We start from the raw sequence: 230,686 nt of genomic DNA, 5'->3' as shown, positions 1-230,686 counted from the left end.
AAGCGTTTCAGTAATCACGAATCGTTTACCGACATCATGAAAGCTTGCCTTGATGCAGACTTACTCATCTGGGATGACTTCTTAAGTAGTCAAAAATTCTCCCCTGAAGAAAAAGACTGGGTCTTCCAGATCGTCAATGGACGTGAACGAGCCAACCGTCCAATTTGGATGACATCAAACCTATCCCCAAAAGAATTTGAAGATCCACGAACCGCTTACCGACTAGATGAAAAAGGCAGAACCTGGTGGCGCCTCATCGTCAACATGAATTGCATGTACAATAGAGCCACAAACTACAGAGCTGTTATGGCAATGGAACGAATGAAAGAGATGAACCATCCCCAAAATGGAAAGGAAAATGAACATGACTCAAACGAATTATCAACTTAGCCACACCACTATGGCAATCCTCCCAGTTTCCGATGAAGTCTATCGAGCAAAAATTTTAGATAGTGAGCAAGGAGAGATTTACGTAAAGGAAAAACCACTAACGATCATTGAAAATGGTTGTTTAGAAGGTGGAGCCACATACACAGGTAGGCGCCAAGCTATGGTAAAACAACTAGGATTCAACCAAAAATCTCCTATCCCTATCCTCCCCCACCTAAATCTATTCGCTTTTCCTACTGTTTCACCTTCTCAATTTTCATGCATTTGGATTTTTCCTAAACATATCAAATCAAAGAAGGCCCACGGTAAACATGTGCAGGTTGCCTTTTATAATAACGAAAAACTTATGTTACCTATCTCGACTTATACATTGATTCGTCAAGTTAACCGTACTTCACATTGTATGACACGGTTTTCACCTTGGGTGGATGATATATTGGTACGCATGTGAAACTGACCAGACTAATTTACATTTCTTTATCCGTGATGTGTATATTAACAAGGAATTTTCTATCTGTTTATCTAATTAAAGTATTAGGGAGGGAATTAATATGGAGATTGCTGTAGATTTTGACAATGAGTTGTTAGAAGAGATGAATGTTGAAACTGTTATGACAAGTCCGATCAATAGTGAGATAGGTGTTGCCATACTATCGTCTGAATCAACAGATCAAAATAAAATAGTAAAAGTATATTCCCTAAGGTTACAACATGATGTACAAAAGTATAAAATCGATAATGAGTTACAAGCTTTTTCTTTTAGCGACCATGATTTTGCAAGACAGTTCATTGAACGCCTACCTGAGATGTCCGCTATTGAATTGATGTTTGCAATGGGTTCTTAAACAAACACACATAGCAATAAATCTCCCTCTCAATAATAGGGGGGAGATTTATGCTTCATTAAGCTGAGTACATCTAATTTATGAAACATTATGCCTTCTCTCCTCTAAATAATATGTAATCTATCATAAATTTCACTAAAAGTATTTTTGAATATAAGTATATTAAATTGATACTTAATTATTTACAATAATGGTATATAAATTATTTAAAAGGAGGTAATACCATGGATATGGACAGTTTTTTAGAGGATGTCTTTAAGAAAAGTAAACCTCAAAACAAAGTTTCACCACAAATGAATCAAGAATACAAATCAAATACATATTCTACAGCTGTTACACCTACAATTGATAAAATAATCACTCTATTAAATAATAACTATAATAATAGTAATTCAATTAATGATGTTTGTTCAGCTCTCTCTCTATCGAAAGATAAAGTCATCCAACTGTTAAAAGAAAACAATTATTCCTATAAAGAATTAATCGATCAATGGACAAAACAAAGCGAAGAAGAATTACTAACATCTTTAGTTGAAGAACTAAATAGAGGTAATACTTTATATGATTTATCATTTAACTATTTTACTAACAAGAAAAAAAGGTTAAACTTTGTCACAAATCTAGAGCAACTTCTAAAAAAAGAAGGATATAATTACTTTAAAAACTTAAATAAATGGGAGAAAACAAGAATTGTATTAGAAAGTTATTTGAGAGATCTTGAATATATGCCTCTAATGGAAGTAGCTAAAAAATATAACACAAGTGATATGGAAGTTAGAAAATTCTTAAAACAAAATAAGTATAGATACGACAGCTTCTTTGATACATGGACTAATCAATCTCAACATGAGAAACTGTCTAAATTAAAAAGAGATATTAAATTTAATAAAATAGATTTACGAGGTTTTCTAGCTTTTATTAAAAAAAATCCTGAGCAATTATTAAGTAAGTTTAAGGAATATAATTTAGACACCGATCATAGTGTAAACCTTATAATCAGTTCTTTAGAGAAATCATCAAACAAAAAAGAAAATACTAGTAATAATGTTAACTCTAATCAAAATGTTTTCTCTCAAGAGGAAATTAAAAAATTACGAACTATAATCACTATGTTTGAATTTAATGAGAGTAAAGTAGATAATAGTAAGTCTGAAATCACCTTATTACTAGATAATGGAATGATCGAGGATGTTGAAAAATTAGCTGACCAAAAAGAAGTAAGTAGATCCAAGTTTATCCAAAATATAATCGAAGATTACATCTCTAACCATAATTAATACAAAATAAATAAAATGCCCTAAAATAGGGCATTTTATTTATTGTCTCGCTAATTCTAGTATATCAATCTCTTCTTTAGTATTTTCATTATTGAATTCCTGTATAAAAGAAAATAACTCATTTAAGTAGTCCTCTTCATCATATGATTCTTCTACCAGTTTCTCATATAATTTTTCAATACCTCCCAGTGTATAAGAATGAAAAACTTCCATATTTTCTTTTACCTGGTGCTCACTAGAATCGAATGCAGCTTTAACTTTTTCTTTACTGCTTCCTTCATGATGTAGTATCATAACTGTTTGATAAATAAATTCAAGCTTTAGTTTCTCCCTAATCACTGTATCCGCAAAAATCTTCGTATTAGTATTTATGCTATTGTCTTCTTCACCTTTATGATTATAATAAAATCCAACAAATGGAGCTAATAAATAAACGTCCATATTCCTCTTAAATAAATTAGCACTTTTTTCATTTCTAAGATAATCAACATAATTTGCGTGCTTTCCTTTGATCACCACTTCTGTTTCAAACATATTACTTATCCCTCCTTTATTATAGTATTTGTTTCAGATTCCTTATTAAGCTCATATCTATTAGCAATACGATCACCTAAAACTTCTTCAGCATAATTCCAGTCTTTGTGCATCACAAATATCACCACTTGGTTAGCAATGCTCGGCATTAATTGAGCTATATTCTCAACGTGTTTTTCATCAGCATTAGAAAAAGGACCGTCCATGACTAAAGGATATGATTCAGAGCTTATTTGATCCTGAAAAACTCCTAAATGTTCACGAGCTAATTTTACAATGCCACATATAAATGAAAAACTAGTAACAACTTCTAAACCTTTTGATTCATCGGCTTTTGTGGAGTATTCTTTATGAATATCAGGAGTATTAAGTCTATATACATATTTATCATTTATACTAATTGACCTTTCCCCATGATACATTTCCTGAAAAATATCATTTACATTCTTTTCAAGTTGAGATTTAATATTATCTTCTTCACCTTTATATTTCTCATTAAGAAGAAAATACATTTCGTTGGCATATTTGATGTATCTCACAATGTTATTATTTCTTTCACTTGTTGTGGAAAGTTCATCAATTTTCTTTTTTATATCTTCTATTTGCTTTTCTATATTTTCAATTTCATTACTAGTGGCAGCTACTTCATATGTTATTTCTTTTATTTTTTGATTTACTTGTGTTAGTTCTTCCTCAATTTTACCAATGTCTTTTTCAGTTGTAATTTCATTGCTTATTGTTACATTTCTTTCTTCATATTTAGATATATCTCTTAAATTTTTTCTAATAGTCCTGTAGTCATTCTCAATATCTTCATATAAACCATCACTACTCGAAATAAAGTAGGTCGCATTCTTTTGATAAGTCTGAATAATGGTACCAAGGGACTGTGGTGGTAAAAATTCTTGTTCTTTCTTTATATGATCATATGCCTCATCCCTATTATTCAAAGGAGTTCCACATAAACAATAACCTCTTTCAATAAGAAAATTTATAGAATCACCATGCATATGTGGTATTCCTTTATCAAAAGACTCATCTTCTTTTAAAGTTTTCCCTGCTCTATTAATAAGACTTTTCCCGATGAAATAAGGAGCTTTTTCATTAAACTGCTTTTTAATGCTATCAAAGGAACTCTTATTCTCCTTTGTTAATTGTTTTATCGACGCTTCATTTTGTTTCCTTTCTAATTGTAAATGCTTCGCATCCTGATCTTCTTTAAGAATTTCTTCTAATTTAGTCTTTCTATTTTCGTAGTACTCTTCTGAATTATGTAGTTCTTTTTTTATTTTCACCTTCTCTTCAAACTCTTTAGTTTTAGTTTCAAGTCGATCCTTTGCTTCTCTTAATTCATGGTTACCTTCTTCATCTAAGCTTTCACGGTACTGTCCAATAACACTATTTTTATTTCCACCGCCTAAATGCTTAATTGTTTTTTCGATGGCATCTAATCCTAGTACTGTTTTCACTGCATTAGCCAAATCCTCCTTACCATTCTTTTCATTTCTACCCAAGTTCTCAATTCTCTCGCCATCAAAAAAGAAATATGACATTAATTCTTTAGGCATAATTTTTCTAATTGTATCCTCTTGATAATCTAGATCATTAATAAATTTTGTTTGCCCATTTTCATTAATATATGAAATTTCTAAATTAGCATTACCAGGTTGAACTCTATTATTTCGGTTAAAACTATAAAGCTGTTTTCTTTCAATAATGTAATCAATATCGTCATGACTGAGCTCAAGTTTTACCGAGACTTCATACTGATTATGTATATTACTATTTTCATCTATCAACTCAAGATTCAAGAGAAAGTCTTTAGTTTTAAAATTTGCTTCGCCATAGAGAACCCAATTAAAGGCTTGTAGCAAGGTTGTTTTACCACTTGTATTGGTCCCTAATATAACAGTTACATTTTTATTTTTATCTGATGAATCTAATTTTATTTCATGTATTCCCTTATATTGCCTAAAGTTGTTCATAGTTAATTTTTTTAAATGCATTTTTTATCCTCCTCCTCTATAATCTTTTGGATTTTCTTAATCATCTCTGAATCCCTAAAACGTTTAGTACGAATGTTTTCTTTTTCAGCTTCAATAACTCTATACAACATATTTTGTAGCCTTGTTTTATTTATATCATTTGTCATATTAAATCAGTCACCTCATCTGTTATACTATAAACTTTTTTAATTTCATCTATTAATCCCAATCCTTCATACGGATTTAAAGATAGTTCAGCAAATTCTCTTATTCTCACAATCTCTTTTAATACTAATGAGTAATCTGAATTCAATTGTGAAAGCGGGATATTCCTAACTGTATCTAATGACCTAGGTAATGTAATAAAATCATAAATAACGGCTGTATGTTTATTAGGAGCTTTTCTTAGAATTCTCCCTCGTCGTTGAACATATTCTTTTGGATTACTACTACTGGATAAAATGTATGCCTTATCAATTTCAGGAATATTAACACCTTCATCTAAGCACTTTATCGCAACAAGTGTTTGAATATCATGCCCTTCACTAAACTTAGTTAACAGTTTTTTTCTTTCACTCATGTCTTCTTCAGCAGTAATCTTTGCAGCCTTTATTCCCAACTCATGTCCTAAAAGCGACATAACTGCCTCTATCTGTTTTACTTGTTCATTACTATCTTCGTTTGAGTCAAAATCATAGAGGGTAGTTGCGCCACAGTACACAAGAGCATGTTTAAGTTCTTCAAAAGGTTGCTCATTTTTCAATAACAACTCTTTAAGGATTTCTATTTTATTTATTGCACCAGCTACCAACCTAGACCTCTCTAAAGCAACTTTCTTACCTCTAGTATTCAATTCTTTTTTCCCATTACCTTTATCTATCATATTTCTTCCAATTTCTTTAGAAAGAGTTATATAATTTTCAAGTTCAGTTTCATTAAGTGTAGTAACAATAGGCTTATAATAATATTTAACTAATTTGTTATCATTTATGGCTTCTTTCAACCCGTAATCTATACACTTTTCTCCAAAATAATCATATAACTTATTCGTACCTTCTTCATCTTGATGTCTCTCTAAAGTAGCAGAAAGCGCAAGTCTATATTTTATGCTAGGTAGCAAAAATTCACTTAAAGAAGCAGCTCCAAAATTATGTGCCTCGTCAACTACTAATACAACTTCACCTTTTACTTTACTTAATTGTTTTTGTATGAAGTCAGTCATATAAGTTGCGTTAGTTGAAATTAATGTTACAACTTTACTCAGACCTAAATTAAAGTCTATAACAGCATCTCTTAACTTCCTCCTCCAGTTTCTTTGAGAAGATGAAGAATACGCTATTATAGGATCAAAATTAAATACTTGCACTTCATCAGACCATTGTTCTGCTAAATGTTGATAAGGTACTACTATTACAATGAAAATATTATAGTTGAGATGCCTAGATAACCGAACTAAACCACCTAAGCTTGTAAAAGTCTTTCCTGACCCTGTTGCCATATTAAATATTCCTTGAAAATTCTGTTCCTCCCACACCTGTATGGCCTTTTCTTGATAATCATACAACTTTACCTCATGTGGAATAAAAGGTAAGTCCTGGTTATCCTCAGTAGCTTTATTTAGTTTATACAATTCCTTTTCTTCAGCTAATGTATCCTTTTTGAAATTCATAAGTTCTTGCCTACATAAGTGAGGAAAGTCTATTATCTCTATATTCTTTGTTTCATTGTTCCATAACTTTTCAAAATCACTTTCCTTATTATTTACTCTATTAATGTCATTACCATTCCAGGAAAAAAATACGTCAATAGATTCAAAGTTATTGATGAATGCGGAGTGAGTTTCATTTAATGAACCATTAAAGGCAATTCTATTCCCTTCATGATCATATACTATTCCGATCTTCTCATGATACAAACCTATATTTTTATTCTCACCATTGTTTAGAAAAGCTATCTTAATATCCAATTGTTGATTAGAAATTAAATGCGCTATGTAATTTAACCTTTCTTTCTCGTAATAGCTCTTTTCACTTTTCAATTCCTTTATGATTTTGTTTTCTATTAACTTTTCTCTTTCTGAATAACCTTTGTGAATTGCTTCTATATCTTCTTTATCTAAATTTGGCGAGGCAATGAGTTGAATTTTACCGTTATTCCTCAATAACCCTGAAATTCCTTTAGAAATATCAATAAGAGCTGAAGAGGAAAAGTATCCTACAGCCCTGCGATATAATACCGCCCCCTGTAGAATAGGTAAATAAAAATTTTCAATCACATTATCTTCAGAAGACCTATAGCTTTCTTTTAAATTAATATGTAAAAAGCTCATAAATGCATCTCCTAAATTTTAATTTTTATTGTATTCAAATTACAGTTTTGTTTAATAATTATACCAAATATATGAATTTCCATAAATACACATGATATTTGTAAATATAGGAATGCGTAATTAAATTTTAAAAACCCGAATCCTAAATTAGGATTCGGGTTTTTGACTATGAAAACGAACAAACACAAGGCACTGTATTATCCTGAACCTTAAGGAATTTGTCGACTCCTTCTCTATCCATTTGTTCACGATATTCTTTGAGAGTATATGGTTTACCATCCTTCTTTAAAATAGAAACGTTTTTCTCAAAGTGCTTACGGAAGTTTTCTTCCATTTCTTCCTGTTCTTTATAGCGGTCGGGCCAGATACTATATAATTGAGCATAGTGTTGGAAACCTCCACGCACACATCTGCCACCGCAATTTGCGTGACTAAAACCTAATTCGTACATTCTAGGTAGTTTAATTTTCCACTCATTCTCAATGATAGATTTCACATCAAGATCTTCTCTGAAGGTTTCAATCATAGGAAAACGAGTTTCAATCGGCTCTAATGGATTATGCTCATAAAAGCTTTTAAGATTATCAGCACGATGGCTCTCATGAGGTCCGATACCAAAATAAAGAATAGGTTCTAAATTATGGTTATCTCTCAAATCTTCTAAAAATGTTATTGTTTTATAAACTTTTAACTCTTCAGAGCATTTTGCAAGCCTAGAGTTTCCTAAGAATTTATAATCATAGAACACTTCTTCTGGAGTTCTACCATCTACTACCTCAGTGATTTCAACACCAATCATGTCAGCAACTTCATCCATGAATCGGTAATTATCTTCATCTTCCCATAAGGTATTAGTAAAGAACAGAATAGAATTTTCTTTACCATGTGTTTGCACCATATGGTTTGCAACATAAGCACTTGCAGCTCCTCCACTGAACATAGCTACGTGCACTTTCTTTCTCATAAAAACACCCCGTTATTCTACAAATTCCGTTAATAATTTGTAGACGATATACTCTACTTCTTCTTTAGGCACTGTTCTACCAGCATTATTCACCATTCTATGAACATTGTTATAGATGGTTTTAGACTTTGTTGAAAGTTCTACGTCTGTTTGTATAGTAACATTTCTTCCATCAATTTGTAATTGTTGTGCATTCGTATTATCTGAATCTTTGCTATTAAGCATTTCTATATCTCTCTCTAACTGCTTAATAAACATTTCATACGTTCTATCAGACCAATCTTGTATTCTAAGCCCTATATATTCCTCTACAAAATCCGACACCCAATTATCACTCGTACTAACATTCAAAATGTTATATACTGTTGCATTTTTCTTTTGAGCAAAGCCGCTTTGATTATTAGCCCAGTTTATCAATTCTTTATATGAGCTTGTTTCCGTATAGTAAAAAATATTTTCTTTAATATTTTCGATTTGATGATCACAGAAGTTTTCTATATTTACTTTCATAGATATTAAGGAATCAAAATCATTTTGATAATTCTCAAATAAACTTTGAATTGTGGCAGACGGATCTACCTCACTTCTTTTTACCGTTTCCTTAAATTGATTTACTTCAGGGGATAAGTTAGAAGTGATTTGCGTGTATTTAGGTAAAGATCTTAACCACCCTAAAACAGCACTGCTCATTTGTATAATAGCTGGTTTACCATCTACGTACTCACTTTTATATTCCCCAAATACAGAGTCAATTTCATTTAGAAATGGTGTAAGCTGTTTATTGAAGTCATAAACAATATATTCATATTGATCTGCTTCTTCTATCATTTTGTAGATCTTGTCTCCATCTACTGCAGGCACATACATATCATTTCTATAGAACATCGTATGATCCCATACATCTCGTAATAAGGAAATAATATAAATAGGAATTAAAGGTTTTCGAATCCCGTAAGGACTTCTCTCCAAGATACTTACTAATTCGTTGAGATTCCCTTTCTTATTGTTTTTCACAAAGTTTATTAAATCATCTCTCATTAATTGAAACTCTTTAGAGCTAATATTATTTAGATCATCTATTAAGAATCCGTTATTTTTAAATATAGTAGCATAGATTAAATAATCTGGTCCTTTACCTTCAATGTTAAACTGCTCAGAATAAGGAAACTCAATTATATGATCAACTACAGTTTTAGCTGCCTTCAACTGTACATTATTAATCTTCTTTCGGTTAATGGATTCGTTTCTAACTTCTGGTGTATAAGGATATATATCATACATTATCTCGGAAAGTTTGTTTTCTAAAACAATTCGATTTTGAATCTTTATCTCTTCTCCGTTATGAATCCATGTAGCATGACCACTAAAATCTGTCCAAACTCTAATATACTCTTTAATTGAAAAGAGTAGGTCTTCCTTTTTAATTAAGAGTTCATCTTTGATATTGATATCTTGCTTTAGTAACTCAACATCTTCTATCATTTGATTAACGATTATTAACTGATCAATTACTTCATAAATATAAGTAATTGGGTAATGAGAAACACCAAAAATACTTTGTTTAAATGAAAAGTTGTCTTTAAGTTGTTGAATAATGTCTTCTCTGTCTTCACTCTTTTCAAGTATCACAAGATAAATACTTGCATCGGAATTTTGATCATAGTCGAATTTGCCTTCCTCTACAATATCAGAGCTGAATGTAACGTTTGTAGTAGCAAATCTTGTCATACTCTTTTCATCATTGTAAGAAGTCGCCAAATAGAATTTGTTATCTAATGCATTTTCAATAACCTCTTTTCTTCTATTTTGGTTAATTGAAGTTTCTTCTAATCTTGATTGGATTTCCTCTTCGATGTTTATAGAGCTTCCTTGGAATAATTCCCAATACCCCATTATTCTATTAAAACGGACAGCTTTATAGCTGTTTAATTGATCTAAGGCTTTATTTACGTTCTCTATTTCTTCATTTAAAGCTAATGAAAGTAACTCGTTGGTTATCTTATGCATGGACTGAAGCCCTGTTAACTCCCAAAGCGTAATGAATTTTAATATTCTTTGCTCTAACCCGTTTGATGGAGTTGGTATTTTTTTAATCAGCTGTTTATATAGGCGTACACTATCTTTTATATCTTCACTAATAAAATGGTCTCCAGAAAAGAAGTAATCAAATAATTGATCCGCTAAATAATATCCATCATCTTTAGCTAAGTGATTTAAAAGTCCTCCAGTCTCAGTACTCTCTAAGAAAGTAAATAATGTTCTCTCGTTCTGTCCAAATACGTTTGATAAATGTGGTAATAAATATAACGTGATTGGATGGATTGGATAACAACCACTAACTACTAACTCCTCTAACTCTACTTGATTAAGAGTGGGAAAGAAGGTGTATTTTCTTAACGTATTAATGACACTCTCTTCATAATCTTTCGAAAGTGTATTTTTAATATCTAAATCATTTATAATGTTTTGAGCTAAGCGAACAAATGTAGACTGATCACTTTCAATATAATAGGTTTTAAATCTTCTTTCGATTCGCTGAAATTCGTCTTTATGTTCATCTTTTAAAACATTGAAATATTGTCTTAAGTTTTTGTGAGTAATAAGCAATATATGAAATGAGTCTGTATAGTGATCTGCCAATTCAGCAATATCTTGTATGTCTTGCATTGTCTCGTGAATTAGTGTTGTATCTAATGTTTGCAAGAACCTTCCGAATTCATCATAGGTAACAAAAAGACCTAAATCTAATTTATCAAGTTCATCAAGAATATATTTGATTTGCTCTACAAAATCATATTGATAGTCGACAATAAATTCGGTTCCTGATGTAAGGTAAGGAAATATTGACTGAAACCATTCAATTTCTTGTGAATTATGGCTGAGAACTTCGATTCTCCACAATTCATATTCCTTACCTGCTTCTTTTAAATAGTTTAAGAAAGCTTCAAAAGTTTGTGGATAATCTTGTTCCCAGGTTTCAATTGTGGATATAACCTTATTTACTACACCAGGTACTGTTACATGTATATCGTTTTGTTCTAATGTTTTCATAATAGAAGATATAATTGCTGTTCTAAATCTTCCTTCATTACCACTAAGAACAATGGGTAAATAAGTTTTATCGCATGACTGTATTTTGTTTAACTCATTGTATATATCATCGTCTACTTTTTCGAACTTTTGTTTCAGTTCTTGTACAGTATCATTAGAAACATTATTTGATGTAATACTACTTAAAATTGTTCCGATTAATGATTTCCCTGTTCCGTATGGTCCCATTATAATATGTGACTTGGATGAAGACTTCTCATTAAAACCTTTAAGTAAACCAATAAAAGCTTCTGCATGTGAAGGCGTAGGTAAATATCTATTAAAAAAGTTCTCATTTCCTAAATCAAACTTTATATTAATACTAGATTTAAAAGAAACGTTGTTTGCACTCATGATTGCACGTACACCTTTCTACTATATTCATCCTTTAAGTATTCTAAAGGATCAACCTTTGGAACTCTGACTGTGTCTAAATTATTTGTTCTAGTAAAGGTTATAGGATGTAGAGGATGATTGGTTAATTGGTGTAAAGCTTGTATGATTAAATTACGATTCATATTAAACACATTCCCCCATAGGCCATCTTGATAAATGATTTCATCTACTGAAACCATTTCAACACTATTTTTAGAACAATAATCTAACAACGAAAAGTACAAGGCTGATAAACCTATTTCCTCAATACTATTAGGTGTCTTTTTAAAGATCATTCCATTTTTCTCAGACATCACATTCAATTTATTTAAGGGGCTTTGAATAACCTCTTCTGGGTCATTAGCTGTTTGACCGGCTGTATATAATTTAATTAAACAATCAATATCTCTTTTTAAAGATTTTTCAGAGACACGCTTTTCCTCATTTTGAACCACCCATTTAGAAAATAACCTAAATAGGTCCTCTTTACTAACTGTTGTCTCATCCAAAATATTAAAGAACCAGAACCAAACTGTAGAAGGTTCAAAATTACTACTTAATTGATAATGTAATAAAGATGCTGTATCTACAAATTGAATATGTCGATCATATTCATCTATAAGATCACCAAATTTTGTGAGTAAATGTACTTTTTTTCTCTCATCATTTGTTTGCTCTTCAGCGAGGTTTGTTGCAACAACCCAAAACCTTAGAGATTGAACCATATTCTTACCTAATCCAATCTTTTCAAAAGCTTCTTTATCATAGAAGAAGCGACTATCTTTCTTTAATTGTTTGATTGCTTTACTTAGCCATCTGTCTCTTAAATAGAAACTTTGATGTTGTCCGTATGCCATAAGCTAAGTTACATCCTTTCCTCAGATTTACTGGACAAGTTGTTCCAGTAATCATATAACTCAAAATAATACATCTAGATAAAGATCTAGATGTATTATTTAATTATTTTTTACCTGAAAAGTATTTTAGTAATGCTCTTTTAACTTTAGGCGTAAGAAATGGACTCTTACCACGAGTAACTTTTTGACTACTTGTTTTAGCAAGGAAGTCACCTTTACCACCTAAGTTTTCAGCGCCACTATCTCCTAGTATAACAGTAGATGCAGTAGAATCTGTAGCTCTTAATGCAAGTCTAGCACCTAAATTGTTTCTGATATTTGTATTGATAATGTCAGATTTTGGATTTTGTGTACATATAATCAGATGCAATCCTGCAGCTCTTGCTTTTTGGCCAAGTTTTAATATTGCATTTTCAACTTTCTGTGCAATCTCTTTATCTTGGCTCATAAAGTCTGCAAATTCATCAAATACAATTACAATACGAGGTAGACGCTTTCCTGTAAGTTCTACATATTCATCAAGATTACTAACGAATTCTTGAGCAAATAGCTTATATCGTTCTTCCATTTCTTGAACTAGTATATCTAATGTGCTTACAGCCTCGTTAATATCTGTTACTACATCTCTTGTATGAGGCAATCCTTTATAAACTGTAAACTCAACCTGTTTTGGATCAATAAATACAAATTGAAGTTTACTTGGATCATATAAGCACATACTACCTAGAATGATAGAGTTCAGTGTTACACTTTTACCGCTTCCTGTTGTTCCACCGGTTAATAAGTGTGGAGTAGATGGATCAGAAAAATCAATGTTAATTACATTATTCAAAGGGTCAAATCCAAGTGGTGATATCAAGTTTGTATCCTTAATATCATCACTTAGTTGTTCTCTCGATATTTTCATGAAATCTTCAAAGAAGATTGTATCAGGGTTGTCCCTGGCAATATCAATGTTAATGCCGTTTTTGTCAATAAACATATGAGGTTCTTGATCTAAGCCTAACCATAGCTGGATATCTTGCCTTCTACGCATTACTTTATCAGAATTTAATGAAGAAGGAATATCCAATATTAAACGCACAACACTTGATCCTACTACAGCATTCTTAACTTTGACATTTAATTTATTTCGATTAAAGTGTGTTTCTAGATTATTTATATATTGTTTCTTCAAATCACTTTGATCTTCATTAACATTCTCATTAGGCTCCATGTCCTTAAGAGCAACTACTTCAGGATTTTCTCCATTTACAAGGTTAGATCCTTCTTGATCAGCATCCTCTTTATCTGGCTTAACGGTTGGAATAGAAGTAGGTTCATGCTCAATCTCACTTTTACTATCACCAAGATCTGAAGTGGGAATATCTGTGTCTTCACCTTCATTCTCACTTCCTGCTTCAGTTTCTTGTTCACCCTCTTCAGGCTCATTATCTGTAGCATCTTTACCGTTATCATTCGCGCTAGAAATAGTTTCTCTTGCCTCTAGTTCTTTTTCAAATGTCTCATCATTACTTTCAATTTCAGCATAGTCTGGAGCGATTTCTTCAGAGGCACCAAGATGATTTAGGATATAAGATCTTGAGAATACATAATTATCATATTCTCCCTCTAATTTCTGATAATAAGCACCATTAGATATACTTTCGAAATCATGCTCATGTAGGTTTGAAGTATAACAATATACATCTATTGAAGAATTTATATTTACGTTAATATTTGAAATTGGTGTGTGCTGTAATGCCTTTAATATATGCGCTTCTTCAGGACTATACGATCCTCTTTCGATAAAGTAATGAACTAATTCTTCTCGCCAGAATTCAGAATCAGTTTTATTTTCATCGAAAGAGAAGAGATTTTCATACACATTCATACCTGCATCTACTTGTTTGATTGCATCATATCGTTCTCTTTCAAATATTGAATAGCTAACAAACTTTAATTCTACAATATTGAAGTCAACTTGTAATGTACCATCAACTTCTTTTATTGTTGTAATCGCCAAATCAGGACGTCGTTTATTATTTGAGAACCATGGAAGCTCATCGCAAACAGACCATACCTGCAACACATTGTCATTAGCATTCTCTCTGAACTTCTTACTTAAATAGGTTGCTACCATTTCGTGAGAGTATTTACCTGGACCTATTGCTTTCAATACTAGTGCTCCAGATATCTTTTTAACTTCCTGTATAGAATCGACTACTTTTTTCCTATCAATCTGTGGGTTCTTCAGAATTAAACTTAACTTCTTCCCAAGTCGATCATAGTATTCATCTTCTTGTTGATTATTAAGTTTACGAATATATTCAGAAGAAGAAACAATAAGTTTATAGTTATTGTTAGAACCAGCTTTAGACTTGTATTGAATGATTTGTGCATTAGTTGATGTTTGTTCTAGTAGAGATTTATCTAAGTATCTATCCATAAACATAATCCAATTAAAATTAGAATGTAGAAAATCAATTAAATCATTATTTTGGTTAGATAAAGCTACTTTATTTTTTAGAACATATACTTCGTCCTCTTCAAGAATCTCTTTCTTCTGAGATATATACTGAAGCTGATAGAAAGATTTTAATATCGGTGGCATAGATTCACTTACATAAGACATACGTTTAACTACTTCAGTATTTAATAAGGGTTCTTTATATACAACTTCAAACCAGTTATCCGATTTTTCGTAGTTAATCTTATCAAACTCATACTTAATTTGACTGCTTTGAGCAAAATAGTCAGCTAATACCACTAAATCAGCATCGATCATATGGTTGTTTATTTGTTTAGATATCTCATTTACATCTAGACCAGAAATCACTTTAATCTCAACTTTAGGGAACTTACTAGTCCCATCTGGATGGATGTATTCTTCTCTTTGTTTTACCCATTGATTTAATCTTCTGTGGATAGGAGCTGCATGTGTACTATGAACTGTAATTTTAAGCTTGTTTAAATTTTTCACTTTCTTAAACAATTCATCTATTGATTTCGTAATAACATCAGCACTTTGACAATATAAGAACAAGATATCCATACCATCTTTAGCGAAAGGATACACTTCAAAATAGTTTTTTACACTTGTAAGTAATTCCTTTGATAGATCATTTGCTAAGTGATCCATCTTATCTGAACGTTCAGTATTTAGAACAAAGTGACCTTCACCTAGTGTCTCACTAACCTCAATAAGAAATGAATCATCGCCATCACTAGTGAAGTATCTTGGTCCCAAGTCTATCGTTTCATCTACAACATGATTCATATAATCTTCAAGCTTCGTTACGTCTAAGTTATCTTTGCGAGCATTGTTTATCCAGTTTTCCACCTTATGATTTATTTCCTGATATCTATGCTTCAAGCTAACTAGCCGTATTGGGTTAATAACTGTTAAAATTCTTTCTTTACTATATCCTCTCTGACCTAGTTTGACAGGTAAATTGTCAATTGATCCGATATAGTTTAGATATTTATATATGGTGTTTGTAATGGTGGCATTAGTGGTTACACCTTTTAATAAAGTTTCTAAATTCGCCTCTAGCTCATAAAAGTCAATTCCAAACAACCCTTTTTCAGTCACACTGGATAAGGCCTCTATAAAGTACTTTTGAAAACTAACAAACGAATCATAATGTTCATTAAATCCTTCTTCATTCAGAGAGAGGTATGCACTAACTTCTTCCTGGACTAGCGCACCTACATCTAATGTTTCAACTTGTTCATCATCATATATCTTCATATATGGTAATGAACCTTCTTGAACAAGGTCTAAAATACTTAATAGTTCCAGATTCTCAAAACCTATTAATTTAAAGTTTTCTTTCCCTAGGTATTGATCTCCTACTTTCAGCTTTAAGTTAAATGTTACTTCTGTATCACTAATAGAAGTATCAACTTCAGCGTCATTTAAAGATTCACTATCGAATTTAAATAGAGGTGCTACTGACTCTAAATTTTCTAAATAAATAGTTACTAATTTCTTCGTTTCCTCATTTAACTTATTGTTCACTACTGTCAGTTCGAACGTAGTATTATATTCATCAAGTTCTTCGATATTATCCTCAATGAGTGTAAATGAATAATATAAAATTGCCTCATTTAAGTCTTTATAATCTTCAGGGTGTCGCGCTTTCTCTATTTTTCTAGTGATTTTTTTTACTAAGTCTGGTTTTTGTGAAAGTTCTCCTTCATGTTCTTCTAAGAAGTGCTGCATTTCATCAGGATCATCACCTTTTTCGATTGAAGCAATCCCGTCTTCTGCATGTTGTTTTTCTTCTTTTGTATATTCTTCTAAACTCAGATGATTTCTTATCTGATCATATAAAGTTGTTTTATCTTTAAAGCTAAACAGTGATTGGATATCTTTAAATTGATATTCTAATAACTCTAAACTTTTCTGATTAATGAAATTTAAAGCTTCTTGTTCAAATTGTTCAGGATTTGTTTGTTGCCATAAATCACTTGGAAAATTATTTTGTTCTTCTTTGTTTAAAAACTTATATAAGTTGTCTTGTAATTTTTCCGGGTCAAGATCTCCATTACTTTTTTGTAAATTGGCTAGTAAGAAGTTTGCTTTTAACTTTTTTTCACCTTTTGGAATCATAAGTTCATTATCTTTAAATAAATTAAGTTCAGGTAAGCTATCTTGAATTAATTGGACAATAGAAGGAGAGTTTGATGAAATAACTTCTGAAATAAACCTTAAGATAAACCTAAGCTGTGGATCCGTTAGCTTGCGATACATATTAAGGAATAATTGAATAGTTTCAATTTCTTCTCCGGCCATATTATACTCATCTGATAGAACAGTAAATAAGGATTGGAATCCTTTTTCAGAAAGCAAGTAAGACTCATCAATAGCAAAAATATTCTCTAAGCTCTGCCCTTCAGGTGTATTCTCATTGATGATCATTAAGAGCGCTTGGTTTACTTGAGTATAGTTTCTTAGTTTAGTTGATGTTTCTGTACCTTGAAAGCTATATTCAGGGTATCCTTCGACCGGTTTTATAGTTCTAATAATAGGATCATAATAATTTTTAAGAAGTGCACTATTATTTCGTATTTCGCTTAACACAGCCTTCACATTATCATGAGTTAGTCCATTTACCTTAATAAATAATTTATCAGCGTTTTCGTTTTTTTGATGATAAAAGTGATTCTTTAGCACATAAAATATCCATTTACCAAGCAACTCATTATGTTTCATCATTCTACCACCTGCATTTCTACTTCTTCATATGGATTTTTTATCATTGCAGTCGCATCTGAATATTCTACTAATAATCCATTATGTCTGAGTTTCTCCCTTAAAGCATACTCATTTCTCTGGAAATAGCTAATATTTATTCTAGAAGTTTCATATATACCATCTTTTCGAGCTTCGACTTCACCAATAATAAACCCAAACTTTTCATATAAAGTCTTTAAAAAGTCATGGTATTCCATAGAGCTTTTTGGCTTAACAATACTATAAACCAACACCTGTAGGAAACTATCTGTCATAAAGTATCTATACTTACTTCCTACACGATAACCTCCGAAACCACCATCACGTGTTAAACCACGTACAATGTTTAATTGGTGTTTCTTTAGCTGATCAGATACAATATCTTTCACAACGTTAAACAGATTAGTAGAAATATCAGTGTGATTTTGGCACGTATTCAATACTTTAATCACTTTATTTTTTCTAGCAGTAGAAAGCTTTTTTAAGCCTAAATAGTCCATAAACTCTTCTGGATTGTCTTTCCAATTTTGAAGATTCTCTTGTACATACTCTTCGCTTGGGATCTTCTCATTGAAAATCTCCATAAAATAAGATTCAAACTTATTTTTTATTAACAGCTCATTATCGCTAAACGATCTTGCTGAAAGCCGTTTAATAGGATTCAATTGTCCATCTAAACAATCAAAAAAGTACGTAACTTTTGCATCCTCCTGGTCTTTAGCTCTATTCAACATGTACCTTGATAACTGGAAAGTTATTAGACTTGTCATGAGTTCAAACATTTCATAAATATCAATGTTTAAAGAGATTAATTGATAGAACTCTTTAGCAAACTCATGATACATAGGATCATCCGTCACAGGAAGATATGGATACTCTTTATTTTCACCCTCCACCTCTGTTAGAGGAAAGTACTCATTATTTTTCGGTTGAGAACCTTTATCTAAGCTCTCTGTGATTTTGTTTACAATATTCTCTATCGCTCTATTCTTTTGTAGCAATTGTTGTAAGCGATTTTCTATTTTTTCTCGAAGAGCAAGATCATCAGCTGTACCGTAAGCAAGCATTAAGAAGTATAGCTCTCCCCCACGTGCAAAAAAGTTACGTTCATAAGCAATATCTCCACTTTTCGTTCTGACTTCAAAGAAAAGTAAGGATTCATGTAATGGATATAGCGTTTTAGCATACCAAGAACGGTTAGCTGTTTTGCCTCTACCATCATGCAATGGTACTTCTAGATTTTTGAAGAATTCTCGAATAACATCCACTTGTTCCTTGCTAGAAGCCATTTGATATAAAGTTTCTTTATCTTCTTCAGGTAAGGAAACTACTTTTCCTTTTGCCCCTTCTTTATCTCCCTCGAAAATAAACCTTCTTAATCCCAGAGATTTATTTCGTTGATATTGACAAGCATCAAATTTATATTCTGTACCATATAGAACATTTAAAAATTCTAGTACATACTCTGGTCCTTTTTGACCATCCATAAAACGGTGTCCCCATATTTGTGCTGATAACTGGGAAGAAAATCTCTCTACTCCACTTTTAGACATGGTGAACCTCCATTCTTAATCTAAAGTAATTTCGTCTTCTATAAATAAACCTTCATCTGAGTCATACCTTAAGATGTTTAATATATAATCATCGGCGTCACTAATTCTTATCAATTCATTCTTAAAAGTGTCTACTAAAATTTCTGCATCTTGTTGAAGTATATTATGTGTTCCTCCACCACTAGCTCTCATCAGATATTCAAAAATCGCTAAGTTTAACGGCAACTCTACTTCGTCGTCCACCCATAAAGTGAACGTAGAAGGTTTTCTATCTAGGTCATACCTTTCACTTTCTTCAATGAGTTTGACATCTTTATTTTGTTTAAAAGTGTCGTAAACCATTAAGTTCTTATTTGTTGCATATAGATGCTTGGTTTCTTTAGTAAGTCTTCCAGAGAAGACCCGATTTAACCCACCTATTAATACCTTTTTGGTTGCCTTTTGGTTCTTAATATCATCAAACATAGATTTATAGTCACTTAGGTATTCATAAGGTAAAAGCTGGTTAGGCTTGAAGATATGATTATCTTCTAACTCATAAAAGAACTTTCTCCTCAATTTTGGTATCCATTCATCAATCAGAGATTGATCACTACCTATGTTATAGTCACGATATAATGCTAATTTCTTTTGGAAGTAGCCTAACTCTAGATCAAGTGTTTTTCCAAAAAGATTCTCGTAAATCTTTTCAAGGTCCTCATCTCCGTTAATATCTCCATTAATAATGAAATCATCTATAGATGAATGGGAGTAATTCCCCGGATCAAGTGTTTTAAATAATCTTAAAGCTTTCATCTCAGAAAATGCATTTTCACTTAATTCTTGACCATAAAAGTTTTGGTAGTAAGGACGTTTTATTTGTTCTTTCAAATCAGTGTAATCCGCTTCTAATACATCTTCACATGTGTAACCACCTGTTAACATAAAGCTGATGTGAATCAACATTTCTCTCAGTGTAATGTGAGTATCTAGATAATCTAACATTTGATACTGTTCAACAATTTTTTGTTGAATGTGATCATTAGAAGTTCTCTCATGATTCATGTAAATGATACACCGATCTTGTTTCGGGCATGATTGGCATGGATGCCAATTTTCATCTTTATTCCAATCTTCTAAGACTCTATTAACATAGACAGAGGAAGTAACATCTAGAAGATTAAAGATACTAAATTGATTTGAATTATGTTCATGAGACTCAAAACGTTTTAGAACCTCTTTATTTAATAGACTTAATACTTCGTTGTGCTGTGATAAAAACTTTGTTAATTTTCCTTCGTTAGCAGCAATTAAATAATAAGTTTTATTTGTATGCTGTGTTTGAATGTTATCTTGTAACAATGATAACTCTCTCAAGATCACATCTTCTTTTAATTCAGATAAGTCTTTAACAATTCTTATTTTTCCATTTTTAAAAGGAAATTCTATTATTCCTTCTTCCGGCCATGTAGTTAACTCATTATGTTCGTTAAAGTGATTATGTATCATTCTACATAAGCGTGTTTTGCCGTCCCCTGCATTACCCGTCAAAATTACACTCTGTGGCTTACTTTCAAAAAGATTAACTAACGTGTCTTCAATTTGAGTATGAACATTAAAATGGTAATTAATTCCACTATTTTCATCATGTGTGTACTCGTCATAGATCTTTGCATGGTTAGGTGACAATACATTGTATTGGTCTAAATAATAAACAAAAGGATTACCTTCCAATACTTACCCTCCTCGAATTAGTATTTCATTTGTTTTTCAACTTTTAATTACTTTTATTTACATATGGTTTCCAAATAAATTCTATCATAAATATATGAGCTATTCACACAACTACAGAGTGACTTCATTACTACTTTGTTTAAAGTCTTTTCCTTATGTAATTTGTTGTAAATTTGTTGAAAATTAATAATCTGATAAATTGTAAATGAATTCCTTGTTAATTTTAGCATAAATGTCCCCCATAAGAGCATAGGGTTGCACAATCATTCTAATGGTAATTTTTGAATATAATAATATATAGTTAGTGTTTATTTCGTAGTATAATTTCACATTTAACAGTCATAAAGTACCACTACGCCTACATGTATATTTCAAAAACAAAAAGAAAGAGTAGATTCATCCGTGACTCTACTCTTTCTTTTTGTTTTATTACTCAATAATTCAACTTATATCACATAGTCTAGCTTTTCGATCATTTTATAAGCAAGTCTTATGGGTTTTCTTTACAGTAGGAGAAATAAACTCAATCAATAGCAACTACTTCTCGACACTTCGGAAAATTACTACAACCGTAAAAGGCCTTACCTTTTCTTTCACCACTTTTGGCAATTCTTCTTGTCATTGAGCTTCCACACTTTTTACATGTAGGTTCATTTGTATCCTGGTTCGAATTCACTTGTGTTTCAAACTCTTTTGAAGTATCGGCTTCTTTTTGTAGAAAAGGATAGATCCTTTCTTTTATTTCAGATACAGTATAGCTTCGCTTATTCGCAATGCGTACTAAAGGAAGGCCAGCGTCAGAAAATAGCTTATTAACGAATTCATCTCGCTTTATACGGTCCTGTCTAGAGTGAGATGAATCGTCTAACTCTACGCCTACAACAGGTTTCATTGTAGCTGTGTCACATATAAGGAAATCGATGTGCTTTCTATTAATCTTGTTTAAATAGGTTGTGTGTTTACTTTTGTCTTTAGCTTTCACAAAAAAGATATCTCCAAGTGAAACTTTAGGGCAGATCACGCCGCTACTATCTACTACTTGGTTCAGCACTTGATAAAAGGATAATTCTGCTGGTGATAAAAAGTCATCCCTTATTGCATATGGTAGTTTCATCTCTGTATGTTCATCTGAGGTTGTACCTTTCTCGATTCCAATGAGTTTTAATAATGATCCTAAACAACCTGGGTTTTGATTAGACATAAAATAACTCCTTCAAATTAAATACGATATGATCCTATTTTCGGCATTTTGATAGAGTTTTAAAGGGGAGAGATCGTGAATATGAGATGTTATTTTAAGGAGATTTGAGAAGTAAAGTGTCTGACACCAGCACCTTCACGCGTTAACGTAGTAGGGGTCAGGCACCTTTAGGGGATACGAAGAGATGATACACCTGTACCTTGTCGCCTGCTACAAAAAGATATGTATTTTGTTCAAGCAATTCTGTACAGTTTGCGAATCAGCATATCCTTTTAGTTGGATATTACGTACCGTCCAATCTAACTTCTTAATTTGATCCGTTAAGATCACGCCTTCAAAAACTAATCCATCGGGTAAAGGTTCTTCAAACCCCCACCCTCTAGCTGTATTCGTTATCGGACATACAGAAGCCAAACCTGTTACGTTGTTAAATGAATACGGAGATAATACAATAACTGGGCGTCGGCCTGCTTGTTCATGCTCAGCCTGCGGATTGAAGTCTAAATAAACCAATGCCCCTTGTTCTGGTGCTGACATTACAACAATTCCTTTCCTTTGTTCCCGGAGTCAATTTCTTCATGACGATTTTCGGGTTTACATTGTGCTAGTAATTCTTCTAATGTTGGTTTTTTGTTTTTCGGTTGAATCGTAAGCTTTTGATCACTAACATACATTTCGACTTCTGTTCCTTCACCAATCTCAATGCTTTTAGCAAAAACGTTAGGAATACGAACTCCCAAGCTATTGCCCCATTTTTGGACTTTGGTTGAATAAAATAAGCTTCCTACCTGACGATCTTTATCACTTTCTTGTCCCATATCGCACCATCTCCTCCTCATTTTGTATATACATTGTGCCTGACCCCAGGGGAGATACAGACACTATGATATTCTATTTCAAATACGACCTTGCCTGATTTACTCCAGTTCTCTTTTCACAATTTTCTTTTCCCAGGAATTTTTGAAGAACATTTCTTTAGTTTCTGGGTTATAAATTGATTTTCTAACTCTCTTATCATAAGTAAAATAAGTAACAGCATATTCAAGATTTTTCAGCTTATACTCGATAACTATATTGCCATAGCTAAGCTTTCCAAATGAGGTTACTTTCGCTTGTTCTGGAATAAACTTTACAGCATCAGTACCTCTTAATTCATGTATTCCATTCCCCAGATCTTCAACTACCTTTGCTTCCTTAGCTTGCTTAAATACATCCTCATATTTCTTCAGCTCCTCTTCCACACTTAGGTCCTTCTCTATATAGGCGGGAATATCCCATGTATTCGGGACTTGCACCATAACAAAGTTTCCAGTCCACATTTCTGTCTCTGCTATCAGTCTTTTATCGTTCTTTTCAAAAATATAGCCACTTCCCATTTGTTCTTTAAACTTCCATCCTTTTTTACTTATCATTTCCTTTAAATTCTCACGAGCTTTTCCTTGTTCCATGCGTGTAATAAACCACTCATATCCATTTTCTTCTGCAACCTTCACCATATCCTTTGAAGATTGAGTTATAGATTCAACTACTTCTTTTTTGCTCACAGAATCAAATGGTAGTTTTGGATAATAGAATTTGCTATTGAAAGCAATTACCCCTAATGGTAGAACGCACAAAGCAATGGTGATCAACCACTTTTTCATAGAACCCTCCAAAAATTAATGACATCACTTCCTTATTAGCTTACTATATTTCAGATTTTAACATAAATATCCAAAACGGTGCCTGACCCCCGGCGCGTTAATTCGTTAACGCACCGGGGGTCAGGCACCACTTTCTTTAAGATATAAAGTAATTAGTTTAAGGAGAGATCGTTGACTGTCAGCCTGCATATAGGGAGATTGATCTTTGCAATGATTAAATTGTGCTTACAAAAAAGTTGTTCATAAAGAAGGAATTATAAGATATTTATCGTAATAAGCATTCAGTCATTTATTGATGAAAGGAACTAAACAAATGAAAAGAACAAATTTCTTTATTGGTATAACCATCATATGCGTACTTACTACTATTGTAATAGTAGAACATTTTAGTGATAAAAAAAAGCTACGTTCAGTCTGTTGATTCATTCCATTTGAATATGAAGCAAACAAACGATTATTTGCTGGAAGCTATTCATGCTTTTGAAAATGATGATAAAGATGAGTATGAAGAAAGCATTGTTTTAGCAGCTATTTGGCTAGGAAAAACACAAGAATCTCTATCTTATCTACGATCACAAGCGCAAGATAACCTGTTCTTTGATTCTTCAGTGTTATACCCACTAGATACTCACTTATCAGGAATAATTAAATCAATAAACGCAGAGAAATCAAACGATTCTTTAGATGTTAATCACCTTACATTTATTCAAAAAAATATTAATTGGCTTTTAAGTAACCATAAAAACACTTTATTTAAAGCCTTAAAAGACTCAGACAGTGAAAATGTAGATGACTTGCTTAACCAATGGGACCGCTATAGATTGCGGGACAATAGGGACAGGTGCATCGTCCCTTCGCAACATGAAATAAATCAATATTTCTTTATGTCCATACTTTAAGTAATAAATAAGTAGCTTCAGTAAATAAATCAAAAAAGAAGCTAATCTTCAAAAAGTACTAGATTAGCTTCTTTTCACGTATCATTAACTTTTTTCAATACTTCGATACTTGAGAGGACGAGGCACCTTTCATCCACCTTATGCCTAAACTGTACGAGATGATTGAGAATCAAGAATTCGATCCAACTGATATTATTACCCACAAACTACCTCCAGAAGAAGCAGCAAAAGGATATGATTTTTGCGATAAGAAAGAAGATGAAAAGATTAAAGTAGTTTTAAAATCATAACAAATGTGGTGCCTCCCCCGACGTTAACGCAGTGGGGTCAGGCACTTTTATTCTCAGGTACATATCAAAGAGTCTATGTCCCTTGGGTAATAAGTTAACATCTCCATTCCATCCTCTGTTACTAAAATAGTATCTGAGTGACGGAATCCCCCTACTTCTGGCACATAGATTCCTGGTTCCACTGTAAAAACCATTCCAGGTTGCATAATCGTTTCATCACCCAGGTCAAAAAATGGTGATTCATGGAATAATAAGCCGATAGCATGACCAGTATGGTGACGTGTTAAGTGCTCAATGTTATTCTCTTTATAATAATCTTGTACAGCTCTTTCTACTGAAGATAGTGGATTGCCAGGTTTGATATGATCAAATGCTACTTCTTGGCTTTGATACATATATTCGAAGTATTTTCTCTGGTCCTTATTTGCTTCATTAACAAACATCGTCCTTTCCAATTCGCTTCTATAACCCCAAATGGCTGCAGAAGAAGCTGTAACCAGATTATCACCTTTTTTTAGGTGAGCATTTTGAGATACCGAATGTGGAAATGCAGATACTTTACCTACCTGCCCTCTAAATAACGCAAACGCTGTTTCTCCATGCGGTTTATAATCTTTGCCTAACGTTTCAATCATTGCCATTGTTGCTTCTGCACTTGCTTTATTTTCAATTTCCAACTCACTAATCCCAACTGCAGAATACTTCTGAAGTAATCGGTGAGCAAGGTTCCCCCATCTGCATGACTCTTTAATTAGCTCTATTTCATTCTGGGACTTGATAGCCCTCATTTCTGGAACAATATCTTGGACTGATATGAAACTTTTAGCATTGATAAGTCTATCTATTTTCGGCCCACGATACCCAGCTGGTGATCCGTATCCTGGTGAATCAAAGCCGACTTGTTTATTCTCAAATCCAATATCCTTTAGCAGTTGTTTCAAATACTCCATTGGATGTTTAATTCCAGGATACTCCGGATAAGAAGAAACCTTATCGACTAATGCATGTTCTTCTGCATGATCAACTTCTAAATAAGGTACAAATAAATAAGATTTGCCATTCGGGTCAACTATAAGTGCAATGGGCCGCTCCGTTGGTGAAAAAAAGAAATTTGTTAAATAAAAAATATCGACCGGTGAAAATAGAACCACCGCATCAACACCATTTTCATTTAACCTATCATTGAATACCTTTTGTCTCTCATATACTTCACTCTCAGGAATACTTAGCAACATAATTTTTATTCCTTTCCTAATACTAGTATAAATGACAAGCAGTATATTGCCCTTCAAAAGTTTCCTTAAACTTTGGTGTTTCTTCTTTACAAATATCCATAGCTTTTGGACATCTCGTATGAAATGGGCACCCTTTTGGTGGATTAGCTGGACTTGGTACATCACCACTTAAGATAATTCGTTCTTTTTTGTTTTCTGTTTCCACTTCAGGTGCAGCGGAAATTAATGCTTCCGTATATGGGTGAAGAGGATTGTTAAATAACTTTTCCTTATCTGCTAACTCCACAATCTTACCAAGATACATAACAGCAACACGATCCGCAATATGTTCAACAACTGATAAATCATGTGTTATAAAGAGATAGGTTAAGTCATACTCTTCTTGTAAATCTTGTAACAAATTAATCACTTGAGACTGTACAGATATATCTAATGCAGAAACTGGTTCATCAGCAATAATTAACTTAGGATTAAGAACAAGAGCTCTGGCAATTCCGATTCTTTGGCGTTGTCCTCCACTAAATTCATGGGGATGTCGGTATGCATAACTTTCATCTAGACCTACTTTGTTTAACAAATCGTAGACCTTTTCCTCTCTATCCCTTTGTTTACCAATACCGTACACTTTCATAGGTTCTAATAAAGTCCGTCTTACAGTCCAGCGAGGGTTTAGGGACGCAAAAGGATCTTGAAAAACCATTTGGATATCTTTTCGAATCGCTCTTAATTTTTTACCATTAATTTCACTAATTTCTTGTCCCTCTAACCTTATGGATCCCTCCGAAGATTCAATTAAACGGATGATCATTCGGGCAGCAGTTGACTTCCCACACCCAGACTCCCCTACAATTCCTAGCGTCTCACCCTTGTTAATTGTAAAAGACAAACCATCGACTGCTTTTACAGCACCTACTTCTTTTGAAAAAATCCCTTTTGTAATAGGAAAGTGTTTTTTAAGATTATTCACTTCTAGCAATGGTTGCTTGATCAACTTTTCCTCTTTCATTAGCAAAACTTGATCCCCCCTTCTCTTCACAAAGCCAACATGCTGATTGTTGTTCCGAGCTAACATCTAATAATGGAGGAATCTTTTCTAGACATTTATCCATTACATAAGTGCATCGGTCTGCAAATCGACATCCTTTGCCCCAATTTAAGGGTGATGGTACTTGACCAGGGATATAATTAAGTCTTCCATTGTTTTGCCCTTTTTTGGGCAATGAGGCTATTAAACCTTTCGTATAAGGATGTTGGGGATGATTTAATATATTTTCCACTTTTCCTGTTTCTACGATTTTACCAGCATACATTACCACAACACGGTCACATACTTCAGAAACAACTCCTAAGTCATGGGTGATTAACATCATCGACATCCCCCTGCTCTCCTGAAGCTCCTTCATCAGTTCTAGTATCTGAGCTTGAATTGTTACATCCAATGCTGTAGTAGGTTCATCAGCAATAAGTAAATCAGGATTACAAGCCATCGCAATAGCAATCATAACCCTTTGCCTCATACCCCCGGAAAGTTGATGTGGATAATAGCGATACACTTCTTTTGGACGAGGAATTCCCACCATTTCTAATAAATCTATCACTCTATTTTTTAACTTAGAGCTTCTTACCTTCTCATGAATACGAATTGATTCAGCTATCTGCTCACCTACACGATAAACAGGATTTAGAGAAGTCATTGGCTCTTGAAAAATCATGGAAATTCGATTACCTCTAATTTTTCTCATTTTCTCTTTATTTAGCTTTAATAGATTGTTATCTTGAAATGATATTTTATCAGCATTAACTTCCCCAGGTCGTTTTATTAAGCCCATGATTGATAAGGAGGTAACACTTTTTCCACACCCAGACTCGCCTACAACGCCGATCGTTTCTCCTTCATTTATATGAAAAGAAACTCCATCTACTGCGTTAAAAGTCTTTTTGTTAGAAATGAATGATGTCCTGAGATTTTCTACTTCTAGAACTTTATTTTCCATTTCCAACTACACCCACCTTTGTTATAGAGTTTTTGCCTCTACTACTTTGGCTAAACTATTATCCATAGCCGTAATTAGTTCTTTAATATGGTTATCCTTATGTGCCAGAGATATTGCATGATGAAGAAGGTAGTTTGGTGAACAAAAAACTCCTTGATTAAACAGTTCTTCTGTAAAACGTATATATAATTCCTTGTTTGACTGAGCAGCATCTCGATAATCATATAACTCTTGATCTGTGAAATACCAGTGAAAATGTCCACCTTCACCTTGCATCCGCCCTACAATATTATGCTTTGTAACCAATTTATCAAATTCTTTAATTAATGTGTCCGTTCTATCCTTCAATGTTTGATCTACGCCTTTTTCCTCATAAATCTCCATAAAGGCCATCGAGGCAGCGAGTGAACTCTGATGACCATTGTAGGTTCCAACAAATGAACACGTTCCTACTCCAGGCGTTACTGTATCAAATATCTCAGCTTTTCCTGCTACTGCGCTCAGCATATAACCATTACTAATTGCTTTACCAAAAGTAGAGAGGTCAGGTGTTACATTGTAAAGACCTTGCGCTCCTCCAGGTGAAACACGAAAACCTGTTAAAAGTTCATCAAATATTAAAACGATATTCAGCCTGTCACAAATATCTCTTAATCCTTTTAAATACTCTTTCTTAGCTGGAATATAACCAATATCAATCATAATAGGCTCTAAAATTAGTGCGGCAATTCGGTTTTTATTTTCTGTTAACAGCCTTTCAGCGATTTCTAAATCGTTAAACGGTAGAACTAAGGTGCTATCCACCACATCTTTCCTTAAACCTGATGAACCTGGCAGCGAATTTGGTGATGTTTTATCTCCTGCTTTGGTGATATCAGGCCAAGTACTTACTAATACCGAATCATTCCAACCATTAAATGCACCTTCTATTACAGCTATGTCACTTTTTCCTGTATGGGTTCTTGCCATATGCAATGCATGCATAACTGCTTCAGTTCCTGTATTAGCAAAACGTACCATTTCTGCAGTTGGTAAAAAGGACAAAAACTTCTCAGCTACTTTAACGCTAAGCTCTGTTTCCAAACCTGTAAGAATTCCAGTGCGACTATAATCAGCTATTTTCTCTTTGAAATCCGGATCATCGTGTCCTAAAATTACAGCACCATTTCCCATAATACAGTCCAAGTAATAATTATCATCCACATCCACAATCCAAGGCCCTTCTGCCTTCTTAAAATAAAGTGGATGAGGTTTACGAAAACGAGAGTTAGAATTCACTCCGCCCGGTAGAGAAGAAGATGCTCTTTCATATAACGCCTTTGAATTTGTATGTTTCATCGATTCACACTCCTAAATAAATTGTTTAATGGTATCAGCCGAATGCATATTTTGATATAAGTAATTATAAAAAGCTTGCTTTCGGTCCGATGATACACGATTAAACACTTGATTAACCGCTTCATTTCCTCTCCAATATCCATAAATAAATGGTGCACGAAGGGGATGGTTAAAAAAGCGTAACCTAGAATCGATCCAATTATCATTACCAAATGCAAATGTTTTCAAAAATTCTCTTACTTCTTCCTCACTTTTCTTTTCAGCATGGAGCATGTGCGCAGCATTTAACCCCGAAATCGAGCGAATTCTTTGATAAATAAAATAAATTTCATCGTCTATTGAATCAACCCAATCAATAAATAATGCACCATTATCGCCGATTCCTTCAAACACTGAGCTGCTAGCAGTATTCGTTATAACAAGTCCTGCATCAAGAGGGGATTGCCCTGAATTTGTCATTAATTCACGAATCTTCATATGTGTGGTATGCCCAGGGAATGATTCATGGGTTACCAGGTGTTTTAGTGCAGGAAGGGTATATGGCAAATCTCCATTAATGTACATACTTTGATTTACATAATCACAATAAGCACTATATGGTACCCCATAAACAACTTTTGGGGTAACCTGAACATCCTCAACAGCTTTAAACATCTTGCTTACGACTTGATCTTTAGCTTTTGCCAACAAATCCTCTAAGACGCCACTCATCTCTCTTGCGGGTACATGCTGTTCCTCTTCCCATTTACTTACTTTATTAAATAGTGATCCTGTAAAGCCTTTTTTGGTAAGTAAATGGTCTAATTTAACATGTAACGCCTCCCTTTCATTTCGGCCAAGAGGGTTTTCATTGACATATAACACCCCTCTTACGAGCTCCCTAAAAGGTTGTTCTGCACCACCCTTACACCACTTTGCAAGGAAGATTAATGAGCCTATTTGCTGCTGCATGTAATTCACTCTTACTTCATTTTCTACTCTTAAATACTTAGATCGAAGAATCATTAACTCTTCGATTACCTCATTCCAACTTGCATATTTTCTAGGGAGTTCATCTGTAAGATTAATAGGTACTAACCCTTCTTTATCTAAAGCTGCTTCACCAGTTTTCTTTTTTGTTTCTCTATAGTATTGATCCATTCCAAGTACAACTTGGACATACTCTTGTGACAATTTCATATCTAGGGTAGATACGGAGATTTCACTAGTATTTTTCATATTAGTCCAACTCTCTCGTATCCATGTTCCCAAGCATAAAGCCGTAATCACCAGGGTTTACTTTTTGGAATGCTCCTCTTGTTAAGATAACTAAACTTCTTTCAAATGGTGTTTTAATTACTTCTACTTCTTCAAATGTACGAGGATTATAAGTACGGGATAATACTTGTTCTCCTTCAATTACAGTTCCGACAGCATTATAGTCGAACTCTGGTACAAGAAGCCCTCCATGTTGTGGTCGAATAATCTTAATTTCAGTCATTACCTTTTGTTCAGGTGGTGGTACAACCTCTCCTGATAACATATTTAATTTACGCATACAGTTAAATATACCTTCTACACCTCTTTCAATATCTTTTTCAAAGTTTGGTCCTCCACCGACTTCAACAGTTACACTTGGGATTCCCTTTTCAACCGTATGTGTTACAGTAGTGCCTTGATATTTATCAGCCGGTCTGTATAAAACAGGGAAATTAAATGCACGAGATAGTTCTTCATCATTTTGTATATATACATAATCAACTACGGGTTGAGCACCACCTGAATGGATATCAATGTAAACTTCAAGTTCATCTAAAAATTTAGTGGACATTTGATGGGCAATTTGTTCAGTCACCCAACCATCTGGTTTACCAGGATATAGTCTATTCATATTATTCATATCAAGCGGTGTATTTCTTGTCATTGAATCAAATGCAAGTGGATTAGAAATAGGGAGTAATTTCACTGTTCCCGCTAAGTCAGACTCATCTATACGGGCATATACTCTACGTAATATCTCAGCACCTATAATTTCATCGCCATGCACTAATGCAGATAAACCTAAAACCGGCCCATCTTTTTCACCTGTAATTGTATGAACAGGTAAAGACACCTGACTTCCATTAGATAGATGAGTAACAAAAATCTCTTCAAATTTACGGGTTGATAATTTTACCATTTTTACATTCCTCCTATTTTCTCTTTAACTTTGAATCTGTGAGGTCACGAACTCCATCACCTAATAGATTAAAACCAAGAACCGTGATCATAATTGCTAATCCGGGATATATGGAGAGGTGAGGAGCATCACGAATAAATTTCATACCAAAAGCTAAAGTCCAACCCCAACTTGATTCTGGTGGCTGAATACCCAGACCTAAGAAACTTAATGTTGCTTCAGCAACAATAGCAATTCCTATACCTAAAGTTCCTACAACTATGATGGGGGCTAAACAATTAGGCAAAATATTAAAAAATATGATCCTAAAGTCATTAGAACCAATAGTTCTAGCTGCTTGAATAAACTCTTCCTCTTTTAATGACATCACATTAGCACGTACTATCCTGGCATAATTCGTCCAGTACACAAGACCTAAGGCTATAATAACGTTTTCAATACCAGGACCTAGGGCAGCTACCAATGCAATGGCTAATAGTAAGACTGGAAAGGATAACACGATATCAACAATTCTCATGATTATGCTATCTAACCAGCCTCCATAGTAACCTGCAACAAGTCCTAAGATTACACCTATTAATAGAGAGAGGCTAACCGAAACCATTCCTACTTTTAAAGATACTCTTGCTCCATAAACAATCCGAGAGAAAAGATCCCTACCATAATGATCAGTACCAAGCAAATGCCCTTTTTCCATAGGTTCTAACAGTCGATCAGACATTTGCATTTCATAAGGGTCATGCGTTGAGATTACTGGAGCAAAAAGGGCACAAATAATAATGATTAGCACAATTACTCCACCTATTAGCACAGATTTACTGTTACTAATAAAGGAAAAGAACTTTCTAACTCTTCCTGGCTCCTTTTTATTAACAATCTCTATTTCCGTTTGATTTATGATTTCTGTGTTATACTCCAACTTTGCATTCCTCCTCAATTGCTTTTAATTTTCGGATTAATTACAGCGTAAAGAATATCAACAATTAGATTAATAAATGCAAACAGGAGAGCAATTGCTAAAACACACCCTTGAACCACTGGAAAATCTCGTTGACTTATAGCTGTTATAATTAACCGTCCAATTCCTGGCCAACCAAAAACTGTTTCAGTTACAATCGCACCACCCATAAGGTTTCCAAATTGTAATCCAACAATTGTAATAACAGGTATCAAAGCGTTACGGAATGCATGTTTCATAATGATCCAAAAAGACCGAACACCTTTGGCCTCAGCTGTTCTCACATAATCCTCATTTAATATTTCTAGCATTGATGAACGAACCATTCTAGTTATTATGGCAGCGCTCATTACACCTAATGTTAATGCTGGCAAGATTAAATGCTTCAAGCTATCAATGATATAAAATAAGTTCCCTGACTGGATTGTCATTAGTATAGATTCTACTAATGGTTCACCTCTTCCAAATGAAGGAAAAATATTCAAATTTACTGAAAAGCCAATAATTAGTAATACACCAAGCCAGAAGACTGGCATCGATACACCTAGCTGAGCAAAGAACATGCTTACATAATCAACCCAAGAAAATTGTTTTACTGCAGATACGATGCCTAATGGTATAGCAATAAGTAAAGCGATAAGAAGTGCTAACGTAGCTAATTCTAAAGTTGCGGGAAGGTGGGTTAAAATTAGAGAAAGTACAGAAACATCCTGAAAGATGGAAGTCCCCAAATCACCTAGTGCTAAGTTCTTGAGAAAAACCAATAATTGAATATAAAGTGGTTCATTTAGGCCTAATACCTCTCTAAGCCTATTTATTTCTTCAGGTGTTGCTTCCTGTCCTAGTAGCGTCATTGCCGGATCCCCTGGAATTAAATGAAGTAGAAAAAATACTAAAATAGAAATTCCTAAAAGAACGGGGATTAAATGTAATATTCTTTTTCCAACAAAAGTCATCATAAATTAAACACTCCCGATCTTTATACAAATGGAGGGGCTAAGCCCCCCTCCCAATTATTTCGTTATTTTTGCATCTTTCAGACCATATAAGCTTCCTGTTGGATGAATATCAAATCCTTGTAAATCTTTGTTATACATAGCAATGTAGCCTTGATATAAAAGAACGTCATATGCGACTTCTTCCGTAACAATTTGAGCAGCTTCTTGATAAATTTCAGTTCTCTTACTTTGATCAAGTACTCTTCTTCCTTCTTCTAGTAGTTCATCTACGCGAGCATTATCATATCCTCCATAGTTACTTCCACTCTCTGAATGGAATTGGTTATACATAGACCGGTCTGGACCAACTAGATTTAACCATCCCACTAGACCAATATCAAAGTTTCCTTCCATTAAAGATGTGCTGAAAGTTGGCCATTCATTAGTTAAAACTTCTGTTTCAATCCCATTATTCGTAAATACATTTTGTAAATACTCTACTATTTGGATTCTGTTTGGATCTTCACTATGTGTTGATAAGGTGATAGATAAATTCTTTCCATTCTTATCTAAAACACCATCATTATTCGTGTCAGTCCAACCAGCATCTGCAAATAACTTCTTAGCTTTTTCTTTATCAAATTCAAACCCTGTAATTTCATCTGAATAAGCCCAAGATGCTGGGATAAGTGGAGACTTACCTGGTTTATCCATATTTTGATAAATATCTTCAGAAATTACTTCTTTATTGATTAAATGAGCTATACCTTGACGAACTTTAACATCAGAAAGGATTTCATGTTCTGTATTAAAATTTAAATAAGTAAATCCAAGGCCTTGAGTCTCTACAACTTTGAAATCTTTATTTGCTTTTATTCTACTAATATCTTGTGGGGACAAAGGTGAATGAACAAAGTCAATATCACCTGATTCTAACGCGGCTACACGTGTGGTGTTATCAGGTATAATGTTATACACAATTTTTCCTGTAGTTGGTTCCCCTCCCCAATATTCTTTATTTGCTTCAAATGTTATTTTGCTATTTTTCTTCCACTCGATCATTTTGTAAGGACCTGTACCAATAGGATTACTAGAAAGAGAATCACCCTTTTCAGCTACATGCTTTGGTATGATTCCAACATCTAAATAGGTTAGTAGAGGAGCGTAGGGCTCTTTTAGATTAAACTGCACATGTGTTTCATCAATCACTTCAACACTATCGATAGGTTTATATAGACTTGCATAAGGCGCTTTAAAATCAGGGTCTAAAATAGTATCAAATGTATATTTCACATCTTCTGCAGTAAAAGGTTCCCCATCATGGAATGTAACCCCTTCTCTTAGAGTAAAGATCCAAGTTGTAGCATCAGGGTTCTCCCAATCTGTAGCCAATGATGGTTGTGGTTCTAAATTTGCATTCAGACGAATTAAACCATCGTAAACTATCTCTACTACCCTCTTAGCGGATGTATCACGAGACAGACGCGGATCCATCGTTCCAGCATCTACGTCTAACCCTACATTAATTTTATTTGCTACAGAGTTAGAGCTAGATTTTGAATTAGATGTACTATTATCACTTCCAGCCTCTTCCCCTTCATTTTGATCCGAATTTGATCCCGCACTTTCAGATTCGGGATCTTCATAAGAGCATCCAGCTACCACTATTAACACCAATAAACCTAAACACAATAACCATTTTGAAAATATATTACGCTTCTTCAAAGTACCCCACCCCTTTTTATTAAATAGTTAATAGATTTAAATATTGAAGCTCTTTAGAAGATAAATTTAAGCATTCACAGCCTTCTTCATGTACTACGATCGTATCCTCAATTCTCACTCCAAACTTATTTGGAATATAAACCCCCGGCTCAATAGTAAAAACCATCCCCTCCTCTACTGTGTCTAAATTATTTTCATGAATGAATGGACCTTCATGTAGCTCTAAACCTATGCCATGACCTGTTCTATGAATAAAATATTTTTCATAATTCCATTTGTTTAACTCTTTTCTAATGAAGCAATCTATTTCTGAAAAACGGATACCTGGTTTCACCATCTCAATAGCCTGCTTTTGGACATCTTGAACAATTTTATAAACCTCTTCAAATTCACTATTCTTACTTCCAAAGTAATTCATTCTTGTAATATCAGAATAATAACCTTCGTGTACACCTCCCATATCAATTAAAATTGGTTGGTTCAGTGAACTATTTTTATTACTAATGGAGTGATGAGGACTTGCACTATTTTCACCAAAACCTATGATGGGTTTAAATGCGAGTTCATCAACACCATGTTCCCCAAAAAAATCCTCAATGTTTTTAGCCAAATCTTTTTCTGTAGCTGGAAAAATTTGAAGTTGTGTAATTTGATGCATCACTGCATCCGCGATTCTAGATGATTTGCGAATCGCACGAACCTCACTTGGTTCTTTTTTTTCTCTCATCTTTTCTACGATATAGTTAGTATGGAATTCTAATTCACCATACGCTTTCATTAGCTTAATTAAAAAATGGCTAGGCAAATCCTTATCTACTCCGACACTGTGTTTAAAGTTCGAGAATAGTAGATCTACGGGACTTACAGAATCTACGTATGGAATGATTTCGATTTCTAAATCATCTAGTTTTAATTTCTCTCGAAACATTTCATGAATAAATAGTTTTGGGGACTCGTTGGGATTAAGTAATAATGCAGTTAACCTTTCACCTGTATCAAGTTCAACTCCAAGCAGATATCGCAAATTAGGTTTAGAAGAAACCAGTAAGCAATTAAATGAACTACCTTCAATTTGTTTTGTACAATTTAACAACCTCTCTCTATATGAATGCAATTTTATCTCTCCTCTTCATTTTTAATTGACCTTTTCCTACAACAAAAAACCAAGCCACCGTAAAATCACCCTAGGATATAGGGGTTTTCGGTCAGCTTGGTTTTTAAATTCGACTATAAACAGGGGCTGCCTGTTCACAGAATTTAATGCAAACTGAAAATTATATTTAAAGTGTTCTGATATTTTAGAAAATTCAAATTATTAATTTAAATTTTACACAATCATTCTATAAAGTCAAGTCCTTTTTACTTTTTTCTCCCTCATTCAAACCGAGGATTTATATATAGAGTATTGGTTATAAGCGTCCCTTATTGCTGATACTATTGCTTTTTTCCCTAATCCAAAATACCTTCTCTCAAACAGCTCAACAGGTGTATCAATTCCTTTTTTAAGATCATGTCCTTCAAAAATACTTTGTATAAAATCTGTACACATCGAAGTTATAAAGGTTGATGATGCATTTAAAACTTTATCAGTCTTAGGATCAATTTCTAATCCGACTCCCATCACACCATATAAATTTTTTGCTGCCATACCGTCAGGCAATCTTGAATATCCAGTGCAAATAATAGTATCATTTTTATCCATTTTTTACTCCTTCCCTATGTAGTCCCATTAACTAGTTTTATAAATTTATATACTTCTATTATACGATAAATTACACAAAAATTAATTGATTTTTCAGAAAGTTTTTACAACAAAGTTCGACATAACTTGTAAACTAGAGATATACACAAGTAAATTGGGGAGTTTCCATAGATCCTTTAGTCAATTTAAGAACCGAACCCTTCAATCTAGTTATCTGAAATTTTCATATAATCTCAAAACCATAAGATATACCACCAACTAAAGAAAGTGTTTTTAATGTACAAGAAGTGGTGTACAGAAATTTGTACACCCTTGTCAAAAATTATAATAATGTAAATTGGAAATCACCTGTTTCATTCCACTCATCCCCTACTCCCACAAAAAAGGGGCCAACAATTCTTCTATCTGTCTTTCAGTTGTCTCATAATGAACAGACAACCGAATCCCCCCAACACCCTCAATCGACCTCAAACTAGCTTTAATCCCAGCCTCTTGTAACCGTCTCATAATCTCTTTTTCTTTCTGTATTCCATCCTGATGCGTCACCGTCACAATCCCCGACCAATCATTACTTCGATCACTACCTAATACAGAACATGAACGGATCCCTTCAAACCAATCCCTTATCCTCTGCTGCTTTTCAATAATAGCTGAAGAAGCCTTCTCGATTCCAAACGTATTCCATTTACTAAAGCTCTGCCCCAACATTAAAGCCCCAAACGCATTAATCATCCCACCAGGCTCAAGATTAGAAGCATGTACATTCGTCGTAAAAGAATCCTGAAGACTTCTCTCTCTAGACTCTAAATAATCCACCCAGCCTATCTCAGGTTCGTTTAAATTAAAGTAACCATAATAGGCTGGGGAGATTTTATTTAACAATCGATCACTTACATACATAAAGCCAATCCCAAACGGACAGGAGAGCCATTTGTGGCCTCCTACAATGTATGCGTCAATTTGATCTTTTACTAGGTTCCTGTGAAAGATCCCAGCTTCTTGTATTCCATCTATAATCCAATATTCGTCATCTCTTTTTTCTCTCTTTTTTAATAGATCTTGAAAGGATATGCGATATCCACTTACTTCTTGTACAGAGCTTAAGCATAGAACATTTGTATGCTCTTTCATCTGGTTCACGATTGCGGTTGGGGAAACACATCCCCATGCTGATTTCACATATTCAATAGAGTCTGAATTCTGCTTCCAAACAAGGGAACTCGAAATAAAATCAATGTCTGGGACTAGGACATGCACTTTTTCTAAGGATTGATAGAGGGCATTCGCGATGATTCCTAACCCTTCCGTTGTATTTTGTATAAAGGCAATATTCCGCTTGGGTACTTGATAGGTGTCTGCAATTTTCTGTCTGGTTTCTTCGTATAGGCCAAGGAGGCGGAGGGTATAATCTCCCCCACCTTGCTCAATTTCTTCAGGTAGTTTTTCTAAAAAACGTTTTCCTTCTTGCATGATGGTAGGATCGGGGACTCCCACGGATGCATAATCAAAATAAGCCATTTCACAACCAACCTTGTGATTATAGTGAACTCGCATGATTTTGTGCGTTATCGTCGTTTGCATGTTCGTAGAGTTCAGCTGATTCAGCTTCATAATCCTCTTGCGTCATTTCTTCAAAACCCCATCCTGTGAAAGCAGCAAACACGATCACCACAACCAGAGCAATACAATAGAAGACAAACGGAATAACGCCTACAGGTGTGAAGTTCGGATGCTGACTCATATCGACCATACTTCCAACAAAGGCAAATGGAATCAGAACAGCTACACTATACGGTAAAAAGCCGATAATGGAAGTTGAGCACGCATCTAGTAAGTTACCACGGCGCCACGGAGCAATTTTGAACTTATGACCAAGTCTACGGACAAAGTCTCCTAACATCACCATCGTTGGCGTTCCGGCCGTTGTTAAAGCGTTTACAAAAAGGGCTACAAAAACAATCGAAACCTCAGCTCTTCTTCTGGAAGTCGCAATAGCTTCTGCCTTTTCTATTAACCAATCTAGGAAACCACCGCGGTGAAGGGTTCCGATCATGCCCATCAAGAACACGGTGAATACGGCTACACCAATCATCCCCATAATTCCATCGATGATGATGCCTCCTGCAGTGAATTGTTCTCGGTTTACGGATAAAATATCGCCAAATCCAATAAGTCCTGTAATAAGTCCGAGAAATAGACCAAAAACGTTTGAATATAAAAGTCCTTCTACCAAATCATGTCCTCGAATCATTAAAAACAGTAATAGTGCGGGAACCAAAATCATAATTAACCCAAGTGGATTGATGTCCTCTGGAGGTGTTACCGTAGAACTTCCTGCATTCACTACGGCAAAGATGATATAAAAAGCAATCGTGATGGCTCCTGCAGCTAATGCATAGCGAATCCTGCTTTTTACAACCTTATCAATCGTCGTTCCTTGTGAATAGGCGGACACAATGGTTGTATCAGAAATCGGAGCTAAGTTATCCCCTACAAAGGATCCGCCGATGATGGCTCCTACAATTAATAGTGGATCTCCTCCAAGTGTATAACCCACTGGGAAAAGAATCGGGCTAATGGCAATCAGTGTTCCAACAGCTGTCCCAGTTGACATTGACATTAAGGCTGCAATAATAAACGTGATTAATGGAAACCAATTAATTGCAACGCCTATTTCGAGGAACCCCCATACTAATCCTTCTACTAAACCAGTAGCAGCCAGGACTTTTGCCATGATCCCTGCTAAAAACCATGCCAATAACATAATCGCGAGCATCTTTTGACTAATCCCTTGTATCAGGGCATCGACATACACTTTTTTGTTCTTAGCTAACAGCAACCCAATAAATAACCCGATTAGAATCATCGGCCAAAACGCTTTAGGTAATGCCGCTCCTGTAAAACCAAGCCACAGGATCCCAATAAACATCGCTGCAAAAGGGACTAAAAGTATAGGTACTCCTCCATAAAACTCTAACTTTTCTTCCTTTTCATTGGTCTTTACGTTTGCCACTTCAGTTCCTCCCCTTCATTCATTTCATGAGTTTTGAAAGTTCTTGAACTGCAGAACGAACATCCGCTTCTGTGTTGTAAAAGTGAGGAGCAATACGGATGACATCATTTCTCGCAGATACAATGTAGCCTCTTTGTGCCATTTGTTGTTCTACTTCAGAAGCATTTTCTGCGTAGATCGCTGTATTGGACCCTTTCAGCGATACATCTCTTGGACTTTTGATCGTTAATCCATAGTGATCGGCCTCCTCCATTGTGGCTTTTGAAAGATGCTGAAGATGTTCTTCAATCTCTTCCATGTTGTATTGATTTAATATCGTAAGCCCAGCTTCAGCAGCAAATCCATTAATCATTGGGAATGTCCCAGAATCAAACCGCTTTGCCCCTTCTGCATACGTGATATTTTTGATATCAAAAGCAAAAGGATTATCCTGTCCAAACCAACCTGTTACTTTCGGGGTTAGTTGTTCTGCGATGTCCTTTTTCACATATAAAAAGGCGATACCTGGAGCTCCAAGTGCATATTTCTGTAGCCCTGATGCCAGGAAATCAACATTCATTTCTTTTACATCAATCGGCGTTTGTCCCAGGGATTGATAAGCATCTACGAAAAAGTAAGCGCCTTTTTGATGAACTTCTTTTGCAATTTCCTTTAGGTTTTGCTTAAAGCCGTTATAAAACGAAATATGAGAGGTATTCACAACAAGGGTCTGTTCATCAATGTTTTGCTTGTAGTCTTCTAGATTAAGCGTTCCATCTTGATGGGAGTCTAGGAATTGAATTTGATATTGATCCATGAACGATTGCCACACATGGCCAACTGTCGGAAAGTCAAAGTCCGTAATGAGCACTTTATTTCGATCTGTTGGATCTAAACTTGCTGCGATACTGGATACAGCATGAGAAACACTGGATACAATCGCTACTTCATCGACTTCGGCATTGATCATTTCCGCAAATTCTTTACGTGCATGTTCACACGCTTGCATCCAGCCGCCCCAGTCCATTCCTTTTGTTTTCCATGCATCTAAATAGGTATTCACGGCTTCTTCAATATCTTTATGCATCGCACTCTGCGAACAGCTGGATAGCTGTATTTTTTCTTGTAAAATCGGGAAATTCTGTCTGATTTTTGTCATCTCATTCATCGACATGTCCATTCCTTTCTGTATAATAATAATAGGTTCGTAGATTGGAGTGTCTAGGTTATGAATATTGGTTTTGAGAGTATATCCCCTTGGCTTGATCAACTTGAATACGATTGGTCCTTACTTGAACATCTGGGAGAAGTGGAGACTTATAACCTTCATGATCCCATTTACCATAGCGGGGATCATGCTCAATACATTTACATTGTTAAATCCGGGCGTGTTCAGCTTTTCTTAACGACAGAGAGCGGTAAAGAAAAATCCGTCGCTATTGTTGGAAAAAACGGGTTAATCGGGGAAAACTACATTTCCGAAGATACCACTTACTTAGAAAACACGATCGCCGTTTCTTCTTTAACGTTAATTCGAGTGCCCAGAAAACTCTTTGAGCAAGAAGTGTTACATAATCCAGCCCTCTCCAAGCAATGGGTTGATATTTTAAACAGAAAACTCCGCTTATTAGCCATTTCAAATCTGCAATTATCGTTCGGCAGTTCCTATAGCTTGATCTGTAATGCCCTTTATCACCTTGCTGTAACCTACGGTGAAAGCAACGACGAAGGGATAACAATCGGCATCACATTTACGCACCAAGAATTGGCGAATCTAATCGGAACAAGCAGAGTCACTGTAGCCAACACCATGAACAACATGCTGCAAAATAACATCCTCAGCAAAAAGGGAAGGTTTTACCACATCCACTCCCTAGATCAATTGACGGATATTTAGTTGTTAGTTTTATTTTGGAATAAAGTCCTAGGCTTTGTCTGTAAAGCACTTTACAATTTGATTGATTATTTTGAATATTGTAATTATAAAAGTGCCTAATTATAAAAGTGCCTGACCCCCGATGCGTTAAAGCATTAAAGGTCAGGCACTTTTTTTATTCCATTAAGTCATGAATGGATACACTTTGCTTTTTTTCTGGTTGATAAAGCGGGTGAACTGTAGCTTTACCAGCTTCTTGATCCACATGTTCAAGGTAAACCTTTTCGCCATTATAAGTAACATTCTTCATTTCATGAGAAGAAGCAATCTCTTGTGCTTTTTTCGCATCCATTGGTTCGTAACCTCCTTATAGTAAGCGATGACATTATTTTCTTCTAAATGTAGTATGTTATGCACATACACGGGACGCCTAGAAATCGCTTACATTTTTTCTGGCTTCGATATCTAAAATTAGGTTATAATAAAAAATATGGTAATATCACCAGTTTGAAAGGAGTTTTAACCTATGTCACAGAAGCGTCCTATTACAATTGCTAGAGGGGACGGCATTGGACCAGAAATCATGGATGCTACGATCAAAATATTGGAACACGCAGGTGCCATGATTGAACCAGAGTATATTGAAATAGGTAAAGAAGCATACTTAGCAGGTCATTCTTCAGGGATTCCAGAAGAAGCATGGGACTCACTAAGAAAAACAAAATTATTCCTTAAAGGACCTATTACTACGCCACAAGGGGAAGGCTATAAAAGCTTAAATGTAACGATTCGGAAGACACTTGGCTTATATGCAAACGTAAGACCGAACGTCAGCTATGCCCCTTTACTTCAAACAAGACACGATGATATGGATATGGTAGTAGTACGTGAAAACGAAGAAGACTTGTACGCAGGTATTGAGCACCAACAAACGCCAGAAGTAACACAGTGCCTAAAATTAATCACACGACCAGGAACGGAAAAGATTGTCCGTTATGCGTTTGAATATGCACGGAAACACAACCGTAAGAAAGTAACGTGCTTTACAAAGGATAACATCATGAAGTTAACCGATGGCCTTTTTCACAAGGTATTTGATGAGATTGCACAAGAATACCCTGATATTGAAAATGAACATTGGATTATTGACATTGGCATGGCTAAAATCGCTGACACACCAGAAGACTTTGATGTCGTTGTTATGCCAAACCTTTATGGGGACATCGCATCTGACGTAGCAGCTCAAATCACAGGAAGTGTTGGTTTAGGTGGTTCCGCTAACATCGGAGACCAATGTGCCATGTTTGAAGCTGTACATGGTAGTGCGCCAGATATAGCTGGTAAGGGAATTGCGAACCCTTCAGGCCTGCTTCATGGAGCTATTATGATGCTCGTCCATATTGGACAACCTGAAGTAGCAGGTAGGATACATAACGCTTGGTTAAAAACTTTGGAAGATGGCGTGTACACGGGGGATATTGCGAAAGGAGAACCCCATGTCGGTACAACGGAATTCGCTGAAGCTGTAATCGAAAGGTTGGACCAAAAACCAACAACCTTTACGCCAGTAGAATACACCCATACGGAGCCACAAGAAGAAACAACTTATGAACTTGATCCTTTAGTCAAAGATCGACCTAAACCAAATGTTAACCGTACTTTAGATGGCGTCGATGTATTCCTGTTCAATAATGAGCTCACAGCGGATGAGATCGGTCAAAAACTAGAAGAACTTGCAGGTCCAGAATTCTCATTAGCTGTTATTACCAATCGCGGCGTAAAAGTGTATCCAAACGGTTTCCCTGAAACGTTTACAACGGACCACTGGAGATGCCGTTTTGAAGCAAATGAAGGACAGAAACCAATAACGAACGTTGCTATCCTAAATCTTCTCAATCGCATCCAACAAGCCGAATTGGATTTCATTAAAACAGAACATTTATACCGATTTAATAACGAGCGAGGATACTCTTTAGGTCAAGGTCAATAAAATAGCACGGAGACAGTTCGAGACTAGTGAAGAAGTATTCGTTTTATTAAAAAAGTGCCTAAGAAAGTGCCTGACCCCCGATGCGTTAAAGCATTGAAGGTCAGGCACTTTTTTTGCACTTTTCCATTAGGGAAGTGCCTGTCACTCCCCGAAATTTGTCGTTTTCCATCTTCCTATTCGACAAAAACCGGGTGGTGACAGGCACCAAAGATTCGTTAATTACTTATTTTATCTTGTAACATCGGTAGGCGAGCACTCTTTAATATCGAGTACTAGGATCTCCCATCCAACCATGAGCAGGAGGGATCTCATCATATAGATTGGCATCCACATCTTCAATTGAACCATCTGCTAGTTTACTTAGAATATCATAGATTGGGGTTTTAACCGTTTGCTTCAGCATACCATTTTGCTTTTGGCCTAATGTCTGGGTTTGTCCTTTAACCTCTATCAACATTGTGGCCGTTCCATTTAATTGAATCGCTCCAAGTCCTGATCCAGGATAGTTTACTTGAGGGTATTGCTGAATGGCTCCAAATGATGAGAAGCCTCTTTGCAAGGATTGATAACCTGCAACAGTAATTTGTTTGCTAAGCTTCTCCACATCCTCTTCAATTTCATATTTTTCACCTGTGAAAGGGTCGGTATATGGCTGTGTAGTAAACATGCCTAAAACAGAAATGGCGACGGAACGGTTATCTTCTTCTGAAAGATAGTTAAATCCTCTATGGTGAACATCAATCGCAACATCTGGGTTAAACTCCTTCACAACGTTCGTAATGGCTTTTGCTTCAGGAGAGACTACATAACCAGTATTATAACGGTTATTCTTCGATTCATCATTTAATACTTCTGCAAGTTTTTCTTTATCTACTTCATTGATATCAAAATTATAATTTGGACTAAAGTCACGATTTAAATCATATCCAGGAATCCCATAATAAAACCGTTCATTAGTTGCTTGTTCCCTTTCATATCCCAGAGTGTAATACCATGGAGCTTCAGTTTCAGCTGGAAGGTCATATTCTTCAGGATTCCAGGTCTGATGATTATACCGAACTGGATTCCAATCCCCTTCAATTTGTGTCATAGTTCCATCAGGATTTAATCGAGGCATAATCCACACGGAAACTTCCTCAAGCATTTCGTCTATGTCTTTATCACCACTATTAAACTTTTGCATCATTTCCATAGCTGCTTCCGTACCTAGAACTTCATTTCCGTGGATCTGGGTGTAAATTAATACACGTTTCTTTTCCGGCTCATTTTCTCCATATTTAGCAAGATATAATGGAGTGCCTTCATTAGAGTACCCGGCCACATCTAACTGCATTTTTCCTTGAGATGACTCTTCAATTTTTTGGAGCTTTTTCTCCAACTCTTCGTTAGTCATTACACTTGATAGAGATAAATTTTGCTCCACTTCTACATAAGGTCCATTTGGTTTAGACTGAGTGTCAGCGAGTGTAGTCTGAGAGGATATTAAAGCAATACCTAGAGAAGCTGCTACAATAGATGCTCTTTTTTTCATATTCTCCCTCCAAAATTATTATTTAGCGTCTCGAAATAACGCTTGTCCCTATATTAATAGGTTAAGGAATAGGAAGTTGTAGAAATATAGCGGATTTTTTGACTTCTTTTGTTATATAGCATTGAATTATAAATTATTTTGTAGTTGGTACCTGTTCACAGTGTATTAACGCAATAGACACACTCACTGTTTCCCATTTTTTTCATAGACTCCCTAATCAATTCCCACCCCAAATCCTCAAAATCTAGTTACCTGACAGTTTTCATATAATTTCAGAATCATACGATATACCACCGGCTGATGAAAGGAGGTTTCCTTATGACACAGCCGAATCAGCCTGAGTTAAGTCCTCCACAGGTAACGTATTTTAATCAGTTAAAATATTCAATCGGGAACGATCCGTTTTTAACGGTTATCGATCTATATGAGCTTCCAAAAAACGCCGGATATTTGATTCCTATATGGATCAGAAATGAGGAAAAAGCTAGAGCTTTGGCTACGATTTTAGAAACGCAAAGAGAAATTGGGAATATCCCGATCTATGTTGTTGTTCTATTTGATGGAAATATTGCGGAACCGTATGATGTTTCTAAATTTAATGCTCGAGACATTTCAAAATTAGTTGAAGATGCATTAGAAACAAACCGCTATTTCCTATTCTCAAAAGTGGCTTTTGTCGTGCCTGGTACTGTTGCGGTATACCCAGTTTTCACGAAGAGTGTAACACAGTTTTATAACGAAGATTTATCAGACTTGTATCGAAACTATAATGAAGTAGCTGCTGAGGTGTTCAAAGAGGTTTTCCAAGAGAAGATTAATGGGATTGACCTTGATCCATCTACAGAAGAATAAAACGGGGTATTCGCTTCATCTACAAAGGCTGTCCTGCTATTATACGGGACAGCCCTTGCACTTAAAACCTCATGTTCCCTTACTTAACTCCCCCACCGGATACTGAATAACCTGATCTAACAGAAAACCAATTTGCTTTAGCTTCTCCTCTATCTCAAAAATGTCGTTTTTTGCATTCTCTAGCATCCGTTCCTTTTCAAGATCTGCTTCTACCTGGGCATCATGAAGAAAGGAGTCGATATCTTCATAATGTAACCCTTCCTCATCATAAAAGTCCGAGTGAAACTCTTCTTTACATTGGGCTAAATCATACAAATCCCCACCAACCTCTGTTTTGTCTATGATATCTTGGCTAATCAATGAGATAGTATCTCTCCAATGGGTTAAGCGTTGATAACTCTCAAATACGTTCAATTCATCTTGGATTTCATAGGCTAGTGATTGAATCGTTTCCAGGTCTTGTTTTTTAATATCCCCTTTTACTAGTTCACCATGGTAGGCTCTGTGTTCCGTTATGAGTTCAAAGCAGGCATCGTGAAACTGTTTTCGTGCAGATTCACATTTCCTTTTCAGATTGATTAGCTTTTTCATCCTTTTCACTCCCTATAACAGATCTACTTTTTACTAGTAGATGCTAGAAGAGCCATTGATAGAACAAGTTTAATTCGACAGGTGCCTGTCACGCCCCGGAATTTGTCGTTTTTGTCGTAGAGGGTGGTGCCTGACCCCCACCGCTTTACTGCGTTAATGAGGTGGGGGTGGCACTTAAAAAGAGGCAACCTTTTTTATAAAGATTGCCTCTCATGCCTTGAGTGATATTAGTGATATTCAAATTTGTGAAACACCATGTGAGGAATATTGGAGCCTTCTACTTTCCTCTGTTTCATCGTGTACAGGCCTTGCTCAGTCCGAAAGAAGCTGTCTGGCTTTTCTCTTAAGTAGTATCGATCCTGTAGCATCATAGTCTTTTCATCAAAAGCGATAATTTGGTCTTCCTGTGAAATAAAGAATTGGTTTTGACTTGGATCAAGACGGATCTCATCAAAAGGTTCAATAGTTGTCACAGGTTCTAGGTTCCGTTCCTGATGAGTAGATGTCGTAAACACTTGTCCAGAAGCATTGATGAGATACGTCCCATCAGATGTGAGAACCATCTTTTCATCTAAATTAAAATCCTTGTCATGATGCGGTTTACGGTAGTTATCTTCAAAGCTACCATTGTTATATGGGTAGGCTTTCATAGTCGGTGAAATATCCCAATCAATCGCATAAATTTGCTGTAATGCTTCATCGATTTCAAGGAAATGATACTGATAGATGTCTGTTCGATCCACTTCCTTGTATCCATTTGAACGATTATAGCTAACCATGCTGGTGTGTTGGCCAGATCCGCTGCTTATATACACATGATCTTCCGTAGCCACTAAATCAAAAGGATCTAACGCAATGTCCACTTTTTGCTTGATGGTAAATGATTCAGGTTCGACCACGGCAAAAGCTCCTTTTTGATCTTCCTCCCACCACATTGCATCGTGCTCTTCTTTTAAAAGCGTCACGTACAATTCATCATTAGCAAAATAGAGACGTTCAGGGGTATGATCAACAGACAGCGTTTGCACCTCTTCTGTTTCTAAATTTACTTTGATGATCTCATTTTCCACACCAACTCCATATACAACAGGCTCTGTTGGGTGTTGGATGACATTCGTCATTATATCAGGAATCGAAAACGTTGAAACGATGGGCTCAGGTGTTTCATCCACCTTGTTCCCTGTAGGTTGTTGTTCATCAATATATTTATCAGATGTCAGGTCGACATCCAAAACTTCGATTTCATCAAGCTCATAGCGTGAGTTGGTTCGCTCCCAGAGTTTTGCAAATCCACTTGTCGCCACAGCAAAATTGAGATTACCAGTTTGATAGCCTGAAGTCGTTACACCGATCACCTTTCCATACTGATTGAAGAGAGGTCCTCCAGAGCTTCCGGAAGAAATCGGTGTTGTCGTCTGAATGATATTGATGATATCGAAAAGAGACGTATCAACCTGTTGATAACGCAGACCACTTACAATCCCTTCTGATACCGTATTCATCAACCCTTGAGGACTCCCAATGGCATACACCTTCTCTCCCACTTCAACTTCTTCAAAATTCCCTAGATGTAACTGTGGAAGGTTCAGATTTTCCTCAGGTTTTAATAAGGCTAGATCGAATTCTTCAGCCATCGAAACAATGCCTTCAATTGGAACCACTTTCCCTGATTGCGTTTGAATTTTGACTGATTTCGTACCTCGCACTACATGAAAATTCGTTAAAATGAGTCCATTGGCTATTGAAAAACCGCTTCCTTGTTTGATGTATTCACCATGCTCATTATAGCCCTTTACGATGACAACCCCTTCACTAGATTGGTCCATCAACTGCTGAATCGCAATTTTTTCAGGCTCTACATGAAACGTGAAGCTTACAGGATCTTTAATGGCTTTCCCCTTACGACTCCCCTTCACCTTTTCATTGATGATTAGTTCATAGTCTCCTTTTATGTATCCCCCTTTTGGCGCAGAGATATATCCTTTCATGCGATCATCAGAGAGACTAAGCTTTGTGCCAATCACACGTTTCCCATCACTGTTATAAACGAACACATTCTCTGATGTAAAACTAGAGGGGGCAATGGGAGCTGAAAATTGAATGGTCCATTTTTTATAAGCTGGCACAACCTCTTTTTGCTCCATGTCTTTCCATTCTATTGTTTCCGCATCAACTGTTCCGGCAGTCCCCAAAATCAGTGGTACAAGAAAAATAATGGAGAGTATTATGTATAGATTTCTCATGCTGTTCCTCCATTGTAAAATTTTTGACATTGTACATGGTAACATGAAAACTATTACAACCTTGTCGGTAATATATTCCAAGATTTCGGGAGGTGCCTGTCACGACCCGGAATTTGTCGTTTTCTGTCGTGGTGCCTGACCCCCGGTGCGTTAATGCGTTAATGTATTTTTGCAGTTGCATGGTGCTTTTGAAAACGATTTAAAAGCAAAATATGATATCCTACCTCTAAATAGATTATGAGGAGGATTCCAATGGCAGACAAAACAATCGGATTTATCGGCTCAGGCGTGATGGGGAAAAGCATGGCTATTAATCTCATGAAGGCGGGCTTTACCCTGAATATGTTTACAAGAACAAAAGAAAAAGCGCAAGAGGTTCTTGATCAAGGTGGGACGTGGAAGGATTCTGTGGCAGATCTCGCTAAGGATTCGGATATCATTATTACAATTGTCGGCTATCCAAGCGATGTCGAAGCTGTGTATTTTGGTAAGGATGGCGTTATTGAGAATGCAAAGGCTGGTACATATACGATTGATATGACGACTTCATCTCCTAAACTAGCTCAGGAGATTTACTCAAAGGCGAAGGCTGCTGGCATTCATGCTTTTGATGCACCAGTATCAGGTGGTGATGTTGGAGCTCGAAATGGTAACCTTGCCATTATGGTTGGTGGTGCTAAAGAGCAGTTCGAGATCATTCGTCCTGCTTTAGAGGCTATGGGAAGTAATATTGTCCTGCAAGGTGAGGCTGGTTCTGGACAACACACGAAAATGTGTAACCAGATTGCGATTGCGTCTGGCATGCTTGGGGTTTGTGAAGCAATTATCTATGCGGAACACGCTGGCCTTGATCCAAAAACCGTTTTAGAAAGCATCTCCTATGGTGCAGCGGGTAGTTGGTCCTTATCCAACCTGGCCCCTCGTATGATTGATCAGGATTTTGAACCTGGATTTTATGTGAAGCATTTTATTAAGGATATGAAGATCGCGATTGATGCTGCTGATGACATGGATGTTCCTGTTCCTGGGCTGAAACTGGCGAAGGAGTTATATGATAAACTCAGTGAAGCTGGTGGAGACAATAATGGGACGCAGGCGTTGTATAAGTATTATCAGATGATGAAATAGGAAGTGCCTGACCCCCGCTCCGCTAACGCGGTAAAGCGGTGGGGGTCAGGCACTTCCTTTAGGCACTTTCTTTAGGTACTTACTCTGTAATTCTTTAATTTATTTATTTCGCACTTCTATTTCAATTTGCTTTACTTTTTCAAAGGAAAGCCCAGTTGCATTTGCTACATCTTCTACACTCATTGAATCATTTTGTTTAAGCAAGTTTTCAGCAATTTCTTCTGCTTTTTCTCTTTTTGCCCCTTTTATATTTGATTTTAAATCAGCTATTTGCTTCTCTCTCAGTTGATACATTCTACGTGTTTCTTCATCTTCACTTAACCTTTTCAACTTACTATCTGCTTTTTTAATCACTTGATCCATCTCTATGACCTCCTTTAAAGTCTGTTCAGATACATCCTCTTGCAAGAAGAGTAACCAACGATGGAGTTCATTATTCTTATCATGAGACAATTTTCTAAACTTAGGGTATTCAATAAAATGGATTTCAAGTAAGTTCGTTAAAGATACATTTTCCGTCGTTTCTTGTATTTGATATATTGAATGAAATCTCTGAGTGGGTAAAGTATCATAATTTAGAATATTTATAGTAATTGTTTTGTCTAGTCTTGAATAGTCTTGGCCTTTTTTGAAGTTCTCAGTGTATAACTTTGACCAGTAAAAAACTGTTCTCTCTATCATATTGTGTTGATTAACTAGTTGAACTTCGATATTAATTTTTTCATTTGAATTAACTACATAAGCCTTGATATCAAGAATACCTTGTTTACCATCGATTTTATCGACCGTTAACTTTTCTCCAACTATTTCTATATTGGTTACTTTGAATTCAAGAATAGATGAAAGTAAACTTTCCAAGCACTCTACACTATCCTCTTCCCCAAATAATTTTTTAAAAACAACATCATTTAGTGGCTTTAACCTCTCTGACACAACTACTCCCCCTATATAGATAAATGGGTGATTTATTTAATGTTAGTCTTTGATGATGTTATAAAATTATAATGCATGCTTTTACTTTATTATACTACAGATGATGCCTCATATCTAATTGATATGATAAGAGATGTAACTAAAAAAGGTGCCTAAAAAAAGTGCCTGACCCCCGCTCCGCTAACGCGGTAAAGCGGTGGGGGTCAGGCACTTCTTTTATACTCTCAATTCGCCAAGCTTCCCTTCAACTTTCTCCAATATGGTCCCTTCTCGCACCAAGCTAATCGCCTGATCCATTTCTTTATAAAGCACGCGATCTTCCTCTAACTTCGGTACATACTGGCGCAGTTGATCGTAGGCAACTTGAGTGCCGGCACCAAGTTTGTTTTCTTTTAATAGGTCGATTCCTTGTGCTCCATTCAATAACTCAATCCCAACAATTTTCTCCGTTTTGTAGATGGTTTGAAGAGCCTTCAGTGCAGCTGAGGTTCCCATGCTGACGTGGTCTTCTTGGCCACCTGTGGTTGTGATCGAATCGACTGAATTTGGGTGGGCATCGACTTTATTGTTTGAAACGAGTGATGCTGCTACATATTGAGGAATCATGTACCCGGAATGGAGGCCATTTTTTTCAATTAAATTAGATGGCAAATCGCTCATTTCCGAGGTGATTAAACGATACGTTCTTCGTTCTGAGATGTTTCCGATTTCGGCGACGGCAATCGCAAGAAAGTCCATCGCCATCGAAACCGCTTCGCCATGACAGTTCGATGAGGAGATCGCTACACCGCCATCGTCTTCTTCAAAAAGTAATGGGTTATCTGTTGCGGCATTCATCTCCCGTTCAACGACGGTTTTGGCATAGTCGACTGCATCTTTACTTGCTCCATGAACTTGTGGGATGGACCTGATACTTAAGGCATCCTGTGTTCTGTAGTCCTTATATTTCTCAGCGATCTCACTACCACGAATGATCTCATGAATATTGTCGGTAGTTTTTTTCTGACCTGGGTGTGGCTTCACCTTATTCAGTCGAGGATCATAAGCATATTTGGTCCCTTTTACCGCTTCAAACGATAGCATCGATACGACATCAGCCGTTTTTAATAGATTCATCGTTCGATCAATCGCTATAGCTCCGAGTGCGGTCATATCAACGGTTCCGTTTATGAGAGAAAGCCCTTCTTTTTCATACAATTCGATCGGCTCAATTCCTGCTTGCTTAAGGGCTTCATCTCCATCGATCCGTTCGCCGTTCACGATCGCTTCTCCCATACCTAATAGCACTAAGCTAATATGAGATTGATAGATGAGATAGCCAAGCGACCCTTCACTTGGAACAACTGGAGTGACATTGTAATTCAAAAGTTCAATCAGCTTTTCGACGGTTTCTAAACGAACTCCTGAATGCCCATGGGATAAGTTTTTCACCATCATCAGCATAATCGCTCGGACTTGTTCTTGGTCTAGTAAATCACCTACGCCGCAAGCGTGGCTCATGATTAGGTTCTTTTGCAGTTGTTTCGAATCCGCTGTGGAGATTTTGATTTTCGAATTTTCCCCGACACCTGTCGTGATGCCGTAAACGACACGCTCTTCCTCGACAAATTGCTGGACCATTTCGCGCCCTTTTTGAATCAGTTCCTTTGCTTCGTCTGAGAGTTGGACATGTCGGGAAGCTTTTGCCACATTGACTAATTCATCAATGGTTAGATCTTGGTCTGAAATAAGAACTGGAGATTGATGCATCGATACACCTCTTCTTTCTTTGCTCTAAAAAAATTTACGCATTCTTACGTTGGCTATACCCGGTTAAAAAGGATAGCATGACATGAACGCCTGTCTTCACCGTCATTTGCGCCACATCTTTAACGGGATCCAGACAAACCAGGTCCATCGCTTTCACGCTTGGATGTTGTCCGGCAAGATGGACTGCTTCAAACAGCTCGCTTGTCCATAATCCACCTGGTGTTGAAGCCGGTACGCCCGGTGCTCCAGACATATCGAGGACGTCCATATCAACGGTTAAATAAATGACATCTACTTTCTTTGATAACTGATCGAGCGCATCTTTAACAATTGAGTCGATGCCTTCTTTTCTGACGTCTCGTACCGTTTTATAGTGAAGGCCCACATGATCTGCATAGTCTTTAAGGGACTTACTGTTAAAAAATCCGTGCAGTCCAATGTTATGAACATTCGACCCTTGAACCGTACCGCTTTCGATTAGGTTACGGATGGGTGTTCCATTCGCAGGTCCGAACTCTTCAAGACTTCGTAAATCAAAATGCGTATCGAGTTGCAAAATGCCCACTTCTTGATCTGGGTGAACCTCTTTCCACCCCTTAACGAGCATGGCTGTAATGGAATGGTCGCCCCCAATGGTTAGGGGGAAAACATTTGGATGATGCGTCTGTTGCGCAGCCATAGCATCCGTGATGTTTTGATGGCATTGAGCAATGTCAGTCACATGCTGACGCACATCACCCAAATCCACTACATTTAATTCCGTTAGATCCACATCATGCTCCAGGTTATAAGGGTAAAACGACTTCCAAGCTCTGCGAATCGCATCCGGATTTTCACTGGCTGACGACGCGCTAATCGAAGACCTTGAGAGCGGGATTCCCATAATCGCTACGTCAAAATGATCCCAATCAATAGCGCCCTGCTGATGACTTAAATCTTGAATCCACTCATGTACCTTTGGATTTGGATTGTTCTCATCTTTCGTCCAAACAAAAGGTGGTGGGTTTAATAATGGATAAGGGTATTGCATTATACGATCTGCCCTCCTTCTACAACAACTTTTCCGTTTTTCACAACCGTATGGGTATGGTTCATGCCATAGTGGTACTGCAATTTCATATAGTTCGGTACATCAAAAAGGACGAGATCTGCTTGTTTGCCTTTTTCGATACTTCCTACCTCTTGTCCGCGGTTAATGGCGTGAGCTGCATTAATCGTAACGGCACTCAGCACTTCTTCCATGGTCATTCCCATTTTGAGAGCGCCTAAATTCATGATAAATGGCTGTGAAACCGTTGGAGAAGACCCTGGATTACAGTCTGTTGCTAAGGCGACCGGAACTCCCTGGTCGATCATTTTTCTTCCATTCGCTGATTCAGCCATGAGGAAAAAGGCGGTTCCTGGTAATAAAACACCGACAACACCTTGTTCAGCCATCCTTTTCACACCTTCGTCAGATGCTTTTAATAAATGGTCAGCGGAGACTGCGCCTACTTCAGCTGCTAACTCAGCTCCAGCATAAGGCTCGATTTCATCAGCATGGATTTTCGGTTTTAGCCCATATTCTTTCCCGGCTTCTAAAATTCGGCGGGATTGCTCAGGGGTGAAAACGCCTTTTTCACAAAATACATCATTAAACTCAGCTAACTCCTCTTTTGCCACTTCTGGAATCATCTCGTTAATGACGTGATCCACAAAAACTTCTGGTGTTTCCTTCAAGTCCATTGGTACTGCATGAGCCCCCATAAACGTGCTAACCACATCCATTGCGTGATCCTCGTTAAGTCGTTTGGCAACACGGAGCTGTTTTAACTCATGCTCGAGAGATAGACCATAACCACTTTTCGCTTCAACTGTTGTGACGCCATGTAGGAAAAACTGATCTAGTCGGCTTTTACTCTCTTCATACAATTGCTCTTCATCTGTATCCTGTGTTGCTCGAGTCGTTGCATGGATTCCGCCGCCTGCGTTCATAATCTCCATGTAAGACTTGCCGTTGAGGCGCATCTGGAATTCTTCCTCCCGACTTCCTCCATAAACCACATGTGTGTGCGGATCTACAAGGCCCGGGGACAATACTTTTCCTGTAGCGTCGATCTCTTCAGCCTCCGTCAACTTTTCTCTGTAGCGACCGGCTAGTTCTTCATCGGATCCGATATCTTGAATCTTGCCGTCCTCAACCCACACGCTTCCTCCTTCGATCACGTATGGCTTACCCATTTTTTCCTTCGTTAAAGGTGCTTGAGAACTTCCTTGAAACGTTAAAATTTGATTGGCATTTCGTATAAAAAGTGGCTTACTCATTGTCAAAACCTCCTTAGTCTAGCATTGGGATATTCATTCCGTGTTTTTTGGCTGTATCTTTCGCAAGGTCATATCCTGCGTCAACGTGACGGACAACGCCCATGCCTGGGTCTGTCGTTAACACGCGCTCGAGACGCTGTTCGGCATCTTTTGTTCCGTCTGCCACAATGACCATTCCAGCGTGCAAGGAGTATCCCATGCCGACGCCTCCGCCATGGTGGATCGATACCCAGCTTGCTCCACCTACACCATTAATCATCGCATTCAGCAGTGGCCAATCCGCTACAGCGTCACTTCCATCTTTCATACCTTCTGTCTCGCGGTTTGGTGACGCTACTGAACCTGAGTCGAGATGGTCACGGCCAATGACAACTGGTGCTTTGAGATCTCCTCTTGCAACGGCATCGTTAATGATTTTTCCGAAACGAGCACGCTCTCCGTAACCTAACCAGCAAATGCGAGAAGGCAGGCCTTGGAATTGAATTTTTTCCTGTGCCATCTTGATCCACTTGCATAAGTGTTCGTTATCACTGAACTCTTGCAGGATAAGTTCATCCGTTTTATAAATGTCCTCTGGATCACCTGATAGAGCTACCCAACGGAAAGGACCTTTTCCTTCACAAAATTGTGGACGAATGTACGCTGGAACGAAGCCTGGAAAATCAAATGCATTGTCTACGCCTTCGTCTTGAGCAACCTGGCGAATGTTGTTTCCATAGTCAAACGTGATGGCGCCAAGCTTTTGCATCTGTAGCATTGCTTTTACGTGTGTTGCCATGCTTTGCTTGGATAGCTTCACATAGGTTTCAGGATCGTTTTGACGCAAATCAGCCGCATCCTCAAGGGAATAGCCTTCTGGTACATAGCCATATAATGGGTCGTGAGCTGAAGTCTGATCGGTTAATACGTCTGGATTGAATCCTTTTTCGATCATCGCTGGTAAAAGTTCAGCTGCATTTCCCAGTAATCCAATGGAAAGTGCTTCCCCATTTTGCTTCGCTTCTAGAGCCATGTGTATTGCTTCATCAAGGGTGTTGGCTTGGGTATCTAAGTATCTTGTATCGAGTCGACGTTGGATACGAGTTTGGTCGACGTCGATGGCAATGCATACGCCGTCGTTTAACGTTACGGCTAAAGGTTGCGCACCACCCATACCTCCTAGTCCGGCTGTTAAGGAGATCGTGCCTTTTAAAGAACCGTCAAAATGCTGGCGAGCTAGTTCGCCGAATGTCTCGTAGGTTCCTTGGACAATGCCTTGGCTCCCAATGTAGATCCAGCTTCCTGCCGTCATTTGGCCATACATCATTAAGCCTTTTTGATCCAGTTCATTGAAGTGGTCCCAGTTCGCCCAGGCAGGTACGAGATTGGAGTTGGCCATCAACACTTTTGGTGCATCCTTATGAGATTTGAAAACAGCTACGGGCTTTCCGGATTGGATTAGCATCGTCTCATCCTCTTCCAGTTCAAGCAGCGTCTTCACAATGGCATCATAAGACTCTTGGTTTCGAGCAGCCTTTCCAATTCCGCCGTAAACCACAAGATCTTCAGGGCGCTCAGCCACATCCGGATGGAGATTGTTTTGTAACATCCTTAGGGCTGCCTCTTGAATCCATCCTTTTGCATGTAATTGAGTCCCTGTGTACGTGTCCTTCGAATTTGTATGATTTGTCATGTTCATCACCCATCTCTTTGAAATTTTCTGATAATTCCATTGTAAAGATGAGCGTGGTTTGAGAATAGGACGTTGAATTTTGATTTCCTTTTCTTTTTTTAGATATTTATCGGTATAAATGAAAATCATGGAACTATGAATGATAATTTCCGCATGATATCTTTCATTATTTTAGACTGGCAGAAAAAACTGTACCTTTTCGTTAGTTCATCTGTTGGCGAAATAACCTCGGGCTCACACCTGTATGGTCCTTGAAAATCCGGCTAAAGTAGTTTGCATTATGAAAGCCCGATTTTTCAGCGATACTTTGTATTGGAAAGTCCGTTTGAAGCAGTAGTCGTTTGGCCTCTTTTACTCTGATATCACGAAGCAACTCTCGAAATGACTTTCCATGTTTTTTACCCAGAAGGTGACTCATATAGGCTGGGCTGCGATCAACAGATAAGGCCACCATGTTTAAATCGAGATCGGTTAAATGAAAGTTTTCTTCTATATAACGAAGTGCTTGCTCGGTAATATCCAAGCGGGAGCGCTCCTGTTGTTTTGCGACACCATCAATCACGTCATAAACAAACAGAAGAAGCTCTTGCACAATTCTATACAGGACAGGGTTATAAAGGATGGTTTCAAATACGCGATGATAGCTCGTCTCATAGGAACCCGTGTCCAAGTAATGGTTTTTCATAAACCGGCGGATCTGGGCTAATATGCTCGTGAGTCGCGTTCGGACAAGTCCAGGGTCTGGATAAGGTTGATCCATTTGCAAAAATTCACGATACATCCAATTTTTCAGCTGTTCTTTATCTCCTTCTGAGAGCATGTCTACCCATTCGCGTTGTTCGGCAGAGCTTAAAAAGGGATCAATAACCTGCCATTGTTCCTCTAGATTGGAGGGGATAATCTGGCGGTATCCTGTATAAAACGTTAATCCAACAGCATTTCTGGCATCCTGATATTTTCTATAGATGGATTGGGTCTCTTTCTCATCACAGTCATGCACGATCACAAGAGGCTCATCATATTGGGCCTCCCAAGCTTTTAATAAGTGTTGGGCGTCTTGAATCATTTGTTCGATCGATGTATTCATCACAACAGCGATCACATCTGTTACCGGAAACTGAAACCATGGGTGTTGGATGTGATACTGTTTGAGGAAGTAGCGCAAATCTTTTAAACGGTTAGGACTCTCGGTTTGTAATAAAAGAAGGTGATACTCCTCCCCGATCTTTTCATCGTTTAAAAACAAGGCATGATACGAGATTTCCGTCTCTTGCTGGAGACTTACACTATTGGTGGCGTAGGGTTGGCGTTGTACCTTTTGAACACAATGATCCACGGCATGCTTGATTGTATCCGGAGTATTCGGCTTCACCAACAGCTCTTCAGCCTTCACTTCTATTGCTTGCATGGCTCGTGCAAACGTTGATTCTGTCGTCGTTAAGATTATAAATTTTACATAGCTATCCACACACCGCTTAAAATCGTTCCAACCATCTTTCGAAATCATATCAAGTTCAACACAAATAATCTCAGGTTGTTTATTTTCAATATTCGTTATGAGTTCATCATAAGAATCAACCAGAATCGTTTCTTCAATCGGAATCGAATAAGCTTGGATCATCCAATTGATTCCGACTCGTTCATTATTGTCTCGATCTGCAATAAGAAGCTTCATCGTTTGTCCCCTCATACTTTGTCGAATTTTCTGAATATATGGCATTTTACCATGAGTAAGTGGATGTGAGCGAGATAAAAAGTGCCTGACCCCCACCTCGCTAATACGGTAAAGCGGTGGGGGTCAGGCACTCTATCAGGCACTATCACTCTTCTATTTTATCTACAAAGAACATTTTGATGGCTGAGGCTACTTGAAGCACGAAGACGAATAGGACGCTGGATCCTCCGAGTGCTGCCAAGTATTTTACTCCATCAACACCTTGGGCTCCTCCTGCGAAAGCAACCATAATGTAGGCGATGATCGCAATGGAGAACGCCCAAATCAACATCTTCCATTTTGCTGGTTCTTCATCGTAACGAATTTTCTTAGTAGACAGCATAGCAATCGCTCGTACCATTGAATCGGCTGCTGTTGCGAAAGAAAGAATCAAGGCAATCATGACAACCGGAATGATGATCGCTGCTAATGGCATATTCGCTAAGAAGGTCCATAAACCAGCAACGGCGCCATTTTCTTTAATAATGGATACTAAGTCAACCACACCATTTTGTTGCCAATGCAGGGCTGTTCCACCAAAAATACCGAACCAAAGAACACTGAAGAAAGCCGGTAAAATCCAATTGATCAGCATAAACTGGCGTATCGTACGTCCATATGAGATAACAGCCAAGAAAATCCCCATTAATGGTGCATAAGCAATCCAAATCGCCCAGTCATATAATGTCCACCATGTAACGAGTGCTTCTCCACCAATAATGCCTGGATCAAGACCCCACTCCCAAAAGTTTTGGAACCAATATCCAAGTCCGGCAGTGGAAGATTGTAAGATATATAGAGTCGGACCAATGATTAGAAGTACGACTAAAAGAACATAAAACACGTTCGCATTTAGTGTTGCTACGCGGCGAATCCCTTTATCCAAACCTTTCAGAGCAGATAGGGTGAATATCCCAGTAATCAGGAATGCCACAAACAGCCAAACCATTGGTCCTTGTGGAATTCCATAAGTCGCTTCAATTCCTGATCCGATTAGGGCTAATCCCGCTCCTAATGAAGAAGCTAAACCAAGTGCTATAGCTAAAACAGCAAGCGTATCAATAATAGCCGGCCATATTCCCTTTGTTATTTTTTTACCGAATAACGGGGTCAGAGAGCCTGATACAGATAGATTTTGCTTTCGATTAAAATACACATAAGCAATAACCAATCCACTTAATGAATACATGGCGTAAGGAATAAAGCTCCAGTTGTACAATGAACGTCCCATTGCAAAAATGGCTGCCATATTCGTTCCAGGTTCTACACCTGTTTTTGCCATTTCCCCATAAATATTCCCAAAATAAATAATGGGCTCGTTCACACCATAGGTAATAACTCCCGTGGCAATTCCGCCTGTTAAAGCCATGGCAAACCAAGAACGAAATGGGTGTTTCGGTTTTGCGTCTGCGCCCCCTAAGCGAATGTTCCCAAGCTTTGAAAACGTAACAATCCCAACTAGAATAAGGGCAACGATTGATATAATTTGATAAAGCCATCCAAGCCCTTGTAAAGAACCATGAAATCCATTCTTAGAGATCTCGGCTAACAATTCATTGTTAACAATCCCTAGCAGAGCTCCTCCTCCGACGATAAAAAATGCCGGAATAAATACTCCTTTACGCGTGTTCTTGTCCACATTTTGCTGGAGCTCCGTATTACTATTCCGCTCTGGTTCTGCTGACATCTTCCTTTTCCCCTTTCTCCTATGTGATTAAGATAAAGAAGCCGCTTATTATAATAGCGCTTTCATTCGTTTTGATCCCAAATAGCTTCCTTATTGAAAATGTACTGAAATTATATAATATTCTGATATTTTTAAAAAAGGTAGATATCTTTTAATCTTCAATAAATCCTTTTGATTGTTTAGATAGATTTAGTTTTCACTTCCACCAAAACCTATAATTTTTTTATATTTGTTTGATTATTTTAGAAAAAAAGTGCCTGAAAAAAAGTGCCTGACCCCCGCTCCGCTAACGCGGTAAAGCGGTGGGGGTCAGGCACTTTCTATACATGCAACTCTGCCTTTTTCACATGACTTTCTTCCGTAGATTCATAGATATCTTTACTCATATATACTCCTAAGAGTGCAAAAATGAGGATTCCGGATAGGATGAGCAGCGCCATCGAAGCTCCTATTGTAGGAATGAATAGTGTAAATCCAGCAATCAATAGAACTCGTATGCCAACGCCCGTGGCTCGAATAAAGCTCTGAACTCTTCCCATTAGTGTGGTCGGAATCAGGTTCATCTGGAGCGTCTTCATATTAATCCGCGTTCCAGCATTCCCCCATCCCATGAGCACGGCCATGAACAAGAATAGTCCGACTGACGGGATTTGCGAAACACTCAAGACAGCTAATGCAAACAGCGTAATGGTCATGTAGATCGATAGGACGGGCGTCAATTTTTTCACCAACATATTCACGGTAAACCCTGCTAACACCGCTCCTCCTGCAAAAACCATTTCAAACGAAGCGTAAACTGACGCCTCGGCCTTTAATGAATTGGCAATGTAAATAGGTAAAACATAGTTCAGGCCCATCACTGCAATGAACGGCATCGAAGCCGAAAGGAAAAACACTAGCATCTTAGGCTTCTCCTTCAGAAATTGCCACCCTTCAATGAAATCCGCCACCATGGTTGGCTGCTCGACGTTTTTATCCCGCTTCACCGTAGGTTGATAGTTGATGAAGCCAAAAAGGATAAATGCGATCAGAAAGGTGATCCCATCCAGAATTAAGATGGTTTTCAGTCCAAATGCCGTAATCAAAATCGTCCCCACAGCACCGGCTAGCATGGTACCCGCCTGCCCTTGCACTTCCATAACACTATTAATCTTCCCAAAGTTTTTCTTAGAGAATATCTCCTGGCTGATCGCAAAAATCGTGGGGTAGTGAAACATGTTATATAAAATACTAACGAGAAAGATGACCATTAGCAGTAAGCTTGAGTATTCTTCAATGTACCATCCCGCAATCCCAAGCCCCGTCAAAAGAAAGAACCCTGCCAAATCATACCCTCGGTGTAGACTCACTCGATGAAATCGATCAATTAACACTCCGGCATAAGGGGATATGAAAAATCCGAGAATCGTTGTGATGAGTGTGATGACACCTAGTAACTGCTCTCCCCCATCCTGATTGACCAAAAACCAAGGCACTCCGATCATGGTTAACCCTGTACCAATGTGAGAAACCAGATTTGCTGTAAAAAACCATTTAAAATTTGGATTATCTCGTAATCGTCCCATACAAACGTCTCCTTACTTTTCATATCGTACATTTCATTATACAGACTCCTTGGCATTCCCGCTTTGTACGAAGGTATGGACTTTTTCTCATTCAAAAGGCTGAGAAAAGAAGTGCCGAAAAAAGTGCCTGACCCCCATTCCGCTAACGTGGTAAAGCGGTGGGGGTCAGGCAACTTTAGTATTAATCGGTGTCAAACAAGCTTGTGATTAAACCGGATCATCTTCCACCTTGCCCTCCTCTTCATACATCCTTTTTGCCCATAAACAATAAAACACAGTTAATGCTCCGACCACCATAAAAGTTATACTTAATATGTAGGGTGTCCAGCCAACGATATCATTTAGTACAATTACTAGCTTACCAGGAGGGTCACTCCACCCTCTTAAGTGAGGTATATACAGCGCAATCGCTAGATGCATGAACCCAAATAATACAGTGCCAGATAAAAACAAAACAAAGCCGACTTTTTGCATACTATTAATCATCTAATCCCCCTTGAAAACCATCTCATACATTGTAAGATTATGGATTTAGTATAGTGTATCATGGGAGATGAAAATCATAAAAGAAGGGTCTGTCACTCTTCGACAAATTCCGGGTGGTGACAGGCACCTTGACGAAAGTGACAAACGTGTCATAATAATCATAGTAAGTAAAAGATCTGCATCGTTTCCATCTTTTAAAGAAAAGGTGATTTAATCAATGAAACTAAAATGGAATGAAGAAAACGTTTCGCTTGAAGAGGTTCGAGGATGGATACAAAAAGCAACTAATTCTCCTCATGTTACAGGACCGACTGAGATATATCGCTCGAATGATTGGGGAATAACAGCAATGTTCCAAGGGGATCAAGATTATGTCTGTAAGATTGCATTTTTGCCTTTATTTCAAACATCCCCTGGTATATATACGTTCCTTAACTCCTTAGAATCCCCTCATGTACCTCACACTGTAAAAGCAGAAAATATCAATGGGCAGACTTGGCTTTTATTTACTCCTTTTGAAGGAAAAGTGGACAACAAAACTTATACAATCAATGATATTGTAAAGACCGCTAGAACCCTTGCACTTTTACAAAATCAAGCCGCTCAAAAAGATGAGCATGACATCCCGGTGAACTCCGTTGAAGATGTAGAAGCTGAGTGTTTACATTTCATATCTGAAGTACAGGAACGATATCAAAATGAATACAAACAAAACAGCCAGCTGATCTCTAAAAACATGAACGTGGAACAGATAGAATTGGAATGGTTAGCTCAAGATGAAACCTATACATACCTTAAGGAAAGAATAAAAGAGGCTTGTAGGGTCTTAGCTCAATATCCACTTCCCCTATCCCTCTACCACCTTGATCTACACATAGGAAATGTAGCTACACTCGATAATGGAGAAAGACTTATTTTTGACTGGGAGGAAGCTGTCATCACCATTCCTTTCTTTTCAATCCATAAGTTATTACAAAATGCTAAGAAAACGAACTTGGATCGTGATGAAACAGGTGAGACAGGTGAGTATTTAAGATGGACTGAGAATGAAAGCTTAGTTATTCAAGCTTATCTTCAAGCGTTGAATCTACCTCTCTCTTATGAAGAAGCACACAAGCTATTGAATATCTCTATGAGCATTGTCCCTATCTTCTATGCTGCAATGAGTTTTCAATTCATCAAACAAGTTGGTTGGGAAAATAATGCTGCTGGCATGCTCGCAGAAGATATTTTGCTTGCATTTCATCGACTCAAGCAAATTTAAGTGCCTGACCCCCACCTCGCTAATACGGTAAAGCAGTGGGGGTCAGGCACCTTCATTAGGCACCTTCATTAGAAGTAAGGTTCTTTATCATAACTCTCATAAATGTTCTCTTCATCTTCTCGTGTGATTGTTTGATCAGGGTCAAAGTATGGTCCGTTTTTCACTTTTTCTTTAGTTAGATTAACAGCTACCCGCTGTTCTCTCCAGTTAATATCCTCAATCCAATCTGTGGATATGACCACAAAATTACCTGGAAGCCAATTTCTCGTTTCCACCATCAAGTAGCGGATCTTCCAATTTTCATCATCAATAATGAAATCGGAGACATGTCCAATCTCACCATCTCTGGCTTGAATGTGATAGCCATTAAAGTCCCCTTTAATTTCATTTGCACTGCGCAACTTCTGATCTTCCTCATCCGGTTCAGGGACAGTTTGGTGATCAGGTTCTGCATTCATTAGTTCTATTGGCGTATCATACATTCCCCATACTTGAAAGTTCTCATTTGCACCTGACCAATAGGTAGGCCAACCAAAGTGACCGTGTAATTGTTTCTCTTGTCTGCGAGATACCGGCTGGTGAACATCAATATCTGGTGAATCTTTCACTTTGTCTTTTGTTTCCATTACATTTAATTTACGATTGTCGAAATCAACCTTGTCAAATGTAACCGGTGAAACAAGTACCTTGCGACCTGGCAGCCATTTTTGAGTGTCCACCACTAAATAACGTACAACCAATTGATCTTCATCAAAATAAACGTCCTTCACCTTGCCTAATTCTCCATCCGTCGCATTAACATTCATGTCTTCTATACGTCTTGAAAAAACTAGCATGGTGTAGACCTCCTTTATGGAATCTTACATTTGTAATCCCTTCTTATTTGTTCATTTTACGTTTAGTAGAGTGATTAAACGTACAAAAAAGGTGCCTGACCCCCAGTCCGCTAACGCAGTAAAGCGGTGGGGGTCAGGAACTTCATTTTTTGTCATCTATTTAGACATATACCCAAACAATTTTCAGGTCATTGAATACAGTGTTAGGGAACTGTCCCTAGATTCTCTTACCAAAAGAAGACCGAAGCTAGTGCAATCCCTGTAATGGCACCAAGAGCAAATGGAATTCCGAAACCTCCAAAACCAAATCCAAAGCCATAGCCTAGCCCTCTTGGACCTCCGACGGGTCTAATCCACACATGGGATCTCGTTACGCGCGTCACTCTTCCAACATGTACGCGGCCACGGCAATTAAGCCTTACGATACTCCCACGATAACGACAACATCTACGATACATCGCGTCGTATGCCATACATATCCTCCTTTAAAAAACATGATTTATTACTGATATGTATCCATAGCATATGCACCGCCTTCTCCTATGGACTAGACATATGAGGAGGTTTACGAAGATTAGGTGAATGTCTGCTTATGACAAATTTTAAGAGAAGGGTGATTTTTTGAGTGTAATCGATACTAAAGCTTGGTTATTGTCTTATTTTAAGAAGTGTCAATCAGCTTCCCGTCATTCGCTTTATGAACTTCAATCAAAAACGTTAGTGGAGCCAATAGAATCGTATGTACCTGACATGTACGCCGAAGAGCTCCTCTATCACCTTCATCAAAATGGACTTTTTCAACCCGGAGAATGGAGACGGATAGAAGCTGTTGTGAAGGATATGGATAAAGGGAAAGTATGGGAGATCATCAAGAAAGAGTTTCAACGGTTAAAAAACGAATGGAATGGTCCAGATATTCCGGTTTTTATTTTTCCGATCAAGCATGGAGATAAGCCATTACAACAAAGGACAATCAAAAAGAACGGATTAGCATTAAAACAAGGGATTTTCTTATTTATTTCCTCAGATCACCCTGCCACAGAGCTCAAAGCCATATTCGCTCATGAGTATCATCACGCTTGTCGTATGCATGCACTCGACCTTGATGATCAAACATTGGCTTTAAAAGATTTGCTTGTACTGGAAGGATTAGCTGAGTGCGCAGTCAAAGATCACTATGGAGAAAAGTGGTTGGCACCTTGGACTTCCCTTTACACCTATGAAGAGGTTGAATCCGTTTGGCAAAAGCAGTTTAAATCTGCGCTATCTAATACGGATCCCGACCATCAATACCGACTCATGTATGGCAAAAAATTAAGCCGCTTCCCCAAATGGATCGGCTACAATATCGGGTATCAGATTGTTCAGGACTACCTAGACCAACAAAATCACAGCGATCACCGCAAGCTACTGAAAGAACCCGCGGATACCATTATCAAAGAATCTAAATTCGACGAGGGTGCCTGACCCCCACCGCTTTAAAGCGATGGGGGTCAGGCACTTTTTCTAAAGCGGGCTATAGCGTTTACCATTTCCAAATGCCCCATTTACTGTGCAAGTGATTGCAGCTTTTTGAGCCCCTGTCTCTAGTGCTTTTGTCATTTGATTATGATCTAGGTAATCCTTTAAAAACCCAGCAATAAAGGAATCTCCTGCCCCTAGTGAATCTACGACATCGACTGGTTCGATATCTTGATAATAGGTTGTCCCTTTTAAAGATGCATTGGCTCCCTTATCACCTCTTGTTATGACGACAACATTCGTTCCATAACCATGTATGAGGTTTATCGTTTCCTCTATTTCATGTTCACTCAAATGACTACCAGATATAAATGCAAAAGAAACATAAGGGCAGATTCTTTCAAGGTGATCATATGTATAGTGGTTCGAAAAATCATAAGAGATAGGAATATGTTTACTTAACAAAGATATGTGATCATCACTATTACTATAAAGACTTGTGTGAAGGATATCGTGTTCTTCTATGAGATCTAAATCCTTTTCATTTATTTTTAAGGACAGATCATTTTGAATTCCACCTCTATTGTTATCAACGAAGATACGATCATTATGACTATTCAGATTAACAAACGCTTGACCACTTTCCCCATACGCTCTTCTTACTCGCGATATATTCACATCCTGATTTTGTAAAGTTTGTAACATGTAATCCCCAATATCATCACTTCCGATAATACCAATATAAGAAGATTTCTTGGCACCATACATTTTTGACATTACAGCCACATTTAACGCGTTTCCACCCGGGTACATGGTTTTTTGATCAAGGTATACATCTGCTATGTTATTTCCAATTGTGACCATTTTCATGAAGTTCTACCTCCTTTTATTTATCTTATTTCTTGATGTGAATTCAACAAAAAGAATTTCTGTAGGAACAATAATATCATGACTGGTTAAAAAAGTGCCTGTCACGCCCCGGAATTTGTCGATCACTTCGCTCCGTTCGACAAATATCGAGTGGTAACAGGCACCTTTATTATTCCTTCACATAAGGAATCGTCAACGGTCCAAGTGGCATAACCGCAATGCGTGCATCTTGTCCATACTTCTCTTTTAACGCTTCAATCGTCTCTGTGATATTGTTTGTTGGTTTTAACATCGCATTCTCCACATCCTCTGAACTAAGTTGAGAATACACGTAACAATCTGCCCATACTTGAATCATGGCTTGCTTTTGGGCTTGCCATTGGTCAAATAGGGAAAAGCTTGGATCATTCACTTTATCTAGCAATTCTTGCGGAGATCCAAACATTTTCAGGATCTTCGCGTAGTTCCCGTGGCTCGGTAACCCATCACTACATTCCGCTGCACAAATGATCGATCCATTTTCTTTAACGACCTTGTGGGCAGCACTCATCCCTTTAACGGCCTGATATAAGTTTTGATCAAGTGGATAACCGCTGTTGGTTGTAACGACGATATCATAAGGTTCTTCACAAGGTACCATGGCATGCTCTTTTACATAGGCACAGCCTTCTCGATGTGCTTCAATCACATCTCCTGTGAAAAAGTTTGTAATTTCCTTATCACCATTAAGTGTCACATTTAACATGAAGTCTGGTTTAGCCATTAATGTGATATCGGTTGCTTCTCCTTGGACAGGATTATCCTTCATAATTCCCCACGTACTTTTTTCATGTGCAATCATTTTCGCACTGTGAAAATGCATGATCGTATCGATTCCAGCGATCCCCGGCATGATTCCTTTTGGTCCACCACTAAATCCTGCAAAAAAGTGCGGTTCTATAAATCCGGTCACAATCTTAAAATCACTGTTGATGTATTCACTGTTTAAATAGGCTTCTCCTCCATAAGAGCTTGTGCCTAAATACGTCTGGGTATCTTTATCAAAAGCGTTATTGTTAATCACTTTTACTGAGTTCACAACATCCTCACCGAGCATTTCAATAAACTCTTCCCTCGTGTTGTCTTTGTGGCTTCCTGTACCGTTAATGATGATAAAGTTTTCTTTAGGTACATGACTAAGCTCCTCAATTAACCAAGGCACGAGCTTATGATTCGGCGTTGGACGCGTGCTGTCACTAATGACAATCGAGACCGTGTCTGTGGATTTCACCATTTCTTTTAAAGGTGGCGTACCCACTGGATTGCGCATAGCTTCAAAAGCCTTCTCTTTTTCACTTTCAATCTTAGGGATATAACGGGGTTCAATAATATCTGAGTGATCAGGTACTTCAACTTGTAACCCCTTTTTTCCATAGGCTAAATCTACGAGCATCTTCTATCCCACACTTTCTATCGTTTAAGTTTCATAAATTAGTGAATCTCTGGAGAGCGAACTCCCCAGAGATAGTGGATTAGGCATTCGCCTCTTGATTGACTTGATAGCTTTGATGGCTCTTTGTTAGTTGCTCATCTGGAAGGGATCCATCAATCCCCTTTTTCTTCTGATGTTTATCCCAAAGTATAACAAATATTGGGCAAAGAACGGCTGTTGTAAGGGTTGATATGGAAACTTGTGCTGTTGCTAAAGACGCGATATCTTGGAATTGTTGTGCTTTAGCAGCTGTCATTGATCCTGTAGAAGCTGCTACACCTGCTGCTGCAGCAATGGCTGCTGGAGTAGCGGCAGCATTTCCTGCAGTGGATGCTTCTGCTACGCCACCGATTTGGCTCTTTTCACGGAATAGTTTCAATGCAGCGATTCCTGCAAAACCAGTGAGAATCGTCGTCATCAATCCTAATACAAGTCCTGCTCCAACCACTTCAGGATTGAAGAAGTTCATAAAGTTCATCCCTGCTCCTAAAGCAAAAGCAAAAAATGGAATCGTTAACGTCTCACCTGGTGCTAAGAAACTCTTAATATCCTCATCTAAATTACCGAGCAGCATTCCTAGTCCAATTGGTAATAGTACAGAAAGGAAAGCAATAAACGGGAAGCTTGTCCCCATCATGCCCAACGCTAGCATCGTAAAGAATGGTCCGTCATTCAATGAAAGAATCGCTACCGCTCCGACATCCGAACGGTTTCCGTATTCTCCAGTTAATGCTGCGTACATGCCTCCATTACTGTTGGTCATCGCAGCTACAATCGCCATCGTTGATAATCCAAGCAGTCCACTCATTGGGTCAAAGAACACGCTAAATAGTAAACCAACCGATAAACCTGTCAGATACTTAGCTGTCGTAATGATGGCCCCTTTCTTAAGGGCTTTTCCACCAACCCGAAGATCCATTTGACTCCCTGCACAAAATAGGAATAAGGCAATAAGTGTTAAGGCACCAGTTTTGAATAAAGCTTCAGAAAATCCTCCAATGTACAAGAAGGAATAATGGCCATCTTCACCTGCTGATTGACCTAACGCCTTCAAAATGGCTTCGATAAAAGGTAAATGTGCCTGATCAATCGTGTTCAATAAAGCCCCAAACATCAATGGGACTACCATTAATCCACCTGGAACTTTTTCTATGGTCTTCTTGATTTTCATAAATAAACGCTCCCCTTTTCTTAAAAAATATAATCATAATAAGAACAAAACGAGTTACTGTGAGGGTCTGTCTATTTCTCAGAAGTTTGTAGCTACCTTTATGTAACACCTCCTAAAAGAGTTGATCATACGTGGCTCCCCTATCCAGTCACAGTGGAAAGGTTCATCCGAGCACCCGCTAACAGTAGTTGGTAAACCTGCTCACTTGAATGTTCAAGTAGTTGTCTTGTATTTTGCATGGCCCCTTCAAGACTCATTGGACCAGTGGTAATGCTAAAGGCAGAGGTTACAGATAGTTCATTACCCAGGAAATCTTCCGCTTCGATTTCACCACAAAGGGCAATCACAGGGATCTCTTTGGGTTTCGCTAATTTGGTAATGCCTGCTACCACTTTGCCGAATCGGGTTTGATAATCAAGCTTCCCCTCTCCTGTAATGACAAAGTCGATGTCACCTTTTTGGATAAGTTCAGGTAACCCAATGGTTTCCATAACCAAATCTACGCCTGGTCGCAGTTCAGCGTTCAGACATGAAATCATACCTCCAGCTGTTCCGCCGGCCGCACCAGCTCCTTCCACATCGTGTAATCGCTTACCTTTTTGCTTAGCAATTACGTTTGCAAAAACCTCAAGCGCATGATCTAGATGTTTCACCTCTTCTGGTGTAGCACCTTTTTGTGGACCAAAAATATGGGAAGCTCCATTTAGACCAATAAATGGATTATTCACATCACACGCGATTTGGAACTTCGCTTCTTTCACCTTCTGACTCACATGATGATCATCGATATAGGCTAGATCTTGTAAGGCTAAACCACCTTGTGGAAGTTCGTTTCCATGGTGATCGAGAAACCTATACCCCAATGCTTTCAAGATCCCCGTTCCTGCATCATTTGTGGAACTTCCTCCTACGCAGATAATAAAAGAGGTGATGCCCCGGTCTATGGCATGTCGAATTAACTGACCTGTTCCATATGTGGTTGTGACTTTGGGATCTAATTCGTCAGGATCTAGTAAAGGCAATCCAGATGCAATCGCTAGTTCAATAACAGCTGTTTGCTCATCTCCCATAATTCCGTAATGACCTGTGATTTCTCTTCCCAGAGGATCCAAAACTTGAGTCTCGACATATTCTCCATCTGTAGCACTGACTAGAGATTCTAATGTTCCCTCTCCTCCATCCGCCATCGGAATGGGCAAGGTCTCTGTATGTAGGTCTGTTCGTTTGATTCCTGTCTCAATGGACTTTGCGACATCCATTCCAGATAAACTGCCTTTAAAAGAATCAGGTGCAATTAGAACTTTCATCGATTAACCTCCATTGAATTAAACTTGTTGCAACCGCTTTCAAAAACCATTATAAACGTCGTAATTTTCTGATAATATGGTTAATACAAACAAAAAACCATAGGAATTTCCCATGGTTTTTTGTACAAAATGTATATTAGTCTCAGATCCATTGAGAGATTTGTAAGATCACCGCATCCTGAAAACTTCTAGGATTGTACCCAGTCAGTTCTTGTACTTTTTTCAATCGATACAAAAGTGTATTCCTATGAATAAACATTGCCTCAGCGGTGGCTTGGACATTCAAATCATGCTCGAATAATACGCTTAATGTTTCTTTTAATTCTTGAGTCAAATTGAGTTCTATCCTGCTTTTCACTTGCTGTCTTTTCTCTTCCTGAACATTTTTTAACAGGAGTTGAATTTCAACATCTTTAATATGAATTCTTCGCTTATCCGTTAGTTGTAGGGCAGTTCTTAGCTGATTGAATAATTCAGGTATTTCTTCTATTCGTTCTATTCGATATCCGCTCGCGCTTGATACATGCTTGAATTGAGTGGAGAAGTATCGCTCTAGCATGTCATAAATGGTATCCTTGTATTTAACCGAAAAAGCGCTCACAAGAATGCAGAAGGTTTCCGTGTCTTGAAAAGCATACATACAAGTATAGGCGCTTAACTGTTTTTCAATTTCTCTATACATGTTGGATAATAAGGGGTCATTCTTTCGCTTGTCTTGTGTGAAAGAAAACACGATTGGGAAATAGGGTGGTGATAATCGGTTCGCATTCAAAACCGCTAATTTTTGATTAATTTTCGTTAAATCCGGCTGTTCGGATAACAATTCATCCATAATGGTTTCCCGCGTTCGAAATTTCCACTCAACTTCTTTGGAGAGGAGATTTTGGTTGATCAATAATTCTGTCATAAGAACGACTAATGAACCAAAATCTTGTACTTCTTCAGGAACCCCTGAGATCCCTACTACTCCAATAATACTTCCTTTTTGTCTAATAGGCAGGTTAATGCCTGGCTTTACTCCCCGCAATATGTTTACGTCACTATTTTTGATCACGATTGGTTTTTGCGTTTTGACCACTTGGAGGGCACCTTCATGAAAGGTATCCACGCGACTTTTTTCACCAGAACTTAAGATAATCCCATTGTGATCAAAAATGTTTATGTTTCGACCTAACCTTTTCATCGTTTCCTTCACAACAACATCAGCTATGTCTTTTGTAAGCATTGGATCTCCCCATTTTATAGCTTTTGATCCTATCTATTAAAAGTAATACTTCTCAAAAGTAAATATTCACCACATAAACACATTATATTAGCAAGGGAGGAACTTGGATGTTTCCTATTTTTCACCCCAACAACTGCCAAATCCTATTATAAACTTCCTTCAATGGAACATCATATTGCTCAGCAATTTGTTTACATTCATCGTACTCCGGGGACCTTTGCATCACTTCTCCATTATGTAGACCTTCTTTGATTTGAACTTCTCCCCAAGGGGTCGTAAGTGACTGGAACCTTCTTTCAAGCCTATGAACAGATAGTGGGTAATAGCGTAACCCAAGGGTTGTCGTCTCTTTGAAAAGGACATCCTTCAAAGAATCCAGCTTCGATTGATCACATAAAAGTTGCAAAAGAATACCTGGACGGTTTTTCTTCATAAAGATTGGAATGTAATACACATCATTTGCCCCAAGTTCAAACAGCTTATCCATCACATAACCTAACCACTCTGGTGGTGTATCATCTAAATTCACTTCAACTTTCATCATGTTGGCATCCTCATGTTCATCATAATGAGAGAAACGTTGACTCATGGGTTCACTTCCTTATCACATTCTTCTATTTTTACAAAGTTAACCGTCCACAGTTCCTTCTGTCAATCTATTATGCAAAAGCCGTTTCAAGTAACGCTTCAAATGAGTTTTGAGATGGCACTCTCGGGTTGTTTCGAATTAAACGATCGATCTGAAGAGCTTTTGATGCTATTTCAGGGATCTGCTCTTCTTGCACGCCAATTTCAGAAAGCGTTTGAGGTAAATTGATCTGGCCTAATAGATTTAAGACGGCCTCATATCCTAGTTCAGCCGCTTCATGGTTATTCAAACCTGAAAGATCATAGTGGAAAGCCTTTGCAATCTCAGCCATTTTCTCCGGCGCTACGGTTGCATTATGCTTCATCACATACGGAAGCAATAAACCCGTTACTTCGCCATGCGGAGATTTTGTAACTCCACCAATTGGATAGGCTAGCGCATGAGCAGCCGCTGTACCAGCATTTGAAAACGCCATGCCTGCAAATAGGCTGGCAAGTAGCATGTTCTCTCGTGCTTCCACATTACTTCCCTGATGTACAGCTACAATTAGATTGTCTGCAATAAGTTGGATCGCTTTTAATGCATAGACATCACTAATTGGGTTGGATCCTTGAAAGAGTAAATTCCCTTCTGCTTCAATATATTTATAGTCTTTTGCAGTATAAGCTTCAATGGCATGAGACAATGCATCGATCCCGGAACATGCTGTTACGTATGGTGGTAGTCCGACTGTTAGTTCTGGATCCAACAATGCAACAGATGGTCTTAAAAAGTTGTCTGAGATCCCAACTTTCATCTGATTTTCTGTATCGGTTAAAACGGTTACCGAGGTAACTTCAGACCCTGTACCAGCTGTCGTCGGAATTGCGATCATTGGTTTCACAGGACCAGGGACGAGATTCTCTCCTCCAAAATAATCTCTTGGCTCTCCGCCATATTCAAGGAGTAGCCCAACAACCTTAGCGAGGTCAATACTACTTCCTCCACCAAGACCAATAATGACGTCTGTCTGCATCTCAGACTGCGCGTATGCCAAGCATTCCATTGCTGATTTAATAGGAGGTTCAGGTACAGCTTTATCATATACTAAATAATGATATCCATATTTCTCTAGTTCATCCGTTACTTTCTCGAGGATTCCCGCTGATTTGATACCCTGATCAGTTACTAATAAGACGTTTTTAGCGCCAAAACGGGAGAGGACTTTATCCAACTTTTGAATAGCCCCATTCCCAAAAACGATATTCTCACTTGAGAAAAATTCCCATGTATTTCTCATATTCTCTACTCCCCTTATCAAACGGTTTATGAATCTATGACAACTAATCGTTCATCCGTTAACTCTTCAATGGCATACTTAGGCCCTTCTTTTCCAAGACCACTATCTTTCACACCGCCATAAGGCATGATGTCTGCTCTAAATGTGGATACATTGTTGATAATAACCCCACCAAATTCAAGCTTCTTCGTTGCTTTCATGGCTAGATCTAAATCTGCCGTGAAGACGCCCACTTGGAGTCCGAAGTCAGAAGCATTGGCTTCCTTGAATGCTTCATCAATGTCAGAGTACTTCACAATGTTCATAATAGGAGCAAATACTTCTTCACACATGACCTTCATGTCAGCGGTTACATCTGTCAGAATCGTAGGATGATAGAGTGAACCATCACGTTTTCCTCCAGTCACTACATTTGCCCCCTGACTTTCTGCTTCTTGAACCCAAGCTTCAACACGTTTTGCAGCATCCTCTGAAATAAGAGGACCGATGTTTGTCGCTTCATTGGAAGGATCACCTACGACAAATCTTTCTACGCGATTTTTCGCCTTCTCAACAAATTCATCATAACGGTCTTCATGAACAAAGATTCGCTGGACAGAAATACAAGCTTGACCTGCATTGGCTATGGCACGTGTTGTGCACAGCTCTACAGCACGGTCTAGATCTTTCACGTCATGGTGTACAATATTCGGTGAATTATTCCCCAATTCAAGGGTTACTTTTCGGATACCCGTTACGGCTTTAATATGTTTCCCAACACCAGCACTTCCGGTAAATGTGTATTTCGCTATTCGGCTATCCTCTAACAGATATTGTCCAGTATCTTTCCCATAACCATTTACGACCTGTAAATATCCTTTAGGGAGACCAGCTTCCTCCAAAATTTCTGTGATCTTCATCGCAATAACAGGAGTGACTTCAGCAGGTTTTAACACAACGGTATTCCCTGCCGCTAATGCTGGACCAAGTTTATGAATCGTTAAGTTAAACGGAAAGTTAAATGGTGTGATGGCACCGACAACACCGACAGGCACTCTCATCGTATAAGAAATCTTTCCTTCGTTCCCTTGTTCACCCTGAATCGGGATGCCTGTACCGTAAATGCGTTTTGCTTCTTCAGCAGATACCACTAACGTATTTATTCCTCGATCAACTTCTGTTCGGGCGTCTGTTATCGTTTTTCCTACCTCTGCAACCATAACTTGCGCAAGCTCTTCTTTACGCTCCTTCATAATATCCGCTGCTTTAGAGAGGATATGGTAACGGTCAGTAGGGGATAACGTGTCTTTTTCAAACGTTTCCTTTGCACTTGTCACAGCTTCAGTCACTTGGTCTCGAGATGTTTGATATACAAAAGCATAGGTGTCTCCTGTAAATTTATTCGTTACTGGGATGGTACCTTCACCTTCTACCCAAGATCCTGCAATATAATTTTTATACGAAATCGGTTGTTCACTCATCATACATCCTCCCCCTCTTTTACCTTTTACATTGGATAAAAATAACCCGCTTCATCAAACTCCATATCCTTTGGTTCTTCTAACACTTCAATACGTTCTTGATCCTTAATCTCATTAAAAATAACTTCAGATACATATAACTCCCCAATGTGAAGCGTGTTTGGAATTCGTACGATCCGAGCATTTTCATCGTCAACTCCCCAATTAGCTCGTAATGCTGCTTGTAAAGCTTTCTGATCATTATCTAAGACAATTGGAATCTTTGCCCGGTCTAAAAAGGTGCTTGTAATCACATTTTCATTCATCGCTTGAAAATGGATCTTTTCAAACAAACGTTTTGTCGTGAGATCGGCTAATCCAATACCTAGCGCATTCCCATGACTCGCTTCACTCAGGTCTGAAGCAATGAGATATTTAACAGAAGGGAGTTCAGGCTCTTCAACACCTAGCACACGAATTCGCCCTATAATATTGGTATCCATTCCTGTCCCACTGTAGTTTTTGCCAATCTCATCAACAACTAAAATGTCCATCTCATTTACGGGTATGCTTGGCATAAGTTCAATGGATTCAGTTAATAATTTTGGTTCACGATCATCAATATCCTGAGGCAAAATGGCTTCCAATATAGTGGTTTCTTCGTGGGCATTCTCTACAATGGCAAACCCAAAAAGTGTATTTGTATTGGAAATAGCGACGCGACCCACATCGGGCATCATGTCACGAATCCCTTTGATGCCGTAAGTATGTAGGGCAAGTGCCTGCTTATGTTTTCCCATCCCTATGGAAGCCATTTTCAAAATACCGCTTTCGAATGTACTTTTAAAATCGGTATGAGCTTTTACACGGCCCATCACGATAATTCCATCAGCGTTATAGGCGTGTTGATCTGTATAAACAGGTACACCATCATCCGTTTGCCCTACTTCAACCACATCCATAGAAGAACGGATTTCACATCCTGTTGCTTCTTCTGTTACCCCTAAGCCTTCTAGGACCTCTATTTGTCCTTCTGCTGTTGCACCTCCATGACTTCCCATGGCCGGTATAATGAATGGGGTCGCGCCGCGTTTTTTCACTTCTTCTCCAGCATACTTTACAATTAGGGGAATGTTTGCAATCCCTCGACTCCCGACTGTAATAGCCACTTCCATACCAGGTTTGATGGAATCATCTGCTCCAACTTTAGCGAATTGTTCAGCCACTACCTTTTGAATATTTTGTATGGGGTTGGTCTGAAATTTTTGTTTGATTTTAGCCATCTTTGGAAATGTCACGAAAAACTTCCTCTCATGTTTATTATTTTCAGAATGTATCCAATAAAAAACAGCAAGAAAGCAAGAGACCACTACGATCTCTTGCCCTCTCTCATTTACTCTTGAAGAGCTTTATCACGTGGAGCTAAGTCAATCGCAATACGAAGGGCTTCTTTTAGTGATAACTCATCTGCAATATTTTTACCAGCAATATCAAAAGCTGTGCCATGGTCAACACTTGTGCGAATAATCGGTAGACCTACTGTTATATTAACCCCAGCCTCTAATCCTAATACCTTGATCGGACCATGTCCTTGGTCATGATACTGGGCTACAACGATATCAAAGTCTCCTCTTTTCGCTCGGAAGAATAGGGTGTCGGCTGGTAAAGGACCAACAACATTAATACCTTCCTCTTGTGCCTTTTCAACACCAGGGATTACTTTCTCTTCTTCTTCACCATTTCCAAAGAGACCATTCTCTCCAGCGTGTGGGTTAATTCCACAAACCGCAATACGCGGTGATTCGATGCCTGCTTTTTGAAGAGTCTCGTGAGCCATATCAATGACTTTATACACACGTTCAGAATCAATCTTCTTAATTGCATCCATAAGACCAATATGTGTTGTAACATGAATCACTCGAAGATCAGGAGCTGACAACATCATCGCAAAGTCTTTTGTATTCGTTAGCTCTGCTAGGATCTCGGTATGACCTGGATAGATATGACCAGCTTTATGAAGAGCTTCTTTATTCAATGGAGCTGTGCAAATCCCATGTATTTTATTCTCGTTCGTTAGTGTGATGGCCGTTTTTAAATAATGGAATGCTGCATTCCCTGCTTCAGCGGAAACCTCGCCCCATTTTAAATCATCGGAAACCAAGTCTAAATCCAACACATCAATTGTTCCATGTGTGTACTTACCGTTTTTTGGCTCCTGAATTGCATTGAGATCTAAGTTTACATTGGTTACGTCCAATGCACGCTCTATGATTTTTTTATCGCCAATGACGAATGGTTTACATTGTTCGTACAAGGCTGCATCTTGTAAGGATTTCACCGTGATTTCCGCTCCAATTCCGGAAGGATCACCCATGGTAATTGCTATAGTTGGTTTTTGTAGAGTCATTTCATTGCTTCCTCCTTTAGTACGGTCTATTTTTCAAACATTTCAACTAGGAACATAGATATCTCTGGAACATAACTGATTAACAACACGTCGAAAATCAAGACAGCTAAGAATATGAGCACAGCTTTCGATAGCTGTTCTAATTTCACTTTGGATATTTGCATGGCGACAAATAGATTTACTCCAAGTGGTGGAGTTACCATTCCTATGGCAAGGTTCACGACCATAATAATTCCGAAATGAATCGGGTTAATCCCTAATTGCATTGCAATCGGTGCAAGGATCGGCGCTAGAATGATAACGGACGCGGAAGTCTCGAAGAACATTCCTACGATAAGTAAAAATAGATTTACAATTAATAAGAAAACAATCGGGCTGTCTGAGAACTCAATAAAGGATTGCGCAACCGTCTGAGGAATGCGTTCTTTCGTTAAGATCCAACCTAGTAAACCAGCATTACCGATAATAAGCATGATAATTGCTGTAGTAATTCCTGATTTCACAAAAATAGGGATGATATTCTTAAAAGTAATCTCTCGATAAACAACCGTTCCAATAATAAGAGCATAAGCTACAGCTACAACCGCTGCTTCTGTTGGTGTGAAGATCCCTCCGTAAATCCCGCCTAGGATAATCACTGGCATAAGCATAGCAAATATGGCATCCAAGAAAGCTTTTAATCGCTCTTCACCTGTATAGGATTGCGTCCCCTTGTATCCTTTACGTTTTGAAATAATAAACGCTGTTAATACTAAGGAACCGCCAATTAAGAAGCCTGGAACAATTCCTGCTAGAAATAGATCTCCGATGGAAACGCCTACCACAACTCCATATAAAATCATTGGAATACTAGGCGGGATGATTACACCTAGTGCACCTGCTACAGATTGAACAGCAGCAGCAAAGTTTACATCATAATGTTTGGCTACCATCGCTGGAATCATAATGGAACCAATTGCCGCAACCGTAGCTGGACTTGAACCAGAAATAGCTGCAAAGAACATGGATGTGACAACCGTTACCCCTGCTAGACCACCAGTCATGGAGCCTACTAAAGTGTTCGCAAAATGGACAAGTCGTTTTGAAATACCACCAGACTCCATTAAGGAACCAGCTAAAATGAAAAATGGAATTGCCATAAGCGGAAATGAATCAAGTGAGGTGAAGATTCGTTGAACCACTACGAGCAAAGGTAAATCACCACTTGTTGTAATGGCTAACGTAGAAGCTCCTCCAATCGCTAACGCTATCGGTACAGTGAGAACAAACATAATGAGCATAGATACTAATAATGTGACTGTCATGTTTGTTCCCCTCCTTTAAAATTCATAATATTTTCGATCACAATTGCAATACAATTGATGATCATGAAAATAGATCCAACTGGAATTGCTGCATATGCCCATGCCATTGGTATCCTCATGGCTGGTGATGTTTGAGTTGATACATTTGACACCATTTCAAACCCGTATTGAACGAGGACTGCTAAAAATACAATTGAAGCTAAATATACTAAAATGTTTAAAACCTTAATCGCTTTTTCAGGCATTAGCTCTTTGATCGCATCCACTGATATAAGTTCCATCTTTCGAATAGCCAAGGCTGAACCTATGAATACCGCCCAAATCATAATGTAGCGAGCTAATTCTTCAGACCAACGAAGTGACTCATCAAGAACGAACCTTGAGAACACTTGATAGAATACGACGGCAGACATGACCATTAATAATACGGCTAGTAATACTCCTAAGACTTTATTTAAACCATCGATTGATTTGATTATTGCTCTCATCATACCCCTCCTCCTTAGAAAAGATTGGCCTTTCCCTAATAAGGGAGTGGCAAGATGCTTTTCTATTCAGGTCCCATTCTTAAAATTTCTCTTTTATAAAAGGAAGATGTGGGGGATTAAGCTTCCCCACACCTTCTATAAGACTGTCTTATTTAGCAGCGTCTTGAATTTTTTGAATTAACTCTTTACCAAATTTCTCTTCATACTTCTTATAAACACTCTTCGTTGCTTCACGGAATGCATCTTTATCTACATCTTCCACAACTTTCATACCTTTTTCTTTCAAGTCAGCAACCATTTCTTTGTCCATATCTTTAACAACTTGACGCTCAAACTCTGCGCCTTCTTGAGCTGCTTCTTGTAGCACTTTTTGATGCTCTTCTGAAAGACCTTCAAATACTTTAGAGCTTACTAGAAGTGCTGCAGGAGAATAGAAATGACCTGTAAGTGTTAAGTGATCTTGTACTTCGTAGAACTGAGAAGTCTTGATGATTGGTACTGGATTTTCTTGACCATCTACTACACCTTGTTGAAGTGCTGTAAACAGCTCAGTGAATGACATTGGTGTTGGGTTAGCGCCCATTGCTTCAAAGGAATCCATGTGTACTTCATTTTCCATAGTACGGATCTTAAGGCCCTCTAAATCTTTTGGCTCTTTAATTGCACGTTTACTATTTGTTACGTTACGGAAACCGTTCTCCCACCAAGCTAGACCTTTAATATTAGAATCTTCTAGCTTTGTTAGTAAATCTTGTCCAATTTCACCATCTAAAACTTTATAAGCGTGTTCACGATCTTCAAAAAGGAAAGGTAAGTCTACCACGTTGATTTCAGGTGCGAATCCACCAAGCGGTCCTGTTGAAGATAGAACCATATCTAATGTACCTACTTGCAAGCTTTCTACCATATCACGCTCTCCCCCAAGAGAACCGTTCGGGAAGATTTCAATTGTAAGTTCACCATCAGATTTTTCTTTAACAAGTTCAGCAAACTTCTCTAAACCTTTGTAATAGTGAGAGTCTTCTGCTAGAGTCATACCAACCTGAAGGGATTTCTTTTCTGATTTACTATCTTTACTTTCATCTCCATTACCTTCATTTCCACTTGCTTCTTCACCGTTTCCTCCACAAGCAGCTAGTAGGCCGAATACAAGTACTGTTACCATTAAAAATAAACTCTTTTTGAATCCTTTCATGTTACTTCCTCCTTTAGTATAGAAAAAATTATGTTAAAGAACGCAATCATTTAAATGTGTTCTTTTTCACCCAAAAGTGTTTCTAATGCATGAATTAAAGCATGCTCACGCCCAAATGCTCCTGCCTTCGTTACAAGGGGGAGACCGTCATGTGGGCCACCGAATAACTCCCCATAAGGGATACCGGCTTCAACCTCACCCATGACTCGAATGCCTTTACCATCTAACTCATTACAAGTGACTCCTGCAATGTCGCCTCCTGTAAGGACGAGTCCTTGAATGTTTTTCTTCTTAAGAAGAATGCGCGTCATTTCTCCCATGGTTTTGGCTATGAGTTGTCCAAGCTCATAGTTTGATAGATCCATAGACCTCTGAAGCGCTTTCACATCATCGAACATATCAGGATCACGGTTCGTTGATATGATTAAGTCTCCTTCTTTTAGAAGTCGAATCCCTTCTTGGACGACACGTTTAACTTCTTGATCTTTCTCCTCTTCTTTAAAGAACTTACTAGGATTAATAATAATTTCATTTAGCTTATTGTGTTCTTTTAATGCTTGGATCTGATTGTGCGTAACCGAACTCATGCTACCCGCTACGAATAAGATTGGGTGACGAGCTTTTTTTGTTTCAAGTTGATTTGGCTCCACTTTTTCAACATCCTTACTCAAATGAGCTGCAATTCCAGCTGATCCTACCCACAATGCTTTTTGCTCTATTGAGGCACCAGCTTTTGAGATAATTTGTAGATCATCGTCGGTTTTGGCATCCAGTACAATAACCGATGATGGGTTGGTTTCAGCAAATTCTTTCAGCTTTTTTGACAAGTGCTCCGATCCCTTTCGTACATCTTCAAGTGTAATTAAGCCAATCTTTCGTTTGCTTTGCTTCTCTAATAACCTCTGAAGATGACTATCAGTAACTGGGCATGTCGGGTCATTTGAAAACTCAGATTCTTTAAGCGGTAGCCCGTTCACATAATGAAACCCTTGTTCTGTAACACGGTGACTGCTCGGAAAAGCAGGTACTACAAGTGCTACATCGAAAGAAGCTTCGTCCATGACTCCATCGATCTCAACCCCGACATTTCCTCGCATAGTCGAGTCAATCTTTTTAAAGATATTCTTTACGCCACTATTATGTAACGTAGATGCGATGTTACGGACTCGATTGTAAGCCTCATCAGATTCGATCGCACGACTGTCCGAATTGATGACAATCACATCACCTGTAATGTTTGAGGGTACAAGCTGAGATTCAGAAAACAGAACTGTTGTTTTAAGATCTTGCTTAGCAAATTGTACTCCTGTGTCACTAGCTCCTGTTAGATCGTCTGCTATGATCGCTAAGCTCACCATCTTCTTCTCTCCCCCCTTTCTTCGCAATCGCTTTCAAAAAATAAACAAGCGAAAGTGTGTCATTTTGAAACACCAAGTAAGCGTTTGCAACATCTATATTAAATTACTGTGTTGCATTTAGCAATATGTTTTTAAAAATTTTCTAAAAAAAATGGCGTAAACTATTTAAGTTTACGCCATAGCGTGGTTCTGTTAATGCCTAATCTTTCAGCAGCTTTGGACTGGTTCATATCTTCTTCCTCAAGTACCTTTTGGATGATCTTTCGCTCTATATCTTCTAAAGTGCCTTCAATCTGGATTCCGTTGTAGTTTGCAACATCCTCCTCATCATCCAATCGTTTCCTGTTCAAAATCGATTGGGTATGAGCTAAATCTATATAATACGATTCTGACTCCTGAACCAATTGTTCAATGACCTGTTTTAATTCGTCTACATTCCCTAACCAATCGTATTGGATCAACATATCTAATGCATCTTCTCTTACACCAACCACTTGTTTTCCATAACGGGAATGGTTCTCAGAAATAAATAGTTGAATTAAATTTTTAATATCTTCTTTTCGTTCACGTAAAGGAGGGTGCTCGATCACATATCTCGCTAATTGATAATAAAGGTCCCTATCAAAACGCCCCTCTTCAACATAACGTTCTATCTCTGGTGAAGAAGATAAAATCCATTTGGGGCCAGTTGACGTGTGTTGCAACTGCTTCACTAATGACAACAACGTACGCTGCGCTTCTAACGAGAGTGCATCCACTTTCCTTAAATAAATACTTGTTTCTACCTTTTGAAAAAACCCTTCTTCAACGAGATGATTCAGTTGATCAGCAGACATCATGTGACAATGAATCATCATAAACGGGTGTTCAAATTCCTCACGTGCTAAATAAATTGATTGGGCAATGAGTTCCTTCCCATTTCCTTCTTCGCTTTTAATCCAGACAGGTTCATCCATCTCTTTACACTGATCAATCTGCTTCAACACCCTTTGCGTGGAATCACTCTGACCTGAAATAGGAATAAACGGAACTTCTTGCACCATTTCAATAAAAGGGAGATCCTCATTGCTAGAATTCGTTAAACGGTGATTAAACAGTCTATCAGCAGTTAGTATAATAGACTCCTTCGTCCTTAAAGCAGAAAACTTCCAAAGGTCCCCTTCGATGAGGATACTTTTCTTTTTCTCCTCGTTTTCTTCTTGGGTTTGATGAATCATACGCTCGACTTCTTTTATCTCCCTTGGGTCTACATGACTGAAGGCTGAACTCCAACTTTGGTTTTGAAATAACCATTCCCCATCATCGTTCAGAATTGCGATGGAACGCTCATCTTTTTGCAATATATTTTTATAAAAAGACAAATCGTTATTGAGCCTTGAAAACAATCGATGCATACGTCTGGCATCTTCTAAGGCTTCTAACACAGCTTCTTTCCCTGAAGTGATAAGTATGCCGTTTAGCCCAATTCTTTTTGCAGCTTCTGTTGTGATAACATCTCCAATGACTACTTCAAACCCATCATTTTTTAGTTCCTGCAGTTTGGACTCTACCTCTAAATCATGGTTTATGGTCATGGTTCTCACTTGCATGTCTAATAGGTTACATATTGTTGAAGCTCCACGAGTAATGTTCGGAAAACCAACAATCCCCGCTTTTCCAGTAAAACCTTTCACCATCGTCATAATGCGCAGAATGTCATAACCAAACTCTTGTATATCAACAACCGGGATTTTCACATGCTGTTCTATCAGAGAAGATGTTCCTCCACGACTAATGATCAGGTCAAAACCTTGCTCTTCAGCTTCCCGAGCGTAGGCTAATCCTTCTTCAAGATTCCCTTGTTTAATATGTATATCAAAGTCATCTACTTCTTCTGCAACTTCTTTAACAATTTCAACTAATCCTTCATACGGAGTTATTACTAAAGCTTTAATCATAAAATCTCTCCTGTTGCAAAAATCAACACACTCTTATTTGTAACATAGGTTGGAATCGTTTACAACAATTCTAGTTCTTTATTTTTCTTATATATGGATTGTTTGGATAAAATAGGATGTTAGTGAAAGGGTTAGTATGGTGGGTTTGAACCATTGAAGCAGGGTTGTAGAAGAAAAAAAGGAACTCCGCTAATAAGCAAAGCTCCTTCTCAAAGAAATTATTCAATCGTTCCCATCATAGCCCGTAATACATTCGGATGGTCTGCAAAGTCTTTCGTTCCAGCACCATATCCAACAGCATCTACTCGCATCGTTGGGATTGGACCGAACTCTTCTACAAAGGCAGCCGCAATGGCAGCGCCAGTTGGGGTAGTGAGTTCACCTCTAATGTTCGTACGTTGAATGGGAATACCTTTCATAATTTCTAATGTTGCCGGGGCTGGAACAGGATACAATCCATGAGCGATACGGATTTTTCCATTCCCTACCGGAATATTTGAGGCATAAACTTTTGAAATTTGAAGTTGGTCCATTAGGATACATGTACCGACAATATCAATAATCGAATCAACTGCGCCAACCTCGTGGAAATGTACTTTTTCAAAAGGCATATTGTGTATTTTCGCTTCTGCCCTTCCTATCTTTTCAAAGATCTTCAATGCCATCTTCTCCACATGCTCATTGAAGCCAGCTTGACTAATTAGCTCTACAATATCTGAATAGTGTCGGTGATGATGATCATGTGAATGGTCATGTCCATGGTGATGATGATCATGACTATGATCGTGTTCATGGGTATGTCCTTCATGACTATGGCTGTGATCATGCGTGTGACCATCATGGCTATGACTATGTTCATGATCGTGTGTATGATGGTGATCGTGACCATGAACATGCTCATGATGAAGAAGTACATCAAACTTCGTAGCTGACACACCAGTTTTCACCACTTTGTTAGATTCGATATCATATTCTTCATCAATGTTTAACTTTTTCAATTCCTCTTTCAATAAATCCAGGTCCCCGCCAAGGTCTAAGAGGGCACCAATGGTCATATCTCCACTAATTCCAGAAAAACAATCTAGGTAAAGGGCTTTCATCATTTATTCATCCTTCTGTTTGTGTATTTTTATGAATAAGGGATACGTAATAACCTGCACCGAAACCGTTGTCGATGTTGACCACACTAATACCTGGCGAACAGGCATTTAACATGGATAGTAAAGCTGACATCCCTTGAAAGTTCGCTCCATATCCAACACTAGTTGGAACTGCGACAATCGGGTTTTGGATGAGTCCGCCTACCACACTAGCTAGTGCTCCTTCCATTCCAGCTACTACGACTGTTGCTTCAGCTTGTTCAATATCCTCTAAGTAGTGAAATAGTCTATGGATCCCTGCTACGCCCACATCATAAATGCGTTTAACCGGTGAGCCAAATGCTTCAGCCGTAACAGCCGCTTCTTCAGCAACACTTAAATCGGATGTACCGGCACACACAACAGAAACATACCCATTGTACAGGTAAGTTGGTTCGTCTTCATGTCGCCAGAATAGTGTTCGAGCATCCTTGTTATGGGTCAGATCTGGAATGGATTCCAGAATAATAGATGCTTTCTCAGAGTCTATTCGAGTTGCTAATACTCGGTTAGTTTTTTCTTTAAGTGCTTCTATGATCCGAATGATTTGCTCTGCACTTTTGCCCTCTCCATATACAACCTCTGGAAAACCTGTTCGATCTTGGCGGTTGTGATCCAATTTTGCATAGCCCATGTCATGGAATGGGGTTAATTTGGTTTTCGCTTCGTCTATACTCAAATTTCCCTCTTGAACTTGTTGTAAAATGTTTTCCATATCTGTATTTTTCATCTCATATTCTCCTCATTCTCAGTGCTTACATGCCGATAGCTTTATTCATACTACCACTCTTATAACCTTGCAGATCTAACGTTACATATTTATAACCGTAGGATTGAATGGTCTCTTGAATCTCTTCATGGTTTTCTAGAACGACTGGCATATCTTGAGGTTCAACCTCAATGCGTGCAATGTCCTCATGTGTACGAACACGCATCTGCCTTATCCCTAAGCCTTTGAGGTATAACTCTGATTTCTCGACTTTATCCAACTTTTCTTGAGTGATACGTTCTCCATAAGCAATTCGAGATGATAGACAAGCAAACGATGGCTTATCCCATGTAGGGAGGCCATATTCTTTTGATAAAGCTCGAATCTCTTCTTTATGGAAATCTACTTCCTCTAAAGGACCTCGTACGTTATATTCTTTTGCTGCTCGAGCACCAGGACGATACTCGCTATTATCATCTGCAATTAAACCATAGACAATATTCTTAAACCCATACTCATTCATAATCGGATAAACTTCTTCGAATAGTCCTTTTTTACAGAAATAACAACGGTTTTTGTCGTTTTCTACATACCCTGGGATAGCGAGCTCAGAAGTCTCAATCACTTGGTGTTTAGCATCAAGTTGCTTAGCTAGCCGCTTCGCTTCTTCGAGTTCATGCTGAGGATATGTCTCAGAATCAGCCGTGACAGCCAACACTCGATCTTTACCAAGTGTATCTATAGCCACTTTTAATAAAAAGGTACTATCGACCCCTCCTGAAAAGGCAACGACAATGGAATCTAATTCTCTCAGGTTATTTTTCAGACGTTCAAGTTTCTGTTCTACCATGTTGCATATCTCCTTTCCCTCACAAAAATTATGTAAAGGCATACATTTTAATTTAAATTTAAATACATACTACAATAAATGTATTAGATTGTTAAAGAGAAAATATATGTACTCCTAATCCTATTGGGTGTCATCACCCCTAAATGAAAACGGATACATAATACGTGAAAATAAGTAAAGCATCCCTAGAGAAATGCTTTTTAGTAATAGATAGATGTAATGTAATAGGTACCAAATAGAATACTTAAAAATCCGATTCCTAATGTTAAAGTATTCATCCACTTAACTTGTAGATTAAACTTAGTAAATGGTAAACCTAAAATGACGGTAAATAGCATCATCCCAGTAACCGTTCCTACGCCAAATACAAGTAAGTATAGCACAGCTTCAACGGTTGTATCGATTGTCGCTACAATCAATACAATCATAGCAGCACTACCAGCTAAACCATGTATAAAACCGATTATGGCAGGCGAAAACAGGCTTACTTTTCTAGGTTTTGAACGGAAAACAGAAAGGACTCCACGAATTCCAAGATAAATAATCATCACACCAACGGCGACTTCAAAAAATCCTGATACACTTTCAGATATCTCGATATTTAGAAGAAAGACAATCATTCCTACCAAAGCAATAGTTAGTGTATGACCAACACCCCAAACGACCCCTGCTAGTGAAGACTTTTTTAGACTTTTATTCTCACTGGCAAGTGTTGATACTGCCACAACATGATCTGGTTCAAGGGAATGTTTGATTCCTAACAATAAACCCATAGCCAACACCGAAACGAACCCACTCATTTTCTTCTTCCTTTCTTGATCAAATATATGCAAACATTTGGATTGTATCATACCTTTACAGCAAACGTCCTATTACTTCATCAAAAAATTTTAATACAAATATAAGTGCCTATAATAGTGCCTGACCCCCATCGCTTTAAAGCGGTGGGGGTCAGGCACCTTTTTCGCAGGCACCTTTTTCGACAGGCACTCTGAGCGTCCTATACGTCTAAACATCTCTCCTCGTGTTAAAATAAGTGAGAAACAGACTTAAAGAGGTGTTATGTATGAATATTGAAGTATGGTCAGATTTCGTCTGTCCTTTTTGTTATATTGGCAAGCGTCGTTTAGAAGAGGCTTTGGCAGAATTTCCTGAGGCTGATCAGGTTGAGGTAAGTTTTAAAAGTTTTGAGCTGGATCCTAACGCTCCAGTTGATTCCGACAAAAACACGCATGAGCGATTAGCGGATAAGTATGGGAAGTCTCTTGAAGAGATTAAACAAATGACTGAAGGGGTTCGTCAGCAAGCTGCTGCAGTTGGACTCGACTTCCAATTTGATACGATGATCCCTACCAACACGTTTGATGCGCATCGTATTTTCCAACGTGCGTTTGAACAAGGATTGGGAGACCAGGTATCTGAACAACTATTCCACGCTCATTTTGAAAAATCCAAACACATCGGTGATCAAGAAACTTTAACAGATATTGCGATGCAAGCTGGTATGAGCAAAGAAGACGTTGAAGCTGCCTTAACAGAGGGGAAATATGCTGAAGCTGTACGCAGTGATGAGCAAGAAGCGCAGCAAATCGGGGTACAAGGGGTTCCCTTTTTCGTAATTAATCGCAAATTCGCGATTTCTGGAGCTCAGCCGAAAGAAGCTTTCTTAAACGGGCTACGAAAAGCACTTGAAGAGGAACAAAAAACACCTGCATTTGAATCGATCGGTGACGATGGAGATGGCGTGTGCAAGGATGATAACTGCGATATCTAAAAAGAATGGAATGCCTTGAACGGGTGTTCCATTTTTTCATGAATGAATAAAGCAGCCTGATTTCAGGCTGCTTTAGATGTATCGTGTTTAAGGTAATTGAGGGTTGCTATTCTTCGCTTCTTGTAACTTTGGCTTACGATAGCCACCTGCGATATCCGCATTCTTAAATTCTTTTGCATATATAACTTCTTTTGCCGCTGAAGTTTCAAACTTTTCTCCGCCTACCGGTTGATATTGTGATCTTTTATACATGTTACTCATCCTTTCTGTTGTAACTAGGGTACATTAATTGCATTCCCGCTGTTCCCGAAGGATGAAACATAAAAATTAAAAAAAGTGCCTAAAAAAGTGCCTGACCCCCACCACGTTAAAGCTTTAACGTGGTGGGGGTCAGGCACTTCTACTTATTAATTCATTGTACCTGTTTCAATTAGTTTAGATTTCACTTTAAGTTTTATTTCTGCATTAGGGTATATGTCTTTCCAATTTGACAAATCAAAACCTCTAGTATTGGCTTTCACTTGTAAACCAATGCTAATGGGGTCGATTTCTAACTCTTGAAACTTATTTATTAACTCCTGACCTTTTTGCCTTACATCTTCTTTCCACATTTTATTAATTTCGTCTTTGTTTTTATTAAGACTAGGCCCTGTATATTCACGCAATACCCCTCTAAGGGTTAAAGTTACGTTAATAATTGGATTCGCTTTACTACCTTCTACTTTAAAGTCCCTCGTAGATTCTATACTCTGGATTGAGGCTTTTATATGATTACGTTTCAAAGCGTACTTCCCATTCCCGACTTCTTCCTTTAGAATATTAAAGAGAAATGCGTTGTCATAAGGTAATGTAAATACAAATTTATCTTTATCAAAAAAACCTAACCCCTCTATAATGGCTTTATCTCCCTTTACTTTTAGTATTGGGAGAAATGGATCTTGCAGTTGACTTTTTATACCTGTTTGAAAAATTTTGAGGTTTGTTTCTGGTAAATTTCCATTAATAATATTATGTTCTATTAAATCACTAAAGTACAGCCCTGCACTTTGCTCTGTATTTATTTGATTGATTAACCTATAAGCACTCTCTTCTACAATCGCCAAGTACGTACGGGAGCCAATTGATGGATCTCGTGTTAAAAAATCAATATAAGGTACCATCCCTTTTTTCGCTAGTTCTTTCCCATATAAAACAATCTCCAACTTCCCGTTATAAAGCTCTTCTGAAGCAACGCGATTTAAATCGGTCTGATTTTCATATATCAATTCTGATACATTGGTATAGATAATATTGCTCACTTTATTCTTATTTATATATTTAGGTACAATCGCCGTACCCCGAATCATTTCATCTTCGACTTGATCATACCCCATCACTGTAACCATTTGAATTTGATCAATAATTTTTTTAGGTATCGTAAAACTCATGATCAAACTCAAAGAAATCGATATGATAAATATGATAAACGTTTTACCCTTCATTTCCTTCGGCCCTTTCTTAATAAACAATACGTTAAAAATATAAAAGGGATGTAGACATAAAGAATCCCTCTGCCAAACATGGAAAACACTTTCGTAACTTTTTCTAACTCCTCTCTTGTCTCCATAAAAAAACAACCAATAAACACTGCTATTAAGAAAAGTACAATAGATTTTTGTTGAGATACTTGAAATTGTCGATACATCATTCGACTTGCTGCCCATAGAAATAAAGTCAAATTAGGTAATATGACTAAAAACCAAGTGGAAATACCTGCATACTCAAACCGAGCAACGAAGGGCATCTCAATGATTTTCCACATATCCAATGTTGGCCATTTTAGCGAACTTAATTGGGGCTGGTTATAGTATGTGAATGTTATAATAGCCAACACTGTATAGATAAAGGTGGTCGTTAGATTGCCAAAATGAGCCCATTTTTGGGACTGTTCTTTTTCTTTAATAAATGGATAATAAATCATCAAAACACTGATCCCAATAAAGCTTAGCGCAGCTTCATTCGCTGACAGTAAAAATTCTTGAAACGTATGATCAAAAACAGGCAAAACCAAATTTAAATTCGAATATTGCAAAGGAAATAAAAAACTTGTCATAAGAAAAGCTGGAACAATAAAGCCTAAAAAACAAATCCCCACTACTACTCTAAAACTTCCGTTAATGATATAAAACACTAAGGGGAGGATCAAAAATAAGATACTCCATACTTTCATTTGAGGGAACATCCAGACTTGGACAACTTCAATATAAATTCGAATAACAATCGTAGCTCCTAAAACAAGATAGAGCATATATAATATAGTAAAGACAGATCCTATAACCTTACCGAATACCTGCTTATTAACCTCGACAAGGTCACCATCCACCCCTTTTAATACAACATAGATCATCCAAATCGTGATGTGAATAAATAAACCCGCAATCAATACTGACATCCATGCATCATGCCCTGCATGCTTATTGATCTGTGATTGGTAACTTAATATCCCAACCCCCACCTGAACGGAGGTTATGAGATAAAAGACCATATAAGTTGATACTTTTTCTTGAATGGGAACTCTCATAAAATTACCTCGTTTATTTATTATCCCTACCCTCTCCCGGATTCAATCGAGGTGGTTTGTTGGAACGAACCTCTAACGGCCGATTTTTAGCCATTGAAAAAGGCAAACGGATAAAAGCATCTTTTAAATCTTTAAAGCGAAACGGATATATGGGCTCTAAGAAAGGACGACCTAGTGATTTTAGCCTTAATAAATGGGCCATAATATAACAGATACTTATACTTATCCCTAACAATCCCCATACATGGGCTGTAATTAAAAATGGAAATCGAATTAAACGGATCGTATTACCCATTTTATATACCGGAGTTGTAAAGGAAGCTAATGCAGCCAATGCTACGAAAATTAACAACACATTACTCGTTAACCCCGCTTCAACTGATGCCGTTCCAATTACAATACCACCCACAATACCAATTGTCTGACCAACTTTTGTCGGTAATCGTGCTCCAGCCTCTCGTAATAATTCAATCGTTAACTCTAAAATTATCGCCTCTAATATTGGTGGAAACGGCACCTGAGACCTGGAACTAACAAGTGTCCCTAGTAAGGCTTTGGGGATCATCTCGTAATGGTGTGTGAGTACGGCTACATAAATAGGTGTACTTAAGATCGAGAAGAATACGGCAAATAATCGAATAAGACGAAATATAGACGCAATCGTCCAATTTAAAAAATAATCTTCAAATGCAGAGAAAAATTCCACTAATGTCGTTGGACCTATCAACACATGAGGAGAATTATCAACGAATATGGCTACTTTTCCTTCAGATAAAATAGCCGCAATCCGATCAGGCCTTTCTGTATCAAGTAACTGAGGGAAGGGTGAATTTTTGTCATCTGAGATGATTTGTTGTATATAAGAACTGTCAATAACTTGGTCAATCTGTATATCTCCAATCCTTTGAACAACTGTATTCACATTTTCTTTATTTGTAACTCCCTCAATATAAGCTACACATACTTTTGTTTGTGTGAGATCTCCCACGTGTAACTCTTTAAACTTCAATTGAGGTGAAGGGATCCTTTTTCGTACAAGGTTAATATTGGTATCAATACTCTCAACAAATGCTTCTTTGGGCCCAACTACACTAAATTCAACCTCAGGAATCGATATTTGCCGAGATTTAAATACAGGTAAAGGGAACAGTAAGCACTCTTCAGGAGATTCACCACAATAAATCATCACATACCCTTTCAGCATAAGGTCATCTATCTTTTCAGGGTCATGTAGAAGATGGATATCCCCCGCTGGTAAGATGTTATGTAACTCCTGGACAGAGCGAAAACTTAAATGTTTAATATAAGGTATAAATTTGCTCTGGAGCTGTTCATGGTCTGTGACTGAATTATAATAACCAATATGTACAACGAATTCTTTCTTTATATTCAAGTAGGTAAAATCACTTCTGTTCTCCAGATCAGCTAAAAAAGATGATAATGCATTCTTTTTTCTTGTAGGAAGTGATCGTTTTTTCATATAAACACCTTTTTCTTCACTCCATTGGATAAATTGGGATACATGATTCTTTCCTTATACAATAAGTCTTTATCTATTTCATTCTTTATATTCATTAAAAACAGTGCTCAAAAAAGAGGATGGCCTTATTGGCTCATCCTCTTTTCTGTATGACGTCTGTTCTTTCTATGTGTGTTGTTAAGAAGTGCCTGTCACCACCCGGATTTTGTCGAACCATTTATTTCGACAAAATCCGGGTGGTGACAGGCACGACTACAAGTTACAATAGATACTAACAAAATTGCGAGATACACATAAAAGAGGGTTTACCATGGAAATCACTACAGAACTCGCCTATCCAATCGTACAAAGAGTGATGTCATTCGTTGATTTTAATATTAATATCATGAACCACCATGGCATTATCGTGGCAAGTGGAGATAAGAACCGTATAAACCAAAGGCATGATGGAGCAATTCAGGTTTTGGAGTCAAAAGAAAAGATGGTCATCCACGAAAACGATGTCGACACATTGAAGGGTACCAAGCCTGGAATCAACCTCCCCATTACATTTAACCAAAAAGTCGTTGGGGTCGTTGGGGTTACAGGGAATCCTGATGAATTGTATCAGGTGACGCGCGTGATTCAGATGTCGGTTGAAGTGTTGATTCAACAAATCGATATGAACAACCAAACCCAATATCGTCGGCAGGTGATGGAAGGGTGGGTATTGGACCTTATTACACCTGGAGAAGTTCCGTTTAACAAGCTCGATTCGATAGCGAAACATTACCTCCATATTCAACACCACGCACTACCGATGTCTGTATTACTCTTACGTGTTGAAGAGATTCGAAAGCTTGAACAAAATCAGGAACTGCAGTCCATGTTGAGCGAAAAGGAAAGACTATTTAACATGATATCGCTCGTGACACAGGATCGCGTTTACTATGCCTACTTACAAGAGGGGCTCTTTTTCATAGCCCTCCCTTCTTCAACCGATCCGGATCAATCCAAAGCAATGGGCCAAAAGCTCATTCGTTATCTTACTTCAGAAGGCTACACTTCTTATGTCAGTATAGGGAGCGGATACAAAACGATCGAAGGGTATCGAAAATCATATTTTCAAGCGAATCAGGCGCTTCAGTTACTGGAACGGTTTCAAAATACGAAGGTGTCTCACATAGAAGATTGGGGTCTGTTGCGCTTAGTTGAAAGCGTTCCTGCTTCAACGCGTGAGGATTTTTTCAATCAATATCGACCTCAGTTAGAAGGGTTATCAAAAGAATTAGAGAAAACGCTTCAGATCTTTTTCAAATGTGATCTGAATCATAAAAAGACTGCGGAACAGCTTTTTATTCACCGTAATACACTTCAGTATCGCTTGGATAGCATAAAGCACAAAATGGAGCTTGATCCTCGCAACTTTCACGAAGCGATGAAGTTGCAGACGTTGTTGTTTATTAAGACGTTGCATGCGTAGGTGCCTGGCACTCCCCGGATTTAAAACCGGGTGGTGACAGGCACCGCTTATCTATCTTTCTGGATTCTTCCATTCCATTAAGGTAGCGTATGTTTTCGACTCATAGTCATCTGGAATGTAATTGTGAATGACATCTTTTAATACAAATCCATTTTTCTTTTGAAAAGTAAGAACGGGATCGTAAAGATTGTCTTTTATCACTTCATTTGCATAATCCAATGCAGAATACTGGTCAGCATATTTATGGTAGTAAGGCATTCTACCTCCAATCATAATACTTTTCATACCTAACTCCTTGCAAAGCTCACGTCTTGCCGCATAAAGGCTCTGTGCAAGTTTTTTCTGCCTGTGATCTGGATGGACCACAACTTCTATTCCATAAAGGTGCGTTCCATTTGGATTATGATTTCGAATGTATCCTTCATCACAAATCATTTTATAGGAGTGTTGGTCAGGATAATCATCAAAATTAACGATCAGACTAGAAGACGATGCAATGACTTTCCCATTCTCCTCAATACATATCTGCCCTTCTGGGAATTGTTTTTGCTGACTGATATAATGTTTATGTTCAAAAGCAACCTTTTCTCCGAATCCCATTACAGCAAGTTCTACGATTTGATCAAAATCTTCTGGTTGAATTCTTCTGATCATTAAGCCTTCGGATTTGGACAGAATCGATTCTGTCATCGTATCCCTCCTCCATTATCGTTTTACATTCATTGAAACGAACTTTTCTTCGACAAACTCATCCATTCCGTGCTTTCCACCTTCTCGACCCACACCACTTTCTTTCACACCACCAAATGGTGCTTGAGCCGCTACAGGTCCTGGGTCATTGATACCAATAATGCCATATTCTAATTCGTTCATCAGGTGATAGCCTCTGCTCATGTCTTTCGTATAACAATAAGCAGCTAAGCCGTAGCGATCATGATTGGCTCTCTCGATCACATCATCTTCATTCGTAAACGTGAATACAGGGAGAACGGGACCAAATGTTTCTTCGGTTGCGATTTTCATAGATTCATTGGCATTTGCAATAACTGTTGGTTGATAGAAGTTTCCGCTCAGACCTTCTTTTTCAAACGTGTTACCACCAACTAACACTTCCCCACCGTGCTTGATCGCATCAGCGACGTGGTCCTGAACTTTTTCTAAGGCTTGTTCATTAACAAGAGGACCTACATCAACACCTGCTTCCATTCCGTTTCCTACTTTAAGCTCTGCAACTTTTTCCGTTAGCTTTCGCTGGAAAACCTCTGCAATGCTTTCTGCTACATATACTCGGTTTGTGCTAATACATGTTTGGCCCGCATTTTTAAATTTCGTTAATAATGCACCTTTGACAGCCTCATCGATATCAGCATCTTCAAATACAAGGAATGGAGCATGACCGCCAAGTTCCATCGATACTTTTTTTACGTTGGTTGCAGACTCCCTCATCAAATGCTTCCCAACATTTGTGGAGCCAGTGAACGTTAATTTACGAACGTCTTTATTAGAAGTTAATTCTGGGCCGATCTCTTCCGCTGGTCCAATAATCAGATTAGCTACCCCTTCAGGAAGTCCAGCTTCATGGAAGCATTTGAAGACTTCAATTGCAGATAGTGGAGTCGATGGTGCAGGTTTGATAATTACTGTGCAGCCTGCTGCTAGAGCTGGAGCAATTTTTCTTGTAATCATGGATACTGGGAAGTTCCATGGTGTGATAGCTGCTGTCACACCAACTGGCTGCCTCACAACCATCAGGTGCTTGTCTGGGACTGAGGCAGGGATCACATCTCCATATACTCGCTTTGCTTCCTCGCCGTACCATTCTGTATAATCAGCTGCTACAAGAATTTCTCGCTTGGCATCTTCAAAAGGTTTCCCCATCTCTTTTGTAATGGCTTCTGCCAGTACGTCCTTTTTCTCCACCATTAGACGAGCAATTTCTTTTAAGTACTGGCCTCGTTCTTTTCCGGTTTTATTTTTCCACATTTTAAAGGCTTGTTTTGCTGCATCAATGGTTTCTTTAGTTTCCTTTTGTCCACCGGCAGCAACTTCCTGAACATGTTCACCTGTGGCGGGGTTGATGATTTCTATCGTATGTTCTGTGGATTCAATCCATCTACCGTTTATATACAAGTTGTTCATCCTTTCAGAGCGCGTTTATCGATGTTTCTTTTCAAAGGCTGTAATGGCCTCATCCATGATGTTGATCATATCTTGAACTTCCTGTTTTTGAATGATTAAAGGCGGTGCAATGGCTACCACGTTTTTCCCGTCTGCCGAGCCAAGTGCTCTCAATATAAGTTGTCGCTTGAAGCACTCTTCACCTACTTCTAATCCAGCTTTTAGGTCAAAAGGAAATTCTTTATTCGTTGCAGGATCTTCATAGAGTTCGAAACCACCCATCAAGCCGATGTTTCTCGTTTTGGTAACGGTATGATGTTTTTCTTCTAAGTATTGAAGTCCTTTATTCATTTCTGTTTCCATAGCTTTGACGTTATCTACGATATGATCGCGTTCAATAATTTCGATATTCTTCAGGGCAACTGCACATGAGGCTGGGTGTCCACTATATGTGAAGCCATGCGCCATCATTTGGTCATGTTGGACTATTGTGTTTCGAATGCGATCATGAAGTAACACACCACCGAGTTGTGTATAACCACTTGAGATCCCTTTTGCCACACACATTAAATCAGGTACAACATTCCAGTTATCTACCCCGAACATCTTCCCTGTGCGTCCGAACCCAGTAATGACTTCATCTGCGATCATTAATACATTGTGTTCATCACAGAGGTCTCTTACAGATTCCATGTAACCGTCAGGAGGTAAATGAACTCCACCAGATCCTTGTACAGGTTCTAAAATAACTGCTGCAACAGTATCTGCTCCTTCCGACTCAATGATGTCTCGGATACATCCTTTATAACTCGGATGACTCTTGTCTCCCTGTTCACATTCTGTAACATGTGGCGTTGCGTGGAATACATCTTCGAACTGTGTTCCACCAAACTTATGGAAGCCTGTTAGGTGCGTTGCCGTACCTGCTGCAATCGTGACCCCATGATAGGCTTGCTTTAAAGCAATGATCTTCTGTTTCCTCGGTTGATCCTGTAACTGCCAATAAAATCGTGCTAACTTATACGCAGTATCATTTGCTTCTGAACCACCAGATGTATAGAACACACTGTTTAAGCTTCCAGATGCAAGGGAGGACAACTTTTCAGCGAGGTGAACGGCAGGTTCATTAGAGTAGCCAGCAAAAGAGGAACTGAAGGCAAGCTTAGACATCTGAGATTGGGCCGCTTCTGCCAACTCTTTATTTCCATGACCAAGGTTTACATTCCAAAGCATAGACACGCCATCGATGTAACGTTTGCCACTCACATCTTTCACATGGATCCCACTTCCTTCCGAAAAGATAACCTTCGGGCCTTGATCGGCATGTTTTTTCGGAATCGTTGTTGGATGCAAATAATGCTTACTATCCATCTCTGCAAGGCTTTTCAATTTAGACTCTGTTGGTTGAACACTTTGTACCATATCATTCGCCTCCTGTTTTCTGGTTTGTTAAACGCCAGTAAAAAATGATTCCTTCACACTGTAATGTTTAAAATTGTTTGGATCAGCTTTTCCAACACATAAATCCATCGTTTGCTGAGATAGATTCATAATAATCGAGAACACGGTTTCCATACGCCGATGCTCTGGAGCATTCAGATTTTCGGAATGATTAATCGAGTTCGGGTGGTTAAATAAATCAGATAGCCAGCTCTTATAAGATGTTTCATCGATCTTCTTCCCAGAATAAAGATGACGATAAAGAAGCTGTTCAGCTCTTTCCTTTCGAATTAAGGAATCATCAAACTTAAATTCGTTTCGATCTTCAACAAATTGCTTTATCTGATCAGAAATGATGTGATTGGAATGGACAACCTTTCCTTCTCTTGCAGGCAGCATATCAATACCGAATGGAGAGACTTCATAGTTAGCTACCATGGATTCACCATTTCCTTGATCTGCTCCAATTAAAAAGTTAGCGGTTGATGCCATTTGGCCACCTTTTATTTTGGATACGGCTTCCGTAAGAGATTTTGAATTCATAACGGCTCTAAGGCCCAAGTGAATAGGAACTTGTTCGCTTTTCTTGTTTGTGAGTAATGCGTTCAATCCGACACCCACACCAGATGTATTAAATCCGATTTTCCCAATAATACCGCCTTCTGTAACCATTTGAATACTTGGCTTACCTGGCTGTTTAATATCTAATAGAAGTAAGCTCTTAATCTGAGAAGCTTTCCAGTCCCAGTTCTGACCGACAATTGTATCATCAGACAGAGGTGGTGTTGTTCCAATCGAAGTACAACCATCTGAGAACTTCACGGTATTTGAATTGTAGTTAGCTAAGGCAATTTCACTTCTAGTGTTTAGAGCAAGAATATCTTCAAAATCTACCCCAGCTCCTTCTGCGACCCCTTGCATCTCTTCTACGAGATCTGAATCGTATTGCTCAATGGCCGGTAAATGCGTTAGTGCGATTTCTCCTGCTTCTTTCCAAGTGATTTGCTTGTATCCTTTAAAAAGAGATTCATAGGTTTCTAAACTATTGATCACTTCTTGCTTTCCTTGTTCTCCATGAATCCTTCCAATTTCTTTATATGTACCTTGTAACTGTAAATGTTTAATCATACTGTCGTCCTTCTTTCTTAGAGAGTATTGTCAGCCTTGAACTTACGATGTAAGGACACCTGCTTTATCGACGTCCCAACAGACATTGACTTCATCACCTGGACTTAAATCTGATGCATTCATCGGTGATTCGTTGATGACAATGTTCTTTCCACTAGGTAATGCGACAATGACCTTTTGCACAGAACCGACATAAATGTTCTCAACATACTTACCTTGTAGGGATGGCTTTCCATTGCTCGGCTCGCTTCCTTCAATCCAAGTAAGCTCAGGACGAATCGTGAGTGTGATGTCTTTATTTGGCGATAATCCATCAATCGGCTTAATCGGAATTTGGTTTCCTTCTACAGATGCAACGGCATTAATTTCTGAGGAATCCACTACTTCACCTTCAAACAAGTTTGTTTCACCGATAAAGTCCGCAACAAATTTCGTTTTTGGTGTTTCATAGATTTCTCTAGAGGTACCTAATTGTTCTAAATGTCCATCATTCATAACAGCAATACGATCTGACATCGTAAGGGCTTCTTCTTGGTCATGCGTAACATAAATAAATGTCATCCCTAGTTTTTGCTGTAAATGCTTTAGCTCGATCTGCATCTGTTTTCTTAACTTCAAGTCCAATGCCCCAAGTGGTTCATCTAAAAGCAATACTTTTGGGTTGTTCACAAGAGCTCTTGCAATCGCAACACGCTGATTCTGTCCACCACTTAGTTGGTCTGGCTTGCGTTTTCCATAGCCCTCTAGCTGGACGAGATTGAGAACGCGTTCAACTTCCTCTTTTATCTTTGCTTTGCTATATTTTTTCATTTTCAATCCAAAGGCTATATTCTCTTCGACTGACATATGAGGAAATAGTGCATAGCTTTGGAATACTGTATTTACATCACGTTCATAAGGATGTTGAGATGCAACACTCTTCCCATCAATCACGATTTCTCCAGATGTAATCGATTCGAAGCCTGCGATCATGCGTAACGTTGTCGTCTTCCCACAACCGCTGGGTCCTAATAGAGTTAGAAACTCTCCTTGTTTAATATCAATGGATACATTTTTAACAGCTTGATGCTGACCGAAGGATTTTACAACATCTTTGATTTTTACCATGTTGTTGTCTGACATGATTGATCCTCCTCAGGATTAAAAGTTTAATTTTTAATAGAATCAAGAACTTTATAATAGTATTTCATCAAGTTAACGACTTTGGCGTGCTGACTATAAAAAGGAATCGTTTTTAATTCCTTCTTTTCTAATGGACTGAACCCACGATCATTATCCATAATGTTCTCTGCAAGAACCTTACCAAGTAGCGTCGACATGGCTGCTCCATGGCCGGCATAGCCATAAGCAAAATGCGTACCATCATCCAGTCGTCCAATATACGGAAGGAATTCACGTGTAAAACCAACTTTGCCGCCCCAGCGATACGCAATACTCGCATCTTCTAACTCAGGAAACACATCTAATAGTCCTTTATGAAGATTATTGAATAGGTTGTTCTCGTCACTCTTACTTGTGGACCTTCCAGAACCTCCAAATGCAATTCGATTATCATCCGTTCGCCTGAAATAATAGAGTAGGTTTTTGGTATCAAAACATGCTCGATTCTTTTTGATTAAGTTTGATACAACATCTTCAGGTAGTTGCTCAGTAGCAATCATGATGCTTTCAATAGGAATAATCGTTCTAGCAATCTTTTTGTGTAAGTTTTCTGATGTGTAACCATTTGTCACTAGTACAATTTCTTTTGCAATCACTCGACCGTTCGGTGTACTTACCACAACTTTATTGGAAGCTTCATGGTTAATATTGGTCGCCTCTGTTTTTTCATAAATGGTTCCACCCATGCCTTCTAACGTATCCGCTAAACCAATGGCATAATTGAAGGGGTGGAACATGGCACTGTTTGGATCAACACTACCGCCTCTATATAATGGGCTGTTCAGCTCATTAGAGAGCTCATGTTTTTCTAGCACATCCACATCATAGTCAAAATGCTTTTTCAAGGTTTCTTGTTCTTTCTTCAGTTTATCTACATGCGAATCTTTATAGGCTGCCACAATATGCCCGTTACGGTGAAAGCCGCAGCTAATCTCGTTTTCATCAATGATCTGACTAATTAAATCAATCGAATCAAGAGACATATCAAGCATAGCTTTAGCTGTTTCAATCCCTTTTTGTTCTAAGATAGAGCTCATGCTATCGGAAAATCCAGTTAGGATCTGACCTCCGTTTCGACCGCTAGCTCCACCACCCACTTTGTCCTTCTCCAAGATGACCGTATCATAGCCTTCTTTTTGTAAATGGTACGCCGTTGATAGTCCTGAAAAACCACCACCAATAAGAACAACATCACAATGTCGATCTCCTTCTAAAGGTTCGCGTTTGGTTACGTTATTGGAAGTTGCTTCCCATAATGGCATCAAGTCCATGAGATTCACTCCTGTCTACTTTCTAAGATTCAGTTAAAATGCTTTTTTGTTATTGGATAGTTTTAAGAATATGAACACGGATGCTAACACAACTGTCATGATTAATACTGAAACAGAAGCTCCGAGCTGCCAGTTCATATTAATCTGAAAATCATCACGGATAATGTTTCCGATCATAATTGCTTTACTTCCCCCAAGCATGTCCGGCACAACAAATATTCCAAGAGCCGGGATAAACGTAATAAAACACCCTGTTATAATTCCAGGCATCGTCAATGGAACCGTTACATTGAAAAAGGTTTTAATCGGACTCGCACCTAAATCCTCAGCAGCCTCTAAATAGGAACGATCTAACTTTTCAATGGACGTATATAACGGAAGGACCATGAAAGGTAAGAAACCATATATAAGTCCTACAAGAATTGCACCTGGTGTATATAGCATTTGAATTGGTCCTTCAATGAATCCCATTGCTTTTAGAAATCCATTAATCACGCCATCATTCTGCAACAAAATTATCCAGGCATATGTACGAACGAGAAGGTTTGTCCAAAATGGAATAATTACAAGAAAGAGTAATAGGTTCTTATACTTCTTGATATGTGAAATGAAATAAGCAAATGGATAACCAATCAGAAGGCACGTTACCGTGATCAAGAATGACCAATACACGGACCTTAAGAATATTTTTAAATACAAGGATTCTAGTGCGATTTTATAGTTTTGTAGGGTAAACTCATATATGATCCCGCCGTATCCATCGTTTTTTGTAAAACTGATGATAATAATCATGATGACGGGAACGGCTAAGAATACCAGGAATAAAAGCAGGCTAGGCGAAAGAAGTGTATAGGCTTTCTTAGTCGATCTCTCCATAATTCCCCATTCCTTTCTCTAATTGTTTAAGGTTCCTCTCCATTTCTCTGCTAGAAGAACAACAAAGACGGTTACAAGAATCATTATTGTAGATAAAGCATTGATTTCAGGCGTTACTCCTGTTCGAACCATGGAATAAATCATAACAGGTAAGGTGCTTGCTCCCGGTCCAGTTGTAAAGAAGGATACAACGAATTCATCAACTGATATCGTAAAAGATAATAGAGCTCCTGATAGAATACTTGGAAAAATCAGTGGTAGCGTGACTCGCCAAAATGTATTCCACGCATTAGCTCCCAAATCCTTAGCTGCATCCTCTAATGAATGATCAAACCCTTGTAATCTGGACATAACGAGCATGGTTACAAATGGTGTCGTTAACACAACGTGACCTGGGATAATGGTTTGAATTCCCAAAGCAACCTTTAACCGTGCGTAAACCGTCAACAGGGCAACACCAATAATGATTGGGGGAATGACAATGGGTAAATAGAATAGAAGATCGATATACTTCTTTCCAGGAAAGTCATATCGATATAACGCAATCGCAGCTGTTGTTCCGATGATAAGTGAAATTAAAGTCGTAAACAGTGCGACAGTCAAACTGTTAAGCACAGCACTTCCGATTGCAGAGTTGCTAAATAATTTGTTATACCAATCAAACGTGAATCCTTGCCAAGACGTGCTTATTTTTGAATCATTAAAGGAATAAATCATGAGTATTAAAATAGGTACATAAAAAAATATGTAAACGAGTATGGTCCAACTGAATAAAACCTTTTTTGTTCGAGCTCTCAATGTACTCCTCCCCTTTGATGGAACAGCAGGATTACGGTTCGTAACCCTGCTGTAGTTGTTTAATGATTTCTTATGATTTGTTTTTTAAATTCTGTTGAGTACATGTCCTTACGCATATCTTTTATAAGAGGAATACCGATGGAACTGTCATCCTCTCTGGATTCATGAAGTAAATCTAAATCCATTTCTCCGAAAATGACCATTTCTTCATTCAAGTTCCCTTCTTGTATGATCCCGTCTTCTGAAAAGAAACGATCACATGGAGAGTAAATCCCCGCCTTTGCAACGTTCACCTGCATTTCAGGGAATCTTGTTAATTCACCTGTCATCCCTGTTTGTACCACGAACAACTGGTTTTCAATGGCTTTAGACCTTGAGCAAAGAGTGATTCGGTTTAAACCACGCTCAGTTACGGTCCATGAAGGGCAGAAAACAATGTTTGCGCCTTGTTCCATTGCATATCGTGATATTTCAGGAAATTCGATATCATAACAAACGAGTAAAGCTACTCTTCCGAATTTTGTATCAAAGGTTCTCACTTTTTCAGCAGGAGATAGTTCCCACTGTTGCTTTTCCCATTGGGTTAGGTGAATTTTATCCTGGCATTCAAAGCTACCATCTGGATAAAAGAGATAGGAACGGTTTAAATAAGAACCACTAATGTCTTGAATAATGTGAGAACCACCAACAATGTGGACATTATTTGATATGCTAAGTGACTTAAATAAGTTGATATAAAAATCTGTGTGTTCAGAAACACCTAATATAGCTTCTGTAGGCTCCCCTTCATTCAGATTCGCTAGTTGAGCAGTGATCAGCTCTGGGAAAACGATGAAGTGGGGATTGTTTTGCATTGCTTCTTTCACATATCCTTTAATCTGTTCTGCAAATTCAACTTTGTCGTTGATATCTTTAAGTTTGTACTGCACAACAGCCGCTTTAACTTTCATCTTTTGCCTCCCCTAATGCGTTACTAGTCTCCGATCACTTCTCTCCAAACACGGTCTATTTTCTGTAAGTCAGGGCCTAGATCTTCAAACCATTCAGCGTTTTTCAGTTTCTCCTCTGGTTGATACATAGCAGGATTCTGCTTTGTCTCTTCACTCATTAAAGCTACTGCTTCAGCATTCGGGTTACTGTATGGAATGACATCAGAAATCTGTTTACTTACTTTTGGTCTAAGAAGGTAGTTGATGAACGTTTCAGCTGTGTATTGGTTATCACTGATTTTAGGTATAGCTAAGTTATCCATCCAAAGAATCCCGCCTTCTTCTGGAAGCATATAAGAAAGGTTCGGATTTTGTTTCATTGCTTTTCCTACTGCTCCAGAATATCCTGCAGCTAACCATACATCATCTCCACTAGCTAGCACCTCTGAAACACTACTTGTGTAGGTTTTGACATTAGGGTCTAACTCTTTCAATGCTTTTTTCGCTTCTTCTAGGTTCTCTTCAGTCGGATTGTTCACACTGTCTCCATTCTTTTGCATTGCTACGGAAACGCTTTCACGAGCAACGTCAGATAACACAATGTGACCTGCGTATTCTGGGTTCCATAAGTCTTTCCAACCTGTCACGTTATCGACTTTCTTTTTGTTATAAGCAAGTCCGATGCTTCCGTATAGATAAGGAACAGAATATTTATTTTCCGGATCATATGCTCTTTCTTTGAAAGATTCCTCTAAATTTTCAAAGTTTGGAATGTTGTCCAAGTTCACTTCAGCCAGAAGGTCTTTCTTTACCATTCTTGTGACGATGTAATCTGTCGGAACAACAATGTCATAGTTTACTGCACCACTCTGTAATTTCGTCATCATCTCTGCATTTGAGCTATAAGGATCGTAAACCACTTCAACACCGTACTCTTCTTCAAACCCTTCAATTACAGATTCAGGAATGTAATCGCCCCAGCTAAAGATTTTTAACGTATCAGCTAATTCTTTCTCTCCGTCACTTCCTTTAGATTCAGCTGTACTGTCATTTCCACAAGCAGCTAGAGAAAGGACCAAAACAAACATCATAAAAATTCCGGCAAAATTCTTCATAATACCCCTCCAAATTTGATTGAATTATGTAAAAATTCATTAAATTCAGTATAAATTTATTCACAAATAAACGTCAAATATATATAATGTATAGTAAATATATATTCTGTAAATATACTATGATTTTTTGGAGTGATTTCTTGGATTTACATAAGCTTAAATATTTTGTACAAGTCGTTGAAAGCGGCAGTATTTCACAAGCTGCCAAAGCATTAAATATGACACAACCACCACTTAGTATCCTGATCAATCGGTTTGAGGAAGAAATGCAAGTCACGTTATTTCAAAGGTATAAAAAGAGACTAGTTTTGACTGAAACAGGAAGACTACTCTATGAGAGAGGGGTCGAACTTTTATCCAAAACAGAAGATATAAAACTAGAATTAAAAGAACAAGGAGAAGGTTTAAGAGGTACTGTACGCGTCGGGTGTATAACATCTGCGAATCTATTTTTAATCCCTAGCGTTGTACAAGACATTATCTCTGAATCCCCTAATGTCGTAACAAGGGTTAAGGAAGGCGATTCTTCGTATATTTTAAGTGAACTAAGAAACGGAGAACTCGATCTAGGAATCGTGCGAACGACTTTCCAGGCGGAAGATTTACAAACGACAACACTGTTAACAGAACCCTTGCTATTAGCACTGCCTCCAGATCATTATTTAACTGAGAAAAAAGCGATATCTCTACTAGACTTAAAGGATGAGAACTTTATTTTACCTAATACTACCTTTGGATACGGGATCTCTGACCATATCATTGAATCTTGTCAAGCTGAGGGATTCACACCCAACATTGTGTATTGGGGGACTGAAACGCTGCCAATGCTTCAGATGGTTTCCAAAGGGGTTGGAATCTCGTTTGCACCAAAAATGTATAAAGCTCTAAATGGCGTTGAGGCCCATTTAGTCGAGTTAAAAGCGCCTGAACTAACAACAAAGCTTGTATTAGTTACCATGAAAAATCGCTACAGAACTCCTGTTGTGAATCGATTTATGGGGAATACAATTGAGATTGCGAACTTATGGCCGTAATTTTATAACTAAAACAGCCCCGAATGAGCCAATGCTTCATTCGGGGCTGTTTTTATCATTTAATTTCGATTTAAAATCACAAGTTTCATTTCCGTCATCTCTTCAACGGCGTACTTCAATCCTTCTCGACCTGTTCCGCTTTGTTTCACACCACCGTACGGCATATGATCTACCCTGAATGTTGGTATATCATTGATGAGCACACCTCCGACCTCCAATGCATCTACAGCATCAAGGCCTTTATGGATGTCATTCGTATATACACCAGCCTGGAGTCCATATTTAGAATGATTCAAGCATTTAATCCCTTCTTCCACAGAAGATACTTTGTTAATTGAGACTATAGGAGCGAACACTTCCTGGCACGAGACTTTAGTATGTAATCCCGCATTTTTCACTACAGTAGGGTGTAACGTGGTCCCTTCTGCCACTCCACCATAGGCAATCTCCGCTCCATCCTCTACTGCTTCACGAAGCCAATCAATACTTCTTTCAACATCTTTTTTAGAAATCATAGAAGAGACATTGGTATCTTCACTTAATGGATCGCCTATGACAAGCTTTTTCGTCTCTTCTAAAAATTTCTCGACGAAGGCATCATATATTTGTTCGTGCACATAAATTCGCTGAAGAGAAATACAAACTTGTCCTTGATAAGCAAAAGCACCTTGAACTGCTCTAGGTACAACCTTATCAAGATCTACTCCCTCATCTACAATCACTCCTGAGTTAGAGCCTAATTCCAATGTTACCTTTTTAAGACCTGCTTTATTTCGAATACCAGTCCCAACCTCAGGGCTTCCTGTGAAGGTGACTGCGTTTATTCGACCATCTGTTACAAGCGCTTCCCCTACAATACTCCCTTCGCCTGTAACTACATTTAGTCCACCTGCTGGCAAACCTGCTTCTTCCGCAAGTTCAGCAAGAAAAAAAGAGGATAATGGCGTCTGTTCTGCTGGTTTTAAAACAACAGGGTTACCAGCTGCTATAGCAGGGCCCACCTTATGGGCAACCAAGTTCATTGGAAAGTTGAATGGGGTAATCGCTGCTACTACTCCTATCGGCTCACGTACCGTATAAGCCATACGATTTTCTCCACCAGGCGCAGCATCAAGAGAGATCGTCTCCCCACCAATTCGTTTGGCTTCTTCTGCTGCAAATTTATAGGTCTGAATCGTCCGCGCCACTTCTCCTCTCGCTGTCTGAATTGGCTTTGCTGCTTCTTTAGCAATAATTTGAGCCGCTTCTTCTGAACGATCCTCCATGAGTTTTGCTATGTTTTCTAAAATATATGCACGCTCATGCGCAGGCATTTTTCTAAGTTTAGTTGAAGCACGTTTAGCTGACTGAACAGCTTGGTCCACTTCTTCTTCAGATGCTTCAGGTACCTCAGCTAATACTTCTTGAGAGTATGGCGCATATAGATCCTTATAACTTTTAGCTTCGACCCATTTCCCATTCACATACAGATCCTTTTTTACTAATGTAGAATCCATGACCTCATCTCCTTATCTATTGTTCTACTGTATCTAAAACGACTTCTTCAATGACCTGTAAAGCTTCATTCAATTGATCATCCGTAATGACAAGTGGGCATAAAATGCGGATAACATTGCTGTATAATCCAGCACCTAAAATAACAACACCACGTCGATTACATTCTGCAATGATTTTTCCTGCTAGCTCTTTATTTGGCTCTTTTGACTCTCCACCTTGAACCATTTCCATCGCAACCATTGCGCCTAATCCACGGACATCACCAATGACATCCGTTTTTTCACTTAATCTATTGAAGTGGTCTTTCACCATATTTCCAATTTCTACAGCTCTTTCATTTAATCCTTCTTCTTCAATCATGTTTATGACCTCAAGAGCGGCCACGCATCCGATTGGACTTCCTCCGTAAGTGCCCCCAATCTCACCTGGGTTTGGCGCTTCCATTACTTCAGCTCTACCTGTCACTGCACTGATCGGAAATCCAGCAGCAATAGACTTGGACATAGTAATTAAATCTGGTTCTAAACCAAAATGCTCGGAAGCAAACATCTTCCCTGTCCTCCCGAAGCCAGCTTGAACTTCATCAGCAATAAGAAGGATGCCATGCTTGTTACAAATGCGTTGAATCTCCTGCATGAAGTATGTTGACGGAACGATAAATCCTCCTTCTCCTTGTATAGGCTCTAAAATAAATGCCGCAATATCTTCAGGAGGTACTTCCCCTAAGAAGAAGTCATCAATTTGTTTTAATAGATAATCGTCTAACTGGTCATCTGTCATTCCTTCTGGCTTTCGATAATAATACGGATGGCGGACTTTATACGTATCTGTTGCAAAAGGACCAAATCCATTTTTATATGGCTTAACCTTACTTGTTAACGACATGGTCATCATGGTACGGCCATGATACCCTCGATCAAAAGAAACGACCCCTCTTCGGCCTGTATACTTACGAGCAATCTTAACGGCATTTTCAACAGCTTCAGCACCCGAATTTAGGAAAAACGTTTTCTTCTTAAAGGCACCCGGAGTTATTTGATTTAATTTTTCTGCAAGGTTCACATACGGCTCATACATCGCCACGTGAAAACAAGGATGAATATACTTTTCCACTTGTTTTTTTACAGCATCAACCACTTTAGGAGGGCAGTGTCCTGCGTTCAAGGAACCAATTGCACCAGCAAAATCAATTAATGTGTTTCCATCTACATCGGTAATAATTGCTCCATCCCCTTCCTCAATAAAAGCAGGTGATGTATTAAATGGACCACGTGGAACATGCTCTTCTTTACGATCTAATAATTCTTTTGATTTCGGTCCAGGTAATTCTGTTTTGAGGTTAATATAAGATGTTGTCACGGTCATAAACGACACTCCTTTTTGATCTACTTATCTTCCTTTTTATGCAAAAAGTGTGCCAACTGAGGAGCATTTACCTTAAAAAGGTTTCTAGATACTGATATAGAGAGGAACTCTTTAGGGGTAAAAATAAAACCCAAAAGAGATTCAGTAAGCATACGGGCTTTTTTAAAGTCTCATTTGGGTTATTTGAGTCATTTTTGACTTATGTGTTTTTGTATTTTTCGAATGGCAGAAGATTGGCTAATGTTTAAGAGCTCAGCTATTTTGTAAGAGGATGGATGATCTTTATATAAATCCTGGAACAATTCTCTTTCCTGTTTCTCTAAAAAATTTTTCAGTGAATCGATAGTATCATAATGAACTACTTGTTGCTTAGAAGCAGTGATGTTCCCTGGTAGCTCTCTAACATCCACTTCAGAACCTGAAGCTGTAACAATAATCCGTTCCATCATATTTTCGAGCTCTCTTATATTACCCGGCCATTTATAATTCATCAAATGTTGAACAGCATCTGTAGATAAGGAAACGTTTTTATCATACTTGTTCTCCACGAGCTCTATGTAATGTTTAATTAATGGGAGAATATCATCTTTTCTCTCTCTTAAAGGCGGGATATCTATTGGAACAACATTTAGACGGTAATATAAGTCTTCTCTGAATTGCCTCTCTTCCACCATGGCTTCCAATGATTTATTCGTCGCAACGATGACACGCACATCAACAGGAACATCCTTGATGCTCCCTATCCGAGTAATTTCTTTTTCCTGAAGAACCCGTAGTAATTTCACCTGGAGATGTAAAGGAAGTTCACTAATTTCATCAAGAAAGATTGTTCCTCCATCTGCGCTTTCAAAAAGACCTTTCTTACCACCTTTTGAAGCCCCGGTAAAAGCACCTTCAACATATCCAAAGAGTTCAGATTCAATTAGGTTTTCAGGTAATGACCCGCAATTAACTGTCAGAAATGGCTGATTTTGACGAGTACTATGATTGTGCAGTTGTTTAGCAAGTGCCGTTTTTCCAACACCAGATTCTCCTGTGATCATTACAGTTACATCGGTTTTAGCCACTTTTGAAACCAAATCCATTACATGCTGCATTTGTTTACTAACAAATACGTAACCTGAGAAGCGTGCGGACTTTAATTCATCAATTTCTTCATGGTACTTTTCAACTAATTGTTCCATTTCTTCAAGTTTCTTTTTCAATTTCTTAACTTCAGTAAGATCCTTCGAGTTACAGATTATTTTCTGTAAGCTTCCATCTTCAGATAATACTGGATTAGCAGTAACTAATAAAAACCTTTCTTGGCTAGTCTTTTGAAACATGGTAACTTGTTGTTTTGTATCCATTACTTTTTTCGTAACGGATTGATCAAAAACACCCATTGTTTCAAGTTCTTCAACGGTTTTGCCAATCAGATCTTTAGCATCAATGCCATAATTTCGTTCACAAGCTGAGTTCACTTGAATGGTTATGCCTTGTCCATCTGTAACAAAGATCTCGTCATAGGAAGAATCAAATATCATTTCTAACTCTTTATTTCTCTGTTGCAACTTTCTGTTATCTTCTACTAACTTACCCATTTCACTTTGCAAATGAACTCACCACCTTCTTTTTTATGTATATCTACACCATTCGTTTAAAAACTAAAGATGGAAAACGATTTGCTCTGCAGGAGATACATATAAATTTTAAGAATATTTATATAATTTGTCTAGTGCCTGGCACCATTCAAGTGTTTTCTTTTTTATGACAACAACCTATTGTGCACATGCACAAGAAACGAGCTTGTCCTCCCCAACAACTTCGTGCTCACACACATTGTGTCATCCCCCTTCTAAATTGTTTAATAATTATAAAGATTCTTAAAGAAAGGAGGCAAAAAAATGAATGTACTTATTGCTCCCGACTCCTATAAAGGTAGTTTATCTGCCATCGATGTTTCTTTGATTATAAAGAAAGCGTTTACAAACGTGTTTGAAGATGTTCATTGTGTAACCGCTCCAATGGCAGATGGTGGTGAGGGAATTTTGGATACACTACTCTTTTCTACAAGTGGCCAGGAAATCCATCTGGAGGCTACAGGTCCATTAGGTGACAAGATCTCCACATCCTATGGAATTTCTGGTGATGGTGAAACAGCGATCATTGAAATGGCAAAAGTCGCTGGTCTTCCTATGATTCCAAAAGATCAACAGAACCCATTGATGACAACCACATACGGGATTGGTGAAGTACTCCTTCATGCCATGAAAAAAGGATATCGCAAGTTCATTATCGGACTTGGCGGAAGTGCCACGAATGATGGTGGTTTGGGCATGCTACAAGCTTTGGGAGCTCGTTTTACCGATCGGAACGGAGGATCTGTTCAACCGATTGGGGCTTCGTTAGCACATATCCATGAAGTTGATTTTAGTGGGATCTCTCCTACTCTTCAGGAATGTGAAATCAAAATTGCAAGTGATGTGGAGAACCCACTTTGTGGTCAAGAAGGGGCCTCCCACGTATTTGGTCCTCAAAAAGGGGCTACACCCGAACAAATTGAGCAGCTTGATCAAGGCTTAGCTCATTTTGCATCAAAAGTTGAGAAACATTTAGGTCAGTCCTATCAACGGACACCAGGTGCTGGTGCTGCGGGTGGTTTAGGATTTGGTCTCCTCGTAATTGGGGCTCAGCTCTATTCCGGTGCAAAACTGGTGGCCGATCAAATTCAGCTAGAGAACAACATCGAAAAAGCTGACCTCATTATTACGGGAGAAGGTCAAAGTGATTTTCAAACTCGTTATGGAAAGGTTCCGAGTTATGTAGGAAAGCGAGCGAAGGAACATTGTAAGCCTTGTCTGTTGATCGCAGGTAGTTTAGGTGAAGGCATCGATCAGCTAGATGACCTTTTTGTTAGCTATCATTCGATCATGAATAAACCAATGAGCTTGGAAGAGGCCATGGAAAATGTAGAGAATCTTTTATATGAAACGGCTGTGAATATCGCCAAGTTAGTGAAAGCTTTCAAAACCAATTAGAAAGGATGAGAAAAGATGATTGAAGGACCGCTCTTATTTTTAATTATTGTGTTAGGTGTTGCCTTTATTGTATTTGCTACTGCGAAATTGAAGCTACACCCATTTCTAACCTTACTCGTAGCCGCTTTTGGCGTCGGAATCTTTTCAGGCATGCCACTAACTGACGTAGTAAGTGCCGTGAATGATGGATTTGGCGGACTCATGGGCTACATCGGAATCGTCATTGTAGCCGGAACGATTATTGGAACGATTTTAGAAAAGTCCGGTGCGGCGATCCGCATGGCTGAAACGGTTCTCCGTGTGGTTGGGGAAAAACGACCGCAGCTTGCAATGTCGATTATCGGCTCAATCGTAAGTATCCCGGTATTTTGTGACTCCGGTTACGTAATTTTATCGAGCTTAAAGAAAGCGCTTGCGAAACGAGCTAAAGTTGCCTTAGCTTCCATGGCCGTTGCGTTGGCGACTGGTCTATATGCCACGCACACGCTAGTCCCACCTACTCCAGGACCGATCGCTGCAGCTGGTAATATTGGTGCGAGCGATTACCTTGGAACGATCATTTTAATTGGTGCGATTGTCGCAATCCCGACGATTTTTGCTGGATATCTCTGGGCAACACGTGTTGCAAAAAATATTGAAATTGAAGGCGAACACGATGACCACATTGATTATGATGAAGTGATTAAACAGTTTGGCGATCTTCCTTCTACAACAAAATCATTTGCACCTATTGTTCTACCAATCTTATTAATTGGACTTGGATCTGTTGTGAAATTCTTTGGTTGGACTGGTGGCGTAGCTGAGTTCTTTATTTTCTTAGGCGCACCTGTTGTCGCTCTTATTATTGGTATTTTTGCGGCGTTCCCACTTATGCCGCAATTAAATGAAGAAACGCTGACAAAATGGGTTGGCCAGGGCATTACCGATGCTGCTCCTATTCTATTAATTACAGGTGCAGGTGGCGCGTTCGGTTCTGTGATTAAAGCAACACCAGTCGCTTCACTAATCAAAGGCTTTGCAGATGGCGGATTATTAAATGGAGCTCTTATTCTACTTATTCCATTTGTTGTCGCTGCAGCTCTTAAGAGTGCACAAGGTTCCTCTACCGCTGCTTTAGTTGTAACGTCATCATTGATTGCACCTATGCTCCCAACCATGGGCATTGAAGGAGCGATTCCACTAGCCCTTGTTGTCATGGCAATCGGCGCAGGCGCCATGACGGTAAGTCACGTGAACGACAGTTACTTCTGGGTTGTGACAGAGTTCAGTGGCATGGAGGTAACAGATGCCTATAAAGCACAAACCATGGCCACATTGGTCCAAGGCATAACAGCAATCGTATTCTCTATTATTCTATGGGTGATCTTAGTATAAAGCAGTGCCTGACCCCCACCACGTTAAAGTGTTAACACAGTGGGGGTCAGGCACTTTTCTAATAGATAGGATCACAAAGACCTACATTATCTTCATTCTCCGTCCATTTCGTATAAATTTCTAATGACCACTTATCTGGTACTCTTTTATATTCATTCTCTTCAATCCATTTGTGCAGATGTGAATAGACCTGAAAGATCTCTGAAGCATGCCCTTTAAAGTTTAGTATTGCATACTTCTGTTCAGGAACAACTAGACTAACCATCCCTTCAGGAATATCCTCAAATTCATGCACCTCATAGCAAACCCAATAACCGTCATCTTCTTTTGAAGTCTCTGATGCTTTAAATGCTCCGATAAGGTTAACCGGATCTACTATATGTTTTATTTCATTTTTGCGTCGATCTAATGACATAGATGCTTTAGGGATCTCCTTCCCATACCCTTCCATATCCTCGCAAACCACACGAAATCCAACTAATTTCTTTTCCTCTACTTCTTTTACACCCTTTATATTTATAGGATTTGTTTTCTCCATCTAATCAATCTCCTTTCCTTTTCCCTCTTGTTTCATTTCTGTAATAGGTTATTTTTTCCTTCTTTTCTCTTATCTGGTGCCTGCCCCCACCACAGTAAAGCATTAACTCAGTGGGGGTCAGGCACTTTTTAGGGTGACACTTTTAGGTCTTTAGATTGATACGTGCACTTGGTATAATATTTAAGTTGACTTAAATATACATGTTTTCAGTACAATATTCACAGTACTTTTAGCATCATTTTTTTGACATTTCGTATCACCAAAAAGACTTTTGGAGTATATATGAAACAGTATAAGAATTTATCCCTTATAATTATATTGAGGAACTTTATAATTCTCTTACACATAGATGAAATCAAAATGACCTTTACTTGTGAGCACCTACTATAAAACTCTCTTTATCATTAGTAGGTTATCTTAGCAAAATCCTATTCATAGTAGTTGGTAACATTAAGGAGGCGTAAAAGTCTTATGTTTTCAACATTAAAGCACTATCAACATTTAAACCTTATTTTCAACAGCATTCAAGATATGGTTTTCTTAATAGAAGTACAAAAAGATGGCACTTTTCGATATAAGAATGTAAATAACGCAGCTATAAAACAGAGTAACTTGCCAAAAGACCTAATTGGCAAAACGATCCATGAAGTCATGCCTACAACTTCAGCAGACATTATTACAGAAAACTATCAAAATGCTGTTCAATCAAAGAAAGAAGTATCCTATGAAGCAGAGATCTTTATTCACGATGAAGATCCTAGTCAATTTAAAAAAAGATATTTTGAATCGCGGGTCACTCCAGTCTTTAATGACCAGGATCAATGTGAGTATCTTATTTCGATTACGCACGACGTTACGGAACGTAAAGAGCATGAACAAAAACTGAGATTAGAGAAAGCCAAATTAGACATAATCTTTAACCATGCCGCTGATGCTGTATTTACGTTTGATTCAAAAGGAGGTTATGTAACTGTAAATCCTGGTTTCACAAGGTTATTAGGATGGGAAGAAGAGGAGTTGCTAAATGACCCATCTCTAAGTATTATTCCAGATGAATATAAAGATGATTTCAATAACATAGTAGAAAAACTTACCAATGGAGAAGTCATTGAAAACCATTTATCGAAACGTTTAACTAAAGAAGGAAATACAATCGATGTTATTTCTTCCTATACACCCATCATGGAAAATGGCAAATTCCTAGGTGGTGTAGCCATGTATAAAGATATTTCTGAATTAAAAAGAATGACTGAGCAATTAAGAGATAGTGAACTACGATACCGTCAAATCGCAGATCATGTGTCTGATTTAGTAACTGTCATTGATAAAAATGGCACGACACTATATGCTTCACCTTCTCATCAAGATATTTTAGGGTTGCCTCCTGATTTTTATTTAGATAAATCGATTCTTACGTTTTCACATGGGGATGATATGAATAACATCCAACATTTTATGGACAGCATCATTCAAACGAAACAATCTCAAAGTGTGGAATTTCGAAGAATCACAAAAGATCGAGAAACCATATGGATCGAAGCAAAGGGCACCCCTGTTCTTGATATTTCAGGAAATGTAGATCGGATTATTATGATATCAAGAGATATTGGGAAACTGAAACAACGTGAAGAAGCATTTAAACATCAAGCCTTACACGATCACTTAACAAACCTTCCTAATCGTAGAATGTTTGATAATGCTTTAGATACTGAAATGGAAAAAGTAAAAAGAAGTAAAAAGCCATTAGCTGTTTTTGCACTAGATTGTGATCATTTTAAAGATATCAATGATAATTACGGTCATGAAGTTGGAGATGAAGTTCTTAAAGAATTTGCCAATCGTATTAAACATAATGTTAGTGAACGTTCCATTGTCTCGCGGATAGGTGGAGATGAGTTTCTAATCCTCCAACCAGACATTAGAAAAAAAGAAGATGCTACTTCAACTGCCAAAAGCATCTTATCATCCATGAACACCCCTTTCCAAATCGGTCACTTAACGATCCTCGTAGGTACAAGTATTGGAATCTCTTTTTATTATGGAGACGAGATTAGTGAGGAGAACCTTTTAAAGCAGGCTGATGATGCTTTATATGAGGCTAAACAAAGAGGGAGGGATCGTTTTAGAGTCTATGCGGAGAGAAAACAATACTCTCTATGGCAGCGAATTAAACACTTCTTCAGGCTAAGAGGGAGATAAGGGAACAGGTACACCGGATTTAAGATAAATAAGGAATGAATGTGTTCTATAAAAATGTTTCTTTTAAAACGAAAAAGAAGCTAACCATTTACTATAAGGTTAGCTTCTTTTTTGGTACCTATATTCTAGTAAATTGCAGACCTGACTTTACCTGACATCGTTATAATTCTGGTTGTTTAACTGATCTGTGTATTCCACAAAAAGATCTTTACACCCTAAATCTAATGTTAAATTAATGACTTCTTGTAACTCTTCTAAAGTAGGTAATATGATGAACTCTGTATCGCTATAACACACTATGGCTTCGTTGTTATAGTAAAATAAGTAAAAACCATCTTTTGTTTTACCTTTAAACACCATAATAGCTCCAGCGTTCTTTCTATTCTTTGGATGGACTAAACGACATTTCGTTCCTATTTTTAGTACTTCTGTTTCGTCTAGTAACCTTTTCATATGCTCCCCTCCTCTTTTCTATACATCCACGCTAGCTCCAAAGTTGGAATTACCATGTTTTTTAGAGAGAAGATCAAATATATAGTCGCTATTCCCTTCATTTGAGATTATACAAATGTCTCCTCCCCTACAATCTCAGGAATTTGTAATAGATCAAAAACTTCGTACACTTCCTCCTTAACATCAGAGATTGTAACTTCGATATTTTGTTCTTTTAAGCGTTTAACAATGTTAAGCAAAAGCCCCATCCCTGAGGAATCGACAAAAGGAACATGCTCAAAGTTTAGTTGAATTATTTGAAATTCTAGTAAACAAGGGATTAAATCATCATTAATCATTTCAGTTGCTTCAATATCCAAGTCCCCAACTAGATTTACTACCCCTCTACTGTCCATTTCATTTATGGAAAACTTCAGCACCACACTTCTCCTCCTAATCTAGTCACTCTAATATGATTTGATTTTGATCATTCAAGTATCCTGTAATTTGCTTTCGATCTGCATTTAACGTACGGGTCACATTTCCGATCTTCAGAATGGTCCCTTCCATGGCTTTATGAATATATATTTTCTGATCACTTGGAACAGATACGATTGTTTTTGTACCGCTGCCTGACCCAACCTCATCTATACGAACGCCTAATCTACCATATACTTCTCCGCCACGAACGACACCAAAAACATTTAGTTTTCCTCCAGAATGAACTTTCGAGTTGATACAGCCATTTCCAATGATATTGATATTTCCACTGCTATATAAATTACTGTTGGTTGCATCAGATATGGTAATATAAGATTCAGGTTCGATAGGCTCTTGGCTTAATTCATGTAAATCAAACATTTTCTTCGATAGGTTTTCTAAGCGTTCAATGGTGATAAGTTGATTTGATAACGTTTGGAATATTTGCGTTAAAGATACAGAAATAAAGGACCAATCCTCACTATCCAGATATTTTTCACCTTTATTTACCACAGTTTGATATTGATTTACAAGAGAAAGGAATCCTTTAAACCTCCTCTCTAGCAAAATACGAATAAGGGGTTGTAGACCACTTACAGAAACATCACTAGATTTAAAGGCTGATGTCTGAGATAGCTGTTTGATAACCGCAATCATTTTTTCAAGTTGACCGTGTAACACCCCTAATATATGTCCTAGTTCAGCAATTAACATGTTGTTCTTACCTGCAGCTATGTCAGAGCTAGCAATATTCCCTTTTACAACGATAGACTTCGTCGTATTTAATTCAGCTTGATTAACTGAACCATACACATAAATATCACCTTTAGCTTCTACTAGCATGTTCTCTTCAACTTCACCTAAGATATCAACATCGCCATGGAAGCGAATGTTTCCTGAAGATAAATTCACATGGTCATCATGAACATATTTTGGCATAATGGAAGCAGAGACAAGTTGTCCTCTACGTTCAACAAAAGGACGGCCTGATTCTGTAGCCACTAGTTTATCATCCACTTCAATCATCCCATTTCCCAATTTAAGTTTAATTGGATATGTTGGTTTAGCTGGTATAGGTTCATTTGTCACAGTAACTCCTGGTGTGCCTGGGAGAGGAGGATGAACAATTGCAACAATTTGTCCTTTTTCGAGTTTTGGAATTGAACGACTCTCTCTAAAATCTACGTTTCCAGATTCATCTTCTACGAGTCCATTTCTAGGATTTACATCAATTTTTAATTCGATCCATCCGTCTTTACCTGATTCTGCTTTTTTCCCGTTAGCAATCTCGAAGACTCCAGGCTCTTGAGTATTCATTGCTTTTATGATTTCACTTTGATTTATTCCATAAGTTACATGAAGGGCATTTATTTTTTTCATGATCTCTTCATAATCTATTTCATTTCTTACTTCTACCGTTTCCTCAACACATAATTCAATATGTTCTGACGGTTCCATATTTTGTACATTTCTCTTAATGATACAACCAGGTTCAATATGAAGACGAGCGCTTAATCCACTTGAATCAATCGATACATTCCATGTTGTTTCTTTGATTTGTTGTTGATTTTCTATCTCTATTTCAAATTGATCTTTCTCAGATATTATCGTGGTATGTTCCTTTACAACTTCACCATTTTTAATAAGCTTAACGCCTTTACAAGAAGTTATAGTTGAAAAGTGTGATGGAGAATTTTTCACGAAAAGTTGATTATCCTTCACCCATACTTTCCCTTCTAAATTAGACGGGGACATATCTGTGCTAGGGTACGAGTCATTCATATTCAATTTTTGATTTTCTATTAAATATGGGGAAAGATTTTCAATGTATTCTTCAAATGAATCCATTTCAGCTTTAAAACTTGATTTCTCTGGTTGAGTTTGGTTTTCTTCCAGACGATTAATAGACAATTTTACTACAGCCTGTTTTCTACCAACTCCCATAAAACCTTTGTTTTCTTTTTGTAAAATTTCAATATTCACTTCTTTTTTTGAAGCTTCTAATAAATTTAAGCCTACATTTACAGCATCTTCAATCGTTTTCCCCTTGGAGACGATACTTTGCATCTTCATGCCCCCCTTTATAGTTAATTTAAAACCGGGGAATTATAACTTGAAACTTTTGTTTGACCTTGATGAACCTTTAATAACACCATCGTAATATCATCTTTTTGTTGTACATTTTCTGTAAAATTATCAAGAGATTCTATAACTGAATTCTCTATATCTTCTACTGCTTCTGCATAGTTTTGTTGAAGAACCTTCCGTAAACGTTCTGTTTGAAACATATCCCCATCTGAATTTTGTGCCTCTGTGATCCCATCTGTATAAAAGAATACAAGTTGCTCATCTAATAACTGAACGAAATTTTCTTTATACGTATTTTGGGGTAATCCCCCAAGCATTACACCTTTCACTTTCGGCACTTCTTCTATATCTTGGTTTGATTTAACAACCAAAGGAAGGTTATGTCCTGCACTCGCATAAGATAAAACATTTGTTTCCGGGTTCCAATCTGCACATAAAACGGTAACAAATGAATTCAATGTTCGAAGGTCTGAATACAATGCTTTATTCATAGCCGTTAACGTTTCAGATGGTCCTTGGGTGCTTTCAGCAGCACTGCGAAACGCCCCTCGTGTTAATATCATAAGCATAGCCGCAGGAATCCCTTTACCCATCACATCTCCAATGATAATCCGAAGTTTACCATTTGGTAGAACATGAAAATCATAGTAGTCTCCACCGATTAGACGTGCCGGTAAAGAGTAACCAGTTACCTGCCCTTTCTCTAACGTTGGTTGTGATCCATTTAAGAGTTCCATTTGTATATTACGAGCTAGTTTAATTTCTCGTTCTAATGTTTTGTTGGCGTAATCAGTTTTAGTTTCAAATAACATTTCTCTCCGAAACATTCTACATACCCTCCTTTTGCAAGGAAGCCATAATTTCAAAAACCCCAATGGTATCAAAAACCTCTCGAACCTCTGGATTCATACCAACCAACTCTACCTCAAATTGCTTATCATTTGCTTTATGGGCAAGATTAATAATTGCACCAATTCCAGTGGAGTCGATAAATTCTAATTCAGAAAAATTTATTGTTACTTTCTTCGTTCCTTCTTCGATCGAACGTACTCCCTGTATAAAAGGTTCCATTGAGGAATAATCTAGATAACCACTTATTTTTAATGTACACTCATCTCTACTTTCTTTTGATTTTCTTACCATTAAATCTTCACCCATCTCGCCACCTCCTATTTAAAGCCGCGATTTTTGTTTCTTATCTACTAAGGACTACTCTATTTTTGTTCTAATTTAAAATTAGCCATATGTTGTAATACAAGGTTTGATATATCTGATAGTTCACTTGACTCATAATGGAGCGATTTAAGTAAGTCCGCTAATGTGAGTGTAAAATCTGTAGATGATGCCGTCTGACCTTTAGCCACTTGCTTAATGTTCTCAATATCCTCTAGTATTTCCTCATTCTTTTCTTCTTCTGGTAGAGTATTTAGGTAATCTTTTAACTTATCCAAAAAGTCTAGTGTATCGTTTAATTGCTCGCGTGAACGAGCCGTTTCCTTTGTAGACATCTTAAACATTTTCTCAACGGATTTTGATGCTTCTGCTTCCAACATAATAGACATTTGTTGCACTTTTTGTGCCTGCTCTCTGGTTTCCTTCAGAACAGCCCCAAGAGTGTTCGCCATTCTATTTGCACTTTCTGAAAGCTTCTGTAGCTCACTGTTATCAGTCACTTTACTTTCAGCAGTTAAATTACCAGATTCCAATAACCTAATTTGTGACTTTATCCGTTGTATATTTTCATAGATTCGATTAAAAAATCTAGCAGTTACCAAGAATAATACAAATAGAGAAATGATTCCTGTTGCAATTAGGATATAAGAGTGTCGATATAAAGGGGCACTTAACTTTTGATAATCAAATGATGTGTAGACGACATAATCTTCATTAATGGGTAAGAATACTTTAAATACTTTCTCATTGTTGATTGATTGCGTTATCATTTTTCGTTGAAGATTACCTGCTGTTTTCTTTAAAAATTCAATGTCATCATCCGTCTTATAGTTAAACTCTCCATATTCTACCTTCTTCAATGGAGGATACAATTGTTTTTCTAAACTAGGATCTTTAAATACTTTAGGATTTAAAACAGCAATCTCTTTTATATTTGGAGTATTGTCTTTAATATCATCGATTCGCTTTTCCGTTCCCGTTTCTTTCGTATATTGATAAACTTCATTGGCCTCTATATAAATGTTAATGACATAGGAAGTTCCTGGGGCATGATAATAGGCATATTTAAAGAATGTGGGAACTTCATTTTGAGAACCTGATGGTGCAATAGGTAGGACAATGGCATTTTTAGAGAGATACGTTGCCCCTTCAATATCAGGTTTAACACCATTGAATATCTTCTTACCAGCTTCATAATAACCATATTTCTTTATACTAAACCCTATTTCATTAGGGTTCGTGGACTTTACACCAACAATATCATCCTTTGTTTTATTAAAAAGAGTTATACCGGCTAAATTAAACTCATCTTTTAATTTCCCAAGATCTTCGTTATAAATTTCATCAATAGTTTTACCCTTTAGTTTATCTGTAATGTTTTTAGACATGGAAATAAGTTTCAGATCAATTTGGTGTTCAATTGCATCAGCAGATATTTTAGTTTGTTCAATATTTTTATCTATATTTTCTGCTATCATCAACGCCTGATTTTTAATTTCTTTTTTTGCATATACATTTATATAATAGAGTTGAAGCACGCCTGATAGCAGCGTGATAATCAAAAGGATCGATAGCATTTTGGTTAAAAATGACTGGCGAAGTGTTTTAGGCTTCAACATAAATATCTCCTCTTTCATTTACTAGGGGTGGATGTTTGTCTTCAAACCAATCAACAGTTAGTTTTAATAGGTCCTGAATTTTATGGTTACAACAGTGTGACTCTTCTGGGTATTCCACGTACTGTTTACCATAAGGAATTTTTTTGAATAAAAGCTCCATTTGTTTATAGGGAACCATCGGATCTTTTCCTCCATGAAATAAAAGCACTGGAGCTCGATAATTTATTTGATCAAAATACGGAATAGAAGAAGTTTCAGGACTAATTATGTGGCAAAAATCCATTCGCTCCATAAAATACTTTGGTAAATTCATATTCTCTAATTCAACCCCAGGACTAACAGCAGAAACTTTCTCAACCAATGGATGTGCACTACCATAAAGTGCCCATGATGCTCCCAAGCTTGTACCAAATAAATAGATTTTCTGATCTGGAAAGCTTTCCCCTGAATAGTCAATGACAGCATTAACAAATGCTTCCCACCGCTGTCGTGTACCTATTAAACCGTTCAGGTATGTTTCACCTTGTCCAGGTCCATCAAAGCTTACTGTGATATAGTTTTGTTCATTAAAATACATCTCATATTTATAGAGTTCTTCTTTTGAAGAATCAATCGGATTGATAATAATGATGCATCCTTTAGGGTTTTTCGGATAGCGAGTCCTACCATAACAAATATGGCCATCAATTATGAGCTCCACCGATTTCGTTTCAATAGAAGACAAATCGTCTGCAGCTTTCATAAGAGCTTTGCACCTTTTGTACCAATCTTGTTTATACTCATTGTTCTGAGGAAAAACCCAATAAATTAAGTTATAATAGAGTGAAGCTTGTCGTAAAAGTTGTTCAGCCTCTCTGAAGCGATTGGTTTGTTTCTTCGTTTCAGCTTGCTCTTTTCGTTTTATAGCTTCATTTTCTAATGATTCAATCCAGTTTTCTAAAGAAGTCAATGGCTTACGGTCTTGTTTCGGGAAGTCTTCATGTAACCCATGCGCCACCCATCGATCCCAAAAGCCATCAAACAAATAGGTCGTTTTTAAAGTTTTACGTATGGTTTTGACTTCCTCTTTTGGTAATAGATTCATTTCAAATCCCTCCCCTTCATTAAAAACTTCCTATTTAGCTTCCATCGTTCTCAAAAGCTAATATCAACGTTGAACCCTTAGAAGAAGTATGCAACATCATTTGCTTAACGATCTTCATCATTAATGTAAACCCTTGTCCTAACGATTCTTTTGTCGAGTACCCTGACATCAATGTCATATTCGGTAAGTTTTCCAAATCAAAACCTGGCCCCACATCTTCCACGATGACATGGGTGTAATCAGTTTGATAGAAAATCGAAACTTTACCGTGATCTGCATGCTTCAATATATTTGTAACAGCTTCTGATATTACTAAAAGCCAGCTCATAAGAGAACTTGAGGAGATTCCTATTTCTTGCAACACTTCTTTTGCTAAATCACGACACTTCGGAATATCTTCTCTCTTGTCGACATTCTCTTTTAATAGAATGTCACCAGTTTTATATTGTTCTATTTCATGTTCTTCTATTAATTTAAATTGTTTTTGTGTAGCAGCATAAATAACATCTCGATAAATTTTCCATTTGCTTTGGTCATGTTGATTGGCATCTTCTGATATATCTTGTGATTTCGTTTTTTGATCCTGCTTTTGACACAAGATATACAAATCAGCTTTGTGCTTATTAAAAACAGTTAATAAACTATCTTTAACATCCGTTGATAATACAGCCTTATGGATTCGATCTTCTATGTCTTCGCCTAATTCAACCCACTCTACTAGATTGGTTGCTAAGTGGATGAACCTCTTCTCATCATCGATTTCTTCATTTGTTAAGCAATAATAAAATAGTGAATCCGCTGATTTTTGATTTTCAAATAAACAAAAAGCTAGATCTCTAGCAAGAGTGCCTATAATGACTTTTCTTTTTAAGGTTAGAAGATTACATTTATTTGGAAGAGTAGGAAAGTTTAATTCAGTTTTTTTTGATTCATTTCGATGAAAAACCTTCCTAAATAAACTTGGCAACGCCTACCCCTCCTTTGCTATAAAATCCCTTCAGGTGGCATTATTGTAATTTCGTCCACTACAGACTGTTTAGGTTGACATAATAAAAATGCTATATGTTCTGCAATGGATTCAGCTGGAATCATGTTTTCTACATCTGGTTTCGGGTGAATATGATCCCAAAAAGAGCTATTAACTGCTCCAGGCAATACAGAGGTAATTCGCACACCTTCTGTACGTAACTCTGCTTGGAGCACTTTCGTTAACCCTAATACACCAAACTTCGATGCAGAATATCCGCCACCACCTGCTAATGCCGTATTACCTGCAATCGAAACAAGATTTAAAATTTGTCCATCTTGTTGTTGTTTCATTTGTTTTCCGAAATATTTGCATGAAAGATACGTCCCACGAAGGTTAACCGTGAGCATATCATCAAAGTCTGTTGTATCTGAATCTATGACACTTGAAAACGTTCCTACACCTGCTGCATTAATAAGAACATCTATACGCCCAAACCGTTTAACAGACTGGTCAACAAAATGTTTAACCGATTCCTCATCTCGCACATCGATTTCAAGCGGATAGACTTCTTTTCTTGTAAATTGTTGACCTAATTCCGTTATATCTCTTGCCCCAAGAACAAGATTTGCTTCATGTTGATCCAATAATTCAGCCGTTGCTCTACCAATCCCTCTACTGGCCCCTATTATGACCACAACTTTTTCTTTCAATTGGGAGTAGACCATTAAGCACTCACTCCTGGACCCATGTATTCAAAGTAGTTCTTTTCTGTTTCCCATAGGCCAATTTTATATAGGTTGGGTAAATAAGGAGAAAGCATATCATACATAACTTTGGCAGCTACTTCAGAAGTTGGGTTTAGTCCCTCAAACTCACTGGTATCTAGGTTTAAGTGTTTATGATCAAATTTGTTTAACACAACCGAATCTACTATTTCATCTAAGTAAGATAAATCAGTAATCATCCCTGTAACAGGGTCTGGTATTCCCTCAACTGTAACCTCAAGGTAGTAATTATGACCATGTCCATAAGGGTTATTACACTTCCCAAAAAGTCGAATATTTTCTTCGTCTGATAACTGATCACTGTGTAATCGATGAGCAGCACTGAAGTGATACTTTCTTGTTAAACGAACCATCTTTTCTTCCTCCTTCTCTGCATATAAAAAGGGATTTTCATGTAGTCGCAACCTATGTAACTCACAATTTTGTAACTTCGGGGATATTGCGTCCCATAAGTATGTGACCAAGTTTTCTGTTGTCGGGATTTTTGTCATAAAATGGGGATGTTCTTTGTTTAGGAACTTCCCGTCTAGTTCCTGATCCACGAATCCACCCACTATTTTCTTGATGTCCACTGTGTTTACAACTACACCAGACGCTTCGTTTAACGCTCCCTTAACCATGACCTCTAACTGATAATCATGACCATGACCACTTGGGTTACTGCACAAGCCAAAAACCTCTTGATTTCGTTCATCGCTCCACTTAGGATTCCGATAGCTGTGCATGGATGAAAAATCAACTCTACGTGACAAATAAAGCATTTCTATCTCCCCCTCATTATGTAGTAGCAATACTTCGTTCAAACTCACGAACCAGAGATTTATCCTCTTTAAATGAACCTCTTTTCACTGTTGTAACTGTAGAGGTTCCAGGCTTTTTCACTCCACGAGCACACATGCACAAATGTTGACCTTCCACAGTTACGATGACACCTTTTGGACTAAGAACATCATGAATAGCTGAAGCAATCTGTTCTGTCATTCGTTCCTGCACCTGGGGACGCTTTGCGGTCAATTCAACTAACCTTGCAAACTTACTTAATCCAACAATACGATTTTCCGGCATATATCCAATATGTGCTTTTCCGAAAAACGGAATCAAGTGATGTTCACAAAATGTGTAATAGTCAATATCTCGCACAACAACCATTCCGTCATAACCTTCCGACTCAAATGTTGTCGTTAAGGCAACAGATGGATCGACTCCTACACCTTCAAAAACTTCTTTATACATCTTTGCTACTCGCTTAGGTGTATCCAGTAAACCTTCGCGTTGAGGATCTTCTCCAATTTCCTCCAATATGGATCGAACATTCTTTTCTACTAATCCTTCTTTTTCTTTCATGGATTGAATGGACATAATAAAGCCTCCTATAAAAAATCCACCATATATAATGGTGGATATCTAGTTTGGTATAATATACCAACCCAATACTCCACCCTTTTCGGTAACCTGGCTATCGTAGTTAAATACCTTAGACCCATAGGCTTTGCGTCCCCATTTTTCAATGAGTTTGCCATTTTCGTAGGGAGAAATCATTGTCTAAATTTGTCTATAAAGTTATAATATATGTGATAGTACTTTTCGTCTATTTAATTTGTCCCCTTTCAAGTCATTGAAAGGGATTTCGTAAGTATGAGAATTACCTTTTGATGTAGATTTTCTATACCATTTAGATACATTTAAATACTTCATGGAGAAAGTCATTAAAACACAAAAAACCTAGATAACAGCACTTTTATAGCACTAATTATCTAGGTCCACTTATAACTTATTCAGAATCTTGGTTGAGTGATAGATGATAACACTTGGCAATCGCTTGAGATCGATCCTTAACCGATAGTTTTCGAAAAATATTACTTAAATGGTTTTTAACCGTATGTTCACTTATATATAAAGTTTGTGCAATTTCCTTGTTACTAATCCCTTGTATAATCAATTCCAACACGTCAATTTCTCTTTTAGAGAGCTTAAATTGCACTTGAATAACATCAAACTCAACACTGATATTTTTTTGCTGGGGTAAGGCTTGTGTGATTTTTTCACTGTCTTCTTCATTTTCCTGTAGAATGAAAGCTGAAAATTTTATTTTTAACTCTTCATGTAAGTGTTTATGAAAAAGCGGTATTTCCCCATTTGATATATAATAATGAATAACAAATAAGATTTGAGATGGAAGTGGGGATGGCTTACTCGGTATCATATCCTTCGTTAACTCATTATAATGGCCGATTATTTGAATTAGAGACTGATTAAAACCTTTATTCTCTAAAAAGGAAAGAGAATAAGCTGATAGTTTACAAGCCTTAAGACATTGTAATTTCTCTTCCTGGTTTAACCGAAGATATTCCGAAAAGTCTTTTACACCTCTTAACATCTTTTTCATTTTCTCATATTGATTAGGTTCAAATTCTTCAATTGCACCAAACAAGCATTCAATAACCACATCTGCATTCTTCTTAGATTGTTCCACATTAATTAAATCAATTGCAATTCCGCCAATTTGTGAAATGCTTTCTAAAAACTCAGTATGCTTACCATTATGATCTTTATTAGCGATATTCACACATAAAACTCCAAGCACTTTATTCCCGCTTGTTAAAGGACTTTCATAAACCCAATCACCCCATGTTGTTTGTTTTAGAGTGGAGTTTGAATCGCTTTTCACTGAATCTTCTTCTTGAAAATACCGATTAATTAAGTCTTCTTTATATTTATTAACCTCATCAGATTGTAATCCTCTTGATACCATATCAAATGATTGAACATCTGTTTCTGGTTTTGTCAATATAGCTGAAAAACGTCCTTTAACTAAAGTCAACGTAGCATCTGTTAAAACATACAAGATTCGACTTTTGTCCTTAATCTTAGAAATGACAGCAAAAATCTCATTCACTACATTTAATCGAGTGTGAACATCTGACAAGTTTTTATCAATACGTTGATAAGCTATACTGCGTTCAATAAATTGAAATACTTGACGCAACATAAACATCGTTTCAGAAGAGAAAAGTGGATTTGTAGTAGACCCTCCAAATAGGACAGCGACATTTCCATTTTCTATAGTTAATGGATAACAATACAAAGCCTTAGGATATAAACCATAAGCTTGTAAATTTATAGTCCGTAGATCATGAGTGATATTCTCCCACATATTTGGTTGCATAGTAACAACAGATTGACCTAAAAAACCTTCTCCAAGATTAAATGTATATTCACACAAATCTACCTGATCATTTGCAAAAAATTTCGTTACCTTGTAGGTATGGGCGCCATTTGTTTTAACGGCTATACCGCTAAATGTTATATTGGGCAAGTACGATGTAAGATGTTGGTGAAGTCGATTATCATCAATTACGGTTTGAGATTGGTCAATTTCATAAAATAAATCGAGCATGGATAAATAAGAAAATAGTGATCCACTTTTATCATTGTTTAGTCTCTGAATTACATCTCCTAGTTCAGCAATCGTTTGATACGATTGCTTTACCTGATTAACAGTTAAACTAGAAATATCATTTTCACACGTTTTAGGGGAAGAAACATAAAAAGGACCAGCTAGAACATAACATTTCTGGTCGTCATAATATCCCCCATAGGTAACAAGGTATTGTGTGTTCTTTGGGACTGAGTAAGGCATTTGTACAGCAGCAACGGAATCTATTATGGAGTAAGCCTCAAGCGCATTTTTCAAAGTTAACTGACAGTCCGATGCATAAGCTCTTGAGCTTGTGCTTACGATTTCACTTTTATGATTTAATAACGTTACCGGTACCATTAAATAGGAATGGTAAGCGGCTAATACAGATTTTAATATTTCACTTTTCAAAACATATCACCTAAATTTGTTCTCTCCTAGGTTGAACATAACGGTATAATTCCCCATCCCTTGTTTCTATCCTTTCAATGATAGATAACTTTAAAAGTTGTTCAAGAACAGGAGACAGTTCATCAACCGTCACACCAGTTCTGAGAGATAAGTTATTGATCGTAGTTGATGCATCTTGATTTCCTTCAAAATATTGGATACATGCTAACTCTAATGTCAATTGATTTTCCTCAATCACATGTTACACCTTCTTTAAAGGTTTATTTTATTTTACTATTAGAAAACTTTGCTAATTGAGAAGTCCGTATTTCACCTATATTTTTTTAACCAAAAAGAAAACCCTTTCACAAAAGGGGAATACATTACATTTCAATACTTCTATTTTAACAAATATCTATATTTTAGAAAGTGGTTTTATATGTCAATATGATTACTCAAATACATAAATTGGATAATCTTCTTATCTAGCTTCTCACTCAAATTGACAATAGATTGTTTTGTGAGATTTGGTTCAGATTGATAAAGATATAACCGTTCCCTTAGTTGTTTAATCTCAAGTTCCAATCGTTTTAATTCTAGACCATGATCATTTTCCATAGTCAATCAGCCCTTATAAAAATGATTTGCCAAAAACTTAACATCTTCATCATTAGATTTGAATGTGTGACAAAATATCTTGGTAAGTACTTATTTCATTTTTCCCTTTTTCTTTTGAATAATACAGAGCCTTATCAGCGTGTTGAATGACTTGTTCCTTTGTCTGTCCATCTTCAGGGAATAGTGAAATTCCTATACTAAATGATGACTGAATCGTTGCCCCTTTAATATTATAGGGTTGCGACAAAGAGTGTTGTAACCTTTTAGCCACACGTTCAGCTTCTTCTCTTGTCTCTATATTTGGCAATATAACGGCAAACTCATCACCGCCGATTCTTGCTACAGTGTCCTCCTCACGCATCCACTTCTTTATTCTCTTTCCTACAAAATATAAGTATTCATCTCCAATATCATGTCCCAAATCATCATTTATTTCCTTAAATTCATCACCATCAAGATACATTAATGCAAAGGATCTATTACTCCTATTACTGTGTGCTAACATTTGGTTTAATCGATCTTCAAATAAGCGACGGTTTGGTAAATTGGTTAAATGATCAAAATAAGCAATCTCTTTCAATTGGTCTTCATAGTTCATTTGCTCGGAAATGTCTCTAGACACTATAACAACATGACTAACTCTTCCATCTTCTCCTTCTACAGGTGTCCCTTTTGACTCATGCCAAACCCATTCATTCCGTGAATTTTTCTTTCTTAATTTGATAGAAAAGGATTCGAGAGTCATTAAAGATTCAAAAAAACTTTTTTTTAAACTCTTTTGATCTTCTTCATGGACTTGAAATGTTAATGGTTGATTTTGAATTTCTGTAGGATCTTCATCAACTAGATAGCAGTGAGATGGTGAAGCATACGTGATATATCCTTTGGTATCATGGAATGTTATTAAGTCAAAGGAATGATCAGCAATAAGCCTATATTTTTCCTCGCTTTTTTGTAACGCATCAAAAACCTCTACCTTCTCTGTCTTGTCTTGCATGATAAAGTAGGCTCCATGAAGCTCTTGATTTAATACGATGGGAAATGTTACAACATCAAACGTTCTAACATGACCTTGATATTGATTACAATGCAACTTTATTTCAAATATGGTGCTTTCCTGTTGTTTTAACATTTGTAACTGGTGTCGAACATGTTCGATCTCTTGATCTGTAACAAGTTCGAGAATTGATGTATTCCGTAATTCTTTCACAGATAGTCCTAAGATCCGCTCACAGCTAGGATTCGCCTTTTGAATCACTCCATGTAAATCCATCTGTAATACGGGATCCGGGTTATACTTGAATAAGGATTCATAGCGTGATTTGCTTTTTTCAAGCTTGTTTTCGATTCTTTTCTGTTCAGTAATGTTTCTTATTAAGGAGCTAACACCTACTACTTCTTGATTGGCATTATAAAGCGGAGACATAGAAATGGATACATCAACTAAAACTCCATCTTTTTTCAACCTTTGTGTTTCATAGCCGCTTATTTTATCACCATTTAATACTTGTTTCAAAAGGGCTTTTGCATCCTCTTCTTTATTATTTGGTATAAAAGGAAGATGTCTATCTTGTAATTCTGATTTACTCCAACCATATATCTCCTCAAATGCTGGGTTTACTTCTACAATTTTTAACTCATTTGACAAGATTAAAATTGCATCAGCTGAGTTCGTCATTAAAGAGCTATAAAGTTCATTTATTCTTGTTAATTCTTGCTCCTTTAACTTTCGGTCTGTGATGTCTCGGGTGATTGATAGAATATGAGTACATTCACCCTCGTCATTTAATAAAGGTGATAAGATATTATGCCCAAAGAAAATGCTACCTTTCAATTCTGCTTGGTCCTCATAGGCAACCGATTTTTTTGTTTCCTTAGCTTCATTGTATTTTTCTTTAATTTGCTGACAATGATTCTCCGGGAGAACATCTTCCAATGTTTTACCTAACCATTTACAGTCAATCTGGAGATGGTTTTTGGCAGCATTATTCATAAAAGCATACTGATAAGAGTCATCGTTGATTTCCATCAGAAATATTAAATCAGAAGTTCCATCTAATAAATGAGTCAATAAATATTTAGACATTGGCTCATTTTGGTCATGAATCAACATCTGAAATAAGTCTAACAATTTGTTCATGGTCATTCCCTCTTCTTAGGTGATTTCTAATGATTGCCTGACACTTTTTGATGATAGGTAAACAAATATTGATTTGCCTCATACTCTGTTAAAGGTTTACTGAAGTAAAAACCTTGCATTTCACTGCATTCATTCTCTAACAAGAATGAGATATGTCTTTCTTCTTCCACCCCTTCTGCTATAACGTTTAAATCCAAATGACGAGCTAATGAAATGATGGATTTGATCACAGCATCTCCTTTATCTCCACAACCAACTTGTTGTACAAAAGATTGATCAATTTTGATACTGTCAACGTTAAGTCTAGTTAAATAGCTTAAAGCACTATAACCTGTCCCAAAATCATCTATACTCACTTCAATCCCTAACTTTCGAATTTCATCAAGCATGTTGATGAAGTGATCGCTATCCTCCATAATCATACTCTCTGTTATTTCAATCGTTAAACGTTTTGGATTTATCTTTTCCTTTGCAAGAATGTTCTCAAGTTGCAAGACTAATTCCTCTGAAAATAGTTGTCTAACAGATAAATTCACATGCATTTTGATATCGTTAAAACCATTTTGCTCCCAGGTCTTTATTTGTTGACATGCTTTTTTAATAGTTTGATATCCAACTTGAACAATTAAACCCGTACTTTCAAGTAAAGGGATAAATTCATTAGGCGGAATCATTCCGAACTCAGGGTGGTCCCAACGTAATAGTGCCTCAAAACCTACTATTCTATTCTGATTTTGATTCACAATGGGTTGATAATGTAGAATAAATTGTTCTTCTGTAACAGACTTAAACACTTCTCTTTCCAAACGAATTTCTTTTAAAAAGCGTGATTCATCATTCTTCTCAAAGACATAACATGGCTTATTTAAACGGTCGCTCATTTCTAAAGCCATATCACTATGGTGAAATAATGTGAATGCACTGTCAGCGTCCTCAGGATATCGTACGATTCCCATTCTTATATTTACTTTCATCTCATGTAGCTTATAATTGATTGGTAGGTTGACATGTATGAGTAATTCCTTAAGTTCATCTTGAAGTGCGGGTGTTAACTCTTTGCTCAGTACCAGTGCAACTTCATCATTATTCATTCGATAAAGGTTAACTTTTGAACTATAAAATTGATTAATACGTTGAAGGATACTTTGGAATATAAATAATTCAGCTTCTTTTCCAAACATCCCCATCAATTTCTTTAAATGATCAACCTTTAAGCTTACTAATGTAAATGGGTCCTGGCGTTGAATGAGTAATTCTACATCATTGAGCAAATCTTCTTTATCATACAAATCCATTGTTTGATTAACATAGGATTTGCCTCTATTGATCACCGTCTGTCTATGATCACAAATGATAAGTAGGATCTCTTTTTCTAAACCGTTGTTAATAATGGTAATCGCTTTGATGGTGTACAACGTGTCTTCTTGACCATCCATCCTGATATGAAAATGACGGACCTCTTGTGTATGAATCATCTCTTCAAAGGTTTGTCTTGTAAGATCACGATCTTCTTGATGAACAAAGGTCAAAAAGGACTTGCCTATTATTGAACCATTATAATTGTAAAAGAGTGACTCAGCTTTCGGATTCAAGCTCGTAATCATTCCATCTTTATTAATAGAAATAATATGGGATGCTTTTAAATTCGCAACAGTGACAGGTCCTTCTCGATTACCAGAAGCATATTCCACATCATTCATAATGTCACACCCTTTTATAAATTAATGATGTTGATGAAGACAACCCAGGCTCTTCTTTCTCAACATGTCTAAAATTGTCTTCTAATCTTATAATATGTCAACCGGTTCTTTTGGTCTATTTCATTAAGACTATTTCGATGCATTGAAAGGGATTTCACAGATTCCTTATTTCCCTTTTCATGCTTTTAAAGAATCCATTCAATGTACTATAGGATTTTTATACCTTTAAAAATTCTTTTACTCTATTTTTTAATGGGAACGAGACCCAAAACTTGCTTCCTTCATTTTCCTTACTTTGTACTCCACAAGATCCATTCATTTTTTCAACAAGGCGTTTTACGATACTCAACCCTATCCCCGTACCAGAAACTTCTTGATTTGGGACGCGGTAAAATGAATCAAATAAATGTGGGATGTATTCACTTTTAATCCCAATACCATTATCTTGAATACATATCTTGATCGAGTCTCCATCTCGTTCCTGATAGACTGAAACCTTACCATTTGGTTTATTATATTTAAGAGCATTCGATAACAAATTCACTAAAATCTGACGTAAGTATAAGGGGTCAGCTTGAATTCCCCATTCCCTATCATCCATAAGTTCACAGGATACATGAACATTCTTTTCAGTTGCCATTGGACCTATAATATCAACTGCATCTCTCACCGTTTCCTCGACATTAATCCATTCTTCCCTTACTGCAAACTCACCCTTTTCAATTTTGGAAAGATCTAATATTTCATTAATTAGATGGAGTAGGTGTACACCAGATCGATGAATCTTCTGAAGTTGATCGTACTGTTTACTTGAATTAGAAACACTAGCTTCTTTCCCCTCCATCAGTAATTCGCTATACCCAATAATACTATTTAAAGGAGTTCTTAGCTCATGGCTCATTCTTGATAGAAATTCAGTTTTCACTTGGTTTGCCTGAATAGCTTCTCTAATAGATTCTTTCAAATGTTGATTAGCTCGCTTTAACTTTATAGATTGATCACGCATTTCTGTGACATCTGTAAAGGTAACAACTGCACCTGCAACTTTTCCATGCATGATTAAAGGGGAGGCATTTATCGATAACCATTGTATTTCATTATCAGATTGCAATATACCTAAAATATAATTGTTAAATGATTTATGTTCTTTAAGGACCTTAATTGCTGGCCACTCACCCTTAGGCAGCTTCTTCCCCTGTTCATCTACAAAAGGCAAATCAGTTTTAAAAGGATTAATTTTAGATACATCTTCAAAGGAAATCTTTAGTATTTCTGCAGCCCTATGGTTTAAACGTATGGGATTACCATCTGTATCATATACAAACAATCCTTCAGATAATGTTTTTAATATGGCTTCTTTTAAGTACATTTTTTCTTCAGCAAATTTTTTAGCTTCTATAACCTCTGTCACATCCTCGATGACCGCAGTAATTCCCGTTACTTTTCTATCAACTTTAATTGGTATATGTGTCACATCAACTTGTAGAATTTTACTTTGTTTTGATATCATTTGAGCTTGGTAATGTACATGATTTCCTAGCATGGCTTCATTTATTTGTTCTTCAATGTAAACCGGGTTCAAGAATAATGAAGGAAACTTATTATTCTCACCAGGAATCACTCCTATTTTTTCTACAAAAGGGGTGTTGGCGTTATAAATATTACCATCAGAAGTAATTGTACAAAGTAAATTTGGACTATTGTAATAAAGAGCTAAATATTGCTGATCCTTATCGATACTATTTTTCAAAGCTTTGTATTTATCAAAATAAGCTAGAAAAAGAATAGCTAGTAACAGGATCATAATACTGACGATAATTCCGTTTGTAATAAAAGAACCTTGAGCTTCCTGAGGAGGAATATTATTATTAGTTCCATCCACAAAAAAGCTAGTTCCACTTAAAGCTATATAATGGACAGAAGAAATCCCCAGTCCCACTAAGATTGCAAAAACCCATTTATATTTTTTGAGGACGTAAAAACTCAACTTTCCACTAAATAGACTAAATAAAGCCATCCCTGAAAATAAAAGCGATAAAACGCCACATATAAGCATAGAAATTAACGAATACTCCATTAAACCTTGAAACTTCAATGATTCCATTCCTATAAAGTGCGTGGTTATTATTCCTACCGCTGTCAAAACGGTGGACAGCGACTGATAGACGGATGATTGCTTTTTTTTATAACTAATAAAAAAAGCAAAAACAGATGTACACACTATAAAGAGTAAAGAAAGTATAATTAGAACCCAATTAAATTTCGTAGAAACAGGAAGAGAATAAGCTAACATCCCAATAGAGTGCATAGACCAAATCCCTAATCCAAAAATGAGTGAACCAAAAAGCACCCACACGTTTCCCCAGAATTTTTGAATACCTTTTTCAGATCTTAGAACCATATCCATCGTGATATATGATGAAATGATCATCACTATAACAGACAATAAAATAAATTCTATGTGGAACATTCCATTAATCTGAATCATCTAATCTCCCCCCTACTGCTTAAGGCATATTGGTATTGATACCTTAAATATACTTCCTTTCTCCATTTCACTTGTCACACTCAAAGTTCCTTTAAGTTCATGTATGATGCGAAGTGCGATCGATAATCCCATCCCCATCCCAGTAGTGTTATGGTGGTTTTCTTCATTTCTTTTAAATGGATTATAAAGATGATTAATTTGTTGCTCAGATAACCCAATCCCTGAATCGATAATTTCTATAATAAACTTCCCAGCTTCTTTATAAGCTTTAGATTGAACAACTCCTCCCGTGTAATTGTATTGAATCCCATTTCGTACAATTTCCTTTAAAGCTTGAAAAAGTTGTTCTTGATCTCCATTTATCTTAATAAAATCCACATCACTGTATAAGAGGTCCAATTTTATTTGGTTCTGCTCCGCTTCTAATTTCAAGTGTTGAAAAATTCGATTAAATAAACTTGAAACATGAATAGAATTTTGGGAAAACTCCTTTTCTTGATCTTCACTCGTATATTTTATAATCTGATTGACTTTATATAATAACTCTTGACCTGCATGATTGATTTTTTGGATTCGATCTCGCTGTTGATCAGAAAAACCTTCTTTATCTAGTTCTTGTAACAATTCAGAATAACCAATCACTGTATTGAGAGGTGTCCGAAACTCATGGCTCATCTCTAATAGGAAATCAGTTTTTGCTTGATTAGCTCGTTCGGCTTCATTTTTAACTTTTATCAATTCTTTTTCTAATTCCTTTTGATGGGTAATATCTCGATAAATAATTAAGTTACGATCTGGATTTATATCTAATACACCCGAAAACCCTATAACTCTCCTTTTTCCCTTTATAGAATTTACATGAATTTCTCCGTAAACCTTTCCATTCTCAATTAAATCCTTTGCATATTTTTTCGCCAGCGCCTTCTCTTCATCCGGGAAAAGGTTAAAGAAATTAAATGGTAAGGTGTCCTTATCCCTAACCTCTAATAAATCTAATGCAGCAGAGTTCGCATCGATAATCGTGAAATCTTGATCCGTAATTACAATCCCATCGATGGCACCTTCAAAGATATTTGTTAGTCTTTGTTGCTGTTCTTTTAGTTTTTGGTTCATGTTCGCTATAGATGAATTTGTTTCTTTTAATTCAGAAATCATAAACGACTTCTCTAATGATTTTGCGATTTGGTCACAAATTTTTTCAAGAAGATCTAGTTCACTCTGTGTAAACCTTTCTTTATGGCTAGACCCAAATGATAATGTCCCAATCAATTTCCCTTTAGAATATAGAGGGTGACATGCATATGTTTTTATCCCCAATGATTTTATTAAATCCACCAATGGATCCGTGGATTGAGGGATATTCTCAACACACATTCGAGTTTCTGTCTGCGCTACTGTACCGCATACAGCTTGTCCCATCTCTAACCACTTGATCTCTTCAGCAACTTCACTAGGGATCCCTTTATGATTCATAAGATAAATTTTTCCTACCTCAGGATCTAAAATATAATTAACATAAATATCTAGACCTAACTCTTCAGATAATTTATCAAACAAGGAATCCAATAGTTCTTTAGGAGTTTGCTTATGGATAATGTCTTCAGCTGCATCATGTAATAATGACAAGCTTTTATAATTCTCCTCAATAGCTTGTCGAATATTTTGCTCAACTGTTACATCCCAAAATACAATTCCTATAAAGTTATTAAACGGGAAGACTCGAACTTGATAAACGACTCTCGGATAATCGTCAACCTCTAAGAAATAGCTAGATATGGTCTTATTCTCACATATAAAATTAACCATTTCTTGCAATCTATTTTTATATGCATGATCAATTAAATTCCAAATGTTTTTCTTTTGTTCCCTATCGTCATCCATTTTATTGAATACAACGATTTCATCTATATCGCTAGTAACGATGTCTCCTTGGTTATCAATAATCATATATCCATCTGTTACTTCCCCAACAAGTGCATGCATTAAATCTTTTTGGAGTACATTTTCCATACACACTCTCCTAACTTACATTTTGAAATTAACCGATTTTCTTTATATAATCTTTTACTTCATCAATTTTTTGTTTTGATATACTAGCTGGACTTTCATAATTTGTAAAATACGCCAAATATGTTTTCCCTGATACTGTAATGTGAGAAAGACGCTTCACATTAATAATGTAAGACCGATGAGAAAAGATGAACCTCTCATCTAACTGTTCCTGGAATCGCTCTAAAGTATCTATCGTTTCATATACTTTATATGGGGTATGAATATATAATTTTCTTTCAATCTTTTCAACATACAATATATCCTTCATGGTGATGAAATAGAGCTCTCTCCCAAACTTAACCTCCAATTTTTCACCTGGTGCTTTCAATGTTTTTCCTGTCTCTTTATGCAAATATGGTAACGCTTTCTCAAGAGCTGCAAATACTCGCTTTTTTTGAATAGGCTTTACTACGTAATCAATAGCATTGATGTTAAAAGCTTCAGCAGCATAATCATCATAAGCTGTAACAAATATATAATGGAGATTAGGGTATACATTCACACAATCTTTAATGGCATCCATTCCATTCATATAAGGCATATTGATATCAACTAATACTAAATCTGGTTTACTTTGGTTAATCGCATCTAATAATTCTCTTCCATTATCGATCTCATCAATCACTTCATATTCAGAATGCAAATTTACAAATTCTTTTAAGATCTCTCTTGCATCATTATGATCCTCAGCAATCAGCACTTTAAACCTTTTCATGAGCGTTCGCCCCTTAATGTTTAATCTATTACTAATTTAATCATCGGTTAAAATGGGCTGAATTACATCCCACTAGTATTCCTATTTTTCCTCTTATCCATTAGGAAGCTCTTCCTATTTTTATAGAATGGTATAGGAAATCAAAAAAAATGCCCCTTCCTTACCGCTATTGATGCGGAGGAACAGGCAACATAGATGATGACTTTTTATTTATTATTTTCTTTTAGCAAACGTTTAGAATAAACTTTTAATTGTTCTATTAACTCCTCTTCTTCTTCTTGCCCTATATCTAACTGAATTCCATAATCACATGTATGTTCATACTCTTTTTTCCAGACGATAGAGCCAAAAAATTTATATTCATATTCATTAAGAGTAAACCGGATCGATAATTGAATATCCTTTTGCTCTGTTTCGGGGATGAACAATTCTGAGTTGAATCTCATTCCACTCGGACTAATATCTTGAATAGAAGCTGGGCCTTCAGATGAATCAATTAACTCTCCATCTACCTTTTTAATCTGAAAATGACATGGTAAAGGGTTACCAAATTGATACCGAAACCCTTCTGTACGATTCGAAAACATATATGCCATACTCTTCTCTCCGTTCTTTTAGAACAGAATAGATACATTCCCTCGTTTATTAAAATGGCTATTCATTCTATTGAGACAATGTATCTTTTTACATCTGTTCTCTTCTATAATATCTACTATTAAAAAGGGGGAAAATAGTAGTATCACCTATTATTTTGTATGCCCTTCATAAACTCGTCAACTAAATATACGCCAAAGGTTCAGTTTATAGTATATATGGTCCACTTTGATAGATGGAATCCTTTAATAACCCTGAATGAAAGGGGGACCACTCTCTATTTCTCCACCTCACGATTCCCCTGCACCATCGTTCCTCCACACAACGGACAATCGACTGATTTTACTAACGTATCTTTATAAGTCTCAATACGCTTCCAGGCAATACAATCATTACTCGTGCATGCCCAAACCAATATGGATACCTTTTCGCCGGATGATTGACCCTGATTTTTATTCTTCTTAGCATATTTAATATTTCGTTGCTCAGGCGAAAAAACATCCATAATAAACCGTGAAATCGGGACCTGCTTCTCTCGAAAAGTGCATGGTGAGCTGATGACCAACTCTTCCTCTGCTCGGGTTATGGCCACATAAGCAAGACGACGTTCCCCTTCAATAGCTGCAGCGATTTTCTTTTTTGAATCGATAACCATATCTTTTCGCTCATTTGCATCTAAAGCAGATCGATGTGGTAGAACGTTCTCTGAAGCACCGATTAGAAAAACGACGGGGAACTCAAGCCCTTTTGATTTGTGAATCGTCATGACTTTCACGACATCCGCTTCAGGATTTTTTCGTAACGCTACCATGTCTTTGTTCTTTTCAATGATTTCATCAACGAACGCCAAAAATTCATCGATTGTCTTATATCGGCTTGCTGAAGATTCGATCTCTGATAAGGTATCTTTCACCATTTCTTTATGCATCGTGAGGTTCTTTTTCTCATTGGCATCTATATACTTATCATAAAATGAGCGAATCTCTCTTACCGCTTCTAGAGGCTTCATGGTCCGGATTTTGTCCAGTAATTGAATGCGTTCCTTGATTTGCTTTTTCTGAAACTCCTTTAAATGCGTTAAGTCCAGAGCGTGCGATAAAAGGTGTTTCTTTGGATCCCTTGACTCTTTGTTCCAGATAAAATCGGACGTTTTTTCCCGGTTGAGATAAAGCGTTGGCAACATGCCATAAACAGCGTCCATATTTTTGGCATCCAGCGCTAAACGCAAGTGGTCTATCACTGGTTTTACAATTGATTGTTCATAAAAGGTATTCGTATCTCCATAAGTTACAAAAGGAATGCCTTGTAAAACAAACTGGTCAAAAATCGCACGGCTGTTGCTATTAGCACGATACAATATCGCAAACTCTCGATAAGATCGTTTCCCCTCGCTAACCTCATTCACGATTTGTTGAACCACTTTTTCCGCTTCCTCATTTGGATCTTTCGGTCGTAAAAAGGAAGGTGATGCTTCATTTTCTTTTGACGCTTGTAATGTCTTTTCATAACGCTGTTTATTGATCGAGATGACATTATTAGCTAATCCAACAATTTTGGTATTCGAACGATAATTAATATCCAACTTATAGGTTTTCGTTCCCGGATACTGCTTGTTGAAATTTAAAATAATGGAGGAATCAGCACCGTTAAACTCATAGATTGTCTGGTCATCATCCCCCACGACAAACAGGTTATTTTGAGGCGCAGCGATCATTTTAATTAATTCATATTGAACGGGATTCGTATCTTGCCACTCATCACATAACACAAAAGAGTATCGCTTTTGCAACATATCTAGTACGTGCTGGTCCTGCTTCAACAAGTGATAAGCATCTAGCAAAATATCATCAAAGTCCATATATCCTTCTTGATGCTTGATCTTTTCGTATTTCGTTAAAATCTTTTTCACTTCTTTTTCAACCGGTGTTTCGGTAGGTAGTCCTTCCACGGGAGTCATATTATTTTTGTAATGAGATAAGATCGCGAGCAATGATTCAGGTTCATAATCATCTTTTACATTCATCTCTCTCATGATGTTTTTCAAATAGATATGCTTGCGTTTCTCATTACTTAAGATGCTCCGCGAATCCCCTCTTCCTTTTAAAAGCTTCAAGAAAATAGAGTGATAAGTTCCCGTTGTTATTTCTCTCACGCTTCTTGGAGAGAGGCCTGGTAACAATCCAATGCGTTCTTTCATTTCGTCGGCAGCCTTTTTCGTAAAGGTTAGTAATAAGATCTGCTTTGGATTTACATTGTGGATCGAAAGTAAATACCCAGCACGAGATGACAGAACTCTGGTCTTCCCGCTCCCTGCCCCAGCAAGTACCAAGGCTGGTCCATCCAGGTGTCGAGTTGCTTGAAGCTGTGGTTCGTTCAACTTCACACCTTTTTGTTCTAGGGAACGAAAATAATAGGCATCAGGTTCTTGGTCACTCACCAATTCAACCGTCGTCTTAGAATTGGCCATTTCAGCTTTTGGAATTTCTTTCTTGGTTGCCCCTTCAGGGAAGTGGAGTTCACGGTTTTCCTCTAACTTTTGAGAGGGCATCGTGGAGTTTTGCATGCTTACACGTCCTATACATTGATGTGTTCATAGTTTATCAATTCGACGGGTGCCTGTCACGCCCCGGAATTTGTCGAAAAGGTGCCAAAAAAAGTGCCTGACCCCCACCGCGTTAAAGCATTAGCGTGGCGGGGGTCAGGCACTCCTATACTGATTAAGCACATAGGAATAGATGTTTACAAAAATTATGATAAAATGATTTTACAATTATTGTGGAAGTGAATTTCACATTAGGAGGTATCCTGATGGAACAAAGTCCAGAAAATCTATTTAGCCAAATCGCTCAAGACAATCTAGTACTAAACGTATTTAAACATCATTCCTTCCGCGTAATGTACCTTTCTACAATGCTTGCTAAAGAAGTTGAATGCTATGATGAAGATATGAGGATTTCTGCCTTACTTCATGATATCGGGAAGATGGGGTTATCAAGTGAGATTTTGTTGAAACCCAGTAGGTTAACTGACCTTGAGATGACGATTGTAGAAAGTCATAGTCACATTGGAAACACGATTGTACGTAAGGTTCTTGGAAAAACGCGCCCAGCTAAATTTGTCCGGGACCACCATGAAAACTGGGATGGAACAGGTTACCCTAGAAGGTTAGAAGGCGAAGAAATCTCCTTACAGGGAAGAATTATCCGAATTTGCGATTCATTCGATACCATGACTTATGATCGAAGAGTCTATCATAAAAACAACCTCTCTCACCAAGAAGCAATCCATGAACTAAGACGATGTAAGTGGAAACAATACGACGGAGATCTAGTCGAGACATTTATTTCATTAATTGAAAAGAACAATCTCCCAGAAGACTGGTATGACCAATATAATAAAGAAGCTCTCGAAGAAATGTAAATCGGGAGGTGCCTGTCACGCCCCGGAATTTGTCGAAAAAATGCCTGACCCCTACTGCGCTAATGCTTTAACGCGGTGGGGGTCAGGCACGTAAAATCTAACAGCTTCCGCCTATTCCAGGTAAAGCTTTGATTTCAATTCCATGTGGTGCTTCTCCTACTTCAATAGTTTCAATCACTTCTTGCTTTTCCATATCAATCACAGCAACCTTGTTGGTTCCATTTAACGTTATATAGGCTTTCGTTTGTTTTCGGTTGAAGGAAATGTGCTTCGGTGATTCAAGTCCTTCGATCGTCTTAAGTGTTTTATTGGATTGTAGATCTTTAATGGTCACACTACCTGCTTCCATATTGGTCGATACAAGCTGCGAACCATCCTCTTTTAGCACAAAGTCTGTTGCTCCTTCGCCTACTTCAACCTCTTTCTCTTTTTTCAAGCTTTTCGTATTAAATACCTCAATCGTACCGCTTCCAGCTGAAGCGACATACAACTTGCTTCCATCCTGATTTACCCTCACAACACGTGGCGTCTGCTTTGTTTCAAGCGTATCGATTTTTTTATCATTTTCAACAACATAAACGCGATTATTCTCATGATCACTTACATACATACGACCATCATTAAGCGCTAAATAATTCGTTTTCGCACCAGATCCCATATCAATCTCATTCACTACTTTTTCCTTCTCCGTATCGATCACATACACGTATTGATCGCCTACTGCAGTGACATAAAGTTTTTTGTTATCGGGAGTTAAAGCAACTCCATGTGGACGTGGTCCTACTTCAATTTCTTTAGTCATCTTTAATGACTTCGTATCAATTACTCCTACGGTACTACTGTTCTGGTTAGCTACGTATGCATTACGCATTGTACTTGTAAACACAACATTTGCGGGTTTCTTCCCTGTTTTAATCTCTCCAACCACTTTACTGCTTGGAATATCAATAATCGAAATTTTATGATCCTGTTCACTCGGGACATAAAATTGAACATTCGTTAATTTACCTGCTTCTTTTTGTTTTTCTAAATCTGCTTTAGTCACCATCGCACAACCCGTCAGCACTAAGGATAACGGTAAAACTAGACTTAACATTAATCGCTGCAACATGTTGGTCTCTCCTTATTAAAAAGTAACAAAAATCATTCTAACACATTATATATATTAATTCATATAAGTTTACTGTGAATTAATCCCTTGTATTTTTATCGGGATAATGATATTATCGGTTCGATCACATGACAAATAGGGGGAAACAACATGAAATTAAAGAAGAAAAGTTTAGCAATCCTTAGTTTATTACTAGGAATTTTTATAGCAGGGTGCTCAAGTAACCAAGACACCAATGCAAATGCAAAATCAGAAGAGGAAGGTTACGCAAATGGCGATTTATTAGTCGAAGCGTCATGGGTAAAGGAACATAAAGACGATGAAAACATCCAATTTGTTGATATGCGTGGAGAAGGCTTTGAAGCTGGTCATATTCCAGGTGCTGTGAACATGACGTGGGGAGCTTTAACACGTAAAGATTATAAAGTTGATGGATTTCTAGCTGATGCAGACACATTCACAAAATCCATGCAAAACATCGGAATTAATAATGACTCCACAGTCGTTGTCTATGACGGTGGAAATAGCTTAGGAGCTGCTCGTCTATTTTATGCCTTAGAGTACTTTGGTCATAAGAACGTTAAAATTCTAAATGGTGGATATCAAGCTTGGTTAAATGCAGGAAATGAAGTAGCCACTGGAAAAGCAAATCCAACTAAAGGAAACTTCCAAGCTTCCGCAAACAAAGACCTTCAATCCTCACAAGAAGAAGTGAAAAACAATCTAAAAAGCGATGATGTTGTTCTTTTAGATACACGTTCTGACGCTGAATATACTGGTGAAAAAGTACGTGCTGAGCGCGGAGGACATATTTCTGGCGCTGTTCACCTAGAATGGAAGAATTCAATTACGAAAAACGAAGATGGTGTTCCTGTATTCAAATCAAATGAGGAACTTCTTAAGCAATTCGAAGGCGCAGGAATTGTAAAAGATAAAAAAGTTGTGCCATATTGCCAGACAAACGTTCGTGGCGCGCACACTTATTTCACATTGCGTCTACTAGGCTATGAAAAAGTTAGCCCATATGAAGGCTCTTGGGCTCAATGGGGTAATACAGCGGACGCACCAATTGAAAAGTAGGTGATTTTGATGAAGGAATTAGAAGGAATTAATCAGATCGACTATCCTGAATTACAAAAACTCGTGAATCATCCCACACCAAAGATTTTACTAGATGTTCGCGAGTATGAAGAATATATTGAAGGCCACATCCCTGGGATTCCGTTAATTCCGATGAGCGAAATTGTAGACTTAATTGATGAATTTGAAAAAGATCACGATTATGTCTTCATTTGCCGCAGTGGCCGTCGCAGTCAAGAAGTTGCGAAGTTTTTTAAGATGAACGGCATTGAAGCAGTCAGCAACTACGAAGGCGGTATGCTGGAGTGGCAAGGCAAGATTGAAACTGGTGAAACCAATATCGTGAAAGAAGTTTCAGAGATTTATAACCCAACATCTGAGGAGGAATAAACATGAGTACAGAAGAGTTAAAAGACGTTCAAATTGATCATACAGTAGATGGAATCGGTGAAGTTTGCCCTCACACGTTAAACATTGCATTAAAAGCACTTAAAAAAGCAAAACCAGGTGAAGTTGTTGTGGAAGAAACAGACCATTCCATTGCAACAAAAACAATCCCTTCTGCTGTAAAAATGAATAAACTTGCAGAAGTGCTTGGAATTGTTGAAGAGAACGGCATTTACAAAATTTATTTAAAGAAGTTGTAAGGTGATCTCATGGAGTTTTTCTTAATTGACCGTTTTATCCTAGCAGCCGTTTTTGGCTTCTTATACGGATTTCTTATTCAAAAGGCAGATTTCTGTTTTGTGGCTTCCGTTCGCGATTATATTAGCGTACGTGACAGTCGCATCGGAAAAGGGGTTCTTGTTTTAATCGCAACGGCCCTTGTCGGCTGGGGATTAGCACTTACATTCGGTTGGGCGTCTATTGGTCAGGTTTGGTCCGTACCCGTTGGTGGGATGAACCTGATCGGTGGCGTTATCTTTGGCATTGGCATGACGATTGCAGGTAGCTGTGCCTCAGGTGCTCTTTACCGAGCAGGAATGGGATATATCCAATTTTGGATTGTTATCGCAAGCATGTTAGCCGGCAATATTTTGTTTGCCCTCATCTATGATCCATGGGGAGCTGCAGTCCAGGAGCCTCTTCAAGCAACCGAAACTGGCTTTTCCTTTTATCAGTTGAATCTTCCCTACCTTCTTTTACCTTTAGTCGTGGTCGGATTTATGCTATTCATTACGATCCGCCAATTCGGCATTAAAGGTGTAATCCAAGGAGTGAAGGATTCCATTCAAGACCTTAAAGGAAATCCACTAACAAAATCACATTGGGATATACGTCTTGTTGCATTTTTACTTGGTGTCGTTGCGACGTTGCAGTTTATCCTTTTATCTACGATTAGTATTACAGGACCTGAAACTAGGATCGCAGGGGTAGCCCTTTCATTCGTGTTTGGAGAGGACTTTGTCTATAACAATACGTATTTAAATCAAATGTTCGCTGACTTCCCTACAATCGGACTTGGACCAGAAGAAACCCTCATCATCTTCATGATCGTCGGTGCCTTCATCTCTGCTCTGTTAAGTAAGAGCTTCAAGATCCGTTATCCAAAAGCAAGACGCCTTCCATACGCAATCGGTGGCGGCTTAATCATGGGCATCTCCTCCCGCCTAGCACCTGGCTGTAACATTGCCAATGTGATCCCTGGATTAGGAGGACTTTCCTTAAGCAGCATCATCGTTGTCGTCGGAATGATCCTAGGCGTCTTCATCGCAACAGCCTATATCTTTAAAATGCCATTACTGTTATTTCAAAAACTGGATTTGGATTAATTTTCGACAAATTCCGGTGCCTGTCACGCCCCGGAATTTGTCGAAAAAATAGTGCCTGACCCCCACCGCATTAAAGCATTAACGCACTGGGGGTCAGGCACTTTATTTTTAGCTAACAGGAAGGTACAGATTTACCTGGGTACCCTGTCCTTTTTCTGAATCATATTCAACTCTTCCAAGGTGGGCTTTTACGATATCAAAGCAGATCGGTAGGCCCATTCCAATGCCATTTTCCTTCGTTGTGAAAAAGAGCTTACCTAATTGGCTTATCTCTTCTTCTGTCATCCCTTCTCCGTTATCTTGAATCGAGATGTGTACTTCTTCAGTTTCCTCTAGTAAAGCTGAATCTACGACAACTTCTCCACCATTCGGCATCGCTTCTAATGCGTTTTTAATAAAATTAATCAAGACTTGTTTAATTTTTGATGGATCAATCTGAGTTTCAAGATTGTACTGAGATGGTTGAAACGTAATTGTACTATTTTGCAAACGTGTGTTGCTTTTCATTAATTCAACCGTATTAGATAGAAGTCTATTTACATCACAGCTTTCACGCTGAATATCTGTCGGTTTCCCTAAGATCACGAACTGATTGACCAAACTTGCCATTCTCTCTAGTTCGTCTGTGATAATTTCAAGATATTTATTTTGTTGGTTGTTTTCTTGCAGCAATTGGGTTAATCCCATAATCGAAGTAAGTGGATTTCGGATTTCATGGGCCAGTCCGGTTCCCAACTTACCTATTGCCGATAGTTTTTCAGATTCAACCACTTGTTTCTGAAGTTCATGGTATTGAGTCATATCCCTAAATTGTGCAAAAGCTCCAATGATTTGACCTTCGCTAAATAGAGGAAACACATCTAAATGGCACACTTTCGATTGGCCATCCTTCATTATCATCGTGATCTCTTTATTCTCGATCTTTTCTCCATTCATCAAAGCTTGGTTTATGTAGTTTTCTATTTCTGCAATTTGTCCAATCCCTGTTTCATAGATAAATTCTTTTGGTATCTCCGTTATTTCTTCTGCAGCCGTATTATATTCCAAAACACTTCCATAGTTATCGGTCATCACGATACCTAGTGGAGTAGAATTGATTAATACCTGATTCAGCAATTGAAGCTGCTCGTTTTGCTTCTGTAATTGAAGTTCTCTTTCTATGGAATCCACGGCAGACGAAAGAAGCCCCAAATGGAACTGACTGGCGTAGTCAATCAGTGTCATCATCGAGACGGTTCCAGCAAGACCTCCCTCATCAAAATAAGCAAAAGGAGCTGAATAACAAGCAACGCCTGATAGAGCTTGCTGGTAATGGTCATTACCTATTAAAGCAATTGGTTCTTCATGTCTTAAGGCTAGTGACACCGAATTGGTCCCAACCTCTTCTTCTAAAAACTGAGCTCCTACCTTAAGATCAATCGCATCGACCATTTCTTTTATACTCGGATCGCCATATATATCAAGAACAGAACCTTCATGATCCGTTATAATAACAAGTGTTGGAGTCCCATCCATATAATAGATTAACTTTTGCATAAAGTGCTTAACGATACCCAAAACACTTGAGAAGATTTCCTTCTTCCGCTCGAGTTCCTCTTCTGTAAGTCCCACTTTTAACTTCGGTATAACTTCTGGGTCTAACCCATACAGTTCTGAACAATTTCTTTTAGAGTTTTCTATGTATGTTTCAAAACTACTCATCCCGCACGCCCCTAGCAACCAGGTGTGATCATTGACCCTGGAGAAATTTTATATAAGTTTAGAGTTAATTGTTGATGCCGTATTGCAGCTTTTGATAAAGGATAATCTTCTTATCTAACTCTTCACTCAGCTTAAGAATCTCTCCACTAGAGTATTCGTCTGTCTCTTTGCCTATATCATATAATTGCGTCTGTAATCTTTTAATCTCACTCTCTAAGCTCTTCAATTCCACATAACGACCTCACATATAAATGACTTATTACTATTATTGTACTAAAAAAAGGAAGTAAAAAGAATAGATGATTTTTGTATATCATAACAAACAGACCGCAAATAAACGTTTTGTGTTACACTTTGTATATTTTACGGTCTGTTTCCTTATCCTATTAATTATGTATAGAACCCTCATCTCTCAACCTCCTCTAATCCAATTTACTTCTTAGATATTTGTACGAGATGGTAGTAGATGATTAGTATGATTTGAACTAACATGTATATTGGTAATGACCAATACATGTTATATCCTTTATCGTAATGAAATAAACCGATTTTGACCCCGATCCATTCAGCTAAAACGGAGAAGCTTGACCAAATAAAGATGTAGAGAATATTGTAATGTCCCTTTATATTCAGTTTTGAGTATAGGTATATAAACATATAACTAAACGGACCATTCATTACATAATATATAAAGTCCATTAGTTGATATTTTGAACTGTCATTCACATCATACAAATCCCATGGTCTAACACTTGTTGTGTGATCAAAGAAATACACAATCGTTATCCCAAATAAATAATACCCAATCGCCTCAATAGGAGGAAAAATTTTAGGGATCCTGAAAATAAAGAAACTTAAAGATACAAGAGTAATAATAACAAACCATTCATTCCAGTCAAAAGCTGTTTCATAAACCACTATCATTCTTTAAACTCCTTCTAGAAACTAACAAAACAATTTTTGAACTCCCTAATCCGATAAAAAGGTATGCAACATTAATAATGGCTGAATTGAAGGAATTCCATTTAATCAATTTAAATACGTCCATAAAAATTAATAGTGTTTCAATTCCATTAATACAAGCAAAAATAAAAATGAAATAAAAAAATTTTCCTTTTAACGTTGACCACGCGTGAGAAACATTAATCAAACTTAAAACAAGCAATGGAATGATTATATTTCGATACAGAAGAACTGCAGGAAATAAAAACGGATTTTCTGTTGTTTTAATCATTTGTAGGTTTAAGTTCAATATAGTAATAACATTGGTTGTTAAAATCGTAATAATCATAAAAACAATTGAATTCTCTGTAAAAGTAAAGCTTTTCCTTTGAAAGAAAAAGAAAAGAGATATAAATATAGTCAATAATATAGTGAGAGGAAGTCCAATCATAAGACATATCTCCTTCATTTATACACTTCCGTATAACTTTATAACTTTTTATAATTAAAACTCTAAAATAGATGTATCCCTTATCTTTCCCAATTCAGAATTATAAATACTTCTAAAAAAAAGGTGCCTGACCCCCAATGCGTTAATACTTCACCGCATCGGGGGTCAGGCACTCTATTATTACCGACTACCTAAATAAGAGAATGTATCTTGACTGTAAGTGGTCCACTCACTAGATTCATAGGTTGTAGTTCCATCGGTGATTGTGTTTTCTCGTACTAGGGTTGTATCCTCCGCAAAAACTGAACCAGCTGTTCCAATTACATCTATCGCTGTTCCGTTCTTCAGTAAGGTTACAGAGTCATCGCCATTAAAGGCTATACCACTGTCTTGCTGATCCGTTTCAGATAGAATACTCGTACTTGCATTTGGATTTGCAATAACAAAAACATCACCTGATGCTAGTGTGCCGCTTAATGTGATTGAACTTCCTGTGTTGGACAGGTCAATCGTGTAACTCGATAAATCAATCGAAGAACCTGTTCCGTTATAAATCTCGAGTGCTTTGTTATAACTGCTTCCTTCAATATATTCTGAGAAAAACAGCTCAGAGGATGAACCGCCGCCACTTATCGGTGCGCTATGAGTACCTAAATAGCTGAATGTATCCCCAGCATAGGAATCCCACTGGCTGCTGTCATAGGAGGTTACACCCTCAGATACCGTATCGTTTCGTACAAGCGTTGTATCTTCACCCCATGTACTTCCCGATACACCTACCACATCAATCGCTGTTCCATTTTCCTTCAAGGTAACTTGATCATCTCCGTTAAACGCTACACCTGAATCTTGTAGATCTGTTTCACTCAGAATTGAAGTTGACGCGTTTGGATTGGCTACTACAAAAACATCCCCAGCAGCCAGTGTCCCGGATAAAGCAATATCGGATGATGTATTCGATAGTTCCACTGAATAATTGGAAAGGTCGATACTTGATCCAGTTCCATTGTAGATTTCGAGCGCTTTATTATAGCTGCTACCTTCTACATATTCAGAAATGAAGACGCCAGCGCCTGTACCATCGCCACCTGTATCTCCACCACTTCCATCAATCGGTCCGTAAGATCCTGACGCAAACGTTGTTGGATCCCACCAATCATAACCTGCATCTGGCTGAGACCAGGGCTCTGATTCAGGTTCCGTAGAATTTTGTGGATTTTCCATGCTTAATAATTGTGTTTCTGGGCTTAGCTCTAACCCGCTTACTTGATCAAAACTTGTATAACTTTCTTGTGCAGCTAACCAATCGATTAAATTCGTTAGGAGTGTTGCGTCGTCTTGTTCTTGGAACCCATCATAGGTTGTTTTAGTCGTTCCATCCATTTCTCGTTTATATTTTGGAGTGCTATCTTCGACTGGTGAGGAGTCACCGATGAACGCTGCTTTACCTGCTCCTAATTTTGAAATAGCAACATAAGGACCTTCTTCAACGCCACCACCATTGTACACGCCCTGGTCTACTGCATAAGACCACGCTGCGTCTGTTTGTGGTAGATAAACAATCCCTTTTGCTTTATTTGGATCTAAAATGGCAAGTGTTGATCCTGCATGCATCGCAACCGTACTCACGCCTTCTGTGATTCCAAACGACTGGCTTGGTGCCACAATGTTATCAGCCGTTACGGTCCCAAGTGCGTTATAGCGGAATCGCACTCCAAAATTGTTTGCTAACCAGTCAGAAGATTGAACTCCTGTCATGCGATCGGAATTCGCCTCTTCTGTGCTCATCCCTTTTGTTGGATCGTTCCAAGCACCTCTTCGGTAACCGTTAAAAGCTTCTGAAGAATCCCAACGGTTCAGGTTACGATCCGCATTATAGTGATCGGAGATAAAAAATACACTACCACCATTTTGTATGTACTGAATGATGGCATCCTGCTCAGTGGATTTGTACGGAATATTCGCCTCAGGCATAACGAAAACATCGTAATCCTTAAGATCATCATACGTGATCGCGCCTTGTTTACGCAGTTCTTTTACAGCATAGCCATTATCAGCAATGGCATTTGCAAAATCTGAAAATCCTCCGTCAATGACCCAATCTGCTGCTCCTGCTGTCTGTCCATGAGTGTTATCAAATAAAACCTGGAGGCCGTTAACACTACCTCGCGCATCAATCGTAGGTGCCGGATCTGTAGCTCCCTCTCCAAACACCTGCTGATTAGATAGCGTGATAATACCGAACAATAATACCGGAAGCAAAAGAAACATGAACTTCTTAACAGATAAATGCATAATTTCCTCCTTTTTCTTTAATTGTGCGCTTACATACATATGCTAGCATCTTTTTCCTTCTGCTTATACGGGTAAATACGACCGGTTATTTAGGTTTATATATTCCAAATTTCATAACAGTGCCTGACCCCCAGTACGTTAATGCGTTACAGCACCGGGGGTCAGGCACCCATGGTATAATGAAACTCGTTGTAATTTAATAGAAGGAGAGCAAGAGATGACAAAATCGAATAAGATCCTTTTTTTATTATTAATCATTGGCAACATCATATTATGGCCGACTATAATCAGTCAGCTTAACTTAAACTCTACTGAGGCCAATACAAGTGAAACTGAATCTACTTCAGAAAAATCCGATTATGACCGCTTGATGTCTAATCTTATGGATAACAAGGTATCTGAAGTGAAAAAAATCATTGAAGAAGGAAGTGTTGACCTTACTCATATGAATGAATATGGAGATAAGCCAATCTTATGGGCAGCTCACTACTCTCCGGAGAGTGTGCCACTTTTGTTAGCAGAAGGTGTGGATCCGAACTTTACGAATCAAGGTGAGGATACGGAGGAGATCACCCCTATTTCCATCGCAGCAGCCAACGACGGCTGGAGGCCAAAACATTACGATGCTGCTGTTTCATTGCTGGAACATGGAGCAGATCCAACCTCACCTAATATTCACGGCATTACTCCCCTAATGGCAGCAGCGAAGTTTGATGGGACAAAGGAAATGGTTCAGCTTTTATTAGACCATGGAGCCAACCCTCTTTGTACCGATATGCGTGGTGAAACAGCTAAGGATAAAGCGATCAGCGTGAGACGTGATGACCGAAAAGAAATCATCGAGCTTCTGGACAGAGAAATGAAAAGTGGAAAGTATAGCCTAGAAGATTGTGAGAATTGGAATATTGCCGGTAAAAGTCCGGAAGAAATTCTCAAGTCCCTTGATTACACACTAGGTAAAGACGAATTTAAATACGCCATTACAACAAACGATACATATGCTGTGAAACAATTTTTAGCATTAGGTTATAATCCAAATATCACTCGTGATACGGGAAATAGCATCTTACACGAGCTCTACTGGTCTGAACAATATCGAATGATTGAACTCCTCGTGGAAGGCGGTGCACAACCAGATATGGGCGCTGATAATATGGGAATGACACCTTTAATGCGATTAGCTGAGGATGGTCATGTCGATTTAGTTGAAACCTTACTGAAACACGGTGCTGATCCTACTCTTGAAAATAATGCAGGCTGGAATGCTATTCGCTTTGCTCGAGCTGAGGGTCATTATGATGTGTTAGAGGTCATTGAACAGTATAGGCAAAAGAAAGAACAAGTGAGTCACGAAGAATTTCCACCAGAATTCACTGTAACGGTTCATGAAAACGTAAAGAAGCGTTTCTATGACCGCGATAAAGCTATCGCTTATGCAAAACAGTATGAACAAGCTGAAGTCTACACCCCTAATGTTCCAATTTGGGATAATAAGCCATCAAGTGTCTATCAGGGTGAGAAGCACATAGGCGATTTTCCAACTATCCAACAAGGAATAGATGTAGCCAACCAATACAAGAACGCCAAGGTAATAAATAGAAAAACAGATTATGTAGTCTTCGATAACTTTCCGAAACAATGCGGAACCTGCGACAGTCCAATTCAAGATCAATACAGAGAATAAAGCGGTGCCTGACCCCCAGTACGTTAATGCGTTACTGCACTGGGGGTCAGGCACTTTTATGTTACGTTGCGACTCTTCCTATACTTTATTCATGAAAGTCTAATCCTGATTTTACTTCTTTCACATATCCTGCGCGAATGACATAGTCACCAAAATGTTCATTTTCTTCTCGATGTTTGGCATATTCAAACAAGAGTGTGTTTAAGATTTCTAAAATTTCTTCTTCTCCTATGGTTTCTCGGTAAAGTTTGTTTAATCGGTCGCCTTTAAATCCTCCCCCAAGATACATATTATACTTTCCTGGAGCCTTACCAATGAAAGCTATCTCAGCTAATGCTGGTCGAGAGCATCCATTCGGGCAACCTGACATACGTATGGTTATTTCCTCATTAGAGAGACCAGCTTGATCAAGTATATTGTCGATTTTATCTATAAGGGAAGGAAGATAACGTTCAGCTTCCGCCATAGCTAGACCACATGTTGGCATCGATACACAGGCCATTGAATTCTGACGTAAACTTGAATTATGTTTTCCATCTGTAAGACCATACTGATCAACAAGTTCCTGAATAGCCCCTTTCATTTCTTCAGATACATTCGCAATGACCAAATTTTGATTAGGAGTTAATCGGAAATCACCTGTATGAACTTTAGCAATCTCCCGTAAGCCCGTCATCATGGAAACTTCCTTTGAATCGAATACACGCCCGTTTTGAATGAATAGAGTGAGGTGCCATTTATCCTCCCCTTTCACCCAACCATAACGATCCCCATTATGGTCAAAGGAATAAGGACGCGCCTCTTCAAGCGACCATCCTAGTCTGGTATTCAGCTCCTCCTTCAGCCAATCTATCCCATTTCTATCAATCGTATATTTAAAACGAGCATTTTTCCGTTCAGATCGATTTCCATAGTCTCTTTGTATGGTTACGATTTTCTCTGCTACATCAACAATATTCTCAGCTGAACAAAATCCAATGACACGAGCTAATTGAGGGTAAGTATTCGGATCCCCATGGGTCATTCCCATTCCCCCTCCAACCGCAACATTGAAACCTTTTAATTCACCATCTTCTAAGATGGCAATAAAGCCTAGATCCTGAGAAAAGACATCTACATCGTTCGAAGGAGGGACAGCTACTCCGATTTTAAATTTACGCGGTAAATAGTACGTCCCATAAATCGGTTCCACCTCTTCAGGTTCTCGACTATCGACAACTTTTTCTTCATCTAGCCAAATTTCATGATAGGCCTCTGTCCTTGGCGTTAGGTGGTCACTCACCTGTTGGGCCCATTCGTGAACTTCTGAGTGTATCTGGGATTGGTATGGGTTGGGATTACACATTACATTACGGTTCACATCACCGCATGCCGCTATGGAATCCATTAATGCTTGATCGATAGATTGGATCGTATTTTTCATATTCCACTTTAAAATCCCATGTAGTTGAAACGCCTGACGAGTCGTTAACTTCAATGTCTTATTTCCATAAGTGTTTGCTAGTTCATCCATAACGAGCCATTGTTTTGGAGTAGCAACACCTCCTGCTGCACGGATTCGCACCATGAATTGATATGCAGGCTCAAGCTTCTTTTTCTTACGTTCATTTCGCACATCACGGTCATCCTGCATGTAGCTACCATGAAATTTGATGATTTTCGTATCTTCTACTGGTACACTAGCCGTAATCGGATCTTGCATACTATCTAACAGAGTACCTCGTAAAAAGTTACTTTTTTCCTTTATCCCTTCCATTTCACTTGGAGGGCCACCATGATAAGGGAATTGCTGCTTCGCCATCTCAGAACGCTCCTTTATATATAATTAATAAACATCTCTTTGATATCGTTTCGTTTTACGTAATTCAGAAAGAAATTCTTCTGCTTCTTCTGGCGTCATGTTGCCTTCTTTTTCAAAAATCGTTAGTAAGGCAGCATGCACATCTTTCGCCATGTACTTTTCATCGCCACATACATACACATGTGCACCATTTTTAATCCACTGATACAGTTCATCACTCTTTTCAAGCATGCGATGCTGCACATATACTTTTTCTGTATTGTCTCGAGAAAAAGCAACATCCATCTTCGTCAATGTTCCTTCCTGAAGCATTCTTTGCCACTCAACTTGGTATAGAAAATCGGATTCAAAATGTTGTTCTCCGAAAAACAGCCAAGACTCTCCAGTCGCTTCTATTTCTTCTCGTTCTTGCAAGAATGCTCGGTATGGGGCTATACCTGTTCCAGCTCCAATCATAATAATTGGAGTATCTGGGTTTTCTGGTAGCTTAAAGTTCGAATTACGTTGTACGAAAATAGGCAGTGTATCTCCTATTTCTGATCGTTCTGCACATTGTACTGAGCAGACCCCGGTGCGGTCACGATTGTGAGCGTTATAGCGTACGGCCCCAATAGTGAGATGAACTTCGTCTGGGTTTGCCTTTGAACTACTAGCAATCGAATAGAGTCGAAATGGTATTTTTCGTAGAATTCCAGTGAATTCTTGTGGTGATACTTGCCATGGTCCAAAATCACGTACCAAATCAATTAAATCTCTTCCATGAATATAAGCCTTAAGCTCTTCTTGATCCTCTGCTATAAGTTGGGTGAGTTTTTCATTATTCGTAAATTGGGTCACTTTTTCAAGCAAAGGTTTGGTTAGATTAGTTATTTCAAAATAAGAGGTAAGGGCTTCTCGAAGCGGTCTATACTCCCCTTGCTTGTTGACAGCTACATTTTCTTGCGGGTCCCACTGCATCTCTTCAATCAAGGTATCTACTAAACTAGAATCGTTTTCAGGGAAAATACCGAGACTATCTCCTGGTTCGTATTCTAGATTCGATCCTTCTAAATCTAATTCAATGTGACGGGTTTCTTTGTTTGAGCCACGTCCATTAAGATCGATATTTTCTAAAATCTCCGCTTCAAAAGGGTTACTCTTTGAAAATTCCGTGTGAACGGCGGTCTGTTCCTGAAGGTCTCCAGTAGACGCTTGGTTACCTTGTTGTCCTGACTTTTGTTCATTTAATTGATTGATAACACCTGTAAACCATTCATCTGCAGGTTCTTCATAATCCACATCACAATCTATTCTAGGATGAATGCGTTCAGCTCCTAATTCTTCTAGCCTCTGATCAAAATCTTTACCTGTTTGGCAGAAGTATTCATATGAGCTATCCCCTAAAGCTAAAATGGAATAACGGACCCCGTCTAATTTAGGAGCACGCTTACTAAAAAGAAAATCATAAAAAGACATGGCATTGTCAGGTGGGTCCCCATCACCATGAGTACTCGTTAATATCAGTAAATCTTCAACTTTCTTGATTGATTTTGGTTTAAAATCATCTAAGGAAGAAAGCGTAACATCAAAGTCTTGTTGTTTTAGTTTCTGAGATAGATTTTCAGCAAGTTCCTGACAATTTCCTGTATGAGATCCATAGAGTATGGTTACCTCACGTGTGTTTATAGGAGCGGCTACAGCAGTGGCGCTTTCTGGTGAGACTTCCTTTTCAACAGTAGCTGCAGCTGCTGATGAAGGGGCTGCCAAATATCCACTTAACCAGACTTTTTGACTTTCATTAAGAGTCGATAATAGGCGATTTAAAAGTTCTGCTTGTTCTTCATTAAATGGGCTGTTCATAACCTGGAACTGCAATACGTTCACCTCCGCAAAAGTAATTTGTGTTATGTTCTTGTTTTCTGACGATAGTAATTATCCAATTCCACAACCATAGCCCCCATTTTTGGGGTTTCTGGCTGAAGGACATGCACAATTCCTTGTTTTTCTAGCTCTTTTGCTGTCACCTTCCCAACAGCCACTGCCAATACCTGATCATTAAATGAGTGGACAAGCTGATGATCCCCTTGCTTTTCAAATAAATTTTGAACTTGTGTTTTACTTGTAAAAAGGACAGCATCAATAGATTGCTTGATGATTTCTTGTCTTAAATCCCTTGTCACTTGTTCATCTGGACGTTTATAGGCATATGGCTGAGAAAGGTACACCGTAAATCCTAGATCTTCTAAAGCATCCTTCCATACTGCATCATCCTGATTATAGGCTTGAAGAAATAACCGATTATAAGACTCAGGTGATTTCCTTCTCTCTAAATCATGAAGCAAAGTTTCCATTGTACCGTCTTCAGTAACGATCGTAGGAGATAATTCGTTTTCTTTAAGCCAACTCATGGTTTTACTTCCTCTGATGGCAATATTCGTTTGCTTCAATTTCTCAAAAAACGCGTTATGCAAGGCATTATTTGCCGCGGCTTGAGTAAGCGTTTTTGAACCAATACCAGTAGTCAGAACAACCCACTCAAATGGTTGCTCGACTAAATCTCTTACATTTTGAAAACTTGTTTGTTCATGGAGTTCCATTTCACCTTGTATGGGGTAAGGAATGGGTTTTCCACCCTTCTTTTCAAGGAGGATAGAAATAGTATCTGCTTTTCGACTAGCAGCTACGGCAATGCGTTTGTTATCCAGCCCCTTCATCCTTTTGCCCCCCTTTCAGTGTAAGTTCCAACCAATCTTTAAATTGGTCTTGTTCGGTCTTATCAAAATAAACTTCACTTAAAAGTGTAGAAAGTATTTCGTTTTGTTCTTCTTTTGAAATAGACGAATGCTTAATCCTTTGCCGACATTCATACAAAAAATCTACATACGCTTCGTATCTTTCATCAAATTGTTTTTCTAAATCTTTTTTTATTTTGGAAGATAACTTAGGACTCGCACCGTTGGTTGATATCGAAATGGTTAATTTTCCTCGTGATATATAGTTGGAAAATTGAACGTTTCCTCTCTCTGCATGGCTAGCAACATTAACGAAAGGAACATGCTTTGCTGAATGAAGTACTTGCTCGTTTACTTCAGTATCATTTGTAGCAATGACGACTATATAGGCACCTTGTAAATCCTCTGGTTCAAACTTTTTCTTCTTCCATTTCACTTCTTTTCGTTGCCACATTCCTTTTAATTGATTTGATAGTTCTGGACTTACAATGGTTATGCGAGCTTCACTTTCACATAATAGATTTGCCCTTTTATAAGCTACATTGCCACCCCCAATAATGAGAGCGTCTTTCCCTCTTAAATCAACCATTATAGGGATAGTACTCAACATAACCTCCACCTTTTTTAGTCCTGGTATCAAATGTGTGCTCAATGTCACTACCAGCTGGTTTTTGTAAAACTTCATTCACCCTATCAGATAGGGCAAGAACCATATTGGGATGATTGTTTAAATAACCACAGAGTTTTATATCCACATTCTTTTCTCTAAGGTCGTTAATTTTTTTCTGCATTGAACCTATTAACTTACCTGTAAACCAAAGGTAAGGGACGACAATTGTCTGGGATCCTTGTTTCGTTAATGTAGTTGATAAGCCTTCCTCAAAAGTTGGGGAAGCAGCAGCAAGATAGGAAACTTCTGTTTCAGCCCCGTTCAGTTTCTTTTTAAGCTTATGAGCAATGGCTTCTATATCACGTTTTGTTTCGGGATAGCGACTCCCTCTTCCAACGAGCAAAACATCTATATTTGTTTCAGGTTCAGACCGGACTTCTTCTATCCGCTCGACTAGCACATCTATAATTCGCTCTTGAACACCAAGTGGTTTTGCATACCTAAAGGTAACGTTTGGATATTGCTTCTTGAATCCTTCTACTTCATGAGGGAGATCTTTAAAATAATGCCCAGCACTTAACAACAACACAGGAACAATGATTATGGAAGTAGCCCCCTGCTGGACTAATCGTTCCATTCCTTGCTGAACTGTGGGGTCAGTAAGTTCTAAGAAACAGATTTCCCATAAAGAAGTACCTACATGTTGGTGGGCAGCACGGATGCAAGAAATAGCCTCAATTGTTGCTTCCTCTACCCGACTTCCATGACTGACATATAAAACTCCCTGCATCTCTACGCCACTCCTTTATCGCATCACTTTTCAAACGGGGACCTTCTCTTCTTCATTGCCGATTTGTTGTTCAAACCATTGTATGGATTCTCTAAATCGTACAACTTCTCCAATTACAATCATCGAAGGATTTTGAATGTCCTTTGCCTTGTTTGTGATCGTTACAAGGGTACCTGTCACGGTCTTCTGCTCTTTTGTTGTTCCAGCATGGACTAGCGCAATGGGAGTATGAGGATCTCGACCAAACTGAATTAGACGATCACAAATTTCCGGTAGTTTTTTCACACCCATATAAATACAAATGGTATCCATACTTTTAACGACATGTTTCCAATACTCTTCTTCATCTTTATCGAGCTTACTCACCCCTGAAATAAAAGCAACCGATGAACTATAATGTCGGTGAGTAACAGGGATACCTGCATAGGCTGGTGCGGCTATGCCAGAAGAGATGCCAGGAACGATTTCAAAAGGAATGTTCTTCTTGGCTAACTCTTCTGCTTCTTCTCCACCTCGACCAAATACAAATGGGTCTCCACCTTTTAATCGAGTAACGGTTTTCCCTTGTAATGCAAACTTACAGAGCAATCCATTAATGGTTGATTGTGTCATAGAATGATTATCCGGAGCTTTTCCACAAAAAATGAATTCCGTTTCAGGACGTGCTTCGTTCAGTAATTCTTCATTCACGAGGCGATCGTAAAGAATTACATCTGAATTCTGAATAGCCTTCAAACCTTTTACAGTTATCAACTCACTATCGCCTGGCCCTGCACCTACGATGTACACTTTTGTCATTCGTTTCCTCCCCCTTCTTATATTCAATGTGCTGTTCTTCTACACACTAGTATGCTAACCGGGCGCTCGCGCTTTTCTTAATTACCAGGCGTATGAAGGCCACACTCCGTTTTGTTAAATCCTTTCCATCTCCCCGAACGATCATCCCCCTCAGCTTTAAATGTGCAAGGAATGCAACCTATACTTGGATAGTCCTGATCATGCAATTCGTTGTAATCCAAGTTGTTTACTTGGATATATTCCCATACGTTTTCCCATGTCCAGTGAATTAAAGGACATACCTTAATAGATTGAAATCGATCATCCTTATTAACATAATTGGTATTAGCACGACTTGGAGACTGTTCTCTTCTCAAACCTGATAGCCAAGCTGTAGCACCATCAAGTGCATCTTCAAGTGGTTTAATCTTTCGTATATAGCAACATTGATCAGGGTTTCTATTCCAAAGAGCCGATCCATATTGCTCAGACTGTTCCTCTAAAGTGAGTTCAGGCTTCTTCATCTCAATATCAAGCTCTGGATACCTAGCTTTCACTTTATCTATAAGATTATAAGTCTCTTGAAAATGAATTCCTGTATCCAAAAATACAACTTTTGCATCTTTCTTAATTTTGGATATTAAGTCAATCAATACAATCCCTTCAGCACCAAAACTACAGGCATACACAAGGGATGAACCATACGTATTATAGGCCCATTCTAGTACGTGTGCTGCACCTTTTGTTTCATCCTCAGGTTGAAATTCTTCAAATGGATCGCCGGTAAAGTTCTCATATAACAATAACTTATTTTTCATGGTTACCTCCCTACAAAATGATATAGTTGCCATGAAACTATTTCTGACCTACCCCCTAAATGGAGATGGCTCCAATACGATGCAAATGATCCATCACTTCCTGAACAGATTCTTCTAATGATTGCTTATCCGTTTCTACTATAATTTCCGGTTCATTTGGCTCTTCATAAGGAGCATCCACTCCAGTAAATCCTTTTATCTCACCTGAGCGTGCTTTCTTGTAAAGGCCTTTGGGGTCTCGACTTTCCGCTTCTTCTAGCGAACACTTTGTATATACTTCAATAAATTCCCCTTCATTAAATAAAGCGCGTACGTTATCACGGTCTTCACGATATGGTGAAATAAATGCTGTTAATGTCATTAATCCAGCATCATTCATTAGTTTAGCTACTTCACCAATACGGCGGATGTTTTCTGTTCGATCTTCTGGGCTAAAGCCTAAGTTTTTATTTAACCCATGTCTTATGTTATCTCCGTCTAATCGGTAGGCATGAACACCTCTTTCGTACAAAGCTTTTTCCACTTCAACTGAGAGGGTTGATTTCCCAGATCCAGATAATCCCGTAAACCAGAGTACTGGGCTTTGATGATGATTTAAATTTTGACGGTCTTCTTTCGAAATTTCTGAGTCATGCCATGTGATATGAGTCGATTTCATTGATCTTTCCTCCTATGCAAATTGAAAGTAAACGATGCCTACGGTGATCACCATGGCTATAATCGTTAATGGTAAACCCGTTAGCGTATAATCTTTGAATTTATATCCTCCAGGACCATAAACAATTAAGTTAGTCTGATAACCTATTGGGGATAAAAAGCTAGCTGAAGCAGCCATCGCAACCATGATTGCCATTCCGATTGGCTCAATATTTGCATCCTTTGCAACCTCGAATGCTATGGGAAACATAATGACAGCGGCTGCATTATTCGTGATCAATTCGGTAAATATATTCGTTAAAATGTAAATGGCAAGAAGAATAGCTAATGTGCCTAAAGGTGCTAAATGACTGATTAATTGATTGGCCATCCACTTCGCCGTTCCAGTCTCGATAATCACGTTTCCTATCCCTATTGCACTCGCAATAAGCAACAGGACCTGAAACTGTAATGCAGATTTAGCTTCTTTAATCGTAATCATGTTGGTGATTAGGAAAAGACCTACTGTAAGGGCCATGGCTTTGAAGATCGATAATACTTGAAATGTGACAAGTAAAATCATGACTCCTAGAATCGCTAATGCCCACCAACCTTTCGATTCACTTTCATGGAATGGTTGGCTATCCATATGCGAAGTGACATAAAAGTCATGCTGTTCATTGCTTTTCTTCTCAAACTCTTCTCCGGCTATTAATAACAAAACATCTCCAGCTTTCGGGGCTATATCTCCGACTTTTCCTTTTACTCGTTCATTATTTCGATGGACAGCAATAACTGCTGCATCATACACGTTTCGAAACCGATTTGCTTTAATGGTTTTACCCGTTAAAGTAGATTGGTGAGAGATGACGATTTCCTGCAGTTTCGTTTTACCGTTTTTCAGATCATCCAATGTTAAGTCTGTACCTGTATCGAATTGCAATCCTTTTCGTTTTTGCAAATTGGCCATTGTACCAATCTTACCTGTAAAAATGAGGCGGTCTCCCTCCTGTAACAGAGTCTTTCGTGTTACAGGGGATATCTTTTCTGCTTTCCTTATAATTTCGATTAAATATATTCCCTCAAGATTACGTAAGCCAGCATCTTCAACAGTACGATTTATATAAGGAAAATCACTTAAAACGATTAGCTCACTTAAATAGTCTTTTGTATTTTCGTTCATTCTAGCTTTTAAACTAGGATGATTCGGTAATCGTTTAGGAGCGAAAAATATTAAATACAATAAACCAACAAGTGTTACAGGTATACCAACAAGGGCTAATTGGAAAAAGGATAAACCTGACGTATTAAAGTCTAATAGTAAGCCATGAATAACAAGATTTGTTGACGTTCCCATAAGTGTGACCGTCCCACCCATAATTGCTGCATATGATAAAGGAATTAAAAATTTAGATGGAGATAAGTTATGCTTCGTAGCCCAATTTTGAATAATTGGCGTTAACGTAACCACTATGGGTGTATTGTTTAAGAACGCTGATACACCTGAAATGGGAACCACAATTCGAGCCAATGCACTTGTACTCGTATTTGATTTTTCTAAAAACCTTTTCATATATCTCTCGATCAAACCACTATTTTCAAACACCTTCGCGACAATGAATAACAACGCAATGGTCAGCATTCCTGGATTAGAGAATCCAGCCAAGGCTTGCTCTGGTGATACAAACCCCATCAGAATAAACAAAAAGAGAGTACCTAATACGATTAAATCAGGACGGGTTATCTCAAAAATTAACCCGATCAACATAAGTAAAACAGTAACCATTACGATAATCATTTCAGAGCTCATAGCGGAACATCCTCTTTAGACTTCCTGCATCCCTTTGATTAAAACATCTGCAACTTCTGGGCGTGAAAATTCTTTAGGTGGACGTTCCCCATTTCGTAACAATTCACGAACTTTCGTCCCACTTAAATGGATATGATGTTCCTTATCATGTGGGCAAGTTTTAGACGTCGCCATGTTTTCACATGTTTCACAATAAAAGGCATGCTCAAATTTAAATATCGTAATGCCTAACTCATCTTCATATTGTGAAATTAATTTTTGAGCATCATAAGTGCCATAGTAATCACCTACTCCTGCATGATCACGACCTACAATAAAGTGAGTACATCCATAATTTTTTCTTACAATTGCATGGAGAATCGCTTCTCTCGGTCCCGCATAACGCATGGCAGCTGGATAAATCACTAGACGTGTTCGGTCCACCGGGTAATAAAGTTTGAGTATCGTTTGATAGCTTTCCATACGAACATCCGCTGGGATATCTCCGGCTTTTGTTTCCCCAACCAAAGGGTTTAAAAGTAACCCATCTACTGATTCAAGGGCTGTTTTTTGAATATATTCATGAGCACGATGCACAGGATTACGGGTCTGAAATCCAACAACGGTTTTCCATCCTAAATCAGCGAACAATTGACGTGTCTCGGCAGGGTCTAAGTAAAAATCCTGAAACTCTCCATGATTTGGTCGGTTTAATAAGGTAATTGGCCCTCCCAAGTACACATTTCCTTTTTCATAAAGCTTTTGAACTCCAGCATGCTCTTCATCTGTTGTTCCATAAACATTTAACGCTTCTAGTTCCTGATCATAGGTGTATTTATCTTTAATAATCATGGTTCCATAGATAAACTCATCTTCCCCAACCAAAGCGATTTCTTCCCCAACTTGATATTTCTCGGCGAGTGCTTCCGATACAGGAAGAGTAATAGGAATGCTCCAAATTTCCCCATTTTCTAATCTCATATTATGAACGACATTTTCATAATCTTGTCTGGTCATAAAACCCTCAAGAGGACTAAAGCCGCCAATCCCAATTAATTCTAAGTCAGAAATCGTCCAAGCTGATATGGATAGTTTTTTTAATGACTTAGCGTCTTCCAATGCTTTTTGTCTTTCACTTCCTTTTAGCTCTCGATTTACAAGATGAGTACCATGAACGTTCGTTGTCATTCCTTCTCCTCCTCAATATAAAAAAATATGAACAAACATAAACAACTGTATTTTTCTAAAGAAACAAAACATTAAACCACTAATTCCTATAGATTTAGTTGGTATTAATTTAATATTATAAAACCTTCACTCTAAAAAAGTGAAGAGTTTTTTAAAAATTTTTTCTATTGAGCCAATTTACCTAAAAAGAGTGCCTGACCCCTAGTACGTTAATGCGTTACCGCACCGGGGGTCAGGCACTCTTTTTTGTAGTCCTAATTATTCATTTAACGATTTTCTTCTTAGATAATTATGGTAATTTATCACTAGTAATGTTAACCTATAATAAAATTTGTTAACATGATGTGATAAGGAGATAAATCGATGACTCAACGTTTGAAATATTTATCAACTAAAGACCTTGAAAATCAAATTGAAAAACTTAGATATGATATGGTCACACTTGGTTTAACTTTAGGAATAAGCAACACCAAAACTCTCGAAATAAGTAAGACATTGGATGAGTACATAACGGAATACCAAAATCGCTCTGGGGCTAGTACTATCCTTCATACTTCTCGATATGATTATTCTGAGATTTCATGATTCTGTAACTTCTTCTCCTTATATTCGACCAATTGGATATAAGGAGTGAACAATTATGAAGAGACACTTCTCAGTTTTGTTTATCGGGTTAGCCTTGTTCATGGTAAGTGCGTGTAATCAAAATGAGGAATTTAGCTTTGAGGGAAAATCTCCTACAAGTATCAAAGTTCTTGATCGGAAGACAGATAAACTGGTGAATGAAGTAACGGATCAAAAATTAATAGAAAAAATCGTAGATGAGCTACAAAGCGCCGATAAGGAGACAACCCATAACATAGACCTTCCTAACCCTGAACTTACATTAGCGATCTATCACAAGGATGAAGAGCTTATCCGCGTTGGCTATTATAAAAGACTTCTTCATTTAGATGGGGGAAGTGGAATGTATATGTATGAGGGGTATCTTTATGAAGTCAAAACGCCTCTTCCATCTTCGACATACGAGACAGAAGCATCATCATAAATGGGGATCGTATCAATCTCCAATCCCCTCAAATCCTTTATGAATAATGTTTCCTTTTATCGTATATTGCTTTTGATCAAAACGTACGGTTGCTTCATTCTCCCCATAAGATATCATGCGATTACCGCTTGGCTTTCTCCAATAAAAGTTTCCTTGATTCGTTTCAAAAATAAAGTATTTTCTTGAAATAATTGAAGAATGCTCATCACGAAATGTTCCGTCTATCGATATTTCATAAAAACCTACAGGCTCAAACGTGATGTCGATCCCACCAGAATGGTACTCACCTTCTTTCTCCGCTATTTTTATCAAAGGAGCAAGATCTTTAGCGCTATACTTCTCTTTTAAAACAGCTTCATCAATCTTTCCATAATATTGTTCAAGGTTTGAGTTTAACTCCTTTAAATGTTTGATTTCCTGTTCATTCAGTATAGGCTTAACATTAAATAAGTTGTTTCCGAACGTTTGATGTTCTATGATCGCATCGTACGTTTTTGTGAGTTCTCTTCCTCTTTTTGTGAGCTTTAAGATTTTATCTTCATCAGGGTTTTCTTCGAAGCTCTTGACTTCAGTTTTATATTCATTATAACTTTCTACCGCTTCATCATAGGTAATCTCCATCGCTCCTGCCTTTTTCTCCACAAAAACGAGAATGGCTATTGCAAGGCCCAACAGTAAAAATAAATAACTACGTTTCATCCTATTCCCCCAGGTTTATACACTATTCTTTTCAATCCAACCATCCTCTACTATACTACTAATAGACTTATAGATTGGACAGATTCTCTATGTATAAATTTTTCTTTTACTTACTTCTATTGTTGATTATCCCCATACCACTTGATATCGAATACGGCGGACCCATACTAGTATTGCATGCCGGCTCTATCATGACGTATGTGGGAGTGAATTTTGCTAAGTACTTAAGTCGGGATGTGTAGCTAGTCGATCTGCGCTGACTTAAATTCTCGAACCCACTCCATATCAATCGGCCCATTTAACACTTGATAATAGGCTTGATTTGTTCGGAAGAGATCCTGTTCTGCTTTTATCCATATACTTCCATGCTCTTTTATGAACGATAAGAAGAGCTTATCATCTTCCCATGTATGTCCTCTTTTATTGAGTTTTTTCACTTGATAACTTTCCAAAAATGAAACAAATTCACGGATGCTTTCTTCGTCTTTTACAGCTCCTGACACGTCTGACTTTTCTGAAGGGAAAAAGTATATCGCATCAATATCATCCTCTTCCACATCGACCGCTTCTATCATTGATTTTTCTTGATAACTAGACCAATAATTGTAGCTATAAACCGCTATGGAAATTGAAACTATTAAAGACAAAATTAAAATGATTTTCTTCTTCAAATGATCTCCCCCCTTGTCTATGTAGGTGAATACAAACAATTTATACCAATTATTTCAAACCCCCACACGATTCACAACCAAATTTTCACACAAGAAAAATTCCTTCATACATATTTAAATCCTCGAGGCAAATTCTAATACAAGGAGGATGATGACATGAAACAGATCGATAATGATTTCTCTGAAAGCCACCTGCCCGTTTTCAGCTTAAAAAATGGCTTTGGAGAAGAAGTAGTCGAAGACCTTTACCAATACGTCAACAAAATTGTTAATGTATTTTTCTATGGTGAGGCTACTTCAGATCAATGGGTATTAATTGATGCAGGGATGCCCCATGCGAAAGAAGACATTATAAATGTGGCGAAAGAACGGTTTGAAAACAAAGGGAAACCAGCGGCTATTATTTTGACACATGGGCACTTCGACCATGTTGGAGCGCTTGAACCTTTATTAGAAGAATGGGACGTTCCGGTTTATGCTCATGAACAAGAACTACCCTACTTAACCGGTAAGAAGAACTATCCAAAGGGGAATCCAGAAGCTGGCGGAGGGTTAGTCAGTAGCATGTCCCCCATGTTTCCGAATCACGGCATTGATATTTCAAAGAATGTAAGAAAGCTCCCAAGCAATGGGGAAGTCCCAGAAATGGCCGGATGGAAATGGGTTCACACACCAGGACATACAGAAGGACATATTTCCCTATTCCGTGAAGAAGATGGATTTCTTATTGCAGGTGATGCATTTGTAACGGTAAAACAAGAGTCCTTATACAACGTAATCACACAAAACAAACACATCAGCGGACCACCAAGGTATTTCACATCAGACTGGATTAAAGCCAAACACTCGATCGAGGAGTTAGCTGCCTTATCTCCAAAAAAGGCAGTCACTGGGCACGGTATGTCGATGGAAGGTGAAGAACTAAGAGCTTCCTTAAAAGATTTGCTCGATAACTTTTATGAAAAAGCTACGCCAGAAGACCGCCCACATTAACCAAAAGAATCTTCTTTTCCCCCCTCCCCTCTCATATATATTTATAGGAATCTAAGATGGGAGGGAAAGAATGAAAAATTATCAGGACAGCGCTGTGTTTGAACACACCTTCTGGCTGCAAGTGTTAGGGGACCATGCGAGGTTTATTCGAGATTCACTATATCCATCTGAAACCGAAAAGATTAATCAGGCAAAAGAGTTCGTCACTGTTTTCGATCAATACTTAACGTCCGTTCGTGAAGGAAATGTGAGTGATTTTAAGCAGTTCTCCAAAGAAGTTGAAGGCATAGTCAAACAGATGCGGCAGTTCAAGCTGAACATAATGGAAGACCAACTACAGGGGAAGGTTGGAATCCACCTACCTCCAACTTTTATCAATCATATGGTGAATGAACTTGATGAATACTTACTTGTGATCAGCTATCTAAATAAAGGTGAGGTGCCCCCCATTTTCCATGAGTTACATCACCATATGCTATGGCTCCTTGATGCTAGCGGCCATGCTGGAGCCATCAATGATGAACTGGATGGAGTCGAAAAGCGGCTAAAAGAGAAAAGTAGCGAATTCACCAAACATTTTGAGCAGTTTTACTTAAAAGCCGTTGAACTCACAGGATACTTGCGCACGAACCTAAGTGAGTTCCCTGCTCTCCATCGTTTCAATAGTGATGTCGAAGTGGAAATGCGTTTATTTAAGGGTTTTCTTCGGGAGCTTGAGGAAATGGAGCTTTCGGAAAAAGTACTTGGAACCTTCTCCGGCTTAATGGTTGATCATATGGCAAGAGAAGAGTGCTATTATCTATATAAATTAGCAGAGTCCACAAAAACTGACTTTCCGGACTGTGATCCTGGAAAGCCTCGTACAAATGATCCTTATTAACCTAAAAACCCCACTAACCATGTGGGGTTTTTAATGTTTCCATTTCCTATTCATCACAAATGTTACCGCACAGATAACCCCAGTTAAAAGGAAGCTGAGATACAAACCTGGCCGAATCGTTTCATCCATTACTGTACCACTAACAGCCAGTAAAATGAGAAGTATCCCCACTGAACTGCCCACCTTCATATACATGGTCATTTTTAATATCTTAAAAGCAGACATAATAATAAAGAACCAGTTATACAAAATTAATATCCCTGCAGCTGTAGTGATGTACTCATATATTTTATTTGGAAGCAATAATGCAGTAATGACAGACAGGAAAAGACCAGCAGCACCAAGCGCAATTGAGTAAATCGGCAAGTCCTTGTACCGCTTCAGCTTTTTCGCAAATAAAGATGGAGCATCCTTGTCTTTGGCTAATGTAACCAATAACGTAGTGACACCAAATAAAGCAGCAGTTAACGTTGAAAATCCTGCAATTATAATGGCGCCATTAAATAGGACTGGAAAAATGGAAAACGTGTAATCCTGTAGAGCCGTGACAAACGGGCTTTCATCCTGACTAAAGGATTCAATTGGAACTAAGAGGACTGCAATCATTATAGATAGAACATAGATCACAGTAAGAAGCCCCAGCATGATTTTCCCTGCCTTAGGCGCATCCTCTTTCTTTTTCAATCGAATCGCCATGATCCCAATCACTTCAATGCCACTAAATGCGTAGAAAGCATAAATAAGAGAAGACCAAAACCCTGTAAAACCATCTATAAAAAGTTCACCTGATGATAAAGGTAAATCGTTCACGGTTACTGGTTCATCTGCTACTACTCCGAAAACTACAAGACCTCCGATAAGAATAAACATGAAAATAGCTGCTGTTTTAATAACTGCTAAAATATCTTCAACCTTATCGAAACCATCCGTCCCAAGCAATACAACGACAATGGACAATGCTGCATATATGGCTGAGAAAACCCATAGTGGAATGTTTGGAAACCATAACTGTGTAAGTAGAGCTAATCCAATTAGTTGGCTCCCCATGATCAGGATATTGGAGAACCAAAAGTTCCACCCACAGCCAAATCTCGCCCATCTTCCAAATGCTTTGTAGGCATAGTAACAAAAAGAACCTTCCTGTGGGTCCTCTACTGTCATTTTGGCCAGGACGTTATAAACAAAATAGGTTCCAATTGCCGCTAAAAAGAACGAGAACACAAAAGAAGGGCCAGTTAATTTAATTCCGATCGCTGACCCAAGAAAATATCCGATTCCAATTGTACAGCCGATTCCTGCTAAGGATAGCTGCCACCATTTTAGAGATGAAGACGTTGTGTTACCCGAATCTGACTGACTCATGATGTATGCCACCTTAACTTTTAATTCGTCTGTTATAGGTTGTACAGTTTGGTGGCACTTATTTTAAGGAAGTCTTAGCAGAACTGGTGGCTTTAGGGATTAGCTAAAAAAGAGTAACACAATAGCCTGATATCCAAAGTAAATGCCAAAACATAAAAGAGACAATCCGGTAACATTAGATATGCCTTTTAACATACGATCGGTTAAAAAATTTCGAAAACCACTTGAAACAGAAGCCATAAATACATCCCAAAGCATGAGGCCAAGGATGATTGCTGCCCCGTATAGAATCAAGTGTTCATTGTCATACTTATGAATGGTATTGGCAAGAACAGATCCGTATATCCCTAGCCAAAACAAGATAGATAACGGATTACTTATCGATATCAAAAAGCCAGAAAAAAATGCTTTAAAAACAGAATCCTTCCCACCATCACGTGTTTGTTCTAGTTTTTGTGATTGATGCATGCTTTCAATCCCTGTATAGATCAGTACAAAAGCACCGAAGGACCACAAAAATGTCTTAACAAATTCCGTCTCTAAAAAGTGTACGACACCAAAGAACACCGCTGAAATAAAGAATAATTCTGCTAAAATCGATCCAAGTCCTATAAACCACGAATGAAAAAAACCATTTTTAATTCCCTGATTAATTTGAGCTGCATTAATCGGACCTATTGGTGCACCTAACGACAATCCAAGAAAAACATAGCTTAAAAAAATAGCCAAAACATCCACTCCCAGAGTTCAATATAGCTTGTACCACATTTATATTCGAAAACATTTGATATAGAACTCTGGTTAGCGGCCCTCTTCAATGTTAAGAACGGCGGCTATTTACTGCTTCATTCGTTTCTCTAATTAAACGAAGTAAATCTTGATCTCGTTGTAATTCTTTCTTACTTGCTTCAGTTTCATTCCCCTGAAGCTTCTGAACATCAGAAAGCTTTTCTTCCGCTTGCTTCACACTAGCTTGCGCTTCAGCAAAGCCAGCATTCCCCTCCTGAGATCGTCCCACAGCTTCTTCCGCATGCAATAATTCTTTTTTTAAATCATGTAAGTCATCACTCATGCTAATACCTCCTTTTCTCCTTAGGTTTTTAGATCATGTTTTATATTTTATCGTTTGTGATTCCTTTAGTTTTATGCAGTTTTCAATTATGCATAAGCTACCATGGTACTAAGAATCTTAGTCAAAAAAATGCCGTATCACAATGAAGAAACTGATACGGCATTTGATCTAATATAAACTTTTCAATTAACTTAATCTCCTTCAACTATCTCCAAAAGCCGCTCGTTATCCTCTGTCGATACATTTTCCGCCAACCTAGCGGCCGCTACAATCGGAGCCCATTCAAACATGTCACGTCTAGACAGTCCACTCTTTTCACAATACCGACTGACATACAGTTCAGCTAACTCTTCAGACACCTGAGAATACAAAAGATAGGATCGATATACATCAGCCCGAATATCCCCAGCGCTCGAATCCACCCAATCAATAATGGTTACGTTGTCCTCGGATAAGATTAAGTTATACACATGAAAATCTCCATGACATAACCGATTTTCAAACGACATTGAATGAAGTTTTTCAATTAAGGCTGTTTTCACTCCACTTGCTATATAAGGAGCTGAACGGATTTGCCTCTCTAGCTTCTCGGTCATAGGTTCAAGAACATCAGCTGGTTTGCTATGTATGTTTTGTTGAATATCAATTGAGAGATCTAAATAGTACTTGGCTTGACCCTTATTATTAAATAGAAGATCCCCCATAGTTGTTCCCTTCACATACTCCATCACGAGTGCTTGTTTTCCCTCTATTTTCGTAATGTCTAATATCTTTGGTACAGATAGTCCGCACGAATAAGCATATCTTTGTTTGAAGGCTTCATTTTGAGATTCCGAGTTCGGTAAATCATGATTATATACCTTAACGATCTTCTCGTCCTGAAGGTAGATCATTGCTGTATTCCCTTTTGCAATTGGAGAACCTAAACCCACGACTTCCCTCTCCCTTTTAGTTGATTCTTTTTGGTAATACGGTTTCCAACTCACTCAAATCATCAATCACCATATCCGCCTGAGCAAGTTCATCCTCTCTAGCAAAATCAAAATTACATCCAATCGAGATGAGTCCATTATCTTTTGCCGCTTTAATATCCGATAGCCGATCTCCTACAATCGCTGCATTCGTAACTTGATGCTTATCCATAATACTTTTTACTAAATCTGATTTATGTAACGAATCAATTTGCTGAATACTAAACGTTTCGGTCACCCATTGATCCAAATGATAATAGCTTACGATCGCCTCTAAATATTCCTTTAACCCATTACTAGCTATAAAAATGGAATATTCATGGTCCACCAAGTGGCTGAGAACCTCCTTAACATTAGGGTACAAAGCACCTTTACCACTTTTTATATTCTCGAGTAATCTTTCGAGAAAATAAGCATCTGTTTGTTCTCTGACTTCAATCGAATGATGCGGTAGCAAGGCTTCCCATACTTTAGGTAACGGCACCCCCATAATTTCTCGATATTGATCAATCGGTGTTTCTATATCCCATTCACCTTGTGCTCGTAAACGGTTAAATGCATCTTCTAGTGATAATTCGAGTATTTTATCTGTTTGAAATAGTGTTCCATCCATATCAAAAATGATTGCTTGTGCCATTAGGTTCCTCTCCCTATTAACAACTGACTATCTTCCAAAGTTTAGCAGATAAACCTGGATTATTTAACTAAAGTAACTTTTTAAATAACGAAATAGACGTAACCATTCTGATTTACGCCTCTTTTCAAATTATTCTTTTTTCACTTTTAATTGCTTATAAAATTGATCTATGATCGGATATAAATCAGGTTCGGTATGATAGTAATGATCATTTACTTTTGTTAGGCCAAATTGAAATGTACTTTCTCCTTTTTCAAATAGAGATATAGAGTAATTAAAACCAGTTCGTTCTTCCTGATTTTCATCAGGTATGAACTGTACATCTTTAATTTGCTCGAGTAAGGCTTGAATTTTAGGTTTTTTTTCAACAACTTTCTTATAACCCGTATTTCCATCGGTGATGACGACCTTCGTTACCTCACTCAGGTCTCCTTCATAAAACTGTGAGAATGACTTTTGTTCCAATCCGCACCCAGCTAAAAAAGCAAACATGAAAAGTGATGCGATCGTTAGTAGCGCTTTGTGCATGAATCCCCACTCCCTTTACCATTATTTGACGTCATTAAGGAGCAAAAGTTACATGAAACTAATTTTCAAATTGTCGTCATCACCTTCACCATACATACTTCAAGCATACTAAACAAAACATATACGATGAGGAGTGATGAAATGAATCATGTAAAACTTTTGGCAGTGAAATGGATCGCTTCCCTTATCGGATTATACCTTATTTTAGGTGCAGGATACGGAATGTCCTTTGGCAACGTATTCCTAACCACACTCGTGTTAGTGGCTGGTTCCTATATCGCAGGAGATATGTTGATATTGCCTAAAACCAATAACTATGTCGCTTCCATTGCGGACTTTGGTCTATCATACATTATCATCTATTGGATGAGTGATGCACTCACAGTTGGGGGAAATCTTGTTTTCACCTCATTGATCGCCTCTATTGGAGTGACCATAATTGAATTCTATTTTCATTATTACGTCGAAACAAATATGGATTTTAATGAAGAAGAACGTCAAAAGCCAGCCCGTTTAAATTATCAAACGGAAACGGCTGAAGAGTTATACCCTGAAGAAGATGAGTAAGATCCAGCCCCTCATTATTTAAAAAAGGAGGGCTGGATTCTCTCTTAGAACTTGCAATCGTTCTTCAATAGATCTTACCATTTTCATCACAGTGAAATTCAATTGTGAAGGCTTTTTCATATGTTGCTGAATTATACGAAAAGACTCCCTCAATCTGAATACTGTAGGTTCTGCTACCATCTACTAAAGAAAAATCTGAAGAAGTCTGCTCCCAATCGCCTTTATCAATGACTTCAGGGCTTTCAATTTGAGAAGAAATATTGTCTATTCCTACAAAAACTTGACGATCAAGCTCCTCACTATATTGTGTATCAAATTGCGCTGTAACGATAATTTCTCTAATAATACCGGAGAAATAAAAATATTTAGATTTACCCGAGATACCATTTTCAGTTACAGCTGGTTCAACATATTCAGACATACCCTCTCTCATTTCACGTTCTCTCTGTATATGCCCCTCTACAATTTTTTGAACTCTTTCTTTATAGATTTCAGGTGAGACCCAATCTGAATTTTCATTAAGCATCTCCATTGAAGGGACCTTGATCACAACCCCTGTTTTCTTCTCCATTGCCGTATCTATTATCTTTTTATATTGCTCATAATAATGTTCCTTCTGTTCTTTAGTTAGTGGAGTAGAAACTTGATGAGCATCATGAACAGGACTCGGGATATTTAGTGGAATTGTAGCATTTTGACCTTTTTCGATTGATTGTATATTGGAAATGATTAAAACACCTATGATCATCATACATAATACGGACCCAAATACCGGTTTCCAAGACCATTTAGAGGAATAAGGGGAATGGACACGGTGTCGAATCGTAGCTTTTTCTTTTTCTGTCATTTTCATATTATCTGGAATTGAACTTTCTAATTCACCTTTAATATTCATACTCCATCTCACTCTCCTCCACTGTTAATTTCGCTAACTTCCTTCCTCTCGCTAAACGGGTTTTCACGGTATTAGCCGGACATTTTATAACTTCAGCAATTTCAGGTACCGTTAATTCTACATAGTAATATAACCATATGACTTCTCGATATTTAACAGGTAATCCACTAACTAGCTGGGCTACAGTTTGACTTTGTTCTTTTTGTATATATTCACCTTCTACTGAAATTCTTTTCTTTATCTTCTTGATCTTTTCTGTTACTTCTAGCTTTCTATAATGCCAGCTTCTTAAATAATTGTTACACTCATTTACTGCAATACGGTATAAATAGGTTTTGATAGAAGAACGCCCCTCAAAGTTCTCAAGGTTTTGATAGAACTTCACAAAAACCTCTTGGACAATATCTTCTGACTTCTGAAAATCTTTCACATATGTATAAATTAATCGCTTTAAATAATCACCATGTTGTTCCATAGCCTCATTTAAATATCGCTCTTTTTCATCAACATTCAAGTGCCCAACCTCCCTTCTACTAGCTTAGACAAAGCTAGGAATGAATCGGTTTCATTTAGGAATAAAAAAAGCTATAAAACCTAAACGATTTTATAGCGATTAATAACCTAATAACCTTTCCTTATTTTAATTGAATGTATTCTAATAAGGCGCATCTTCTTTCAACTCATAAATGTCAAGTGTATCTTCATGAATCTCGATAGCTATCACTTGATCACCGTTTTTAAAGAAATTTACATGCCCCATTTGTTTTTGTTTTAACCTGATCCAACCATGGTTCTTTAATTCTTCAAAATAATTTTCAGGTGGCGTAATTCCTTGATCACCACCTATATTGTTTAGCCTATAGGTAACACCTTTTTTTATGTTGTCGTTACTTGGATTCTTAATATCCTTTACTTTCTTAGCTTTTTCAGGGATTGGAATACTATCATTTAGAGAAGATTCCCTAAAACCCATTTCATTATTGTAAGTAGCAGTACAACCTGATGAATATACTAGTACTAATAGAGTTACTAGAGTAAAAACATATAGAAGTTGCTTCATACTGCCCACTCCCTTTATAGTTCCTAAGTGTACCTGCTTAATTTAATAACTCATAAAGCACAATGCCCACCCAAATTCCCAATAGAATCCAAATGAGAATAACCAGTGAACCCATAACCCAGTTTCTGGGCTTACCGTTTAACATCATCTCTTCTGCTTTTGCTTCACATTCCATAATAACTTCCCGAGGTATCAGCTTTAAAGCTAGCATAATCCCTAAAGGTACAATTATGATATCATCTATATACCCCAGGATCGGTATGAAATCAGGTATTAAATCAATCGGACTAAATGCGTATGCAACAACACTAGCTGCAAGTAATTTAGCATACCAAGGAACTCTTTCATCTTTATAAGCTAAGTAAAGGACATAGATTTGTTGTTTTAATTGTTTCGCCCATGCTTTTATTTTGTTCATAACTTCTCCTAAATTGTATTTTTACTATTGGTTCAAATTATCTCCTAGGAACAACCTTAACGACTAGATTCCCTTTCACTTCACCATCCATATAAACCAAGACATTCCATATCCCTGGTGACTGAAACGTTAAATTCGATGGCATATTCACTTCATCTTCATTAATTTGAGCTTCTTCATAAAACTCTCCTCTGAATAACGTTACTATTTCGTTAGAGCCCTTTTTATAGCCCAATACTTTCACAGGTTGATTCTTGATGTCTTCTTCTCCCCAGTAAAACCAAAAAAACTTTTGCCCTTTCTTTGCTGTAATTGGAAAGCTGGTCGTAATGCCAAAACCGTCTTTTTTTCCAATAACCTCATAAGTTTTACGCTCGCCATTTCTACCTTCCGTTTGATAATCATATTTAGGTGTTAGCTTCCATAAATTACTTTGATCCCCTATTTCAATTGTGGAACCTTCATATTTTAATTCTTTAGTTGTTTCTTCAGGTTCACTTTCCGTTTCACAGCCAACCAGAAGAAATAATATAAAAGATACATAAGTTATTGAAACTATAAATCTTTTCAATTACGTCACTCCTCGTATTTTTAGAAAGCAAAATCCATTAAGGCCAGTTTATTTGCACTCCCTTTAGAAACTTGGTGTACTCTTCTGCAAATTGATTTGGATTCTCGATTTCTCTATAGCCTCCAAATACATCTAAATACCCCGAAAACTTCTCCCAAGCTTTTAATATTCTTTTTAAATCATCTTTTCGGTCATCTTCAAATGGTTTTAACTCTGGGTCTGCATATGTATAGAACATCGCATTGACTTGGTTATGTCTATATTTATAGTATTCCTCATAAACCTTTTCATCGATTTCATTTTTATGTATCTGAAAAAGGGCCTGTAAATTATGCTCTGTACTCTCCCATATGGGAAGAAGTTGAGCGAAATTTTCTTTAGTTGGTTGTTTAATTGCCCTTTGAAGCGCATTACTTAATGCTTCTGGATGTAAGGCATAATTATAAATATCATCTTCAACCGCATCGATAACAGCTTGCTTCTCTTTAATTTGAATTCGTAAGTCAAAGTAGACAAATAACAGGCATGCTACTATTACGATCGCACCAATCCAATAAAGCTTTCGTTTCATTCTGATCCCCCAATACAAAAGGCACATTTTAATCCATGTACCCTTCTAACCTTATACCAATTATTTCAAAACATCACAATTACTGCAATCTCTTTTCACCCTTCACCACAAAGATGAGAAAGCACAGATTTTTATGTATACTAATACCGAAGGAGCGAGATAACATGATAAAAAAATTGACACCACTACACAAAAATGAATTAAACACACTAATCGAACAAGATCTTATACATAACCTACAATTTATCGAGTATTATCCTTTTCTGGACAACCATGATCCTCGTTTTGGATTTTATGGATATTTTGAAAACCAAGAACTTGTCGGAGCTCTCTACTTCAGCCCTTTTAATATGGGCATCACTGTAAAGGATGGCTTTAATCCTGTACCATTCAAAGAAAAACTTTCAACTTTGCCATCCAAATTCCTTTATGGAAAGAAAAACATTTTACAAAGCGTTTCCCCATTACCGAATCGGAAAGACCATCCTTATAGCTATGGAAAACTACCTATTGGGAAGGTTGCAGACGATGTTCCTCAAAAAGTTGTTCAAGCAACCCAACAAGATTTCTTACCTTTGCTTGAGTTCTACGAAGGCAAAAATATTCAATTAGAGATGGAAGAGATACTCCCCCATTTAATTGACAGAGGTTTGGTCTTCATTGTAAAAGATGGACAAAAAGTGATATCAAGCGCATTAGCTCATTCGACTACCAAGGACTTCTGTTTAATAGGAGCCGTCTACACGGATCCAGACTACCAAGGCCAACGCCTAGCTTATTATAGCGTATTAGCCCTAACCCAACATCTTCATCATCAAGGCATCACACCCTATTTATTCTTTGAAGACCACCTGCCTCATCTCCACCGCTTTTACGGCAAATTCGGTTATGAGAAGGAAGCCGATTATTTAATGCTACATGAATAAAAGAAGCCAGCTCCCTTTTGCGGTAGCTGGCTTCTTTTATAGGCTCTCCATGTATTTAGATCATGCAGGATGGAAATAATGAAGAAGGCTAGTTAACTGAGTTTTTGAGGTGTATTTATGTATCTACTCATGGTCGTTCTTGTTTGGATCATCTTTGCTTTTATTTTTCTAGATAAAGAAACCATTCAACAAACCTATTCAACTGTACAATATTTCATGATATACAATCTTGTGTACAACTTTCTTTATTACAATCATACATTATGGGAATACCAAGCGATTACGACTCCCATACTAAACCATACATTTATTGAACTTACCTTTACTTTTATCATTCTTCCTGTTGGCATTATGCTTTATTTGAAGTACTTTCCTAAATCGAAAATCCATCAAGCCTTTTACATATGTTATTGGGTGCTCTTTTACACATTTATTGAATTTCTATTTTATTCGATGGGGATGTTCAGATATGACAATGGATGGGGGATTCTTCAAACTCTCTGGTTTAATGTTTTAATGTTTAGTATGATTAGGCTTCATTACCTCAAGCCTTTCTTAACCTTTATGCTTTCCATAGTTATTACCATCATTTTAATTCAATTTTTCCCTATTCCTTTAGAAAAATTAAAATAAGGTTGATTCGATGCATACTTTATTATTCCTACTTCTCTTACATAGCACCTACTTATCAATGGCTGTATATTTATGGTGGAGAAATAAACTTAAATAGTTTCTTTATTAAAAATGGGTAATCGAAGAGAGAAAAAAACTAGGGGAATTGGATTTTTAGAGGAGTAAAACAAAGTTTGGAAAGTACCTGTGTGATTTGTAATGAATATCGTATCTCACTTGTAGCGTTTAACCATTTTCAAATCAGGTACTTTCCAATTTCATGTCATAAAAATAAACTCGTGCTCCTTTTTATTTCTTGAATCGTTTTACTTTTGGTTGTGATTTTTTCGCTTTTTCTTTTCCGCCTTGAACAGAAGCGTTTACTTGTTTTACTTCTTGGCTAGATGCAAAATCTCTTTCGAAAAGTTCACGAGCTTTGATAAACATGTTCATTTTGTAACCCTCCTTTAAAAATATTTGTTAATAGGATACCCCTTGCATTTGAGAGTAAAACTAAGGAATTTGAATTCTAGTCAAGATATCCTCGCTTATTTGGTACTCACGTATATCCAAGGGCTTATTTTGAAATATACCACGTTTGAGTGGGTGTTGACACTACTTTTCAAGAATTTGTATAAAAAAGTTTGTAAAATATATGCTGTATAAAATGGCTTTCCTACATAATTTTTTTATTTAGATCATTCACTATTTTCATCTCAAAATTCATCCTTCTTGAGAACCGTCACAATGGGCTTTTTGACTTTTTAAATTAGTGTAGTTTAACTCAAATAAAATAAACATCTCTGTAAATAATAAGGTTGATCACAAATTAAGGAGGATCTGTATGCCACAAAACAAAAATTCAAAAAAGAATTCCATGACCCAACCAGGATATGCAGGCACAGATGCACAAAAGGTAAAACAGGAAATAAAAAAAGATGAAAGTGAAGGAATAGGGTCGATGACCGCTCGAGAGGCAGGGTCTATGAGAGACTAAGCTGTGTTTGAGTGATCTCTCAATATAAAAAGCACAACCTGTATTTGTCATTTAATTTATGTATGAATTAGCAGTATGTATTCTGCATATTAAAACAGACCGGCAAAATAAAACTATGCATATTTTGCCGGTCTGTTTTTTTGTTACTCCAGTTTAGCGCCCGTTTGTGGATTACTTGAATGATGATACTTCTTCAAAAGTTAATTGGTAATTCGTTATAGTTCCATTATCAATTGCTTTTGTAGTAAAAGTAATTTTATGATTAAAAACATCAATATCCATGTCATCTATAACATTTGCCCATAAATTATCTAAGCAGGCTTTTAATTGTTCCAATTTACATCCTTCTTTCGCTAAAGCATCCGTTACTTTAAGTGTATAACTTCACAAACTTAAAATAGGAGAACTGATACCTATCAAAAGGATCTTGTTTGATTCTTTATACTTTATTTTTATCGCTCATAACTTCGTTCTTATTCTATTTCCAACAAAAATGTTCCCTGAAGTGGAACCTCTTTTATCAGCCTGCACAACAAGATAATTTCGATACATCTTTATCAAAGGTAAGGGCAGCTAATTTTAATCCTTCTGCCATTGTTAAATATGGTGCAAGGCTATCTTTTAAATCCTCTACTGTTAAACCAAACTTAACGGCTAAAGTTGCTGCATATATCACATCGCCTGCATTTTCAGATACGATATGAACCCCTAACACTTTTAATGTTTTCGTTTCAGCAACAAGCTTGAAAACACCTGTAGTTTCACGGTTTACTATCGCTCTTGGAACGGCATCTAAAGGCAATACAGAGGTTTTTACCTCATAACCTTTTTCTTTGGCTTGTTCTTCTGTTAAACCAACCGTTGCAATCGAAGGATTAGTAAATGTAACACCAGGAACAACCGATAAATCTAATTTTTTATTTAATCCACCAATCGCATTATCAGCAACAAGTCCACCTTCATAGGCTGCTACATAGACAAATTGAGGTCCTAATGTGACATCACCTGCTGCATAAATCTTTTCATTCCTTGTCCTAGCATAATCATTTACCAGGATTTCTTTTCGTTTCCCGACTTCCACCCCTGCTGCACTTAAATTTAAAGAATCTGTATTTGGTTTTCTTCCTGTTGCAACAAGTAACTGCTCTGATTCCACCACTTTTTTCTTGCCATCTACTGTTACATGAATCTTTTTTATCTCTCCATCTTGTTCTACACGCTCAAAAGTTGCCCCTTTAACAAAGTTAATACCTTGTTCAATTAACGCTTTTTCTACAGCTTCTGAAATCTCTGGGTCATATTCTTTTAAAAGTCGCCCACTTCTTTGTATAATCGTTACTTCTGAACCTAAATTATGAAACAATTGCCCAAGTTCCATTCCAACATATCCTGAACCGATTACCGTTAATCGTTTAGGCACCTTTTTTAATTCAAGTAATGTTGTGCTTGTTAGATAATCGACTTCATCAAGTCCTGAAATCGGCGGTAAAGAAGGAGACGCACCCGTTGCAATTAAAAAACGCTTTGCAGAGTATTTCTTCCCGTTAACTTCAACTATATTTTCATCAACAAATTTTGCTTCACCTTCAATTAAATCAAAGCCATATTCATCAATTAAATCAACATATTTTTGATTCCGAAGCTCACTCACTAACTCATCTTTTTGCTTAATTAAGGGAGCTAATTCCACTTCTCCAGCAGATGTTTGTAAACCTATAAATGGGTTAACTTTTGCTAAATGATTGATTTCCCCAGCACGAAGAAGGGTTTTTGATGGCACACAACCAATATTTACACATGTTCCCCCAATGGTTCCACGCTCAATCATGGCTACTTTTGCCCCGTATTCAATCGCTTTAATCGCAGCCGAAAAAGCAGCCCCACCAGAACCAATGATAATTAAGTCATAATCTCCCTCATAACCCAACACCACATTTTCTTGTGGTGAAACTTCTTCTATTTCTCCAGGTTGATATTTTGTTTCATTAATTGCATTTTTTGCACTTTCAACACCAATATCATCGGGTAATTCAAATACTGCCTCACCACTTCGAAAACTAGCTTCAATATTTTTAGCTCCTATATTTTCAAGTGCTACTGCTACATGCTCTTCACAACCTTCACAAGTCATGCCACTAACTTTCATTCTGATTTTTTTGTTTTTTTTACCCAAGTTTCATCACTCACCTAAAAAAATAATTTTATCACTCAAACAGTGTTTCAATTATCGGACAATCATGTAATTGTTTTTCATCTGGACAGCATTGTTTTAAATTTTTTAACATGGCTTCAATCCTCTTTAAGTCTTTTATTTGTTTTTGAACTTCGTCTTCTTTTTTAGAAACAAATTCAAACATATCTTTGCAGCGAACCTTGTCTTTATCTACAACACCAAGTAATTTATAAATTTCACTCAATGAAAAGCCAAGCTCTTGCATTCGCTTAATAAAATGTACACGCTTAACATCATCATCTGAATATAACCGATAACCAGCATTTGTTTTTTTGAGATCACTTAATAAATTCCTTTTTTCGTAATATCTAATTGTCTCTTTATTTACTTCACATTTTTTTGCAAATTCACTTATGCGATAACTCACTTTTTTCACCTCTAGAACAACAATAAACCGTGTACCATAGTACACGGTCAAGTCTATTTTTAAACTTTTCTTCTTCAAGTGTTCTGCCCCGTTTGTTTAGGTGTACTTCTTCACAATCTAATTAAATACATAAGTTGCTAATTTAATGGCTGAACGGCCAGCTCTATGGCTTTACTTCACCATTAGGGAATTCCTTGACTAAACCATCCTTTGTAGCGTAAACAATGTAGGTATTGTTTACTTTAGCATCTATTTTAGCTCTTTCTCCCGTCATTTTAGCCCATTGATCAACCCAACCATACTTTCTTTTACTTAAATTTTCGTTGTTTTCAAGCATAATTAATTCACCACCTAAATCATCGTTATTCTTAATTTTAATTATATCATATGATAAAAACCATGCCATTTTCATACAATTCTTTATACATTTGAATGAGCGTTTAATTATTTCACTATGCTAATAAACATACTGCCAAAACCTACATAGAATAAATGCCATATACACAACCATCATCAAATGGTTGTGTATATGGCATTATGCATTGCTTTTAATATAAGCTTCCAGCCATTTCTTCAAATCACAAACATGTTCAAACATATAATGTGGTTCAACTAAAAATTCATTGGGCGTATAATTCGGAAGCCAATGGACCCCTGCAGTGGTTATACCCGCTCTTAATCCAGCTTCAATATCCGCATCGCTATCCCCAATAAACATTGAATCATTTCGTTCAACCTCTAAAGCTGACAACGCTTTATACAAGCCTTCTGGATGAGGTTTAGGCTCAATCACATCATCCCCTGTGATGATGACGTCGAAAAGCTGATCCATTTGAAGTTGTTTTAATGAGATATCTAAACTTCTCCTTGCTTTACCAGTTACGATACCTATTTTCATTCCTTTTTCTTTTACATATGTAATCAATTCAATCATTTCATTATTTTGTGTTACGGACTGTTGATGTTTTTCCTCATATTCCTTATAAAATAATTCGATTGCCATTTCCTTTTTACTATGATTTAAGTTTTCATAAATAATACCTGTTTCAGAAGGTCCAAACATCGATCTTATTTCAGCCGGAGATAGCTCTTTATCATCAAAATCCTTAAATACACGCTGAAATGCCACATAACAAATAGGTAAGGTATTGGCTAAAGTCCCGTCGAAATCAAAAATTATGGCTTTCATAAACAATCCCCTTTTATATAATTTCTCCACCCCAATAAATGGTTAATATATCCATCATATCATAAATAACCATCAAGTTATCGCACATGAATGAAAAACGCCTAGGGAAAACCCTAGACGTCAGTTAAAGCTGATTATGCTTACCTTTAGCTATAAATACTGTCACATGTTCCAGGTTGTGGTTCATAATAACAGTGATTTTTGTATGGACCCGTAAACTGTTGACCGTACCAAGTTGGAGGACAATTACCTTCTGGATTGAAATACCAAAGAGCATATTTAGCTGGATGGTCTCTCCAAAAGTTTAATGTTTTTCTGGCTAATCTTTTCTCAGTAGACCTTGCTCTGTTATAAAATAAATTTCCCTTTTGAACAGCTTCGAATGAATAATTTCCTCCTTGAACTTGAAATATGACGTCTCTAATGGTTCGTAGGTCTTTAAAGTCCAAGCAATCGGCTTTCGCACGATTTACAATCACATTTCCTACATACAACATTCCTTGTTTTCCTTCAGCTACAGCTTCCGCTCGCATCATCCTTGCAACTAAGGCAACATCTGAATCTGTATATTTCACTCTTGGCATATTCTCACCCCAAAAGTATTGTATGAAAGAAGGCTGGATTGTTGTCATGATTTCTTAAATTAACCATTATTCTGTTGGAATTCTTCCCTTTACCTGCTTTAGCGTTGCTACGATAAGGAAGCTCACAATGACTAATAATAGCCATGAGCTCACCTTTCCTACATGAACAAGGCTCCAAGCATCCGTTTGATTTGGATATTCCCACGCTCCAAAGAATGTTGCGATATTTTCAGCTACCCATATAAAAAATCCGATGAGGACGAAAGAAAGCGCAACTGGCATTCGATAACGAGAGCCATCAACTTCATATGTAACCCATGATCGCCAAAAGACGACGATAACAAGTCCAGATAACCACCAACGAACGTCAATCCAATAATGGTGAGTGAAAAAATTCAAATATATTGCAGACGCAAGAGGGACAACTATTAGAAAAGGTGGCCACTTTATTAGATCTACCCTTAGCCTCCTCCACGCCTGGCACAGATAACTCGCTACACTTGCATACATGAACCCGCTGTATAAAGGAACTCCGAAAAATTTAAAGTATCCTTCCTCTGGATAAGACCATGATCCCATTTGCGTCTTAAAAAGCTCTAAAGCAAGACCAATGAGGTGAAACAAGGTGATTACCTTTAGCTCATCTCGCGTTTCAAGCCCAGAACGCACCATCCACCACTGCATCAACAAACAGATCAAAAGCAACCAATCATAACGAGGAAAGAAGGGGAGCGGGATGAACTTGGTTAAAGCCAAAGAGGCAAAAATAACTACAGGAAACAAACATGAGAGAGCCTGTTCCCAGCCAAAATGAACAAGTTGTTTTAGCCCTCTCATGAATTGCATCCTCAACGTTTTTTTCTGAGCATCTTTTTGTACGGTTATATCCATGCATGACTCCCCCGCTTCCGTTTAATGATCGTAAAATAACTACCTGATTCTATTCATCGCTTCGGTACTCCAGGATATCTCCAGGTTGGCATTCAAGAGCTTCACATATCGCCTCTAAGGTTGAAAAGCGTATGGCTTTCGCCTTTCCATTTTTCAATATCGAAAGGTTAGCCATTGTAATCCCAACTCTTTCTGTAAGTTCTGTTACACTCATTTTCCTTTTTGCCAACATTACATCAATATTAATTATGATCGCCATGTTATCACCTCAGACTGTTAAATCATTTTCAGATTTTATATGGATGGCTTCTTGTAAAAGTCTTTGAAGAACAGCAGCAAAAACCGCGATCACCGTAGAAGCAAAAATAATGACCATTCCAATCACGATTAGACCCGGAGCATCATCTACCTCAGCCATTAGATAGATGAATGGCATGCCTAATACATACAAAGCACTAATTAGAATTGCACAAAATTTTATGTTCTTTAAAGATCTTACGGATAATTCCGAGAAAGCATGGTTTTGATCAATATAACTTAAAAGGTTAAAAGCTTGATACAAAGCAACGTAGAAAGGTATCGCTGTAGCATACAAATAGATGTAAACGAGAGCGTTTATATATGGAATATCAGGGAAAAGTACTGCTGCAAAATTGGCTACCTCAGGAACGATAAATATACACAATGCAAGTACCGGAGTTCCTATTAGAAAAACAGCTATCTTTAAAAAGAGCGTTGAGCCTCTTTTCATAAAAGCACCTCACTTTTTCATTATAGACTTATTTTAACATTCATTTATTGTTTTACAATAAATTTTTATTGATAATAAGGTTTTATTTACTGAAAAATAATTAAAAAAAGCATCCCTCACGTAAAGGAATGCTTTTTATGAATAAAACGATTCTATCTTATTTTGAATACCCATTACTTCTGCGCGATCTGTATAAGGTTCCCGCATGTATCATCAAAGACAGCCACTTTAACTTCTCCCATGTCAGTAGGTTCCATCGTAAACTTCACGCCGAGGTTCACTAGTCGTTTGTATTCGTCATGAACATCTGTCACACCAAACATTGTCGCTGGGATGCCATCGTCAAAGATCTTTTTTTGATACTCTTTTGCTGCCGGATGGTTATTCGGTTCAAGCAAAAGCTCTGTACCGTCTTGATCTTCCGGAGAAACCAGAGCGATCCACCTGAATTCTCCCATTGGAATGTCATGCTTTTTCACAAAACCAAGCGTTTCGGTATAAAATTCTAATGCCTTGTCCTGGTCGTCCACAAAAATACTAGTCACAATCACTTTCATATAAACAGCCCCCTTTGAACTTCTATGTATGATGTCTGCTATGAACCTAGTTTTCGCATTACTTCCGCCAAAAAGTTGAACAGTCAGCTTTGTCCAAAATATTAAACTCGATCATTTTCTCAAGTAATGAGTAATTCACAGTTTTATCCCAAGGTATCCGGACTAGCATCTTAGTATGTTCATAGCCAGCCTCCACAATTTCATTAGAAAATTGATGAATCCCTTGCTCTTCAGGTGCTATAGCCAAATGTTTTTTGGCTAAACTAAATCCAATGATAAATGTACCATGATCAGTAAACATAGGCTGATTCCACTTAATTACTGGCATTAAATTTGGGAATTTCTCAGTTACCCACCCCAGCACTTTTTCCGTTCGATCTCGATGTTCCGAGTTATCAATTTGCTCTAAGAATTCTGCAAAAACTTCCATAGTATCCCTCCTAAACGACTTCTTATTACAGATTATTTTAGCATACATATCATTTTGTGATGGAAAAGGTTTATTACAACATAAATCCTTCTCCATGTTATATTCTATAAAAATTTAAAAGCATTCCTTGTTAACAAGAAATGCTCTGAAGTGTAAAACTGATATTTTTTTATTTACTTTGCATGTAAGCCTTGTACTAAATATTCCCCTAGTGCTTGCTGTAAGGTTCCTAACTTTTTAGTGTCTGAACCGAACTCAATACCTAAAGATGTCATCTCTTTCACAACTTCTGCACGTAAGCCTGTTATCACTGTAGAGCACCCCATCATTGAAATCCCATCAATAATTTTCAACAGGTCATAGATGATCTCCTGTTCCATACTCGCAATCCCAGATAGATCGATAATTAAGGTGTTAATGCGTAAATTGGATACCTCCGTTAATACCTTTTCTTTAAGAATATCTACCCGGTTCCGATCAATGGAGCCGATTAAAGGCAATATACTTATGGTGTCATTTATTGGGATAATTGGAACTGAAAGATTTTCAACTAATTTTTCTTGGGCTTTAATTAAAGAATCCTTGTACGTAGAATAATGAATGAAAAATGAATTTAAAAACATATCTACACGATTATTGATTTCTTGTTCCAACTTAAAAAAGTCGTCGATCTTATACTGATTCGATAATTCATAATACTTATGTATGAAAGTCCACAGCGTTCTACGAATAGCATGAACCCATTCCAACTTAAAGGTAACTTCTATAGAATGACTTGCCCATGCGATTCCTTCTTGTTTCGCAAACTGTTTTACTTCTTCATCTTCTCCATTAATAATAAAAACAATAAGCTGGTGTGCATTATTCACTAAATCAATGTTACCGATTCTTAAAATTTCATCGATTTTATCTTTCACATTTACGGCTTCAGACAACAACGTAGACTCAAAATTTTCCTTGTTTGCCTCGAAGAAATCTTTGAGTGTAAAATTTGATTCGAAAACGATCTCCATTTTTAATTCCCCCTGTTATTTTGCATTTTTATAAAAAATCAGCGTGTCTTAGTTGGAGTAGAGAATATAAAATATAATTTCCCCAAAAGGAATTACCCGTTTTAAGATGTCTTTAAACATGTTTTTGATTTTTAAAATTTATTTTAAGCATCCCATTTTACTAATATTATACACAAAAAAGATATCACATTTTCCATCTTGACCTCATTTCTTAATTTAATTCATTTATATTTTATCATTGATTCTTAACCCTTTTTTAGTATCACCAAAAAGACGCAAATTCTTTTAAAGAATTTGCGTCTTGTCAATTAACACTTTAAAATAAACCACTAATTTTCACTTCCAATATAAGTAACACAATAATCATAATGATCGATAAACTAAGGAAACAGGTTGCGACACTACCAGATTTATTACCGCTTTTCCATAGCACCCGAGATTCCCAAACACTCAATAAGGAGATGACAAGCGATACGATATAGATGAACCACTCCGCCATTAAAATTCCCCTTGCCTTTTTGCATCTTGATAGTTGTGTGGATTTAGTTTTATCCCAAATCCAGTAAATATCACTTCAACGTTGACATTTACTTTTGCCTTAGGATATTTTTTACTCAAGTTAAATGCCTTGTACTCTGGTAGATTGAGAAAGTTTCTCCTCGCCACATGTGACCAATTAAACAGATTCACACCATACTCTTCTTGGCTTTTCTTTATTAACGAATGAAACTTTTCTTCTAAATCAGTTTTAATCGCGTTTCTAAGCAGCTCTTGTTTTTCCTTATTGGTAACGTAGTTCACTCCACTTGGAATCCCATGAACTTCTAAACTTAGAGGGATGTGAACATCGATGACTAAAGGGTCTTTTTTTGTATGCATCTTAACATTTGTTGCTAAGTGCTTATTTAACTTCGCTGCGACTCGATATTCAGGATTGACTGGATCAGGAAATGTCGATCCCATATACTTCGTTTCAGAACGCTGTCTTAAGATCATAGCAAAACGCGTTTCTTCTCCTGTCAAAGTCCCTACCATCAAACCGTTTTTAAAAACAGCACTCCCGATTAGCTCAGCAGGGTTTGCTCCACCTTGACGATTAATTTGTCCAGGTAAATAATCGTCTTCATTCCCTTCTTTATTTTCCTTATACTCATTGGTTGAAGCATATATCGCCAAAAAGCCATCTTCTTTCTTTTCAAATTTTTGAATGAATTTCATCATATTCGAAAAAGGGACAAGTCCAGTTTCTTTCCATCTCCCAGCAATTAAGTCAAAAAATTTATGAGGTCTTGTTTCTAGCATAGGATTGTTATTATGAATGAACTCAGAAGCTTTTTCCCTTGAGACAATTAATTTAATATCTCTTCTAATCCCACTATCTCTCAAGCCTGCAGTCAAATATTTATACCCTTCCTTTTTTTTAGCAAGAGCTTCACTCATCACAATTGTTTTTGCATGTGAAAAATTGATTTTTCTTGCTATGTACGCATTTGCTAAATCTCTAGCTGTTAAAAAATTGGGAGCATTAAATGTCGTTATAATAGAACTCTTTTCTTTTCTTCCACCTGTATTTGGTATACCAGCCTGAGGGTTGGCGATCTGATATGTAATGAGAAGGCCATTTCCCGACTCCGACTCATCTAACCCTATCGCGACAACAAATGCCTCTTCTTCAATTTCATCCCTATCCCAACAACCGGTTAATGTTATAAGGAGAATAGGAATAACTAGCCATTTTTTCATGACGAACCACTCGCTTTTTTTCGAAGTGAAAACAACCACAATACAAATGGTAAGGCTACAAAAAAGAATGAACCAATATATAAATTCACATCACGATATAAAAGATTACCTTTGATCGCGTTTTCAGGTAACATACCAAGCAAATAGACAAGGACAGTTACTGGTAATAAAAGAGACCTAGTGGATTTGATTTTAAATGTCTGGCTATAAAGGGATGTTGTAACAAATAAATACATTGCATATTTCACAAAAGATGCTAAGAGCCATCCAAATAGAAAATAACCCTCCGTATTGGAGATAAACCTCCCGAGCCGAACCGTACGAGTCATATGTTGAAAAGGTAAGGTCATGTTATAAACGGATGCATCAAACATGATGATATAGTAGAAGAAAAACAAAGAAATTTCGATAGCTACAATACCTATACCAATCAGAGCTGCTTTTGAGTAATACTTCGTTTTCTTCATATAAGGAATCAGGGTGGCTAAAAGCATACACTCTACAAAAATCGAACTATATAAAAAACTTTCTTTCAACAGAACATCTACCCCCTCACCAAAAAGAGGAAAAATGTAAGCCGTGTTTAACTCAACTGAGAAAGCTAACACAAGCAAGATAAGAAGTGTGATCTTGATAAACAGTAAGATCATCCATGCTGTTCTTCCTATTGTGTAAGCTCCACCATAGGCAATTAAGAAACAAACGAGTATAAGCACGAATTGGATAAATCCTTTAGGTGACTGAGGAAAATACAACGTGACTATAATATGTGAATAATTATTAATGAGAAGTGATGTTCCAATTAAGGAAAATAAAAATAGGAACAAACAGAGTACAGTCCCTACATACTTCCCCATTAAATTCTTAACTAAATCTGTAAGGGACATTTGGTACGTATTTAATAACCTTACTAACAAGAAAAGCGGTAAAAAGAAAATACCTGCAGAAATTAAAGGAACCATCCAAGCAGACATAAAGGTCTTCATAAATAAGAGGTCAGGTGTATAGTCTGTAAACTTCGTACCTATGGATAGTAATATAATCGCTAGCATTTCTCGGGTCCCAAGTTTATAACGATTATCCACATCATCCCCCTCCTTTTCGTTTAACGTCTTGAGGTTTTATATTTTTAGGACGGAACCATTGATTACGTATTGTCCTTCTTACTAAAAGATCACCAGACGATTTATTTGAAGGTGCCGCTGGTGAAAGAAAAGGCACTCCAAATGAACGTATGGATACCAAATAAGCCAATCCTAAAATAATGCCTATCGCAATACCAAATAGACCAAGTATAGCCGCTAAAAATAACACACCGAACCTTATGATTCGTGCCATAAATCCCAAGCTGTTATCTGGTATAGCAAATGATGCTAAACCCGTGATGGCAATGATGATCACCATAATTGGACTTACGATGTTCGCTTCAACAGCAGCTTGTCCTAGGATTAAGGCACCTACAATCCCAATCGTGGGTCCAATGGGCGAAGGCACACGAACGCCAGCCTCCCTTAACAATTCAAAAGATGCTTCCATAATTAAAACTTCAATAATCGCAGGAAAAGGGATCGTCTCTCTCTTTGCTGCAATGGCTAATGCCAAGTCTGTCGGTAACATCTCAATATGGTAGTTGGTTATTGCCACATACAACGAAGGCGTAACGATTGCAATAAAAAACGCAAACATACGTACAAAACGTATAAAGTTTGCATAAGCCCAACGTTGATAACTGTCTTCTGCAGTATGAAAAAAAGACCAAAATGTAACAGGTACTACTAAACAAGCAGGAGAATTCTCTGTGAGCAACACAACATGCCCCTCTAACATGTAGGAAACAGCTCTGTCCGGCCTTTCAGTGTATAAAATTGACGGGACTAAGGAATACGGTCTTTCCTCCAGATGTTGCTCTAAAAGGGCTATATTTTCAATGTTATCCACCTCGATACGATCGAGACGGCTCTTCACATCTTCCACGACACCTTCATTTACTAAGTCACTTACATACATAAGCGAAACGGTATTATTCGCCCGAGTCTTTAATTGAACCTTTTCTGTGACTAACTTTTCATATCTAAGCTGTTTGCGAATCAAGGATTTATTAACTGAAACGGATTCAACAAACCCTTCATTAGCCCCTTTTATAACAACCTCACTCTGTGGCTTATCAATATTTCGGTGCTCAAGCTTCGTTGTATCTAAAAGAAAGCCTTGTTCGCTCCCTTCTATTAGGAGTAAGGTGTTGCCGTTATTAATTCCCTTAACACAATCTGAAAGTTCAGTAGCCACTTTGAACTCCTTAATTGGTAAGAGTTCCTTTAAAGTCGATTTCATTTCTTTTTGCGGATCCGTTTGTTTACTTGTTAGGGGGGATAAAATGAACTCTTCAATAACTTTTGGGTCGACAAGCTCATTAATGAAGAAAATCCTTGCCTTTTTATCAAGCGTTTTTATATTCACAGCCCGATTAACAAAATCATCATTCAATGGCTGTTCAAACAACTCTGTTAGCTCTCTAGTATTAGCGTCCAATTGTTTAGAAAGCAGCATATTATTATCGTTTTCTTTAAATCCTGTTTCTGTTCTTTGACGATTGAAAAACCTAAAGCCCAAAAGAATCCCCTCCTTCATTTGTATTTCCTTTTCATTCTTTACAAGACGAGGAAATTTAAACAAGATGAGGAAGAGTTAAACATAAATGAATTGTTTCTTGTAAACTCACTTTTAAAATTTTTTGGATTAAAATATCCCAATTTCTTAGTTAGAACCAAAAGAAATTGGGATGATCAGATTAAATTTGACTGTTTTGTATCGAAGTTTATCTGTATGAATCATGAGTTGGATGGAATAAGTCTGTCTTGGCCTTTCTTATTTCTCAACCTATTTCACTATGAACACTGGGACCTCAGCCTCTTTTGCAACTTTCTCACTTATACTCCCAATCATGAACCTCTTATATCCACTAACTCCTCTACTCCCAATGACAATGACATCAGCATTTTGCCGTTCAGCATATTCACATATCTTTTTAGCCGGCTTTCCTTCTAAAACAAGAAAATTAGCTGATAAATTGTTCTCTCTTAAACGTGACCTTGCTTGAGCTATAGCTGGATCATTACTCTCATTAATAATAGGATATAGACCCGCACCTTGATTAGGGGAATCTACTTTTGTATCTTTAACAACATGCACAACAGTCATTTCAGTTTCCTGTGGATTTCCTAGTTTTGCAGCATAATCAAGGGCTTCTAAGCTTCCTTCTGTTCCATCAAATGCAATAACAATTTTTGAAACATCATCCTTCACCCTTTCAAAGCATATTTTTGTAGCTTACTTATCTATTCCTTTCTATTAAGCTTTAGAATCTTATATTTCAGTTACGATTCGGTAACATTTGGATAACAGGTTATTAAACAAACGCTTACAAAAGCTGAATAATTGGATTTTGCATGACTTTAACGAATGAAAAAACTTCATAAAACAATAATAAGAAGGAACTTTTATTTTGGAAGGAGTATATCGGATGAAAAAGTTAATGTTTATGACGGTAATTTTAGTATTTATGCTCAACACCTTACCAGGGGCAATTAGTGTCGATGGTAAAACAAAGGAACGAGGTATTAGTCAATCAGAGGTAAAGTTCAAAAATGAATTCAGAAGACTTTGGATTGATCATGTGTTGTGGACAAGCAATTATATTACAAGCGCAACAACAGCGGGAGCTGAGGACCAAAAGGAAGTGCTATCAAGGCTTCTAAGGAATCAGGAGGATATAGGAAATGCAATTAAGCCCCTGTATGGAGAGAAAGCAGGGAACAAGCTTACGGATTTGCTAAAAGAACATATCGTTATAGCTGGTAAAATCGTAGATGCCGCTAAAAATGGGAACGAAAAAATGATGGATAAGCTTAACAAAGACTGGTACCAAAATGCTGATGATATTGCTGCTTTCCTTAGTGGTGCCAATCCCCATTTAAAAAATGAAGATTTAAAAGAAATGCTATATATCCATTTAGAATTGGTAACAGATGACTTAAAAGCAAGTTTAGAAAAAGAATGGGATGAAAGAATTGTTGCGATCGATGACGGGATGACTCATATAATTTTAATGGCAGATGCGATTTCTGAAGGAGTCGTAAAACAGTTTCCAGAGACATTTAAAAAATAAACTAGAGAAGCTTCAGCATAGTGCTGTGGCTTCTTTTTAGAAACTGAAGCTCCTTTTTAGTTCTCTATTTCAAAAGACTTTTTAAGCAATTCTTTTTCAAGTCCCTTATTTCCAAGCAGACATATATTTCTTTTGATATTTACTATCTTGTTCGTACTCAATCAAATCCATTGCTATTTCCTTAATTTGCTCATCTTTTACTTCATCATATAACTTTCTTAAACCCACAATCATATCGTATCGAATCAGGGTATAATTTTTTTCGTCCATACCATTTTTAAACCTATCAATAAAATGATTGAGAAGCATTTCTCTTTGTTCATGCCCTGCTAAACCTACTTTCCAAATTGATTGTATAGTATGGCGAGCAGTTACAAATTTTGAATCTTTCGTTACTTCCCATAACGCCGGGAAATCATGAAGCATCCGTTTTTCAGGGTCACTGATTGCTAAAGCAGAAAGAAACTGTCCAGCTCTAGCTCTACGGTGATTATCGTGATCAGTAAGCCAACCTATCAATTGATCCCATACTTCATAAGACCAGTCTACGCTTTCTTTGGTTGCATGTATGATATTCTGAAATGCTTCATATTGTAAATTTTTATCTTTCGCTTCAAGATTTACAAAATAAGACTTAATTGTATCATCCATAGGAACACCCCCTAAGATTTATTTTTCAGAGTAAGAATAAGCCAACAATAACTGTTGGCCTACTAATGTTCTGTTTTTATTCCCCACTTATTTCACACAAAAGCGAGCATTAAATAAATGCTGACCTTTTAAGCACACCTTTATATTAGATTTCTCAGTTCATTAGTCATCTGATCAACTAATTCAGGTCTGCCATGAAAGTGCGCAGGTGTATTTTGAAATAATTCTATCTTCCACTCATCTTCCTTCAGTTCTAGAACTAAAGTATGGTGAGTATTCAAATCCGGATTTATATCAGATTCATTAGGCGGAATCATACCGGCAATCCCTCTTAAAATAGCTGTATAATTTCCAATAAACTTTACTTCTTTTATTTTGCTAACAAATGGAGGAGTTGGGTAATCTCTAAATATGGGCTTTAAGTGAGATAAAATCTGCTCTTGGCCTTTAGAAATACTTCCATCAAACCCTATACTCTCGCCACTCTCTGTGAATAGATTTGACATTCTTTCAGCATCACGTTCGTTCCAAGCCTTTATTAAATCTTCATAAACTTTCTTAACAGTTACCTCTTGGTTATCATTCATCAGAATACCCCTTTAATTATTTAATACATTAATTATTTCACATTTAAACAACTAACTTTATGTGTTTATTTTCCTGTTGCCTCTCACAAAGATATTAGGAAGGAGTTATAGTTTTATGAATCCCACCAATAGTGATTCACCTTATATTCTAACTGATTTAATGTTTCGTTCTTTTGTTCCATGAACTTCTTTATCTTCACCCGATAAGCATCCAGTGTTTCGAGGTCTTCATCCGTTATCTTTTCCTTTGATATAAGAAACTTAACTTTACCGATCCAATTCGAGAGTGTTCGATATTTACGATCATCATAATTGGGATCTAAGCTTATGATGGTCCTCATATACAAATCACGAGTAGTATTTAAAGAATGAACCCCTAATTCTTTCACTTCCTTAGGTATAACTTCTTCTTCATAAGACTTCATGATCGTGACGGTTTGATCAACCTGTTCATATAATGTTTGAGTGACTCTAGCTTCAGCGCTTACTTTTTGTAACTTTTGCTTATCGGTGATCTCAATGCCCCAAAGTGTTCCAATAAACAAGACAAAAAGAATACCGATCGCCCAAAAGAACTTTTTCCTCATTCAATCCCCTTCTTCATTTATAAATACTTCTCCATACGAATATCACACCACATCTTGCCGTCCCAATAGGTTAGGTCTGAGATCCGCGTTATTTCCTTGTAACCAAGCTTTTGATAGAGCTTATGCGCCTGTTCATTGAACTCAAATACACCTAGTTCAACCCGGTTAATACCTGCATTTTTGATCTGTTCTTCTATGTATAGAATCGCGTCATACCCTACTCCCTTTCCGCGCCCTTCTTGTTCACCGATGTTGATCCCGATCCAAGCTGTTTTTTCGTCATTTTTATAAAGGTGGCTTGGGTTCACCATGTAGTTCATTTCTCCAATTAGCTTGTCATCCTGATAGATGAGAAACACATCATGGTCTGAGAGACGTTTTTCTAAGCCTTCCAATGTAACTTCTTTTGGTTGTTCTAATTCTTCTTGGTTTTTGCTTGGGCGTGTGAAAGGTACTAACTTCGGATCGTTTTCCCAGCGGTTAAACGCTTCGACGATTGTATCGTTTGGTTCCGTTAATTTTACGAATTGTAATGTCATGTAGGTCTCTCCCTTTGATCGATTTATCTCTTTAAGAAAAGTGTATCAAAAGGTTGCTAGTTTAACGAGAGGCATTGGACGGTCAGTTTCCATATCTTAGTTGTATGACAAGTGTCATATATAAGTCCTGACGTTTATGTCTTAAAAACATAGCGGCCTTTCTCTATCATGGAATATATAAGCTATTTAAATGCTGATAAGAAGGAGTCGACCTATGAATAAACAAAAACTGAAAGAATTAAATAAAAGTGTAGCTCCCTATGCAAAACCTGATAATAAAAGAGCTGTTAAACAATTAATCAACACGGTACTTCCCTTTTTAATCCTTTGGTACCTTGCTTATCAAAGCTTATCGATTTCCGTATGGCTGGCTATTCCAACAGCTATGTTAGCCGGTGGGTTCGTCATTCGACTATTTATCATATTCCATGACTGTACACACCAATCCTTTACCAATCATAAAAAAGCAAACCGAATTATCGGAACGATCACAGGCATCATTACGCTCTTTCCTTTTGAAAAATGGAAACGCGAACACAATGTTCACCATGCTACGAGTGGCAACTTAGATAAACGTGGAACAGGCGATATCTGGGCTATGACAATCGATGAATATTTAGCCTCTTCATTCTGGGGCAGATTGAAATATAGACTCTATCGCAACCCTATTGTTATGTTCGGCTTAGGACCGATCTTTTTGTTCCTAGTTGCAAACCGTTTTAATGACAAAGGTGTAAAGCGTAAAGAAAAGATGAACACGTATCTTACGAATGTTACGATCGCAGGGATCTATGCATTACTCATCTGGGCGATCGGCTGGGAAGCTTTCCTAATCGTGAACCTTCCTATCCTATACGTTTCTGGCGTATTAGGCATTTGGTTATTCTACGTTCAGCACCAATTTGAGGATTCTTATTACGAACATGACGATGAGTGGGAGTTTGTAAGAGCCGCTGTTGATGGCAGCTCCTTCTATAAGCTTCCGAAGGTTCTACAATGGGTTTCAGGGAACATTGGGTATCACCATGTTCATCACCTAAGCCCTCGCGTACCGAACTATAATTTACAGGATGCTCATGACTCGACACCGCCACTACAACACGTTACGACAATTACGCTTAAAACAAGCTTAGAATCCATTCGCTTCCGTTTGTATGACACAAATAATAAAACGTTTGTGAGCTTTAAAGACGTAAAGCATCTTCTAAAAGATTCAAGCGCGATTGATCGAGCAAAAGCGATGATGAATACGAGTACACCCTCTTTTCAAGACGAATAAACTTATGAACAAAAGCCCATTGCGATAAATGGGCTTTTGTCTTGTCTAATTTATTTTGTAATGGTCCAACATCGTGACATCATAGAATATATAGGATATCCTTTATTCACAAGAGATCTTAGGAAGGCGGCTTTTTATGCAAAAATGGAACAATATCTTCCCTAAAAATACTGGAGTTAGCTCTTATATATGGATTATCTTTTGTTTGCTCCCATTCTTGTTTATTTTCCGATTATCATCGGCTAAAGAAATCATTTTTGGGATCATCATGACGCTTTTATTTTTTCTATTCTTTCGGCTTTCGTTTATTTCAAACAGTCGATTCATTTATGTTTGGATAAGCTTAGAGATCGCTATAAGTCTCATTATGACACTTTTATTCGGCTATATTTATTTCGCTCTCTTTTTAGCCTTTTTCATTGGCACGATTCAACATAAAGGTGGATTTCTTTCGTTATACATTGTTCACTTGTCCACCACGATCATCGCGATCACCATCGTGCTTTTCACGAAAAATGAATCCTTATTCCCTCAATTACCTTTTATCATTATTAGTGTCATTGGGGTCGTCCTATTACCTTTTACGATTCGATACCGTCAAAAGGAACAAAGGTTGGAAGGGAAATTAGAGAGTGCTAATGAGCGTATTTCGCAACTGATGGTTTTGGAAGAACGTGAACGGATTGCCCGCGACCTTCATGATGTACTTGGCCATAAACTGTCTCTGATTGGGTTGAAGAGTGACCTAGCTGGTAAGTTAGTTCATGCTAAACCGGATGCAGCAGCCAATGAAATTAAGGACATTCGCCAAACGGCAAGTACAGCCTTAAACGAAGTACGAGAAATGGTCTCCAATATGAGGGGAGTTAGACTTGAGGATGAAATCATTCGTGTTCAACAAATTATTGAAGCTGCGGATATGGAATTCCAGTTCGAAGGAAGCACTACCCTTAAAAATACGCCCTTATTGGTTGAGAACGTATTGAGTATGTGTCTGAAGGAATCTGCCACAAACGTTGTGAAGCACAGTCAGGCTACATGGTGTGGGGTTACCATTGAACAGTCTCAGACAGAAGTAAACGTTCGCGTTGAGGATAATGGAAAAGGAATTTCTGATCAAATTGACACCTATCAATCCCACGGTTTACAGGGTATGCGCGAACGTCTGGATTTTGTTAACGGAAGCATGGAGCTACTCTCGACGAATGGAACAACATTGAACCTTCGTGTACCGAATGTCATTCAACACACGAAACAGGAGGAATCGATATGATTCGTATTGTCATAGCTGAAGATCAACGCATGCTGCTTGGAGCGCTTGGTTCCTTGCTTGATTTGGAAGAGGATATGGAAGTTGTGGGGCAAGCAACAAACGGAGAGGAAGCGACTAAATTAGTCAAAGAACTTCAGCCTGATGTCTGCATTATGGATATTGAAATGCCTCTTAAAACCGGCTTAGATGCTGCTGAAGAGTTAAAAGATGAGCCTTCTAAGGTAATTATCCTCACCACATTTGCAAGGGCTGGCTATTTTGAACGTGCCCAAAAAGCCGGAGTAGCTGGGTATTTATTAAAGGATAGCCCTAGCGAGGAATTAGCCACTTCTATTCGAAAAATCATGGACGGCCAGCGCATTTTTTCACCTGAGTTAGTCGACTTGGCGTTTAGCCCCCAGAACCCTTTAACCGAACGTGAAAGAGAAGTCATGCAACTCGTAGCAGACGGCAAAAATACGAAAGACATCTCGAATGAGCTTTACATCACTCCTGGTACGGTTCGGAACTATATATCGGTTATATTGGAGAAGCTGGAAGTCAGCAATCGGATCGAAGCGATTACGCGGTTTAAGGAGAAGGGTTGGTTTAAGTAATAGGATTCATTATTTCAGTAAAGTCTGTTGCCTCAAGGCACAGACTTTTTATTTTTTTTCTTATTTTTCTGAACGGACCCCTTTTAATTATGAAACTTTTCGGGAATCACACCCGTACTATAGTTAAAAAGGGAGGAAGGTTCATGAAGAAGTTTCTTGCTGGTGTTGTTTTAGCTCTTGTTTTAACAGGCTGTTCTTTAGGAGAAATGAATGACTCTATAGATTATGGAAATGATGCAAAGGAACATATTAATCAGTTAAAAGAATATGCTGAAGGTGCACAAGAACGATATAAAGAAGCTTCCAAAGATCCAGAAGCGAAAGAGAAATTAGCAAATGAATTAAAATCCCTTAAAGATGATATCAACGCATTTAATAATATAGACGCCCCTTCCATTGCTGAAGACTTACACAAAAATATAGTAAGTAAAAACGAACAGATCATAGCAGAGATCGATGCTGTATTCGAGGATGGCCAACTCGCTCTTGAGAAGGTGCAGGACTCTAAGCTTATTCAAACCATTCGAAACACCTCTGAAATTATTAATCAGCTTGAGAACTTAAATCAGTAGGTTTCGGGAGGTGCCTGTCACCACCCGGTTTTTGTAGTTTCGGGAGGTGCCTGTAAATCGGGTGGTGACAGGCACCTCCCGACTTTTGTCGAATAGGAAATAGAGCGCGTAAAAAGGCATCGCCTGCTGGCAATGCCTTTTTGTTATTTTTTCTTCTCTTTAATTTTGCCGATCCCCAGTTCTTTTCCTTCTTTATAAACGGATTTCACGAAACTTATACACATTAAGAACATGATGATCGAGAACGGTAAGGCTGCTATGATCATGGTATTTTGCAAAGCCTGGAGTCCTCCCGTGTAGAGAAGAGCTAATGCTGTAGCTGAAAGAAGTACGCCCCATGTCAATTTGATCGTTTGACTTGGGTCTCCTGTTCCGCCTGTTGTCATTAAACCTAATACGAAGGTTCCTGAATCGGCGGATGTGATAAAGAAAGTACTAATGAGCAAAATGGCTACAATCGATGCCACCATCCCTAGTGGGAATTCCGAGAACACTCCAAATAATGACTCTTCTGTTGCAAGCTTCGAAATCTCTGCAACACCTGTGTGCTCAAGATGAATCGCTGTTCCTCCAAATGTTGCAAACCATAGGAAGCCTACAATCGATGGAACGATTAAAACCGTAAAGACAAATTCGCGTATGGATCGCCCTTTTGATACACGAGCAATAAAGATACCCACAAACGGAGACCATGCAATCCACCAAGCCCAGTAGAATATCGTCCACGATTTAATCCACCCACGCGTTTCTTCATTCAACGGTGCAATGCGAAAACTCATTTGCGGCAAGTTTTGTATATAGGAGCCTAAGGAGTTTGTAAATAAATTTAAAATGAGTAGCGTTGGTCCTAAAATAAAAATGAGAAGGAACAAAACACCCGCTAATCCCATGTTGGCGTTACTCAAAATTTTGATCCCTTTCCCTAACCCCGTCCAGGCAGAGATCATGAAAAGAACCGTCACAATCACGATGATGATCAATTGCATAAAAAAGTTACTTGGTATACCAAACAGATAAGCTAAGCCACCATTGATTTGAACTGCGCCAAAACCAAGCGTGGTTGCAACCCCGATAACTGTCGCAATAACAGAGAATATATCAATCATTTTTCCTGACTTCCCTCTAGCTGCATCACCCAGCACCGGTTCCAATGTTGCACTGATAAGACCCGGCTTATCATGTCTATAGTTGAAATACGCTAAAACAAGGGCGACGATTCCATAAATGCCCCAAGCGTGAATCCCCCAGTGGAAATACGTGAAACGCAGTGCATCTTTTATCGCTTGATCTGTCCCTGTTTCCAATGTCGGCGAACTAACAGCATAGTGACTAATCGGTTCAGCCGTACCCCAGAACACAAGCCCGATCCCCATCCCTGCACTAAACAGCATCGCAATCCAGGTCGGTCTCGAGAATTCAGGTTTCTCCCCTTGCTTCCCGAGTTTGATTTTCCCAAGTGGAGTGATTAAGAATACTAAAGCAACTAGGACAAAGAATGTAACGATGATTAGGTAGTACCAGCCTAGCTTACTCGCTATAAACTCTTGCACGTTCGTTGTGAGATTTTCCAGACCCTTCGGCCACACAACCCCGAAAATAACCAGCACCAACATAATCCCCGCTGATATTTTAAATACAGTAGAGAATTTATTAAGCATGACGTAAAGACTCCTTTCTACAGGCATGGTTTACCTGAGTGTTCATTATGATGTTATTATCTTTTAGAATGGGTGGTTTTATGCGTTGGGATTGGAATGGGTGGATTCTCTGGCAGGGATGCGAGCGGGTGGACGGCGTTTGCGAGCGGCTCTGGTTGAAATGCGAGCGCGCGGACGGCGTTTGCGAGCGCCTCTGGTTGAAATGCGAGCGGGTGGATGGCGTTTGCGAGCGGCTCTGGCCGAAATGCGAGCGGGTGGATGGCGTTTGCGAGCGGCTCTGGCCGAAATGCGAGCGGGTGGATGGCGTTTGCGAGCGGCTCTGGCCGAAATGCGAGCGGGTGGATGGCGTTTGCGAGCGCCTCGGGCTGATATGCGAGCGGGTTAAAGTTAGACTAAATAGTGGACACGCTTCAGAGAGAATTCTTATGATAATACTAATAAAGGAATGGAGCGTGTATTTAAATGGGGAGAACTTATGATAATGAGTTTAAGCAGTATGTTGCTAGGCTAGTAGTTGATGAGGGGAAACCAGCCACTGAAGTAGCTAGAGAAATGGATGTTCCTTATAAGACGATGAATCGGTGGACACGAGAATACCGAAAGGAAAAGGAAGCTAAAGCTGAAGAACTCAATTATGTTACGCCCAGTGAATACAGAAAGCGTGAGAAGGAACTTCTGGATCGAATCCAAGAGTTAGAAGAGGAGAACGAAATCGTAAAAAAGGCGGCGCACATCTTCATGAACCAAAAGAAGTAAGGTTTAATTTTATCTTTGAACACCGTGATGAATACAGAATCGTGAAGATGTGCGAAGTTCTTAAGGTCTCAACGAGCGGGTACTATAAGTGGATATTGAATGAGCCTGGTGAGCGTGAGGAAAAAAAGAAAGAAATCATGAAAATGATTCGCAGGATCTTCCATGAAAATCGGAGTGTATATGGCAGTCCTAGAATTACTTATGAACTTCGTGATCTAGGAGTTTGTATCTCAGAAAAGACAGTGGGCCGATACATGAAAGAAATGAACCTTTGTGCCACCCCTAAGAAAAAATATATCCAGACAACAGACTCGAATCATAGTAACCCCATTTATCCAAATTTACTACAGCGCAACTTCCACTCAGAAGCTCCCGATCGTGTGTGGGTCTCGGACATCACGTATATTTGGACGTCAGAGGGATGGCTTTATTTAGCGACAGTCATGGATTTATTTTCGCGTAAAATTGTGGGCTGGAGTATTGATCAATCTTTAACGAAAGACCTGGCATTACAAGCGCTAGATCGAGCTACATTGATGAGAGAACCGTCAGATGAATTGATTCACCATTCAGATCGTGGCAGCCAATACACCTCAAATGAGTATATTGAACGTTTGAGTGAACATGACATAAAGATTAGTATGAGCCGAAAAGGGGACTGTTTCGACAACGCCTGCATCGAATCCTTTCACGCAACGATCAAGAAGGAACTCATCTACAGAACCCACTTTAAAACCCGTGAGGAAGCTAAGTGGGAAGTATGGAAGTACATTATGACCTTTTATAACGCCAAAAGAAAACACTCTACGATTGATTATTACTCTCCCAACCAGTTTGAAAGGGATTATGAAAAAAGGAAAGAAGACAAAGTTACATCTCATTCAGCTTAATTATGTCCCTGATATATCCCTAACGTTAGTTTAATCTAAATTAGGGTCATATTTGATCTGTCAAAAAACATTATTTTAATCGTTATTCACAAGGTGATACCTCTGAGAGACGTGTCCACTTTCTTGACAGAAGACCAGGGTGGAGCGTTTGCGAGCGCCTCGGGCTGATATGCGAGCTGGCGGTGGGCGTTTTCGAGCGCCTCTGGCCGAAATGCGAGCGGGTGGATGGCGTTTGCGAGCGCCTCGGACTGAAATGCGAGCGGGTGGACGGCGTTTGCGAGCGCCTCGGGCCCAAATGCGAGCAGCCCCAAAACAAAACCTGCCCCCCATAAGGAGAGCAGGCATATCCACTAACTATGATCTTTTTCACCATCTTGCTTTTTCCACAGTTCACCTGGCCAGAATGCGTATTTTCCAAGGACAGTCGTAATCGCTGGTACGAGCAATGGACGCACGACGAAGGTATCAAGTAGGACACCAATCGCTGTAACGATACCGAACTGGACGAGTACCTGAATCGGCATCACGGCTAATACGAGGAATGTTCCAGCTAAAATTAATCCAGCTGATGTGATTACGCTGCTTGTTTCTCCTACACCTTCTGCGATCGCCTGTTTTAAAGGCATATGCTTTCGGTTTTTCCAGATGCTTGAGATCATAAAGATGTTGTAATCTCCGCCAAGCGCTACTAAAAACACGAATGCATAAAGCGGGATAAGTCCCTGCATGGCTTCGGCTCCTAAACCATAGTGGATAATGAGCCATCCAAGTCCTAGCGCGGAGAAGAATGATAGCACTACCGTAATCAGAAGGTACGCCATTGCTACTATAGAGCGCAAATAAATGAGAAGTAACGTTGCAATAATAAGCAGTACTACTGGGATGATAAGCTGCTGATCTCGACTGGTAATGTTTTCGGTATCATAGAGTTTTGCTGTTTCTCCACCAATCCAGACCTGATCGCTCGCATTTTCTACTCCTGCATCAGCCAATGCTTCTTCTGCAGTTTCCTTCAATGTAGGAACCTTTGCAATGGCCTCTTCCTCATAAGGGTTCAAGGATAGCGTCACCACATATTGAAGCATATCTTTGTTATCTTCGCCTTCTCTCGGTTTACTCACATTTTCAACAAAATCTAAGTCCGACAATTGCGCTTTCACATCGACCTCTGCTCCTTCAGAATCGATAATGACGTTCGTAGGCGCAATTTCACCTGGAGGATAATGTTCACTAATAATGGTGAACCCTTCACGTGAAGGCATATCCTCTGGGAAGGAACCTAGCACACCATAGGAATAATCGATTCGCGGTACAAGAGCGGCCAATCCACCTAGAATAATCAGTGTAACGACAATGATGGGAACGGGTTTTTCTGTAACCAATCGACCAGCAGCTTTACTGAATCGACTTCTCGTATTCCCTTTGCGAACGCGCTTCCCTTTCTTTTTCTCAAGCTCTTCAACCATTTTGTCTGTTCTCGGGATAAATGGAAAGAAAGCTGTTCTTCCAAGTACAGCTAACAGAGCAGGTAAAATGGTTACAACAGCTAACGCCATCATCACGATTGCCAGACTGAATGGTACAGCAAATCGATCGTATGATGCGTACTGTGCTAAAGATAAAGTTAATAACCCGAGTGCTGTCGTAGCTGCTGACATCAAAATAGCTCCACCTGAGTTTGCAATGGCTAAATGAAGAGCTTTATACTTATTCGGCTCAAGCTGCAATTCATCACGATATCTTGAGACAAGGAATAAACAGTAGTCTGTTCCAGCACCAAATAAAAGTACAGTCATAATAGAGATGGCTTGCGAATCGACCACAATCCATCCGTTACTCGCCATAAATCCTAGCATCGGTGAAATCAATCCATATGCAAAACCAACACCGATCAATGGCACAACCGCTAAAATTGGTGAACGATATAAAACGATTAATAAAACTAACACAAGTAATACAGTCGCTAACAGTAATGTCAGGTCTGCCTGGCTAAATAACTCCGTAGCATCTGTCTGAATTCCGACTGGCCCAGTCATTCTTACGTGTAAGCTATCTTCAGAAAGATCCGTTTCAAACGGATTTTCTCCCACTTTTTCCGTTATCATTTCTTTCAAGTTATCTAATGATTTTTGTAGTTCCTCTGTGGATGCCTCTTCTTTAAAAAATACTGGTGTAGTGAGCGCCTTTCCATCTGCTGAGGCAGATTCCATTAATGCTGGTATAGGAATTTTAGCAAAGCTGGGCACCTTCGATTGATGCTCAACAGGGTTACTTTCTAGCTCTTGAAAAACGGATTGAATCTTTTTGATATCCGCTTCTTTCAAGCCTTCCTCTTGGTACCACACAAGCAACAATGGAACACCAGATTCATTTGGAAACTCTTCTTCTGCTAGTTTAGCTGCTTCATTTGACATCGCCTCATCGGGCAGCAAATTTTTTGAATTTGTTTCTTCATCATTTACTTGCGGCCAAATCGTCGAAACCACGCCAACCAAAAGGATCCAAATCACAATCGTGATCCATCTCGTCTTAGCCCCAGCCACAATTTCTCCTAATTTATTTAAAACATTCATATACGAATTTCCCTCCCCCTTATATCTGTTATTTAATTATATATACTGGTTAGTTAATTTTCAACGATTACTATAACCTCGATGTGTTGATGTGGTACACTAAGAAGAAAAGTGGAAGCGCTCGTTTAGAAACGAAGGAAGTCTATTCGTTGCTGGGCGCTGGAGCTAGACATGGAACAACACACAAGGAGAGACCCATATTGAAAGCGAAAAGCAATCGCTCACCTGGGCGACCACGGCAAAATGAAAAGAAACAACCTACAAATCAAATTATACTCCAATCAGCTGCTCAGCTATTTTTAGAAAAAGGATACCAGGAAGTTTCGGTTGATGATGTTGCTGATCATTGCAATGTCACAAAAGCGACGGTTTACTACTATTTTGGAAGTAAAGGTGACCTCTTTACCGAAACCATGGTTCAAATGATGCTACGCATTCGCGAGCAAATGGACAAGTTGCTTCATGCTGAAAAGCCTCTTAAGGAGCGTATCTATGACGTAACCATGGCTCACCTTTCAGCAGTAGGCGACATGGATATGGATGGCTTCACTCGCGAGATGAAAAATGCTCTTTCAACGGAGCAAATGAAAAAGGTGCAGCAAGCTGAAGAAAATATGTACGAAGCTCTGGAAGAAGCCTTTAATGAGTCTATCGAAAAAGGCGAAATCCGAGAGGTTCATACGAAGTTCGTGGCACATAGCTTCATTTCCTTATTAAAAGCTGGCCACTATCACGATGCCAACGGAAATACGATATTTGACACGACTGAAGAAGCTGCCAAACATATTATTGATTTGTTTTGGAATGGACTTGTTGAGTAATGAGCCTGTGCCCGGTGAGGGTGCAGGTTTTTTTGTGAGATGTGGATCGTGATAGGGTTCGGGCCGATCCGGGATGGGATTCAGGCGGTAGCTTGAGCTTTTCAGGCGCTCTGGCTGCGGATTCAGGCGGGTTGACTTCATGTTCAGGCGGTGCAGAGCTGAATGCAGGCGATTGCGAGCAACTTTCAGGCGGTCCTGGCCATCTACTTCGATCATATTTTTGGCTGGGGCGATCAAATAATCCTATATGCGCTCATAATTCATACTACCCGCTCATATATTGCCCAGATCGCTCACAAATGCCTAAAAGCAATCACAAAAACAAAAACCCGATCATAATCCAGGTCAAACCGCTCAATAGGCTCCTCCCCACTGCATTAAAAAGTGCCTTAAAAAGTGCCTGATCCCCACCGCTTTAAAGCGATGGGGGTCAGGCACCTAGACCTTATTCATCATTCGAAGTTCCTGGGATCACACAGCCTTCTGGGCCACAAATCATGTCTCCTTTTTGCTGTGCTTCCGCTTCTTTTTCCTGTTTTAATTGCTTTTGTTGCCATTCAATATCAATTGTAGGTGAAAACTTTTCTGGGTAACGAATGTACCATCTTTGTTTTCGAATTAGGAAGTTTTCTGTATCAAGGAGTAAGGCTTCATCGAGTTCTTTCAGTGCCTCATCCTTCTTCCCATTGTTGTAGTATTCCATGCCCAATTTGAACTTGGTTTGAGCAAGTTGCTTCTCCATGTTCGTAGATGAATCGGCTGGATCATAGTAGGTATCCTCGAATTCTACCTTTTCTACCTCTCCAAATATGAGCTTGCGAACCGCTTCGACGTGGTCATCATCATCCACTTTAAATCCTTGCTTAAGTAAGCGAATCGTTCCGTCCTGATCAATGAAGATCCCATTCGGAACAATTTTAAACCCAAACATATTTGCGAATTTGTTCTCTGAATCGATGACCGTCTTAAATGTCGTATCTTTTACATACGGCTTCACGACCTCTGCCCCTTGGATATCTACGGACACAGATAAAATTTCAAATCCTTCATCTTTATACTTCTCATATACTTGCTGCCATCCAGGCAACTGCTGGCGGCATCGTCACCAAGACGCCCACATGAAAATTAACGTGTTTTTCCCACGAAAATCATCAGTGGACACTGTATTACCATCTAAATCAAGAAGTTCAACATTATCAAGTTTTTGTAATAACAAAGTATCCCACCTTTCTCCTTCAGTTTACTTCTCGATGGGAATTAAATTCAAATGTGGTGCCTGACCCCCACTGCTTTAAAGCGGTAGGGGGCAGGCACACAAAAAAGCAAGGTGCATGGATTACATACACCTTGCTCTCGGTCCGAGGTAGGTCTTTCCAACTTTCGAGTCGCTAACTTGTGAAAAACGTTAAATGTCGATCACAAACACCTCATTTGGCATGAGTATTTTAGTGTACTCTGGGGTCGTTCATTGAATAGCCTGCTGTAGACACCTCATTTTCAATTGATTGAAAACTCATTTTCTAAAGCAAAGCATCCGTGTTCAACTTAGACACCTCATCTCAGTTGATCAGTGTTTCCTACCTCACTAACTATATTGTCCCGATCTCGTTAGGTTTATGTAAGTTATTTTGCTTTTTTTAAATTCCAGCTATTCTTGCGAGCGGGAAGATCCTGGTATGAGCACTTATCGTGATTTTTGATCGGGTTCGGTGCAAATATGAGCACCTAATCTGATTTGCGAGCGGGTTTCATCCAAATATGAGCGCCCACCCTCATTTCCGAGCGGCCTCACTACAAATACGAGCGCCCGCCCCTCATTTGCGAGCGGCCCCATTCCAAATACGAGCGCCCGCCCCTCATTTCCGAGCGGCCCCACTCCAAATGCGAGCGCCCCCTGATTTGCCAGCACTCCTTCTCCTCCATCTGACCGTTTTTGACAGATAAACAAAATGATTTCTGATTAAATTTGATTGTTTATGAAATTTTATGATTGATTTCTGAAAACGCTTACGTTAGAATTTAGGTAAGGTTGATCTAGGAGGTTTGTCGCATGTTAACTCCAGAACGTCATCAAATTATTTTAAATATCCTAAATGAAAAACATACCGTTAAGATTCAAGAGCTTGTGGAGGCAACTTCCTCATCTGAATCCACGATCCGCAGGGATTTGAGCCAGCTTGAGGATCAACATCTCTTAAGACGTGTTCATGGTGGTGCTTCGATACTTCATCAAACGAGTGAGGAGCCGAGTATTGTTGAGAAATCCACCAAAAACCTTCAAGAGAAACAACAAATTGCCAAGCACGCAGCGAATCTTGTTCGTGAAGGAGATTGCATCTTCCTGGATGCCGGAACCACTACGCTTGAGATGATTCCTTTTTTAAAAGACAAATCCATTACGGTTGTTACGAATGGACTTAGTCATCTCAACGCATTAAGTGAACAAGGCATGACAGCTTATGTCACCGGTGGGTACATCAAACATAAAACGGGTGCTCTTATCGGGAATGCTGCTCAGCTGAGTCTTGAAGGGTATTATTTTGACCTTGCCTTTCTCGGAACGAACGGTGTTGACCTTTCTGCAGGATACACAACGCCTGATCCTGAAGAGGCTGGGTTAAAACGAACTGCACTCCACCAAGCAGAGAATGCTTATATTTTGGCGGATGGTTCGAAGTTTAATGAAATTACATTCACGAAGATTGCTGACATCCATGAGGCGCACATCATTACAGACCAAAGTGGTTTTACAGCATCAGAGCCTTATCGGGAGAAAACCATGATTCAAGTTGTTTCATCATAAGCACTACTTTGAAAGCATTTGCTATTTTTCTTTTTCATTCATTCAAAAATGTGTTTATGAAGATCCATAGATAAAATTTGCAATAAGGGGAGGTTTTGCAAGTGAAGATTACTGATTTATTGAAAAAGGACACCATTGCACTTGATTTGAATGCTCGCTCCAAAAGTGACGTGATTGATGGGCTTGTGAACAAGCTCGATCAAGCAGGTCGTTTAAACGATGCAAGCGAATTCAAGAAAGCTATTGAAGAACGTGAAGAGCAGAGTTCAACCGGGATTGGTGAAGGGATTGCCATTCCTCACGCCAAAACATCAGCCGTAAAAGAGCCAGCGATCGCATTTGGTCGCACGCCATCTGGTGTTGATTACAACTCTCTAGATGGTGAGCCAGCTAATCTCTTTTTCATGATTGCCGCTTCAGAGGGAGCGAATCAAACGCACTTAGACACGTTATCTAAACTCTCTACCCTACTGATGGACGAAGGTTTTAGAAAAGAACTAGAACAAGCTCGTACGGAAGACGATGTGATTGAAGCCATCAACCGTAAAGAGCATGAGGAACAAGAAGATGATACACCAGAAGATAGTGATCAATTCATTATCGGCGTAACTGGTTGCCCGACAGGTATTGCCCACACGTACATGGCAGCAGATAAATTGAAGGAAGCTGCAAAAGAAAAAGGTGTTGGCATTAAAGTTGAAACGAATGGATCTGGCGGAGTTAAAAACAGTCCTACAAAAGAAGAAATTGAAAAAGCTGATGCGATTATTGTGGCTTCTGACATTGATGTAGAAATGGATCGCTTCCAAGGAAAGCCTGTAATCCAAACCACTGTTGGAAAAGGCATTCATGAACCAACATCACTTATTGAACGTGCTGTGAAAAAGGATGCGCCGATTTATCAAGGCCGCGGTCAAAGCAGTAGTGAAGACGGTGATGGCGGTGAGCAACGTACTGGTTTCTATAAACACTTAATGAACGGTGTTTCCAACATGCTTCCACTTGTTGTTGGGGGCGGTATCCTAATTGCGATTTCCTTTATTTTCGGTATTAACGCCGCGAACCCTGACCATGAAACGCATAATATTTTTGCTGAGTGGTTAAGTAGAATTGGTGGCGGCACGGCATTTGCGCTAATGATTCCTGTTCTAGCTGGCTTCATTGCACAAAGTATAGCCGGACGTCCTGGTCTTGCACCTGGTTTAGTCGGTGGTATGCTTGCCTCTAACGGGGGTTCTGGTTTCCTTGGTGGTTTAATTGCTGGTTTCTTAGCTGGTTATTTAGTTGAAGGTATTAAGAAGATGTTCGCTGATTTACCACAATCATTAGAAGGATTGAAGCCAGTCCTGATTTATCCGTTACTTGGTATCTTTTCTACTGGTTTGATTATGATTCTGATTAACTCTCCATTAAGTTATGTGATGGATGGTTTAACCAACTGGCTTGAAGGCTTAGGCGAGACAAACCTTATTCTTGTTGGTCTGGTCCTTGGTGGTATGATGGCAGTTGATATGGGTGGCCCAATCAACAAAGCGGCTTACACATTCGGCCTTGCGATGATTGATGCAGAAAACTATGCACCGATCGCAGCGATTATGGCTGGCGGTATGACACCTCCACTTGGCCTAGCGATAGCAACAACAATGTTCAAAAGCAAGTTCACGAAACAAGAACAAGAAGCAGGTAAAACAGCTTACGTAATGGGAGCTTCCTTCATTACAGAAGGCGCCATTCCATTCGCAGCAGCTGACCCTGCACGTGTCATCCCTTCTATTATTACAGGATCAGCTCTAGCAGGTGCCCTAACAATGTTATTCGGCATCACACTCCGAGCACCACACGGCGGTGTCTTCGTCGCTGGCCTGGTAAACGGAAGCGTGCCACTAGCACCTCTCTTCTACCTTTTAGCCATTTTAGCGGGCGCATTTGTAACTGCGATTATGGTTGGATCATTGAAGAAGAAAATTCAATAAATACTAAAAGTGAGCATCGGATTCTGCTGGAATTCGATGCTCGTTTTGTTTTACCTTAATCCTGCATATAAGATTGCTTTTGTGTAAGTCCACTCTGCTTATAAACAAATAATACAACCCATAAAATCAATATACAGACCGCTGTACAAGCTAATATATAAACCATTCCACCAAACAACATAAACACATTTATAGGACCTGCATAAAAGAACCATATAATCCCTGCTAATATTCCTGATAAAAAATTAATGGCTGCTCCCTCACTACCATAGCGCATAAATCCTTCGCCCTTCTTTTTCACTGAATGAATAGCATAACTACAACTTATAATGAAGCTCACGATCAACAAACCTGTGCAAAGAATTAAAACCCAATTCATGAAATGACCTCCCATTTTTTTATGAATTTCCACACCTTCCCTAACAGAATATATTGCTCTTTTATAGGAACAATACAACGTTAGGAGGTGATTTACATGGGAATTCTAGAAATAACTTTAAGAATTGCTATTGCGTTCATTACTTTATTACTTTTAACCAGGCTAATGGGTAGAAAAGAAATCAGCCAGTTAACCTTTTTTAACTTTGTATCTGCCATCGCGGTGGGGACAGTGGCAGGATCATTAACAATCGATCAGGCTTTAAGTATTGGAAACGGAATTTATGCTTTAGTTGGTTGGACTGCCTTCACAATTATTATGGGTTATATCGATATTAAATCTAAAGCGGCTCGTAATGTCATTGAAGGGCAACCTGTTATTGTCGTCAAACAAGGGCAAGTCATGGAGAATGAACTTCGCAAATTGCGTTTGGACATTAATGAGCTAAATGCAAAATTACGTGAAAAGAATGTTTTTTCTATAAATGAAGTTGATTATGCGATTTTAGAAACAGATGGCAAGCTTTCTGTTATGAAAAAGGATAAAGATAAACCTGTGACCCAAAAAGATATGAACCTCTCACCTAAGATGAACCCTGTTGATATGCCAACAGAAATCATTTCTGATGGCAAACTTAATAAGGACAACTTAACTAAATTGGATCTCGATGAGAATTGGGTAAATCAACAACTTACCCAAGCAAATATCCAATCTGTTTCTGATGTTTTCTACGCAGAAATCCAGAATGATGGAAGTCTGTATATAGATAGCAGAAATGACACATTGCATTAATAATCAATTCCTCTCGAAGCTTATAAAAACAAGGAGAAAACGTCTATGTCAACATACGAAATGCTTTTAAGAACTGCGCTTTCTTTTATTGTTTTACTCGTATTAACCAGAATTTTAGGTCATAAACAAATTGGACAATTAACATTTTTCAATTATGTTACTGGAATTACGTTTGGATCTACGGCCGCAGAGATCATGGTTAATCACGATGTTTCTAAGCTCGGAGGGATTTCCTCCTTAACATTATGGGCATTGCTAACATTTCTTGTCGCTTATATTGGGATGAAGTCCGGAAAAGCAAGAGTTCTTTTAGATGGCCAACCCACCATTGTGATCAAAAAAGGAAAATTGTTAAAAAAAGCTCTAGCTTCTCAACGGTTAAATATAGATGATCTAAGTATGATGCTGCGGGCCAAAAACATTTTTACAATCTCTGAAGTGGATTATGCTATTTTGGAACCGAATGGGCAGATCAGTGTGCTTAAAAAGCCAGAATATGAAAATCCTACGCGAGAAGATTTCCAGTTCGTACCTCCCCCTAATTTGGTTGTTCCAAGTGAAGTGATTGTTGATGGAGCACTTGTTGAGAAAAATCTAAAAGAGTTAAACGTAACAAGGTCTTGGCTGAACAACCAATTACACATGAATAACGTTTCTTCTGTAAAGGAAGTCCTTTATGCTGAGCTTCAAAAGGATCGCACACTTTTGGTTGTTAAGAAAGAGGATTCTATCTAATACCAAGTTGAGCCTCCTTGTAATGGCTAATTCCTCCAATATGTTTTGGTTCCATTATTCCGGATCATTGATTTGTTTGGTACTTGTTTGGTAATTAGATATACATTAAGTAAATCTACAGAAGAAGCTGCTGCATTAAGTACGATTAAAAATTTCAGCGTTGGTGTTAACAGGTCTATCATACTAAGTAAAATCGGCAAAACTATTGAGATCATAACATATGGTGCAAGTGTGATGACTAAGTACCTCGCCTTTGAGATCTCCTCTTCTGATAGCACATATCCTCCAAAATACGTTAATCCTACAAACGTTTTATTAGATTTTAGAAAGTTCGGTACGAAAACTAAATGAAGGATTTCATGAAACATTAAAAGAAGGACAATCCATAACAAAATTCCTAAATGAATGGTGAAGGATAAAGAATCATCTGTTATGCCATACTCCTCCAATGACAAACTGGAAAACAGATTTATAATACCAAGAGAAAGAAGTGTTGAAATAAACATTAATGGTATCGAAAGAAAAATTGCCGTTACAAGATTTTTAGGCTCCTTCAATGGTACCCAGCCACTATCCATTAAAGTGATATGTAACCGATCATTCGTTTCAGGCATTTTACTCTGTATCTTCATTTTATCCCCCATTCATTCATGATCTATTTGCATTTATATCCTATTGTTTCAGTTACTTTTTGATTAACAAGTGATATCCAAGCTCGGTAATATTCGCATGGATCATTTTTGACATGATAAACCACTACGTATTCTCCTGCTTCAGACATTTGATTTACGTTCTTAATATTGATTTCTTGGCCCGAATCCTCACCGATCAGTGATTGAATTTCATCTTTATTTAAGCTTGGCGCGTTTATAGAATCAGAATAGAGATTCCATACATTCACACTGAGGGCAATAAGGATTAGAACACAAACCGTATAGAAAATGGGCTTTCTAATGAATATCCCTCTCCCTCAACTAATTGATTTACTTAATTTGACGAGTAAACAAGATCAGAAGTTACTTATTTCAGTACTAAGAATTTCATGTATTATTCCATGTACACGAAAACTTCACTTTAGTCACAACTTTCCTTTTCAAAATGCTCACCTTCATCAGGAAATTTACCTTGTGGGGGTGTCCATACCACCTGACAGATCTTTTGCTCACTTACCACTGCATAGGTATAAGTCCAGTTTGTTTCATTATCAAATTCCACTTTAAATTGATATGGACTATAGCTTCTACCTTCTCGCTGGGTAATCTCCCACTTTTGATTTGGATATGTTTCAGCTAGGTAGTGATTTAATTGTTCTCTTTTTATGGACACCTGATAATCAATCCAATAGGGTCTTAGGGGAAAAAACAAACATATTAGCACTGTCACTAAAGAAGCCGTAATAAGACTATATTTTCTAAACTTTTTTGGTAAAAAGAGTGAAACACTGAAAATGAGGATTATAATAATTGTAGATAAAAAGATCTCGAATACTGTTTTCGGATGCACCTTACTCCACTCCCCCCTTTGTTTGGAGATCTATCTATAAAGCCCACCCAGTATTGTGAAGAAATATACTCTAATGCTCCTTTATCATCTTAATAATCAGACACACATTCTCCAATATTAACATCAAATAATACACTCTTATCTCCCCCTCATCTTAACATAAATATCCATATATCCATTTCAATTCAGGATAAAATATTTTATTATAGAACTCGGGACCATTTCCCTATTATTCTAGTATCGAAAGACTTAAACCGAGTTGTGTTATTGGAGTTGTTATTGTGAAGAGTTTTTTTAAAGGGCGTAAATTTCGATTTATAACTTTATTAACTGGACTTGTTTCTGCTTCTGTCATTTTAACCATTGTTATTCTATTGTTTTCTTCCTATCAATCAGAAAAGAAATCTTTAACAAATACATATCTTTCTCTTAATTATTCCAAGTCTAATAAGATTAGTAGTTCTGTTAATTCATTATTACATCCATGAGAAAAAGTCTAGAGGAAACTGCAACTTATTTAACTAACCATGAGGAGCAATCTGATCAGGATATCCAGGAGCAAATTGAATTACTGAGAAATGGGAGTAATTATTTTAATTCTTTATCATGGATTGATCAAAACGGGGTTGTTCGTAGCCTATCCCCGCTTAGTGTAGGCTTAAAAGGTGAAAAAATAACAGGTGTGACAAAGAAGGTATTGGACTCAAGACAAGCTACACTTACAAGCCCATATATCGGCCCCTCAGGACGCCTCATTGTTTTAATGAGCCAACCTTTATACGACCAAAATGGTACCTACAGAGGAATGATCGGTGGAACGATTTATCTTCAAGAAAGTAATGTTTTGAATGATCTTCTAGGGAACGATATTGTTGAGGAGAATGGGTCTTATTATTATGTGGTCGGTCCAGAAGGAAAGTTACTTTTTCACCCAAATCGGAACAGAATAGGTCAAGAGGTAACAGATAACCCTATTGTTCAAAAGCTTATGGAGGGCGAAAGCGGAAAGAGGAAAGTCACCAATACGATTGGTATTCCAATGCTAGCTGCTTATAGTTATGTTCCGAAAACAGGATGGGGTGTCGTCCAACAAACACCTGTATCTTATATTGATGAGTTACTTACTAATAATATCCAAACCTTAGTCCTTTATATACTCCCTCCCTATTTCATTTTACTATTACTATCGATTTTAGTTGCTCGTATGCTTGCTAAGCCTTTTAATGATTTAGCCAATGTTGTAAACAAACTTGCATCCGGACAAACAGCAATTGTGCCTAGATCTCAACATTGGAACCGAGAAGCTGATCTATTAACGAAAAGTGTGAGAATCGCCATGAGTTCCATGCAAGAAAGTAATAATAAACTTCTACAAGAGGCGACTACGGATCCGCTCACAGAAATCCCAAACCGTCGTAAAATGAATGAAGTAATGGATGATTGGACACGACAAGGAATCGCATTTTCTTTACTTGCTATCGATATTGATCATTTCAAGTCAATTAATGATACGTATGCCCATCAGGCTGGTGATGAAGTATTAAAACATTTAGCAAGTACGTTACAATCGGTTCTCCCTGAGCATGGACAATGTTTCCGATATGGTGGAGAGGAATTTGTTGTTCTATTACCTCACCTTTCCTCAAAGAGTGCTTTCGGCATTGCAGAAAGAATCCGAGTAACTGTTCAGAATGTCCGTAATCCATTAGGGAAAACCATTACCGTTTCTATAGGTGTCGCAGAATATCCAGTCCACGCTCAAACCGCGGAGAACTTATTTAGACGGGCGGATAAGGCTTTATATCAAGCCAAAATAGAGGGTCGAAATCGCTCAACAATTTGGTCGTAATTCAGAGTAAAAAGACAGGATAGTCACCGAGGCTTACCTGTCTTTTTCTTAAAAATCCATCTCCTCAATTTTAAAAGTTTGTTTAGAACCTGGTTGTGGGTAAAGGTTCAATATATATCACCCATACCTTGGCTGATAACAGGGAAAAAAGGAGGAAACCATTGTGGCTTTAGAACAAATCATCCTATTATTATTTATTGGATATTTTATTTTTACAATTGATAAAAAGCAAAAGAATTTCCCTGTGCCTATGGTTCTTTTATTACTCGGGATTGGACTTTCTTTTATACCATTTTTTTCAGATATCACAATTTCTCATACTTTAATCTATGAAATCTTCTTACCGGCACTGCTATTTATATCAGCTTACCAATTCCCTTTCTCAAATTTAAAAGAGCATTTAGGTATAATTGTTACGCTTAGTACAGTGGGGTTGCTTTTAACAGCTATGTTGCTAGGAGGTAGTATTTACTTCATTAGTGACCCTTTCCTATCAATATCTTTTATCAGTGCATTACTCATCGCTTCTCTTCTTACACCCACAGATCCTGTGTCAGTGGTTTCGATTTTAAAGAAATCAGCCAATAACCCAAAGATAGCAGATGTGGTAGAGGGCGAATCTATGGTGAACGATGGAACGAGTATTGTATTCTTTACAGTACTAACAGGAATTTATATAGGAGAGCATTCTTTTTCATTCACTACTTTTGTTGTGGACTTTCTAAAAGTATCACTTGGTGGTGTAGCGATTGGAATTCTGTTTGGTTGGCTCGTTAGTAGAGCTGTTCATCTTACTTCGCACAGACAGTATCAAGTCATGTTAAGTATCGTGTTAGCGTATGGCAGCTTTATGATTGCTGAGCATCTTGGCGTTTCTGGCGTACTTGCTTCTGTGGGAGCAGGGATCATGCTATCTTGGGAATTCGACCATACCATTAAAGAATCCCACTATAGAGAGTATTTAGATAGCTTTTGGGAAGTGATTGAGCCAACGATCTTATCCTTGATCTTTCTATTAATAGGCATTCATACGACCAATTATCTTAATCCAAGCGCTTGGATTTTTATTTTGATAATATTTGTTCTATCTATATTCATACGATTCATTGTACTTTATGGGATTATTTCGGTGTTCCCACAATGGAAGAACGAATATAATTTGAAGGAGATCTCCTTAATTACATGGTCAGGAATAAGAGGGACGATGACCGTAGCCCTTTTATTAAGCTTCGAAACAGAGGCTAGTGGTGACGGACAAACGATTATTACTTTAACATTCGGGGTTGTACTATTATCCCTCATCCTACAAAGCATAACGATCTATCCTCTTTCAAACCTATTGCAGCGGAAGAAAAATAGGTAAGATTTATACATCTGTTATCCTCGCCTCCATATTGTATGGGGGCTTATTAATGAGCATCATCAGTTACCTTTCGATATGTATACTGGTCTGTTATCGCATAGAGTAGTCCAACACCCAGAAATATAAGGGAAGAAGTCATTTCATTTAGCTCATAAGTTTGAATGTGTTCAAAACTCCTATGGAATACCACCATTCCAAATAGGTAACCTACTAACGAGTAAATCAAAACTCTAATCACTACATGATTGATAAACTTATCTATGCTCAATGTCAAAGGCACCATGATGGCACCAAACAAAACCCAGGTGAACATCCAAACAATGAATAGGAGACCGCCGTTTAAATCAACATGTTCAGTATTCGTGATTTTACTTCCTTCTAACACATCTAATAACCATACTCCAAAAGTAAATGAAGCTGAAAAAACAATAAATAGTATGAAATATCGTACATTATTCTTCAAAGCGAACCTCCCACTATCTGTCCTTAACTTACCGTCTTATTTTGAGATTTAACCTCTCGATATAATTTGAACAAGCCATATATGCTATCTAATGCAATAACTGTTCCGATTATAATATAGGAGATTTGAAACCCTTTTATTGAATAAGCCCAAATCACAGCCGAAATGAATAGCAAAATAAAAGAATGAAAGATGAGCCGAAACTTCATATAACCATCTAATTTACTCAATATGTATTCCTCCTTCAATACTTGCTAAAGTCTTATTGATAAAATGTTGCTATTTAGTAGGTTTCGCCCAGATTAAATAGACCATACCAGACCAATATCTTTCCACATGCTCAACCTGTAATGGAGAGCTTTCTACAATCTCAAGAATGTTTCGATTCCAATGACAACCAGCGACTTTCTTGAAAAGAGGATCTATAACATTTTGAGTAGAGGATAATAAAGCATTTGAACTTATTCCGTGTTCCATTAAAAGAACTGTACCATCTTTTTTGCACCAATCATTAAACTGATTTAATACTTCACTTGGATTTGGATAACTACATAGGGAGAGCGTTGATAACACCGTGTCAAAAGAATGAGGCTCTACCTTAAGGCTTTCCACGTCTTCTTGAATGAAATCAGCATCAATTCCATACTGCTTAGCTGTTTGTTTAGCACTCTTGATCATTTCAGGACTAAAATCGACACCTGTAACGTGCACATTATTTTTATCATAGTAAGGGAAGTTTGAGCCTACACCAATCCCAACCTCTAGTACGTTCCCTTTGGCGCTTTTTATAATCCGACTTCTCCACTTACCTAGAGTTGGGTTGTTCAAGTTCTTCTCATACATGTTCACGTGTTTATTATACTTTTTAATGAGCTTCTCTTGCTTCACCCTTACACCTCCTTTTTAAAAGCTTTTAATCTATAATCAGTAACTATGTTTTTTAAACTCCCCAAATGTAATCTTGTTCAGTGGAGTAACGGATGAAATAAATTCATTATAAAGTTCGTTAACTTTCTCATCCCGGTCAAACTTCTCCATAACTTCTTTGGCATGCTCTTCAGAATTAAATCTAACTAACCCCAACCATAATTCTTCATGGGTACCGAGATTTAATTCCTTATCAAGTGTATGTAGTCCATAGCTCTTGTCTGGCTCTTCTAATTTAAAAACCTCTTCCGCTTCCCCACCATATTCTATATATTTTTCTTTCGTTTGTTTAAATATTTCAAAGAATCGCTCAACCTTTTCGGGTTCTATCTTATAAAAATAGAGTAATACATAACTCAACCTGATTCCTCCTTACTTCAAGGAATTTTTAAAAACATAACTTACTTTGTCATAGTCCATTCGATCCGTATAAAAACGATGAGCGTCCGTCCGTTTTAACCCTGAGGAAAGTGCCACACTTGCAAAGTCATGTTCATTTGCCCAATCATGTACAAAGGAGAGAAGCTTTTCTCCATACCCATTTGATCGATTATTTTGATCTGTAACCAAGTCACAGACCCAAACGAATCTACCATAATAAAGCGTGGTCATCGGCTTGAAACCTGTAACAGCCACTATTTGTTCTTGATCAAATAAAGCAAACATTTTATACCGATCTACTTCTTTGGCCTCTAAAACCAAATCTAGATATTCTATTTCATCTAGGTGTGAACGTAGTTGATTTATTACCGGATAGGCTTCTAGGATTTCTTCTTTTGTCTGTAGTTCTTTAATGTGTGGTGTATTCATTTTAAGGACCCCTTTGCTTTTGTTAAAACTATTTTATAATATGATAAAACTCTATTCTATAAATTATTAAACACTTTCAATTTCCCTTATATCTTTATCCAGGTATATCATTATCCCCCAAACCACTACCCAAACCCCAGCAAAGATATAAACAATACTAGCTGAGATTTGATCAGCAACAAAGCCTCCTAGTACCGAAAAGACGGGAATCATGATAGTCGCGAAAGCTGTAGTTAAATTATTGACCCTACCTCGATACTCATCTTCTACTAACGTGATCAGTAGCGAAGAAAAGGCGATATTAAATACAGTGAGGAAGAAACTCATAATAAAATATACACCCATACCTGCATAAATATTAGACAATGTTCCAACCAATATCATGGAAAGCCCCGCTCCACTCATACTTAGACCAAACATCATGTAAGGCTTAACAAAATTGATAATTCGGTTAGCGAATAGACCAACGACTACTCCGGCTATAGCACCCACAGCATTAAACCAACCAAAAACAATGGGACCAGAGCTATATTGCTCACGCACAATCACTACAAACAACGGCCCAATTACAGATGCTACATTGATCACCATCCCAATCACAATCAGTTTAAATAAAGGACGAAACGAGCGCATTAATTGAAATGCATCTTTGATATCTGAAATATAGGATTGTTTCTTGTTTTCCCTTTCACTTTCTGCATTCTCTTCAGATTCGTTTGTTTGAGATAAAGTGAAATCTATTAAAAGTTTCAGTAAAATGCTAGCTAGTAAATACAAGGCAGCATGAGAAAGCATTACTCCTATAAATCCAATGAAAGCAATTAAAAAACCACTCATAGATTTGCCTAAAGTTAGGGCAATTTGAGAGGAAGATGATATATACCCATTCACCTGAACGATTCTTTCCGTTCCTACAATACGTGGGAGAAGCTTACTTTTCGCTGGTTTAATAGTAGCCATGCCAATGTCATGAATAATTACACCCAGATAAAGTAAAATAACAAAGTAATCTAATAGAAAGTAATAGATAAAAGCCATGCTTATACCCACAAAGATCATAAGGGTAAAGCCTAATTGCATCGTCCATTTCGGATTTTTGTAATCGGCTAACACTCCAATAAAAGGTCCTGCTAAGATTTGGGTTATAAAACTAATAGCCGTAACAATTGAAGCTAACAGGGCGGAACCTGATTGATCATAGATGTACCAAAAGATCGCTACATCATACACGCTGTCTGCTAATGCAGTGAGGAATTGATTGGATACTATGACACTCATATTTTTCTTACGATTTGTGAGCTTGAACATTTTACCACCTAAACTTTATACACCTATCTCAAGTTTATTTCCATTAAACTCCATTCCCTTCCGAATCACCGTAAAACCTTATAACTTTATTCAAACATCCTAATCTCATAAAGAAGAAGCTGAAAAATACCGAATGTAATGATTGGTAAGGCATAATAAGAGATTAATGCTAGCATCCCTTCCATTATCTCGTTCTCCACCAAACTATGTAATGTTGCTTCCATCATAAAAGAAAGCATAATGGCTAAAGAGATGCTTAAAACCAACTTCAACCCTTTTCTCTCTGTTTTTCCTTCAATATAACAACCAATACAAATGAATAGTAAGATCACTAATAAAATAAATATCATCATGTTCCTCCATTGGAAAGGTTCTCTAAATCGTTAACATCGCTCCTCTTTCATCAAAAGTCGAATCTGGATTATAAGCCACTTCCCAGATGTTATTTTCAGGATCAGCGAAAGAAGCCGAACGAAAACTTCCCTCATCTTTTGGCTCACTTATAATTTTTCCATCAACAACCTTTACCTGCCCAATGATTTCATCAACCTGCTTGGGCTCATCAACATTGATGGCAAATGTTACACCTTTAAAAACGTTTTGGGAGTCTGGCAGTTCTAACCCAGCATCCTGAGCCAACTTTTTAACTGAGTAGAGGGATAGCATGACTCCTGCCGTTTTAAAAACTGCATAATCTGCATAACCATGATCCGTTTCTTCCCAACCTAAATCATTATAGAACTTTCGAACTTGTGGTAAATCGAAGCACCCTATTGTAATTAAACTTACACGCTGTAATACCATCCAATCTCTCCTTATGTAGTTTTTAAGTGAAATTTCCCTTTTTATGTCATTGTTACTTCTTCAAGATACAATTCAAAATTCCTCCAATCCTCACTCTTTACCACTAAAAAAAGAATAATGCCGTACCACTATTAAAGTGATACGGCATTACTTTTATATCATTATTCTGCAGACTTAAGATCTTCAATCGATTCAATGTCCATATAGGATGGTACAACTAGACCGATCTTGGCCCCTTTTAAGTTTTCTCCTAGGTCTTCAAACTCACCTTCATAATCTTCATAGAAGGCACCGTGAGTTGCGGGCATCCATGGAGCAAGTGAAGCATCACCATCACCTGATGCAATGGCTTTAAACATGATAGATGGGGATACTGCAGTAAGTGTTACATCAAACCCTTTTGATTCTAATACGACTTTAGCAACATTGGCTGAAGAACGCTCTGTATCCCAAGGGGTCAATACTAACTCAACAGGCGTACCATCTACAGATTCAATCCCTTTTGTCCACTCTTTAACCTTTTCCTGATTAGTATCTACCCATTTTTGGGCAGCTTCATCAAAATCCATGTTTTGGGCATCAAGCATAACTGATTCCATGTCAGCAGGATCCCAATGGAATCGATCAAGAATCTTATAGGCTTTAGGCTTGTCTTCTTTTAAACCTTTTCTTGCAATTGTTTGGATCCGTTCTACTTTACCATATACACCTTTTGGATCTTCTAAGTATTTTAAATCCCACTTGGCAAACATAAAGTGAGGGGACCATCCAGCTACTATAATAGGCTCCTTATCTTTAATTGCATTATCTAGTGAAGTTAACATCGCAGCTGTTGATGATTTATCATGCTCCCAGCCTGCAAGGTTTCCATACTCTTCTAAGGCATTATCCGTTGCTTCAGTAATTCCGGCACCAGGCTCAATTCCAGTAATGGTGTATTCAATTTTTTCACCAATACTCGTGTCATTCTCATTTTTAGTTGCATTGTCTTTCTCTTGTCCACAGCCAGCTGCTACAAGGGATAAAGATAAACCCGCAACTACCCCTATTCTTTTCCAATTCATTTGTAACATAATACCTCTCCCTCTTCACTTATGGTTCTACTTTTTCAGCTACAGAAAAGCATTCTATTGGATAAAATGTTCTAAACTTATGTAAAAAAGCAGTAAACAAATTAAATGATATAGATTTTTAAACTATGTTTCAAAAAGTAAAATCAGTTACATACGTTTATATAGAACGTAAAGTTTGAACTTAATAAACCATATAAAGGGTGTTCTTTTATTTTGTTCACTTTTCTCTTTCTTTGAAGCATTTTTTCCAAATTAAATCTAATTGTTCAAAAAAAAGAACTTACCTTAAATAAGATAAGTTCTTTATTACATAATGCTATTGATCACTAATCAGGATGGTTTTCCCATCCTCCTGCTTCACTTTCTTTTGCTTCATTAACGTCCCTAATGCACGTTTAAACGCAGCCTTACTGATCTTAAACGTATCACGAATGGCATCTGGATCACTTTTATCGGTGAAGGTCATTTCACCACCGTTTTTCTCCAAATAGCGTAGGATCTGCTCAGCATCTTCACTTAATGCTTCCTCTTTCACAGGACGTAAGGAGACGTTTAAGGAACCTACCCCTTTCACTTCGATGACGCGTCCTTTTACCCATTCTCCAAGTCTCGGTTCTTCTTTACGCTCGGTATGATGGATAAACCCTTGATATCCTTCTTCTGTATAAATTGCAGATATCTCTGGGTTCAGGCGATAAACGCGACCACTAATTGGTTTGTGCAAAAGGTCTTCAGGTGCTGGTTCCGCTTCATATTCGATAATGTTTTCTGTCGCAGGCTTCGCAATGAGGCGATTGCTTTTATCCAATTTTAAACAAACGTACAATTCATCATGGACAAAAGGCCATAAACTCTTCTTTGGAGGAAGATCATCAATCGAAACCAAAATGTGCTTTGGCATACCAATATCCACAAAAACCCCAAGATTATTGACTACATCTACAACTTCGCACCAAGCATATGTGTCAAAATCGATCTCAGGAATATAAGTTGTCGCTACCATTTTCCCTTGTTTGTCATGATAAAGAAACGCTTCAAGCTCCTCGTCTACTTCTACTTCTTCAACAGCATCATTGAAATGCAGCATAATCTCTTCGCGACCATCTGTTAGTACATAACCATGTTCAATGGTTCTTGCGACCGTAAACGTACCGACCGTGCCAACTTCTAATGTATTCATGTATCTTATTCATCCTAACTACTTCAAATTTGGGTAAGATTTTGTCCTATCCCATTTATCCAAAACCGTTATATTTGTGTCTTTTGCTAATCTATACTGAAATATGTCTATTATACAGAAGCTCGTTATTTATGTGAAACTAATTTTAAATATTCTCAAATACAATTCAAGTAATAACATAAATGCTGGTACAGTAGCAAAATAAAACCCACCTTTCTCAAAATAATTCTTCCCATAAACTCGGGTAATGAGTTTCAATTAAAATGTAATAGATGAACAAGATAACGGGGATAGCCCATAATAACTTCCTTGTGTATGGGTAGTTCCTATATAAGTACACGAATAAGAAATACAAAATAAAACACGGGATAGCAATAAACAACCCTACAAATAGAGGAATTAGTTTAGCTGCCTCTTGATATGTATAGAACGTGTAAGAAAACCAACAAAGAAACAATACAATTAGTCCCATACCTATCTTATTGGCGATCCGCACAATATCACTCCAAAAATTAAAAAGTAATCACAAGACCTGCTTTATCATCAGACTTTTTGAACCTTGGGTACTTCAAACATTCCGGATCAGATTCCTCAAGCTCAATTAGGTCATTTGCATACTGCTCTAGCCCCTTATGAAGAAGACTTTGAGCAACATAACCCCAATAATTCTCAGCGGCAGGCACACTCTCAGAGGGTAAGAATAATCCATCAGTTATAAGAATAAGGTACTTTAATCCAATTTTATTGATTTTTCCGTACTCTGTATAATGAATGGCATCCTCTTCTCCATTCAATACACCATACCCTTCAGGCGTATTACTTTTCATACGGTTAGAAACAAGAGTATCTTTTACTTCCTTCATTAAATCATCTCTATTGTTCACTCCATTGTGTACAAGCTCTTTCCATCTATTGAGGACTTTACTTTCTAAGTGTTCGGTTTGAAGATGAGTTAATGGTCGAACATGATCATCCTGATAAACAGCAAGGATCATACAATCCCCTGTTTGAATAAATTCTACTCCATTCTCATTAACCCTTACTTGTGCTAAAGCCGTCCCCCAAAGCTGTTCTTTCTTTACCATATCAATTCCGTTCTCTTCCATTTTCTCTCGTAGATTTCGATTGATTACAAACAAGTCTTCAGATAAATGATTGATCTGATGTAGATGTTCAAAATACCTTTTCACTTCGTTCGATGCGATGTATCCACCTGTAAGATTGTCATCACTTTTAAAAGGCACTAGAGATGATACACCATCCGCTACTCCATATAGAGCCATTTCATCATTTATTATTAGGGAATCTTCATTTAGTTCTCCCACACCTTTATACGTAAGTGACTCTATTTTCATAATCGCTCACCACCTAATAATTTCTTGATTTCTTTATTATCTTTTAAAATGACCAGCTTATGATTGTATTCAGTTAACATGTTTAAGATCTCAGGCTTCTCTATATTTTCATAGTTTTTATTCCACACAAACATTCTCTTAAATATTTGAAACGTCGGAATGTAATTAGCTTTTTCGGCCCCTATCTTTTGTAAGAAAAAACGCTTTATGATTCTATAATTTCTTATTGAATAAGGAGTATCTAGAAAAATAATGAGATCTGCTTCGTGAAAACTCTCCCCTACCCATTTATGATGGACCCCTTCTATAGTCCATTGTTTTGATTGAACAATACTTGATAAATAGTTATCTCGTTCCTGTTCAGTTCGTCGAATATCACCATTCTCTGACTTCTTCCACACGACATTGTCTAACTCATAATGTGGAATACGTAACTGTGATGAGAGGTTTCTTGCTAGTGTTGTTTTTCCGCTTCCAACTGAACCGATAATATGGATTTTGTTTAAGTTCTTTTCCACGTGATCACCACTTCAACTCATATACTAGTCTCTCAAAAAGCCACCCTCTGAATTTAGGATCTGACCTGTAACCCAATCTGCATCCTCACTGGCTAGGAAGGCGATAGCTTTTGCAGCATCCTCGGGAACTCCAATTCGTCCAGATTTAAACTTCGGCAATAAGTGTTGTCTGATCTCTTCATTCATCCATCCTGAATCTGTAGGACCTGGATTCACCGCATTTACCGTAATACCTAAGTGGGCAATTTCTGCTGATAAAGATTGAGTGAAAGCAGATATCGCTCCTTTTGTTGCCACATAAGCTAGTTCGTCCATCATTGGCCCTAAAGCCTGGCCTGATGTCAGATTGATGATTCTTCCCTTCTTTTTGCTAGAGTTCTTAAATTGACGAGCGAACTCTGTGCATAAAAGAAACGTTGATCTCATGTTCACAGCATAATGATCATCTAACATTTTTGCACTCAACTCTTCATATCCCCCGTTTTGTGAAACAGCTGCGTTGTTCACTATAATATCTGGTAACCCCATTTGTTCGGTCACGCTCTTTAGCAAGTCATTCACAGCGTCAGCATGGGATAAATCAACTTCTAAATGGTTACATTCTGCTCCAAGTTCTCTAATTTCTTCTTGAAACGCTCGAGTCCAATTCTCTTCTGCCTCCCAATGTAAAAAGAATATGTGCGCCCCTTCTTTTGCTAACTTACGGCAAACAGCAGCGCCAATTCCCTCACTGTGACTCACACCTGTTACTAGCGCAATCTTTTTATCTAGTTTATTCATTTTCCATAACACCTCAATTGGCTTTCTCGAATCCCTTACATCTTCTTCCTACTAACGTATAATGAAAACAGAAAAAGATAAAGAAAAGTTTTAATTTTTTAGGAAATGATGATTAGTGTATTCCGACTATAAATGGCAAGCCTTGTAACTATTGTGATTTCGAGATTTTTTCCTTGCAATATTAGTAAGTACATATTATGATGTTATCGAAAGCGCTTTCGATGCTTGAGAGGGTGTAATGATAAATGGTAACGATATACGATATAGCAAAGAAAACAGGATACTCTGTAACGACGGTTTCTAAGGCATTAAACAATTATGCTGATGTTAGCCAGAAGGCAAAGAAAGCTATTTTAGAAGCTGTTGAGGAAATGGGGTATTTGCCTAACTCCCACGCCAGAACATTAACGACGAAAAAGTCATGGACCATAGGCGTTATCTTTATTGAATCTCTAGGCATTGGAATGAAGCATCCTTTCTTTAATGCAGTTATTGAAAGCTTCAGAAAGAATGTTGAGGTTCTTGGATATGATTTATTATTTGCATCTAGAATGATAAACAATCAACAAAAGAGCTACTTAGAGCAATTTAAATATCGGGGTGTAGACGGAGTCGTGGTCGTTTGCTCTCGTTTTAATGATGAGCAAGTAAAAGAGTTAATGGACTCTTCTATCCCTACTGTAGTCATAGACCTACATAGTAAAGAATCTGCAGTCGTAAATTCCGATAACTTTGCAGGAAGTTATAAGGCTGTGGAATACTTGTATTCTTTAGGTCACCGATCTATAGCCCATATCGCTGGGCACGCAACAACATTTGCTGGTCAAGAAAGAAGAAATGGCTTCTTAACTTCCACCAAAACAATGGGATTAGATGTGCCGGATGATTATATCGTTAATGGAGATTACTTCTCACGAGAAGGTGGCTACAATGCCATGAAAAAGCTCTTATCTCTTCAGAACCCACCAACTGCTGTATTTGCAGCTGCAGATAATTTAGCTATTGGTGCGATCGATGCAATTAGAGAAGCTGGGTATCAAGTACCTGATGATTTCTCCATCATCGGATTTGATGATATTGAACTAGCACAATTCATAAATCCACCTCTTACAACCGTCCGACAAGACACAACCTTAATCGGTAAAGAATCGGCTGATTTACTCATCAAACAAATCAATTCACAACAGAAAATAGCCGAAAGTGTTGTGGTGCCGATTGAGTTAGTTGTTCGTGAGTCCTGTAAGCCTTTGGTTCAGGAAGAAAGTTCGAATTCAATTTCTTAAATTGGTCAAAAAAAAGCACAAAAAAGCGTCTAGGGATAGCCCTAGACGCTTTTTTATTTTGTGGGATTATTCAACTATCGCGCCCTGTCAGGAAGACTTGGATCCGAGATATTCCCAAGTCTATCTCCAACTAACGCATCCCATCACTTTGATAGGAGTTTTTTATGGTGTTAAATCACATCAATGTGTGGGCTTGATCATCTCCACAACTCTCGTTTCCTCATCTTCCTCAAAACCTGGTTCATCACTTCTGAGAGCACAAGCCCAATGGCGATTGCGCCTGAGTTCATAAATACACTTGCTGCTGTAGGTAAAGCTTCTCCATAATTATTTTGGACAAAGTGACGCATGGCATCATAGGCTAGCCCTCCAGGTACCAAAGGTATAATACCGGCTACACTAAATACAATAACGGGCGTTTTATAGATCCTGGCAAAGAACTGTCCAATCATGGCAATAACAAAGGATGCAACAAACGCACCTGTCATTGCATCCATATTGGATGCCAAAAATAATATGTATATGACCCATCCTATGGTCCCCACTAACCCACATTTAAGGATTGTACTTTTCGGAGCCTGGAAGAGTATGCCAAATGAAGCTGAAGCTATAAAACTTGTGATAAATTGTTCAGCAATCATATACGTCCCCCTCCCTCTTTAAAAAATTGAAAAAGCAATCGCCACGCCTCCACCGATCGCAGTAGCTGTGAGGAAGGCTTCCGCTCCTTTCGATAATCCCGACACCAAATGTCCTGCCATTAAATCTCGAACTGCATTCGTAATATGAAGCCCGGGCACTAGGGGCATAACAGACCCTATAATGATTTTATCTGTCTCATGTCCAACCCCAACTGATATAAACAAATAGGCTAGTGTCCCAATTAATAACGAAGCTAAGAATTCAGCGAAAAATTTAATTTTAAACAGGTGATGCAGTAATAAAAGCACGACAAACCCTGCTCCTCCAGAGATGCAGGCCGGAAGGAAATCATACCAATTTCCTTGAAACATGATGGCAAAACAACCACTAGCAATGGAAGCTGCTGCAACTTGTGTGGCTAACGAATAATGAGGGCCTGCGGTATCGATTACAGATAATTGCTCATAAGCTTCTGCTATAGTTAAACGCCCTCCTGTAATGTTGCGAGAGATATTGTTAGCGGCTGTCACTTTGCTTAAATTCGTTGCACGGTCATAAACGCGAACAAGTTTCGCCGGTTCTACTCGACTTACAGAGAAGAAAATGCCTGTAGGCGTTACAAAGCTTTGTGCATCTTCCTTCCCATATGAAGCGGCGATTCTTGTCATCGTATCTTCTACGCGATAGGTTTCAGCTCCATTTTGAAGCATAATTCTCCCAATTAATAAGCAAAGCTCTACCATCTCAAGCTTTTGAGTATGTGCCGTATCCAAATGCACCCTCCTCTTTTTCCATTATACATGTGTTTAAAGTGTAGCTGATTATGGGCAAGAGAAGCAACTGCTAAACGAAATAGCAAACAGAGAACAGTATGAAGAGAAGAGGATAGACAGGTGACTCATTCTAAGTAGTTAACTTTTGGAGCATAAACAATAAAAATGCATTATAAAATGAGCGTTGAATTGCATAGCAATTTGACGCTCATTATTTGTTGTTATATCAATGTTCATATGTGGTTTCAGTAGTTATTTGCATAAGAAAATGCACCCCAATTTGCACATCTACAATAATTATTGAAGACCTGCAATTTTAGGTGAAAGAACGAATGCAATTTCGACCACAAAAAAAGAGCAAATTCCTTATCGGAAAATGCTCTTTCTTCTTCAACTAAAGCACCCTTTAGTTGAACAAGATTCGTATTATCATTTCTTAACTTCTAAAAAGACTAATGTATATTCTTCTTTTTGAACGAATTCCCCTTGAGAACAATTCAATGAGAAATCTCCTGTAAACCAAAGGTCAACAACATCTCCTTCTTCAAGGTCTTCAAATGTGATTGCTTCGCCTGAAGTCTCTGTTAAGGATGTTTCGTTTGTTATGTTAAACCAAAAGTCTCCGCATTCACTGTTGCCTTTAACAAGTATTTTGTTATCAGACGAATCAATGTCTAAAATTTCTTCTGTATAACGGGGACCACCATCTTGATCTACTTGATCCGTATTATTACAAGATGTTAAAAAACAAGTAGCCAGTACAACTATTAATAATAAATTGCCTTTCACATAACCCCCCACTTTCGAGTTTAGATCTTCCAGCCTTTATTCAATTATCATGCTTCTTTAACACAATAGGAACTACCGCATCGACAACTCCTTGTTCCACTATTGCACCCGTTA

220 protein-coding genes, 2 pseudogenes and 1 riboswitch (1 of these 223 cut by a window edge) are annotated in these 230,686 nt (G+C 37.8%); of the genes and pseudogenes, 47 read left to right on the top strand and 175 right to left on the bottom strand.

Annotation, left to right across the window (positions count from 1 at the left end):
* The 4 genes from H514_RS22160 to H514_RS0101120 all read left to right on the top strand — a co-directional run.
* Positions 1–390: the 3' end of an ATP-binding protein gene (locus tag H514_RS22160; protein WP_231566537.1), read on the top strand. 510 nt of this gene lie to the left of the window's left edge; 390 of the gene's 900 nt are visible here — the last part of the coding sequence; its start codon lies beyond the left edge, outside the window; the stop codon is at positions 388–390.
* Positions 365–841 carry a competence protein ComK gene (locus tag H514_RS0101130; protein WP_051254955.1) on the top strand — a complete coding sequence of 159 codons (477 nt, stop codon included), beginning with the start codon at positions 365–367 and terminating at the stop codon, positions 839–841. Before H514_RS22160 ends, H514_RS0101130 begins: the two co-directional genes overlap by 26 nt.
* Before the next feature lie 100 nt (positions 842–941).
* The gene (locus tag H514_RS0101125; RefSeq protein ID WP_027445295.1) at positions 942–1,235 is read left to right on the top strand and encodes a hypothetical protein; all 294 of its coding nucleotides are present in this window, start codon (positions 942–944) and stop codon (positions 1,233–1,235) included.
* A 224-nt stretch (positions 1,236–1,459) separates the two neighbouring features.
* Positions 1,460–2,512 (top strand): hypothetical protein, encoded by a 1,053-nt coding sequence (locus H514_RS0101120; protein WP_027445294.1) that lies wholly within the window; start codon positions 1,460–1,462, stop codon positions 2,510–2,512.
* Between the two features lie 39 nt (positions 2,513–2,551).
* On the opposite strand, the gene H514_RS0101115 is transcribed toward H514_RS0101120, so the two are convergent.
* The 14 genes from H514_RS0101115 to H514_RS25045 form a co-directional block, all read right to left on the bottom strand.
* On the bottom strand, positions 2,552–3,046 hold the full coding sequence (locus tag H514_RS0101115; RefSeq protein ID WP_027445293.1) for a hypothetical protein: 495 nt from the start codon (positions 3,044–3,046) through the stop codon (positions 2,552–2,554).
* A gap of 5 nt (positions 3,047–3,051) precedes the next feature.
* A complete protein-coding gene (locus H514_RS0101110; RefSeq protein ID WP_027445292.1) occupies positions 3,052–5,052 on the bottom strand; it encodes an AAA family ATPase in 2,001 nt (666 codons plus the stop codon).
* Entirely contained in the window at positions 5,043–5,198 is a 156-nt protein-coding gene (locus H514_RS24515) for a hypothetical protein (RefSeq protein WP_154657284.1), read from the bottom strand. The genes H514_RS0101110 and H514_RS24515 overlap by 10 nt, the downstream gene beginning before the upstream one ends.
* Complete coding sequence (locus H514_RS0101100; protein ID WP_027445291.1) at positions 5,195–7,360, bottom strand: DEAD/DEAH box helicase family protein; 2,166 nt, start codon at positions 7,358–7,360, stop codon at positions 5,195–5,197. Before H514_RS0101100 ends, H514_RS24515 begins: the two co-directional genes overlap by 4 nt.
* 166 nt (positions 7,361–7,526) lie before the next feature.
* Positions 7,527–8,324: a phosphoadenosine phosphosulfate reductase domain-containing protein gene (locus tag H514_RS0101095; protein ID WP_027445290.1), complete on the bottom strand. Its 798-nt coding sequence runs from the start codon at positions 8,322–8,324 to the stop codon at positions 7,527–7,529.
* Between the two features lie 12 nt (positions 8,325–8,336).
* Positions 8,337–11,768, bottom strand: a complete 3,432-nt coding sequence (locus H514_RS0101090; protein WP_036841444.1) for a hypothetical protein — start codon at positions 11,766–11,768, stop codon at positions 8,337–8,339.
* The gene (locus H514_RS0101085; RefSeq protein ID WP_027445288.1) at positions 11,765–12,646 is read right to left on the bottom strand and encodes a DUF4007 family protein; all 882 of its coding nucleotides are present in this window, start codon (positions 12,644–12,646) and stop codon (positions 11,765–11,767) included. Before H514_RS0101085 ends, H514_RS0101090 begins: the two co-directional genes overlap by 4 nt.
* 103 nt (positions 12,647–12,749) lie before the next feature.
* Positions 12,750–17,807 (bottom strand): FtsK/SpoIIIE domain-containing protein, encoded by a 5,058-nt coding sequence (locus H514_RS0101080; protein WP_161625875.1) that lies wholly within the window; start codon positions 17,805–17,807, stop codon positions 12,750–12,752.
* A 38-nt stretch (positions 17,808–17,845) separates the two neighbouring features.
* A complete protein-coding gene (locus H514_RS0101075; protein WP_027445286.1) occupies positions 17,846–19,420 on the bottom strand; it encodes a hypothetical protein in 1,575 nt (524 codons plus the stop codon).
* Positions 19,421–19,435: 15 nt separating this feature from the next.
* Positions 19,436–21,133, bottom strand: coding sequence for a P-loop NTPase family protein (locus H514_RS0101070; protein ID WP_027445285.1), 1,698 nt, complete (start codon positions 21,131–21,133; stop codon positions 19,436–19,438).
* Positions 21,134–21,656: 523 nt separating this feature from the next.
* Entirely contained in the window at positions 21,657–22,334 is a 678-nt protein-coding gene (locus H514_RS0101065; protein ID WP_027445284.1) for a DUF2726 domain-containing protein, read from the bottom strand.
* A 210-nt stretch (positions 22,335–22,544) separates the two neighbouring features.
* Positions 22,545–22,871, bottom strand: coding sequence for a type II toxin-antitoxin system PemK/MazF family toxin (locus H514_RS0101060; protein ID WP_027445283.1), 327 nt, complete (start codon positions 22,869–22,871; stop codon positions 22,545–22,547).
* Positions 22,871–23,152, bottom strand: coding sequence for an AbrB/MazE/SpoVT family DNA-binding domain-containing protein (locus tag H514_RS0101055; protein WP_027445282.1), 282 nt, complete (start codon positions 23,150–23,152; stop codon positions 22,871–22,873). The genes H514_RS0101060 and H514_RS0101055 overlap by 1 nt, the downstream gene beginning before the upstream one ends.
* Before the next feature lie 99 nt (positions 23,153–23,251).
* A complete protein-coding gene (locus H514_RS25045) occupies positions 23,252–23,977 on the bottom strand; it encodes a hypothetical protein (protein WP_197063031.1) in 726 nt (241 codons plus the stop codon).
* A gap of 389 nt (positions 23,978–24,366) precedes the next feature.
* Between H514_RS25045 and H514_RS0101045 the strand changes: the two genes are divergently transcribed.
* The gene (locus H514_RS0101045) at positions 24,367–24,876 is read left to right on the top strand and encodes a hypothetical protein (protein WP_027445281.1); all 510 of its coding nucleotides are present in this window, start codon (positions 24,367–24,369) and stop codon (positions 24,874–24,876) included.
* A gap of 119 nt (positions 24,877–24,995) precedes the next feature.
* Positions 24,996–25,166 (top strand): annotated as a pseudogene (locus tag H514_RS25120) (glutathione-dependent formaldehyde dehydrogenase); the annotation flags it as partial.
* Between the two features lie 53 nt (positions 25,167–25,219).
* On the opposite strand, the gene H514_RS0101035 reads toward H514_RS25120, so the two are convergent.
* The 14 genes from H514_RS0101035 to H514_RS0100970 all read right to left on the bottom strand — a co-directional run bounded on the left by H514_RS0101035 (position 25,220) and on the right by H514_RS0100970 (position 41,374).
* Positions 25,220–26,401, bottom strand: coding sequence for a M24 family metallopeptidase (locus tag H514_RS0101035; protein WP_027445280.1), 1,182 nt, complete (start codon positions 26,399–26,401; stop codon positions 25,220–25,222).
* Positions 26,402–26,423: 22 nt separating this feature from the next.
* Positions 26,424–27,407: an ABC transporter ATP-binding protein gene (locus H514_RS0101030; protein ID WP_197063036.1), complete on the bottom strand. Its 984-nt coding sequence runs from the start codon at positions 27,405–27,407 to the stop codon at positions 26,424–26,426.
* Positions 27,361–28,395: an ABC transporter ATP-binding protein gene (locus H514_RS22150; protein ID WP_051254963.1), complete on the bottom strand. Its 1,035-nt coding sequence runs from the start codon at positions 28,393–28,395 to the stop codon at positions 27,361–27,363. Before H514_RS22150 ends, H514_RS0101030 begins: the two co-directional genes overlap by 47 nt.
* 21 nt (positions 28,396–28,416) lie before the next feature.
* Entirely contained in the window at positions 28,417–29,733 is a 1,317-nt protein-coding gene (locus tag H514_RS0101020; RefSeq protein ID WP_027445278.1) for an aspartate aminotransferase family protein, read from the bottom strand.
* 12 nt (positions 29,734–29,745) lie between these two features.
* Positions 29,746–30,951, bottom strand: coding sequence for a hypothetical protein (locus H514_RS0101015; protein ID WP_027445277.1), 1,206 nt, complete (start codon positions 30,949–30,951; stop codon positions 29,746–29,748).
* Between the two features lies 1 nt (position 30,952).
* The gene (locus tag H514_RS0101010) at positions 30,953–31,891 is read right to left on the bottom strand and encodes a succinylglutamate desuccinylase/aspartoacylase family protein (RefSeq protein WP_027445276.1); all 939 of its coding nucleotides are present in this window, start codon (positions 31,889–31,891) and stop codon (positions 30,953–30,955) included.
* A 13-nt stretch (positions 31,892–31,904) separates the two neighbouring features.
* A complete protein-coding gene (nikC, locus tag H514_RS0101005) occupies positions 31,905–32,810 on the bottom strand; it encodes a nickel transporter permease (protein WP_081672879.1) in 906 nt (301 codons plus the stop codon).
* Between the two features lie 14 nt (positions 32,811–32,824).
* Positions 32,825–33,808, bottom strand: coding sequence for an ABC transporter permease (locus H514_RS0101000; protein ID WP_027445274.1), 984 nt, complete (start codon positions 33,806–33,808; stop codon positions 32,825–32,827).
* Between the two features lie 54 nt (positions 33,809–33,862).
* Positions 33,863–35,512, bottom strand: coding sequence for an ABC transporter substrate-binding protein (locus tag H514_RS22145; RefSeq protein WP_051254953.1), 1,650 nt, complete (start codon positions 35,510–35,512; stop codon positions 33,863–33,865).
* 19 nt (positions 35,513–35,531) lie between these two features.
* A complete protein-coding gene (locus H514_RS0100990; RefSeq protein WP_027445273.1) occupies positions 35,532–36,626 on the bottom strand; it encodes a M24 family metallopeptidase in 1,095 nt (364 codons plus the stop codon).
* Positions 36,627–36,890: 264 nt separating this feature from the next.
* Positions 36,891–37,214 carry a DUF3870 domain-containing protein gene (locus H514_RS0100985; RefSeq protein ID WP_027445272.1) on the bottom strand — a complete coding sequence of 108 codons (324 nt, stop codon included), beginning with the start codon at positions 37,212–37,214 and terminating at the stop codon, positions 36,891–36,893.
* Between the two features lie 369 nt (positions 37,215–37,583).
* Positions 37,584–38,825, bottom strand: coding sequence for an aminotransferase class V-fold PLP-dependent enzyme (locus H514_RS0100980; RefSeq protein WP_081672878.1), 1,242 nt, complete (start codon positions 38,823–38,825; stop codon positions 37,584–37,586).
* The gene (locus tag H514_RS0100975) at positions 38,752–40,227 is read right to left on the bottom strand and encodes a Na+/H+ antiporter NhaC family protein (RefSeq protein WP_027445270.1); all 1,476 of its coding nucleotides are present in this window, start codon (positions 40,225–40,227) and stop codon (positions 38,752–38,754) included. The genes H514_RS0100980 and H514_RS0100975 overlap by 74 nt, the downstream gene beginning before the upstream one ends.
* Positions 40,228–40,246: 19 nt before the next feature.
* Entirely contained in the window at positions 40,247–41,374 is a 1,128-nt protein-coding gene (locus tag H514_RS0100970) for an aminotransferase class V-fold PLP-dependent enzyme (protein ID WP_027445269.1), read from the bottom strand.
* A 60-nt stretch (positions 41,375–41,434) separates the two neighbouring features.
* Between H514_RS0100970 and H514_RS23805 the strand changes: the two genes are divergently transcribed.
* Complete coding sequence (locus H514_RS23805; RefSeq protein WP_027445268.1) at positions 41,435–42,103, top strand: Crp/Fnr family transcriptional regulator; 669 nt, start codon at positions 41,435–41,437, stop codon at positions 42,101–42,103.
* A gap of 154 nt (positions 42,104–42,257) precedes the next feature.
* On the opposite strand, the gene H514_RS0100960 is transcribed toward H514_RS23805, so the two are convergent.
* Positions 42,258–42,434, bottom strand: a complete 177-nt coding sequence (locus H514_RS0100960; protein WP_027445267.1) for an H-type small acid-soluble spore protein — start codon at positions 42,432–42,434, stop codon at positions 42,258–42,260.
* A gap of 174 nt (positions 42,435–42,608) precedes the next feature.
* Between H514_RS0100960 and H514_RS0100955 the strand changes: the two genes are divergently transcribed.
* On the top strand, positions 42,609–44,072 hold the full coding sequence (locus H514_RS0100955; protein WP_027445266.1) for an NADP-dependent isocitrate dehydrogenase: 1,464 nt from the start codon (positions 42,609–42,611) through the stop codon (positions 44,070–44,072).
* A 259-nt stretch (positions 44,073–44,331) separates the two neighbouring features.
* Here the strand turns inward: H514_RS0100955 and H514_RS0100950 are convergent, their stop codons facing one another.
* The gene (locus H514_RS0100950; protein ID WP_027445265.1) at positions 44,332–45,603 is read right to left on the bottom strand and encodes a M14 family zinc carboxypeptidase; all 1,272 of its coding nucleotides are present in this window, start codon (positions 45,601–45,603) and stop codon (positions 44,332–44,334) included.
* 318 nt (positions 45,604–45,921) lie between these two features.
* On the opposite strand from H514_RS0100950, the gene H514_RS22135 reads away from it, so the two are divergent.
* Positions 45,922–46,455, top strand: coding sequence for a hypothetical protein (locus H514_RS22135; RefSeq protein WP_036841529.1), 534 nt, complete (start codon positions 45,922–45,924; stop codon positions 46,453–46,455).
* 69 nt (positions 46,456–46,524) lie between these two features.
* Here H514_RS22135 and H514_RS0100940 read toward each other — a convergent pair whose 3' ends face one another.
* Together H514_RS0100940 and H514_RS23800 are read right to left on the bottom strand one after the other, a co-directional pair.
* A complete protein-coding gene (locus H514_RS0100940) occupies positions 46,525–47,046 on the bottom strand; it encodes a hypothetical protein (RefSeq protein WP_027445264.1) in 522 nt (173 codons plus the stop codon).
* A 227-nt stretch (positions 47,047–47,273) separates the two neighbouring features.
* Positions 47,274–49,289, bottom strand: coding sequence for a S1C family serine protease (locus H514_RS23800; RefSeq protein ID WP_027445263.1), 2,016 nt, complete (start codon positions 49,287–49,289; stop codon positions 47,274–47,276).
* 252 nt (positions 49,290–49,541) lie between these two features.
* Here H514_RS23800 and H514_RS0100930 point away from each other — a divergent pair, with 252 nt between their 5' ends.
* The gene (locus tag H514_RS0100930; RefSeq protein WP_027445262.1) at positions 49,542–50,417 is read left to right on the top strand and encodes an NAD(P)-dependent oxidoreductase; all 876 of its coding nucleotides are present in this window, start codon (positions 49,542–49,544) and stop codon (positions 50,415–50,417) included.
* 99 nt (positions 50,418–50,516) lie between these two features.
* Here the strand turns inward: H514_RS0100930 and H514_RS0100925 are convergent, their stop codons facing one another.
* From H514_RS0100925 to H514_RS0100885, 9 genes are all read right to left on the bottom strand, one after another.
* Entirely contained in the window at positions 50,517–51,350 is an 834-nt protein-coding gene (locus tag H514_RS0100925; RefSeq protein WP_027445261.1) for an Rpn family recombination-promoting nuclease/putative transposase, read from the bottom strand.
* Between the two features lie 216 nt (positions 51,351–51,566).
* Positions 51,567–53,099: a histidine ammonia-lyase gene (gene hutH / locus H514_RS0100920; RefSeq protein WP_027445260.1), complete on the bottom strand. Its 1,533-nt coding sequence runs from the start codon at positions 53,097–53,099 to the stop codon at positions 51,567–51,569.
* Positions 53,100–53,133: 34 nt separating this feature from the next.
* On the bottom strand, positions 53,134–54,129 hold the full coding sequence (locus tag H514_RS0100915; RefSeq protein WP_027445259.1) for an agmatinase family protein: 996 nt from the start codon (positions 54,127–54,129) through the stop codon (positions 53,134–53,136).
* Positions 54,129–55,403, bottom strand: a complete 1,275-nt coding sequence (gene hutI / locus H514_RS0100910) for an imidazolonepropionase (RefSeq protein WP_027445258.1) — start codon at positions 55,401–55,403, stop codon at positions 54,129–54,131. Before hutI ends, H514_RS0100915 begins: the two co-directional genes overlap by 1 nt.
* Before the next feature lie 13 nt (positions 55,404–55,416).
* Positions 55,417–57,075 (bottom strand): urocanate hydratase, encoded by a 1,659-nt coding sequence (gene hutU / locus H514_RS0100905; protein WP_027445257.1) that lies wholly within the window; start codon positions 57,073–57,075, stop codon positions 55,417–55,419.
* A 202-nt stretch (positions 57,076–57,277) separates the two neighbouring features.
* Complete coding sequence (locus H514_RS0100900) at positions 57,278–58,750, bottom strand: helix-turn-helix domain-containing protein (RefSeq protein WP_027445256.1); 1,473 nt, start codon at positions 58,748–58,750, stop codon at positions 57,278–57,280.
* Positions 58,751–58,895: 145 nt separating this feature from the next.
* Positions 58,896–60,476 carry a BCCT family transporter gene (locus tag H514_RS0100895; protein WP_081672875.1) on the bottom strand — a complete coding sequence of 527 codons (1,581 nt, stop codon included), beginning with the start codon at positions 60,474–60,476 and terminating at the stop codon, positions 58,896–58,898.
* Between the two features lie 320 nt (positions 60,477–60,796).
* A complete protein-coding gene (locus tag H514_RS0100890; RefSeq protein WP_027445254.1) occupies positions 60,797–62,041 on the bottom strand; it encodes an MFS transporter in 1,245 nt (414 codons plus the stop codon).
* 207 nt (positions 62,042–62,248) lie between these two features.
* Positions 62,249–62,527 (bottom strand): hypothetical protein, encoded by a 279-nt coding sequence (locus H514_RS0100885; protein ID WP_027445253.1) that lies wholly within the window; start codon positions 62,525–62,527, stop codon positions 62,249–62,251.
* A 217-nt stretch (positions 62,528–62,744) separates the two neighbouring features.
* On the opposite strand from H514_RS0100885, the gene H514_RS0100880 reads away from it, so the two are divergent.
* Positions 62,745–63,791 (top strand): phosphotransferase, encoded by a 1,047-nt coding sequence (locus H514_RS0100880; protein ID WP_027445252.1) that lies wholly within the window; start codon positions 62,745–62,747, stop codon positions 63,789–63,791.
* A 68-nt stretch (positions 63,792–63,859) separates the two neighbouring features.
* Here H514_RS0100880 and H514_RS0100875 read toward each other — a convergent pair whose 3' ends face one another.
* Both H514_RS0100875 and H514_RS0100870 read right to left on the bottom strand, forming a co-directional pair.
* A complete protein-coding gene (locus tag H514_RS0100875; RefSeq protein ID WP_027445251.1) occupies positions 63,860–64,627 on the bottom strand; it encodes a PRC-barrel domain-containing protein in 768 nt (255 codons plus the stop codon).
* A 227-nt stretch (positions 64,628–64,854) separates the two neighbouring features.
* Positions 64,855–65,100, bottom strand: a complete 246-nt coding sequence (locus H514_RS0100870; protein WP_051254952.1) for a hypothetical protein — start codon at positions 65,098–65,100, stop codon at positions 64,855–64,857.
* 148 nt (positions 65,101–65,248) lie between these two features.
* Between H514_RS0100870 and H514_RS0100865 the strand changes: the two genes are divergently transcribed.
* Positions 65,249–66,094 (top strand): DUF2268 domain-containing putative Zn-dependent protease, encoded by an 846-nt coding sequence (locus H514_RS0100865; protein ID WP_027445249.1) that lies wholly within the window; start codon positions 65,249–65,251, stop codon positions 66,092–66,094.
* A 39-nt stretch (positions 66,095–66,133) separates the two neighbouring features.
* Here the strand turns inward: H514_RS0100865 and H514_RS0100860 are convergent, their stop codons facing one another.
* From H514_RS0100860 to H514_RS0100770, 19 genes are all read right to left on the bottom strand, one after another.
* Positions 66,134–66,958: a PfkB family carbohydrate kinase gene (locus tag H514_RS0100860; protein WP_027445248.1), complete on the bottom strand. Its 825-nt coding sequence runs from the start codon at positions 66,956–66,958 to the stop codon at positions 66,134–66,136.
* A 169-nt stretch (positions 66,959–67,127) separates the two neighbouring features.
* Positions 67,128–68,390: a nickel-dependent lactate racemase gene (gene larA, locus H514_RS0100855; RefSeq protein WP_027445247.1), complete on the bottom strand. Its 1,263-nt coding sequence runs from the start codon at positions 68,388–68,390 to the stop codon at positions 67,128–67,130.
* A 79-nt stretch (positions 68,391–68,469) separates the two neighbouring features.
* A complete protein-coding gene (locus tag H514_RS0100850) occupies positions 68,470–69,600 on the bottom strand; it encodes a 2-keto-3-deoxygluconate permease (RefSeq protein ID WP_027445246.1) in 1,131 nt (376 codons plus the stop codon).
* Positions 69,601–69,740: 140 nt separating this feature from the next.
* Complete coding sequence (locus tag H514_RS22125) at positions 69,741–70,907, bottom strand: glycerate kinase family protein (protein WP_051254951.1); 1,167 nt, start codon at positions 70,905–70,907, stop codon at positions 69,741–69,743.
* A gap of 142 nt (positions 70,908–71,049) precedes the next feature.
* The gene (locus H514_RS0100840) at positions 71,050–72,132 is read right to left on the bottom strand and encodes a CdaR family transcriptional regulator (RefSeq protein WP_027445245.1); all 1,083 of its coding nucleotides are present in this window, start codon (positions 72,130–72,132) and stop codon (positions 71,050–71,052) included.
* 121 nt (positions 72,133–72,253) lie between these two features.
* A complete protein-coding gene (gene larC2, locus H514_RS0100835; RefSeq protein WP_027445244.1) occupies positions 72,254–72,721 on the bottom strand; it encodes a nickel pincer cofactor biosynthesis protein LarC2 in 468 nt (155 codons plus the stop codon).
* 70 nt (positions 72,722–72,791) lie between these two features.
* The gene (locus tag H514_RS0100830) at positions 72,792–74,000 is read right to left on the bottom strand and encodes a hydroxyacid-oxoacid transhydrogenase (RefSeq protein ID WP_027445243.1); all 1,209 of its coding nucleotides are present in this window, start codon (positions 73,998–74,000) and stop codon (positions 72,792–72,794) included.
* Between the two features lie 26 nt (positions 74,001–74,026).
* Entirely contained in the window at positions 74,027–75,463 is a 1,437-nt protein-coding gene (locus H514_RS0100825) for an aldehyde dehydrogenase family protein (RefSeq protein ID WP_027445242.1), read from the bottom strand.
* A 23-nt stretch (positions 75,464–75,486) separates the two neighbouring features.
* A complete protein-coding gene (locus tag H514_RS0100820) occupies positions 75,487–76,737 on the bottom strand; it encodes a nickel pincer cofactor-dependent isomerase, group 22 (RefSeq protein ID WP_027445241.1) in 1,251 nt (416 codons plus the stop codon).
* 95 nt (positions 76,738–76,832) lie between these two features.
* Positions 76,833–77,846 (bottom strand): 4-hydroxythreonine-4-phosphate dehydrogenase PdxA, encoded by a 1,014-nt coding sequence (gene pdxA, locus H514_RS0100815; protein ID WP_027445240.1) that lies wholly within the window; start codon positions 77,844–77,846, stop codon positions 76,833–76,835.
* A gap of 26 nt (positions 77,847–77,872) precedes the next feature.
* The gene (locus tag H514_RS0100810) at positions 77,873–79,150 is read right to left on the bottom strand and encodes a TRAP transporter large permease (protein WP_027445239.1); all 1,278 of its coding nucleotides are present in this window, start codon (positions 79,148–79,150) and stop codon (positions 77,873–77,875) included.
* Positions 79,147–79,641, bottom strand: coding sequence for a TRAP transporter small permease (locus H514_RS0100805; protein WP_231566539.1), 495 nt, complete (start codon positions 79,639–79,641; stop codon positions 79,147–79,149). The genes H514_RS0100810 and H514_RS0100805 overlap by 4 nt, the downstream gene beginning before the upstream one ends.
* 145 nt (positions 79,642–79,786) lie before the next feature.
* Positions 79,787–80,833: a TRAP transporter substrate-binding protein gene (locus H514_RS0100800; RefSeq protein WP_036841456.1), complete on the bottom strand. Its 1,047-nt coding sequence runs from the start codon at positions 80,831–80,833 to the stop codon at positions 79,787–79,789.
* 50 nt (positions 80,834–80,883) lie between these two features.
* On the bottom strand, positions 80,884–82,191 hold the full coding sequence (locus tag H514_RS0100795; protein ID WP_231566540.1) for a four-carbon acid sugar kinase family protein: 1,308 nt from the start codon (positions 82,189–82,191) through the stop codon (positions 80,884–80,886).
* Between the two features lie 161 nt (positions 82,192–82,352).
* Positions 82,353–84,128, bottom strand: coding sequence for a PrpR N-terminal domain-containing protein (locus H514_RS0100790; protein WP_027445235.1), 1,776 nt, complete (start codon positions 84,126–84,128; stop codon positions 82,353–82,355).
* A 218-nt stretch (positions 84,129–84,346) separates the two neighbouring features.
* Positions 84,347–85,228 (bottom strand): nickel pincer cofactor biosynthesis protein LarC, encoded by an 882-nt coding sequence (larC, locus tag H514_RS0100785; protein WP_036841541.1) that lies wholly within the window; start codon positions 85,226–85,228, stop codon positions 84,347–84,349.
* Between the two features lie 7 nt (positions 85,229–85,235).
* Positions 85,236–85,997 carry a nickel pincer cofactor biosynthesis protein LarB gene (gene larB, locus H514_RS0100780; RefSeq protein WP_027445233.1) on the bottom strand — a complete coding sequence of 254 codons (762 nt, stop codon included), beginning with the start codon at positions 85,995–85,997 and terminating at the stop codon, positions 85,236–85,238.
* Between the two features lie 25 nt (positions 85,998–86,022).
* The gene (gene larE / locus H514_RS0100775) at positions 86,023–86,826 is read right to left on the bottom strand and encodes an ATP-dependent sacrificial sulfur transferase LarE (RefSeq protein WP_027445232.1); all 804 of its coding nucleotides are present in this window, start codon (positions 86,824–86,826) and stop codon (positions 86,023–86,025) included.
* Between the two features lie 200 nt (positions 86,827–87,026).
* On the bottom strand, positions 87,027–87,626 hold the full coding sequence (locus H514_RS0100770) for a hypothetical protein (protein WP_027445231.1): 600 nt from the start codon (positions 87,624–87,626) through the stop codon (positions 87,027–87,029).
* A gap of 266 nt (positions 87,627–87,892) precedes the next feature.
* On the opposite strand from H514_RS0100770, the gene H514_RS0100765 reads away from it, so the two are divergent.
* Positions 87,893–88,600 (top strand): DsbA family oxidoreductase, encoded by a 708-nt coding sequence (locus tag H514_RS0100765; RefSeq protein ID WP_027445230.1) that lies wholly within the window; start codon positions 87,893–87,895, stop codon positions 88,598–88,600.
* Positions 88,601–88,687: 87 nt separating this feature from the next.
* On the opposite strand, the gene H514_RS24510 is transcribed toward H514_RS0100765, so the two are convergent.
* The 4 genes from H514_RS24510 to H514_RS0100745 form a co-directional block, all read right to left on the bottom strand.
* Entirely contained in the window at positions 88,688–88,852 is a 165-nt protein-coding gene (locus H514_RS24510) for a YfhE family protein (RefSeq protein ID WP_154657283.1), read from the bottom strand.
* A gap of 155 nt (positions 88,853–89,007) precedes the next feature.
* Positions 89,008–90,081: a Ger(x)C family spore germination protein gene (locus H514_RS0100755; RefSeq protein WP_027445229.1), complete on the bottom strand. Its 1,074-nt coding sequence runs from the start codon at positions 90,079–90,081 to the stop codon at positions 89,008–89,010.
* Positions 90,078–91,160, bottom strand: coding sequence for a GerAB/ArcD/ProY family transporter (locus H514_RS0100750; RefSeq protein WP_027445228.1), 1,083 nt, complete (start codon positions 91,158–91,160; stop codon positions 90,078–90,080). The genes H514_RS0100755 and H514_RS0100750 overlap by 4 nt, the downstream gene beginning before the upstream one ends.
* A 13-nt stretch (positions 91,161–91,173) precedes the next feature.
* The gene (locus H514_RS0100745; protein ID WP_027445227.1) at positions 91,174–92,640 is read right to left on the bottom strand and encodes a spore germination protein; all 1,467 of its coding nucleotides are present in this window, start codon (positions 92,638–92,640) and stop codon (positions 91,174–91,176) included.
* Between the two features lie 310 nt (positions 92,641–92,950).
* On the opposite strand from H514_RS0100745, the gene H514_RS0100740 reads away from it, so the two are divergent.
* A complete protein-coding gene (locus tag H514_RS0100740; RefSeq protein ID WP_027445226.1) occupies positions 92,951–94,102 on the top strand; it encodes a CdaR family transcriptional regulator in 1,152 nt (383 codons plus the stop codon).
* Between the two features lie 51 nt (positions 94,103–94,153).
* Here H514_RS0100740 and H514_RS22120 read toward each other — a convergent pair whose 3' ends face one another.
* The 10 genes from H514_RS22120 to H514_RS0100690 are packed head-to-tail and all read right to left on the bottom strand — an operon-like array spanning position 94,154 to position 104,938.
* Positions 94,154–94,792 carry a GNAT family N-acetyltransferase gene (locus H514_RS22120; protein ID WP_051254950.1) on the bottom strand — a complete coding sequence of 213 codons (639 nt, stop codon included), beginning with the start codon at positions 94,790–94,792 and terminating at the stop codon, positions 94,154–94,156.
* A gap of 15 nt (positions 94,793–94,807) precedes the next feature.
* Positions 94,808–96,241 (bottom strand): NAD-dependent succinate-semialdehyde dehydrogenase, encoded by a 1,434-nt coding sequence (locus H514_RS0100730; RefSeq protein WP_027445225.1) that lies wholly within the window; start codon positions 96,239–96,241, stop codon positions 94,808–94,810.
* Positions 96,242–96,256: 15 nt separating this feature from the next.
* Entirely contained in the window at positions 96,257–97,642 is a 1,386-nt protein-coding gene (locus H514_RS0100725) for an aminotransferase family protein (protein ID WP_027445224.1), read from the bottom strand.
* Positions 97,643–97,669: 27 nt separating this feature from the next.
* A complete protein-coding gene (locus H514_RS22115; protein ID WP_051254949.1) occupies positions 97,670–98,788 on the bottom strand; it encodes a C45 family autoproteolytic acyltransferase/hydolase in 1,119 nt (372 codons plus the stop codon).
* Between the two features lie 42 nt (positions 98,789–98,830).
* Complete coding sequence (locus tag H514_RS0100715; protein WP_027445223.1) at positions 98,831–99,910, bottom strand: ABC transporter ATP-binding protein; 1,080 nt, start codon at positions 99,908–99,910, stop codon at positions 98,831–98,833.
* A 26-nt stretch (positions 99,911–99,936) separates the two neighbouring features.
* Positions 99,937–101,220: an NAD(P)/FAD-dependent oxidoreductase gene (locus H514_RS0100710; protein WP_036841461.1), complete on the bottom strand. Its 1,284-nt coding sequence runs from the start codon at positions 101,218–101,220 to the stop codon at positions 99,937–99,939.
* Between the two features lie 33 nt (positions 101,221–101,253).
* Positions 101,254–102,096 carry an ABC transporter permease gene (locus H514_RS0100705; RefSeq protein WP_027445221.1) on the bottom strand — a complete coding sequence of 281 codons (843 nt, stop codon included), beginning with the start codon at positions 102,094–102,096 and terminating at the stop codon, positions 101,254–101,256.
* Between the two features lie 18 nt (positions 102,097–102,114).
* Positions 102,115–102,894, bottom strand: a complete 780-nt coding sequence (locus H514_RS0100700; protein ID WP_027445220.1) for an ABC transporter permease — start codon at positions 102,892–102,894, stop codon at positions 102,115–102,117.
* Positions 102,895–102,953: 59 nt separating this feature from the next.
* Positions 102,954–103,844 (bottom strand): carbon-nitrogen hydrolase family protein, encoded by an 891-nt coding sequence (locus tag H514_RS0100695; protein ID WP_027445219.1) that lies wholly within the window; start codon positions 103,842–103,844, stop codon positions 102,954–102,956.
* A gap of 23 nt (positions 103,845–103,867) precedes the next feature.
* A complete protein-coding gene (locus H514_RS0100690) occupies positions 103,868–104,938 on the bottom strand; it encodes an ABC transporter substrate-binding protein (RefSeq protein ID WP_036841465.1) in 1,071 nt (356 codons plus the stop codon).
* 140 nt (positions 104,939–105,078) lie between these two features.
* Between H514_RS0100690 and H514_RS0100685 the strand changes: the two genes are divergently transcribed.
* Positions 105,079–105,972: a LysR family transcriptional regulator gene (locus H514_RS0100685; RefSeq protein ID WP_027445217.1), complete on the top strand. Its 894-nt coding sequence runs from the start codon at positions 105,079–105,081 to the stop codon at positions 105,970–105,972.
* 59 nt (positions 105,973–106,031) lie between these two features.
* Here the strand turns inward: H514_RS0100685 and H514_RS0100680 are convergent, their stop codons facing one another.
* From H514_RS0100680 to H514_RS0100670, 3 genes are all read right to left on the bottom strand, one after another.
* Complete coding sequence (locus H514_RS0100680) at positions 106,032–107,468, bottom strand: aldehyde dehydrogenase family protein (protein WP_027445216.1); 1,437 nt, start codon at positions 107,466–107,468, stop codon at positions 106,032–106,034.
* A gap of 16 nt (positions 107,469–107,484) precedes the next feature.
* Positions 107,485–108,834: a 4-aminobutyrate--2-oxoglutarate transaminase gene (gene gabT / locus H514_RS0100675; RefSeq protein WP_027445215.1), complete on the bottom strand. Its 1,350-nt coding sequence runs from the start codon at positions 108,832–108,834 to the stop codon at positions 107,485–107,487.
* A 188-nt stretch (positions 108,835–109,022) separates the two neighbouring features.
* On the bottom strand, positions 109,023–110,429 hold the full coding sequence (locus H514_RS0100670; RefSeq protein ID WP_231566542.1) for a sigma-54 interaction domain-containing protein: 1,407 nt from the start codon (positions 110,427–110,429) through the stop codon (positions 109,023–109,025).
* 291 nt (positions 110,430–110,720) lie between these two features.
* Here H514_RS0100670 and H514_RS0100665 point away from each other — a divergent pair, with 291 nt between their 5' ends.
* Positions 110,721–111,854 (top strand): glycerate kinase, encoded by a 1,134-nt coding sequence (locus H514_RS0100665; protein ID WP_027445213.1) that lies wholly within the window; start codon positions 110,721–110,723, stop codon positions 111,852–111,854.
* A gap of 15 nt (positions 111,855–111,869) precedes the next feature.
* Entirely contained in the window at positions 111,870–113,228 is a 1,359-nt protein-coding gene (locus H514_RS0100660) for a GntP family permease (RefSeq protein WP_036841470.1), read from the top strand.
* Between the two features lie 58 nt (positions 113,229–113,286).
* Here H514_RS0100660 and H514_RS22110 read toward each other — a convergent pair whose 3' ends face one another.
* Positions 113,287–113,766 carry a GyrI-like domain-containing protein gene (locus H514_RS22110; RefSeq protein ID WP_027445211.1) on the bottom strand — a complete coding sequence of 160 codons (480 nt, stop codon included), beginning with the start codon at positions 113,764–113,766 and terminating at the stop codon, positions 113,287–113,289.
* 471 nt (positions 113,767–114,237) lie between these two features.
* Here H514_RS22110 and H514_RS0100650 point away from each other — a divergent pair, with 471 nt between their 5' ends.
* A complete protein-coding gene (locus tag H514_RS0100650; RefSeq protein WP_027445210.1) occupies positions 114,238–115,965 on the top strand; it encodes a sensor domain-containing protein in 1,728 nt (575 codons plus the stop codon).
* A gap of 147 nt (positions 115,966–116,112) precedes the next feature.
* On the opposite strand, the gene H514_RS0100645 is transcribed toward H514_RS0100650, so the two are convergent.
* The 21 genes from H514_RS0100645 to H514_RS22085 form a co-directional block, all read right to left on the bottom strand.
* Entirely contained in the window at positions 116,113–116,418 is a 306-nt protein-coding gene (locus tag H514_RS0100645) for a hypothetical protein (RefSeq protein WP_027445209.1), read from the bottom strand.
* A gap of 107 nt (positions 116,419–116,525) precedes the next feature.
* Positions 116,526–116,840, bottom strand: a complete 315-nt coding sequence (locus H514_RS0100635; RefSeq protein ID WP_324604023.1) for an STAS domain-containing protein — start codon at positions 116,838–116,840, stop codon at positions 116,526–116,528.
* 19 nt (positions 116,841–116,859) lie between these two features.
* A complete protein-coding gene (locus tag H514_RS0100630) occupies positions 116,860–118,944 on the bottom strand; it encodes a flagellar assembly protein A (RefSeq protein ID WP_027445207.1) in 2,085 nt (694 codons plus the stop codon).
* 20 nt (positions 118,945–118,964) lie between these two features.
* The gene (locus H514_RS0100625) at positions 118,965–119,792 is read right to left on the bottom strand and encodes a PP2C family protein-serine/threonine phosphatase (protein ID WP_027445206.1); all 828 of its coding nucleotides are present in this window, start codon (positions 119,790–119,792) and stop codon (positions 118,965–118,967) included.
* A 1-nt stretch (position 119,793) separates the two neighbouring features.
* Complete coding sequence (locus H514_RS0100620; protein ID WP_027445205.1) at positions 119,794–120,123, bottom strand: STAS domain-containing protein; 330 nt, start codon at positions 120,121–120,123, stop codon at positions 119,794–119,796.
* A gap of 56 nt (positions 120,124–120,179) precedes the next feature.
* The gene (locus H514_RS0100615; protein WP_051254948.1) at positions 120,180–121,757 is read right to left on the bottom strand and encodes a HAMP domain-containing protein; all 1,578 of its coding nucleotides are present in this window, start codon (positions 121,755–121,757) and stop codon (positions 120,180–120,182) included.
* Positions 121,744–122,841 (bottom strand): alpha/beta hydrolase family protein, encoded by a 1,098-nt coding sequence (locus tag H514_RS22105; RefSeq protein ID WP_051254947.1) that lies wholly within the window; start codon positions 122,839–122,841, stop codon positions 121,744–121,746. Before H514_RS22105 ends, H514_RS0100615 begins: the two co-directional genes overlap by 14 nt.
* 34 nt (positions 122,842–122,875) lie before the next feature.
* Positions 122,876–123,808 (bottom strand): ATP-binding protein, encoded by a 933-nt coding sequence (locus H514_RS23795; protein WP_051254946.1) that lies wholly within the window; start codon positions 123,806–123,808, stop codon positions 122,876–122,878.
* 17 nt (positions 123,809–123,825) lie between these two features.
* Entirely contained in the window at positions 123,826–124,536 is a 711-nt protein-coding gene (locus H514_RS0100600) for an SDR family oxidoreductase (RefSeq protein ID WP_027445203.1), read from the bottom strand.
* Entirely contained in the window at positions 124,536–125,357 is an 822-nt protein-coding gene (locus H514_RS0100595) for a 6-carboxytetrahydropterin synthase (protein ID WP_027445202.1), read from the bottom strand. Before H514_RS0100595 ends, H514_RS0100600 begins: the two co-directional genes overlap by 1 nt.
* A gap of 16 nt (positions 125,358–125,373) precedes the next feature.
* Positions 125,374–125,955 carry a GTP cyclohydrolase I FolE gene (gene folE, locus H514_RS0100590; RefSeq protein ID WP_051254945.1) on the bottom strand — a complete coding sequence of 194 codons (582 nt, stop codon included), beginning with the start codon at positions 125,953–125,955 and terminating at the stop codon, positions 125,374–125,376.
* 84 nt (positions 125,956–126,039) lie between these two features.
* Positions 126,040–126,124, bottom strand: a riboswitch (cyclic di-GMP riboswitch).
* 243 nt (positions 126,125–126,367) lie between these two features.
* Positions 126,368–128,425 carry a LuxR C-terminal-related transcriptional regulator gene (locus tag H514_RS25325; RefSeq protein WP_027445200.1) on the bottom strand — a complete coding sequence of 686 codons (2,058 nt, stop codon included), beginning with the start codon at positions 128,423–128,425 and terminating at the stop codon, positions 126,368–126,370.
* Between the two features lie 10 nt (positions 128,426–128,435).
* Positions 128,436–128,663, bottom strand: coding sequence for a hypothetical protein (locus H514_RS0100580; protein WP_027445199.1), 228 nt, complete (start codon positions 128,661–128,663; stop codon positions 128,436–128,438).
* Between the two features lie 176 nt (positions 128,664–128,839).
* Positions 128,840–129,022, bottom strand: a complete 183-nt coding sequence (locus H514_RS25400; protein WP_027445198.1) for an aspartyl-phosphate phosphatase Spo0E family protein — start codon at positions 129,020–129,022, stop codon at positions 128,840–128,842.
* Positions 129,023–129,074: 52 nt separating this feature from the next.
* On the bottom strand, positions 129,075–131,162 hold the full coding sequence (locus tag H514_RS0100570; RefSeq protein WP_027445197.1) for a PAS domain S-box protein: 2,088 nt from the start codon (positions 131,160–131,162) through the stop codon (positions 129,075–129,077).
* Positions 131,163–131,188: 26 nt separating this feature from the next.
* On the bottom strand, positions 131,189–132,862 hold the full coding sequence (locus H514_RS23790) for a sensor domain-containing phosphodiesterase (RefSeq protein ID WP_051254944.1): 1,674 nt from the start codon (positions 132,860–132,862) through the stop codon (positions 131,189–131,191).
* Between the two features lie 217 nt (positions 132,863–133,079).
* On the bottom strand, positions 133,080–135,350 hold the full coding sequence (locus H514_RS23785; RefSeq protein ID WP_027445196.1) for an ATP-binding protein: 2,271 nt from the start codon (positions 135,348–135,350) through the stop codon (positions 133,080–133,082).
* A 12-nt stretch (positions 135,351–135,362) separates the two neighbouring features.
* A complete protein-coding gene (locus H514_RS0100555) occupies positions 135,363–137,360 on the bottom strand; it encodes a GAF domain-containing sensor histidine kinase (RefSeq protein WP_027445195.1) in 1,998 nt (665 codons plus the stop codon).
* A 28-nt stretch (positions 137,361–137,388) separates the two neighbouring features.
* A complete protein-coding gene (locus H514_RS0100550) occupies positions 137,389–138,117 on the bottom strand; it encodes a LytR/AlgR family response regulator transcription factor (protein ID WP_027445194.1) in 729 nt (242 codons plus the stop codon).
* Between the two features lie 206 nt (positions 138,118–138,323).
* Complete coding sequence (locus H514_RS0100545) at positions 138,324–138,713, bottom strand: PilZ domain-containing protein (protein ID WP_051254943.1); 390 nt, start codon at positions 138,711–138,713, stop codon at positions 138,324–138,326.
* A gap of 275 nt (positions 138,714–138,988) precedes the next feature.
* Positions 138,989–141,274, bottom strand: coding sequence for a UvrD-helicase domain-containing protein (locus tag H514_RS22085; RefSeq protein ID WP_081672873.1), 2,286 nt, complete (start codon positions 141,272–141,274; stop codon positions 138,989–138,991).
* A 245-nt stretch (positions 141,275–141,519) separates the two neighbouring features.
* On the opposite strand from H514_RS22085, the gene H514_RS0100535 reads away from it, so the two are divergent.
* Complete coding sequence (locus H514_RS0100535; RefSeq protein ID WP_036841473.1) at positions 141,520–142,131, top strand: HD-GYP domain-containing protein; 612 nt, start codon at positions 141,520–141,522, stop codon at positions 142,129–142,131.
* A 97-nt stretch (positions 142,132–142,228) separates the two neighbouring features.
* Here H514_RS0100535 and H514_RS0100530 read toward each other — a convergent pair whose 3' ends face one another.
* Positions 142,229–143,242 carry a YVTN family beta-propeller repeat protein gene (locus H514_RS0100530; protein ID WP_027445191.1) on the bottom strand — a complete coding sequence of 338 codons (1,014 nt, stop codon included), beginning with the start codon at positions 143,240–143,242 and terminating at the stop codon, positions 142,229–142,231.
* Positions 143,243–143,392: 150 nt separating this feature from the next.
* Between H514_RS0100530 and H514_RS22080 the strand changes: the two genes are divergently transcribed.
* Genes H514_RS22080 through H514_RS0100510 form a run of 4 tightly spaced genes read left to right on the top strand, consistent with a single transcriptional unit; the run spans position 143,393 to position 146,094 of the window.
* On the top strand, positions 143,393–144,322 hold the full coding sequence (locus tag H514_RS22080) for a sulfurtransferase (protein WP_051254942.1): 930 nt from the start codon (positions 143,393–143,395) through the stop codon (positions 144,320–144,322).
* Positions 144,323–144,331: 9 nt separating this feature from the next.
* On the top strand, positions 144,332–144,712 hold the full coding sequence (locus H514_RS0100520) for a rhodanese-like domain-containing protein (protein ID WP_036841476.1): 381 nt from the start codon (positions 144,332–144,334) through the stop codon (positions 144,710–144,712).
* A 2-nt stretch (positions 144,713–144,714) separates the two neighbouring features.
* Positions 144,715–144,969, top strand: coding sequence for a sulfurtransferase TusA family protein (locus H514_RS0100515; RefSeq protein WP_051254941.1), 255 nt, complete (start codon positions 144,715–144,717; stop codon positions 144,967–144,969).
* A gap of 9 nt (positions 144,970–144,978) precedes the next feature.
* Positions 144,979–146,094: a YeeE/YedE family protein gene (locus H514_RS0100510; protein ID WP_027445188.1), complete on the top strand. Its 1,116-nt coding sequence runs from the start codon at positions 144,979–144,981 to the stop codon at positions 146,092–146,094.
* A gap of 108 nt (positions 146,095–146,202) precedes the next feature.
* Here the strand turns inward: H514_RS0100510 and H514_RS0100505 are convergent, their stop codons facing one another.
* The 5 genes from H514_RS0100505 to H514_RS24155 form a co-directional block, all read right to left on the bottom strand.
* Positions 146,203–147,795 carry an ATP-binding protein gene (locus tag H514_RS0100505; RefSeq protein ID WP_027445187.1) on the bottom strand — a complete coding sequence of 531 codons (1,593 nt, stop codon included), beginning with the start codon at positions 147,793–147,795 and terminating at the stop codon, positions 146,203–146,205.
* Positions 147,796–147,859: 64 nt separating this feature from the next.
* On the bottom strand, positions 147,860–148,027 hold the full coding sequence (locus H514_RS24160; RefSeq protein ID WP_081672872.1) for an aspartyl-phosphate phosphatase Spo0E family protein: 168 nt from the start codon (positions 148,025–148,027) through the stop codon (positions 147,860–147,862).
* 200 nt (positions 148,028–148,227) lie between these two features.
* Entirely contained in the window at positions 148,228–148,719 is a 492-nt protein-coding gene (locus tag H514_RS0100495; protein WP_027445186.1) for a CBO0543 family protein, read from the bottom strand.
* Positions 148,703–149,188: a hypothetical protein gene (locus H514_RS0100490; protein WP_027445185.1), complete on the bottom strand. Its 486-nt coding sequence runs from the start codon at positions 149,186–149,188 to the stop codon at positions 148,703–148,705. The genes H514_RS0100495 and H514_RS0100490 overlap by 17 nt, the downstream gene beginning before the upstream one ends.
* Before the next feature lie 180 nt (positions 149,189–149,368).
* Entirely contained in the window at positions 149,369–151,483 is a 2,115-nt protein-coding gene (locus tag H514_RS24155; protein ID WP_081672871.1) for a lamin tail domain-containing protein, read from the bottom strand.
* 217 nt (positions 151,484–151,700) lie between these two features.
* Between H514_RS24155 and H514_RS0100480 the strand changes: the two genes are divergently transcribed.
* Positions 151,701–153,167: an ankyrin repeat domain-containing protein gene (locus tag H514_RS0100480; RefSeq protein WP_027445184.1), complete on the top strand. Its 1,467-nt coding sequence runs from the start codon at positions 151,701–151,703 to the stop codon at positions 153,165–153,167.
* 85 nt (positions 153,168–153,252) lie between these two features.
* Here H514_RS0100480 and cysI read toward each other — a convergent pair whose 3' ends face one another.
* From cysI to sat, 10 genes are all read right to left on the bottom strand, one after another.
* The gene (cysI, locus tag H514_RS0100475) at positions 153,253–154,968 is read right to left on the bottom strand and encodes an assimilatory sulfite reductase (NADPH) hemoprotein subunit (RefSeq protein ID WP_027445183.1); all 1,716 of its coding nucleotides are present in this window, start codon (positions 154,966–154,968) and stop codon (positions 153,253–153,255) included.
* Positions 154,969–154,992: 24 nt separating this feature from the next.
* Positions 154,993–156,822 carry an assimilatory sulfite reductase (NADPH) flavoprotein subunit gene (locus tag H514_RS0100470; RefSeq protein ID WP_027445182.1) on the bottom strand — a complete coding sequence of 610 codons (1,830 nt, stop codon included), beginning with the start codon at positions 156,820–156,822 and terminating at the stop codon, positions 154,993–154,995.
* A gap of 29 nt (positions 156,823–156,851) precedes the next feature.
* A complete protein-coding gene (locus H514_RS0100465) occupies positions 156,852–157,661 on the bottom strand; it encodes a uroporphyrinogen-III synthase (RefSeq protein WP_027445181.1) in 810 nt (269 codons plus the stop codon).
* Complete coding sequence (locus H514_RS0100460; RefSeq protein WP_027445180.1) at positions 157,645–158,286, bottom strand: NAD(P)-binding protein; 642 nt, start codon at positions 158,284–158,286, stop codon at positions 157,645–157,647. The genes H514_RS0100465 and H514_RS0100460 overlap by 17 nt, the downstream gene beginning before the upstream one ends.
* Positions 158,261–159,079 (bottom strand): sirohydrochlorin chelatase, encoded by an 819-nt coding sequence (locus H514_RS22070; RefSeq protein ID WP_081672869.1) that lies wholly within the window; start codon positions 159,077–159,079, stop codon positions 158,261–158,263. The genes H514_RS0100460 and H514_RS22070 overlap by 26 nt, the downstream gene beginning before the upstream one ends.
* A gap of 30 nt (positions 159,080–159,109) precedes the next feature.
* The gene (cobA, locus tag H514_RS0100450) at positions 159,110–159,877 is read right to left on the bottom strand and encodes a uroporphyrinogen-III C-methyltransferase (RefSeq protein WP_027445179.1); all 768 of its coding nucleotides are present in this window, start codon (positions 159,875–159,877) and stop codon (positions 159,110–159,112) included.
* A 77-nt stretch (positions 159,878–159,954) separates the two neighbouring features.
* Positions 159,955–160,674: a phosphoadenylyl-sulfate reductase gene (locus H514_RS0100445; protein ID WP_027445178.1), complete on the bottom strand. Its 720-nt coding sequence runs from the start codon at positions 160,672–160,674 to the stop codon at positions 159,955–159,957.
* 55 nt (positions 160,675–160,729) lie between these two features.
* The gene (cysC, locus tag H514_RS0100440; protein ID WP_027445177.1) at positions 160,730–161,332 is read right to left on the bottom strand and encodes an adenylyl-sulfate kinase; all 603 of its coding nucleotides are present in this window, start codon (positions 161,330–161,332) and stop codon (positions 160,730–160,732) included.
* A gap of 12 nt (positions 161,333–161,344) precedes the next feature.
* Positions 161,345–163,120: an SLC13 family permease gene (locus H514_RS0100435; RefSeq protein WP_027445176.1), complete on the bottom strand. Its 1,776-nt coding sequence runs from the start codon at positions 163,118–163,120 to the stop codon at positions 161,345–161,347.
* Between the two features lie 15 nt (positions 163,121–163,135).
* Positions 163,136–164,287, bottom strand: a complete 1,152-nt coding sequence (gene sat, locus H514_RS0100430; protein WP_027445175.1) for a sulfate adenylyltransferase — start codon at positions 164,285–164,287, stop codon at positions 163,136–163,138.
* A 363-nt stretch (positions 164,288–164,650) separates the two neighbouring features.
* On the opposite strand from sat, the gene H514_RS22065 reads away from it, so the two are divergent.
* Together H514_RS22065 and H514_RS0100420 are read left to right on the top strand one after the other, a co-directional pair.
* Positions 164,651–164,872, top strand: a complete 222-nt coding sequence (locus H514_RS22065) for an aspartyl-phosphate phosphatase Spo0E family protein (protein WP_036841482.1) — start codon at positions 164,651–164,653, stop codon at positions 164,870–164,872.
* Between the two features lie 55 nt (positions 164,873–164,927).
* Positions 164,928–165,335, top strand: coding sequence for a hypothetical protein (locus tag H514_RS0100420; protein WP_027445174.1), 408 nt, complete (start codon positions 164,928–164,930; stop codon positions 165,333–165,335).
* 12 nt (positions 165,336–165,347) lie between these two features.
* Here the strand turns inward: H514_RS0100420 and H514_RS0100415 are convergent, their stop codons facing one another.
* Positions 165,348–166,034 (bottom strand): hypothetical protein, encoded by a 687-nt coding sequence (locus tag H514_RS0100415; protein ID WP_027445173.1) that lies wholly within the window; start codon positions 166,032–166,034, stop codon positions 165,348–165,350.
* Positions 166,035–166,276: 242 nt separating this feature from the next.
* Positions 166,277–166,705 carry a CHASE3 domain-containing protein gene (locus H514_RS0100410; RefSeq protein WP_027445172.1) on the bottom strand — a complete coding sequence of 143 codons (429 nt, stop codon included), beginning with the start codon at positions 166,703–166,705 and terminating at the stop codon, positions 166,277–166,279.
* A 156-nt stretch (positions 166,706–166,861) separates the two neighbouring features.
* Here H514_RS0100410 and H514_RS0100405 point away from each other — a divergent pair, with 156 nt between their 5' ends.
* Complete coding sequence (locus H514_RS0100405) at positions 166,862–167,698, top strand: MBL fold metallo-hydrolase (protein WP_051254939.1); 837 nt, start codon at positions 166,862–166,864, stop codon at positions 167,696–167,698.
* 70 nt (positions 167,699–167,768) lie between these two features.
* Positions 167,769–168,578, top strand: a complete 810-nt coding sequence (locus H514_RS0100400) for a DUF2935 domain-containing protein (RefSeq protein WP_027445170.1) — start codon at positions 167,769–167,771, stop codon at positions 168,576–168,578.
* A gap of 30 nt (positions 168,579–168,608) precedes the next feature.
* Here H514_RS0100400 and H514_RS0100395 read toward each other — a convergent pair whose 3' ends face one another.
* From H514_RS0100395 to H514_RS0100370, 6 genes are all read right to left on the bottom strand, one after another.
* The gene (locus H514_RS0100395) at positions 168,609–169,940 is read right to left on the bottom strand and encodes an amino acid permease (protein ID WP_036841486.1); all 1,332 of its coding nucleotides are present in this window, start codon (positions 169,938–169,940) and stop codon (positions 168,609–168,611) included.
* A gap of 99 nt (positions 169,941–170,039) precedes the next feature.
* Positions 170,040–170,669 carry a LysE family transporter gene (locus H514_RS0100390; RefSeq protein WP_027445168.1) on the bottom strand — a complete coding sequence of 210 codons (630 nt, stop codon included), beginning with the start codon at positions 170,667–170,669 and terminating at the stop codon, positions 170,040–170,042.
* Between the two features lie 91 nt (positions 170,670–170,760).
* Positions 170,761–171,012, bottom strand: a complete 252-nt coding sequence (locus H514_RS0100385) for a hypothetical protein (protein WP_027445167.1) — start codon at positions 171,010–171,012, stop codon at positions 170,761–170,763.
* 191 nt (positions 171,013–171,203) lie between these two features.
* The gene (locus H514_RS0100380) at positions 171,204–171,944 is read right to left on the bottom strand and encodes a phosphotransferase family protein (protein ID WP_027445166.1); all 741 of its coding nucleotides are present in this window, start codon (positions 171,942–171,944) and stop codon (positions 171,204–171,206) included.
* Positions 171,945–171,960: 16 nt separating this feature from the next.
* A complete protein-coding gene (locus tag H514_RS0100375) occupies positions 171,961–172,620 on the bottom strand; it encodes an HAD hydrolase-like protein (RefSeq protein WP_027445165.1) in 660 nt (219 codons plus the stop codon).
* A gap of 129 nt (positions 172,621–172,749) precedes the next feature.
* On the bottom strand, positions 172,750–173,148 hold the full coding sequence (locus tag H514_RS0100370) for a hypothetical protein (RefSeq protein ID WP_027445164.1): 399 nt from the start codon (positions 173,146–173,148) through the stop codon (positions 172,750–172,752).
* Between the two features lie 141 nt (positions 173,149–173,289).
* Between H514_RS0100370 and H514_RS0100365 the strand changes: the two genes are divergently transcribed.
* Entirely contained in the window at positions 173,290–173,715 is a 426-nt protein-coding gene (locus H514_RS0100365) for a YndM family protein (protein WP_027445163.1), read from the top strand.
* A gap of 64 nt (positions 173,716–173,779) precedes the next feature.
* Here H514_RS0100365 and H514_RS0100360 read toward each other — a convergent pair whose 3' ends face one another.
* The 6 genes from H514_RS0100360 to H514_RS0100335 form a co-directional block, all read right to left on the bottom strand.
* Positions 173,780–174,610, bottom strand: coding sequence for a hypothetical protein (locus H514_RS0100360; protein ID WP_027445162.1), 831 nt, complete (start codon positions 174,608–174,610; stop codon positions 173,780–173,782).
* On the bottom strand, positions 174,600–175,124 hold the full coding sequence (locus H514_RS0100355; RefSeq protein ID WP_027445161.1) for a sigma-70 family RNA polymerase sigma factor: 525 nt from the start codon (positions 175,122–175,124) through the stop codon (positions 174,600–174,602). The genes H514_RS0100360 and H514_RS0100355 overlap by 11 nt, the downstream gene beginning before the upstream one ends.
* 141 nt (positions 175,125–175,265) lie before the next feature.
* Entirely contained in the window at positions 175,266–175,670 is a 405-nt protein-coding gene (locus tag H514_RS0100350) for a hypothetical protein (protein WP_027445160.1), read from the bottom strand.
* A gap of 37 nt (positions 175,671–175,707) precedes the next feature.
* Positions 175,708–176,088 carry a YkvA family protein gene (locus tag H514_RS0100345; protein ID WP_027445159.1) on the bottom strand — a complete coding sequence of 127 codons (381 nt, stop codon included), beginning with the start codon at positions 176,086–176,088 and terminating at the stop codon, positions 175,708–175,710.
* Positions 176,089–176,125: 37 nt separating this feature from the next.
* Entirely contained in the window at positions 176,126–176,659 is a 534-nt protein-coding gene (locus H514_RS0100340) for a hypothetical protein (protein ID WP_027445158.1), read from the bottom strand.
* Between the two features lie 37 nt (positions 176,660–176,696).
* Complete coding sequence (locus tag H514_RS0100335; protein ID WP_027445157.1) at positions 176,697–177,230, bottom strand: hypothetical protein; 534 nt, start codon at positions 177,228–177,230, stop codon at positions 176,697–176,699.
* A gap of 164 nt (positions 177,231–177,394) precedes the next feature.
* Between H514_RS0100335 and H514_RS0100330 the strand changes: the two genes are divergently transcribed.
* Positions 177,395–178,156, top strand: coding sequence for a GNAT family N-acetyltransferase (locus H514_RS0100330; RefSeq protein ID WP_027445156.1), 762 nt, complete (start codon positions 177,395–177,397; stop codon positions 178,154–178,156).
* 117 nt (positions 178,157–178,273) lie between these two features.
* Complete coding sequence (locus H514_RS0100325; RefSeq protein WP_027445155.1) at positions 178,274–178,789, top strand: CBO0543 family protein; 516 nt, start codon at positions 178,274–178,276, stop codon at positions 178,787–178,789.
* Positions 178,790–179,077: 288 nt separating this feature from the next.
* Here H514_RS0100325 and H514_RS24505 read toward each other — a convergent pair whose 3' ends face one another.
* Positions 179,078–179,221: a hypothetical protein gene (locus H514_RS24505; RefSeq protein WP_154657281.1), complete on the bottom strand. Its 144-nt coding sequence runs from the start codon at positions 179,219–179,221 to the stop codon at positions 179,078–179,080.
* Between the two features lie 391 nt (positions 179,222–179,612).
* Between H514_RS24505 and H514_RS24910 the strand changes: the two genes are divergently transcribed.
* Positions 179,613–179,765, top strand: coding sequence for a hypothetical protein (locus H514_RS24910; RefSeq protein ID WP_169449745.1), 153 nt, complete (start codon positions 179,613–179,615; stop codon positions 179,763–179,765).
* Positions 179,766–179,936: 171 nt separating this feature from the next.
* On the opposite strand, the gene H514_RS24500 is transcribed toward H514_RS24910, so the two are convergent.
* The 17 genes from H514_RS24500 to H514_RS0100230 all read right to left on the bottom strand — a co-directional run bounded on the left by H514_RS24500 (position 179,937) and on the right by H514_RS0100230 (position 192,826).
* Positions 179,937–180,101 carry a YxiG family protein gene (locus H514_RS24500; RefSeq protein ID WP_154657280.1) on the bottom strand — a complete coding sequence of 55 codons (165 nt, stop codon included), beginning with the start codon at positions 180,099–180,101 and terminating at the stop codon, positions 179,937–179,939.
* A gap of 184 nt (positions 180,102–180,285) precedes the next feature.
* Positions 180,286–181,911: a mercury(II) reductase gene (gene merA, locus H514_RS0100305; protein ID WP_036841583.1), complete on the bottom strand. Its 1,626-nt coding sequence runs from the start codon at positions 181,909–181,911 to the stop codon at positions 180,286–180,288.
* A 58-nt stretch (positions 181,912–181,969) separates the two neighbouring features.
* The gene (gene merR, locus H514_RS0100300) at positions 181,970–182,365 is read right to left on the bottom strand and encodes an Hg(II)-responsive transcriptional regulator (protein ID WP_027445153.1); all 396 of its coding nucleotides are present in this window, start codon (positions 182,363–182,365) and stop codon (positions 181,970–181,972) included.
* 163 nt (positions 182,366–182,528) lie between these two features.
* Positions 182,529–182,771: a hypothetical protein gene (locus H514_RS24905; protein WP_036849023.1), complete on the bottom strand. Its 243-nt coding sequence runs from the start codon at positions 182,769–182,771 to the stop codon at positions 182,529–182,531.
* A 129-nt stretch (positions 182,772–182,900) separates the two neighbouring features.
* A complete protein-coding gene (locus tag H514_RS0100290) occupies positions 182,901–183,554 on the bottom strand; it encodes an HAD family hydrolase (RefSeq protein WP_027445152.1) in 654 nt (217 codons plus the stop codon).
* 146 nt (positions 183,555–183,700) lie between these two features.
* Positions 183,701–184,138: a cell wall hydrolase gene (locus H514_RS0100285; RefSeq protein WP_027445151.1), complete on the bottom strand. Its 438-nt coding sequence runs from the start codon at positions 184,136–184,138 to the stop codon at positions 183,701–183,703.
* 66 nt (positions 184,139–184,204) lie between these two features.
* Positions 184,205–184,975, bottom strand: coding sequence for a DUF817 domain-containing protein (locus tag H514_RS0100280; RefSeq protein ID WP_027445150.1), 771 nt, complete (start codon positions 184,973–184,975; stop codon positions 184,205–184,207).
* Positions 184,976–185,078: 103 nt separating this feature from the next.
* Positions 185,079–185,288: a helix-turn-helix domain-containing protein gene (locus H514_RS0100275; RefSeq protein ID WP_027445149.1), complete on the bottom strand. Its 210-nt coding sequence runs from the start codon at positions 185,286–185,288 to the stop codon at positions 185,079–185,081.
* A 9-nt stretch (positions 185,289–185,297) separates the two neighbouring features.
* Positions 185,298–185,780 carry a DUF2975 domain-containing protein gene (locus H514_RS0100270; RefSeq protein ID WP_027445148.1) on the bottom strand — a complete coding sequence of 161 codons (483 nt, stop codon included), beginning with the start codon at positions 185,778–185,780 and terminating at the stop codon, positions 185,298–185,300.
* Between the two features lie 173 nt (positions 185,781–185,953).
* Positions 185,954–186,337, bottom strand: a complete 384-nt coding sequence (locus tag H514_RS0100265; protein ID WP_027445147.1) for a VOC family protein — start codon at positions 186,335–186,337, stop codon at positions 185,954–185,956.
* A gap of 58 nt (positions 186,338–186,395) precedes the next feature.
* On the bottom strand, positions 186,396–186,767 hold the full coding sequence (locus H514_RS0100260; protein ID WP_027445146.1) for an iron chaperone: 372 nt from the start codon (positions 186,765–186,767) through the stop codon (positions 186,396–186,398).
* A gap of 173 nt (positions 186,768–186,940) precedes the next feature.
* Positions 186,941–187,780 carry an STAS domain-containing protein gene (locus tag H514_RS0100255; RefSeq protein ID WP_027445145.1) on the bottom strand — a complete coding sequence of 280 codons (840 nt, stop codon included), beginning with the start codon at positions 187,778–187,780 and terminating at the stop codon, positions 186,941–186,943.
* A 316-nt stretch (positions 187,781–188,096) separates the two neighbouring features.
* A complete protein-coding gene (locus H514_RS0100250) occupies positions 188,097–188,279 on the bottom strand; it encodes a hypothetical protein (RefSeq protein WP_027445144.1) in 183 nt (60 codons plus the stop codon).
* The gene (locus H514_RS22055) at positions 188,279–189,523 is read right to left on the bottom strand and encodes a Ger(x)C family spore germination protein (protein ID WP_051254938.1); all 1,245 of its coding nucleotides are present in this window, start codon (positions 189,521–189,523) and stop codon (positions 188,279–188,281) included. Before H514_RS22055 ends, H514_RS0100250 begins: the two co-directional genes overlap by 1 nt.
* Positions 189,520–190,608 (bottom strand): GerAB/ArcD/ProY family transporter, encoded by a 1,089-nt coding sequence (locus H514_RS0100240; protein ID WP_027445143.1) that lies wholly within the window; start codon positions 190,606–190,608, stop codon positions 189,520–189,522. The genes H514_RS22055 and H514_RS0100240 overlap by 4 nt, the downstream gene beginning before the upstream one ends.
* A gap of 1 nt (position 190,609) precedes the next feature.
* Positions 190,610–192,133: a spore germination protein gene (locus H514_RS0100235; protein WP_036841492.1), complete on the bottom strand. Its 1,524-nt coding sequence runs from the start codon at positions 192,131–192,133 to the stop codon at positions 190,610–190,612.
* Between the two features lie 267 nt (positions 192,134–192,400).
* Positions 192,401–192,826: a universal stress protein gene (locus tag H514_RS0100230; RefSeq protein WP_036841494.1), complete on the bottom strand. Its 426-nt coding sequence runs from the start codon at positions 192,824–192,826 to the stop codon at positions 192,401–192,403.
* A gap of 217 nt (positions 192,827–193,043) precedes the next feature.
* Here H514_RS0100230 and H514_RS0100225 point away from each other — a divergent pair, with 217 nt between their 5' ends.
* Positions 193,044–193,688: a DUF3435 domain-containing protein gene (locus H514_RS0100225; RefSeq protein ID WP_027445140.1), complete on the top strand. Its 645-nt coding sequence runs from the start codon at positions 193,044–193,046 to the stop codon at positions 193,686–193,688.
* 105 nt (positions 193,689–193,793) lie between these two features.
* Here H514_RS0100225 and H514_RS0100220 read toward each other — a convergent pair whose 3' ends face one another.
* The 4 genes from H514_RS0100220 to H514_RS0100205 all read right to left on the bottom strand — a co-directional run bounded on the left by H514_RS0100220 (position 193,794) and on the right by H514_RS0100205 (position 196,052).
* Positions 193,794–194,339: a hypothetical protein gene (locus H514_RS0100220; protein WP_027445139.1), complete on the bottom strand. Its 546-nt coding sequence runs from the start codon at positions 194,337–194,339 to the stop codon at positions 193,794–193,796.
* Positions 194,340–194,479: 140 nt separating this feature from the next.
* Positions 194,480–194,926, bottom strand: a complete 447-nt coding sequence (locus tag H514_RS0100215) for an SgcJ/EcaC family oxidoreductase (protein WP_027445138.1) — start codon at positions 194,924–194,926, stop codon at positions 194,480–194,482.
* A gap of 113 nt (positions 194,927–195,039) precedes the next feature.
* Complete coding sequence (locus H514_RS0100210) at positions 195,040–195,513, bottom strand: hypothetical protein (RefSeq protein WP_027445137.1); 474 nt, start codon at positions 195,511–195,513, stop codon at positions 195,040–195,042.
* Between the two features lie 17 nt (positions 195,514–195,530).
* Positions 195,531–196,052 (bottom strand): GNAT family N-acetyltransferase, encoded by a 522-nt coding sequence (locus H514_RS0100205; RefSeq protein ID WP_027445136.1) that lies wholly within the window; start codon positions 196,050–196,052, stop codon positions 195,531–195,533.
* 214 nt (positions 196,053–196,266) lie between these two features.
* On the opposite strand from H514_RS0100205, the gene desA reads away from it, so the two are divergent.
* From desA to H514_RS0100185, 4 genes are all read left to right on the top strand, one after another.
* Positions 196,267–197,331, top strand: coding sequence for a Delta(5) desaturase DesA (gene desA, locus H514_RS0100200; protein WP_027445135.1), 1,065 nt, complete (start codon positions 196,267–196,269; stop codon positions 197,329–197,331).
* Between the two features lie 136 nt (positions 197,332–197,467).
* Entirely contained in the window at positions 197,468–198,604 is a 1,137-nt protein-coding gene (locus tag H514_RS0100195; RefSeq protein ID WP_027445134.1) for a sensor histidine kinase, read from the top strand.
* The gene (locus H514_RS0100190; protein ID WP_027445133.1) at positions 198,601–199,200 is read left to right on the top strand and encodes a response regulator transcription factor; all 600 of its coding nucleotides are present in this window, start codon (positions 198,601–198,603) and stop codon (positions 199,198–199,200) included. The genes H514_RS0100195 and H514_RS0100190 overlap by 4 nt, the downstream gene beginning before the upstream one ends.
* A 143-nt stretch (positions 199,201–199,343) precedes the next feature.
* Positions 199,344–199,772, top strand: a complete 429-nt coding sequence (locus H514_RS0100185; protein ID WP_027445132.1) for a DUF6376 family protein — start codon at positions 199,344–199,346, stop codon at positions 199,770–199,772.
* 143 nt (positions 199,773–199,915) lie between these two features.
* Here the strand turns inward: H514_RS0100185 and H514_RS0100180 are convergent, their stop codons facing one another.
* Complete coding sequence (locus H514_RS0100180; protein WP_027445131.1) at positions 199,916–201,430, bottom strand: glycine betaine uptake BCCT transporter; 1,515 nt, start codon at positions 201,428–201,430, stop codon at positions 199,916–199,918.
* 100 nt (positions 201,431–201,530) lie between these two features.
* Here H514_RS0100180 and H514_RS25040 point away from each other — a divergent pair, with 100 nt between their 5' ends.
* Together H514_RS25040 and H514_RS0100165 are read left to right on the top strand one after the other, a co-directional pair.
* Entirely contained in the window at positions 201,531–201,815 is a 285-nt protein-coding gene (locus H514_RS25040) for a hypothetical protein (protein ID WP_211226777.1), read from the top strand.
* A gap of 77 nt (positions 201,816–201,892) precedes the next feature.
* Positions 201,893–203,076: pseudogene (locus H514_RS0100165) on the top strand (IS3 family transposase).
* 350 nt (positions 203,077–203,426) lie between these two features.
* On the opposite strand, the gene H514_RS0100155 reads toward H514_RS0100165, so the two are convergent.
* Positions 203,427–205,649 carry an MMPL family transporter gene (locus H514_RS0100155; protein WP_027445127.1) on the bottom strand — a complete coding sequence of 741 codons (2,223 nt, stop codon included), beginning with the start codon at positions 205,647–205,649 and terminating at the stop codon, positions 203,427–203,429.
* Between the two features lie 200 nt (positions 205,650–205,849).
* Between H514_RS0100155 and H514_RS0100150 the strand changes: the two genes are divergently transcribed.
* Positions 205,850–206,470, top strand: coding sequence for a TetR/AcrR family transcriptional regulator (locus H514_RS0100150; protein WP_027445126.1), 621 nt, complete (start codon positions 205,850–205,852; stop codon positions 206,468–206,470).
* A 445-nt stretch (positions 206,471–206,915) separates the two neighbouring features.
* On the opposite strand, the gene H514_RS0100145 is transcribed toward H514_RS0100150, so the two are convergent.
* Positions 206,916–207,557, bottom strand: coding sequence for a redoxin domain-containing protein (locus H514_RS0100145; RefSeq protein WP_027445125.1), 642 nt, complete (start codon positions 207,555–207,557; stop codon positions 206,916–206,918).
* 963 nt (positions 207,558–208,520) lie between these two features.
* On the opposite strand from H514_RS0100145, the gene H514_RS0100130 reads away from it, so the two are divergent.
* Together H514_RS0100130 and H514_RS0100125 are read left to right on the top strand one after the other, a co-directional pair.
* Positions 208,521–209,273, top strand: coding sequence for a DeoR/GlpR family DNA-binding transcription regulator (locus H514_RS0100130; RefSeq protein ID WP_027445123.1), 753 nt, complete (start codon positions 208,521–208,523; stop codon positions 209,271–209,273).
* Positions 209,274–209,374: 101 nt separating this feature from the next.
* On the top strand, positions 209,375–211,246 hold the full coding sequence (locus H514_RS0100125) for a PTS fructose transporter subunit IIABC (RefSeq protein WP_027445122.1): 1,872 nt from the start codon (positions 209,375–209,377) through the stop codon (positions 211,244–211,246).
* A 55-nt stretch (positions 211,247–211,301) separates the two neighbouring features.
* On the opposite strand, the gene H514_RS0100120 is transcribed toward H514_RS0100125, so the two are convergent.
* Complete coding sequence (locus H514_RS0100120; RefSeq protein WP_027445121.1) at positions 211,302–211,625, bottom strand: hypothetical protein; 324 nt, start codon at positions 211,623–211,625, stop codon at positions 211,302–211,304.
* A 96-nt stretch (positions 211,626–211,721) separates the two neighbouring features.
* Between H514_RS0100120 and H514_RS0100115 the strand changes: the two genes are divergently transcribed.
* A complete protein-coding gene (locus H514_RS0100115) occupies positions 211,722–212,417 on the top strand; it encodes a YetF domain-containing protein (RefSeq protein WP_027445120.1) in 696 nt (231 codons plus the stop codon).
* 45 nt (positions 212,418–212,462) lie between these two features.
* Positions 212,463–213,152: a DUF421 domain-containing protein gene (locus H514_RS0100110; RefSeq protein WP_027445119.1), complete on the top strand. Its 690-nt coding sequence runs from the start codon at positions 212,463–212,465 to the stop codon at positions 213,150–213,152.
* Between the two features lie 26 nt (positions 213,153–213,178).
* Here H514_RS0100110 and H514_RS0100105 read toward each other — a convergent pair whose 3' ends face one another.
* Both H514_RS0100105 and H514_RS24490 read right to left on the bottom strand, forming a co-directional pair.
* Positions 213,179–213,784 carry a DUF3267 domain-containing protein gene (locus tag H514_RS0100105; RefSeq protein ID WP_027445118.1) on the bottom strand — a complete coding sequence of 202 codons (606 nt, stop codon included), beginning with the start codon at positions 213,782–213,784 and terminating at the stop codon, positions 213,179–213,181.
* 442 nt (positions 213,785–214,226) lie between these two features.
* Positions 214,227–214,478, bottom strand: coding sequence for a hypothetical protein (locus H514_RS24490; protein WP_154657279.1), 252 nt, complete (start codon positions 214,476–214,478; stop codon positions 214,227–214,229).
* Positions 214,479–215,139: 661 nt separating this feature from the next.
* Here H514_RS24490 and H514_RS22045 point away from each other — a divergent pair.
* Positions 215,140–216,504: a sensor domain-containing diguanylate cyclase gene (locus H514_RS22045; RefSeq protein WP_051254936.1), complete on the top strand. Its 1,365-nt coding sequence runs from the start codon at positions 215,140–215,142 to the stop codon at positions 216,502–216,504.
* A 163-nt stretch (positions 216,505–216,667) separates the two neighbouring features.
* Positions 216,668–217,867 carry a cation:proton antiporter gene (locus tag H514_RS0100090; protein ID WP_027445116.1) on the top strand — a complete coding sequence of 400 codons (1,200 nt, stop codon included), beginning with the start codon at positions 216,668–216,670 and terminating at the stop codon, positions 217,865–217,867.
* 46 nt (positions 217,868–217,913) lie between these two features.
* Here the strand turns inward: H514_RS0100090 and H514_RS0100085 are convergent, their stop codons facing one another.
* The 13 genes from H514_RS0100085 to H514_RS0100025 all read right to left on the bottom strand — a co-directional run bounded on the left by H514_RS0100085 (position 217,914) and on the right by H514_RS0100025 (position 227,085).
* On the bottom strand, positions 217,914–218,330 hold the full coding sequence (locus H514_RS0100085; protein ID WP_027445115.1) for a hypothetical protein: 417 nt from the start codon (positions 218,328–218,330) through the stop codon (positions 217,914–217,916).
* 23 nt (positions 218,331–218,353) lie between these two features.
* A complete protein-coding gene (locus H514_RS0100080) occupies positions 218,354–218,560 on the bottom strand; it encodes a hypothetical protein (protein ID WP_027445114.1) in 207 nt (68 codons plus the stop codon).
* A 49-nt stretch (positions 218,561–218,609) separates the two neighbouring features.
* A complete protein-coding gene (locus H514_RS0100075) occupies positions 218,610–219,218 on the bottom strand; it encodes a class I SAM-dependent methyltransferase (protein ID WP_027445113.1) in 609 nt (202 codons plus the stop codon).
* A 36-nt stretch (positions 219,219–219,254) separates the two neighbouring features.
* A complete protein-coding gene (locus tag H514_RS0100070; protein ID WP_027445112.1) occupies positions 219,255–219,617 on the bottom strand; it encodes a hypothetical protein in 363 nt (120 codons plus the stop codon).
* A 12-nt stretch (positions 219,618–219,629) separates the two neighbouring features.
* Positions 219,630–220,067, bottom strand: coding sequence for a GNAT family N-acetyltransferase (locus tag H514_RS0100065; RefSeq protein ID WP_027445111.1), 438 nt, complete (start codon positions 220,065–220,067; stop codon positions 219,630–219,632).
* 66 nt (positions 220,068–220,133) lie between these two features.
* Entirely contained in the window at positions 220,134–221,375 is a 1,242-nt protein-coding gene (locus H514_RS0100060; RefSeq protein WP_027445110.1) for an MFS transporter, read from the bottom strand.
* Positions 221,376–221,461: 86 nt separating this feature from the next.
* On the bottom strand, positions 221,462–221,725 hold the full coding sequence (locus H514_RS0100055) for a hypothetical protein (protein WP_027445109.1): 264 nt from the start codon (positions 221,723–221,725) through the stop codon (positions 221,462–221,464).
* Between the two features lie 25 nt (positions 221,726–221,750).
* On the bottom strand, positions 221,751–222,179 hold the full coding sequence (locus H514_RS0100050) for a VOC family protein (protein WP_027445108.1): 429 nt from the start codon (positions 222,177–222,179) through the stop codon (positions 221,751–221,753).
* 161 nt (positions 222,180–222,340) lie between these two features.
* The gene (locus tag H514_RS0100045) at positions 222,341–223,252 is read right to left on the bottom strand and encodes a glycine betaine ABC transporter substrate-binding protein (RefSeq protein ID WP_027445107.1); all 912 of its coding nucleotides are present in this window, start codon (positions 223,250–223,252) and stop codon (positions 222,341–222,343) included.
* A 316-nt stretch (positions 223,253–223,568) separates the two neighbouring features.
* Positions 223,569–224,432, bottom strand: a complete 864-nt coding sequence (locus H514_RS0100040) for a CvfB family protein (RefSeq protein ID WP_027445106.1) — start codon at positions 224,430–224,432, stop codon at positions 223,569–223,571.
* Positions 224,433–224,944: 512 nt separating this feature from the next.
* Positions 224,945–225,787 (bottom strand): protein phosphatase 2C domain-containing protein, encoded by an 843-nt coding sequence (locus tag H514_RS0100035; protein ID WP_027445105.1) that lies wholly within the window; start codon positions 225,785–225,787, stop codon positions 224,945–224,947.
* A complete protein-coding gene (locus H514_RS0100030) occupies positions 225,784–226,305 on the bottom strand; it encodes a P-loop NTPase family protein (protein ID WP_027445104.1) in 522 nt (173 codons plus the stop codon). Before H514_RS0100030 ends, H514_RS0100035 begins: the two co-directional genes overlap by 4 nt.
* A 24-nt stretch (positions 226,306–226,329) precedes the next feature.
* Positions 226,330–227,085 (bottom strand): SDR family oxidoreductase, encoded by a 756-nt coding sequence (locus tag H514_RS0100025; RefSeq protein ID WP_027445103.1) that lies wholly within the window; start codon positions 227,083–227,085, stop codon positions 226,330–226,332.
* 245 nt (positions 227,086–227,330) lie between these two features.
* Between H514_RS0100025 and H514_RS0100020 the strand changes: the two genes are divergently transcribed.
* Positions 227,331–228,368, top strand: a complete 1,038-nt coding sequence (locus tag H514_RS0100020) for a LacI family DNA-binding transcriptional regulator (RefSeq protein WP_027445102.1) — start codon at positions 227,331–227,333, stop codon at positions 228,366–228,368.
* A 197-nt stretch (positions 228,369–228,565) separates the two neighbouring features.
* On the opposite strand, the gene H514_RS0100015 is transcribed toward H514_RS0100020, so the two are convergent.
* From H514_RS0100015 to H514_RS0100005, 3 genes are all read right to left on the bottom strand, one after another.
* The gene (locus tag H514_RS0100015; protein ID WP_027445101.1) at positions 228,566–229,009 is read right to left on the bottom strand and encodes a threonine/serine exporter family protein; all 444 of its coding nucleotides are present in this window, start codon (positions 229,007–229,009) and stop codon (positions 228,566–228,568) included.
* Positions 229,010–229,027: 18 nt separating this feature from the next.
* Positions 229,028–229,753 (bottom strand): threonine/serine exporter family protein, encoded by a 726-nt coding sequence (locus H514_RS0100010; protein ID WP_051254959.1) that lies wholly within the window; start codon positions 229,751–229,753, stop codon positions 229,028–229,030.
* 459 nt (positions 229,754–230,212) lie between these two features.
* Positions 230,213–230,572, bottom strand: coding sequence for a hypothetical protein (locus tag H514_RS0100005; protein WP_027445099.1), 360 nt, complete (start codon positions 230,570–230,572; stop codon positions 230,213–230,215).
* Between the last annotated feature and the right edge of the window lie 114 nt (positions 230,573–230,686).

It is taken from the genome of Pontibacillus marinus BH030004 = DSM 16465, from assembly GCF_000425225.1.
GTDB lineage: Bacteria > Bacillota > Bacilli > Bacillales > BH030062 > Pontibacillus > Pontibacillus marinus.
The sequence above is the reverse complement of the archived record's forward strand: the minus strand, read 5'-3'. Positions and strand labels throughout refer to the sequence as shown.

Excerpts from the sequence above, each read along its gene's own strand:
- H514_RS0101130 (WP_051254955.1), top strand. The coding sequence starts at position 365 with ATGACTCAAACGAATTATCAACTTAGCCACACCACTATGGCAATCCTC.
- H514_RS0101125 (WP_027445295.1), top strand. The coding sequence starts at position 942 with ATGGAGATTGCTGTAGATTTTGACAATGAGTTGTTAGAAGAGATGAAT.
- H514_RS0101120 (WP_027445294.1), top strand. The coding sequence starts at position 1,460 with ATGGATATGGACAGTTTTTTAGAGGATGTCTTTAAGAAAAGTAAACCT.
- H514_RS0101115 (WP_027445293.1), bottom strand. The coding sequence starts at position 3,046 with ATGTTTGAAACAGAAGTGGTGATCAAAGGAAAGCACGCAAATTATGTT.
- H514_RS0101110 (WP_027445292.1), bottom strand. The coding sequence starts at position 5,052 with ATGCATTTAAAAAAATTAACTATGAACAACTTTAGGCAATATAAGGGA.
- H514_RS24515 (WP_154657284.1), bottom strand. The coding sequence starts at position 5,198 with ATGACAAATGATATAAATAAAACAAGGCTACAAAATATGTTGTATAGA.
- H514_RS0101100 (WP_027445291.1), bottom strand. The coding sequence starts at position 7,360 with ATGAGCTTTTTACATATTAATTTAAAAGAAAGCTATAGGTCTTCTGAA.
- H514_RS0101095 (WP_027445290.1), bottom strand. The coding sequence starts at position 8,324 with ATGAGAAAGAAAGTGCACGTAGCTATGTTCAGTGGAGGAGCTGCAAGT.
- H514_RS0101090 (WP_036841444.1), bottom strand. The coding sequence starts at position 11,768 with ATGAGTGCAAACAACGTTTCTTTTAAATCTAGTATTAATATAAAGTTT.
- H514_RS0101085 (WP_027445288.1), bottom strand. The coding sequence starts at position 12,646 with ATGGCATACGGACAACATCAAAGTTTCTATTTAAGAGACAGATGGCTA.
- H514_RS0101075 (WP_027445286.1), bottom strand. The coding sequence starts at position 19,420 with ATGTCTAAAAGTGGAGTAGAGAGATTTTCTTCCCAGTTATCAGCACAA.
- H514_RS0101065 (WP_027445284.1), bottom strand. The coding sequence starts at position 22,334 with ATGTCTAATCAAAACCCAGGTTGTTTAGGATCATTATTAAAACTCATT.
- H514_RS0101060 (WP_027445283.1), bottom strand. The coding sequence starts at position 22,871 with ATGTCAGCACCAGAACAAGGGGCATTGGTTTATTTAGACTTCAATCCG.
- H514_RS0101055 (WP_027445282.1), bottom strand. The coding sequence starts at position 23,152 with ATGGGACAAGAAAGTGATAAAGATCGTCAGGTAGGAAGCTTATTTTAT.
- H514_RS25045 (WP_197063031.1), bottom strand. The coding sequence starts at position 23,977 with ATGAAAAAGTGGTTGATCACCATTGCTTTGTGCGTTCTACCATTAGGG.
- H514_RS0101035 (WP_027445280.1), bottom strand. The coding sequence starts at position 26,401 with ATGTTGCTAAGTATTCCTGAGAGTGAAGTATATGAGAGACAAAAGGTA.
- H514_RS0101030 (WP_197063036.1), bottom strand. The coding sequence starts at position 27,407 with ATGAAAGAGGAAAAGTTGATCAAGCAACCATTGCTAGAAGTGAATAAT.
- H514_RS22150 (WP_051254963.1), bottom strand. The coding sequence starts at position 28,395 with ATGGAAAATAAAGTTCTAGAAGTAGAAAATCTCAGGACATCATTCATT.
- H514_RS0101020 (WP_027445278.1), bottom strand. The coding sequence starts at position 29,733 with ATGAAACATACAAATTCAAAGGCGTTATATGAAAGAGCATCTTCTTCT.
- H514_RS0101015 (WP_027445277.1), bottom strand. The coding sequence starts at position 30,951 with ATGAAAAATACTAGTGAAATCTCCGTATCTACCCTAGATATGAAATTG.
- H514_RS0101010 (WP_027445276.1), bottom strand. The coding sequence starts at position 31,891 with ATGGTAAAATTATCAACCCGTAAATTTGAAGAGATTTTTGTTACTCAT.
- H514_RS0101000 (WP_027445274.1), bottom strand. The coding sequence starts at position 33,808 with ATGATGACTTTTGTTGGAAAAAGAATATTACATTTAATCCCCGTTCTT.
- H514_RS0100985 (WP_027445272.1), bottom strand. The coding sequence starts at position 37,214 with ATGGATAAAAATGATACTATTATTTGCACTGGATATTCAAGATTGCCT.
- H514_RS0100980 (WP_081672878.1), bottom strand. The coding sequence starts at position 38,825 with ATGAAGCTGAATCAGCTGAACTCTACGAACATGCAAACGACGATAACG.
- H514_RS0100970 (WP_027445269.1), bottom strand. The coding sequence starts at position 41,374 with ATGAATGAGATGACAAAAATCAGACAGAATTTCCCGATTTTACAAGAA.
- H514_RS23805 (WP_027445268.1), top strand. The coding sequence starts at position 41,435 with ATGAATATTGGTTTTGAGAGTATATCCCCTTGGCTTGATCAACTTGAA.
- H514_RS0100960 (WP_027445267.1), bottom strand. The coding sequence starts at position 42,434 with ATGGATGCGAAAAAAGCACAAGAGATTGCTTCTTCTCATGAAATGAAG.
- H514_RS0100955 (WP_027445266.1), top strand. The coding sequence starts at position 42,609 with ATGTCACAGAAGCGTCCTATTACAATTGCTAGAGGGGACGGCATTGGA.
- H514_RS0100950 (WP_027445265.1), bottom strand. The coding sequence starts at position 45,603 with ATGAAAAAAAGAGCATCTATTGTAGCAGCTTCTCTAGGTATTGCTTTA.
- H514_RS22135 (WP_036841529.1), top strand. The coding sequence starts at position 45,922 with ATGACACAGCCGAATCAGCCTGAGTTAAGTCCTCCACAGGTAACGTAT.
- H514_RS0100940 (WP_027445264.1), bottom strand. The coding sequence starts at position 47,046 with ATGAAAAAGCTAATCAATCTGAAAAGGAAATGTGAATCTGCACGAAAA.
- H514_RS23800 (WP_027445263.1), bottom strand. The coding sequence starts at position 49,289 with ATGAGAAATCTATACATAATACTCTCCATTATTTTTCTTGTACCACTG.
- H514_RS0100930 (WP_027445262.1), top strand. The coding sequence starts at position 49,542 with ATGGCAGACAAAACAATCGGATTTATCGGCTCAGGCGTGATGGGGAAA.
- hutH (WP_027445260.1), bottom strand. The coding sequence starts at position 53,099 with ATGCATCAATCTCCAGTTCTTATTTCAGACCAAGATCTAACCATTGAT.
- H514_RS0100915 (WP_027445259.1), bottom strand. The coding sequence starts at position 54,129 with ATGCAATACCCTTATCCATTATTAAACCCACCACCTTTTGTTTGGACG.
- hutI (WP_027445258.1), bottom strand. The coding sequence starts at position 55,403 with ATGAGTAAGCCACTTTTTATACGAAATGCCAATCAAATTTTAACGTTT.
- hutU (WP_027445257.1), bottom strand. The coding sequence starts at position 57,075 with ATGACAAATCATACAAATTCGAAGGACACGTACACAGGGACTCAATTA.
- H514_RS0100900 (WP_027445256.1), bottom strand. The coding sequence starts at position 58,750 with ATGAAGCTTCTTATTGCAGATCGAGACAATAATGAACGAGTCGGAATC.
- H514_RS0100895 (WP_081672875.1), bottom strand. The coding sequence starts at position 60,476 with ATGTCAGCAGAACCAGAGCGGAATAGTAATACGGAGCTCCAGCAAAAT.
- H514_RS0100890 (WP_027445254.1), bottom strand. The coding sequence starts at position 62,041 with ATGGGACGATTACGAGATAATCCAAATTTTAAATGGTTTTTTACAGCA.
- H514_RS0100885 (WP_027445253.1), bottom strand. The coding sequence starts at position 62,527 with ATGATTAATAGTATGCAAAAAGTCGGCTTTGTTTTGTTTTTATCTGGC.
- H514_RS0100880 (WP_027445252.1), top strand. The coding sequence starts at position 62,745 with ATGAAACTAAAATGGAATGAAGAAAACGTTTCGCTTGAAGAGGTTCGA.
- H514_RS0100875 (WP_027445251.1), bottom strand. The coding sequence starts at position 64,627 with ATGCTAGTTTTTTCAAGACGTATAGAAGACATGAATGTTAATGCGACG.
- H514_RS0100870 (WP_051254952.1), bottom strand. The coding sequence starts at position 65,100 with ATGGCATACGACGCGATGTATCGTAGATGTTGTCGTTATCGTGGGAGT.
- H514_RS0100860 (WP_027445248.1), bottom strand. The coding sequence starts at position 66,958 with ATGAAAATGGTCACAATTGGAAATAACATAGCAGATGTATACCTTGAT.
- larA (WP_027445247.1), bottom strand. The coding sequence starts at position 68,390 with ATGCTCGTAGATTTAGCCTATGGAAAAAAGGGGTTACAAGTTGAAGTA.
- H514_RS0100850 (WP_027445246.1), bottom strand. The coding sequence starts at position 69,600 with ATGAAAATCAAGAAGACCATAGAAAAAGTTCCAGGTGGATTAATGGTA.
- H514_RS22125 (WP_051254951.1), bottom strand. The coding sequence starts at position 70,907 with ATGAAAGTTCTAATTGCACCTGATTCTTTTAAAGGCAGTTTATCTGGA.
- H514_RS0100840 (WP_027445245.1), bottom strand. The coding sequence starts at position 72,132 with ATGCTTACAAAAGACATAGCTGATGTTGTTGTGAAGGAAACGATGAAA.
- larC2 (WP_027445244.1), bottom strand. The coding sequence starts at position 72,721 with ATGAGTCAACGTTTCTCTCATTATGATGAACATGAGGATGCCAACATG.
- H514_RS0100830 (WP_027445243.1), bottom strand. The coding sequence starts at position 74,000 with ATGAGAAATACATGGGAATTTTTCTCAAGTGAGAATATCGTTTTTGGG.
- H514_RS0100825 (WP_027445242.1), bottom strand. The coding sequence starts at position 75,463 with ATGATGAGTGAACAACCGATTTCGTATAAAAATTATATTGCAGGATCT.
- pdxA (WP_027445240.1), bottom strand. The coding sequence starts at position 77,846 with ATGACTCTACAAAAACCAACTATAGCAATTACCATGGGTGATCCTTCC.
- H514_RS0100810 (WP_027445239.1), bottom strand. The coding sequence starts at position 79,150 with ATGACAGTCACATTATTAGTATCTATGCTCATTATGTTTGTTCTCACT.
- H514_RS0100805 (WP_231566539.1), bottom strand. The coding sequence starts at position 79,641 with ATGATGAGAGCAATAATCAAATCAATCGATGGTTTAAATAAAGTCTTA.
- H514_RS0100800 (WP_036841456.1), bottom strand. The coding sequence starts at position 80,833 with ATGAAAGGATTCAAAAAGAGTTTATTTTTAATGGTAACAGTACTTGTA.
- H514_RS0100795 (WP_231566540.1), bottom strand. The coding sequence starts at position 82,191 with ATGGTGAGCTTAGCGATCATAGCAGACGATCTAACAGGAGCTAGTGAC.
- H514_RS0100790 (WP_027445235.1), bottom strand. The coding sequence starts at position 84,128 with ATGATTAAAGCTTTAGTAATAACTCCGTATGAAGGATTAGTTGAAATT.
- larC (WP_036841541.1), bottom strand. The coding sequence starts at position 85,228 with ATGAAAGCCCTTTACCTAGATTGTTTTTCTGGAATTAGTGGAGATATG.
- larB (WP_027445233.1), bottom strand. The coding sequence starts at position 85,997 with ATGAAAAATACAGATATGGAAAACATTTTACAACAAGTTCAAGAGGGA.
- larE (WP_027445232.1), bottom strand. The coding sequence starts at position 86,826 with ATGGTAGAACAGAAACTTGAACGTCTGAAAAATAACCTGAGAGAATTA.
- H514_RS0100770 (WP_027445231.1), bottom strand. The coding sequence starts at position 87,626 with ATGAGTGGGTTCGTTTCGGTGTTGGCTATGGGTTTATTGTTAGGAATC.
- H514_RS0100765 (WP_027445230.1), top strand. The coding sequence starts at position 87,893 with ATGAATATTGAAGTATGGTCAGATTTCGTCTGTCCTTTTTGTTATATT.
- H514_RS24510 (WP_154657283.1), bottom strand. The coding sequence starts at position 88,852 with ATGTATAAAAGATCACAATATCAACCGGTAGGCGGAGAAAAGTTTGAA.
- H514_RS0100755 (WP_027445229.1), bottom strand. The coding sequence starts at position 90,081 with ATGAAGGGTAAAACGTTTATCATATTTATCATATCGATTTCTTTGAGT.
- H514_RS0100750 (WP_027445228.1), bottom strand. The coding sequence starts at position 91,160 with ATGAGAGTTCCCATTCAAGAAAAAGTATCAACTTATATGGTCTTTTAT.
- H514_RS0100745 (WP_027445227.1), bottom strand. The coding sequence starts at position 92,640 with ATGAAAAAACGATCACTTCCTACAAGAAAAAAGAATGCATTATCATCT.
- H514_RS0100740 (WP_027445226.1), top strand. The coding sequence starts at position 92,951 with ATGGAAATCACTACAGAACTCGCCTATCCAATCGTACAAAGAGTGATG.
- H514_RS22120 (WP_051254950.1), bottom strand. The coding sequence starts at position 94,792 with ATGACAGAATCGATTCTGTCCAAATCCGAAGGCTTAATGATCAGAAGA.
- H514_RS0100730 (WP_027445225.1), bottom strand. The coding sequence starts at position 96,241 with ATGAACAACTTGTATATAAACGGTAGATGGATTGAATCCACAGAACAT.
- H514_RS0100725 (WP_027445224.1), bottom strand. The coding sequence starts at position 97,642 with ATGGTACAAAGTGTTCAACCAACAGAGTCTAAATTGAAAAGCCTTGCA.
- H514_RS22115 (WP_051254949.1), bottom strand. The coding sequence starts at position 98,788 with ATGATTAAACATTTACAGTTACAAGGTACATATAAAGAAATTGGAAGG.
- H514_RS0100715 (WP_027445223.1), bottom strand. The coding sequence starts at position 99,910 with ATGTCAGACAACAACATGGTAAAAATCAAAGATGTTGTAAAATCCTTC.
- H514_RS0100710 (WP_036841461.1), bottom strand. The coding sequence starts at position 101,220 with ATGGACTTGATGCCATTATGGGAAGCAACTTCCAATAACGTAACCAAA.
- H514_RS0100705 (WP_027445221.1), bottom strand. The coding sequence starts at position 102,096 with ATGGAGAGATCGACTAAGAAAGCCTATACACTTCTTTCGCCTAGCCTG.
- H514_RS0100695 (WP_027445219.1), bottom strand. The coding sequence starts at position 103,844 with ATGAAAGTTAAAGCGGCTGTTGTGCAGTACAAACTTAAAGATATCAAC.
- H514_RS0100690 (WP_036841465.1), bottom strand. The coding sequence starts at position 104,938 with ATGAAGAATTTTGCCGGAATTTTTATGATGTTTGTTTTGGTCCTTTCT.
- H514_RS0100680 (WP_027445216.1), bottom strand. The coding sequence starts at position 107,468 with ATGGATTCTACATTAGTAAAAAAGGATCTGTATGTGAATGGGAAATGG.
- gabT (WP_027445215.1), bottom strand. The coding sequence starts at position 108,834 with ATGACCGTGACAACATCTTATATTAACCTCAAAACAGAATTACCTGGA.
- H514_RS0100665 (WP_027445213.1), top strand. The coding sequence starts at position 110,721 with ATGAATGTACTTATTGCTCCCGACTCCTATAAAGGTAGTTTATCTGCC.
- H514_RS0100660 (WP_036841470.1), top strand. The coding sequence starts at position 111,870 with ATGATTGAAGGACCGCTCTTATTTTTAATTATTGTGTTAGGTGTTGCC.
- H514_RS22110 (WP_027445211.1), bottom strand. The coding sequence starts at position 113,766 with ATGGAGAAAACAAATCCTATAAATATAAAGGGTGTAAAAGAAGTAGAG.
- H514_RS0100650 (WP_027445210.1), top strand. The coding sequence starts at position 114,238 with ATGTTTTCAACATTAAAGCACTATCAACATTTAAACCTTATTTTCAAC.
- H514_RS0100645 (WP_027445209.1), bottom strand. The coding sequence starts at position 116,418 with ATGAAAAGGTTACTAGACGAAACAGAAGTACTAAAAATAGGAACGAAA.
- H514_RS0100630 (WP_027445207.1), bottom strand. The coding sequence starts at position 118,944 with ATGCAAAGTATCGTCTCCAAGGGGAAAACGATTGAAGATGCTGTAAAT.
- H514_RS0100625 (WP_027445206.1), bottom strand. The coding sequence starts at position 119,792 with ATGTTTCGGAGAGAAATGTTATTTGAAACTAAAACTGATTACGCCAAC.
- H514_RS0100620 (WP_027445205.1), bottom strand. The coding sequence starts at position 120,123 with ATGGGTGAAGATTTAATGGTAAGAAAATCAAAAGAAAGTAGAGATGAG.
- H514_RS0100615 (WP_051254948.1), bottom strand. The coding sequence starts at position 121,757 with ATGTTGAAGCCTAAAACACTTCGCCAGTCATTTTTAACCAAAATGCTA.
- H514_RS22105 (WP_051254947.1), bottom strand. The coding sequence starts at position 122,841 with ATGAATCTATTACCAAAAGAGGAAGTCAAAACCATACGTAAAACTTTA.
- H514_RS0100600 (WP_027445203.1), bottom strand. The coding sequence starts at position 124,536 with ATGGTCTACTCCCAATTGAAAGAAAAAGTTGTGGTCATAATAGGGGCC.
- H514_RS0100595 (WP_027445202.1), bottom strand. The coding sequence starts at position 125,357 with ATGCTTTATTTGTCACGTAGAGTTGATTTTTCATCCATGCACAGCTAT.
- folE (WP_051254945.1), bottom strand. The coding sequence starts at position 125,955 with ATGTCCATTCAATCCATGAAAGAAAAAGAAGGATTAGTAGAAAAGAAT.
- H514_RS25400 (WP_027445198.1), bottom strand. The coding sequence starts at position 129,022 with ATGGAAAATGATCATGGTCTAGAATTAAAACGATTGGAACTTGAGATT.
- H514_RS0100570 (WP_027445197.1), bottom strand. The coding sequence starts at position 131,162 with ATGAACAAATTGTTAGACTTATTTCAGATGTTGATTCATGACCAAAAT.
- H514_RS23790 (WP_051254944.1), bottom strand. The coding sequence starts at position 132,862 with ATGAATGATGTGGAATATGCTTCTGGTAATCGAGAAGGACCTGTCACT.
- H514_RS23785 (WP_027445196.1), bottom strand. The coding sequence starts at position 135,350 with ATGATTCAGATTAATGGAATGTTCCACATAGAATTTATTTTATTGTCT.
- H514_RS0100555 (WP_027445195.1), bottom strand. The coding sequence starts at position 137,360 with ATGGAAAATGTACTCCAAAAAGATTTAATGCATGCACTTGTTGGGGAA.
- H514_RS0100550 (WP_027445194.1), bottom strand. The coding sequence starts at position 138,117 with ATGAAAAGGTTTAAAGTGCTGATTGCTGAGGATCATAATGATGCAAGA.
- H514_RS0100545 (WP_051254943.1), bottom strand. The coding sequence starts at position 138,713 with ATGGCATATATGTTTTCGAATCGTACAGAAGGGTTTCGGTATCAATTT.
- H514_RS22085 (WP_081672873.1), bottom strand. The coding sequence starts at position 141,274 with ATGCAAAACTCCACGATGCCCTCTCAAAAGTTAGAGGAAAACCGTGAA.
- H514_RS0100535 (WP_036841473.1), top strand. The coding sequence starts at position 141,520 with ATGGAACAAAGTCCAGAAAATCTATTTAGCCAAATCGCTCAAGACAAT.
- H514_RS0100530 (WP_027445191.1), bottom strand. The coding sequence starts at position 143,242 with ATGTTGCAGCGATTAATGTTAAGTCTAGTTTTACCGTTATCCTTAGTG.
- H514_RS22080 (WP_051254942.1), top strand. The coding sequence starts at position 143,393 with ATGAAATTAAAGAAGAAAAGTTTAGCAATCCTTAGTTTATTACTAGGA.
- H514_RS0100520 (WP_036841476.1), top strand. The coding sequence starts at position 144,332 with ATGAAGGAATTAGAAGGAATTAATCAGATCGACTATCCTGAATTACAA.
- H514_RS0100515 (WP_051254941.1), top strand. The coding sequence starts at position 144,715 with ATGAGTACAGAAGAGTTAAAAGACGTTCAAATTGATCATACAGTAGAT.
- H514_RS0100510 (WP_027445188.1), top strand. The coding sequence starts at position 144,979 with ATGGAGTTTTTCTTAATTGACCGTTTTATCCTAGCAGCCGTTTTTGGC.
- H514_RS0100505 (WP_027445187.1), bottom strand. The coding sequence starts at position 147,795 with ATGAGTAGTTTTGAAACATACATAGAAAACTCTAAAAGAAATTGTTCA.
- H514_RS0100495 (WP_027445186.1), bottom strand. The coding sequence starts at position 148,719 with ATGATAGTGGTTTATGAAACAGCTTTTGACTGGAATGAATGGTTTGTT.
- H514_RS0100490 (WP_027445185.1), bottom strand. The coding sequence starts at position 149,188 with ATGATTGGACTTCCTCTCACTATATTATTGACTATATTTATATCTCTT.
- H514_RS24155 (WP_081672871.1), bottom strand. The coding sequence starts at position 151,483 with ATGCATTTATCTGTTAAGAAGTTCATGTTTCTTTTGCTTCCGGTATTA.
- H514_RS0100480 (WP_027445184.1), top strand. The coding sequence starts at position 151,701 with ATGACAAAATCGAATAAGATCCTTTTTTTATTATTAATCATTGGCAAC.
- cysI (WP_027445183.1), bottom strand. The coding sequence starts at position 154,968 with ATGGCGAAGCAGCAATTCCCTTATCATGGTGGCCCTCCAAGTGAAATG.
- H514_RS0100465 (WP_027445181.1), bottom strand. The coding sequence starts at position 157,661 with ATGAAGGGGCTGGATAACAAACGCATTGCCGTAGCTGCTAGTCGAAAA.
- H514_RS22070 (WP_081672869.1), bottom strand. The coding sequence starts at position 159,079 with ATGCAGGGAGTTTTATATGTCAGTCATGGAAGTCGGGTAGAGGAAGCA.
- cobA (WP_027445179.1), bottom strand. The coding sequence starts at position 159,877 with ATGACAAAAGTGTACATCGTAGGTGCAGGGCCAGGCGATAGTGAGTTG.
- H514_RS0100445 (WP_027445178.1), bottom strand. The coding sequence starts at position 160,674 with ATGAAAAATAAGTTATTGTTATATGAGAACTTTACCGGCGATCCATTT.
- cysC (WP_027445177.1), bottom strand. The coding sequence starts at position 161,332 with ATGAAATCGACTCATATCACATGGCATGACTCAGAAATTTCGAAAGAA.
- H514_RS0100435 (WP_027445176.1), bottom strand. The coding sequence starts at position 163,120 with ATGAGCTCTGAAATGATTATCGTAATGGTTACTGTTTTACTTATGTTG.
- sat (WP_027445175.1), bottom strand. The coding sequence starts at position 164,287 with ATGACAACGAACGTTCATGGTACTCATCTTGTAAATCGAGAGCTAAAA.
- H514_RS22065 (WP_036841482.1), top strand. The coding sequence starts at position 164,651 with ATGACTCAACGTTTGAAATATTTATCAACTAAAGACCTTGAAAATCAA.
- H514_RS0100420 (WP_027445174.1), top strand. The coding sequence starts at position 164,928 with ATGAAGAGACACTTCTCAGTTTTGTTTATCGGGTTAGCCTTGTTCATG.
- H514_RS0100415 (WP_027445173.1), bottom strand. The coding sequence starts at position 166,034 with ATGAAACGTAGTTATTTATTTTTACTGTTGGGCCTTGCAATAGCCATT.
- H514_RS0100405 (WP_051254939.1), top strand. The coding sequence starts at position 166,862 with ATGAAACAGATCGATAATGATTTCTCTGAAAGCCACCTGCCCGTTTTC.
- H514_RS0100400 (WP_027445170.1), top strand. The coding sequence starts at position 167,769 with ATGAAAAATTATCAGGACAGCGCTGTGTTTGAACACACCTTCTGGCTG.
- H514_RS0100395 (WP_036841486.1), bottom strand. The coding sequence starts at position 169,940 with ATGAGTCAGTCAGATTCGGGTAACACAACGTCTTCATCTCTAAAATGG.
- H514_RS0100385 (WP_027445167.1), bottom strand. The coding sequence starts at position 171,012 with ATGAGTGATGACTTACATGATTTAAAAAAAGAATTATTGCATGCGGAA.
- H514_RS0100375 (WP_027445165.1), bottom strand. The coding sequence starts at position 172,620 with ATGGCACAAGCAATCATTTTTGATATGGATGGAACACTATTTCAAACA.
- H514_RS0100370 (WP_027445164.1), bottom strand. The coding sequence starts at position 173,148 with ATGCACAAAGCGCTACTAACGATCGCATCACTTTTCATGTTTGCTTTT.
- H514_RS0100365 (WP_027445163.1), top strand. The coding sequence starts at position 173,290 with ATGAATCATGTAAAACTTTTGGCAGTGAAATGGATCGCTTCCCTTATC.
- H514_RS0100360 (WP_027445162.1), bottom strand. The coding sequence starts at position 174,610 with ATGAATATTAAAGGTGAATTAGAAAGTTCAATTCCAGATAATATGAAA.
- H514_RS0100350 (WP_027445160.1), bottom strand. The coding sequence starts at position 175,670 with ATGAAGCAACTTCTATATGTTTTTACTCTAGTAACTCTATTAGTACTA.
- H514_RS0100345 (WP_027445159.1), bottom strand. The coding sequence starts at position 176,088 with ATGAACAAAATAAAAGCATGGGCGAAACAATTAAAACAACAAATCTAT.
- H514_RS0100335 (WP_027445157.1), bottom strand. The coding sequence starts at position 177,230 with ATGAAACGAAAGCTTTATTGGATTGGTGCGATCGTAATAGTAGCATGC.
- H514_RS0100330 (WP_027445156.1), top strand. The coding sequence starts at position 177,395 with ATGATAAAAAAATTGACACCACTACACAAAAATGAATTAAACACACTA.
- H514_RS0100325 (WP_027445155.1), top strand. The coding sequence starts at position 178,274 with ATGTATCTACTCATGGTCGTTCTTGTTTGGATCATCTTTGCTTTTATT.
- H514_RS24505 (WP_154657281.1), bottom strand. The coding sequence starts at position 179,221 with ATGAACATGTTTATCAAAGCTCGTGAACTTTTCGAAAGAGATTTTGCA.
- H514_RS24910 (WP_169449745.1), top strand. The coding sequence starts at position 179,613 with ATGCCACAAAACAAAAATTCAAAAAAGAATTCCATGACCCAACCAGGA.
- merA (WP_036841583.1), bottom strand. The coding sequence starts at position 181,911 with ATGAAAGTTAGTGGCATGACTTGTGAAGGTTGTGAAGAGCATGTAGCA.
- H514_RS24905 (WP_036849023.1), bottom strand. The coding sequence starts at position 182,771 with ATGGCATGGTTTTTATCATATGATATAATTAAAATTAAGAATAACGAT.
- H514_RS0100290 (WP_027445152.1), bottom strand. The coding sequence starts at position 183,554 with ATGAAAGCCATAATTTTTGATTTCGACGGGACTTTAGCCAATACCTTA.
- H514_RS0100285 (WP_027445151.1), bottom strand. The coding sequence starts at position 184,138 with ATGCCAAGAGTGAAATATACAGATTCAGATGTTGCCTTAGTTGCAAGG.
- H514_RS0100280 (WP_027445150.1), bottom strand. The coding sequence starts at position 184,975 with ATGAGAGGGCTAAAACAACTTGTTCATTTTGGCTGGGAACAGGCTCTC.
- H514_RS0100275 (WP_027445149.1), bottom strand. The coding sequence starts at position 185,288 with ATGGCGATCATAATTAATATTGATGTAATGTTGGCAAAAAGGAAAATG.
- H514_RS0100270 (WP_027445148.1), bottom strand. The coding sequence starts at position 185,780 with ATGAAAAGAGGCTCAACGCTCTTTTTAAAGATAGCTGTTTTTCTAATA.
- H514_RS0100265 (WP_027445147.1), bottom strand. The coding sequence starts at position 186,337 with ATGAAAGTGATTGTGACTAGTATTTTTGTGGACGACCAGGACAAGGCA.
- H514_RS0100260 (WP_027445146.1), bottom strand. The coding sequence starts at position 186,767 with ATGGAAGTTTTTGCAGAATTCTTAGAGCAAATTGATAACTCGGAACAT.
- H514_RS0100255 (WP_027445145.1), bottom strand. The coding sequence starts at position 187,780 with ATGGAGATCGTTTTCGAATCAAATTTTACACTCAAAGATTTCTTCGAG.
- H514_RS0100250 (WP_027445144.1), bottom strand. The coding sequence starts at position 188,279 with ATGGCGGAGTGGTTCATCTATATCGTATCGCTTGTCATCTCCTTATTG.
- H514_RS22055 (WP_051254938.1), bottom strand. The coding sequence starts at position 189,523 with ATGAAAAAATGGCTAGTTATTCCTATTCTCCTTATAACATTAACCGGT.
- H514_RS0100225 (WP_027445140.1), top strand. The coding sequence starts at position 193,044 with ATGAAAAAGTTAATGTTTATGACGGTAATTTTAGTATTTATGCTCAAC.
- H514_RS0100220 (WP_027445139.1), bottom strand. The coding sequence starts at position 194,339 with ATGGATGATACAATTAAGTCTTATTTTGTAAATCTTGAAGCGAAAGAT.
- H514_RS0100215 (WP_027445138.1), bottom strand. The coding sequence starts at position 194,926 with ATGAATGATAACCAAGAGGTAACTGTTAAGAAAGTTTATGAAGATTTA.
- H514_RS0100210 (WP_027445137.1), bottom strand. The coding sequence starts at position 195,513 with ATGAGGAAAAAGTTCTTTTGGGCGATCGGTATTCTTTTTGTCTTGTTT.
- H514_RS0100205 (WP_027445136.1), bottom strand. The coding sequence starts at position 196,052 with ATGACATTACAATTCGTAAAATTAACGGAACCAAACGATACAATCGTC.
- desA (WP_027445135.1), top strand. The coding sequence starts at position 196,267 with ATGAATAAACAAAAACTGAAAGAATTAAATAAAAGTGTAGCTCCCTAT.
- H514_RS0100195 (WP_027445134.1), top strand. The coding sequence starts at position 197,468 with ATGCAAAAATGGAACAATATCTTCCCTAAAAATACTGGAGTTAGCTCT.
- H514_RS0100190 (WP_027445133.1), top strand. The coding sequence starts at position 198,601 with ATGATTCGTATTGTCATAGCTGAAGATCAACGCATGCTGCTTGGAGCG.
- H514_RS0100185 (WP_027445132.1), top strand. The coding sequence starts at position 199,344 with ATGAAGAAGTTTCTTGCTGGTGTTGTTTTAGCTCTTGTTTTAACAGGC.
- H514_RS0100180 (WP_027445131.1), bottom strand. The coding sequence starts at position 201,430 with ATGCTTAATAAATTCTCTACTGTATTTAAAATATCAGCGGGGATTATG.
- H514_RS0100155 (WP_027445127.1), bottom strand. The coding sequence starts at position 205,649 with ATGAATGTTTTAAATAAATTAGGAGAAATTGTGGCTGGGGCTAAGACG.
- H514_RS0100130 (WP_027445123.1), top strand. The coding sequence starts at position 208,521 with ATGTTAACTCCAGAACGTCATCAAATTATTTTAAATATCCTAAATGAA.
- H514_RS0100120 (WP_027445121.1), bottom strand. The coding sequence starts at position 211,625 with ATGAATTGGGTTTTAATTCTTTGCACAGGTTTGTTGATCGTGAGCTTC.
- H514_RS0100115 (WP_027445120.1), top strand. The coding sequence starts at position 211,722 with ATGGGAATTCTAGAAATAACTTTAAGAATTGCTATTGCGTTCATTACT.
- H514_RS0100110 (WP_027445119.1), top strand. The coding sequence starts at position 212,463 with ATGTCAACATACGAAATGCTTTTAAGAACTGCGCTTTCTTTTATTGTT.
- H514_RS0100105 (WP_027445118.1), bottom strand. The coding sequence starts at position 213,784 with ATGAAGATACAGAGTAAAATGCCTGAAACGAATGATCGGTTACATATC.
- H514_RS22045 (WP_051254936.1), top strand. The coding sequence starts at position 215,140 with ATGAGAAAAAGTCTAGAGGAAACTGCAACTTATTTAACTAACCATGAG.
- H514_RS0100065 (WP_027445111.1), bottom strand. The coding sequence starts at position 220,067 with ATGAATACACCACACATTAAAGAACTACAGACAAAAGAAGAAATCCTA.
- H514_RS0100060 (WP_027445110.1), bottom strand. The coding sequence starts at position 221,375 with ATGTTCAAGCTCACAAATCGTAAGAAAAATATGAGTGTCATAGTATCC.
- H514_RS0100055 (WP_027445109.1), bottom strand. The coding sequence starts at position 221,725 with ATGATATTTATTTTATTAGTGATCTTACTATTCATTTGTATTGGTTGT.
- H514_RS0100050 (WP_027445108.1), bottom strand. The coding sequence starts at position 222,179 with ATGGTATTACAGCGTGTAAGTTTAATTACAATAGGGTGCTTCGATTTA.
- H514_RS0100045 (WP_027445107.1), bottom strand. The coding sequence starts at position 223,252 with ATGTTACAAATGAATTGGAAAAGAATAGGGGTAGTTGCGGGTTTATCT.
- H514_RS0100040 (WP_027445106.1), bottom strand. The coding sequence starts at position 224,432 with ATGAATACATTAGAAGTTGGCACGGTCGGTACGTTTACGGTCGCAAGA.
- H514_RS0100035 (WP_027445105.1), bottom strand. The coding sequence starts at position 225,787 with ATGAAAATAGAGTCACTTACGTATAAAGGTGTGGGAGAACTAAATGAA.
- H514_RS0100025 (WP_027445103.1), bottom strand. The coding sequence starts at position 227,085 with ATGAATAAACTAGATAAAAAGATTGCGCTAGTAACAGGTGTGAGTCAC.
- H514_RS0100020 (WP_027445102.1), top strand. The coding sequence starts at position 227,331 with ATGGTAACGATATACGATATAGCAAAGAAAACAGGATACTCTGTAACG.
- H514_RS0100015 (WP_027445101.1), bottom strand. The coding sequence starts at position 229,009 with ATGATTGCTGAACAATTTATCACAAGTTTTATAGCTTCAGCTTCATTT.
- H514_RS0100010 (WP_051254959.1), bottom strand. The coding sequence starts at position 229,753 with ATGGTAGAGCTTTGCTTATTAATTGGGAGAATTATGCTTCAAAATGGA.